Source organism: Marinithermus hydrothermalis DSM 14884, from assembly GCF_000195335.1.
In the GTDB taxonomy this organism is placed as follows: Bacteria; Deinococcota; Deinococci; order Deinococcales; family Marinithermaceae; genus Marinithermus; species Marinithermus hydrothermalis.
Genome location: NC_015387.1, coordinates 749,342 through 972,617 on the forward strand (window position 1 = coordinate 749,342; position 223,276 = coordinate 972,617).

Sequence of the window (223,276 nt, forward strand, 5' to 3'; positions counted from 1 at the left end):
GTGGGGGGAGATACGGGAGGGTCTGAGGGTGCTGCGGGGGCTTGGGCCTGGGGAGAGGGAGGCGTTCTTTTGGAAGGAGCTTCTGCCCCGGTGGGGTAAGGCCTTGGAGGGCTGGGTGCGGGCTTGGGAGGGGTTGCAGGAGGCTTGGGGGGCCGAGGTACCGCCTCCTTGGACAAACAACGTGGCGGAGGTAGGGCATGGGCGATTGTGGCGGCGGCGCAGGCGGAGGGTGTTGCGGAGCCTGGAGGTGGGGGAATCCTGGTTGATGGTGGGGCTTTACCGGATGCGGCATCGGCGGATTGGGGAAAAGAGCCCCTGGGAAAGGCTTACGGGAACTCTTTCCCCAGAGTGCTGGTGGAGGCCCCTGGTGGGGAGGATAAAAGGGTCAACCGACTTTTTTACATGAGTCGGGTTTCGCGTGCTAATCGCTTTCTTGGCCAGTTATCAGAAGAACCAGGGGGATGGACCTTCTATGGATTCAGAACCGGCGCTAGAATGGACCCATAGGCATGCAGCGCTTCTCCTTTCCCTGGACCCGGGTAGAGCGCGGGGCGGGAGTCCTCGCGGTGGTCGCGGTGGGCGTGCTGCAAGGCGGACTGACCTGGCGTTTGGTGCGCCTGGCCCACGCTGCGAACCTCACCTTCCCCGAGCTGCTCAATACCGTGCCGGAGGTGCGGGTGCCGTACGCGCTGAGCTGGTTCGCGGCGTTTGCGGTGGTGTACGCGGTATGGGCCGGCGCGGCCACGCGCAGCCGCACCGTTTTGGAGGTGGGGGAGGCGGGCTTGCGCTTTGTGCGGCCGGGGCTTCCGGTCCTCGGACTGGGCGCGCGGGAGGTGCGCCTCGAGCCGGGCGCGGTGACGCGGCTTGTGCTGGAGGATTACGGGATGCGCGCCCGGTTTTGGCTCGAGGCGGAGGGGGTGCGCTTCGCGGTGCCGCTCGAGGCTGGGGTGGCGGAGGGCGGGTCGGAGGGGACGCGCGGGGGGCGCGACTGGGAGCGGCACCCGTTGGTTCAGCTGGTGGTGGCGCGAACGGGGGGGCGGCTCGAGGTGAAGCGGAGGTGAGGGATGCGGAGGTTGACGCGGGAGGAGATCGCGGCGGGCCTTGAGGGGCTTGAGGGGTGGGCGCTGGTGGCGGATCGGGTGGAGAAGACCTTTGGGTTCGCTAGTTACGCGGACGGGGTGGCGTTCGCGTTGCGGGTGGCGCTTTTGGCGGAGCGGATGGACCACCATCCGGACGCCCTGACGATCGGGTGGAAGCGGGTGGTGGTGGCGTACGTGACGCACTCCGTGGGCGGGGTGACGGAGCGGGATCTGGAGGCGGCGCGGCAGGTGGAGACAGTCTACGCACGGATGTTCGCCCCCAATGGTTGACTAAAGTAGCAAATTGGTCGTATACTTATGCGCGAGATGTGGGGGGAGGAACGACGACCCCAGTGACGGAACCCAAGGGACAGGTGCCCATCAGGGCGGGGCCTGTCCCCGCCCCTTCTCTTGCGAACGCGAAGAGGTGAAACTGCATGAAGATCGTACTGGCCTACTCCGGTGGACTCGACACCAGCATCATCCTGAAGTGGCTCAAGGAGACCTACGGCGCGGAGGTCATCGCTTTCACCGCGGATATCGGCCAGGGCGAGGAGGTGGAGGAGGCCCGCCAAAAAGCCCTCGCGACCGGCGCTACCAAGGCCTACGCCCTCGACCTTAAAGAGGAGTTTGTGCGGGAGTTCGTCTTCCCCATGATGCGGGCCGCGCCCCTGTACGAGGGGTACTACCTCCTCGGCACCTCGATCGCCCGCCCCCTCATCGCCAAGCACCTCGTGGCGATCGCCGAACGGGAGGGGGCCGAGGCCATCAGCCACGGCGCGACCGGCAAGGGCAACGACCAGGTGCGCTTCGAGCTCACGGCCTACGCCCTCAAGCCCGGGATCCGCGTGATCGCGCCCTGGCGCGAGTGGCACTTCAAGGGGCGCTCCGAGATGATCGCCTACGCCCAGGACCACGGGATCCCCGTTCCGGTCACCACGGAAAAACCCTACAGCATGGATGCGAACCTCCTGCACGTCTCCTACGAAGGCGGCATCCTCGAGGATCCCTGGGCCGAACCCCCAACGGACATGTTCCGCATGACCACGCACCCCGAGGACGCCCCGGACGAGCCCGAGTACGTGGAGATCACCTTCGAGGCAGGCGACCCGGTCGCGGTGAACGGCCAGCGCATGTCGCCGGCCGAGCTCCTCGCTGCGCTCAACCGGATCGGCGGGCGGCACGGCGTGGGGCGGGTGGACCTGGTGGAGAACCGCTTCGTGGGGATGAAGTCCCGCGGCGTGTACGAGACCCCGGGGGGCACCCTGCTCTACCACGCCCGGCGCGCGGTGGAGAGCCTCACGCTGGACCGGGAGGCGCTGCACCTCAGGGACACCCTCGCCCCCAAGTACGCCGAGCTCGTGTATAACGGGTTCTGGTTCGCCCCGGAACGCGAAGCCCTCCAGGCCATGATGGACCGGATCGCCCAGAGCGTCACGGGCACCGCGCGCCTCAAGCTCTACAAGGGGAACGCCTACATCGTGGGGCGTAAAGCGCCCCAAAGCCTTTACGACCCCGAGCTCGCGAGCTTCGAGGCCGAGGAGGTCTACAACCAAAAGGACGCGGAAGGCTTCATCAAGCTCAACGCCCTCCGGTTGCGGGTCCGGGCCCAGGCCAAGCAGGAGGCGCCATGAGCCAGCACCCCCAAAAACCCTGGGGCGGCCGGTTCGCCGAGGCGCTGGACCGGCTCGCCGAGGCCTTCAATAACTCCCTGGCCTTCGACCGGCGGCTCGTCCTGGAGGACCTCGAGGCCTCCCTCGCCCACGCGGAGATGCTCGAGCGGCAGGGCATCCTCACGCCGGAGGAGGGCGCGCGGATTCGCGAGGGCCTCGAGCGGATCCGAGAGGAGGTCCTAGCGGGCACCTTCCCCTGGCGGGAGGCCTACGAGGACGTGCACATGAACGTCGAGGCCCGCCTGATCGAGCTCGTGGGCGAGGCTGGAGGGAAGCTGCACACGGCCCGCAGCCGGAACGATCAGGTGGCGACCGACCTCCGGCTTTGGCTGAGGCGGGAGCTCGGCGAGGTCCTCCAAGCGCAGGCCGCGCTGCGCCGGGCGCTGGTCGCTGAGGCGGAGCGGCACCTGGGCGTGGTCCTCCCCGGGTACACCCACCTCCAGCGCGCCCAGCCCATCCTGCTCTCCCACTGGTTCCTGGCCTACTACGAGATGCTCACGCGGGATGCAGGCCGGGTGCAAGACGCCCTGCGGCGCATGAACGAGTCCCCCCTCGGAGCCGCGGCCCTCGCGGGCACCGGTTTCCCCATTGACCGGCACTACACCGCGGCGCGCCTGGGGTTCACGCGGCCCATGGCGAACTCCATCGACGCGGTCGCGAGCCGGGACTTCGTCCTCGAGGCCCTCAGCGCGTTGGCGATCGGGCAGGTGCACCTCTCGCGGCTCGCGGAGGAGCTCGTGCTGTACTCGAGCTTCGAGTTCGGGTTCGTGGAACTCCCCGACGCCTTCGCGACGGGCAGCTCGATCATGCCGCAGAAGAAGAACCCGGACATTCCCGAGCTCGTGCGGGGCAAGGCCGGGCGGGTCGTGGGGAGTTTGGTGGCCCTCCTCACCGCGGTCAAGGGTTTACCCCTCGCCTATAACAAGGACCTTCAGGAGGACAAGGAGCCCCTCTTTGACGCGGTGGACACCTACAAGGCCTCGCTCCGCCTCCTCGCCGCGATGCTGCCCCAGCTCAAGTGGCGGCCCGAGGTCATGCGCCGCGCCGCGACGAGCGGCTACGCCCTCGCCACCGACCTGGCCGATTACCTGGCCCGCAAGGGCCTGCCGTTCCGTGAGGCGCACCGCGTCGTGGGCCGCATGGTGCGGGAACTTCACGCGCAGGGACGGGAGCTCGAGACCCTGACCCTGGAAGAGCTCCAGCGCTACCACCCCCTCTTTGCGGCGGACGCGTTGGAACTCTTGGACCTCGAGGCGGCCCTGAAGAGCCGGGCTTCGTACGGCGGCACCGCGCCCGAGCGGGTGGCGGAGCAGATCCAAGCGGCGAAGGCCGCGCTGGGGGGAGAGGACGATGGTGCAGGCGGGATTTGAGGCGGCGGGACTGCCCGAGGTGCGCCGGGACGCGGCGGTGGAGCTGCGCAAGGCGCGGGTGGGGGATGTGGAGGCCATCCACCGGCTCATCGGGTTCTGGGCAGAGAAGGGTCTGATGCTTTCCCGGAGCCGCGACCACCTCTACGAGCACCTCCGCGATTTCTTCGTGCTCGAGGACGAGGACGGGCACGTGGTGGGCGTGGCGGGGCTGCACGTGCTGTGGAAGGACCTGGCCGAGGTCCGGGGGCTCGCGGTGCACCCGGGCCGTCAGGGGCACGGGCTCGGGCGGTGGCTGGTCCTGGCCTGCGAGCGGGAGGCGCGGGACCTAGGGGTGCCGCGGGTCTTCGCCTGGACGCTCCAGGTGGGGTTCTTCACCGCTTTAGGGTACCGGGTCACCACGCGCGAGCACCTGCCGCCCAAGGTGTGGAGCGAGTGCAACGCCTGCCCTTTCTACGAGAACTGTCGGGAGATCGCGGTGATCAAGACCCTCTCCCTGGACACGCTGCGGGCCGCTGGATAGACTGGTGGGTGGGTCCCCCACGGAGGGAAGATGAAGGAACGCGCGATTCTCGTCCTGGAAGACGGCACGGCGTACCGCGGGTACGCCTTTGGTCACCGGGGGAAGATGGTCGGCGAGGTGGTCTTCAACACCTCGATGACCGGGTACCAGGAGATCCTGACCGACCCCAGCTACCACGGGCAGATCGTGGTCATGACCTACCCGCACATCGGAAACTACGGGGTGAACGTCTACGACATGGAGTCCAACCGCCCCTGGGTGCGGGGGTTCGTGGCCCGCGAGTTCAGCGCCCGCGCCTCCAACCACCGCGCCCAGCAGACCCTCGAGGAGTTCATGCAGTTTTACGGGGTGGTGGGCCTCGAGGGCATCGACACCCGGGCCTTGGTGCGGAAGATCCGCGAGGGCGGGGTGATCAAAGGCGTGATCGCGCACGCCTCCCTCTACGGCGACCCGCGCTACCGCTTCACCGAAGAGGATATTCAGGCCCTCGCGGCCGAGGCCCGGGCCTGGACGGACATCGACGGGCGCGACATGACCCCCGAGGTCACCACGCCCCTGCCGTACGCCTACCCCACGCTGCGCAGCGGCAAGCGGATCGTGGTGATGGACTTCGGGATCAAGCACACCATCGTCGAGCAGCTCGCCGAGCTGGGGTTCGAGGTGATCGTGGTGCCGGGCAAGACGCCCCCCGCGCAGATCATGGCCCTCGAGCCGCACGGGTTGTTCGTCTCGAACGGGCCGGGCGACCCCTCGATGCCCACCTACGCGCACGAGACCCTGTGGAAGTTGATGGGGTTGCTGCCCACCTTCGGGATCTGCATGGGGCACCAACTCCTCGCGCTGGCCGCGGGGGGGCGGACCTTCAAGATGAAGTTCGGGCACCGCGGGGCGAACCATCCCGTCAAGAACCTTCTCACCGGGAAGATCGAGATCACCAGCCAGAACCACGGGTACGCGGTGGACCCGGACTCCCTGAAGGACTTCAAGCCCACGCACGTGAACCTCAATGACGGGACCCTGGAGGGCATGACCCACGTGCGCTACCCGGTCTTCAGCGTGCAGTACCACCCGGAGGCCAGCCCGGGCCCGCACGATTCGCGCTACTTGTTCCACCGATTCCTGGAGGAGGTGGAGGCCTTCCACGGCGCGACGGGCGTGCCCGTGGGTAAGCAGCGCACCGACGCCTTTGGGGTCTAGGCCCCCGTCGCGTTGACCCGACGGGCCGGGATGAAGCAGAATGCGTGGGATGAGAGTCGCCGTCCGCACCCTAGGGTGCAAGGTCAACCAGGTCGAGTCCGACGCGCTCGTCGGCATGCTGAAAGCGCTCGAGCCGGTGGTGGTGGAGCCCGAGGAGGGCGCGGACCTCTTCGTGATCAACACCTGCGCGGTGACCACCACCGCCGAGGCCACCGCGCGTAAGGAGATTCGCCGTGCGCGGCGCGCGAACCCCGAGGCGTTCATCGTCGTGACCGGGTGCTACGCCGAGCTCGAGGGCGAGGCCCTAAAAGACCTTGGGGCGGACGTGGTCGTGCCGAACGCCCGCAAGGCCGAGCTGCCCAAGGTGATCCTGGAGCACTTCGGGCTGCCCGCGGACCCGGTCACGACCCCCCCGCACGAGTTCTGGGGGGCGGGGGAGCGCGGGCTCCTCAACGACCGGGTGCGGGCCTTTTTGAAGGTGCAGGACGGCTGCAACGCGGGGTGCGCGTACTGCATCATCCCCCGCCTAAGGGGCCGCGAACGGCACCGCGCGCACACGGACGCGCTCGCCGAGGCCGAGGCCCTGCTGCGAACGGGGGTGCAGGAGATCGTGCTGACGGGAGTGCGGCTCGGCTCGTACGCCGGGCACCCCCGCGGGCTGGCGGGGTTGGTGGAGGACCTCGTGGCTTTGGGGGCCAAGGTGCGCCTGAGCTCGATCGAGCCGGAGGACACCGACACCGCCCTCCTCGAGGTGATCGCCCGGCACGCCCCCCAGGTCCGGCCGCACCTGCACCTCTCGCTCCAGACCGGGAACGACCGGCTCTTGAAGCTGATGGGGCGGCGCTACGACAAGGCCTACTACCGGGACCTGGTGCGGCGCGCCTACGACCTCATCCCAGGCTTTGCCCTGACCACCGACGTGATCGCCGGGCTGCCCACCGAGACCGAGGCGGAGCACCAGGAGACGCTGGCTTTCCTCGAGGAACTCCAGCCGGTCCGGGTGCACGCCTTCACCTACACGCCGCGTCCCAAGACGCGTGCGGCGCGGCTGCCGCAGGTGCCCGTTGAGGTGCGCAAGCGCCGCACGCGGGAGCTCATCGCCCTGGCGCACGAGCTCGCCGCGGCGCGCATCCGGCCCAAGCTGGGCACGCGGGTTGAGGTGCTCGTCGAACGCATCCGGGGGGACGAGGCGTTGGGCCACACCCCGGACTATTACGAGGTCGTCGCGCGCGGGCGGGGAGAGGCGCGCCCCGGGGACACGGTCTGGATGCGGGTGGACGGCATCCGGGAGTACACCCTCCTCGGGTACGTCGAAGGCGTGAAGGAAGCCGGCCGCACGGTGGCGTTGCCGGTCGTGTAGGCCCTGGGCGTTTGGTAGCATCGGAAGGATGGACGCGAGCCTCGAGCACAAACTCCAGGAAGCCGCGGAACACACCCGCAAGGCCCTCGAGTACATGGCCCGGTTCGGCATCAAGCCCGAGGGGAAGGTGCGGCTCTTCCTCCCCCCGGAGACCCGCCAAAAAACGATCGACCGCATCCCCTTCCCCTACGAGGAGCGGCAGGTGGTGGTGTACGAAACGGAGCCCGGTGAGTTCAGCGCGGTCTGCCCCTTCTCGGGGTTGCCGGACTACGGCGTGGTGCGCATCGAGTACGTGCCGGGCAGCTGGATCCTCGAGCTGAAAAGCCTCAAGTACTACCTGATCTCCTGGCGGGACATCGGGGTTTACCAGGAGGAGGCCACCGCCCTCATCTACCGGGACCTGATGCAGCACCTCGAGGACCCCGAGTACCTGGTGGTGACCACGATCTACAACGTGCGCGGCGGAATCAAGACTACCTGCACCATCGATAGCCGCGCCCAAGGTTAGGTTCCCGCCGCGGCGGGGCCCCGGAGCCGAAGGCAGAGGCCTTCTCTGGGAGCTGTAGTGCGTACCGAAGCCCCTGCCGGCTCCGGGGTTCTCCGCGCTGCGCGCCTACTCGAGCGCGAACCGCTCCAGGGCCCGCGCGATCGCCTGGATGCCGCGCTCTAGGTCCGCGAGGCGCAGGTGCTCGTTCGGGCTGTGCACGCGGCTGCCCGGGTAGCCGCACCCGATCCCGACGACGGGCACCCCCAGACCGTGCGCGAAGGGGTGCATCGGGCCGGAACCGGGCATGTTGGGGTAGAGGACCGGCTCGGTGCCGTACACCTCGGCGAGCGCGGCGCGCGTCGCCTGCACCCAGGGGTGCGTGAGGTCGCTCCGGGCGGGTTTTTCCCCGACCTCGAGGACGCGCACCTCCACGTCCGTGAAGCCGTGGCGCTCGAAGTGGCGTTTGAGGAGGGTGACCACCCGCTTGGGGTCCTGGTCGGGCACCAGCCGAAAATCCAGCTTGGCGCGCGCCTCGGCGGGCAGCACGGTCTTGGAACCGGGTCCGGCATACCCGGAGGTGAAGCCGTTGATGTTCACGCACGGCTCGGCGAGGAGCTTGCGGTAGAACGCCGTCCCCGAAACGCCGCCTAAAAACGCCGGCACACCGAAAAGCTCGGCGAGCGCCGGGGACTCGTCGGGGATCCGCTCGAGGGCCGCCTCCTCCTCCGGGGTGAGGGGGCGCACCTCGTCGTAGAACCCCTCGATCAACACCCGGCCGTCCGCGTCGCGCAGCGAGGCGAGGGCTCGGCTCAGGCGGTGGATGGGGTTCTCCACCACCGCGCCGTAGCTCGAGTGCAGGTCGAACTTTGCGGTGCGCACGACGAGCTCGAGGGCGACGATGCCTTTAAGTCCGGTGTAAGCGAGGGGGCGGCCGGCGGCGTCCACCCCTCCGGCCTCCCAGAGGCAGGCGTCCGCGGCGAGGCGCGCCTGGTTTTCCTCCACGTACCGGGCCAGGTGAGGGCTTCCGACCTCCTCCTCGCCCTCGACGACGAACTTCACGCCGAACGGAAGCTCGCCGTACCGCTCCTTGAGCCACACGAGCGCGGCGATCCGGGCCGCAAGCTCACCCTTGTCGTCCACCGCGCCGCGCCCGTAGAGGGCCCCGTCGCGTTCCGTGAGGGTGAAGGGGTCCGTCTCCCACAGCTCGAGGGGATCCGCGGGCTGCACGTCGTAGTGGTTGTAGAAGAGGATCGTGGGGGCGCCCGGCACGGTCCGCGTCGCGTAGACCACGGGGGCGCCCGGCGTGGGGTGTAGCGCGGCCTCGAGGCCGAGCGCTTCAAGTTGCTCAGCCACGAGCTGGGCGGCTGCCTCGAGGCCGCGCCCTTCAGCGGAGACCGAAGGGATGGCGACGAGTTGGGCAAGTGTCTCCTTCGCGTAGGTAAGGATTCTCTCCGGAACGGGCTCCATGGTAGACTAACGATACTATGATAGAGCCTACGGTTGCCTTGTATGGAGCGTCCTTCCAGAAGGCGGTGCGGGTTTTGGAGGACCTCCTGGCACAGGCGGGCGCGCGGTACGCGATGCTCGTGGACCGTAAGGGGTTCGTGCTCGCGCACAAGGAGGCGTTATGGGCTCCGCGCCCTCCGGCGCTGGATTCGATCGCGACCCTAGTGGCGAGCAACGCCGCGGCGACCCACGCGTTGGCCGAGCTATTGGGGGAGGCTCGGTTTAACGAGCTGGTTAAGCAAGGGGAGAACCAGGGCCTGTACGTGGAGGAGGTCAACGAGATGGCCCTGCTGGTCGTGATCTTCGATAAAAGCGCGCCGATCGGTCGGGTGAAGCTGTTTGGGAAGAAGGCCGCGGAGGCGCTGGACAAGATCACGCGGGAGGCTGTGGTGGCCCCTAAAGACCTCGGAATCGACCAGGAGTTCCACCAGTCGGCGGATTCGCTCCTCGACGATCTGTTCGGAAACTAAGCGATGAGCACGATTAACTTTGCCGCGCGAGAGATCAACTTCAAGATCGTCTACTACGGGCCTGGGCTTTCCGGGAAGACGACGAACCTCAAGTACGTCTACGAGAAGGTGCCCCAGGAGCGCAAGGGGGAGATGGTTTCGCTCGCGACGGAGGACGAGCGCACCCTGTTCTTTGATTTTCTCCCGGTGGACCTGGGGGAGGTGAAGGGGTTCAAGACCCGCTTTCACCTCTACACCGTGCCGGGGCAGGTGTTCTACAACGCCTCGCGCAAGCTGATCCTGCGGGGCGTGGACGGGATCGTGTTCGTGGCGGACTCCGCTCCGAACCGGCTTCGGGCGAACGCCGAGTCCATGCGGAACCTCCGGGAGAACCTGAGCGAGTACGGCCTGACCCTTGACGACGTGCCCATGGTGTTGCAGATCAACAAGCGCGACCTTCCGGACGCGCTGCCCGTGGACATGATCCGCGCGGTGATCGATCCGGAGGGCAGGTACGAGGTCTTCGAAGCCGTCGCCACCGAGGGCAAGGGCGTGTTCGAACCCCTCAAAGCGGTTAGCCGCCTGGTCTTGGCTCGACTCGCGGCGCAGACGTAAGATAAGCGCGGCTCGCTCGTGGGGTGTAAGGACCCGCTCGGGAGGAGCGGGTTTATCCTGGGGGTGGAATGAAGCACACACCGCTTTACGAGAATCACCAGAAGCTCGGGGCCCGGATGGTGGACTTCGCGGGGTGGGCCATGCCCATCCAGTACACCTCGATCAACGCCGAGCACCTCGCGGTGCGCCAGGGGGTCGGGGTCTTCGACGTGAGCCACATGGGCGAGTTCTGGGTTCGGGGGCCCGAGGCGCTCGAGTTCCTACAGTACGTCACGCTGAACGACGCCGCCCGGTTGAAGGTAGGCCGGGCGCAGTACTCCATGCTCCCGAACGCGAACGGGGGCGTGGTGGATGACGTGTACCTCTACCGCACGGGCGAACGCGAGTACCTCATGGTCGTGAACGCCGCGAACATCGAGAAGGACTTCGCGCACCTCGCCGCCATCGCGCCCCGGTACAAGGTCGAGCTCGAGGACGCCTCGGCGGACTGGGCCCTTCTCGCCGTGCAGGGGCCCCAGGCCGAGGCGCTGCTCGCGGGGCTTGTGGACGTGCCCCTTGCGGAAAAGCGCAAGAATAGCGTCTTTGAGGCCCGGCTGGCGGGCCGGCCCGCCCGGCTCGCCCGCACCGGGTACACCGGCGAGGACGGGTTCGAGGTCTTCGTGCGTCCGGAGGACGCCCCAGCGGTCTGGGAGGCGCTGCTCGAGGCCGGGGCGGTACCGTGCGGCCTGGGGGCGCGCGACACGTTGCGCCTCGAGGCGGGGTTCGCGCTTTACGGTCACGAGCTTACGGACGAGACCAACCCCCGCTGCACGCCGTTCGCGTGGGTGGTGAAGGAGCACAAGGAATTCCTGGGCAAGCCGGCCCTGTTGGCCGGGGATTGCCGCGAGCGGCTGGTGGGGCTGGTCCTCGAGCGCGGTGTGCCGCGCGCAGGGTACACCGTGCTGCGGGAGGGGCGGCCGGTAGGGCGCGTGACCTCGGGCACGATGTCGCCGGTGTTGCGGAAGGGCATCGCCCTCGCCTACGTTGAGGAGGCCTTCGCGGAGGAAGGGACCGAGCTGCTGGTGGAGGTGCGGGGTAAGCCGTACCCGGCGCGGGTGGTGAAGCCGCCGTTCGTGCCGCTGGGTAAGAAGTAGAGGAGGACGCCGATGCAGATTCCGGAGGAGTTGAAGTACACGAAGAGTCACGAGTGGGCGCGGCTCGAGGAGGACCTCGTCGTTGTGGGGATCACCGACTTCGCGCAGGACGCTCTGGGGGATGTGGTGTACGTGGAACTCCCGGAGGTCGGGCGCCAGGTAGCGGCTGGAGAGGCCGTGGCGGTGGTGGAGTCGGTGAAGACCGCCTCGGACATCTACGCGCCGGTTGCAGGGGAGATCGTGGCGGTGAACGAGGCGCTGGTGGACGCCCCGGAGCGGGTGAACGAGGACCCGTACGGCGAGGGGTGGATGTTCAAGATCAAGCCGGCCGACCCGGCGGCGTTCGAGGCGCTGCTGGACGCGCGCGGTTACCAGGAAGTGATTGAGTCGGAAGCTTAACCCCCCTGCCCCCCGGACGCTGGTCCGGGGGGTTGATGAGGTGAAACTGGGTATGGAGTACACGCCGCACACCGAGGACGAGATCCGGGCCATGCTGGAGCGGCTTGGGATGCGGGAGCTAAGGGAGTTGTTCCGGGACATCCCGGCAGAGCTGTTGGAGCCCGAGCTGGACCTTCCAGAGCCCATGACCGAGGCCGAGGTGCTGGAGCACTTACGCGCCCTCGCAGCCAAGAACCGCCCCGCGACGCGTGCGTTTTTGGGGGGAGGCGTGCGCGCGCACCACGTGCCCGCCGTGGTGCCCCACCTGGCGACCCGCGCGGAGTTCGTGACCGCGTACACGCCCTACCAGCCTGAGGCGAGCCAGGGCGTGCTGCAGGCGATCTTCGAGTACCAGACGATGATCGCCGAGCTGACGGGCCTCGAGGTCTCGAACGCCTCCCTCTATGACGGGGCCACGGCGCTCGCGGAGGGGGTGCTGCTCGCGTTGCGGCAGACCCGCCGCATGCGGGTCGCCCTCTCGCAGGCGGTGCACCCCGAGTACCGCCGGGTCCTGAAGACCTACCTGGACGCGATCGGGGCGGAGGTGTACGAACTGCCCCTCGAGGGGAGTCGCACCGCCCTCGCCGAGATCCCGGCGGAGGTGGGGGCGGTGGTGGCGCAGACCCCGAACTTCCTTGGTTCGATCGAGCGCCTCGAGCCGCTCGCGGAGGCCGCGCACCGGGCCGGGGCGCTGTTCGTGGCGGTGGTGGACCCCATCTCCCTCGCCATCCTGAAGCCGCCGGCCGCTTACGGGGCGGATATCGCGGTGGGGGAGGGGCAGCCCTTGGGGAACGCCATGGCTTTTGGGGGGCCGCATTTCGGCTTTATCGCGGTGCGGAAGGCGCTCGTACGGCAGCTGCCCGGCCGCTTGGTGAGCGAGACGCGGGACGTGGACGGGCAGCGGGGGTTCGTGCTTGCCCTCTCGGCGCGTGAACAGCACATCCGCCGCGCAAAGGCCAAGTCGAACATCACCACGAACAGCCAGCTCACTGCCCTCATGGGGGCGGTGTACCTCGCGGCGCTGGGGCCCCAGGGGCTGCGGGAGGTCGCGGTGCGCGCGGTGGCGAACGCCCACACCCTGGCTGAGCGGCTCGAGACGATCCCGGGCGTGGAGCGCGTGACCGAGCCGCCGTTCTTTAACGAGTTCGTGCTGCGCCTGCCGGTGGAGGCCCGGCGGGTGCGTGCGCGGCTGGCCGAGCGGGGGATTCACGCGGCCGTGCCGGTACCGGAGGAGTACGGGGAGAACCTGGCCCTCTTCGCGGCGACTGAGGTGCACGACGCGGCCGACCTCGAGCAGCTCGAGGCGGCGCTTAGGGAGGTGCTCGCATGAAAGCGTTCCCGTTGATCTTCGAGCGGTCCAAGCCCGGGCGCCGCGGGGTCCGACCGGTCCGGGCGCCGGAGGTGGACCTTGCAGCGTTGCTGGGGGAGGAGAACCTGCGCGAGACGCCGCCCCGGCTGCCGGAGGTGGATGAGCTGAGCCTGGTGCGGCATTACACGGGCCTTTCCCGCCGCCAGATCGGGGTGGACACGAGCTTTTACCCGCTGGGCTCGTGCACCATGAAGTACAACCCCAAGGTGAACGAGGCGGCGGCGGCACTGTTTAGCGACCTGCACCCCTATCAGGACCCGGACTCGGCCCAGGGCGCGCTCGAACTGATGTACGAGCTGCAGCGCTACCTGGCAGAGATCACCGGGATGGATGCGGTCACCCTCCAGCCCGCGGCGGGCGCGCACGGGGAGCTCACGGGCATCCTGATCATCCGCGCCTACCACGCCGCGCGCGGGGAGCACGATCAGCGGCGGGTGGTGCTGGTTCCGGACTCGGCGCACGGCTCGAACCCCGCGACCGCTTCGATGGCCGGGTACGAGGTGCGGGAGATCCCTTCCGGGCCGGACGGGGAGGTGGACCTCGAGGCCCTAAAGCGCGAGTTGGGGTCACACGTTGCGGCGATCATGCTCACGAACCCCAACACGCTGGGCCTGTTCGAGCGGCAGATCCTGGAGATCGCTCGGGCGGCGCACGCGGCGGGGGCTCTCTTGTACTACGACGGGGCGAACCTGAACGCGATCATGGGGTGGGCGCGCCCCGGCGACATGGGGTTCGACGTGGTGCACCTGAACCTGCACAAGACCTTCTCCGTGCCGCATGGGGGCGGCGGCCCCGGCAGTGGTCCCGTGGGGGTGAAGCAGCACCTCGAGCCGTTCTTGCCGGTGCCGACGGTGCGGAAGGAGGGAGACCGGTTCGTATTGGATTACGACCGGCCCCAGTCCATCGGGCAGGTGCGCAGCTTCTACGGGAACATGGGGGCGTTGGTGCGGGCGTACACCTACATCCGCCTCCTGGGAGCCGAGGGCTTGAAGAGGAGCGCGGCGCTTGCGGTGCTGAACGCGAACTATTTGAAGGAGCGCTTGAAGGACGAGGGATACCGGATCCCTTACGACCGCACCTGCATGCACGAGTTCGTGGCGCAGCCCCCGGAAGGGCTTCGGACCCTGGACATCGCGAAGGCCCTGCTGGATGAGGGGTACCACCCACCGACCGTGTACTTCCCCCTGATCGTGAAGGAAGCCCTGATGGTGGAGCCCACCGAGACCGAGAGCAAGGAGACCCTCGAGGCGTACGCCGAGGTGCTGGGTCGGATCGCGCGGCGGGGGTTGGAGGACCCCGAGTGGATCCAGGGCGCGCCGTACCGGACGCCGGTGCGGCGGCTGGACGAGGTGTCGGCGAACCGCAAACCCAAGCTGCGCTGGGAACCGGTGGAGGAGGCGGTGCGCTCCTCCTAGCGGTCGCACTCCGCGCACACCCCGTACAGCACCAGCTCGTGCCCTTCGGGGCGGAACCCGGAGGGGGCGAGCTTGTGCATGTTTACGGGGCAGCCCTCGAGCTCGTACACGCGTCCGCAGGTGCGGCAGTGAAAGTGGTGGTGGTGGTGCTTCCCCGCGATCTCGTACCGCGGGGACTCCCCGGGGAGTTCCACGACGGTGAGCCATCCTTCCTCGCGCAGGTGCTTGATCGTGCGGTACACGGTCGCGATCCCGAGCCTGGGGGCTTCGGCGCGGGCGGACTCCAGAACCTCTTGCGGGCTGAGGGGACGGTTGGCTTTCAGGAAGGCGTTCCGGATCGCGCGGCGCTGTAGGGTATCGCGTCCCATAAGGCCACCATACCACTTGACAATAATGATAAACCATTATCAAATGAGTGTGGAGGTTATGCGATGCATACCCTGATCTGGACGCTCCTGCTCAGCCTGAGTCCCTGGGGGCTGGCCCAGGCGAACCCCACTTACGTGGCCACAATCCCGCCCCTCAAGATGATCCTGGAACCGCTGGTCCAGGGCCGCGCCGAGGTCACGGCCCTCCTCCCCCCCGGAGCCTCGCCGCACACCTTTGAGCCCCGCCCATCGGACCTCAGGCGGCTCACAAACGCTCAGGCCTTGTTCTACGTTGCGCCTGAATTCGACGGGTGGGCCGCGCGCCTCCCCGCCCAAACGCGCGTCGAGGTACTTCCCCTCGTGCCCGAGGCGTACCGCCGGCACTTCACCGCGGGCGAGGAGCACGCCGGAGAAACCGATCGCCACGGAGGTACCGACCCCCACTTCTGGACGGACCCCCTCACGGTGCAGGCCACCCTCCCCGCCCTGGTGGACGCCCTATGCGAACTGGACCCGCCAGGATGCCCCCAGTACCAAGAGAACGCCACCGCCTTCGCCGCCGAACTCGAGGCCCTCGCTGAGGAACTCGAGGCTAAGCTTGCGCCCCTCGAGGGTCGGCCCGTGCTCCTGTTCCACGAGTCCCTGGGGTACTTCCTGGACCGGTACGGCCTTAGGGTCGCCGCGGTCCTCGAGCCCTTCCCCGGAAAAGAACCCACCCCCCGGTACCTGAAGGAGATCCTGAAAACCGTGCGGGAGGCCGGCGTGCGGGCCGTGTTCACCGAACCCCAACTCCCCAAGCGCCCCGCCGAGGTCATCGCGGAAGCCGCGGGGATCCGCCTGCACGTCCTCGACCCCCTGGGGGGAACGGAAGGGCGCGCGACCTACCCCGAACTCATGCGGTATAACGCCCGCGCCTTGCTCGAGGCTCTCGAGTGAAGCCAAACCGCACTACACTGAGAAGCGTATGCACGTCTTCCGCTTAACAGGCGACTTCGAAACCCTGGACGCGTACACCCCCCTCTTCTTCGACCTCGGGGCCCGCGGTATGGAGGAGAAAGAAGGCGAGGTCTGGGTGTACTTTCCCACCCGCGTCGAGCTGCCCTTGCCCGGCGAGTGGCTCGAGCTGGAGGACGAGGACTGGCTCGAGGCCTGGAAGCGCGACCTCCAACCCGTACGCGCCGGGCCGTTCGTTGTGCTGGCTCCCTGGCACACGTGGGAAGGCCCGGAGCGGCGCATCGTCCTCGAGCCCGGCATGGCCTTCGGCACGGGGCACCACGAGACCACGCGCATGGCCCTCGAGGCGCTGGCCCGTGAGCCGATCCACGGAGCGCGCGTGCTGGACCTGGGAACCGGGTCGGGCATCCTCGCCATCGCGGCGGCCATGCGGGGCGCGGAGGTCCTCGGAGTGGACGTGGACGCGAGCGTTATCCCCCAGGCGGAGGCCAACGCCCGGCGCAACCAGGCCCCGGCCCGGTTCAAGGTGGGGAGCCTCGAGGCCGCTGAGCCCCCGTATGACCTGGTGGTCGCGAACCTCTACGCCGAGCTGCACCAGACCCTCGCACCCCGGTACGCCGAGATCCTCCGTCCCGGAGGGCGCGCCCTCCTCACCGGCATCCTGGCCGAGCGAGAGGCGGGCGTCCTCCGCGCGATGGAGGACGCGGGGTTCTCCCTCCTCTCCCGCAGGCAGGAAGGGGAGTGGGTCCTCCTCGCCTTCCGTTACAGCCCGGAGGACTAGGGCACGGATGCGGCCGCACCGGGTGTACGTACCCAAGATCACCCCGGAGGTCCGGGTCTGGGGCCGGGAGGCCCGGCACCTCCTCGAGGTCCTGCGCGCGCGCGTGGGCGATACCGTCACGGTCTTCGACGGGCAGGGCCTCGAGGGCCGCGCCGTCCTGGCCGCGGTCGAGGAGGGCGCGGCGCACCTCAGGGTGGAGGAGACCTGGTCGACCGACCGCGAGGTGGGCGTGCCGGTGGTGCTCTACGCCGCCCTGCTCAAGGGCGACAAACTCGCGGACGTGCTGCGCGCGGTGACGGAGCTCGGCGTGACCCGGTTCACCCCCCTCATCACCGAGCGGAGCATCCCGAAGGAGATGGACTCATGTAAAAAAGTCGGTTGACTCAAAACTTGCACTTATGCACCCTGGGGATACCTATGCGCCAGGACCACTTGAAAGGGGCCGCTGGTTTCCCGTCTGATGACGGGTGCCATGACCCAAGCGGCCCTGTCCCTACTTTGGACCCTCCTGGCCCTTTTGCCAAGCCCCCACCTCCAGGAATCCCTCAAGGCCCTGCTCTTGCTCCTCCTCCACGGCCACGGCAAGGCCAGACCCCAGCACAGCCAGGTCAAGTCCCCCTCCGCCCTCTCTCGCTTCCTCAACCGCTACCCCTGGCCCACCCGCGCTCTCATCCGCCTGGCAAGAAAAGAGGCCGAGAAAGCCCTGGACCGGGCCAGAAAGAAAAAAGGCCCCAAGCCCCGTCTCCTGGTGGTCCTGGACCTAGTCACTCTGGAGAAGCGGGGCCGTTTCCAGGCCCTGCCCCTCTCCTTTTTTCACGGCAAGTGGGGACTCCATCTGGTGGTCCTCTACCTCGTCTACGGAGACCTCCGCATCCCTTGGGCCTACCGCCTCTGGCGGGGCAAGGGGGAGAAGGCCCTCTCCCCGCCTGGCCCCTAAGCCTCCTGGCCTCTCTGCCCCCCTGGATGCGCCGGGCCTTCCGGATACGGGTGGCCGCGGATGCGGCCTTTGGCACCACCCGGTTCCTTTTCGGGGTGAAGCGGTTGGGTTTTGAAGCGGTGGTGGGGATGCGGCGGGACCGGAGGCTGCGGGAAGGGGGGAGGCTTGGGGACCTCAGGCGGCAGGGGAGCCGGGTCTACCTTTGGGGGCTTTCCTTCCCGGTCTGGGTGGCCTGGTACCGCTACCCCCTGCCCCAAGGGGGCTGGGAGTGGCGGTACGTGGTGGCCACCTTTCCCGCCACGCCCCGGACGGCGCTCACTTGGGGAAAGAGGCGGTTTGCCATAGAGCACTTCTTCCGCGCCGCGAAAAGCGAGTTCTCCCTGGGGCAGTTTGGGCAGCGGACGGCTTTGGGGGTGCACCGTTTTCTGGTGCTTTCCCTTCTGGCCTACCTGTTGGCCCACTGGGTGGGCATGGAGGGGGAAGGAAGCTGGCGGGAGGCCAGGGAGCGGGCGGCGCGGGTTCTCTTGCCTGAGCTCGTGGTGCAGCTCGCCCTGCGGGAGCTCTATGCCCTGGGTCTCTGGCCGCCGGGGGGAGGGGGTGAAGGTTTATGCGGGATATGCGGGAGGTGCAAGTTTTGAGTTGACCCTTTTATCCTCCCCACCAGGGGCCTCCACCAGCACTCTGGGGAAAGAGTTCCCGTAAGCCTTTCCCAGGGGCTCTTTTCCCCAATCCGCCGATGCCGCATCCGGTAAAGCCCCACCATCAACCAGGATTCCCCCACCTCCAGGCTCCGCAACACCCTCCGCCTGCGCCGCCGCCACAATCGCCCATGCCCTACCTCCGCCACGTTGTTTGTCCAAGGAGGCGGTACCTCGGCCCCCCAAGCCTCCTGCAACCCCTCCCAAGCCCGCACCCAGCCCTCCAAGGCCTTACCCCACCGGGGCAGAAGCTCCTTCCAAAAGAACGCCTCCCTCTCCCCAGGCCCAAGCCCCCGCAGCACCCTCAGACCCTCCCGTATCTCCCCCCACGCCTTCCGGTCCACCTTGGCCCGTACCTCCCGCATCAGGTGGAAAGCGCACCGGGCCCAAAGCAGCCTCCGCCCCAACCAGCCCAACGCCTCCCCTACCTCCTGCGCCCCGTCCGAAACCACCCCCAGCCTTGGAGGTAACCTCCAAAGGAGCTCCCGCACCCGCTCGTAACGCCGCCGATGGCCAAGGTCTCCCCACAGCGGGCAACCCGTCCAAGCCTCAAAGTAAAGGTACCCGTACCCCTTGGGGCCCCGGCCAAAGGCCCATTCATCCACACTCCCCCAGTACACCCGCCCTCGGAGAAGACGGTTCTCCCGCTGAAGGAGCCGTTTGGCCCTGGCCCCCGCGGACCTGAGCCAGCGGAGGCGGGTGGGACGGGTGAGGGGGAAGCCCAGGTTCTTGGCGAGATCGTTTTGGACGCTTTCAGGGGCGCGATGGCTTGCGAGGATGAGGAAGTGCTCCTGGATGGAGATCGCGTACCAGCGGCTTCTAGGGCAGTCCTCCGGGTAGAGAGCTCGTTTCTGGCGCTTGCATTGGGCGCAGCGGATCCGTTTGACTCTGACTTCCTGGATGCCCCGAAAGGTGCGCAGCTTGCGTCTGCGGTAGCCCCCGCTCTCCTCACGGGTGGCTCCGCAGTGGGGACAGGGTACGATGGAGCTCGGGGAGTCCTCAGTCGGCTTCATGGCAGAACCAGACTAAGGGCTCCCCTCTTACTCAACCGAGTTTTTTACATGACCCAGGAGATGAAACGCGCGAAGCTCGAACGCCTGCGCCGCATCGTGGTGGAGGCCGCCAAGCAATCCGGCCGAACGGTCCTTCCCGAGGTGACCGAGCCCATCCCCTTGGAGGCCGTGCCCGAGGTGCCGCAGGGCTTCGTGGCGCACCCCGGCTCGAGCCTCCGGGTGCGGGAGGTGCTGAACCTCGAGCAGCCGGTTGCCTTCGCGACGGGGCCGGAGGGGGGGTTCACCGCGCGGGAGGTTGCGCTTTTAGAGGAGCGCGGCTTCGTGCCCGTCACGCTGGGCCGCCGCATCCTTCGCGCCGAGACCGCGGCGGTGGCCCTCGTGGCCCTGGTGACGGCGGGGGAGGGCGTATGAGGCGCTGGGTGTTGGGGTTGGGGACAGCCCTCCTCCTCGCGGCCTGCCGCTACACCTTCTGGCCTCCCATCCCACCGGAGGTGCCGTTCCCGGAGCGCTTCAGCGTGGTGGGGACCCTGGAAGCGGTAGGGGACGGCGCGAGGGCCTATCTGAACGTACGCCGCGTGCCTGAGGCCGGGTACCTCGAGGCCCGCTGGTACCGGGACGAGACCCTTCTCCTCGAGCGTTCCCTCTTCGTGGAGGCCCCCCGAACGTACACCCTCGAGCTGCCCTTAGGCGAAACGGGGTTGTACCGGCTGGTGCTGGTATGGCAAGAGGTGCCCGTGCTGCAGCTGGATCTGGGAACCCCCCGGGTGCCTACCCCACCAGAAACGCCAGGACCAGGGGAAGGGTGAGGAAGGCCGCGATCGTGGAGGCCACCACCACGCGGGCGGTGCGCGGCGCGTCCCCGCCGAACTCCGTGGAGAGCAAGAACGCGTTGACCGCGGCGGGCATCGCGCTTTGTAGGACGAGCACCTTTGCATCCAGCGGCGCGAGGTGGAGTAGGCGCGCTATCCCAAGGGCTACAACCGGAGCGGCGAGCAGCCGTAGGCTGCCCGCCACCCCTTCAAAAACCCCCACTTTAAACCGGCTCTGGGCGATCTGCATCCCGAGAATTAGCAGAGCGAGGGGAATCACGGCCTGCCCCATCATGTGAATGGCGTTTCCGAGGTTGTACGGCAGGGGCAGGCCGAGGAGACGGAACGCGAGCCCCGCGAACACGGCCCAGATCAGGGGAAGGCGCAGGGTAAACCGCAGCCCTTCCCCGAGGCTCGCCCCGCGAAACAGCGCGGGGCCCAGCCCGAACATCAAGAGGCTCGCCCCCAGCATATACACCACCGCGCGCTCCAACCCGGCCTCACCGAACGCGAAGAACACCACGGAAAGGCCCATGTTGCCTGCGTTAGGGAAGAGCGTGGTGGCGAGGAGGCTGGCCCGGGTGGGGTGGGGCAGCCGGGCCAGCCGGGCCACCCCCATCCCCAAAAGCCAAAGCGCGAGGCTGGTGCAAGCAAACCCCAGCAGAATTCCCGCCGCGCTTTCCGCGGGCAGCGCGGCGCGGTACACGCTATCGAAGATCAAGGCGGGGGAGAGCAGGTAAAGGGTAAAGCGGGAAAGGGGCTGCAGGGGCAAACCGAGAAAGCGCCCCGCGAGGAAACCGGTCAGCACGATGAACCCAACGGGAGCGATTATAGGTACCAGGGCGCCCATGAGTTCCAGCTTAAAGGAAGCCGGCGCGAGCTTCCCCCTAGGCGCCCGCGCCGGCCAACCTTACCCCTCAATCACGATCGGGATCAGGATCGGGTCGCGCCCCGTCGTCTTCCGGATGAACTTCCGGATGGGGTAATAGATCTCGTCGCGGATCTCCTCGAGCGGCTTCTTCTGCCGCACCCCCTTCACGATCATCTCGAGCGCCATCTTCCGGATCTCGTTATGCAGGCGTTGCCCGGCCTTCACGAAGCCGCGCGACACCACCTCCACCACCGGGTCGCGCGTGGCGAGTGCGGTGATCACCACCACGCCGTCCGCGGACATCAGCTGGCGCTCCTCCAGGATCTCGTCGGTGATATCCCCCACGCCCAGACCATCCACGTACAGCGCCCCGGCCGGCACCTTGCCCGTGATCTGGATGTCGTTCGGCTTCAGGCACACCACGTCCCCGTTCTCCGCCACGATGGTCTTCTCCGGCGGGTTCGGCATGGACTCGGCCAGCCACTTGAAGTTCGTCTGGTGCCGGATCTCGCCGTGCCACGGCATGAAGAACCTGGGTGTGGTCAGGCTCAGGATGAGCTTCAACTCCTCCTGGGAGGCGTGTCCCGAGGCGTGCACCTTGTACGCGGGCGGGTACAGCACCCGCGCCCCCAGGGCGTACAGCTGGTTGATCACGCGGTTGACCGCCTCCTCATTCCCGGGGATGGGGCTCGAGGAGAGGATCACGGTGTCCCCCGGCCGGATGCTGAGCTTAGCGTGCGTGCCCGAAGCGAGGCGCGAGAGGACCGACATGGGCTGCCCCTGGCTTCCGGTCGCGAGGACCAGGACCTCCTCGTCCGGCAGGTCCTTGATCTCATCCACGGTGTAGAGCCGGTCCTTGACCTCGAGGTACCCGAGCTCGAGGGCGATGCGGGCGAATTTCAGCATGCTGCGCCCTTCCATCGCGACCTTGCGCCCGTACCGCTCCGCGGCGCGGATCACGCTTTGGATGCGGTGGATGTGGGAGGCGAAGGTGGTGACGAAGACTCGGCCCTTGGCCTGGCCGATTACCTGATCCAGGGCCTTGGCCACCTCCGCTTCGCTCGGCGTGATCCCAGGGCGTTCGGCGTTGGTGGAGTCCGCGATCAGGAGGAGAACCCCTTCAGCACCTGCCTGCGCGATCTTGGCGAGGTGGCTGACCTGCCCGTCGATGGGGGTGGGGTCGAGCTTGAAGTCTCCGGTGTGCACGATTCGCCCGATCGGGGTGTGGATGATCATCCCGGAGTTGTCCGGGATCGAGTGCGTCATGCGGAACAAATCCACGGTGAAGTACCGCCCGATCTTGAGGCGTGCGTCCGGCCCGACCTCGTTCAGGTCGAACTCGCCGGGGCGCAGTCCGAACTCCTCGAGCTTCCCTTTGAGTAGGCCCAGTGTGAGCTTCGCCCCGTAAATGGGCACTTTCGGGAGTTGGGGGAAGAGGAAGGGCAGGGCCCCGATGTGGTCCTCGTGCCCGTGCGTGAGGATCCACCCCTTGATGTACTTGGCGTTCTCAACGAGGTAATCGATGCGGGGGATGAGAATGTCCACCCCGAGCATGTGCTCTTCGGGAAAGGCCAGCCCTCCGTCCACCACGAGGATCTCATCGTTGTAGCGGAAGGCGAAGATGTTCTTCCCGATCTCGCCCATGCCCCCTAGGGGGATGATCTCCACGTACCCGCCGGGGCTCTTACCGCGAGGACGCCGACGGCGCCCTTTCCGCTCGGGTGTACGCGTTTTATCGTTCATAGCGACCTGTCCAATGCACGGTAATCTTTGGGAGGACGTCCCTCCCGAGGCGCGAAACGACGAACCTCATGACCGACCGCCTACCGCCGGGCCGGGCGCCGGGGCGGCACCTTGCCCTCGAGCTCGGGACGCACCAGATCGATGCGGCCCATCTCGTCGATGCGGTTGACCTTGACCTTGATCTTGTCCCCGAGCTTCAGGTGGTCCTCCACGCGCTGGATCCGTCCCGGCGCGATCTGACTAATGTGCAGCAAGCCTTCCGTGCCGGGGAAGAGCGTGATGAACGCTCCGAAGTTCGTGATGCGGGTCACGGTGCCCTCGTAGATCTCGCCGACCTTGGCCTCGCGCGTGACCTCCTCCACGCGCCGTTTCGCCTCCTCGGCCGCGGCGGAGTCCGCGGAGTAGATCCGCACCGTGCCGTCCGGCTCGATATCCACGTCCACCCCGAGCTCCTCCAAAGCCCGTACGTTCTTCCCGCCGGGGCCAATCACAACTCCGATCTTGTCCACCGGCACCTTCACGGTGAGGATCCGCGGCGCGTGCGGCTTCAGCTCAGGACGCGGCGCGGGCAGGACCGCCTCCATCTGGTCCAGGATCGCCAAGCGCGCCTGCCGGGCCTGCTCGAGGGCCCGCCGCATGATCTCGGGCGTCAGCCCCTTGATCTTGATGTCCATTTGCAGGGCGGTGACGCCGTCACGCGTGCCCGTCACCTTGAAGTCCATATCCCCCAGGGCGTCCTCCATCCCGAGGATGTCCGTCAGGATCACGGGTTCTCCCGTCTCGGGCATCACCAACCCCATCGCGATGCCCGCCACCGGCTTCTTGATGGGCACACCCGCGTCCATCAAGGCCAGGCACCCCGCGCAAGTCGTGGCCATGGAGCTCGAGCCGTTCGACTCGAGCACATCCCCCACGATGCGGATGGTGTAGGGGAAGGCGTCCTTGTCGGGCAGCACGGGCCTCAACGCGCGTTTGGCGAGGTTGCCGTGCCCCACCTCGCGGCGGGAGGTGCCCCTGAGGCGCTTGACCTCCCCGGTGGAGTAGGGGGGAAAGTTGTAGTGCACCAGGAAGGGGTCGGACTCGTCGATCCCGAGGTCGTCGATGATCTGCTCATCGCGCCCGGTGCCCAGGGTGACCGTGCCCAGCACCTGGGTCTCGCCGCGGGTGAAGATCGCCGAGCCGTGCGCGCGCGGCAGGACGTCCACCTCGATCCAGATGTCCCGGATGTCCGTGGGGCCCCGCCCGTCCGCGCGGCGGCCTTCCTCGAGCACCAAGCGACGCAGCTCGCGCTTCACTACCTCATCAAACCCGGCGGCGTACAGTTTGCGTTTCGCCTCGGCCTGCTCGTCCTCCTCCGGAACGAACTCCGCGATGAGCGCCTCGGCGAACCGCTCTAGGGCTTCGCTGCGCTCGCGTTTGCTCGCGGTGGTGAGGACCTCCGCCAGGCCGCGCTCCCGCGCCCGGGCGTACAGGGCCTCGAGGGCCTCCTCCGGGAGGGTTTCGGGTGGGGTCCACTCGAACTTGGGTTTACCGAGCTCCGCGCGCATGCGTTCTTGAAGCGCGACGATCGGTTGGATCGCCTGGTGCGCGTACTCCAGGGCTTCCACCAGCACGTCCTCCGGGACCTCGTTCGCGCCGGCTTCGACCATGATGATCGCGTCCTTGGAGCCCGCCACCACGAGGTCCAGGTCGCTGTGCTCGAGCTGCTGGAGGGTGGGGTTGAGCACGAACTGCCCGTCGATCCGCCCGACGCGCACCGCGGCGATGGGGCCTTCCCAGGGGATGTCGGAAAGCATCAGGGCCGCCGAGGCCGCGGTGGGGCCCAGCACGTCCGGGGGGTTCGCCTGGTCGGCGGAGAGCACGGTCAGGATCACCTGCACCTCGTGCCGGAACCCTTTGGGGAAGAGGGGGCGGATGGGCCGGTCCGTGAGGCGCGCGGAAAGGATGGCCTTCTCGCCGGGACGGCCCTCGCGGCGCATGAACGACCCGGGGATCTTACCCACCGCGTAGTGCCGTTCCTCGAACTCCACGGTGAGGGGAAGAAAATCCGCTTCGATGGGTTCGGGCGAGGCTTGGGCGGTGGCCATCACGACCGTGTCGCCGTAACGCACCCAGACCGAACCGGAGACTTGCTTCGCGTACTTTCCCGTCTCGATTACCAGTTCACGCCCTCCGATCTCTACGGCGTAACGATGAGGTTGTGGGGTGTTAGGGCTGCCTTCGCTCATGGTCTCACCTGTCTCGTACACGCGTGTCCTTTCTTATAGGGAAAACGAGACCGGTCGCCCCGGTCCCGCCCCCTGATTGCTTTGCTTAACAGTTTACTTCCTCAAGCCGAGTTTCTCAATCAAGGCCTTGTAACGGCCCTCGTCCTCCCGCTCGAGGTACCGCAACAGCCGCTTACGCCGCCCCACGAGCTTCAACAAGCCGCGGTGGGAGTGGTAGTCGTGCTTGTGCACGCGCAGGTGCTCGGAGAGCCGGTTGATGCGCGCCGTGAGTAGCGCGACCTGCACCTCGGTCGAACCGGTGTCACCGGGGAAACGCGCAAACTCCTGAATGATCCGCTGCTTTTCTTCCGTCGTGATCGACATCTCAACCTCCGTCAGGTAAGGGAACGCGCACTTCAGGCCTTCCCTCCCTCAAAACCTTTCCCAGCTTAAGGCCTTCCACACGGGCGGGTCAAGGGCCCCCCCGGCGTAGCTCCTCCAGGAGGGTTTGGGCTTCCCGGACGGCCTCCTCGAGCAAAGCGGCTAGACGCTCGTCCTCCAGATACACCGCACGCCACGCCAGGTACACGAGCCGCTCCCCGCGCGGGTCATCCTCAAGCGTTTCAGCAAGTTCGGCCAGGGTTTCGGGGTCTTGCTGCTCAATGAAAGCTTCCAGAAGCGCGGTCAGCTCCACGCGCTTATCGTATACTCGGCAGCGTGCGGGATGTGCTGGATCGAGCCGCGAAAGAGCTGGATCGGGTGCGCCGCCTGCCCCCTGAAAAGGGAATCGCGGTGATTCAGGAGGCGTTGGCCCTTTTGGAGGCAGTGCCTCCAGGGCGGGAGCGCGACGGTATGATGGCCCTCGCGTACCTTAGGTTGGCGCAGCTTAAGCAACGGTTGGGGAAAAGCGAGGAGGCAGAACGCGCGTTTTGGGTAGGGTTCAGCTACGCTCGCACCTCTGGAGAGGTGCGGGTGCGTCGCTTCGCGGAGCGCTTGAAGGAGGAGTTTGATGCCTGATGTGATCGGTCTGCTCGCGGTTTGGAGCATCGTGATCAGCGGCGGGTTTTTGCTTTTGGGGGTGGGCTTGATCCGGCGCGGGAACGTGCGCTGGCACCACCGCGCCATGCTGACGGCCACGGTCTTCGCGGCGCTGTTTCTGGTGTTTTACCTGGCGAAATGGGCGCTTATAGGTACGACCCGGTACGCGGGGCCCGAGGCGTGGCGCGCGGCTTATTACTTCGTTCTCTTCACGCACACGCTGCTCGCCGCCGTGAACGGCCCCCTTGCTCTTGTAGTGCTGTACAACGCCTTTAAGGGAAGGTTTGACCGGCATAAGGCCTGGGCGCGCTGGACGGTCCCGATCTGGTTATACGTGGCCTTGAGCGGCTGGATCATCTACGTGGTGCTGAGGCTGTACGGGGAGAAGGCAGACGGGATCGCGTTTTAACCGGGACTAGCGGAGAGCGAAACCCCCAGCACCTCCGCTGGGGGTTTCCGTTTCTGGTTGCGGGGGCAGGATTTGAACCTGCGACCTTCGGGTTATGAGCCCGACGAGCTACCAGACTGCTCCACCCCGCGTCACCGCTGCTTAATGTAGCAGACACACAAATTCTTGTCAAGGGAAATGGAAATCGGGGTCATGTAAAAAACTCGGTTGAGTAAGAGGGGAGCCCTTAGTCTGGTTCTGCCATGAAGCCGACTGAGGACTCCCCGAGCTCCATCGTACCCTGTCCCCACTGCGGAGCCACCCGTGAGGAGAGCGGGGGCTACCGCAGACGCAAGCTGCGCACCTTTCGGGGCATCCAGGAAGTCAGAGTCAAACGGATCCGCTGCGCCCAATGCAAGCGCCAGAAACGAGCTCTCTACCCGGAGGACTGCCCTAGAAGCCGCTGGTACGCGATCTCCATCCAGGAGCACTTCCTCATCCTCGCAAGCCATCGCGCCCCTGAAAGCGTCCAAAACGATCTCGCCAAGAACCTGGGCTTCCCCCTCGCCCGTCCCACCCGCCTCCGCTGGCTCAGGTCCGCGGGGGCCAGGGCCAAACGGCTCCTTCAGCGGGAGAACCGTCTTCTCCGAGGGCGGGTGTACTGGGGGAGTGTGGATGAATGGGCCTTTGGCCGGGGCCCCAAGGGGTACGGGTACCTTTACTTTGAGGCTTGGACGGGTTGCCCGCTGTGGGGAGACCTTGGCCATCGGCGGCGTTACGAGCGGGTGCGGGAGCTCCTTTGGAGGTTACCTCCAAGGCTGGGGGTGGTTTCGGACGGGGCGCAGGAGGTAGGGGAGGCGTTGGGCTGGTTGGGGCGGAGGCTGCTTTGGGCCCGGTGCGCTTTCCACCTGATGCGGGAGGTACGGGCCAAGGTGGACCGGAAGGCGTGGGGGGAGATACGGGAGGGTCTGAGGGTGCTGCGGGGGCTTGGGCCTGGGGAGAGGGAGGCGTTCTTTTGGAAGGAGCTTCTGCCCCGGTGGGGTAAGGCCTTGGAGGGCTGGGTGCGGGCTTGGGAGGGGTTGCAGGAGGCTTGGGGGGCCGAGGTACCGCCTCCTTGGACAAACAACGTGGCGGAGGTAGGGCATGGGCGATTGTGGCGGCGGCGCAGGCGGAGGGTGTTGCGGAGCCTGGAGGTGGGGGAATCCTGGTTGATGGTGGGGCTTTACCGGATGCGGCATCGGCGGATTGGGGAAAAGAGCCCCTGGGAAAGGCTTACGGGAACTCTTTCCCCAGAGTGCTGGTGGAGGCCCCTGGTGGGGAGGATAAAAGGGTCAACTCAAAACTTGCACCTCCCGCATATCCCGCATAAACCTTCACCCCCTCCCCCCGGCGGCCAGAGACCCAGGGCATAGAGCTCCCGCAGGGCGACCTGCACCACGAGCTCAGGCAAGAGAACCCGCGCCGCCCGCTCCCTGGCCTCCCGCCAGCTTCCTTCCCCCTCCATGCCCACCCAGTGGGCCAACAGGTAGGCCAGAAGGGAAAGCACCAGAAAACGGTGCACCCCCAAAGCCGTCCGCTGCCCAAACTGCCCCAGGGAGAACTCGCTTTTCGCGGCGCGGAAGAAGTGCTCTATGGCAAACCGCCTCTTTCCCCAAGTGAGCGCCGTCCGGGGCGTGGCGGGAAAGGTGGCCACCACGTACCGCCACTCCCAGCCCCCTTGGGGCAGGGGGTAGCGGTACCAGGCCACCCAGACCGGGAAGGAAAGCCCCCAAAGGTAGACCCGGCTCCCCTGCCGCCTGAGGTCCCCAAGCCTCCCCCCTTCCCGCAGCCTCCGGTCCCGCCGCGTCCCCACCACCGCTTCAAAACCCAACCGCTTCACCCCGAAAAGGAACCGGGTGGTGCCAAAGGCCGCATCCGCGGCCACCCGTATCCGGAAGGCCCGGCGCATCCAGGGGGGCAGAGAGGCCAGGAGGCTTAGGGCCAGGCGGGAGAGGGCCTTCTCCCCCTTGCCCCGCCAGAGGCGGTAGGCCCAAGGGATGCGGAGGTCTCCGTAGACGAGGTAGAGGACCACCAGATGGAGTCCCCACTTGCCGTGAAAAAAGGAGAGGGGCAGGGGCCTGGAAACGGCCCCGCTTCTCCAGAGTGACTAGGTCCAGGACCACCAGGAGACGGGGCTTGGGGCCTTTTTTCTTTCTGGCCCGGTCCAGGGCTTTCTCGGCCTCTTTTCTTGCCAGGCGGATGAGAGCGCGGGTGGGCCAGGGGTAGCGGTTGAGGAAGCGAGAGAGGGCGGAGGGGGACTTGACCTGGCTGTGCTGGGGTCTGGCCTTGCCGTGGCCGTGGAGGAGGAGCAAGAGCAGGGCCTTGAGGGATTCCTGGAGGTGGGGGCTTGGCAAAAGGGCCAGGAGGGTCCAAAGTAGGGACAGGGCCGCTTGGGTCATGGCACCCGTCATCAGACGGGAAACCAGCGGCCCCTTTCAAGTGGTCCTGGCGCATAGGTATCCCCAGGGTGCATAAGTGCAAGTTTTGAGTCAACCGACTTTTTTACATGAGTCGGAAATCGTGGCGCCCCCGCGGAAGGATCGCGCGGCTCGAGCGGACGCGGAGCCCTCACAACGACCGAATCCCCTGAGCCTTTGGGGTAAGGCGACGAAACAGAACAGCGCGATAGGGCATGCATCCTCGCGAGGTCCTGTTAGAATAACCCAAAGGATGCCCGTACCGGGAGGCCATCTTATGAAACGAGCCTGGTTGACCGCAGTAATATTCGGGGCCCTGGTGGCCTTTGCGGAACCTCAATCCACAGACCCTAGCGTTCTCGAGGCGCAGCTCCAACAAAACCCATCCGATCTGCCTACCCGCATTGCCCTCGGCCGGGCCTACCTGGAGGCTGGACGGTACGAGGACGCGGCTCGGTTGTTTGAGGATGTACTGGCCCTGGATTACAACAACTTCGCCGCGCATTTCGGTTTAGGGTTGGCGCACTACCGTCAAGGGAACCTCAAAGCCGCTCGTTTCGAGTTCGAGCAGCTTACCCACCTCTACCCGGAGCGTTTTGAAGGATGGTACAACCTCGCGGTGGTCTACGCCCAAGCGAACAACTGGGAAGCCGCGACCGAAGCCTTCACCCGAGCGATTGAGTTGGGTGAGGCCCAGGACCTCGCCACTCCAGAGCTCAAGCAAGCTTACCTGGGCCTGGCCGAGGCGCACCGCAAACAAGGTCGGCCCGACCAGGCCGCCGAGGTCCTCAAGCGGGCCCTGGCCCGTTTTGAGGGAGACCTGGAGGTTACCTACCTCCTAGCGGAAAATCTCACCCTCGCAGGAGAAGCCCTCGAGGCTATCCCCCACCTGTACAGCGTGTTGCAGAAGGACCGGGGGCATGTGGCTGCCGTAAGCTTGCTGGCGGATATCTACGTGGGGCAGGGGCTTAGGGACCGGGCCTTGCGCGAGCTGGATCGCTCCCTCGCCCAGGCGGCGGACCCCCGCATCCAGGCCCAGCTCCTCTTAAAGAAGGCGTTGCTTCTCCAAGGCGCGCAACCCCATCAGAGCCGGGAGCTGCTCGAGCAGGCCGTTCAGCTTGACCCCGATTTGTGGCAGGCGCACTACAACCTGGGGGTCGCCTGGCTTAAGGCGGGGGACCCCAGCCGAGCGATGCAGTCCTTCCGCCTCGCGTACCGGCTGCAGCCCAACGAGCCGCGCGTCCTGCTGGGAATGGCGGTGGCGGCGGATCAGTTAGGGGAATCTGCCGAAGCGCTGCGCTTTGCTGGACTTGCTGCAGCGATCGCAGAGGGCAGGACCAAAGCGGAAGCCCTGGTGCTCATCGGGAAGAGCGCGTACCGGTTAGGGCGGTATGATGCGGCCCTCGAGGCCCTGGGGCAAGCGGTCGCGCTGGACGATCAGGACGGTCAGGCGTGGTTGTGGTTGGGACTCGCCGCTTACGCCGCGCGCGACTTTTCCCGAGCGGTGGAGGCCCTGGAGCGCGCGGTGGCGATCGATGGCTCCCTAACCGCCCGCATGAACCTAGGGGCGGCGTACCTCGCGGTTAAGCGCTTTTCGGACGCGGAGCGCGTCCTGACGCAGGTGGTGCTCGAGGACGCGAACAACGCGGAAGCCTGGTACAACCTAGGGTGGGCCCTTAAGGCGTTGGCTCGCGATCAAGAAGCCCTTCGCGCTTGGAAGAAGGCCCTCGAGCTAGGGTACGAACCGGCTCGTGGGCTGGTGGACTAGGAGCGTCATGAGGTGGTTACGCGAAAACTGGATTGATGCGCTGGTGTTCAGCTTGTTCGCGCTGGTGGTGGTGGGCATCGTGCTCTTCTTGACCGGAGTGAACCCATTCCAGCGCGAAAGCCGCGCGGTGCGCGCCGCAACGCCTACTCCGCAGTCCCCGGCCACGGAGACGGTAGCCGCTCCCCCTACCGCGGCGCCCGCACCCCAGCCTCCCGCCGCGCCGGAATCCTCGCGGGAAGCCACGGCGACCGAACCCACGCCCGAGGCGCCTGCGGTCACGGTTCTACCACTGCCGCCCGCCATCGAGGAGGCTTCTCCGCCAAACCGCAGCGCGGGGGGGACGACCGTAGCCACGCGCCAGCCGCCAACGCCCAGCCCGTCCACCGTCACGCCCGCGCCAGCCGCTACCGAGCGAGAGGTGTTCCGCGTGGCGGTCGGGTCGTTCAGTAACCCGCAGAACGCTTTGCGGCTCGCGCAGAAGCTGGAAGAGGCGGGGTACCCGGTGCGCCTCGAGCCCATCGGACGGCTCACGCGGGTTGTGGTGGGGCCGTACGCGGAGCGCGCTCAGGCGGAGGCCGCGCACCAAGCCCTGCGCCTGTACGAGCCCCAGATCTACAAGGGCGACTCCCCGGAGGTGGACGACACGTACTTCCAGGTGGGCGCGTACCGGGACCTCGCGGTAGCGGAGGCGCTCGTGAAGCGTTTGCGGGACGCGGACTACCCGGTGGTGCTCTCGTACCGTTCCGGCCTCCTCCGGGTCTGGGTGGGGCCGCTCGCGCCGGAACAGGTGGAGGCCGTCCGGAACGGGCTTGAGGGCATGGGTCTCGAGGTCGTGGAGGCGCGGTGATGTCTAGGGAAACCCCGAAGATCCCGAACGCGACCATCTCCCGTTTGGTGACGTACTTGCGGATCCTGGAGAGCCTCGAGGAACGCGGCGTGAACCGCACCTCGAGCGAGCAGCTCGCGGAGGAGGCGCAGGTCACGGCGTTTCAGGTGCGTAAGGACCTCGCGTACTTTGGGAGTTATGGCACCCGGGGCGTGGGGTACACGGTTCAGGTGCTCAAGCGCGAGCTGCGCCAGATCCTGGGGCTGAACCGAAAGTGGGGGTTGTGCATCGTGGGGATGGGGCGTTTGGGGCAGGCGCTTGCGGACTACCCGGGGTTTGGGGAGACCTTTGAGCTTCGGGCGTTTTTTGATGTGGACCCGGAGAAGGTCGGGCAACGCATCCGCGGCATCGAGGTTCAGCACCTGAATGATCTGGCGCGTACCGTGGCGGAGCGGCACATCGAGGTGGGGTTGGTCACGGTGCCCGCCGAAGCCGCGCAGACGGTCGCGGACCAGCTGGTGGAGGCGGGCGTGCGCGGGATCTTGAATTTCGCGCCGGTGGTGCTCGAGGTGCCGAAGGAGGTCGCGGTGGAGTACGTGGACTTCCTTGCGGGCCTTTCCCGGTTGAGCTTTTTCATCCTAAACCCCAAGTGGAGAGAGGAGATGATGGGATGAAGCGCGTGCGTGGGCTTGTCGTGCTTGGGGCGCTGCTATTGATGGGCGTGTTGTCCGGGTGTGGGATGAACCTGGGCTTAGGAGATCCCTTGTATCGGGTGCAGTTCGACCCGGTCAGCTTTGGGTACGAGGTGACCCAGGATGGGATCCAGGTTGTGAGCAACCAGGCTCGGGTGCACGTGACGCCTGGTGCGCCGGGCGGGTGGCTCGAGGGGTACGAGATCACGTACCTGGATCCGGACGGAAACGTGATTCGCGGGCAACCGAACGGGTTGGGTGACGCGAAGGTGCGGATTCCGCCGGGGTACGTTTGCACCGAGACGCCCGCCGAGACCTGCACCCTTTCTTCGCCGGACGTGGCCTTCGCACCGAACGCTTCCGATTGGTTCACCGGGATTAGTCTGGACGCGGATATCGTGAACCTGCACTTGGACGCGGTGAATAACGGGGCAGCCTCGATCAACTGGCGGGCGGTCATCACCTTCACCGCACGGACCGATACCGGGCAGACGGTCACTTGGACGCAGACCGTGCGCATTCTGTACCCCTTGAGCCAGGGGCAGTAAAACACATCCCCAGGCCGCTGAACCAGAGCGGCCTGGGGTATACTTTTTGCGGTGAATGCTGAGACGCTGACCCTGGATCTTGAAACCTCCTTGGGCCGCTTCGAGGCGCGCCTGCGCGAACTGGTGGACTCCGATGTGGAGTTCATTCGTTTGATTCAGGATGATCTGGTGACCGCTGGCGGGAAGCGGATCCGGCCCCGGTTGGTGTTGTTGGCCTCGCGGGCGCTCGGGGGGGTCCCTAGGGAGATGGAGTTGGCGCTGGCCGTCGAGCTGCTGCACTCGGCTACATTGCTGCACGATGACTTGGTGGATGACGCCGAGACCCGGCGTGGGCGCGAGGCCGCGTTTCGGAAGTACGGGAACGCGGTCTCGGTGCTTTCAGGGGATTACCTGCTTTCTCGGGTGCTGTACCTTTTAGCGGAGACCGGTCGCTTAGAGCTCGTGCGGCTTTTCGCTGACGTGGCGCGGCAGCTTGCGGAAGGGGAGGTTTTCCAGTTCCAGGTCGCGGCCTTGGGGGAGTATTCCAAGGCCAACTACGAGCGGATCATCGCAGGCAAGACGGCTGCCTTGATGCGCGCCTGCACCGAGGGGGTGGCCCTGCTCGCTGACGCGGCACCTATGGTGCGCGAGGCGTTGCGGCGCTTCGGGTACGAGTACGGCATGGTCTTCCAGATGCGCGACGACTACCTGGACTTGATGGGGGACGGGCAGGTGCTGGGCAAACCCGTCGGGGGGGATGTACGCGAGGGTAAGGTCACCTTGATCACGCTGCACCTCCTCGAGCGCGCTGCTGAAGAAGTCGGGCCGATCCTGGCCCGCCGGGCTGCGAAACCGGGGGATATCGCGCGGTTGCGAGAGCTGGCCATCGCGACGGGCGCGGCGGAGGCGGTCGTGGAGGCGATTACCGCGCGCGCCGAACAGGCCGTCGCGGCCCTTGATCCGCTGCCCGACTCGCCGGCAAAAGCGCAGCTTATCGAGCTTGCCCGTTCGGAAGTTCGCCGGGTTCGGTAGTATAATCCGCCGTGGTGAGCCAAGGAGGTCGGCATGCTAAAGACGGCCTATGAACCCCCCGGAGATAGCGGGCTGTGGCAGTTGTTCCTGGAGAACCTCGAGCGGACCTTACACCACACACGCACCCACCCCGCGACGGTGGAGTACCTGATTCACCCCAGACGCACCCTCACCTTATCCGTGCCGGTCCGAATGGATGACGGCACGGTTCGTTTTTTCACAGGGTACCGGGTGGTGCACAACATCGCCCGGGGGCCCTCCAAGGGGGGGGTCCGGTACCACCCGGCCGTGACGATGGGGGAGACCGTAGGGCTTGCGGCCTGGATGACCCTAAAGTGCGGCGTCTTCCGCTTGCCGTATGGGGGGGCGGCCGGCGGGGTAGCCGTGGATCCCCGAGAGCTCTCCCCCCGGGAGCTCGAGCGCTTGTCGCGCCGGTACGTCGCGGAGCTGGTGGACGTGATCGGCCCCGACTCGGACATTCTGGGACCGGACCTGGGGACGGACGAGCGGGTGATGGCCTGGTTCATGGATACTTACTCCATGACGAAGGGGTACACCTCTCCGGGCGTGGTGACCGGGAAGCCGCTCCAACTTGGGGGTACGGCAGGCCGCGGGGACGCTGCGGGGCGCGGGATCGTGTACGTGCTGGAGGAGACGGCGCGGCGGTCCGGGCACCCGTTTAAGGGCGCGACCGTTGCGGTGCAGGGGTTCGGTAAGGTCGGGCGTACCGCGGCTGGGTTGCTTCACCAGGCGGGGCTTAAGGTCGTGGCGGTCTCGACCCGTACCGTGGGGGTGTACAACCCCAAGGGGCTGGATATCCCCGATGTGGCCCGTTATTACCAGGAGAACGGGTTCTTGCAAGGGTATCCGGGAGCGGAGGAGATCAGCAACGACGAGTTGTTGGCGTTAGAGGTGGACTACCTCATCCCCGCGGCTTTCGAGAATGTGGTGCATCGGGAGAATGCACGTGAAGTGCGGGCCAAGGTCGTGATTGAGGGGGCGAACGCCCCGCTCACGGGCGAAGCGGACGAGATCCTGCGGGAGCGCGGGGTCCTGGTCGTGCCGGATATCGTAGCGAACGGCGGTGGGGTGGTGGTCTCGTACCTGGAGTGGGTGCAGAACTTCTCCATGTTCTTCTGGACGGAAGCCGAGGTGCAGCAGAAGCTCCGCGAGGTGATGCAGCGCACGCTGGACGAGGTGTGGAGCATCGCTGAGCGGGACAAGATCGACCTGCGCCTGGCGGCTTACGTGTTGAGCGTGACCCGTATTAACGAAGCGACCAAGTTGAGGGGTGTGTACCCGTGAGAGAGGCGACGCTTTCTTACCTCAAGGAAGAGACGATGGGGCCTTGGGAGATCTATCTCGCGCAGGTGGATCGCGTGATTCCCTACTTGGGAAAGCTGGCGTACTGGGCGGAAACCCTGAAGCGCCCCAAACGCGTCCTGATCGTGGACGTGCCCATCCACTTAGACGACGGCACCGTAGCGCACTTCGAGGGGTACCGGGTCCATCACAACACTTCCCGAGGGCCGGCCAAGGGCGGGGTACGCTTCCACCCCGACGTCACGCTCTCCGAGGTCATGGCCCTGGCGGCTTGGATGACGATCAAGAACGCCGCGGTCGGGTTGCCGTATGGCGGGGGTAAGGGCGGCATCCGGGTGGATCCCACCAAGCTCTCCCCGGGGGAGCTCGAGCGCCTGACCCGCCGCTACACCTCCGAGATCGGGATCCTCCTCGCGCCCGAGAAGGACATCCCCGCTCCGGACGTGGGGACGGGCCAGCGGGAGATGGCCTGGATGATGGACACCTACTCCATGAATATCGGGCGTACCGCGCCGGGGGTGGTGACCGGGAAGCCCATCGCGGTCGGGGGGTCGCTCGGCCGCCAGGACGCGACGGGGAACGGGGTGTTCTACACGGCGGCCGCTGCGGCGCAGAAGATCGGGCTGGAGATCGAAGGCAGCCGCGTGGTGATCCAGGGCTTTGGTAACGTGGGGAACGCCGCGGCGCGGGCCTTCCACGATCACGGCGCGCGGCTCGTGGCGGTCTCCGACGTGACCGGAGCGATCATCAACGAGGGGGGGATTGACCCGTATGATCTCCTGCGCCACGTGCAGGAGAACGGCGGGGTGCGCGGGTACCCGAAGGCGGAGCCGTTGCCGGCCGCGGAGCTCTTCCACGTGCCGTGCGAGTTCTTGGTTCCCGCAGCGCTCGAGAAGCAGATCACCGAGCAGAACGCCTGGCGCATCCAGACCAAGATCGTGGTGGAAGGTGCGAACGGCCCCACGACCCCCGCGGCGGACGATATCCTCTCCGAGCGCGGCATCGTGGTGGTGCCGGACGTAATCGCAAACGCCGGAGGCGTGACGGTCTCGTACTTTGAGTGGGTGCAGGACTTTAACTCGTACTTCTGGAGCGAGGAGGAGATCAACCGGAATCTGCGCCGCGTACTCCAGGATGCTTTTGAGGCGGTCTGGCAGGTGCACGAGGAGAAGCGGGTTACCCTGCGCACGGCGGCGTACATCGTCGCGGCCACGCGGGTCCTCGAGGCCCGCGCGCTGCGCGGGTTGTACCCGTAACGGGACCGGGGATGCGGGTTCCTGGCCCCGGCCTCGTGCCGGGGCCGATGCCCTATGCTAGGAGTATGGCGGCCCAGGTGATGCCCGAGGACTGGCCGCACTGGGGGCGGGTGGTCCTCAAGCCGTTTGCCGTGGGGCTTACCGATGAGGAGTGGCGCCGGTTCTACGAGTGCTTCAGAGACCCTGAGATCGCGGCGTGGAACGGCAACCGACCCCTCCGGATGCCCTTGTGGTTGTTTAAGCGCGTGGTGCTTGGCGAGCTGAAGCGCGGGGATCGGTTGGGGTTCGGCATTCTGGATGAGCACGGTGAATGGATCGGTACGATCGAGCTGTACGACATGACCGTGCGTGAGGCGACGCTCGGCATCATCATTGGGGCTAAGGACCGCTGGGGACACGGGTACGGCACGGAGGCGGTACGGGCTTTGCTCGCCTACGCCTTCGAGCGGCTGGGGCTCGAGCGGGTGCGCTTAAAGACCTTCCGGCACAACCTGCGGGCCCGGCGCGCCTTTGAGAAGGCGGGGTTCCGGCTGGTGCGCTTCGAGCCGTTGCCCGGCGGCAAGGAGGACGCGCACATGGAGGTATCGCGGGAGGAGTGGGATGCGGCTCTGGGTTCCGGAGGGCACCAAAGCTAAGTACCTGGAGGGCCTCCCGGAGGAAGTCGAGGTGGGGTACTTCCCCAAGGAAGGCCCCTTCCCGGACGAGATCGAGACGGTGGAGTTCCTGGTGCCGCCCTTTGGGCAGCGCGACCGGGTGCAGGAGGCCCTAGCCCGCATGCCGCGCCTGAGGGTCGTGCAGACCCTGTCAGCCGGTGTGGATTGGATTTTGCCGCTCGTGCCTCCAGGCGTGACGCTTGCGGACGCCCGGGGGGTGCACGACACCCCGGTCGCGGAGTGGGTGGTCGGGGCGATTCTCGCCATGTACAAGCGCTTCCCGGAGTTCCGGGATTTCCAGAGGCGGTCGCGCTGGGAGCCCTTGAAGCTCGCGGACCTCGAGGGGCAGGTCGTGCTCATCCTGGGGTACGGTTCGATCGGGGAGGCGGTGGAAGCCCGGCTGAAGCCTTTTGGGGTGCGGGTCCTTCGGGTGGCGCGCAGGCCCCGGCCGGGCGTCCACCCTCCCGAAATGCTGGCGGCGCTGCTGCCTGAGGCGGACGTGGTGGTGCTTTTGCTTCCGCTCACCCGGGAGACCGAAGGGATGGTGGACGCGCGCTTCCTCGCGCGGATGAAGCCCGGCGCGTTGCTGGTGAACGCGGCGCGCGGCCGGGTGGTACGGACCCCGGCGCTGCTAGAGGCGTTGGAGGCTGGCCGGATCCGCGCGGTTCTTGACGTGACGGACCCCGAGCCTTTACCCGAGGACCACCCCTTGTGGCGTGCTCCAGGCGTGTACATCACGCCGCACGTGGCCGGCTCGAGCCCGCGCTTTCTCGCGCGGGCCTATGCCCTGGTGCGCGAGCAGGTGTGCCGTTACCTCGAGGGGCGGCCGCTGCGTAACGTGGTGCGTGAGGGGTATTAAGGACGCTTGGGTGGGTTTGGGTCGCGAGTGTACACAAGGCGCACGCGGGTTTGGTAGGCTGGGAGCAATTACAGGAGGGGTCGGGATGGAGCTGGAGTTGAAGCGCTACCTGCGCCAGTACTACCACGTTGATGCGCCTGTGGCTCCGGGAAGGTTTGAGGCGGAGCTGGCCAAACGAATTGGGGCGCCTAAACGCCGAAAACCCGTGCTGCAAGCGTGGCGGCGCTACCTGCACACGCCGGGGCAAGACTCGGTCCGAAGTTTTTACGGCACGGTCCTAGCCCACACGCGCGAGCGGTTAGAAGCGCTGGTGTACGCTCTGCACTATCCTTTCCTGCAGTTCTACGCGGAGACGATTCCCGAGCACCTGCCCGAGACCGGACGGGTCCTCGAGGTGGGCGCGTTCACCGGCGCGCTGGTGAACTACCTGGCTCTCGCGCGGCCCGAGCTGGAGTGGCACGCCTTGGATCCGGTCGAGGCCGCAGTTCAGGCAGGCCGAGCGTACAGCGAACGCATCGGGGTACGGGTCGCGTGGCACGCCGGATGGTTCGAAACGTGGCGGCCCGAACAACCCTTTGACGCGGTGTTGCTCTTGAGCGTGCTGCCGGAAGGCTACCTGACCGCGGACCTCGAGCCCACGCTCGAGGCCGAGGCTTTTTACACGCACTTTGCCTTTTTCGAGCGCTTCAAGGCCCTTGAGGGCATGCTGCGGCCGGGTGGAACCGTGGTGTACGGCCACGGTCCGTTCCTTGGGAAGAACGCCGAGGCGACCGCGCAGGGATTGGAGGCGCTGGGGTTTAGCGAGGTGGGCTTTGTCGGGAAGGGGGATTACGTGCTCGTGGTGGGACGTATGCCCGAGGCGTTGCGTGTGGTGCGGCCCGCGCGTCGGGAAGCGCAACCCTCCCAAGAACCCCCGGCCCGGACGGTGGACGAGGCGACGGTGCAGGCTTTGCTCGAGGCCGAGGACTACGCGACGGTCCTCGCCACAGTTCCTGAGGATGCCGACGGAACGCTCGCGTACGCGCGGGGCCGAGCGCTGTTCGCGCTCGGGCGGTACGCGGAAGCCCTGGGGCCGCTGCAACGCGCGCACGTAGAGGCCGCCGAGCACCTTAGGCTCCTGGCCCTTGTGGAGCTTGGGCGTTATCGGGAGGCGCTGCCCCAGCTGGAACGCCTGGGCGGGCGCGGCGATACGTTTGCCCTGGCCCTTGGTCGAGCGTACCTGGGGGTAGGGCGAATCGAGGACGCGATCCGGGTCCTGTGGCGGGTGCGGGAGGTTGGGGGAGAGGCGTACCTCGAGCAGGCCTTGGATCAGCTCGCGAGCCGCGCCTTCCGGTTCCTCAGGGAGGGCCAGTACGTGGAGGCCAGCCGCCGGGTGGAGTTTGTGGAGGACCTGTCCCCCGCGTTGCTCGGGCGGGACCTGTTGTACCTGGGGCTGCAAGCGGCGCTGGAGCAGGGGCTGTGGGGGCGTGCCGAACGGTACGCCCAGCGGCTGTACGATCTGGGGGAGGCGATCGGGGCGGTGGGGTTGGCTTTCGCGCGCCTTAAGGCCCGCACTCCCGAAGCGCTCGAGAGCGTGCGCTTAAGGGAGTTGAAGGCGGTCGAGCCGTACCTCACCGACGCGGTGGCGCGCCGGGAGGAACCCATGGCCGTGCTGGCCCTCGGGCTCTTGCGTTACCGGGAGGGCCGGCACGAGGAGGCGGCGTACTTTCTCGAGCGGGCGGCCCGCGAAGGCCGAGGGGATATGGTCGGGATCGCCTACCACTACCTCGCTTTGGCGCGCCGCGCCTTAAAGCACCCCATTCAAAGCATTCTGGGGGAGCACAAACGCGCGCATGCGTACCGTCCCTACCCGGCCGGGGCGCTCTTCGCGATGGCGCAGGAGGCGTTGGAAGCAGGCGAGGCCGTGCTCGCGCGGGAGTTCTTGAGCTACGTGCGGGACGCGGGGCTGGAGCACCTGCCCGCCGAGGAGACCGTGAAGCTCGTGCGATTGGTCGAGGCCCTCGAGGGTCCCTGGGAGGCGTTCTGCGTGCTTTCCGGGGCGCTAGAACGCACCCTGACGCCCACCCGCGAGCACCTCGAGCTCGCCTACCGCCTCTCGCGTAACTTCCGCGAGAGCGAGGAGGCGGAACGCGTACGCACCGAGTACCTCACCGCCTTGTACCGCGCGGGGGAGCGCGACCGGGTCGAGGCGTTGTTGCGGGAGGAGCTCGCCGCCCGGCCCGCTGCGGTGGAGGTGTTGTTTGACCTGGCGGAGCACCTCGAGGGGGAGGGGCGCTACCAGGAAGCGGCAGAGGTGTGGAAGCAGGCCCTCGAGGTCGCGTACTACCGCGAGAAGGACCTGGACCTCGCGCGGGAGGTGCTGCGGAACCTGCTCTTTTTGAACCCGCACGATCCTGAGCTCGAGCTGTACCTGGAGGAATTGAAGGCAACCGCTAAGGCGCTCGCGCGGCTCGAGGCGAAGCCGGACCCGCTCGCGGAGAAGACGCCGGAGGGGATCGTGCAGGAGGGGGTGCCCCGCTTTCACGGGGAGTACCTGGTGGTCGTGGGGGGGCATACCCAGCTCCGGAGCCGGTTAACGCCCGTGATGGAACGGGCTGGGTTGGTGGTGGACTGGTTTGACTCGGACTCCACCACCGCGGCGCGCGAGACCCTGAAGCGCATTCAGAACCGGTTGGTCCGGGCGCATGGGGTGATGATCGTCTCGAGTTACGTGGGGCACGATTTATCCGAGCCGATCCGGGAGGAGGCCCTGCGCCTTGGGGTTCCGGTGTATATCACGCCAGGGCGAGCTCGGGGAGTTACGGGATTCTTGCGGGCTTTGCGGGAGTTCGCGCCGCAGGTGTATAAGAAGGCGCTGGAGGACTCGCCGCCTACGGCGTGATGCAGCGACTGGTATCATGGGCCGTATGACGCGTGCGGTGACGGAGATCGAAAACCTCGCTATCAACGCGATTCGCTTCCTCGCGGTGGACGCGGTGGAGCAGGCCCAATCCGGCCACCCGGGGGCCCCCATGGGGCTGGCGCCGGTGGCGTACGTGCTGTGGCACGAGTTCTTAAAACACAATCCCCAGGACCCCACCTGGCCGGACCGTGATCGGTTCGTGCTTTCGGCGGGGCACGCTTCGATGTTGCTATACAGCCTGCTGCACCTGAGCGGGTACGACCTGCCCCTGGAGGAGCTTAAGCGGTTTCGTCAGTGGGGCTCCAGAACTCCGGGGCACCCCGAGTACGGGCACACGCCGGGCGTAGAGGTCACCACGGGTCCCTTGGGGCAGGGGATCTCCACCGCGGTGGGGATGGCCCTGGCGGAGAAGAAGCTCGCCGCGGAGTTTAACCGCGAGGGGCTCCGGATCGTGGATCACTACACCTACGTCATCGCCTCGGACGGGGACCTGATGGAGGGGGTGGCTTCGGAGGCCAGCTCCCTCGCGGGGCACTGGGGGCTCGGCAAGCTGATCGTCATCTGGGACGACAACCGCGTCTCGATCGACGGGAGCACCGACCTGGCCTTCCGCGAGGACGTCCTGCAGCGGTACGCGGCGTACGGGTGGCACACGCTCCGCGTGGAGGACGGCAACGACCTCGACGCCCTCCGCGACGCGATCCGTAAGGCGCGGGCCGAGACCGAACGCCCCACGCTGATCGCGGTGCGGACCCATATCGGGTACGGCAGCCCCAAGCAAGACTCCGCCGAGGCCCACGGCGCGCCCTTAGGTCCGGAGGCCGTAGCCGCGGCACGTGAGGCGCTCGGCTGGCCGTACGCGCCGTTCGAGGTGCCCGAGGCAGTGTACGTGCACATGCGCCAAGCCGTGGAGAAGGGCATGGCGGCCCAGGAGGTTTGGGAGCAACGGCTCGAGGCCTACCTGGAGCGTTTCCCCGAGCTCGGGACGGAGTTCGTGCGTCGCGTGATCGAACGCCGCCTGCCCGAGGGGTGGGATGCCGAGATGCCGCGGTTTACGCCCGGAGCGAAGGTCGCGACGCGCAAGGCGAGCGGTCAGGTGCTCGCGGCGATCGCGCCGAGACTGCCTGAGCTCGTGGGGGGGTCGGCCGACCTCACGCCTTCCAACAACACGCAAGTTCCCGGGATGGAGGACTTTACGCCTGAACGCCCCACGGGCCGCTACGTGCACTACGGGGTGCGCGAGCACGCGATGGGGGCGATCATGAACGGGCTCTGCCTGCACGGCGGGTACCGACCGTACGGCGGCACCTTCCTCATCTTCTCCGACTACATGCGCCCCCCGGTGCGGCTCGCGGCCTTGATGGGCGTGGCGCCGATCTATGTTTGGACGCACGACTCGATCGGGTTAGGGGAGGACGGCCCCACGCACCAACCGGTGGAGCACTTGATGGGGCTTCGGGCAATGCCGAACCTCTGGGTGATTCGCCCGGCCGACGCGACGGAGGTCCCGTACGCTTGGAAGCTCGCCTTGGAGCGCACCGACGGCCCGGTCGGGATCGTCCTGACCCGCCAGGGGCTGCCGGTCATCGACCGGGAACGGTACGCGGCTGCGGAGGGCGTGCTCCGGGGCGGGTACGTGCTCGCGGACGCACCCCGACCGGACGCCGTGATCGTCGCGACCGGAAGCGAGGTGCACCTGGCGCTCGCCGCGCGCGAACGCCTGCAGGCGGAGGGGGTTGCGGTGCGGGTGGTGAGCCTGCCTTGCTGGGAGGTGTTCGAGCAGCAGGATGCGGCCTACCGCCTCGAGGTCCTTCCCCCGGAGGTGCCCACGCTCGCGGTCGAGGCGGGGGTGGCCTTGGGTTGGGAGCGCTACGCGGACGCTGTGGTGAGCCTCGAGCGCTTTGGGGCTTCGGCGCCGGGAGGCGTGTTGTTTGAACGCTTCGGGTTTACGGTGGAGCGCGTGGTAGCCCGTGTGCGGGAGTTGTTGGGGGCGGCGCATGGTTAGTTTGCTTCTGGCGTTGACCTTGACCTTTGCCATGTTCGGCGGCGTGATCTTTGTGCTTTCCCTGCAACCTGAGGGGGCGAACCCTCGGGTGGCCTACGCCTTTTGGGGATTGGCCCTCCTCGCCCTTTTGGGGGCCTGGCTGGCGCGCTGAAGGACCTTGGGCGCTTCTTAACGGAAGCGCCCAAGGCTTGCTTGTTGCCATGGGAGGGGCGAGGCACCGTAGAATCTAACCGTGCCAAAGCGAGTCGTTAGCGTTTCAATTGGTTCTTCTAAGCGGAACGCTCGAGCGGAGATCGAGGTCCTGGGGGAGACCTTTATCCTCGAGCGCATCGGTACCGACGGCAGCTTCGAGAAGGCCATCCAGCTCATCCAGGAGCTTGACGGGAAGGTGGACGCCTTCGGTCTGGGCGGGCTGGATCTGTACCTGTACGCGGCGGGGCGGCGCTATGCGATCCGGGACGCCCTGAAGCTCGCTCGAGCTGCGAAGAAAACGCCGGTCGTGGACGGATCGGGCCTCAAGCACACCCTGGAGCGGCGCGTGGTGCAACAGCTCGACGAGACCATCGGATGGCGGGGGCGCCGGGTGCTGATGACCGCGGGCGTGGACCGGTTTGGGATGGCGGAAGCGTTTTGGGAAGCGAAGGCTGACGTGCTGTATGGGGACTTCATCTTCGCTTTAGGGCTTCCGATCCCCCTCCGCACGCTGACTAGCCTGCAACTCTTGGCGCGTGTGCTTCTGCCCGTCTTCACGCAGCTGCCGTTTAAATGGCTGTACCCGACGGGGAGCAAGCAGGAAAAGCGCGTGCAGGACTGGCGCCGGCGGTATTATGACTGGGCGGAGGTGGTGGCGGGGGATTTCCTTTACATCAAGCGGTTCATGCCGGACGAGATGCACGGCAAGATCATCCTGGCGAACACCACCACGAAGGAGGATGTGGAGGAACTCCGCGCGAAGGGCGTCAAGGCCCTGATCACCACCACCCCCCGCCTCAACGGCCGGAGTTTTGGAACGAACGTGATGGAGGCCTTCTTCGTGGCGCTCGCGGAGCGTTTTCCGTTGAGTGAGGCGGATTACCTGCACTATATCGAAGCGTTGGGGTTGAAGCCGGAGATCACGGAGCTCAACCCGTAAAATAGCAAGGACGGAGGTTTGCGGATGATCAGCGTGACTGAACTGCGACCTGGAGCGAAGGTAGAAATGGACGGCGGCCTGTGGGAGTGCTTGGAGTACCAGCACCAGAAGATCGGGCGCGGCGGCGCGAAGGTGGTCGCCAAGTTCAGGAACCTCGAGACCGGCACCATCATAGAGAAGACCTTTAACTCCGGGGAGAAGCTCAAGGACATCTTTGTAGAGGCCCGGGAGATGCAGTACCTGTACCCGGACGGGGACAGTTACGTCCTGATGGATTTGGAGACGTACGACCAGTACCCCGTTCCGGCCGGGGTGATGGGGGATGCGGCGAAGTTCGTGAAGGAAGGCATGACGGTGATCGCCGACGTGTATAACGGGCGCATCATCAAGGTGACGCCCCCTACTGTAGTGGAGTTGCAGGTCGTGGAGACGCCGCCCGGCGTGCGGGGCGACACGGTTTCGGGAGGCTCCAAGCCCGCGACCCTCGAGACTGGCGCCGTGGTGCAGGTACCGCTGTTCATCGAGAGTGGTGAGGTGATCCGGATCGACACCCGTACGGGGGAGTACGTCGGACGGGCCTAGGCTCGAGCTGCGCAGCGTGTGAGGAGAGGTGATCATGAACCCGAAGGAGATCAAGCAAATCCTTCAGGCGATGGTGGACGCGGAGGCCTCGGAGCTGACTTTGGAAACCCCGGATTACAAACTCACCGTGCGCAGGGGGGCGCCGGCGGGGGAGGGCGCGCCGCAGGTGGTGCCGGTCCCGGTGCAGCCCCAGCCGGCGCCTGCCGCACCCGCGCCGCAGGCCCTGCCCCCTGCGCCCGCGGCGCAACCGGCGGCTCCGGAGGCGGCCGCGGCGCAGCCGGAAGCTCCTGCGAAACCCGAGGAGAAGGGCACGGAGAGCGAGTGCCCGAACTGCGTGGAGATCACCGCGCCCATCGTGGGTACCTTCTACCGCGCGCCGGCCCCGGACGCGGAGCCTTTCGTGAAGGAAGGGGACCGGATCGAGAAGGGGCAGGTCGTGTGCATCATCGAGGCTATGAAGCTCTTTAACGAGATCGAGTCCGAGGTCTCGGGGATCGTGCGTAAGGTCCTGGTGGAAAACGCCGAGCCGGTGGAGTACGGCCAGCCTTTGTTCCTGATCGAGCCCGCGTAAGGAGCGGCCTATGTTCAAGAAGGTTCTTATCGCGAACCGCGGCGAGATCGCGTTGCGCATCATCCGGGCGGCGCGCGAGCTGGGAATCAAGACGGTCGTCGCGCACTCCGAAGCAGACGCCCAGTCGTTGCCAGTGCTGCTCGCGGACGAGGCCATCTGCGTGGGGCCGCCGCCCTCCGGGCAGTCCTACCTCAACATCCCTAACATCCTATCCGCGGCGATCGTGAGCGGGGCCGACGCGATCCACCCCGGGTACGGGTTCCTCGCGGAGAACGCCCAGTTCGCTGAGATGTGCGCCGATCACGGGATCACCTTCATCGGCCCTACCCCGGAGAACATGCGCGCTTTGGGGGACAAGGCTACCGCACGCCGCGTGGCGCGCGAGGCGGGCGTGCCGATCGTGCCGGGCACCGACGCCCTGCAGTCGGTCGAGGAGGCCCTCGAGGCGGCAGCCGAGATCGGGTACCCCGTGATCCTCAAGGCCTCCGCGGGTGGGGGCGGACGCGGCATGCGCGTGGTGCACACCGCTGAGGACCTCGAGCGGGCCGTGCAGCAGGCCCAGGAGGAGGCTCGAGCCGCGTTCGGGAATCCCGAGGTGTACCTGGAAAAGTACATCGAGGAGCCCAAGCACGTCGAGGTGCAGGTGCTGGGCGACGGGCAGGACGTTATCCACCTTTGGGAGCGCGACTGCTCCATCCAGCGCCGGCACCAGAAGCTTTTGGAGGAGGCGCCTTCGATCCTGCCGGAAGCGGTGCGTAAAGGGCTCGTGGAGTCCGCGGTGCGCCTCGCGAAGCACGTGGGGTACACCTCCGCGGGGACCCTCGAGTTCCTGGTGGACCGGGAGGGGAACTACTACTTCATCGAGATGAACACCCGCATCCAGGTGGAGCACCCGGTCACGGAGATGGTGACGGGGGTGGACCTGGTCAAGGAGCAGTTCTTGATCGCCGCGGGGGAGAAGCTTCGCTTTAAGCAGGAGGAGATCCCGCTCGTGGGGCATTCCATCGAGGTGCGGGTGAACGCCGAGGATCCCGACCATAACTTCCGTCCCGCGATCGGTACGGTGGAGACCCTCTTGTGGCCGGGTGGCCCGGGGGTGCGCGTGGACTCGCACCTCTTCGCGGGGTACAAGATCCCGCCGCACTACGACTCCTTGCTGGGGAAGATCATCGTGTGGGCCGAGACCCGCGAGGCGGCGATCACGCGCATGCAGCGTGCTTTGGCGGAGACCGTGATCGACGGTCCGGGGCTCAAAACCACGATTCCCTTCCACCAGAAGGTGCTGGACAATGCCTTCTTCCGTCGTGGAGCGGTGTACACCAACTTCGTGGCCCGCCGTATGAGCGAGTAACGCCTGAGGGGTTAAGCTGGGAGCATGGTGGATTACGAACTCTCCGAGAACGCCCTGGTAAGCCTAGTGCACCTGAGCCTGGAGGGCCTCGAGGGCGTCCAGCTGGCCGCGCCTGGCGCGCGCAGCGTGGGGGACGTGCTTTCGGGGCGTCGCGCCAAGGCGGTGCGGATTGAGCGCGGCGAGGAGGGCCTGACCGTCGAGCTGAGCTTAGTGGTGGCGTACGGGAAGCCCATTCCCGAAGCAGCCCGCCAGGTGCAGCGCGTGGTGACCGACACGCTTTCCGCGACTACAGGCCTCAAGGTGAACGCGGTGAACGTCACGGTGGTGGATGTGCTGTTGAAGGAGGAGCATGCGGCGGAAGGCTAGGGAACTCGCGTTCAAGGTGCTGTTTGAGCACACCCTGGGCGCGGTGCCGCTCGAGGAGGCCTGGCGGCACGCGACGGAAGGGCTGGTGCTCGAGGATGATGCGCCCTACGGGGACGTGCTCGACGTGGAGGGCCTGACCTTTGCGCGCCGCTTGGTCGAGGGGTATGTGGCCCAAGCGGAGGCGGTGGACCGCGCTTTGGAGGAGACGATCGAGGGGTGGAGTTTCGGTCAGATGGCGCGGACCGACCTGACCGTCCTGCGCCTTGCGGCTTACGAGATGCTGTACGAGCCCACTCCGTACGCCCCGTTGATTGAGGTGGCAGTCAAGATCGCAAAGAAGTACGGCGGTGAGGACTCGGGGCGTTTCGTGAACGGGGTCTTGGGGCGTTTGAAGCGACGGATCGACGCTGGCGAGCTGGAGGCGGTACCGAAGGAGGACTAGGGTGGCGCGGTGGTTGCGCGGTGACGTGGTCGCGGAGGCGGTGTACGCCGAGGTGCGCGCGCGGCTCGAGCGCCTCGCGTTCGTGCCGCAGCTGCGGGTGATTCGGCTGGGGGAGGACCCGGCCTCGGTAGCGTACGTGCGGCTGAAGGACAAGCGCGCTCGAGCGCTGGGGTTGGAGAGCCGGGTGCACGCCTTGCCCGAGGCGACCTCGCAGGAGGCGTTGCTGGACTTGATCCGGGAGCTGAACGTCGACCCTGAGGTGGACGGGATCCTCGTGCAGCTGCCTCTTCCGAAGCACATTGACGCGGAGCGGGTCCTCGAGGCGATCGATCCCGCAAAGGACGTGGACGGGTTTCACCCGGTGAACGTGGGGCGGCTTTGGGCGGGCGGGGCGGCCCTCGTGCCGTGCACGCCGGCCGGCATCGTGCGTTTGTTGCGCCACTACGGGGTGGATCTTGCCGGGCGGGAGGTCGTGATCGTGGGGCGCAGCAACATCGTGGGCAAGCCCTTGGCCGCGTTGATGCTGCGCGAGAACGCGACGGTGACCGTGGCGCACTCGCGCACGCGGGATCTCCCGAGCGTCACGCGGCGTGCGGAGGTCCTGGTGGCCGCGGTGGGGCGCGCGCACTTCATCACGCCGGATATGGTGCGGGAGGGTGCCGTGGTGGTGGATGTGGGGATCAACCGCACCGAGCAAGGGCTTGTGGGGGATGTGCACCCCGGGGTGGCCGAGGTGGCCCAGGCCTTGACCCCGGTCCCGGGCGGGGTGGGGCCGATGACGGTGGCCATGCTGCTCTATAACACGGTGCAGGCGGCGGTGCGCCGTAGGGGATGAGCGAGCTTCTCGGCAACCAGATCCTGTGGACGGCCCTCGCGGCCAACGTGATCGCCCAGAGCCTGAAGCTCGTGATCTATTACCTGATCAACGGGCGATGGGAGTGGGAGCGCTTTTTAGAGACGGGGGGCATGCCCTCCTCGCACTCGGCCACCGTGGCGGCCGCGGTGGTGGGGGTGGGGTTGACCGAGGGGTGGGGCAGCCCCTTGTTTGCCGTGACCACCGTCTTCGCTCTGATCGTGATGTACGACGCGACGGGGATCCGGCGGGCCGCGGGACGGCAGGCGGAGCTTTTGAACGATCTGGTCGAGGAGCTGCAGGTGGTGCTGCACGAGGGGTTCAAGCCCGAACCCTTGAAGGAGCTTTTGGGGCACACCTACCTGGAGGTCGCCGTCGGCGCGCTCCTTGGCGGCGTGGTGGCCTGGGGAAGCTTTACCTTGTGGTAGCTAGCGCGGGGGGTGGTGTTGTTGCCGCATCAGGTACCGGTAGGTGTAGAGGAGCAGCCCAGCCTGCCCGATGGGGAAGAGCAGTACGGCGAGCCAGGCCCACGCGAGCGGTAGTACGCCCTGGAAGGCCAGGAGCTGGGCGAGCCCCACGAGCATAAGGACGAGAGCGGTGCCCACGAACACGCGGCCCACGAGGGGGCGGGCGGCCCAGTAGACGAGGCCGACGTTGAGCAAGCTGAATAGGAGCAGGACGATCCAGAGCAGCGTGAGTAGGTTCACGGTTCCGTACCTCCGCCTCGAGTCTGCAACACCCGCGAGGGGTTTGTGAAGCCTGCGCCTTAAGGGGCGTGGGGGGTGGGGAGTGTAGACTTAGATACTAGAGGACGGGTAATATTGTACCGAGTATAAGTTTGGGGGGAAGAGATGCTCACACCGCTTGAGAAGATCTTGTTCCTTCTGTTGGCCGCAACCTCCTTTTACTTCGCCGGGATTGGGTTTCGCCGCGTGTACCAAGCGATCGCGCGCGGAAAACCAGAAAACCGCTTCGATCGCCTCCCCGAGCGAATAGGGCAGGCGCTCTGGGCGGTGCTGACCCAGCGCACCGTCTTCAAAAAGCGGCCCCTGATCTCCTTCCTGCACGCCTTGGTCTTTTACGGGTTCGTCTACTATCTCCTGGTGAACCTGGTGGACGCCCTCGAGGGGTTCTTCCCCCTTCACGCCCGCGGCGGATTGTGGAACCCGTACAACCTGATCGCGGATCTCCTGACCGCCGGTATCCTCGTGGGGATCGTGGGCCTCATGATCCGCCGTTTCCTGGCGCGCCCTGCCGACTTCACCTTCGGTCCCAAAACCCCCCTTCACGAAGCGGTGAAGGACGGGATCCCGCGCGACTCCGCCATCGTCGGCGGATTCATCTTCGTCCACGTGGGTTCGCGCCTCCTTTCCAAAGCCGCCCAGGCCGCCGACCAGGGGCCGGACCCGTACCAGCCCATCGCTTCCTGGATCGGGGGGGCGCTCGCCGGGCTGAACCCCGGCACCATCACGCTCCTCGAGCACCTCTTCTGGTGGGGTGCGCTCGGCTCGATTCTCGCGTTCTTGCCGTACTTCCCGCGCTCCAAGCACATCCACCTCTTCATGGCCCCGATCAACCTGGCCCTCAAGAAAGAGAAGCCGGGCGCGCTCGAGCCCATCGACTTCGAGGACGAGTCCATCGAGCAGTACGGGGTGGCGAAGCTCGAGGACTTCTCCTGGCCGCGCCTTTTGGACGCGTACAGCTGCATCATGTGCAACCGCTGCCAGGAGGTTTGCCCGGCCTACACCACGGGCAAGGCCCTCAGCCCGGCCGCGATCCTCATCAACGAGCGGTACGAGCTGAACCGGATCCTGCCCGGGTTCGCCGCCGGGGAGGAGAGCCCCCGGCCCCTCTTGGAGTTCGCCTTGAACGAGGAGGCGCTCTGGGCGTGCACCACGTGCAACGCCTGCGTTGAGGTTTGCCCCGTGGGGAACGAGCAGATGCTGCACATCATCGACGTGCGGCGTGAGCGGGTGATGATGCAAGGGGAGTTCCCCGCCGAGCTGGCCAACGCCTTCCGCGGCATGGAACGCAACGGGAACCCCTGGGGGATCGGGCAAGAGAAACGCATGGAGTGGGCCGAAGGACTGCCCTTCGAGGTCCCGACCGTGGAGCAGAACCCGGATGCGGAGGTGCTCTACTGGGTGGGGTGCGCGCCAAGCTACGATCCCCGCGCGCAGAAGATCGCGCGTAGCATGGCCGAGATCCTGCACGCCGCCGGCGTGAACTGGGCGGTGCTAGGCAAACGCGAGAAGTGCACCGGGGACGCCGCCCGCCGGGCGGGGAACGAGTACCTCTTCTACCAGCTCGCGACGGAAAACGTCGCGACCCTGAACGAGGTACAGCCTAAGGTGATCGTCACCACCTGCCCGCACTGCTTCCACACGATCGCCAACGAGTACAAACAGTTTGGCGGCGAGTACACGGTCCGGCACCACACCGAGTTCATCCAAGAGCTCATCCAGACCGGCAAGCTCAAGGTAGAGGCCCTCCTGGACGAGAACGTGACGTACCACGACCCCTGCTACCTGGGCCGGCACAACGGGGTGTACGACGAACCCCGGCAGGTGATCGCCTCCTTGGGCCTCCAACTCGAGGAACCCCAGCGGCAGCGCGAGAACAGCTTCTGCTGCGGGGCGGGCGGCGCGCAGTTCTGGAAGGAGGAGGAGCCCGGCGCGGAGCGCGTCTCCGCGAACCGCTACCGGGAACTCAAGGCCACCGGCGCCAAAACCATCGCGACCGGGTGCCCCTTCTGCTTGCAGATGTTCACCGTGGAGACCACGAATGACGAGGCCGAGCCCCTGGCGGTCAAGGACATCGCCGAGCTGGTCGCGGAGGACCTGCGCAAGCAGAAGGAGGCGATGGGCACCGGAGCGCAGGCCTAGTGAAGCCGGACGCACACCGGGGTTCGGGGCTTGGGTATACTGGGCGCCATGAGTGACGCGACCCCTGCCGTGCCGACCAAGGAGCAGGTGATCGAGGCCCTTAAGGTGGTCAAGGACCCCGAGATCCCCGTGAACGTCGTGGATCTGGGGTTGGTGTACGACGTGGAGGTGAGTCCCGACGGCGTCGTGGACATCCAGATGACCCTCACCGCGATCGGCTGCCCCGCGCAGGACATCGTCAAGGCCGACGCGGAACTTGCCGTGATGCGCCTCGAGGGCGTCCGGGCGGTCAACGTGGAGTTCGTGTGGAACCCGCCCTGGACCCCGGAGCGCATGACCGAGGACGGCAAGCGGCAGATGCGCATGTTCGGGTTCAACGTTTAGCCCTACCTCCGCCCACCCCTGAATGGGCCCGCGGGTACCCGCGGGCCCGTTTTCACGCCCGAAGGCAGTAGAGTGAAAGTATGTTGTTTAACCGTGAAACGCTTTTATCCCTGGAGGAGAAGACCCTAGCGCCCTACGCGATGCGCGCCAGCGCGACGCGCGGCCGGGCCTACCCGGAGGAGGAGTCCACCTACCGCACCCCCTTCCAGAAGGACCGCGACCGCGTCGTGCACACCACCGCCTTCCGCCGCCTCGAATACAAGACCCAGGTCTTCGTGAACTACGAGGGTGACTACTACCGCACCCGCCTCACGCACACCCTCGAGGTCGCCCAGGTGGCTCGTTCCCTCGCGCGGGCGCTCGGGCTGAACGAGGATTTGGCGGAGACGATCGCGCTCGCGCACGACCTAGGGCACCCGCCGTTCGGGCACGCGGGGGAGCGGGTGCTGCACGAGCTTATGGAGGACCACGGGGGGTTCGACCATAACCAGCAGTCCTTGCGCATCGTGACGCACCTCGAACGCCGCTACCCCGGGTTTCGCGGACTGAACCTCACCTGGGAGACGCGCGAGGGGATCGTCAAGCACGAGACCGCTTACGATATCCCCTCGGCCGAGGGGTATGAACCGCACCTCCGCCCGACCTTGGAGGCCCAGATCGTCAACCTGGCCGACGAGATCGCGTACAACGCCCATGACCTGGACGACGGGTTGCGCAGTGGCTTGCTCGAGCCCGCGCAACTCGAGGAGGTGCGGGCGGTGCGGGAGCTGGCGGCTTCTTTGGGGATCCAGCTGATTTCACTGAGCGAGTTTGAGCGCCGCGTGTTGATCCGCGAGTTCATCGGCTGGATGATCACCGACGCGATTCACGCGACGCACGCCGCCCTGGAGCAGGCCGGGGTGCGGTCGTTGGAGGATGTGCGGCGCTTCCCCGCGCACTTGGCCACGTACTCGGAGGAGGTGCGGGGCTTGCTGGGGGAGTTGCGGGACTTCCTGTACCACAAGTTGTACCGCCACTACCACGTGATGCGGCAAATGGGCAAGGCGCGCACCGTGCTCGAGCGACTGTTCTCAGCGTACGTCGAGATCCCGGAGATGCTGCCGCCCACGGTGCAGCAAGCGGTGGAGGAGGAAGGGTTGTACCGCGCGGTCTGCGATTACATCGCAGGCATGACCGACCGGTTCGCTCTCGAGGAGTACGCGCGGTTGTTCGACCCTTACGGCCGCTGATTTTTCGGGGCCGCGGCCGGCTCCGGCTTGGGGTTGCGCCACAGGGCCAGGCCGCGGATGGGGGCGTATACTGGGAGTTCCGGCAAGGGCGTGCCGTCCGGCGCGAAGCGGCGCACCACGTGCGCGCCCCGCCGCGCGGCGTACACGATGCCGTTCTCGTCCACCACGATATCCACCAGGCTCGAGGGATCCTCGCCTTCCCCTAGGGGCAGGGCGTACCCTCCCACGACCTTGCCCTCGTGCGTGATCTTCCGGATTTTTTGCGCGTCCGCGTCGAAGATGTACACGTGACCCGCATCGTCGATGCCGATCCCGCCGATCCGGCGTAGCTCGTTGGAGTCCTTGCTCTTGCGGAAGGCGTAGCGCGACAGATACTGGCCCTCGAGGGAGAGCCGCTGCACCTGCCGGTTCCCGTAGTCCAAAACGTATAGGAAGTGACGGCCGGCGACGATCTGCCGCGGGGTGTCGAACACGCCGCGGCCAGCTCCCTTCCCCCCGAACCGCGCCACGGGCTGGCCGTTCAGCTCGAAGCGATGGATCATGTGGGTTTCGCCGTCCAGAACGAACAGGTCCCCGCTGGGGCTGACCGTAAGGGCGACCGGGTACACGAACTCCCCGAGCTTCATGCCGTACGGACCGAGCGAGAGCGTGATCCGCCCTTCGGGGGAGAAGCGGTGCACCATCCGGGTGTTGTGCGACCCGTACTCGAAGACGGTGATCCACACGTTCCCGTCCGGATCGGTGGCGATGTCCAGGGGCGGGGAGGCGAACATCCCCTCGCCGGTCCCCACGCCGGAGAAGAGGCGGGCGGGCGTGCCGTCGAGCTCCATCAGCCGGATGGAGCCGCGCTTGGCCTCGGCGGCGATCGCGAGGTACCAGGCTTCCGAGAGGCCGCGCGGCTCCTGAGGGTCGCGCTCGAGCTCCTGGATGACCTCGTCCAGGCTGGGCCGTTTGTCGGGGTCCTTGGCCAGCATCCGCATGATGAGGTCATTGATGGACTTGGGGATCTCGGGGTTGAGCTGCTGGGGGGGCGTGGGCACCTGAAAGATCTGCTGGTGCACCACCGACTCGTACCCCCCCTGGAACGGAGCCTGGCCGGTCAGCACCTCGTAGAACACGATCCCTAAACTGTAGATGTCACTACGGTGATCGATCCGCTGCCCCTTGGCCTGTTCGGGGCTCATGTACACCGGCGTGCCGATCCGGGCCCCGGTGATGGTGAGCCGGGTCAGCACCTTGCCCGCCGCGATCCCGAAATCCATCAGGCGCACCCCGGCGGGGTCCAGGGTGCCGTCGTCCCGAATCGCGCCGCGCAGCACCATGATGTTGCCCGGCTTGATGTCCCGGTGGATGATGCCGTGCTGGTGAATGTGCCGCAACGCGTCCGCAACGCGCCGCATGACCTGGATCGCGACGCGCATCGAGAGGCGGCGGTCCTCGATCAACCGGTCCAGCCCCTCGCCGTCCAGGTACTCCATCGCGATGTAGTGGGTTTCGCCGGAAGCCCCGTGGTCAAACACCTTGACGATGTTGGGGTGCTCGAGCCGCTGCAGCACCTCGGCCTCGCGGTGGAAGCGCCGCACGAAACGCGGGTCCCCCACGAACTTCTCCTGAGGGATCTTGAGGGCTACGATCCGCCCGTCGATCTTACGGCGCGCGCGGTACACGGAAGCCATGCCCCCGATCCCGATGCGCTCTAAAAGCTCGTACTTGTCCTCTAGGCCGCTGACTTCGGCTGGGGTTTTGGTCGATGCGCGGGGGGTTGGTCGGGGGGCTCGTTTCCGCTTGGGGAGGGGGCGTCGGCCGCGCGGGCGTGGTGGGGAGAGGGCTGCGGTGGCCCCCAGCAGGAAAAGGCTCACCGGCCCCCAAAGGGCCCCCTTGACCAGGTATAAAAGACCTACGCTGCTCATGAAGCTGAGTCCGAACAGTACCCCTACGCTGGGCAGGGAACGCCGCAGTAAAAGGGCTACGGAAAGCCCGTATAGGCTGAGGGTTAGGAGTACCGCTGTCATCGTATCCGCACCGTAACCACCGTGATGTTGTCCGTACCGCCGCGCTGAATGGCTTGGCTGATCCAGTAATCCACGGCGGCTTGGAGATCCTTGTGCTCGAGGTCCGCCAACCACTCCTCGGGGGGCACGAGGTTGTAAAGCCCGTCTGTGGCGAGGATGTAGGTTTCGCTCCGCATCACGTGCAGCGGAATCAAGTCGGGCGTGGCTTCAGGAATTCCTAGGGCTCGGGTAAGAACGCTGCGCCACGGGTGAGTTTCGGCTTCTCCGGGGGTCAGTACCCCGTTTTGAACTTGTTCCGCGACCCACGAGTGGTCCTGGGTGAGTAGGGTCAGGTCACGCCCGTTGTAGCGGTACGCGCGGGAGTCCCCGATATGCCCAATCACGCCGTTGTAGTTCCACTCGCTGACGAGCAGAGCGGTCAGGGTCGTGCCCATCCCTTTGCGTTCTGGGTGGGCTATGGCGTCTTGGAGGATGCGCCGCTGCGCGAGCTGGAAGCCCTTTTCGACCACCCGCTCGAGGGGCACCGCAGGCCTGCCGGTGTGCAGGTGTTCCGCGTACGCCCGCACCGCTTGGTGCAGGCTTTCGATGGCGATCTTGGAAGCGAACTCCCCGGCTTTGGCGCCCCCCATCCCGTCGGCAACGGCGAGCAAGATCAGGTTGCCGCGCGGCGTGGGGTAGACGCTGGCCCGGTGAAAATCCTCGTTGTTGCGGCGAACACGGCCGATGCTGGAGGCGGTGGCGAGTTCAAAACGGTGAGTCAGGCGCATAACTCCTCCATAAGGCCTCACGCTTATAATACCTTTTGCATGGAAATCGGGTTGGGAGAACTGCTGGAGTTGTACGAGTACAAGGTTGAGGATCTGCTCCACGGACGCGAGCCTAAGGGGGGACGGGCTTCGGTGCGGCGGTTACGCCAACTGATCCTGAGCCGTGCGCCGACGGGGTATTGGGGCAAACGGTTCCGGGAGATTGACCGTCGCTACAAGGCCCTCCAAGAAAAGGCGCCCCCCTCCGCGCCTCCTGGGCACTCGTCCTTGGACCTCGGGGTCATCGAGATTCCAGGGGAGGAGCCGCCCGAGGGAGCTTCTCCGGAGAAGGAGGTTTTGGACGCCTTCGCTGAGGACGTGTACTGGCTGCGCCTCAAGCGCGAGATGACGCGCACCGCCCGGACCCTCGTGAAGGGGCAGCGCTACGAGCTGCGCCTGGCGTACGCCTTCATCCAGAACTTCGAAGCGTACGCGGGAAGCGAGACCTTTAAGCGGGATTTCAACCTCTCCCGCTTCACCCCCTCCCACCCGATCCCCGCGTTTTCCGACCCCCTCGCGGCCTTTGACGACGAGGAGGTAGCGGCTGAAGTGCTGCTCGAGCTCTTCCGGGTGGCTATGCGCTTAAACCTCACGGAGGGGTACGGCCTGCAACTACCCGCGGAGGAGACCGTACCTGCGCCGTTTTCTCCGCCGTTTGATCGAGAGTCCGGAAGGGTTGGTTGTGGGGCGCAACCCGCAAGGGCCGAGCGTGGCCGAGATCCGCCGGGCGCTCGAGGAGGCGCGCCGTAGCGCGATGACCCCGCACGAGCGGGCGGCCTTGATCCGGGATCTGGAGGCCAAACTGCACCGCGCCGCGGAGGAGGAGCGCCGCGCCCAGCTCGTGGTGGAGGAGGACCGGCGGCGGTTCCTAGCTGCGGCGGACCGCCTGGTGGCCTTGCTCCGCCGCTACCTACCCCCTCCGAAGGGAGAGGGCGCGTACCCGCACTTGCCGCAGCAGATCCTGGGGGGGGAGGACCCCGCGTTGCGCCTCGAGGCCGTCCCGGAAAAGGCCACGGTGTTGACGCTGCGTTTGATGCCCGTGCGGCTGCGGCTGGGAGGCGTGGACCTGGTGGTAGGGGAGGCAGGGGACGAGTACACGCTCAGCCTCGAGGGGGCGGATTACCCCTTGGTGGAAGGCGATCCGCTCGTGGTGCCGTTTGGCCAGTGGGAGGTGTGGGCCTTCCGGCGGGGGCGGTACGCGCACGTGCGCCTCGAGGTGCGGGAGGGGGCGCACCTCTCGCAGCTGCTGGTGGAGGGGCGGATCCTGGCGCACCTGGTGCATCCGGTGAAGGAGTACGCGTACCTGCGTTTGATGCGGGCCTTCTCAGCGCGCTTGAAGGGGCCGGTGGATTACCGTGCGTTTGGCTCGGAGTTAGCGCAGAAGTTTTCCGAGGTGCCTCTTGACACCCTGGAGGAGTTCGCCCGTAAAGGGCTCAAGGTGGTGCGGCAGCGTCTAGAGCGCGCACCGGCTGGGTTGCGGTACTTGGGTGAGGTGGGGGAGGCGTTAGGATTGGTTCAGGAAGCCAAGCATTTGCAGTCCCTTTTGGCGGACTGGTTAAACTACCGTCCCCCGACCCGGGAGACGATCGGCGGAGAGATCGGCACGGTGACCTTGACCGCGGAACCGGTCTCTATCGATGCGGGGAAGGTCGTGCTTTCCGTGCGTCAGGTGGAGGACGCGGTGTACGTGACCGTGGCGGGGCAGGTGCCCCGGCGGTTGCGGGACCTTTTGGTGTGGGCGTTTGCGGATCAAGCGGTGGTGATCGCGCGGGAAGGGCACCGGATCGCGCATGTGGTGCTGCCGATCGAGGGAGCGTGAGGCGCGGGAAGATCCCGTGGGGTGAGTAACTATGTTAATAGTGAACCTACTTTGTGTAAGGGTACCCGGTTGCGCGAGGTCGTAATGTTTTTGTTATACTGATGCCGTCTCATGTGGAGTGCGCTGAAGTATAAACGGTTCGCTTATCTTTTTGGGGCGTTACTGGCCTCCGAGGCGGCACACCGGTTCTACCGGATCGCCTTGCTCGTCATGGTGTATACCCTGACGGAGAACGCCTTGTGGGTCTCGGCGACGCTGGCCGCGCAGCTCCTGGCTAGCGTGCTACTAGGACCGATGCTTTCGGCCTGGGCGGACGCACGGGACCGCAAGGGGCTTCTCGCGGGCGCGGTGCTCGTCAAGGGCGGGGTGGTGCTCGCGGTGCTGCTTTTAGGCATGCGCCTCCCGCTTCTCCTGCTCGCCCTGGTCTTTTTGCTCGAAGGGGCGCGCAGTCTGTACCGCGCGGTGGTTCATGCCGTCGTGCCCGAACTCGTACCGGAAAAGCACATGGACGCGGCAAACGGCCTGGTGGTGTTTAGCGGCCGTTTCGCCGAGACGGTCTTCGTGGGGCTGGCGGGGGTACTGGTGGCGTGGGGCGGTGCGGAACTGGCCTTTGGGAGCAGCGCCGCGCTGTACCTGCTCGCTATGCTGCTACTCGCGGGGTTGCCGAGCCTGCCCTCCACACGCCCGGCCCAAGGCGGGTACTTCCAGCGGGTACGGGAAGGCGTTGGGCATGTGCTCACCCACCCCACCGTACGCCAGGTGGTCGGCACTCTGTTCGCCGCTGCGATGTTTGGTTCGGTGGAGACCGTGCTCGGCGTGGTGCTGGCGGTGGGCGTGTTGGGCGTGGGCTCCGCGGGGTTTGGGTTGATGGAGGGTGCGATGGCCTTAGGCGCCATCTTAGGGACTTTCATCATCCCGCACCTCACGAACCGCCTGCCGCGCGAACGGGTCTTCTTCGGCGCCTTGATCGTCTTCGGGTTGTTCGAGGCCTCGATTGGGGCCTTCCCGTTGTTTGCCTGGGTGCTCGCGGCCTACTTCGTATCCGGCCTGCTGAACGTGGCCTTCCTCATCCCGGCCCGTACGATGCTGCAGCTAAACACACCCAACGAGCTGCGCACCCGGGTGTTCGCGGCCTTCGCCGCGGTGATGGACACCGCGGTCCTGATCGGCGTGACGGCTGGGGGCGCGCTGGAGAAAGGCTTCGGCGCCCCCACGACCTTCGTGATCGCCGGCTTGAGCGTCTCGACCGTCGCCCTTATCGCCGCGGTTTTCGCCCGGCGCGCTACCCTTCCCGCACCCAGCGTGCCGCCTCCAGGGCGTAGTACGTCAGAATCACCTGAGCGCCCGCGCGGCGAAGACCCGTGAGGGCCTCGAGCACCACCCGTCGCTCGTCGATCCACCCGTTCAGGGCGGCGGCTTTGATCATGGCGTACTCGCCGGAGACGTGATAAGCCGCAATGGGCTTGGCGAAACGCGCCTTCAGCTCGCGCACCAGATCCAGGTAAGGCAGGGCCGGCTTCACCATCAAGAGGTCGGCCCCCTCGAGGTCATCCAGCGTAGCTTCGCGCACCGCGTCCCAGTACCCGGCAGCGGGATCCATCTGGTAGCTCGCCCGGTCCCCGAAGGCCGGGGCGGAGTCCGCGGCCTCACGGAAGGGGCCGTAGAAGGCCGACGCGTACTTCACGGCGTATGAGAGGATTGGGACGTGCGGGTACCCCGCGGCGTCCAGCGCCTTGCGGATGGCTGCGACCTGCCCGTCCATCATCGCGCTCGGCGCGACGATATCGGCCCCGGCCTTGGCTTGGGAGACCGCGGTTTGAGCCAGCAGCTCGAGCGTCGCGTCGTTATCCACGGTGTCACCCTGGAGGACACCGCAGTGCCCGTGCCGAGTGTACTCGCACAAGCAGGTGTCGGCCACCACGAGCAGGTCGGGGTACGCGGCCTTCAAGCGGCGGGTGGCTTCCTGCACGATCCCGTCCTCAGCGTAGGCGCCGCTTCCCTGGTCGTCCTTGGCCTCCTCAGGCAGTACGCCGAACAGGATCACCCCGCCCAGGCCGGCCTCGCGGGCCTGGCCCGCGATTTCCACCAGGCTTTCCAGGGAGTGCCGGTACTGGCCGGGCATGGACGCGATCGGCTCAGGGGCCGGCGCGGGGTGCACGAACAGCGGAAGAATCAGGTTGCGCGGCTCGAGGGTCGTCTCCCGAACCAAGCGCCGCAACTGCGGCGTAGTGCGTAAACGGCGTGGGCGTTCCATGCCCTAAGTGTAGTCCGCGCGCTGCTTCGTGGGTAGGGAACAACTGCCCCGGTGAGGGTGTGCGTGCGGTGCCTATAATGGAGGGCGGAGGGACGATGAACTTTCAGAAACTCATCAAGGAAGCGCAGAAAGCGCAGCGAAAAGCAGCTGAGGTGCAGGAGAAGCTCGCCCAGATGACCGTGGTGGGGTCCGCGGGCGGGGGGCTGGTCGAGGTCACGGCGACCGGGCAAGGTCAGATCGTCGGGGTCAAGCTAGACCCTAGGGCCGTGGATCCGGAGGACGTGGAGGCGTTGGAGGACCTCGTGCTCGTGGCGATCAAGGACGCCCAGGAGAAGGCGCATGCGCTCGCCGAGGAGGAGATGACCCGGCAGCTCGGCTCCGTAGGCCAGATGCTGGGAGGCCTTCTTTGAAGTACCCGAACGCGCTGTTGCAGCTGGTGCGTAGCCTCGCCCGCCTGCCGGGCGTAGGGCCCAAGAGCGCGCAGAAGCTGGCCTTGTACCTAGCCCAGCACGCCGAGGCGGCCGAGACGCTCGAGCAGGCCCTCCGGGGCGTACGGGAACGGGTGCGCCCGTGCGTGCGCTGCGGTAACCTCGCCGAGGCGGAGTTGTGCCCCGTGTGTGCGGATCCCGGCCGGGACCACGGGGTGATCTGCGTGGTGGAGACGCCGGGGGACCTCCTCGCGATCGAGAAGAGCGGGGAGTACAACGGAGTCTACCACGTTCTCGGGGGGGCGCTGAACCCGCTGGAGGGGATCGGGCCGGAGGACCTCCGAGTGGCGGAGCTGCTTGAACGACTTGAGGGCGTCCAGGAGGTGATCCTGGCGACCTCGATGACGGTCGAGGGAGAGGCGACCGCGGGCTACCTCGCCGAACTGCTCAAAGCCCGCGGCCTCCGCGCGACCCGGCCGGCCTACGGCCTGCCTGTGGGCGGCGCGCTCGAGTACGTGGATGAGGTGACCCTCGCTCGAGCTTTAGCGCACCGGCGTGCCTTCTCGGAGTGACCATGCGGGACTTTGAGCACGTTCTGAGCTCGCTGGTCGTGCGTATCGAAGGGGCGATCGCCGCTGCGGTTGGGGGGTTAGATGGCCTGTTGGTGGAGGGGTTTACCCGCCGGAAGGCGGTGGATCTGGCCGCGGCGGTGGCGGAACACGCTGGATTGCTGCGCTCTAGCCGTGAGGCGTACGCCGGTTCGCTTGGCGCGAGCCGGGTGCGGGAGTTGTGCGTGTGGTCTGACCAGCTGGTGGGGTACGCGCGATTGATCGACGAAGAGTACTTCTTACTCCTCTTACTCACGCCTGACGCGAACCTAGGGAAGACGCGGGTGGTCTCGAGTCAGGCCGTTGAGGCGTTAAAGGAGGTGTTGGGATGAGCTGGCTCGCGAGCCTCTCGGCCATGCCGTCGGTGGAACGCGCGGTGTTGACCGGCATGGACGGGTTGGTCATCGAGGCGGTAGGGCAACGGGGCCCGGATCCGCAGCTCCTCGCGGCGGAGCTGGCCGGCTTGATGCGCGCGATGGGCGGGGTGAGCCGGGCGCTGGGCGAAGAGCTGCGGCGCTTTACCGTGGCCACGGACGAGCACGAGATCCTGGCCGTTTGCTTCGGGCAGTACTGCTTGGGAGCCCTGATCCAGCGTGGCAGCGACCGTAAAGCAGTGGGCGCGGAGCTTTCCCGGCTAGCGTTGGTGCTGGCCGAGCGGTTGTAGGAGGTGTGGGGGTGGCCGTACGCGAGGTGCTGGAGGAACTCGGTGAGGTTCGGGGCGTTGAGGCGTGCGCCCTTGTGGGCGAGGACGGTTTCGTGATCGAGGGGATGCAGCGCGAAAACGCTCCGGAGGTGGACTTTCTTGGTGGAGCTGCGACGTCCGCGATGGCCTCCGCGCGCGCGCTGGCGGATCACCTGCAGCGTGGCGCGGTGGAGGAGGTGATGGTAGAGTACCCCGAGGGGCCGATCCTTTTGGTCCCGCTCGAGGTGGGTGAGAGCAGTTACATGCTCGTGACCCTGCTCGACTCGGTGCAGAGTCTGGGCCGCGTGCGTTTCCAGCTCAAGCGCGTGGTGCCCAGGTTAAGGGAGGTATTGGTGTGAACAAGGAGCTACGCTTGAACATCGATAAGGAGACCGCGCGGGGGCAGTACGCGAACGTGGCGGTGATCTCCCATACCCGCAACGAGTTCTTCCTTGATTTCGCGCTCGTGCAGCCGAGCGGCGACGCGATGGTCGTCTCCCGGATCCTGAGCAGCCCGCAACACGCGAAGGCGTTGTTGCGCTCCCTCGCGGAAAATATACGCCGTTACGAGGAGACCTTCGGCCCGATCCCGGAGCCGGTCGCGGGGGAAGGCGAGGCGTCGGCGTAACGCATATAAAACGCGCGGGGCAGGCTACGGCCTGCCCCGCGTTTCATTTGCACTCACACGCGCTTGAACAGCAGCGTTGCGTTTTGGCCGCCAAACGCGAAGGAATTGGACAGGGCGTACTCCACCCGCGCTTCCCGCGGCGTGTTCGGCACGTAGTCCAGGTCCAACTCCGGATCCGGCTCGTCGTAGTTGATCGTAGGGGGCAGCACGCCGTAGGCGAGGGCCTGCACCGTGGCGATAGCCTCCACCGCGCCCGCCGCGCCTAGGAGGTGCCCGGTCATGGACTTGGTCGAGGAAACCGCAAGACGGCGCGCGTGCTCCCCAAACACCCTTTTGATGGCCAGGGTTTCCACACGGTCGTTCAGCGGGGTGGAGGTGCCGTGCGCGTTGATGTACCCAACCGCGTCTGGAGCGACCCCTGCGTCCTCGAGCGCCCGTTGCATCGCGAGCACCGCACCTTTCCCTTCGGGGTGCGGTTCGGTGATGTGATGCGCGTCGGCGCTGCGCCCAAACCCCACAACCTCCGCGTAGATCCGCGCGCCGCGCGCCTTGGCCCGCTCGTACTCCTCGAGCACCAGGACACCCGCGCCTTCTGCGAGCACGAACCCATCGCGGCTTGCGCTGAAAGGACGGCTGGCCCGCTGCGGCTCGTCGTTGCGGGTGGAGAGGGCCTTCATCGCCGAGAACCCGCCTACGGCCATCGGGGTCACGGCGGCTTCGGCACCGCCCGCGATCATCACGTCCGCCTCGCCTCGCTGGATCATCTGGTACGCGGTCCCGATCGCGTCGGCTCCGGTCGCGCACGCGGTGACCACGGTGGAGCTTGGGCCTTGGAGCCCGTACCGCATCGCCACGTGCCCCGAAGCCATGTTCGCGATCATCATCGGGATAAAAAACGGCGAGAGCCGGTGCGCGCCCCGCTCGAAATAGACCTTGGACTGCGCCTCCCAGGTCTCAATCCCCCCAATACCCGAACCGATCAGGGTGCCGACTCGGGTCGGGTCCAGCGCCTCCAGTTCGAGCCCGCTGTCCTTGAGCGCGAGGTCCGCGGCGATCAGGGCGAGCTGAACGTAACGGTCTAACCGTCTTAGCTCCCGGCGCTCGAGCCACCGTTCCGGTTCCACGTCGACCTCACCGGCGATGCGTACCGGTAGGTTTGAGGCGTCGAAACGGGTGATGGTCCGGATACCGCTCCGCCCTTCGAGCTGTGCTTGGTGAAAGGCTTCCGCGCCGACGCCGATCGGCGTGACGGGACCCAGGCCAGTGATCGCAACCCTACGCATAAACTCAGTATAGCCGTGCGGCGAAAACGAGAGGCTAGGGGGCGGCGCACCGCTCCGTCGCTAGCCTCTCGGAAGGGGCTTAACCCAGCTTGCTCTCGATGTACTCGACCGCGTCCTTGACGGTCCGGATTTTTTCCGCGTCCTCGTCACTGATCTCCAGACCGAACTTGTCCTCGAGGCCCATGATGAGCTCAACCGTGTCCAAGGAGTCGGCCCCCAGGTCTTCGATAAAACGCGATTCGAGCGTGATCTGGTCTTCTTCAACGCCCAGCTTCTCAGCGATGACTTCCTTGACCTGTTCGAATACGTTCATCGCGTATACCTCCAAGGGGGGATTTTATCACACGGGGCCGGGCAGTACGGGCGGGGTTTCGGGTTTTGCCCCGGTTCAATTCACGCCTTAGTGCGGCGTGAGCCCGCCGTCGACGCACAGGGTTTGCCCGTTGATGTAGGCTGCGTCGTCCGAAACGAGGAAGGCCACGGCTTTCGCGACCTCTTCGGGCTTTCCGAAGCGCCCCATGGGGATGGATTTCAGGTACTCCTCCCGCACCTTTTCCGGGAGGGCTGCGGTCATGTCCGACTCGATAAACCCAGGCGCGATCGCGTTCACCGTGATCCCGCGGTTCGCGTACTCCTTGGCGACCGAGCGGGTAAACCCGATCAGCGCGGCTTTGGTCGCCACGTAGTTGGCCTGCCCCGCGTTCCCCAGGATGCCGGCCACGCTCGTGATATTCACGATGCGACCCCAACGCTGCCGGATCATGCGTTTGACGGCCTCGCGCGTGGCGCGGAACACCGCGGAGAGGTTGGTTTCTAAAACCGCGTTCCAGTCGGCGTCCTTCATGCGGATCAGGAGGGTGTCCCGGGTAATGCCGGCGTTGTTCACCAGCACGTCCAGCCCCCCGAGAGCCTCCGCCGCTTCGTTCACGAGCCGCGAGGCCGCCTCCGGCATCGCGAGGTCCGCGCCGATCACGGCGACGCTCGGTGCGCCGCGTTCCTGAGCTTCCTGAGCCACCTGCTCCGCAGCTTCCCGGTTGCGCCCGTAATGCACCGCGACGGCGTACCCGCGGCTAGCGAGCTCGAGCGCGATGGCTTTACCGATGCCCCGACTAGAACCGGTGATGAGCGCTTTGCGCATGCGTACCTCCCTTACTGAACTTCCGCTTGGATCGCTTCCGGCGTGGTGAGGGCGAAGGCCTCAGCTTCCGCCAGCGTCCGCTTGACCAGCCCGGTGAGCACGTTTCCTGAACCGAACTCCAGGAAACGCCGCACGCCGCGGCGCCAGAGGTCCTCCAGGGTCTCCACCCAGCGCACGGGTGCGGTCACCTGTTGAATCAGGAGATCCCGGATCCTCTCGGGGTCGGTCTCCGGAGCCGCGGTCACGTTCGAGTACACGGGGAAGACCGGCCTGCGGAACGCAACGTTCGCGACCTCTTCCGCGAGCCGCTCGGCGGCGGGACGCATCAGACTCGAGTGAAACGGCGCGGATACCTTCAGGGGAACGACCCGGGCCCGCGCGGCCTTAAGGGCCTCTGCGGCTTGCGCGACGCCTTCGGCCGTGCCGCTGATCACGGTTTGCTCAGGTGCGTTGAGGTTCGCGACCTCCACGCCCTCGAACTCCCGTACGATCGCCTCGACGGTGTCGCGCGGGACCTTGAGCACCGCGGCCATCGCGCCTTGGCCTACTGGGACGGCCTCCTGCATGAATTGCCCCCGCTTACGCACGAGGTGCAGGGCGACCTCGAGCTCGAGGGTGCCCGCGGCGACGTGGGCGGTCCATTCACCGAGCGAGTGCCCCGCGGCGTACGCGGGCAGGGGGGCACCCGCGCTGCGGTACGCCATCCAGGCGGCGTACCCTACGGCGAGGAGGGCGGGTTGTTGGTTCTCGGTGAGACGGAGGGCCTCCTCGGGGCCTTCCCACATGAGGTTAAGCAGGCCAGGCAGCGCGGCTTCGGCACGGTCGAGCGCTTCTCGAGCCGCGGGGAAGGTTTCGTACAGAGCCCGGCCCATGCCTACGGCTTGCGATCCTTGGCCTGGGAAGAGCGCGGCGTTCACGCTTCACCTCCGTACCAGGTCATGACGGTGGCCGCCCAGGTGAGGCCCGCCCCGAAAGAGACCAGGAGCAGATGATCGCCGTCTTGGATCTTGCCTTGGGAGAGGGCGTCCTTGAGGGCAAGGGGGATGGAGGCGGTGGAGGTGTTGCCGTAGCGGTCCAGGTTGACCACCACGCGATCCCACGGCAGCCCAAGGCGTTCGCGCGCAGCGTCGATGATGCGGTAGTTCGCCTGGTGCGGGATGAACAGGCTGATCTCTTCCGGGCGGAGGCCGGCCTTGTGGATGGCTTCGAGGGTGGCGGTGTTCATGACGCGTACAGCGAACTTGAAGACCTCGCGGCCGTTCATGAAGATCCCCTTGCGGCTGAGGGGGGTGCCGTCGGGAAGGTTAGGGGCCACGCACCCGTAGTGGAGCTCTTTGGCGCTGGTGCCGTCGGCTCCAAGGGCGAAGGCGCGGAAGCCGTAGCCTTCCGGGACCTTGCCGACGATGGCCGCGCCGGCAGCATCGCCGAAGAGGACCGCGGTGGAGCGGTCCTCCCAGTCCATAATCTTACTGAGCGCCTCGGCACCTACGACCAGCACTTTTCGCGCGATGCCCGCCTCGACCATGCCGTAGGCCTGGGAGAGGCCGTAGAGCCAGCCGGGGCATCCGGCGAGCAGGTCGTAGGCGGCGGCGTTTAGGCCGAAGTGCGCTTGGATCAAGCAGGCGGTGGCGGGAAAGAGGGCGTCCGGGGTGTTGGTGGCGGAGATGATCATGTCTACCCCGTCGAGGGCGGCCTGGCCGTGACGACGGATTAGGTCCTCCACGGCTTGGATGGCGAGCGTGGAGGTGTACTCGTTCTCGGCGGCGATCCGACGTTCCTTGATCCCCGTGCGGGTGGTGATCCACTCGTCCGAGGTATCTAAAAAAGTTTCAAGGTCCTTATTGGTAAGGACCTTGCTGGGAACGTAGGTGCCGAGGGCTACGAGCCCTGCGGCCATCTTAGGCCTCCGCTACGTCCAGAACCTTGCGGCCGTCGTAGTAGCCGCACTCCGGGCAGACGGTGTGAGGGGGACGCTTGGTGTGGCACTGGGGGCAGGGCACCAGCGTGGGCGCCGAGAGGGCGTGGTGGCTGCGCCGCGCGTCCCGCCGGGCCTTCGAGGTTTTCTTCTTCGGTACAGGGTGCTTCGCCATCGTCTTCCTCCTTCAAGTGCTACGCGCATGAAAACGCCCCGAAAACGGGCCGACCGCCATTATAGCAAAGACGCGGGTTAGATGTTACACCTCGTCCAGCAGCTTCCCTAGTGCGCTAAAGGGGTTTCGAAGCCCCTGACCCTCGGTGTGCCCGCAATCGGTCTCGTTGCGGTTAGCCCCGCAGACCGGGCACAAGCCCCGGCAGTCCTCCTGGCAAAGGACGGTGTAGGGGAGCTCGAGGACGAACGCTTCGGCGAGGAAGGCGCTGAGGTCAAGGTTCGGGTCGCTGAAGAGGTAGACGTCCTCGTCCTCGGCGTTCTGGATTAGGGTGAGGGTTTCGACCTCGGGGTCGTACTGCAGGAGGTGCTGGAAGTACGCGTTGATCGCGTACGGGGTGGGGGTGAGGCAGCGGCGGCACTCGAGCCGCACGGTGCCGTGCAGTTCACCGGAAAGAAAGAACTCGTTTCCCGTATGGGTGACGGTGACGCTCCAGGTGGCGTCGTTTTCTAATTCAAATTGCTCTTCCCCGACCTCGATCCGGTCACGGATCACGCCGTTCGCGCTTTGGGTGCCGGGTTCATGGAGCAGTTTGGCGAGGTTAATGCTTTGGACTTCGCTATAGTCCATCCCACTAGAGTATACGGAGGGGTGGGGGGAGTGTCAAGCTCGTGTAGTCGGGACTCATGTAAAAAAGTCGGTTGACTCAAAACTTGCACTTATGCACCCTGGGGATACCTATGCGCCAGGACCACTTGAAAGGGGCCGCTGGTTTCCCGTCTGATGACGGGTGCCATGACCCAAGCGGCCCTGTCCCTACTTTGGACCCTCCTGGCCCTTTTGCCAAGCCCCCACCTCCAGGAATCCCTCAAGGCCCTGCTCTTGCTCCTCCTCCACGGCCACGGCAAGGCCAGACCCCAGCACAGCCAGGTCAAGTCCCCCTCCGCCCTCTCTCGCTTCCTCAACCGCTACCCCTGGCCCACCCGCGCTCTCATCCGCCTGGCAAGAAAAGAGGCCGAGAAAGCCCTGGACCGGGCCAGAAAGAAAAAAGGCCCCAAGCCCCGTCTCCTGGTGGTCCTGGACCTAGTCACTCTGGAGAAGCGGGGCCGTTTCCAGGCCCTGCCCCTCTCCTTTTTTCACGGCAAGTGGGGACTCCATCTGGTGGTCCTCTACCTCGTCTACGGAGACCTCCGCATCCCTTGGGCCTACCGCCTCTGGCGGGGCAAGGGGGAGAAGGCCCTCTCCCGCCTGGCCCTAAGCCTCCTGGCCTCTCTGCCCCCCTGGATGCGCCGGGCCTTCCGGATACGGGTGGCCGCGGATGCGGCCTTTGGCACCACCCGGTTCCTTTTCGGGGTGAAGCGGTTGGGTTTGAAGCGGTGGTGGGGATGCGGCGGGACCGGAGGCTGCGGGAAGGGGAGAGGCTTGGGGACCTCAGGCGGCGAGGGGAGCCGGGTCTACCGTTTGGGGGCTTTCCTTCCCGGTCTGGGTGGCCTGGTACCGCTACCCCCTGCCCCAAGGGGGCTGGGAGTGGCGGTACGTGGTGGCCACCTTTCCCGCCACGCCCCGGACGGCGCTCACTTGGGGAAAGAGGCGGTTTGCCATAGAGCACTTCTTCCGCGCCGCGAAAAGCGAGTTCTCCCTGGGGCAGTTTGGGCAGCGGACGGCTTTGGGGGTGCACCGTTTTCTGGTGCTTTCCCTTCTGGCCTACCTGTTGGCCCACTGGGTGGGCATGGAGGGGGAAGGAAGCTGGCGGGAGGCCAGGGAGCGGGCGGCGCGGGTTCTCTTGCCTGAGCTCGTGGTGCAGCTCGCCCTGCGGGAGCTCTATGCCCTGGGTCTCTGGCCGCCGGGGGGAGGGGGTGAAGGTTTATGCGGGATATGCGGGAGGTGCAAGTTTTGAGTTGACCCTTTTATCCTCCCCACCAGGGGCCTCCACCAGCACTCTGGGGAAAGAGTTCCCGTAAGCCTTTCCCAGGGGCTCTTTTCCCCAATCCGCCGATGCCGCATCCGGTAAAGCCCCACCATCAACCAGGATTCCCCCACCTCCAGGCTCCGCAACACCCTCCGCCTGCGCCGCCGCCACAATCGCCCATGCCCTACCTCCGCCACGTTGTTTGTCCAAGGAGGCGGTACCTCGGCCCCCCAAGCCTCCTGCAACCCCTCCCAAGCCCGCACCCAGCCCTCCAAGGCCTTACCCCACCGGGGCAGAAGCTCCTTCCAAAAGAACGCCTCCCTCTCCCCAGGCCCAAGCCCCCGCAGCACCCTCAGACCCTCCCGTATCTCCCCCCACGCCTTCCGGTCCACCTTGGCCCGTACCTCCCGCATCAGGTGGAAAGCGCACCGGGCCCAAAGCAGCCTCCGCCCCAACCAGCCCAACGCCTCCCCTACCTCCTGCGCCCCGTCCGAAACCACCCCCAGCCTTGGAGGTAACCTCCAAAGGAGCTCCCGCACCCGCTCGTAACGCCGCCGATGGCCAAGGTCTCCCCACAGCGGGCAACCCGTCCAAGCCTCAAAGTAAAGGTACCCGTACCCCTTGGGGCCCCGGCCAAAGGCCCATTCATCCACACTCCCCCAGTACACCCGCCCTCGGAGAAGACGGTTCTCCCGCTGAAGGAGCCGTTTGGCCCTGGCCCCCGCGGACCTGAGCCAGCGGAGGCGGGTGGGACGGGTGAGGGGGAAGCCCAGGTTCTTGGCGAGATCGTTTTGGACGCTTTCAGGGGCGCGATGGCTTGCGAGGATGAGGAAGTGCTCCTGGATGGAGATCGCGTACCAGCGGCTTCTAGGGCAGTCCTCCGGGTAGAGAGCTCGTTTCTGGCGCTTGCATTGGGCGCAGCGGATCCGTTTGACTCTGACTTCCTGGATGCCCCGAAAGGTGCGCAGCTTGCGTCTGCGGTAGCCCCCGCTCTCCTCACGGGTGGCTCCGCAGTGGGGACAGGGTACGATGGAGCTCGGGGAGTCCTCAGTCGGCTTCATGGCAGAACCAGACTAAGGGCTCCCCTCTTACTCAACCGAGTTTTTTACATGACCCGTAGTCGGTCAGCACGTCTGAGACTCTTTGAGGGGTGTGGGGGCGGTCCCTTTTGTATCTTGGCCAGGAACTCCAGGGGGCAAGCCTTCGTTTCCCCCTCCCTAGTCCCTTCAGTCCAGTCACGCCGGGTTGCGTATTGGTATGCATAATGAAAGAATTAAGTTTCACTCGGTATAAACACGATTTTTTGCTACAATGGGCACCATGAACAAGGTTGGGGTGTTGGGAGTTCCGATGGACCTCGGCGCGGGGCGGCGCGGCGTGGACATGGGCCCGAGCGCGATCCGCTACGCCCAGCTGCATACCGCCCTCCGGCAGCTGGGGTACGCGGTGCTGGACTACGGGGACGTGGAGGTCCCGGTGGTGGAGACCCTGAGCCGTAAGAACGGCCGGAGCCCGGGAGGGCTGCACCACCTCCAAGCGATCCGACAGGCCTGCGAGGAGACCGTGCAGAGCCTGAAAAAAATGCCCGAGGACACCTTCCCCATCGTGCTGGGGGGGGATCACTCGATCTCCATGGGGTCGATCACCGGCGCGAGCCGCGGGGAACGCATCGGCGTGATCTGGGTGGACGCCCACGGGGACTTCAACACCCCCGAGACCAGCCCGAGCGGGAACATCCACGGCATGCCGCTCGCGGCGCTGTGCGGCTTCGGGGACCCGCAGCTCGTAAACATCGGGTGGGAGGGGGCCAAGGTGCGCCCGGAGGACGTGGTCCTGATCGGGATTCGCGAGCTCGATCCGGGCGAGAAACTCCTGCTGCGCGAGGCTGGCGTCACCGTCTACACGATGAAGGAGGTGGACCAGCTCGGCATCTCCCGCATCGCCGCCGAGACGATCGAGCGGTTCCGAGGCCTGCCCAAGGTGCACGTCTCGCTGGACGCGGACGTCCTCGACCCGACCGTCGCGCCCGGCGTGGGCACCCCGGTCCCCGGCGGGCTTTCGTACCGCGAGGCGCACTTATTGATGGAGCTCTTGGCGGAGGCCGGGATCGTGACCAGCCTGGACCTGGTGGAGGTGAACCCCATCCTCGACCAGGAAAACCGCACCGCTGAGATCATGGTGGAGCTCGCGGCGAGCCTACTGGGCAAACAGATCTTCTAGACTGCTTGGGGCCGGGATCGCGTATAATAGCGGGTGACCATGGACGGCAGTCAAAGTTACTGGTTGCTCTGGCTGGCGCTCGCGGCCCTAAACGCCTTCTTCGCGCAAAAACAAGGACAGCCGGGGTGGGCGTGGTTCGCCCTCTCCCTCTTTCTAGGTCCCGCGGTCACGCTGTTCCTCACCTCCCGGAAGCAAAAACGAAACCGCGTATAAACCCCAGGCGGGGCGCTCTGCGCCCCGCCCGCGCCTTAGGGCAGTCGCCTCACTCGCGGCGGTTGCCCACCTCGTAGCTGGTGTTCACGGCCTCAAAAAAGTTCACGATCTCCGGCACATCCACCTCGGTCGCCATCCACTTCGCGGGGTTCGGCGTGCCAAAAGCCGCCTCGAGCCCCAACTCCTCGAGCCGCCGGTCGGCCACGTACTCCACGTAAGCGTTCAGGGTTTCGGCGCTCAAGCCCAGGATGGGGCGGGGCAACAGCGCTTGGTTGTACGCGCGCTCGAGCTGGACCGCCTCGAGGATCAGCCCCCGGACCTCCCGGGCCAGCCGCGGCGTCATGACCTCGGAGTACTCCTCGAGGAACCCGGTGATGAGGTGCAGGCCGAACGAGAGGTGCAGGCTCTCGTCCTTGAGCGTCCAGTCAATGATGGCACCAAGCCCTTTGAGCAGGTTGCGGCGGCGCCAGGAGAGCGCGAGGAGGAACCCCGCGTAGAAGAAGATCCCCTCGAGCACCACGAAGTACCCCACCAGGTTCTTGAGGAGGGCCTCCTGGCCCGAGCGGGTCTCGAGGTCGAGAGGGTGTTGTTGCAATAGCGCTTGGGTGAGGGCGGTTTGGAAGGCTTCCTTGGCCCGCACCGCCGGGACCTCGCGGTGCGCGGCGAATACCTTTTCCCGATCCACGGGAAGGGTCTTGAGGACGTACTCGAAGGCCATGGTGTGGTTGGCCTCTTCCCAGATCTGGCGGGCCAGGTAGAGCCGCGCTTCGGGAGCGCGCACGTACGGGAAGATCGCGAGTACCAGGTTCTGCGTCACCAGGGACTCCATGGGGTTAAAGAACCCGAGGAGGAGGCTCGCGGCGTGGCGTTCCTCCTCCGTGAGCTTCTCGTGCCAGTCCCGCACGTCCTCCCCCAGGGGGACCTCCTCGGGGAACCAGGTGTTGTGCTTGCCTTGCTGCACGTGCGCGTAGGCCCAGGGGTGGGCCAGGGGGAAGAGCTCGATCGCCTCTAGGCTCGGGGGGCCGAACAACCGGTGATCGCGCTTCACACCGCACCTCCTTTACTGGCACCCTTCGCAGAGGGCGTCCTCGCTGGGGTCTTGGATCTCGGGCCGTTCGGGGGTGAAGGCCATCTCCTCCAACCGCCATTTCGGGCGTTTCCTGGCCTTATTGACCCGAACGGTGCTCTGTTCCGCGTACATGCGCGGCGCGACGTACAGGTAGTATGTGGACTTCAACCCCTTCCGCCACGCCTCCAGGTACACCGCCTCCATGGCCTCCAGGCTGCGTTCCTGGAGGTACAGGTTCCGGCTGACGCCCATGTCCACCCATTTTTGGGCGCGGGCTGCGTGCTCGATGTACGCCGTTGGGGGGATCTGGTACGCGGTGGGGAAGCGGCGGCGGAGGGGTTCGGGGATCGCCTCGATCTCGCTCAGGTCCCCGCGCTCCTCGACGATCCGCTCTCGTACCTCCTCCCAAAGCCCCGCGCGCTTTAGGGCCTCGACCAGAACCGGGTTGACCTCGAGGAACTTCCCGGAGAGGTTGTTGCGGCTGAACACGTTGGCGTAGTAGGGGTCGAGGCTTGGGGTGGTCCCCGCGATCAGGCTGATCGAAGCGGTGGGGGCGATGGCCATGACGGTGCTGTTACGCATGCCTTTTTGAACGAGGGGACGGAGGGCGTCCCAGTCCAGTCGCGCCTCCCGACTCACCTCGACGGGAGCCCCGCGGAGGCGCTCGAGGTCCTCCAGCGTGTCGAGGGGCAGGCGGCCTTGGGCCCAGGTGGTGCGCGGGAACCGGGGGAAGGCGCCGCGCTCCCGGGCGAGGAGGGCGGAGGCTTGGATCGCGTGGTAGCTCACGTACTCCGTGATGCGGTCGGTCAGCGCGTACGCTTCGGGATCGGGGTAGGCGAGGCCCAGGCGGCTGAAGACCTCGCTGAACCCCATGATTCCCAGGCCGACCGGCCGGTTGTTCCAGTTGCTCTGCTCGGCGCGCGGGTCGGGGTAGAGGTTCTGGTCGATCACGTTGTCGAGCATGCGCATCGCGAGGTGCGCGCTCTTGGCGAGTGCCCTCCACTGGATCCGGCCGCGCTGGAGGTAGGCCGCGAGGTTGAGGGAGGCCAGGTTGCACACGGCGATCTCCTCCTGGCTGGTGGGCAGGAAGATCTCCGTGCACAGGTTGGAGGAGTGCACCATCCCCACGGCGGCGAGTGCGCTGCGCGCGTTGCCCGCGTCCTTAAAGACCAGCCACGGGTGGCTCGTCTCCTGCAGGACGGCGAGGATCTCGCGGTAGAGCTTCCGTGCGGGAAGCTTCTTCCAGGATCGGGGCGGCAGTTGGCCGGCCTCCGCGGCCTGGATGTAGCGGGCGTAGGCCTCGTCGAACGCCCGTCCCCAGGTTTCGGCTAGATCGGGCGCGACCTGCGGGTCGAACAGGTACCACGCCTCCCCCCGCTCCACCCGTCGCATGAACTCGTCGGGCACAAAAAGGGCGGTGTTCAGCCGGCGCACGCGGAGGTACGGGTCCCCGGTGTTCTTGCGCAGGTCGAGGAAGGCCTCGACCTCAAGGTGCCAGGGCTCGAGGTAGGCCGCCATGGTGCCTCTCCGGCGCCCTCCCTGGTTCACAGCCTGGATCAAGGCGTCGTACACGTTGAGGAAGGGAATGACGCCGCTCGAGTGGCCGCTGATCCCGCGGACCGGCGCGCCTTTAGCTCGGAGCTTGGTGAGGCTTGCGCCGATCCCGCCCGCGTACTTCGCGAGCTTCCCGAAGGTTTGAAGGCCGTCGAGGATGGCGTCGAGGCTGTCCTCGATCACCCACAGGTAGCAGCTGGAGAGCTGGGGGTGGGGGGTGCCGGCGTTGAAGAGGGTGGGGGTGGAGGGGAGGACCCGGCGGCGGGAGATCGCTTCGTAGAAGCGCGGGATCCACGCGAGGGGCTCCGCCTCGGCGAGCGCCAGACCCATCGCGACGCGCATGAAGAGGAACTGTGGGGTCTCGAGGACGCGGCCGCTTACGAGATCCCGGACGACGTACCGGTCGAGGAGGGCGACCAGGCCGGCGTAGGGCAGCTCGGCGTCCCGTTCGGGCCGGAGGGTGGTGGCGAGGGCTTCCAGGTCCAGATCTCCCAGTCGGGGGTCGAGGTACCCCTCCCGGATGGCGTTCTGAACGTAACGAATGAACCCCTGCCGGTACGCGGCGGGGGAGGGGGTGGGGGTGCCGAGGGCCTCGCGGTAGTTGTGCCGCAAGAGCACGCGCACCGCGATCTGGGAGGCGGCGGGCTCCAGGTGGATGTTTTGCGTGGCAGCCGCGAGCAGCACCGCCTCGGCTTCTCCGGTCCCCTTTAGGGCCTCGAGGTCCGCCGCGATCAGCTGGCGGGCGGCCTCGCCCGCGGGGCCGAGGGGACGCGCAAGGGTGTTCAGAAGTCGGCGGGCCTCGTTCACGACGGGCCTCCTTCCGGGAGGGGGGGGACGGGGGTGGGGCGGCCTTCCTCGTCCAGGGCGACCAGGACGAACGCCCCGCGCGAGGCGAGCCGCCGTTCATCTTTTTGCATGGGTTCCACCCACATCTCGACCTCGACCGTCATGGAGGTCCGGCCGGTGCGCTGGATCCAGGCCACGAGCTCAACGATGGAGCCTTGGGGCACGGGATGCTTGAAATCGATGGCGCTCGAGTGCACGGTGACGACCTTGCGGCGCGCCCAGCGGGTCGCGGTGATGAAGGCGGCCTGGTCCATCCAGGCCATGGCTTGGCCGCCGAACAGGGTGCCGTAGTGGTTGGTGTCCCCGGGAAAGATGGGGTAGACCATGCGGGTCTCGGCTGGGCGTTGGGTATGCTGGGGCATACTCCTCCTTACTCCATGAGCGGCGCGGACCGCTATGGAAGGCGCGAAACCTGGGGTCTGCCTCACCGGCCAGGAGGGCCGGGAGGTGCCGGTCGGGTTTTGGGGGGTAGGATTAGCTCGTGTCCTGCACAGGCCTCACCACCTTTGCCCTTCCTCGAGGGCTACGGCGTTAGGCCGCGATGTGGGTACTCGGGCTTCCGGGCGGAGGCCCGGTTACCGTTGCGGGACAGCGCCGGACTTGCACCGGACTTCCCCCAACGCCCCTAGGGCTGGGCGTCCCCACCTGTCGGTGGGGCACCGCGGCCGGACACCCATATGCGGGGGTGTCCGGCATGGATTCTACAGGATGTTGGGGTTTGGGGCAAGGGGCTAGGCGAACCGGCTTCCTTCATCGCGGCGGTACCCCCACACGGCAAGCCCCCCAAAGACCAGGGTGTACCCTACGAGCCACAACCACGGGGCCAGCGTCCAGGACGCGCCCGTAACCACGGGCCAAAGCACCTCGCCCCACTGGCGGGTGGGCAGGTACGGGCTGATCTCGGCGATAAATCCGGGCAGGAAGTCCGGCGGGATCCAAAACCCCCCGCCGAACGAGAGCGGCAGGTACACCAGGTTCGCTAAGGGCAAGGCGGCCTTTGGGCGGGCCCAGTACCCTAAGGCTACACCGAGCAAGGCCATGGGCACGCTGCCTGCCAGAAGGCCCAGCACGAAGCGTGGCCAGGCCCCGGCGGGAAACGCGACCGGCGTGGTGAGGTGCGCTACGAGCACCACGATCGAGGCCGTGGCCGTAGCGAAGACCAGGGCGGAAAGCACCCGTGCGGCCACGCGCACGCTCGGGGCGAGCGGAAGCGTGCGCAAATACGCACTCCAGGGCAGGATGCGGTCCTGAGCGATGTTTGCCCCGAACTGAAAGAAGACCACGCCGAACACCGCAAACGCCGCGAAGGAAGCCGTCAGAAAATTCGCCGAGTACGCGGTATCCGCATTGGGGGCGGCGAAGAACCAAAAAAACATCGCCGGAAACAGCATCGTGGGGATCAGATATCCCGGCTGGCGCAACAACTCGAGCGCCTCCGCCTTGAAGTGAGCCCACACAAGCTTCATGCCGCACCTCCCGTGAGGACCAGGAAAGCCTCCTCCAGGCTGACGGGAAGGACCTCCAGATCCTGAAACGGCACGTCGGAACGAACCAGGGCCCGCACCACCTGGTCCGCGTCCGCGGTGTACAGCGTGACGCCGTTATGGGCGCGCTCCACCTTGGCCACGCCCGGCAGTTCAGGCACCACGGGGGCCTGGAACCGCACGCGCTTGAGCCCCACCCGGCCCTTGATCTCGTCGACGCTGCCGTCAGCGATCACGCGTCCTTGATGCAGGACGCTCACGCGCGTGGCCAGCGCCTCGGCCTCCTCGAGGTAGTGTGTGGTGAGGAGCACGGTTCCGCCGTCGTGCACGTACGCCCGAACGGCCTGCCACAGGGCGCGGCGCGACTCCACGTCGAGGCCGGTAGTGGGTTCGTCGAGCACCACGAGCCTGGGGTTCCCCACGAACGCGAGCGCGACCGCGAGCCGGCGCTTTTCCCCGCCAGAAAGCCCGCCGGTTTGCCGGCGCTCGAGGTGGACGAGCCCAAACCGCGCCAGCACCTCCGCGCGCGGTAAGGGGTCAGGGTAGTGGGCCCGCACCAGCTCCACCACCTCCCCTACGGTGAGCGTCTGGGGGAACCCGGTGTCCTGAGGGGTTGCGCCTACGTACCGACGTGCACTCGGGTCACGGGGATCCCGGCCGAATAAGCGCGCCCGTCCTCGGTCCGGGCGCCGGAGGCCGAGCAGCAGGCTCATCGCGGTGGTCTTGCCCGCGCCGTTGGGCCCGAGGAGGGCGAGGAGCTCGCCCGGGTGGACCTCGAGGTCCACCTCCCGAAGCGCTTCGACTGCACCGAACCGCTTGCTAACCCCCACAAGTTCTGCGATGGTTTCCATAAATCTCCTGTCTGGAACCCTAACCCGGTTTGTTGCGGGCTACGGCTAGGCCACTAGGAAAGCGCGTAGGAACGCTCATGCGCGAGACGCGGCATCCTTCATTATGCCAGGGTTGGGAGAGGGAGGGGAAGATTCTGTTAGAATTCCCGTTGATGCTTGTTATTCCCGCGGTGGATATCCAGGGTGGTCGGGCCGTACGCCTGTATAAAGGCGACCCGACCCAGGAGACCGTATACTTCGAGGACCCCCTCGGCGCGGCGCTGTACTGGCAGGACCAAGGGGCGGCGTACCTGCATCTCGTGGATCTCGACGCAGCCACAGGACGCGGCGAGAACCGTGCTGCGCTCCGCCGGATCGCCGCGCACGCCCAGGTGCCCTTCGAGGTCGGCGGCGGCGTGCGCAGCCTGGAGGACGCCCAGGCCCTCCTCGAGCTGGGCGCGGATCGGGTCGTGGTGGGCACGATCGCGGTCAAGGCGCCCGAGGTGCTGGCGGAGATGCTCCGCACCTTCGGGCCGGAGCGGGTGGCGGTCTCCCTCGACGCCCGCGGGCTGGAGGTGGTGGTCTCCGGGTGGGTCGAGGGAACGGGTCGGGACCTTCGCGAGCTGGCACCCGAGCTGCACGCGATGGGCGTGCAGACCCTGATCTACACCGACGTGCGCCGCGACGGGACCCTGGCGGGCGTGGACGATGCGATACTCCGCCAGGTGCGCGCGGCCTGGCCAGGGTTCCTCATCGCGGGGGGCGGGATCGCCTCCGACGAGGACCTCGAGGTCTTGAGCGCGTTGGGCGTGGACGGCGCGATCACCGGGAAGGCCCTATACGAAGGAAAAATCGAGCTTTCCCGCTGGGTGGGATCGGATGCCTGAGCTGCCCGAAGTCGAGACCACCCGCCAGGCCCTCCGGCCCTACCTCGAGGGCCGGGCGATCCGGGCGATTCACCACACGGACCCCGCGCGTTACCGCCGAACCGAGGATGCGGTAGGGCGGCGCGTCGAGGTCCTGAGACGGCGGGGCAAGTTCTTGATCGCCGCCCTCGAGGGCGGTCTGGAGCTGGTCGTGCACCTTGGCATGACGGGCGGGTTTCGTTTCGCGGAAGGCCCGCACGTCCGGGTGCGGCTCGAGGTTCCGGATCGTCCCCTGTACTTCAACGATCCACGGCGTTTTGGGCGGTGGTGGGTGGTGCCGGCGGGCGCGTACCGCGAGATTCCGCTCCTCGATCGCCTGGGGCCGGAGCCCTTGAGCGACGCCTTCACCCTCGAGGGCTTCCGGGAGGGACTCGCGCGCACCGCTCGAGGAGTAAAGGCCGTGCTGCTCGCGCAAGAGGTCGTGGCGGGGCTTGGAAACATCTACGCAGACGAGGCGCTCTGGCGGGCGGGGGTGCATCCCGCGCGTCCCGCGAACACCTTGGAGGTCGGGGCGATAGCGCGGTTGTACACGGCCATTCGCGAGGTGCTCGCCGAGGCGGTGGCTGCGGGCGGATCAACGCTCCAGGACGGCACGTACCGGAGGCCGGACGGGGCACTGGGGCGCTTTCAGGTGCAGCACAAGGTGTACGGGCGGCCGGGCGCGCCGTGCGTGCGCTGCGGCACCCCGATCCTGAAAGCGGTGGTGGCCGGACGGGGCACGCATTTTTGCCCCCGCTGCCAAGCTTGAGCCTAGATCGGGGGCGTGTTACACTAAAGGCAGCGTTGGATCCCTGTAGGCGGGGGTGGGTGCAAAACCCACCCTTCATTCGTGAGGGGATGGAGTCGAGATGGAGCTGTGGAATGTGATCGAAGCGGTGGTGCGCCCCTTGGGATACGAGGTCCTCGAGGTTACCCTAAAGGGTGGGGGGAAGACGCGGGTCTTGACCGTGCGGCTCGAGCGGGCCGACGAGCAGCCCATATCGTTCGCGGATCTCGAGCGCGCCTCCCAGGTGATCAGCCTCGAGCTCGACCGTCTGGACCCGATTCCGGGGGCGTACCGGCTCGAGGTGGAATCCCCGGGGCCGGACCGGCCTCTCATCACGGCGCGGCACTTCGAGCGCTTTATGGGCTTGAAGGCGAAGGTGCAGAGCGACGAGGGCCGGTTTACGGGGCGCATTGTGCGGGTTGAGGGCGATGTGGTGACCTTCGCGCTCGCCACGGGGGAGGAACGCGCGCTTAAGCTCGGGACGTTTAAGGCGAATCTGGCCGAGTGGCCGAGCGAACCGAGGTAATAAGGAGGCACGCATGAATAAGGAATTCGTGGAGGCTTTGCAGCACGTAGCGCTCGAGCGAGGCGTGAGCCCAGAGGAGCTGATTCAAGCTTTTGAGGAGGCCCTGGCTAAGGCGTACGTTCGCCAGAAGGGGTTTCGCCCCAAGGAGGTTGAGGAGGGCAAGGGGCCGCTGGTGGAGGTGCACCTGGACCCGCAGCAGGGCACGATCGAGGTGCTGGAGATCAAGCGGGTCGTGGAAAAGGTGGAGAACCCCGAGCGGGAGATCGCCCTGGCGGACGCCTTGACCTATGACCCTGAGGTGCAGGTGGGGGAGGAGATGGAGTTCCCGGTGGACCCGGAGGAGTTCAGCCGCATCGCGGTGCAGACCGCGAAGCAGATCCTCACCCAGCGCCTCAAGGAAGCCGAGCGGAACCGGGTGTACGAGGAGTACAAGGACAAGAAGGGCGAGATCCTCACCGGCCAGGTGACCCGCGTGGACAACCGGGGGAACGTGTACGTGGATCTGGGGCGCGGCGAGGCGCTGATGCCGCCCCGGGAGCAGATCCCTACCGAACGGTACTACCCCGGCCAGCGGATCAAAGTCTACCTGAAGGAGGTGCAGCGCTCCTCGAAGGGGCCGAGCTTGATCGTGTCGCGTGCGCATGAGGAGCTGCTCCGCTACCTTCTCAAGCAGGAGGTGCCGGAGATCGCCGAGGGGGTGGTTGAGGTGAAGGCCATCGCTCGCGAGCCCGGCAGCCGTAGCAAAGTGGCAGTGATGAGCCATAACCCCAACGTGGACCCGATCGGCGCGTGCATCGGGCATAAGGGGCAGCGCATTCAGGCCGTGAGCGCTGAGCTCGGGCGGGAACGGGTGGACATCATCCAGTGGAGCCCGAACCCGCGGGAGTTCATCCGCAACGCCCTGTCCCCCGCGACGGTCGGCGCGATCGAGATCGATCCCGAGACCGGCCACGCCGCGGTAACGGTCGCCAAGGACCAGCACTCCCTCGCGATCGGTAAGGCCGGGCAGAACGTCCGTCTCGCCTCGAAACTCACCGGGTACGAGATCGACTTCAAGGAAGCCGAGGTGGTGAGCGACCTGGACGAGGCGCTGGCCAAAGCCGCGGAGAAGGAAGAAGGCGTGACCATCAGCTCCGACGCGAAGGCGCGCTTCGAGAGTTTGTTCGTGGACGCCACGAAAGAAGAAGAAGAGGAAAGCGATGGCTAAGGCTAAGGGGCACGTTCCGGTGCGGATGTGCGTCTCCTGCCGTCGGCGCAGGCCGAAGCGGGAGTTGCTCCGCATCGTGCGGACCCCGGAAGGCTTCGTGATTGACCGTACGGGCAAACGGCCGGGCCGCGGGGCGTACGTGTGCCCTGACACCCCCACGTGCTGGGAGGAAAAACGCCTGCGTCGCTTCGCCGGAGGCAGCGCGGCCCGGCTTGCGCTCGAGCTGCAAGCGGTGTTGGGAGGAGAAGTAAGGGATGGCGAAGGTGCGCATTTACCAACTGGCCAGGGAACTGGGGATGGAGAGCGCGGAGCTCATGGAGCTCCTGGACACGATGGGGGTGGAGTATAAGTCCCACGCCTCCACCCTGGACGCCGAGACGGCCGAGGCGGTAAAGGAGATCGTTCGGGAACAGCGGGGGCTGGAGGAGCAGCGTAAAGCCGAGGAGGCCCGCAAGGCCCTGCCCCACCGCGCGCCGGTCGTGGCGGTGATGGGGCACGTGGACCACGGGAAGACCACCCTGCTGGACTACCTGCGCAAGACCCGGGTGGCGGAGCGTGAAGCCGGCGGGATCACGCAGCACATCGGGGCCTTCGACGTTCACGTAGGGGACAAGCGCATTGTCTTCATCGACACGCCCGGCCACGAGGCCTTCACCACGATCCGGGAGCGCGGTGCGCGCGCGGCGGACATCGCGATCATCATGGTGGCGGCGGACGACGGGGTGATGCCGCAGACCCGGGAGGCGATCGCGCACGCCAAGGCTGCGGGCATCCCGATGATCTTCGCGATCAACAAGATCGACCTGCCCCAGGCCAACGTGGACCGCGTGATGCAGGACCTGATGCGCGAAGGGTTCGTGCCGGAGGCTTACGGCGGTGACGCGATCGTCGTGCCGATCAGCGCGAAGACCGGCCAGGGTGTGGACGAGCTGCTCGAGATGCTCCTCCTCGTGGCCGAGCTCGAGGACCTCCGCGCCGACCCGGAGGCCGAACCCAAGGGCGTGATCATCGAGTCTAAGCTCGACAAGCGCGCGGGGGTGCTCGCCACCATCCTCGTGCAGGAGGGCACCCTCCGCATCGGGGACCACGTGGTGGCGGGCGAGGTGTGGGGCCGCATCCGCGCGATGATGAACGCGGACGGCGTCCGCCTCGAGGAGGCCGGGCCTTCCACCGCGGTGCAGGTGCTGGGCTTTAGCGAACTTCCAACCGCTGGGGATGTGCTGGAGTGGGTTCCGGACGAGGCCGCGGCGAAGGAGATCAGCGAAGAGCGCAAGGAAGAACGGAAGCGCCGCGAGGAGGAGGAGGCCGAGCGCCGCCGGGTACGCAGCATGGCGGACCTGCTGCGGCAGATGCAGGAAGGGCAGCAGAAGGAGATCAACCTCATCCTGCGCGCCGACACCCAAGGCTCGCTCGAGGCCATCAAGGGCATCCTCGCGAAAGAGGAGACCGACGAGGTCAAAATCAACGTGATGCTCGCCGCGGTGGGCGCGCCGACCGAGGGGGATATTCTGCTCGCCTCGACCGCGAACGCGGCGATCCTCTCCTTCGGCGTCAACCCGGCGGGATCGGTGAAGAAGGCCGCGGAGAAGAAAGGCGTGCTGCTCAAGTCCTTCCGCGTGATCTACGACCTCATCGACGAGGTTCGCGTCATGGTGAAAGGGCAGGTCGAGCCCACCTACCGCGAGGAGGTGATCGGGCACGCCGAGGTGCGCGCGATCTTCAAGCTGCCCAAGGGCGGGAACGTCGCGGGGTGCATGGTCACGGACGGCAAGATCGTGCGCAACGCCGAGATCCGCGTGCTGCGCGGCGGCGAGGAGGTCTGGCGCGGTCGGATCGAAAGCCTCAAGCGCTTCAAGGACGACGTGCGCGAGGTGGCCGCGGGGTACGAGTGCGGCTTGAAGCTCGCGGGGTTCGACGCCTTTGAGGAGGGGGATGTCCTCGAGGCCATCCAGGTGGTTGAGGTGACGGAGGTTTAACCGAGGAGGCGCGTCGCGGTGCCTTTGGTGAAGCGCTGGGAGTACGGGGCGCTCGTGGGGCTGGGGGTGGTGGCCCTAGCCCTTCTGGCCCTGCCGCCCCTCCCGGCCCGCGCGGTGGCGGCGGAGGATGCGGGGTGGGCCGCCCCCGTGCTGTATATTGGGGAGTCCGGGCACCGCTCGCTGCCCCTGGTTTTTACGCTACCTCCCCTCACGGTGGACGCCCCGGTGATGGGTGCGCCAGGGCTGGGGGCGCGGCGAGTCTACCGCGCGCCGGTCCTGGCGGAACCGCGACTGTACCTGCGGTACGGGCGATTGCAGCAGGATGGCGGGTAAGGCCCGGGAGGCACTGAGCGGCAAGCGACCCTAGGCCTTTTCGTCACGAACAGGATCGAAAGCGAGGGGTACAGATGCGACGCAATACCGTAACTGGAATCCTGCTGCTGGGGGTGTTTCTCGCGGCCCTACTCGGAATCTGGAAGCCCTGGGCTCCCGCGGAGCCCAAGGTCAAGCTCGGACTGGACCTCAAGGGCGGCCTGCGGATCGTGCTGCAAACGGACGATCCCGAACCGGACCCGGACGACCTCGAGCGCGTCCGAACCGTGATCGAAAACCGGATCAACGCCCTAGGCGTGGCCGAACCCCTGATCCAGATTCAGGGGACTAACCGCGTGTTGATCGAGCTGCCGGGCCTATCCCAGGAGGATCAGGACAAGGCCTTGAAGCTCATCGGCCAGCGGGCGGTGCTGGAGTTTCGGGTGGTTAAGGAGGACGCGACCGGCCTGACCGTCGCGCAGATCAACGAGCAGCTCCGGCGTAACCCGAACCTCGACCGCTCGGAGCTCGAGGCGCGCTTGATGAAGCTCGAGGACCTCGGGCCGCCGCTGTTGACGGGCGCGGATCTGGAGACCGCGAACACGGTGTTTGATAGCTTCGGGCGTCCCCAGGTCTCCATGACCTTCACCCCGGAAGGCGCGAAGAAGTTCGCGGAGGTGACCCGGGCGAATGTTGGGCGGCGGCTCGCGATCGTGCTGGACGGTCGGGTGTACAGCGCGCCGGTGATCCGCCAAGCGATCCTCGATGGCCAGGCGGTGATCGACGGGCTGGGAAGTCTGGAGGAGGCCTCCGAGATCGCGCTGGTGCTTCGGAGCGGGTCCCTTCCGGTCGCGGTGCACGTGGAAGAGCTCCGCGCGATCGGCCCGACGCTCGGGGCGGACGCGATTCGTTCCGGCGTGATCGCCTCGGTGGTGGGGGGCCTGCTGATCTTCGTGGTGATCTTCCTCTACTACGGCCCTTGGTTCGGGCTGGTGGCCTCGCTGGGCCTTATCTACACCGCGGTGCTGGTGCTCGGGATGCTCTCGGGCCTCGGGGCCACGCTCACGTTGCCCGGGATCGCCGGTTTGATCCTCACGATCGGCGCGGCGGTGGACGGGAACGTCCTGTCCTTTGAGCGCATCAAGGAGGAGCTGCGCTACGACAAGAAGCTCCGCCAGGCGATTCCCGACGGATTCCGGCACTCGATCGTCACGATCCTGGACGCGAACATCTCCACCCTGCTGGCTGCCGCTGCGCTGTACCAGTACGCGACCGGTCCGGTGCGCGGGTTCGCGGTGATGCTTTCGATCGGCATCATCGCAGCGGTCTTCTCCAACCTGGTGTTCAGCCGCTACCTTCTCGAGCGCATCGCGCAGCGCGGCGAGGTGCGCCTGCCCTACTGGATCTGGGGTACCCGGATCCCCTTCCTCAAGCACGCCCGCGTGATCACCCGCGCGACCCTTGTGCTGGCGCTCGTCGCGGCCGGGGTGGTCTTCACCAAGGGGTTCAACTACGGGATCGACTTCACCGGCGGTACCGCGTACCTCATCCGCACGCCGAGCACGGTGGGTGTAGAGGACGTGCGGGCCTTCCTGGATGAGGCCGGGATCGAAGGCGTTTCCGGGAAGGACGCGGTGATCACCGCGGTACAAAGCCCCATCTCCGACGCGCGCGAGTACTCGGTGCGCGTGGGGGTGCTCTCGCAAGAGGCGCGCCTTCAGCTCGCGGGGTTGTTCCAGGAGAAGCTGAACGCGGAGGTCCTCCAGTCCGAGACCGTGGGGCCCGCCGTCGGGGCTGAGCTGCGGCGTAACACCGTGCTCGCGGTGCTCGCGGGGCTGGGCCTCATCCTGATCTACATGGCTTTCCGCTTCGACTGGGTTTTCGGCGTGGCGAGCATCATCGCGGTGGGGCACGACGTCGCGATCACCGCCGGGGTGTTCAGCCTGCTGGGCCTCGAGTTCACGATCCCGATCGTAGCGGCCCTCCTGACCATCATCGGGTACTCGATCAACGACTCGATCATCCTTTCGGACCGGATCCGCGAGAACCTAAGGGTGATGCGGGGGGTGAGTTACCAGGAGCTCGTGGACACCGCGATCAACCAGACCCTCTCCCGTACCGTGATGACCTCCTTCACCACACTGCTTCCCCTGTTCTCCCTCTTCTTCATCGGGGGGCCGGTGCTGCGGGATTTCTCCCTTGCGATCCTCGTTGGGATCTTCGTAGGGACCTACTCCTCGATCTACGTGGTCTCCGCGCTGGTGGTGTGGTGGAAGACCCGGGAGCAATCGCAGCGCGCCAAGGCCAAGGCGTAGCAATGGGTTCGCGCGGCACCCCGCCTAAGGCGGGGTGCTTTTTTAGTGGCCCTACCCTAGGGCGTTTGCCCTTTCTATGCCCTTTATACTGAAGCCAACGGGGGGTACGATGCGGCTTGTCCACTGGCTTTCGTTCGCGATCCTCGTATCGTTTAGCTTAGCAGCGCTGTTCCACCACTACAGCCAACCCGACGCGCGGGTCGCGTTATGGGGGTTGGGTAGCCTTCCGGTCGTCTGGGTGGCGGGAGGTGCGTTCGCCCTGGGCTTTTTAGCCGGCGGGGTGTACGCGCTGGCCTGGTGGTTGCGTGCCTTACAGGCCAGCCGCACCTACCGAAAAGAAATCGCCCGCCTCCAAGCCGAGATCGAGGCCCTCAAGGCCCGCCACCCCGAGGACGAGGAGGTCCCGCGCATCCCGGATCGGGACCTTCCCCTAGGGGAGGATGCCGGGGCATGAGCCGCTGGATCATGGCCCCCTGGCCGCCGCGGGAGGCCCTCGAGGCCTTGATGCAGCGCTTGGACGTGCCGCCCGTGGTGGCGGCGGTTCTGTATAACCGCGGGTTTCGCGACCCCCAGGACCTCGACCCCCCCCTCGCCTTGCCGGACCTGCCCGGCCTCGAGACCGCAGCGCGCCGCGTGGTGCAGGCCCTCGAGCGGGGGGAGCGCATCCGGGTGCACGGGGATTACGACGCGGACGGCGTGACCGGAACCGCGATCCTGGTGCGCGGCCTCGCCGCGCTCGGTGGGGACGTGCATGCCTTCATTCCCCACCGCATCCGGGAAGGGTACGGCGTCCACCCAGACCGCGTCGCCGAGCACGCCCAGGCCTGCGACCTGTTCATCACGGTGGATTGCGGCGTGACGAACCACGCGGAGCTTGAGGCCCTACAGGCGCAGGGAGTCTCGGTCATCGTGACCGACCACCACGCGCCCGGCGATACGCCCCCACCCGGCATCCTCGTGCACCCGGCCTTCGCCCCGGCCTTCAAGGGCAAGCCCAAACCCACCGGGGCTGGGGTAGCCTTCTTCCTCCTGTGGCAGGTCCACGCCCTCTTGGACAAGCCACCCCCCACGGTCTACGCCGACCTCGCGGCGATCGGCACCATAGCGGACGTCGCGCCCCTTTTGGGGATCAACCGCGCTCTGGTTAGGGCTGGCCTCGAGCAGCTGCGCGAGACGCGCCACGCGGGCCTCGCCGCGCTCGCGCGGGAGCATTGCAAGGAGTACAGCGCGACCGAGATCGCCTTCAGGATCGCGCCGCGCATCAACGCCGCGGGTCGGCTTGGCGAGGCCGAGACCGCCCTCGAGGCCCTGACCACCCCGGACCCCACGCGGGCCCAGGCGCTCGCCGAGCGCCTGAACGAGCTGAACCGCGAGCGGCAGCGCGTCGAGGAGGCGATGCTCGAGCGGCTCCTTCCTAACCTCGACCCCGCTGCGCCCGCCTACGTGATCCACGATCCCGAGGGGCACCCGGGCGTGATGGGGATCGTGGCGAGCCGCATCCTCGAGCGGTTCTACAAGCCCGTCTTCATCATCGCTCAAGGTAAGGGCTCGGTGCGCAGCACGCCGGGGATCAGCGCGGTGGGGGCGTTGCGTGCGGCGGCAGCGCACCTCGAGCGCTTCGGGGGACACACCCAGGCCGCGGGGTTCGCCATCGCGGAGGAGAAGATCCCGGCCTTCCGAAACGCCATCCTGGAGTACGTGGCCGCGCACCCGCCCCCGGTGCCCGAGGTGCTCTTGGACGGTGCGCTCGAGGGGGAGGACCTGGAGGAGGTGTACCGGGCGTTGTTGTTCCTCGAGCCGTTTGGGGAGGGGAATCCCGAGCCGACCTTTTACTTTCGGGGCGTGCCCCAGGAGGTGCGCCTCATGGGGGAGGGGCGGCACGTGTCCTTCCGGCTGGGGGGGGTGCGGGTGGTTAAGTGGCGGGATGACGGCGAGGCCCTCCTCGACGTGGAGGAGGTGGAGGTAGCCGCGAGCCTCACGCTGAACGAGTGGAACGGCACCCGCAAGCTCGAGCTCATCGCGGCGGCGTACCGGAGGCCGGAGGGGTTGGAGGCCGGGGTGAGGGACGATGCGCCGCGCCTACGCGTGACGCGCGCATCGCTCCGCGAGGCGCTCGCGCAGGTTGTGCGGGAGCGCCTGCCGAGCTACGCGGTGGGGAAGGGCCGGGATTTTCTGGAGGCGCGCGGGGTGCCCGTGGTCGCGCCTCAAGAGGCACGGGTGTGGTTCGCGCTACCCCCCACACCCGTTGGGGGGGTGGAGGTCCGGCTTGCGTTGTCGGACCGGGCGCTTGCTTCCCTGACGAACCCCACGATCACGCGGCAAGGGTTGCGGGCGGCCTTTCAAGCCCTGAGGGCGGGGCGGGCGGTGACGGAACCGTACCGCACCGTTCTGGAGGAGCTGGGCCTCGTGCCCTGCCCGGACCCGCTCCCCCGGATCAACCCCTACCGTTCCGCCACCTTCCGCCGTTTGCGCCTGCAGCAGGTGCTGGGAGCGCGGCTTGCGCTTGCCTACCGCTATGGGGATGAACGCTTGCTCGTGGAGGCGCTCGAGCGCTGGTGGGAGGTGAACCGTGTACAAGCAGCCCAGGGATCCGTTTGAGGCTCGGGTGTACACCCCGGAGTACCGCGTGTACGGCATGATCTACCTGGTGCCGAAGGGAGCGACGGCGGACCTGTTGAACCAAGAGAATCGCCTGCTCTTGCCGATGACGGGCGTGCTCGTGTACACCCCCGGGTTCAAGCACCCACCGGACGCTTCAGAGCTCAAGGCGACCACCGGGTTCTTAGCCGTCCCGAAGCGCCGCATCCTCTGGGTGGTGGGCGGACGTCCGGCCACGCCGCGCACCACCGGTGCGATGCTGCGCCGCCAGTCCCTGGTGCTCCTGTACGAAGGCTACGCGATCGCGGGGAAGCTGGACATGCCCCAGCACGTGCGCCTTTCCGACTACCTCTCCACCGCCAAGCCCTTCCAGACCCTGCACGAGGCGCGCTTGTACGTGCTGCAACCCGACCGGCCGATCGTGGAGCTCGAGCCGGAGGAGTCCTTCGAGTTCGTGACCGTGAACCTGCACCGGATCGCGGGGCTGATCGAGTCCCCGGAGTACTCGGGGGAAACGCCTCGGCTTACCCTGGTCACGTGAAAACGGCCCCCACCGGGGGCCGTTGAGCGTAGGGGCGGGGCTCAACCCAGGCGCGCCAGGTTCTCGCGGATGCGCGCGATCTGAGCTTGGGTTTCCTTAAGCCGGGCGCGTTCGGCCTCCACGACCTCCCTGGGGGCCCGCTCCACGAAGCGGGGGTTGCCCAGTTTTTTCTCCGAGCTGGCCGCAAGCTTCTCCAGCTCCTTCAACCGCTTCTCCTGCCGCGAGCGCCAGGCGGAAAGGTCCACCAACCCCTCCGGCTCGAGGAAGACCGTGACGCTGGGGGTCACCGCGCTCAAGGCTTTTTCCGGACGCCCCGCTTGGGCCTCGGCTCGAGCCAGGAACCGGAAGAAGGCCGCGTTCTCGAGGACGGTCCGGACACCTTCGCCGTCCACGTACACCCGGACCTCCTGCTGCGGCGGAAGCCCGAGCTCGGCGCGCAAAGCGCGCGTGGCGCTCACCGCGTCCTGGAGCGTTTTGAAGGCCGCGAGCGCCTCCGGATCCACCTCCTGCGCAGGTTCGGGCCAGGGGGCTAGGGCGAGCTCCTGGCCTTCGCCCTTAAGGGCGGCGTAGATCTCCGAGGTCACGAAGGGCATGAGGGGATGGAGGAGCTTGAGGAGGGTCTCCAGGGCGTTCTCGAGGCCCTTTAGCGTGGCCGCGTTCCCCTCACGCAGCGCGGGTTTGGCCGCTTCGATGTACCAGTCGCAGAACTCGCTCCAGACGAGCTGGTACACCTCGCGGGCCGCTAGGGCCAAATCGTAACGCTCGTAGAGCGCGGTGATCTCGCGCACGCCCTGGGCGAGCCGCGCTTGCATCCAGCGGTCGGCCAGCGTGAGTTCGTCGCGCTTGGCTTCGAACCCCTCGCGGTTCATCAGGACGAACCGCGCCGCGTTCCAGAGTTTGTTCGCGAAGTTCCGCCCCATCTCCACCCAGCGCCGGTCGAAGCGGATGTCCTGGCCGCCGGTGGCCAGGTGGACCAGGGCAAAGCGCAAGGCGTCCGCCCCGTATGCCTCAACGAGCTCGAGGGGGTCCACCACGTTCCCCTTCGATTTGGACATCTTCTGCCCCTTCTCGTCGAGGACCAGGCCGTGGAGCAGCACCGTCTTGAAGGGCCGCTCGCCCTTGAAGTGGTACCCGGAGACCTCCATGCGCGAGACCCACAGGAAGAGGATGTCGTACCCGGTGACGAGCACGTCCCCAGGGTAGAAGGCCTTGAGGTCCTCCGTCTCCTCGGGCCAGCCCAGCGTGCTCAGGGGCCAAAGCGCGGAGGAGAACCAGGTGTCGAACACGTCGGGGTCGCGCTCGATCTCCGGGCTGCCGCAGTGCGCGCACGCCTGGGGGTCCTCCATGTACCGCTCGACGGGCGGGACGGTGATCTCGCCACAGGCCTTGCAGTGCCACGCGGGGATCTGGTGCCCCCACCACAGCTGCCGCGAGATGTTCCAGTCCCGGATGTTCCGGAGCCAGTCCAGGTTCACCTTCCGCCACCGCTCGGGCACGAACTGGATCTCGCCCCGCTCGATCCCCGCGATAACCTTTTCGGCCAGGGGTTTCATGGAGAGCCACCACTGCGGGAACAGGGCCGGCTCGATCGGCGTGCCGCAGCGGTCGCAGGTGCCCAGCGCGATCGTGTACGGTTCCGCTTTGCGCACGTGCCCCGCGGCCTCGAGCATCTCCGCGGCCCGCCGGCGGGCCTCGAAGCGCTCCAGGCCCCGCAGCGCCTCGGGGACCAGCGGGCCTTCGAGGCGCGCCTCGAGGTTGATCACGCTGACCGCCTCGAGGCCGTGGCGCTGGCCGATCTCGAAGTCGGTCGGGTCGTGCGCCGGGGTGACCTTGAGGGCGCCCGTGCCGAACTCGCGCTCCACGGCCGCGTCCGCGATGATGGGGATCCAGGTGTCGGTGAGGGGGATGCGCGCCTTCTTGCCGATGAGGTGCGCGTACCGCTCGTCCTCGGGGTGGACCGCGATGGCCTGGTCCGCGAAGATCGTTTCCGGGCGGACGGTCGCGATCTGGATCTCGCCCCCGTCCTCGAGGGGGTAGGCCAGGGTGTACAGCGTGCCCGGAGTGTGTTCGGTGTTGACCTCGAGGTCCGAGAGGGTGGTCTCGCAGCGCGGGCACCAGTTCACGATCCGGCCGGCGCGGTAGGCGAGGCCCTCGTGGTAGTACCGCACGAAGGCGTAGCGCACCGCGCGGCTGCGCGCCTCGTCCATGGTGAAGGCCTCGCGGCTCCAGTCGGGGCTTGCGCCGAGGCGTTTGAGCTGCCGGATGATGGCCCCGCCCGAGGTCTCCTTCCACTCCCAGACGCGCTTTAGGAAGGCTTCCCGGCCGAGCGCGTGCCGGGTCGTGCCTTCCTTGGCGAGCAGGCGTTCCACCACCACCTGGGTGGCGATGCCGGCGTGGTCCGTGCCGGGAAGCCAGAGGGCCTCGTACCCCCGCATGCGCTTGTAACGGATCAGCGCGTCCTGCAGGGCGTTGTCCAGGGCGTGCCCCATGTGGAGGTTGCCGGTCACGTTCGGGGGGGGCATGAAGATCACGAAGGGCTTCTTGCCGCTTTTAGGGTTGGCCGTGAAGGGGTGTTGGGCCCATTTTTCGGCCCAGCGGGGTTCCACCGCGTGCGGATCGTAGGTCTTGGGTAGCGCTCGGCTCATCTCGCCTCCTTTCCGGGAGAGGGAGCCGCACAAAACAAACCGCCCCCTCCGCCAAGGCGCGGACGAGGCAGATGCCCCGCGGTACCACCGCGCTTCCCGAACCGGCGCCGGCTCGGGCCCTCGTTCTGCGCTGTCACGGGCGCTCCCGGCGGGGTCTACTCAGGAGCTTGGGGCTCCCTTTCTTCCCGCGGCTCCCGGGCGACGTTCGGCCTCGGCGCGCACCAGGTGCCCTCTCAGCCCGCGGGGCACCCTCTCTGTGGGGCGCCGGGAGGCCTACTCCTCCCGGTCATCGCCTTGCCCTAAGCATAGGGCGGTGCTGGGGGAGCGTCAAGCCGAGCTAATGTAACGTTCATCCTTGCAGCATCTCTCTTGGAAGCGTAAGCTCTTCGCGATGAGCCGTCTGTCGGAAACCGATGTTCTCGATGCTTTACGTGGCGTGAATGATCCCGAGTTGCACAAAGACTTGGTCTCCTTGGGGATGGTGGAACAAGTCGTGGTGGACGGCCGCAAGGTCGCGGTGAAGATCAACCTCACCACCCCGGCCTGCCCCCTAAAAGGCCAGATCGAGGGCGAGGTGCGCGCGGCGCTCGAGCGCATCGGCGCGGAACACGTCGAGATCACCTTCGGCGCGAGCGTGCGCGGCCCCCAGCAACTCCCCCTCCCGGGCGTGAAGAACGTGGTCGCGGTCGGCTCGGGCAAGGGCGGCGTGGGAAAGAGCACCGTCGCGGTGAACCTGGCCATCGCGCTCAGCCAGGAGGGCGCCCGGGTGGGGTTGCTCGACGGGGACATCTACGGCCCCAGCCAGGCGCGGATGCTTGGCCTCGAGGGAGAAAAGCTCAGGGTGAACGAAGCGAAAAAGATCGTACCCCTCGAGCGTTACGGCATCCGGGTGCTCTCGATCGCGAACATCGCGCCGCCAGGGCAGGCCCTCGTCTGGCGGGGCCCCATCCTCCACGGCACGATCCGCCAGTTCCTGCAGGACGTGGACTGGGGCGAGCTCGACTACCTCATCGTGGACCTGCCCCCCGGCACCGGGGACGTGCAGCTCTCCCTCTCGCAGCTCACCCAGGTGACCGGCGGCGTGATCGTGACCACCCCCCAGGACGTGGCCCGCATCGACGCGGAACGCGCCGCGGACATGTTCCGCAAGGTGCAGGTGCCCCTCCTCGGGGTCATCGAGAACATGGCCTACTACGCCTGCCCCTCCTGCGGGGAACGCAGCTACCTCTTCGGTCAGGGCGGAGGGCGTAAGCTGGCTGAATCTCAAAACACCGCGTTTCTGGGGGAGATTCCCCTCTCGATGCCCGTACGCGAGAGCGGGGATGCCGGTACGCCCATCACCGTCGCGCACCCAGACGCTCCCGAAGCCCAGGCCTTCCGTCAGGTCGCCCGGCAGCTTGCTGGGCAGCTCTCGATTCGCAACCTGAGCACCCTGCCCATGGTGTGAACATGGTTGGTTTAGGGGAGACCAAGCTGCGAATCCTCGAGCGCCTGCGCACGCGCTCCGCAAGCGCAGGCGACCTCGCCCGGGAGCTCGGCCTCAGCCGCGTGGCCGTGCACCGGCACCTCGCTGACCTCGAGGCCCACGGACTGGTGCGCGCCCGGACCGAGAAATGCGCCGGGCGGGGCCGGCCCCGACAGGTCTTCCAAGCGGTGGACGCGGAAGCGCCCTACGCCCGCATGTGCGGCGATATGCTCGCGCACCTCAGGGAGCTCTACGGGCCCGACGCGGTCTTCGAGGTCCTCGAGGCCCGCAACGCGCGCGTCAAGGCGGAGCTCGAGCCGCGGATGCAAGGGCGTTCCCTCGAGGCGCGGCTCGAGCTTTTGGCCGAGTTCCTCACCGAGCGGGGGTACCAGGCCGAGGTGCACCGCGAGGCGGGGCGGTACACCTTGAAGCAGCGGCGGTGCCCCAAGCTGGCCCTGGCGATGGAGCACGACGAGCTCTGCCAGGCGGAGTTGCGGTTGTACCAGGATCTCCTCGGGGTGCCGGTGGCGCAGGAGTGCCGGATCGCCGGGGGGTGCGGCTGCTGCCGCTACCGCGTGGAGGAACCCGAGGGTTAGACCACCGGGTTGGGCGGTTCGCGTCCCTCGAGCACGGCGAGGACGTTTTCCACCGCGATGCGGGCCATGGCCTCGCGCGTGGCGCGCCCCGCCGAGCCGATGTGCGGCGTGACCACCACGTTGGGCAGTCGCAGCAGGGGATGGTCCGCGGGCAAGGGCTCAGGGTCGGTCACGTCGAGGCCCGCGCCGCCCAGGTGGCCGGCCTCGAGCGCCGCCACCAGGGTCGCGGTATCCACGATCTTACCCCGGGCGGTGTTCACCAGGATCGCGCCGGGCTTCATGCGCTCGAGCGCCGCCCGGTCGATCAGGCGATGGGTCGCTTCGTTGAGCGGCGTGTGCAGCGAGACAAAATCGGCCTCTGCAAGGAGTTCGGGGAGCGGGCGAAACTCGGCCTCGAGGGCTGCGGCCTCGGGTTTCGGGGTGCGGCTGGTGTACAGGATCCGCATCCCGAATCCCCGGCACCGCCGGGCGAACGCCTGCCCGATCCGGCCGAACCCCACGATCCCCACCGTGGCCCCGTGCAGCTCCGCTCCCAGGAGGAGCTCGGGATGCCAGGTGCGCCACTTCCCCTCCCGCACGTACGCCGCGCCCTCAACGACCCGCCGGGCCACCGCGGCGAGCAGGGCGAACGCCAGGTCCGCGGTGGCTTCGGTCAGCACGCCGGGTGTGTTCGTCACGCGCACTCCGCGCCGCCGCGCGGCCTCCAGGTCGATGTTGTCGTACCCCACCGCGTACTGAGCGATGACCTTAAGGTCAGGACCGGCCGCCTCCAGTAGATCCGCGTCCACCTGGTCTTCCACCAGCGTGATGAGCGCCGCAGCGCCCCGAACCTTTTCGAGGAGTACCTCGCGCGGAGGCGGTAGAAACTCCGGCCAGACCTCCACGGCGTACCCCGCGGCCCGCAATCGCTCCAGCGCGTTTCCGGGGAGGTTGCGCGTCACGAATACCCGCTTCATGCCCCTAATCTACCGAAACGCGCGAACCAACCCCGGAACCGCGGCTCGAGCTGCACCAGCACACGGTGGACCGTGGCGCGTTTGAGCGGCGCGCGCGCCAGTAGTTCCCGTAAAAGCCGGTCTCCGTCCGTTTCGAGTAGGTGAGCGGCGAACAGGGTGAACTGCCCTTGGAACCAGAGCTGGTCCCGTAAGGGCTTGCGCGGGTAGCGTTCGTACCCGCCCAGGTCGGTGCGGGTGGGGGTGAGGTGCGCGGTGAAGGCCGCCCAGGCCCGGGCGCTCTGGTAGCGTTCGGGGTGCTGTTGGGCGAGGGCCAGGACGTACAGGTAGTTCGCGATGAACTCGTCGATCCAGCGCACCCGCACCCGGAGGCGCCACGCGATCGCGGCGGCGTGCGCGTACTCGTGGGCCAGAGCGAGGTCGAGGAAAGCCCTGGGCGGGCCTGGAAGCCGGGCCCCGGCCCGGGCAGCCTCCAGGAACACCTCCGCGAGCCGGGTGAGGAGGCGTTCAGGGTAACGGGCCGGCGCGAAGACCTCGAGGACGCCCGCGGGGCCGGTGCGCTGAAAGGCGAATCCGTACGGGTACCGGCTGTAGCGCCCCCACGCGGCCTCGTCCAGGACGTACAGGGTTACCGGGGGGATCTCCCGGTACGCGGCGAGCACCGCGTGCACGGCGGCGAGGTAGTCCTGAAGAGCCTTGGCGCGGAGGAGGTGGCCGCTCGAGGCATGGACGGGCAGGTGCGGGTGGGGCAGGGTGTGCACACCGCCAGTGTACCCCCACGCCCGATCGGGCCGCGTTAGATGACCTCGCGGAACCCGATGGCCTCGGCGCGCAGTTGCAGTTCACGCTTGAGCGCGGCGTGTTCGGGGGCGTTCAGGTAGGGGTCGCGCTCGAGGATCTCCTTGGCGAGGGCCCGGGCGGCCTCGATGAGCTCGGTGTCCTTCGTGAGGTCGCCGAGCTTGAGGTCGGGCAGGCCGGACTGGCGCGTGCCCCGGAGCTCGCCCGGACCCCGGAGCTCGAGGTCCTTCTCCGCGATGTAGAACCCGTCGGTGGACTCCTCGATCACCTTGAGGCGCTTCATGGTGCGTTTGGAGGTGTCCCCAGCGATCAGGATGCAGTAGGCCTCCCGGTCTCCGCGGCCCACGCGCCCCCGCAGCTGGTGGAGCTGCGCGAGCCCGAAGCGTTCGGCGTTCTCGATCACCATCAGGGTGGCGTTGGGGATGTCCACCCCCACCTCGATCACCGTGGTGGAGACCAGCAGATCGAATTCCTGGCGACGGAACCGCTCCATCACCGCGTCCTTTTCCGCGGCGCTCATCCTGCCGTGCAGGATCTCGATCCGCACGTCGGGCAGCAGCGCCCTAAGCTCGTCCGCAAGCCGCGTGGCTGCCTGCAGCTCAGCCATGGCCTCGGACTCCTCGATCGTCGGCGTGACCACGAAGACCTGGTGGCCTTTCTGGACCTCCTGGCGCGCGAAGGCGTAGGCCTGGTGGCGGAGCTTGGCGGGGAGAAGCTTGGTCCGGACGGGCTTGCGGCCGGGGGGCATCTCGTCCAGGACCGAGACCTCCAAATCCCCGTACAGCGTGAGCGCGAGCGAGCGCGGGATGGGGGTGGCGGACATCACCAGCACGTCCGGCCGGCCCTTAAGGAGGGCGCGCCGCTGCAGCACCCCGAAGCGGTGCTCCTCGTCGATCACGGCCAGGCCCAGGTCCTTGAACTCCACGTCCTCCTGGATCAGGGCGTGCGTGCCCACGACCACGTCCACCTCCCCCTCCCGGACGCGCCGCAGGACCTCGCGTTTTTCCGCGGCGCTCATCGCGCCTACCAGTAACTCCACCCGCACCCCGAGCGGCCACAGGTACCGGGAGAGGTTCTGGAAGTGCTGCTTCGCGAGGATCTCCGTGGGGGCCATGAGCGCGCTTTGCGCGCCGTTTCGCGCGGCCACGAACAGCGCCGCGGCGGCCACTACCGTCTTGCCTGAGCCCACGTCCCCCTGCAACAGCCGCGCCATCTGCCGGTCCGAGGCCATGTCCGCCGTGATCTCGCGGATCGCGCGCTCCTGCGCGCCGGTGAGGGGGAAGGGCAGGCTTTCCCGAAAGGCCCGGAGGTCCGCCTCGCGCACCTCAAAGACGCGCCCCACCAAGGCCGACTCCCCCGACTGCAGCATCACGCGCAGCTCGAGGAACAGGTACTCGTCGAACCGCAGCCGCGCGAGGGCGCGCTCGAGGGCCGCTTCGTCGTCGGGGAAGTGCACCTGGCGCAGGGCGTAGGGGAGGTCCACGAGGTCACGCGGCGCGCGGTAGGCCTCGGGGAGCGGGTCGGGGGGCTGGGGCAGGGCTTCCAAAGCCCGCCAGACGCTCCGGCGGAGGAACGCCTGCGAGACGCCTTCCTTGGAGGGGTAGACCGGCGTGATCCGCCCCGTGGAGAGGGACTCCCCCTCCTCGTCCTCGAAGTACTCCACCGCGAGCGTGGTGTACCGTCCCCGCCGTTGCACCCGGCCCGTCGCGATGATCCGCGCCCCCTCCTTCAGCTGCTTCATGACCCAGGGTTGGTTGAACCACACGGCCGTGAGCTTCCACCCCCAGCGGTCCTCGAGAACGGCTTGAACGAGCTGCATGCCTTTCTTGGGGGTGCGGACGAGCTCCTTGCGCAGCACGCGGCCCGTGACCGTGACCTTCTCCCCGTCACTAAGAAGGCGGAACCCTGGGAGTGCCCGGCGGTCCTCGTACCGGCGGGGGTAGTAGTGCAGCAGGTCGCGCACCGTGCGCACCCCGAGCGCGGCGAGCTTTTTCTTCCCGCCCGGACCGAGAGGGAGGGTTTCGACGGGGGTCTCCAAACCGACGGTTTCCGGGGTGGGTTGCGGTTTCGCGGGGGCCGGGCGTGCGGGAGGCGCGCTGTCGCCCAGGAGGGCGAGGGCCGCTTCCAGGCGCTTCGCGCGCTCCTCGAGGGGCAGCTCCCGGTACCCCTCGAGGAGGCGCCGCACCTCGGGGAACGGCCCGGCCAGGTTCTCCAAAAGACGCTCGAGCCCCCCCGCCACCACGCGGTCCTGGCAGCCGTCGGCGAGCTCACGGCGTAAGGGTCTACGAAGGCGATCGGCGAGCTCGGCCCGGGTCACAAAAACCATTTTATAAGGGAGCGAAAGCAATCGATACGCAAGCGCCACGTATAATGGTCTCCACGATGGCTGAGATCCGCACGCACACCTTCCCGAACGGCCTCACCCTGGCGGTCGAGGAGCAACCGTGGAACCCCGGGGTGAGCTTCACCATCCTGGTCCCCGCCGGGGCCGTCACGGACCCCGAAGGCCTCGAGGGCGCGAGCTCGGTCCTCGAGTCCTGGTTGTGGAAGGGCGCGGGCACGCGCGACGCCCGCAGCTTCGCGGAGGCCCTCGACGCGCTCGGTGTGCGCCGCGCGAGCGGGGCGGGGCTCGAGTACACCACGTTTTCCGCCTCGCTGTTGGCGCCGCACCTTGGGGAGGCGCTCGCGCTTTACGCGGATCTCTTGCAGCGCCCGTGGCTTCCTGAGGAGGAGTTCGAGGCGGTGCGGCTTTTGGCGTTGCAGGAGCTGGCCGCCCTCGAGGACCAGCCGTCGAAGAAGCTCTTCGTGCACCTGCGCCGCGCGGTCTTTACGAGCCCGCACGGCCGGGACGCGGCGGGGCGGCGGGAGGACCTGCTCGCCATGACCCCGGACGCCTTGCGCGCGGACTACGCGCGGCGGTACGGCGCGCGCGGCGTCGTGATCGGGGTGTGCGGCGGCGTGCGGTTCGAGGAGGTGCGGGATCTGGTCGAGGCGCACTGGGGCGGTTGGACGGGCGGCGCGCCGGAACCGCCGGCGGTGACCCTGAGCGAGCCGCATACCCTGCACGTCCCGCAGGACACGGCCCAGGTCCAGATCGGTTTGTTCTATACCGACGTGCCGCCCACCCACCCGGAGTTCTACACCGCGCGGCTCGCCGCGGAGGTCCTGAGCGGGGGAATGGCCAGCCGCTTGTTCACCGAGGTGCGCGAGAAGCGGGGACTGGTCTACGCGGTCTCAGCGAGCCCCGGAAGCGTGGGGGGGGTGGGGTACCTCGCCGCGTACGCCGGCACCACGCCGGAACGCGCGGCGGAGACGCTGAAGGTCCTCACCCGTGAGATCGCGCGGCTTTCCGAGGGAGTGAGTGCGGATGAACTGGCGCGCGCCAAGGTCGGGGTGCGCTCCGCGCTCGTCATGCAGGGCGAGTCCAGCCGGGCCCGCGCGGCCGCCTTGGCGCGAGACTGGTTCGTGCTGGGGCGGGTGCGCAGCCTGGAGGAGATCGAACGCGAGGTGGAGGCCGTGACGCTGGAGCGCATCAACCATTTCCTGGAGGCCCACCCCTACGAGCGACCGTGGGTCGGCACCCTTGGCGCGCAGCCGGTGGAGGTGGCGTGATGAGCGAGACGCGCGCGATCGAGTTTAAGCACGCGGTGCTGCCGAACGGGCTCACGGTCATCGCCGAGATCAACCCCGAAGCGAAAAGCGCGGCCCTGGGGTACTTCGTGAAGACTGGAAGCCGCGACGAGCGCCCGGAGGAGAGCGGCGTGAGCCACTTCCTCGAGCACATGGTCTTCAAGGGCACCGAGCGCCGTTCGGCCTGGGAGGTCAACCGCGCCTTCGACGAGATGGGCGCGCAGTACAACGCCTTCACCAACGAGGAGCACACGGTGTTTTACGGCGCGGTGCTTCCAGAGTTCGCGCCGCAGCTGCTCGAGCTCTTCACGGACCTGATGCGCCCTAGCCTCCGCCCGGAGGATTTCGAGACGGAGAAGAAGGTCATCCTGGAGGAGATCGCCCTGTACCAGGACCGCCCGAACTTCGTGCTGTTCGAGCGGGCGCAGGCGCACTACTACCAGGGGCACCCCGTCGGGAACAGCGTGCTGGGCTCGGTGGACTCGATCTCCGCCTTGACGCGCGAGATGATGGCCGCCTACCACGCGCGGCGGTACGTGCCCTCCAACATGGTTCTCGCGATGACCGGCCGGATCGATTGGGACCGCGCTTTGGAGCAGGTGGCGGCCCTCACGGAGGGCTGGGCGCCGGGCGAAGCCCCCCGCGCGCACCCGCCGTTCACACCCAGGTCAGGCGAGGCGCGCGAGCCCTACGACAAGGCCCACCGTGCCTACGTGGCCCTCCTCGCCGAGGGGGTGCCGGCGGCGGACGAGCGCCGCTACGCCGCGAGCGTTCTCGCGAGCATCCTGGGCGACGACGGGAACAGCCGGTTGTACTGGGCGCTCGTGGACCGCGGGCTGGCCGAGGCCGCGAGCGCGTTCCACGAGGAGGCCGACGGGCTCGGCACCTTCTACGTGTACCTCCAGACCGACCCCCAGCGCCTGGACGAGGTGATCGCGATCCTCCAGGAGGAGCTCGAGCGCTTAGAGCGTGAAGGGGTGCGCGCGGAGGAGGTGACGCAGGCCGCGCGCAAAGCCGCGACCGGCCTGGCGTTTGCGAGCGAAACCCCTCTGAACCGCCTGTTCCACCTGGGGCTGGGTTTCTCGTACACCGGGCGGTACGAGCCCTTGAGCGAGACCAGCCGCAAGGTGGCGCGCATCACCGCCCAAGAGGTGAACGCCCTGCTCGAGGCGCGCCCCTTCCAGCGGGGGTTCACCTTCTACCTGCTGCCTGAGGAGGGGTAGATGCGCCGGGTCCTGGTGTGCCTCGTGCTGTTCGTGACGAGCGCGTGGGCCCAGACTCCCCTCGAGCTCGAGGTGCTGCGCCTCACCAACCTGGAGCGCGCTCGGGTGGGGCTTCCCCCGCTCGTGTGGGACGCGCGGGCGTACGCCGCCGCGCAGCGACACGCGAAGGACATGCTCGAGCGCGGCTTCTTCTCCCACGTGAACCCTGAGGGGCTGGACGCGGCCGACCGGATGCGCCAGGCCGGGGTGCTCGAGGTCACGGTGGGGGAGAACCTGGCGTTTTTCGAGCACGTGCCGGACGAGGCGGTGCCGGGGGAGGCTGTGCGGGGGTGGATGGAGAGCCCGGGGCACCGCGCGAACCTGCTCAGCGCGGAGTTCACGCACGTGGGCATCGCCATGGCGCGTTTGGGGGACCGGGTCATGGTGGTGCAGAACTTCCTCGCGCGACCCTTTCCCCTCGAGGTGCGCCGCGATCCCGGCGTGCGCGTGCGGGTGGGGGAGCTCGTGATCGAGGGGCCGGCCGCGACGCGGGTGGGGGTGTTCGTGGAGGGGTTGTTCGTCACGGCCTTCGACCCACCCCGGGTCCAGGGGGTGCTGGAGGTGCTGCCGGGAAGTGAGGTGGTGCTGGCGGTGGAGGAGGGCGGCGCGTACTACGCCGCCTGTAGCTTCACGCTTCCCGAGACGCGCTGTGATGCGCGGGAGCTGCGCGTGCGCCTTGCCTACCGCGAGGAAGTGCGGGAAGGGGTTCGGCTACAGCTCACCCTGCCGCAGGGGGCGTACCTGATCGCGCGGGGAGAGGAGCCGACGCCACTGGTGCGCGCGAACGGCCCCCTCACGTTGGAAGCACCGTTTTCGTGGCGGGCGGTTTGGGTAGGGGCCCTTGAAGGGCGGAGCGTGCAGTACACCCACCGCGTTCCTCTACAACCCTCGGAGGCGATGTGGACGGCCGGACCCTAGCCGCGTTGGCGGTCACGATCCTGTTTTGGGCTTCGGCGTTCGCGGGGATCCGGGCGGCCCTCGAGGGGTACACGCCCGGGCAGCTCGCCTTGTTGCGCTTCCTGGTCGCGTCCCTTGTGCTGGGAGGGTACGCCTTCCTGCGTCGCATGCCCCTGCCCGCGCCGCGCGACTGGCCGGCCTTCCTTGCCCTCGGGTTTTTGGGGATCACGGTGTACCACGTGGCCCTGAACTACGGGGAACTCACGGTCACCGCGGGCGCGGCGAGCCTGCTCATCGCCTCGGGGCCGGTGATCACCGCGCTGCTCGCCACAGTCTTCCTGGGGGAGCGCCTAAAGCCCGCGGGCTGGGCGGGGATCGCCACGAGTTTCGCCGGCGTGGCGCTCATCGCCTTGGGGGAGGGGGAGGGGGTGCGTTTCGATCCCGGCGCGGCCTTGATCCTGCTCGCGGCCTTTTCCACCAGCCTGTACTTCGTCTTTCAAAAACCCCTCCACGCGCGCTACACGCCCATCCAGATCACCGCGTACACCCTCTGGGCGGGCACCCTCTTCATGCTCGTCTTCGCGCCCGGCCTGCCGGAGGCCGTGGCCCGCGCCCCTTTGGAGGCCACGCTCAGCGTCGTCTACCTGGGGGTCTTCCCCGCGGCGCTCGCGTACGTCACCTGGACCTACGCCCTCTCGCGCGCCCCGGCCGCGATCGTGACGAGCTTCCTCTACGCTTCTCCCGCCGTCGCGATCCTCATCGCCTGGGTGTGGTTGCGCGAGACGCCCACCCTGCTCTCCCTGTTGGGAGGCGCGATCGCGCTGATCGGGGTGCTGATCGTGAACACCCGGGGTAGGTGAATTGTACCTACGCGCCAGATCCCGGCCGCTGCTAAGCTGGAGCCATGAAACCCGTAACCGTCCTCGACACCACCCTCCGCGACGGCATGCTCGCCGAAGGGGTGAGCCTCACGCCCGAGGACAAGCTCGAGCTCCTCGCCCTTCTGGACCGGCTGGGGCTGGACTACCTCGAGGCGGGCTGGCCGTACCAGTTCCCCGAGGACCTCGAGGTCTTCGAGCGTGCGCGTGAGCTACCCTTAAACGCGAAGCTCGTTGCGTTCGGCTCGACGCGCCGGCCGGAAACCCCGCCGGAACGCGACCCGAACCTCAAGGCCCTCCTCCGCGCGGAGACCGAGGTCGTGCACGTCTACGGCAAGGCCTGGGACCTGCACGTGGAAAAAGTAATCCGCACCACTCTCGAGGAGAACCTCGCGATGGTGCGGGAGACCGTGGCGCACCTCAAGCGCCTCGGCAAGGAGGTGATCTTCACCGCTGAGCACTTCTTCGACGGGTTCCGCCGGAACCGGGCGTACGCCTTGGCCGTGGTGCGGGAAGCCGCGGAAGCCGGGGCGGACCTCCTCGATCTGGGGGACTCGAACGGCTCGAGCCTACCCCGGGAGATCCAGGAAGGGGTGCGGGCGGTGCTCGAGTTCGCGGGGGAGGTGCCGGTAGGCATTCACGCGCATAACGACTCGGGCCTCGCGGTGGCGAACGCCCTCGCTGCGATCGAGGCCGGGGCGCGGCACGTGCAGGGCTCGATCGGCGGGTACGGGGCGCGCTGCGGGTTGCTGGACCTCGCGACGCTCCTCCCGATCCTCAAGCTGCGGCTGGGGTTGGATGTGGTGACGGACGAGGCCCTTCGGAACCTCACGCCGGTCGCGCGCGCCGTGGTGAACAAGATCGGGGTGGGGGAGCTCGACTACCACCCGTTCGTGGGGTACAAGGTCTTCACCCACCGCACGCACGCGCACGTGGCCGCGGTGCTCTCCGCGCCGGAGGCGTACGAGCCGATCCCGCCGGAGGCGGTGGGGAACGAGCGGCGCCTCTTGCTGCCCGGCATCGCGCGCGCCAGCTACCTCGAGGCGCTCGCCGCGCGGCATGGGGTGGACCTTTCGGATGATTCCGCCGCGAACCAGCGTATTCGTGAGGAACTGTTGCGCCTCGAGGAGGCCGGGTACACCTACGAGGACGCGGAGGCGAGCTTCGAGCTCGTGCTGGGGAAGCTCACCGGTCGGTTCCAGCCGGTGATGCGCGTTGAGCGCCTGCGGCTTTTTGAGGTGCTGCGGGGCAAGCGCGATCCGGTGGTGGAGGCTTCGTTGCGCATTAAGCTCGGTCCTAAGAGCGAGTATGTAGCTGCGGAGGGGGAGGGGCCGATCACGACCTTGTTTGCGGTGCTGCGGAACGCGCTGCGGGAGGTGGAGGCGGAGCTTGGCCCGCTCGCTGCGTACATGGATCGCTTGCGCTTGCTGGCCGTGCGGGTGCGCACCTTCTACCCCAGGGACAAGAAGGAGCTCCGGGCTCGCGTGACGATCACCTTCGGCGACGGGCGGCGCGCTTGGAGCACGATTGGGATCTCGGCGGACCTGATCCAGGCGGCCTGGCAGGCCCTTTTGGATGGGGTGGAGTACGGCCTGTATACCGAGGCCGAGCGGGCCGGTCTCCAGCTTCCGTTATTCTTATAAGGGGTACGCAAACCGGGAGGGTGAGCGCCTGGGCAGCTCATGCCTTCCGGCGGCCCGTATGGAGGTTGGGTATGGACGTGAAGAAGATCGGAGTCGTCGGTGCGGGGCAGATGGGGTCCGGCATCGCGCAGGTCGCGGCGCAGGCCGGGTACGAGGTGGTGCTTCGGGACGTGGAGGAGCGCTTCCTGGAGCGGGGCCTGAACACGATCAAGCGTTCGCTGGGCAAGTTCTTAGAGAAGGGTAAGATCACCCAGGAGGCGCACGACGCGGCGCTCGCGCGGATCACGACCACGCTCTCCCTCGAGGCCTTCGCGGACTGCGATCTGGTGGTTGAGGCGATCGTGGAGAACGAGGCGGCCAAGGGCGAGCTCTTTCGGGAGCTCGACGCGATCGTGAAGCCCGAGGGGATCCTCGCCACGAACACCTCCTCCATCCCGATCACGCAGCTCGCGAGCTACACGAAGCGCCCCGAGCGCTTCATTGGAATGCACTTCATGAACCCGGTGCCCTTGATGGTGCTGGTGGAGGTGATCCGCGGCCACCTGACCTCGGACGAGACCGCGCGGGTGGTGGTGGAGACCGCGAAGCGCATGGGGAAGACCCCGGTGGAGGTGAACGACTACCCGGGCTTCGTTTCGAACCGCATCCTGATGCCCATGATCAACGAGGCCATCCAGTGTGTGATGGAAGGCGTGGGTACGCCCGAGGCGATCGACCAGGTGATGAAGCTCGGGATGAACCACCCCATGGGCCCCCTCACCCTCGCGGACTTCATCGGCCTCGACACCTGCCTCTACATCATGGAGGTGCTGCACAAGGGGTTGGGGGACGACAAGTATCGTCCCTCGCCCCTCTTGCGGAAGATGGTGCAGGCGGGGCTTTTGGGTCGCAAGACGGGCCGGGGGTTCTACCGTTACGACGAGAAGGGGAACAAGATCGGCTAATCCCGTAAACGACGCGCCCCCGGCCAGGTGCCGGGGGCGTTTCATGCCGCGAGATGGTTAACGCACGACGAGCTGACCCCGCAACTCACCCGGGTTGTACTGCTCGGTGTGGATCTGCACGTAGAACTCGCCGTTCTTGAACGCCGCGACCTGATCATCGGTCAACACGAACGCGCCGCTGAACGTGCCCTCGGTACCCCCGGAAACGTTCAGCTCAAAGGCGATGGGGCCGTTCTCCCCCGCAGCGGCCTGGTGGATGTGCGCTCCACCACGAATCCGGGTAGCCACGTCGCTGCTCAAGCCCTCGTAGGTCCCCCCGACCACCAGCAGGTTCCCCTCGAGCACCGCCACGACCTTACCCGTCGCGTTGCTCATCACCTCGGGCACCACCTGGCTCGGGGAAAGCTCCGCGCTCACCACCATCCGGTCGCCGTTCGCGCTCGCGAACAACGCCAGAACCAGCAGCACACCCAACGCGCCCATACCTTTGATAAACCGCATGCTTGATCACCTCCACCCTCTAATACGCACCCCCGCCCGGATTGGATTCACCCCTACAGGATGAAGGGGTGCGGTAGGATAAGGCGAACGTTGCAGGAGGACGGGATGCGTGCAGTACAGGCCGTGGTTTTCGACGCGTACGGAACCCTGTTCGACCCCCACGCCCTTACCCCCCAGCTCGAGGTCCTGTACCCAGGGCAAGGCGCGGCCCTCAGTGAGCTCTGGCGCCGAAAGCAGCTCGAGTACACCTGGCTTTTAGGGTTGATGGGCCGGTACGAGGACTTCGAGCGCGTGACTGCGCGGGCCCTGGAGTACGCCTGCGCCGCGCTGGGCGTGCGCCTAGAGGCAGAGGGCCTCAAGGCGCTGCTCGAGACCTACCGGCGGCTCGAGGCCTTCCCCGAGGTGCCGGCCGCGCTGCGGGTGCTGGCGGAGGCACGACCACTGGCCATCCTCTCGAACGGAACCCCCGGGATGCTCGAGGCGGGGGTCCGCCACGCAGGGCTCGAGGGGGTGTTCGCGCACGTGCTGAGCGTGCACGCGGTGCGTACGTACAAACCGGACCCGCGCGTCTACCGGCTCGCGGTGGGGGCGCTTGCGCTGCCGCCGGAAGCGGTGCTGTTCGTGTCGGCGAACGCGTGGGACGTCGCGGGGGCTAAAGCCTTTGGTTTCCGAACCTGTTGGGTGAATCGCCGCGGCGCGCCGCGCGAGGCTTTGGGGCTCGACCCGGACCTAGAAATCACGGGACTGGACCAGCTGGTGCACGCCTTGGGGTAAGGACGCAGGAGGGAGCATGGGTACGCCAAGGAAGGTCCCGGACAACTTATCTCCAGCGCAGGCCGCGGAACGGTTGGGGATCAGCGCCGCGCAACTCCGCAAATACGCGCCGATCTACGAGGAGAGGTTCGGGACGTTGCCGCGGGACGCGCGCGGGCGGCGCGTGTACCCGCAGGAGGCGGTGGCACGGCTCGAGGCCGCCCGCGCCCTGATCCGGGAGGGTAAGGCTGAGAGCATCCGGGCGGCGCTCGAGCAGCTGAGCGCCGCGCAGGCTTGGGAGGGGGAGGATCCCGTGCTTGCGGAGCTCCGCAGAATCCGGGAGTTGCTGGAGGTTCACCAGCGGCGGTTAGCGCGCCTCGAGGAGGAGACCCGGGGTCTCCGGGAGGTCCTCAAGCCGCCGGAGGATCCCCCCGATTCCCTCACGGTAGCCCGGCTCGAGCCTTGGGAGGAGGTGCGGGCGGGGTTATGGGCGGCGCTTCGGGGGTTGCGCCGGGCTGTGCGCCGCCGGCTTGGGCAGGAGTAACGCCGTGGCGTTGGGAGCGTTCGACCGCTCTACCTCGAGCGCGTGCCGCTTGGGATGAAGCGGTTAAAGCGCTTGGGTTTGGGGTAGGCCGTCGCCTGGCGCGGAGCCTCACACTACGAGTCCCCTGGCCCCGCTAGGCTGGGGGTATGCCGAACCGCCTAAGCCGGGAGGCTAGTCCTTACCTCCTGCAGCACGCCGAGAACCCCGTGGACTGGTACCCGTGGGGAGAAGAGGCCTTCGCTCGCGCCCAGCAGGAGGGGAAACCCATCTTCCTCTCCGTGGGGTACGCGACCTGCCACTGGTGCCACGTGATGGCGCGGGAGTCCTTCGAGGACCCGGAGGTCGCGCGGCTTTTAAACGCGCACTTCGTGCCGGTCAAGGTGGACCGGGAGGAACGCCCGGACGTAGACCACGCGTACATGCAGGCTTTGCAGGCCCTGACCGGGCAGGGCGGCTGGCCCATGAGCCTGTTCCTCACCCCTGAAGGCAAGCCCTTTTACGGCGGCACCTACTTTCCCCCAACGGACCGGTACGGCCTGCCCAGCTTCCGGCGGGTGCTGGAGGCTGTGGCCGAGGCGTGGACCAAGCGGCGGAACGAGATCGAAACGCACGCCGCGGCCCTTGCCCAGCGCATCGCTCAGGCGCTCACGAACCGCCCCGGCGACCTCCCACCCCAACTGCACGCCAAGGCGCTCGAGGCGTACCGCCAAGCCTTTGACCCGCAGCACGGAGGGTTCGGCGGCGCGCCCAAGTTCCCGAACGCCCCTGCGTTGCGTTACCTCCTCCTCCAGGCCTGGCTTGGAGAGGCGGCAGCGGGCGAGATGCTCCGGGTGACCCTCGACCGGATGCAGGCGGGCGGCGTGTACGACCAGGTGGGGGGCGGGTTTCACCGGTACGCGGTGGACGCGGTCTGGCGGGTGCCGCACTTTGAGAAGATGCTCTACGATAACGCCCAGCTCGCCCGGGTGTACCTGGGGGCTTTCCGCCTCTTCGGCGACGCGCGGTACCGGCGCACCGCACGCGAGACGCTCGACTACCTCCTCAGGGAGATGCAGGACGCGGCGGGCGGGTTCTACGCGGCGCAGGACGCGGAGTCGGAGGGGGAGGAAGGCCGGTACTACGTTTGGAGGATCCCGGAGCTAAGGGCGGTGCTAGGGGCGGACTTTGAAGCCGCCGCGCGGTACTTCGGTGTGTCGGACGCAGGGAACTGGGAGGGGAAGAACATCCTCGAGGCCCGCTACCCCGAGCCGCTTCTAGCACAGGAGCTCGGGCTGGACGCGGCGGGGTTTGAGGCCTGGCTAGCCTCCGTCAAGGCCCGGCTCCTCGAGGCCCGGCTCCGGCGCGTGCGGCCCCTGACCGACGACAAGATCCTCGCCGACTGGAACGGCCTAGCCCTCGCGGCCTTCGCGGAGGCGGGACGATGGCTTGGGGAGGCCCGGTACCTGGAGGCGGCCCGGAAAAACGCGGAGTTCGTGCTCGGCGCCCTGTACCAAGATGGCCTGCTCCGTCACGCGTGGCGCAGGGGACGCCTGGGACGGCACGCCTACCTCTCGGACCAGGCGCACTATGGGCTGGGGCTCTTGGCGCTGTTTGAGGCTACCGGGGAGATGCGCTGGCTCGAGGCCGCCCGAGTCCTTGCGGAAGGCATCCTCGAGCATTTCCGGGACCCTGAGGGCGGGTTCTTTGACGCTTTGGAGGCCAACCCCTTGGGCCGACCAAAGGACGTGTTCGACGGGGCGTGGCCGAGTGGCAATGCAGCGGCGGCCGAACTGCTGGTCCGGCTCGCGCGGCTTTACGACCAGCCGGAGTGGGAGGCGGTGGCGTTCGCCGCGATCCAGGCCCAGGCCCGGGGGGTTGCGGCGCACCCCTTGGCCTTCGTTGGACTGCTCACCGCGCACCTTTGGGGCGAGGCGGGCGGGGAGCTCGTGGTGGTGCGGCCGGCGCCGGAGCTCGAGGCGTGGGCGCGACGGGAGTTCTGGCCGCTCGTGACGTTGGTCTGCGGGGCGCAGGACGCGCTGCCGGTGCTTGAGAGGCGGGCCGTGGGCGCGGCGTACCTTTGCCGTCGGGGAGTGTGTCGGTTGGGGGTGGATACCGTGGCGGCGCTCCGAACCGAGCTTGCTGCGGCCTACCCGCGCGCCTCGATAGAATAGCCGCATGCGGGTGCTTTTCATTGGCGACGTGATGGCCGAGCCTGGGTTACGCGCGGTATCCCTGCACCTGCCTGACATCCGCGGCGAGTACGACCTGGTGATCGCCAACGCGGAGAACAGCGCGCGCGGCAAGGGGATCTCGAAACGGGCGTACCGCACCCTGATCGAGGCGGGCGTGGACCTCATCACCCTGGGTAACCACGCCTGGGACCACAAGGACGTGTATGAGCTCATCGAAACCGCTCCGATCATCCGCGCGTTGAATTACCCGCCGGGCACCCCCGGGAAGGGGTACTGGGTGTTCACGCACGGGGAGGAGCGGCTGTTGGTGGTTCAGGTGATGGGCCGGGTGTTCATGGATCCGCTCGATAGTCCCTTCCTCGCTCTGGATCGGCTTTTGGAGGAGGTCGAGGCGGAGTACGTCCTGGTGGAGGTGCACGCCGAAGCCACGAGCGAAAAGTACGCGCTCGCGCACTACCTGGACGGCCGCGTGAGCGCCGTCTTGGGGACGCACACCCACGTGCCCACCCTGGACGCGGTGATCCTGCCCGGCGGCACCGCCTACCAGACGGACGTCGGCATGACCGGCACGTACCACTCGGTGATCGGCGGGGAGACCGAAACCTTCCTGGCGCGTTTCCTCACCGGACGGCCTCAGCCCTTCCGAGCCGCGAAAGGACCGGCGCGGTTCCACGCGACGGAACTGGTCTTCGAGAACGGGAAGGTGCGGGCGATCAGCCCCTACATCTGGGAAGAACCGTGGACGCCTTCGGAGTACTAAAGCGCGAGGTAGATCGCTTAGGGCGGGCGCTCGGGCATGCGATCCGCACGCTCTCCGGGAAGAAGCTATTCGATTTGGAGGAGGAGGTGCGCGCCCTGACCAAACACCTCCGCGCGCATCCCGAAGACGCCGCGGCCCGCGCGCGGCTCGAGGCCCGCATCCGCAGCCTGAGCCTCGACGAGGCCGAGGGGTTGGTGCGTGCCTTCTCCACCTACTTTCACCTGGTGAACCTGGCGGAGGACCGGCACCGGGTGCGCGTGAACCGCTTGCGGGACGCCGAGGCCACCCCGGACGCGCCGCGCCCGGAGTCCCTGATGGGCCTCGTGGGGGAACTCAAGAAGCGAGGCTTCAGCGCTGAGGAGGCCGCCGCGCTGTTGCGGAAGGTGCGGCTGCACCTCACCTTTACCGCGCACCCCACCGAGACCCGCCGACGCACGGTACGGCACCACCTGCAAGCGATCGCACGCCTGCTCGAGCAGCTCGAGCAAGGCGCGGCCCCCCAGGAGGCCCTCGAGGCCCGGGTCTGCCTGCTCTGGGGCACGCAGGAGTTGCGTAAGACCCAGCCCAGCGTGACGGACGAGGTTAAGGGCGGGCTTTACTACCTCCAGACCACGCTTTGGGAGGCGTTGCCGCGGCTAGTTGAAGGGCTCGAACGCGCCTTCCAGGTCCATTACGGCACGCGGGTCGCGCTCGAGCCGCCCGTGCGATTCCGCAGTTGGATCGGTGGGGACCGGGACGGAAACCCGAACGTTACGCCCGAGGTCACCGCATGGGCCCAGCACCACGCCCGCGCGCGCCTTATCCAGCGGTACCTGGAGGCGCTTGATGGGCTGGTGCAGGCCCTGTCCCTTGCGGAGGAGCGGGTCCCGGTTCCGCGCGAGCTGCGCCTCGTGGCCGAGGGTTGGGCCGAGCGGCTGGGCCTACCCAAGCGTTTTCTGGGCGAGCCCTACCGGCGGTACCTGATGGCGCTGCACCGCCGATTGCGGGGCACGCTGGGCGAGCCGAACGGCGAGGCTTACTCCACGCCCCAGGCCTTCGTGGAGGACCTGGAGCGCGTCGAGCGCGGCCTCTTCCAGATCGGTCTGGACGCCGTGGTCCGTACCATGGTGCGCCCCCTCACCCTGCGGGCCAAGACCTACGGGTTGGACCTGGTGGCCCTGGACCTGCGCGAAGAGGCCCAACAGCACGCCGAAGCCGTAGCGGAGCTCCTCGAGGCGGCCGGCGTAACCGCGGACTACCGCGAACGCCCTCCAGAGTCCCGCGAGGCGCTATTAACCGCGGAGCTTGCGAGCGCCCGGCCCCTCGCGCCCGTCGGGTACTCGCCCCGCACTCGAGCCCTCCGGGTCGCGCTCGAGGCCCTTCGTGCCTGGCGTGCTTACGGCGGGTACGTGATCAGCATGGCCCAACACCCCGCGGACGCGCTCGAGGTCTTCGTGCTCGCCCGAGAGGTGGGGTTGTACCGGCCGGGGCAGGCTCTGCCCTTTGATGTCGTGCCTTTGTTTGAGACGCTGGCCGACCTCGAGCGCGCCCCAGGGGTGGTGGCGCGGCTTTTGGAGAACCCGGTGTTCCGCGCGCACGTGAAGGCCCGGGGGGGCCTCGAGGTGATGATCGGGTACTCGGACTCCAACAAGGATGCGGGCTTCCTCGCGGCGAACTGGGCCCTCTACCGCGCGCAGGAAGGCATCGCTCGGGTCGCGCGCGCAGCAGGGGTGCCGGTCTTTTTCTTCCACGGGCGCGGCACAAGCACCGCGCGCGGGGGGGCTCCGGCAGGCCGGGCGATCGCAGCGCTGCCGTGGGGTACCGTGGGCATGCGCATGCGCCTCACCGAGCAGGGCGAGGCGCTCGCGGACCGGTACGCGCACGCGGAGCTGGCCCTGCGCCACCTGGAGCAGCTGCTCTACCACTTCGTCCTCGCCGCGGCGCGGGACCTGCGCGGTGAGGGAGACCCCCCCCCGAAGGCCTGGCTCGAGGCGATGGATCGCGCGGCCGCGCGGGCGGCCGAGGTGTACCGGGCGCTGCTCGCCGCCCCGGGGTTTTTTGAGTTTTACGAGGCGTTGACGCCGATCCGGGAGATCGCGGACCTGAAGATCGCTTCGCGTCCCGTGTACCGGCACGGCCGCGTGCGCGAGATCCGGGACCTGCGCGCGATCCCCTGGGTGATGTCCTGGGCGCAGGTGCGGGCGAATCTGCCCGGGTGGTTCGGGCTGGGCTCCGGCCTCGAGGTGCTCCCGCTGGAGCTGCGCCGCGCCATGTACCGGGGGTGGCCGTTTTTCGCTTCGGTACTGGAAAGCGCGGCGGTCAGCCTGGCCAAGGCGGACCTGGGGATTACCCGGAGCTACCTGCGGCTCGTGCCGGAGGCCCTCGCCCAGCGGTTTTTCCCGGTGATCGAAGCGGAGTTCGCGAAAAGCCGGCGCCTTTTGGAGGAGACCTTCGACCGGCCGCTTCTTTGGAACCAGCAAACCCTCGCGCGTTCGATCGCGTTACGGAACCCGTACGTGGACCCGATCAGCCACGTGCAGGCCGAGCTGCTCGCCCGTTACCGCAGCGCGCCGCCGGACGCGCCGGAGCGCGCGCAGCTCGAGCGGGCGTTGCTCGCGAGCCTCTTGGGGATCGCGGCGGGGCTGCGCAACACCGGGTGAACGCGGCCCGGTCGGCCTGGGATAGAATAAGAGCGATGCCCCTTCTGTACCATATCTCCGACATTCACGTGGCCAGCAAGTACTTCCTTCCGGAGTTAATGGAGCGTTTGATCGACGAGATCAACACGGTGGGGCCGGACCTGGTGGTGCTCTCGGGGGACCTGACCGATCGGGGGCTTCGCCACGAGTTCGAGGAAGCCAAGGCCTGGACGGACCGGATCCAGGTCCCCATGCTGGTCACGCCGGGGAACCACGATTCGCGGAACGTAGGGTACATTCATTTCGAGGAGCTCTACGGGCCGCGCTACGCTACGCGGCGTTTGGAGGGGGTGTACGTGGTGGCGGCCGATTCCTCGGAGCCGGATTTGGACGAGGGCCGCATCGGCCGTACGATCTACCCGTGGCTCGAGGAGGCCCTCTCCACCGCGGAGCCTAGCGAGATCAAGGTGTTCGTGACGCACCACCATCTCCTCCCGGTGCCGGGAGCGGGCCGGGAGCGTAACATCCTCCAGGACGCGGGGGATTTGTTGAAGATCCTGGTGGATCACAAGGTGGACCTGGTATTAAACGGCCACAAGCACGTGCCTTGGGTGTGGCGTTTTGAAGGGATGCTGATCGTGAACGCCGGCACCTCGACCACCAACCGAGTGCGGGGGCGGGGCCGGCCGAGTTACACCGTGATCGAGATCGACGGAGGAGAGATCACCGTGCGGCAACGTTACTTTGACGGGACGGAGGAGACCGAGCACCGGCACCGGCCCGGGTGGAGGGTGGAGGTATGAAGGACAGCCTGGGTTGGCACCCAACGCAGCGCGTGGGGGTCTTCGTGGACACCCAGAACCTGTACCACTCCGCGCGCGATTACTACGAGCGCACCGTGAACTTCGCGAGCCTCCTTAACTACGCCGTGGCCGGGCGGCAGCTGGTTCGGGCTACGGCGTACGTGGTGGAGCGCGACGGGGACACCTCCGCCTGGCCGTTCATCTACAAGCTCTCCACCATCGGGTACCGCGTGCGGCGTATGACGCTACAGCTCCACCACACCACGGACGACGGTAAACCCATCTACGAGGGGAACTGGGACATGGGCATCGCCGCGGACATGGTGCGCTTGATGCACACCCTGGACGTGGTTGTGCTGGGCTCGGGGGATGGGGATTTCGTGGAGATCCTCGAGGTCCTGATGGAGCGCGGTATTCGCGTCGAGGTGGTCGCCTTCAAGGAAACCACCGCCCAGAAACTCATCGACGCGGTGGACAAGTTCACGCACCTGCCCGACATCCCGGACCCCTTCATGCCGCAACGGGAGCGCAGCTACCCGGGTGCGAGCGAGAAGTAGCCCGTGGGGGGAGGATCGATGCCGCGCATGGCCGACGGTACCCGCCTTGAGGACTACGCCTACGACCTGCCCCCGGAACGGATCGCGCAGCAGGGGGCCGAGCCGCGGGACAGCGCCCGCATGATGGTGCTCCACCGAGAGACGGGGCGCCTCGAGCACCGCATCTTCCGCGAGATCCCGGCGTACCTAAGGCCGGGGGATGTGCTGGTCCTGAACCAAACCAAGGTGATTCCCGCGCGGACCGTGGCCCGCAAACCGACGGGTGCGGTGCTCGAGGTGCTCTTGTTGCGCGAGGAGGTTGCGGGGCGTTGGCGGGCCCTGGTGCGTCCCGGTCGGCGGGCTAGGGTGGGGGCTGAGCTCCACTTCGACGAGGGCTTGCGCGCGGTGGTGGAGGGCATCGGGGAGGGTGGGGAGCGCATCCTGCGGTTTGCCGGGGATGTGTGGGCCCACCTCGAGCGGATCGGCCGGACCCCCCTCCCGCCCTACATCCACGCCGAGGTGCGCCCCGAGCGGTACCAGACCGTGTTCGCGCGCGTGCCGGGCTCGGTCGCCGCGCCCACGGCGGGGCTGCACTTCACGCCGGAACTCTTGGCGCGCCTGGAGGGGATGGGCGTGGAGGTGCGCTACCTCACGCTCCACGTGGGGCCCGGGACCTTCAAGCCCGTGAAGGACTCGATCGAACGGCACGTGATGCACGAGGAGGCCTACCACGTGCCGGAGGAAACCGCCCGGGCCGTGAACCGCGCGAAGGCCGAGGGTCGCCGCGTGGTTGCGGTGGGCACCACCGTGGTGCGGGCGCTCGAGTCGGCCTGGCGCGCAGGGGAGGGCGTGCGCGCGGGGGAGGGGGCGACCCGGCTCTTCATCCGCCCCCCCTACACGTTTCACGCGGTGGACGCGCTCGTCACGAACTTCCACCTGCCTCGCTCCACCCTGTTGATGCTCGTGGCGGCCTTCGCGGGGTACGAGACCACGATGCGGGCCTACCGAACCGCGGTGGCGGAAGGCTACCGCTTTTATAGCCTGGGCGACGCGATGCTGATCCTCTAGGGTCGCTTGTACAACCGACGCTCCGCCTCGATCGCCTTCTGCACCTCCTGGATTTCCTTGAGGAGGACGATGGGGTCCTCGGGGTTTTGCTTGAGTTCGGCCTTGAGGCGCTCGAGTCGGGCCGTTAGGTAGGCCTCGCGCAGGCGGGCCATGCTCTTATCTAGGCTCGCTGCGAGGTCGGGGATCGTGCCGCCGGCGAGCATGAGGCGCTCGAAAAGACGTGCGCCCTCCCCGCGTTTTTCAAAGTGGTGCAGGATGCGCTCGGGGCTAAAGTATTCCTTCCTAGCGACCTCGATAAATTCCGCGAGGAACGAGTCTGGGGGGGGCCAGGTGTGGTCCTCCACGTACTGCACCCATGTGCGCAGCTCCTCCTGCGGGGCGGAGAGGAGGAGCGCGATGATGTCGAGCTCTAGCAAGAGCGTCTTGTCGCGCGGTTCACGGGTGGTGGGCGTCATCCCGCGCACCTGCTCCGTAGTGAGCGTCTCGGTACGGCGGCGCTTTTTTTGCGTGAGGATCACGTCCTCGAGCGCGCGGGGATCGATCGCCAGCCGGTCGATGATGAGCGCCTTGAGCGCCTCGGCGACCGGATCGAACGGTTCCGCTTGCACCAGTCGCGGGAGGAGGGCTTGTAGGACGCGGCGCTTGGCCTCGGGGCGCGTGAGGTCGAGCCCTGCGCTCGCGGCTTCAAAGCGGAACTCGACCTCGGAGAGCGCGCGCTCCAGGGCTTCCTGGAAGACCTGTGCGCCGTTCGGGAGTACGAGCAGGTCACCCGGGTCTTGCCCCTCGGGCAGGCGCGCGGCGTAGACGAGGAAGCTTCTAGCGATCTCGAGGTCCAGCCCCGCGAGCGTGGCCTTGCGGCCGGCTTCGTCCGCGTCGAAGGCCAGGTACACGCGCTCCACGCCCGCCCGCTTCAACAACAGGGCCTGGTCGGGGCTTAGCGCGGAGCCTAGCACGGCGACCGCTTCCGGCCAGCCCATCTGGTGCAGGGCGATCACGTCGAACAACCCCTCCACCACTACGGCCTGCCGCCGTTCGCGAAGCGCGGCGCGAGCCTGCGCGTACCCGTACAGGAGCTCGCTCTTCTTGAAGATCGGGGTCTCCGGCGTGTTCAGGTACTTGGGTGTGTCCTCTGGGTTCAGCACCCGACCGGTGAAGGCCACGACCCGGCCCAAAGGATCGTGGATGGGGAAGATGACCCGGTCCCGGAAGCGGTCAAAGACCCGCCCGTTTCGCTCAATAAGCAACCCCGCCTCGACCCCTTGCCGCGGGTCCACCCCGTGCTTTTGCAGGTAGCGCAGGAGCCCATCCCACCCTGGGGGCGCGTATCCTAGGGCGAACCGCTCGACGGAAGCCTCCGTAAGGCCCCGTCGCTGCAGGTACGCCCAGGCCTTCCCCTCGAGGTGGGAGCGAAAGTAGGCCAGGGCCAGCTCGTTGATCTCCAGTAACTCGCGCCGGGGTTTTGCGTTCCGCTCGGCGCGTGGAAGCTCGACGCCCGTCTCTTGAGCGAGCTTTTCCAGGGCCTCCTGGAAGGTGATCCCCTCGATGCGCTCGAGGAAGCTGAACGCGTCCCCGCCGGCCTTGCACCCAAAGCAGTAGAAGAGCCCCTTCTCCTCGTCCACGTGGAAGGAGGGGGTTTTCTCCTTGTGGAAGGGGCAAAGACCCTTCCAGCGCCCCTTGCCTGCGGGGCGCAACGCGACGTAACGTTCAACGAGCCCTTTGAAGTCCAGCCGGGCCCGAATGGCCTCGCGGGGGTCCATGGCTTACCTCAACAGTTTACTCGCGCGGAGGGCTTCCTTCCAGGCGTACCGCGCCCACCCCCCTAGGATACCGTAGCCTTCCAGTTTCCGTGAGGGAACCGGGGAAACGGTCTGCCCTAGACGCACCAACAGGCTGCGCCGCCAGAGCTCTATCGCGGGCAGGCTTGCGGTGAAGTTCAGCAGGTGGTCCACCTTGCGTCCCTCGGCCAGCTCGAGCTCCGCCCGGAGGATGCGGGCTACCTGGTGAAACCCCATGAACCCGGTTTTGGCTGTGTGGTGCAGCAGGTACTGTGCGAGGGCGCGGGTGCGGGCGATGTCGCGCGGACGCAGGTACAGGGCAAGCGCGCACAGTGTGAGGTAGCGGGCGTACGGGTTTCTTCCGGTGTGCGCCCAGCGGAGCGCGGTGCGAAAGTACGCGCGGGGGTCTTGCTCCGTTTGCCACGCACGGATCCCCAGGGCGGCGTGCACGAAAGCCTGCACGTCCGGGTGAGGTTGGGAGACGAGTTCCTGGCTCAGCTCGCAAAAACGCGCTTCGGATCGTTTGTCGGGCTTCAAGGCGTGGGCCAGCGCGAGCAGCGCCCCGGCCCAAGGGTGACGGGTACGCGCGTACACGGTTTCTCCCAACGCCACCGCTTCCGGCAGGTGGCCGGTTTCGATCAGGTACCGCAGGTACACCCCATACACCCGTGCTTCTTCCTCCGAGGTGCGCGCCTCCTCAAACATCGCGCGCGCCTTCTCCAGCTGCTGGCGGGCCGCCTCGTAGTTACCTTGATCCAGGTACAGCCCCCCCGTGACCGCGTGCACGACCGCGACGAGCGCCGGGTGGAGGTCCTGGGCCTGCTCGAGCGCCCGCTCACTCCAGGTCATGGCTGCGGCGGGGTGGCCTTGGCGCCACAAGAGTCCGGAGATTTCAAGCGCGGCCTTCACGGCCTCGTAAGCTTGACCGAGGCGCAAGCAGCGGGCGTACCCCTCCTCGAAGGTCCGGCGCGCTGATTCCATTTTGTGCAGTTGCTTCAATGCCTCGCCGCGTACCAGGAGAAGCTCCGCCGCGAGTGGGCTGTCCTCAGGCACCTCGGGCAACAGCGCCTCGGTACGCGAGAGCGCGAGGGAGGCGGGTTCTAACCGCGCGAGGGAGAGTTGGGCGCGCAGGTCGTTCGGACGAGCCGCGAGGTACGCCTGGAGCGCGAGCGCTTCGCGGGCCTCCTTGTCCCGCCGAAGCTCGCTCAAGGCGAGGCCAACGTAGTAGTGCCGGTCGGGCTCGGGCAGGGTTTGCGCCCACTCAAGGGCTTGTTTGGGGGTGCCCCGCGCGAGCGCGAGCTGCGCCAGGTCGCGGCGGGCCGCTTGGCGCAACGCGTCGGTGGGTGCGATCTCGAGGGCCTGCCGATAGAAGAGTTCCGCCTGGGAGAGCATTCCGGACTGGGCGGCGCGCTGCGCGGCGACGCGCAGCATACGGTAGGCGCGCTCGTGCTCCCCTGCCTTGGCGTAGTGGTGCGCAGCGGACTGGGCCCATCCCGGATGCCCTTTCTTAACCAGCCACTCCGCAATCTTCCGGTGCCAAGCCGTTCGCTGAGGCAAGGGCACCAGTTCAAGCGCCGCCACCGGGTAGAACGGATCGGTGAAGCTGTACTGCTCCTCGTCCGGCATCAGGCTTTGCGTGCGCTTCAGGTACCCCTCCGCCACCAGGCGGGCGAGCGCCGGACGGGGATCATGCTTCAAAATCTGTTGTAACAGACCAGCCCACGTGTGCTGCCCGCACACGCTCGCCGCGAGCAGCGCGGTGCGCGCCTCGACCGGCAGGGTGTCCATCCGGGATTGCAGCGCTGCGGCCAAGGACGAGGCAGGCTGAGGCATGAGCGCTAGGAAACGCATCACCAAAGGGATGCCCCCGCTTTGGCGGTAGATATGCTCGAGGGCTTCCGGGCTGAGGTTGGGACGAAGGTGGCGCAGGTACGCCTGCCCAGCCTCCGGCGGTAAAGGCCCTACGTGCAGCGAGGTGCGCCAGTAGTCCTTGCGCGAGGTCGCGAGGAGGAGGATCCGGCCCCACTGCCCCTCAGCGAAGCGGTGCGTGAGCTGGCGCACCGTTTCCGGGGCGGCGTGCAGGTCCTCGAGCACCACCACCAAGGGTTTTTCCTCGGCGAGGGTGCGAAGTACGTGCAACCAGGCCTCGATGAGCGCTTCCTCGAGCTGTGCTCCGCTTAAGGGAGGCTTGGCTTGAAGGCCTAGGCTGAAGGCGAGAACGGGACGCAGGGAGGCGGGGAGGGGCAGCGCGTCGAGCCACGCTTCCGGAGGTCCTAGGATCTCCTGGAAGAACTCGCGTAGGGTGAGGCGTAACGGCGCCTCCAGACTGAGACGGGGGCTCCAGAGGACGCGGGTCGCGTCTCCAAGGTCTTCGCAGAACGCCTCGATGAGCCGGGTTTTCCCCGATCCCATCGGCCCCACCACGGGAACCAGGCGGTTATGCCCTTGTTGGACCTCGGCGAAGGCTGCGCGAAGCGCGGCGAGTTCCTGCTCGCGGCCGAAGAGCGCAGGGTCGCGGCGCTGCCACCCCGAGAAGCGGTAGGTTCGTACGGGGATGGAAAACCCCTTGGCCGTAAGGGGCTCAAGGGGCTCCAGCTGCGCCTCAGGCACAAGACTTGCGGTGGTTTCATCCACCCAGATCTCGCCGGGCGGCGCGGCCTGAGTGAGGCGCTGGGCCAGGTTCACGGGCGGCCCCAGGACGGTCTGGTGCGCTTCGCGTTGCCCACCCAACGGCGCGGCCAGTATCATCCCGGTCGCGATCCCCACCCGGCCTATAAGCGGGATGTCCTTAGCGCGTGCGAGGGCCTGGTTGCGCGCTACCATGCACGCCGCGGCCCTTAAGGCGTTGTGGGGGTCCTCCTCGTGGCTCTGATGCAACCCAAAGACCGCGAGCATCCCGTCCCCAAGGAACTGCTCCACGCTGCCGCCGTGCTGCTCGACGCACTGCGCGGTAGCGGAAAGCACCTGGTTCACCACACTCCAGGTCTCCTCGAGGCCGTGTGCTTGCGCGTAGGCCGTGAAGCGCGACAAATCGAAGAACAACACCGTAGCCCAGCGGCGCGCCTGCTCCGACGCGGCGCTCAAGGGATTGCCGCAGAGCCCGCAGTACCGGAACTCCGGAGGGTTTCGATAGCCGCAGTGCGCACACCTCATCGCTCGAGCCGGAACCCCATCAAAGGCGGAGCAGTCACGACCTCTAGGGGTAACCCCGCCTCGAGCGGTTCCTCAGAGGCCAGCACGATCGGGATGCCCACGTCTAAGTGGTAAAACCAGGGCTCGATCGGCTGCACGATCCGGCCTCGGAGCCGGTACCGCCCGCCCGAAAGCCGCCATGCGCCCGGCCGGTCCTCGTGGTAGCGGTAACGTTCCAGCACCCCGTGCACGATCACCTCAACCGGTCCGTTCGGGCTAGGCGGAGGGGATCGGTCGAAGAGGTGCAACACCCCCACGGGGCACGCCAGCTCGAGTACGGGGCTGCCGAGGGGCGTGGGGTAAGCGTAACCACGCGTGGCGTAAGCGGCGAATCGCTGAGTGAACTCCTCCACGCTTTCCTCGAGCACCATGCCTAAATTCTACTGCAAAATGTGCGCGGCGGATCAATCCCCGAAACGGAAGACAAGCCCGTTTACAGGGTGAAGTATGGGCGTTAGAGGGGGGTGGTGAGGCAAGATCGGCGGTTTTTGAGGTGCGCATCGCTAAGATAACGTGAACGTGTATACATTTCATTTCCTGTTTATCTGTCGCTAGGGCGGGCGCTCAGGCCTAGACATCCTCCCTAGAAGACGATGGACAGACCGAATTTTGTGATGCCTGGGCGCTTTGCAAAAGCGCGGTCCGCGCCCTTGGAGAACCAGGGCTGCGCGGAGTCGATCGAGCGCTGCTGTGGATAAGGCCCCCACCGTAGCCAGCGCCGCGGCGGGGGCCTCTACGAACCCACTAGGCAAGGGCAGGGATTTAGAATACCGGGCCGAGGCGGAAGTGGAGCACCCCGTTCGGGTTCGTGGGGCTAAACCCGTAGTCCAGGCGGATCGGGGGCAGGAACACCCCACTAAACCCGAGGTTTAGCTGCAAGCCCACCCCGTATCCACCGAAGAAGACCGGATCTTCCCCCGGGTTCCACACGCTCCCCACGTCCACAAACACGATGCCCACAAGGGTCTGCGTAACCGAGGAGCGTAGCCCGAAGTCGTACCGGTACTCCACCGACCCCCCGAGCAGGTTCGTTCCCGAGAAGGCGCGGTTCTCGTAGCCGCGCAACAAGCTGATCTCCGGCTCCGAGCCGCCCAGGTGGAAGAGCCGGCTCTCCGGGGGCTCACCCAGGACCGTGCCCGCCGCTACGCGGAAGGCCAGCACCTGCTGACGCGGCTCGTCCAGTGCGACATACGTCTTAAGGGTTGCGGAGAGGGGAACGAACTGCGTAGGGGCCTCTCCCTCAGGGAAGACCAGGCCGAACGCGCTCGAGGCCCGCGCGGCCACGCCCTCCGTAGGGAAGTCGGGGCTGTCCGCGGTGCTGAAGCGCGCCGAGAGGCCCAGCGAATAGCTCTGGTAGGGGGTGGGCAGCAGCGCCATGGCCTCCGCCTCGCTGGGGGTGCTGGGGGCTTCGGGGTCGAGCACCTCGAGCTTCGGCTGCACGATCTCCGCGTCTACGCTGGCGAAGAGCCGCAGGTTCTTCAGGTCTTTGGAGAAGGGGCGGCCCACCGTGAAGCGAAAGCCGGTGCGGCGCTCGGTGAACTCCCAGCCGGTGTCTTGCCCGTTCGTGTCGGTGAGCGGGATGTTCGGCACGGGAAGGGTGAAGAGGCTGAGCTCGAGACTGGTGCGCACCTCTTTCAGATCCGCGAAGTCCACGAACAGCCAGGGGATGCGGTAGGTGGCGCGGAGGGAGAAGTTATCCTGAGCCTCGTTCTCCCCGAAGACCACGTCCACCGAAACCTGGTGCGCGAGGCCGAACAGGTTGCGTTCGGTAAGGGTGGCCTGGCCGCTCCAGCCTTCGAGGCTGGACCACCCGATCGCCGGGGCGAAGATGCCCGTGCGGGCCTCCGAAAGCTCCAGGACGAGTACGACCTCGTCCGGTGTGGCGCCCGGCGCGGTACGTACCGCGGGGGGTTCGGCGAGCAGGCCCGTGCGCAGTAGGTTGGTGATGCCTTCCCGGACGGCTTGCACGGAGAGGACACTGCCCGTTGGGGGGAGTTCGCGCAGCACCACCTCGTCGCGCGTGCGGTGCGGACCGTCCCACTCGAGCCGGTACCCGCCGATGCGGATCTCGTGCACCCGGAGGGTGTACACCCCCTCCTGGAAGGAAACGTCGGGCTGGGGGCGCACCTCGAGGCCCGCCTCCTGGTACAGGCGTACGATACGCCCGTAATCCTCCTGGGCGAGTTCGGGAACGTACACGTCCCCCGGCCCCAAGCGTAGCGCGGCGCGTACCTTCTCCAGGGGGAAGGCGCTCACCCCTTGGATCTGCACCTCGCGGATCACACCGAAGCGCGGGGTGCTGGGGGAGAGCACCACCCGCACCTGATCTGGAGCGACCTGCTCCAGCTGGAAACGCACCTCTTGCCCCAAGGCACGGGAAAGCCGGGCCACTTCGTCCAGAAGCTGCTCGTAGTTGAAGGGTGCGCCGGCTTCGAGGATGATCGGCGCGTCCCCCAGGGCGGTGGCGTCCACCTCGGCGAGCTGCAGTTCCCGGATGCGGAGGTGCAGGGTGTCCTCGATCAGCCGGGTCTCGGCGGGATTCACGCCGCTTCCGCGGAAGCCTTGCTCGAAGTACCGCCGGTTCACCGTCTGAACGGCCTGCCGGTACGCTTCCCATTCGAACTTGCCCGCGCGCACGAGGGGATCGAACGCCGCGCGCACCTCCGCTTCAGGGATGAGGGTCGCGCCCTCCACCGCGATGCTCGCGAGGGGCGGGGACTCCTCCACGGTGTACTTCAAAATGACGCCTTCGGGGGTTTGCGTGGCCTCGAGGCGCACCTCGGGGGTGAAGGGGAAACCCTGCTCGCGGTAGAAGGTGCCGATGCGCTGGGCGCCTTCCTGGGCACGGTTGGGGTTGTAGGTCGCCCCTTGGCCTAGGGCGAGTTCTTCTCCAAGAAGGCGGGTGAGGGTTTCGGGGGGGAAGGCCGAAGCGGCGATCTCCAGCCCGCGGATGGGGGGGTTGGGTTGGAGGCGGACCACGAGCACCCCGTCCTCTAGGCGGACCTCCGCGCTGGCGAAGTAACCGGTCTCGAGTACCGCTTCCCGAACGGCCTCGAGGTCTGTCTCGGTGATCTCGTCGCCGACGGAGACGGGCAGGGCGATGCGGGCGAGGGCGTTGAGGACGGGGCCGGCCCCTTCGATACGTATGTCGTTTAGGGGGACCGCCAATACCATTCCAAACGCCAGGAATAACACCGCTGCAAGGCGTTTCAACATGCGATCATGCTACCGAATTGTGGTGAAGTACGTGTGAGAGGGGGCGTCAGGGCGCCTTGTGGGGGGGAGCTCGGTTGGGTATCGTAGGAAGCGTGATGTACGACAAGATTCAGGAAGCGGTGAAAGCGGTGCGCCGCAGGACCTCCTTTGAGCCCGAGATCGGGGTGGTCCTGGGCAGTGGCTTGGGGCCTCTTGCGGACGAGGTCGAGGCGGTCGCGGAGGTGCCGTACAGCGAGATCCCGGGCTTCCCCATCTCGACGGCACCGGGGCACGAAGGGAAGCTCGTGTTGGGGACCCTCGCGGGCAAGAAGGTGGTCGTGTACAAGGGGCGGGTGCACTATTACGAGGGGTACCCCATGGAGCAGGTGGTCTTCCCGGTGCGGGTGGGGTACTACCTCGGGGCGAAGACCTTCGTGCTCACCTCGGCCGCTGGGGGGCTCAACCCCATGTGGGAGGCCGGGGACATCATGCTGCACCTGGACTACATCAACTTCATGGGAGAGAACCCCTTGAGGGGGCCGAACGACGAGCGCATGGGCCCGCGCTTCCCGGTGATGTTCGAGGCTTACGACCCCGAGGCGATCGAGCGGGCGCGGGAGGTGGCTCGCAAGGAGAACATCCGCTTGCGGGAGGGGGTGTACGTGGCGATCTCCGGCCCGAGCTTCGCGTCGCGGGCTGAGCTGCGCCTGTTGCGCTACGGGTTCGGGGCGGACGCGATCGGGATGTCCATGGTGCCGGAGGTGATCGCTCTGCGTCACTTGGGAGCCCGCGTCTTGGGGTTGTCCACCATCACCGACATGGCCGTCGGGGACCGTGACCACCACTCCACCGCGGAGGAGGTCCTCGAGACCGCCGAGCGGACCGGCCCCGTGTTCCGGCGCTTGGTTAAGGCGATCCTAGAGGTCCTCTAGGTGCGATGGGGCTGCCCGAGGTCCTGGAGCGCATCGCGCGCGCTGCGGCCCGGGCGGGCCGCAGCGCGGACTCGGTGCGCCTCGTCGCGGTGACGAAAGGGCGCACCCTAGAGGAGATTCAGCGCTGCGTGCTGGCGTACGGGAACTTCCCGCTAGGGGAGTCGCGGGTCCAGGAAGCGCGGCCCAAGATGGAGGCGCTGAGCGGGGTGGAGTGGCACTTTATCGGACCGTTGCAGCGCAACAAGGTCAAGTTCATGCGACCGTTTGCCCTGGTGCACTCGATCGACTCCGTCCGCCTCGCGCAGGCCCTCGCGCGCCGCGCCGCGAGGGAAGGTTGGCGCGCCCGGGTGCTGCTTCAGGTCAACGTGGCCCGCGAGCCGCAAAAACACGGGGTGTTCGTCGAGGAGCTTGCGGACGCGGTGGCGCGGGTGCGGGAGCTCGAAGCGCTGGAACTCGTGGGTCTGATGACCATGGCACCGTACACCGAGCGGCCGGAGGAGGTGCGCTGGGTGTTCCGCGAGCTCTCCCGGCTCGCCGACCGGTATAATTTGGCCGAGCGGTCGATGGGCATGACCGGGGATTTCGAGGTCGCGGTTGAGGAAGGCGCGACGCTGGTTCGGGTAGGTCGGGCGTTGTTCGAGGAGGGTTGATGGAGCTCAGCTCGTTGGACATTCGCTACCAGGAGTTCAGGCGCGTGCTGCGCGGGTACGCCCCCGAGGAGGTGCGGGATTATCTGGGCCGGATCGCGGACCGGGTGGGGGCGCTGCTCGAGGAGAACGAGGCCCTAAGGGCCCGTGTCCAGGAGCTTGAGGAGACCCTCGAGGAGATGCGCCGTGGCGAGGAGGAGTTGAAGCGAGCGGTGGTCGCTGCGGAGCGGATCGCCCGGGAGGTGAAGCTGCAAGCGGAACGCGAGGCGGAGCTCATCCGGAAGGAAGCGGAGGCCGCGAAGGAGGAGATCCTTCGGGAGGCGATGGAGCAAGTCAAACGCTTGCAGCGCGAGTTCGAGGCGTTGCGCCGCGAGCGGGATTTGTTCATCGAACAGTTTCGGGGGTTGCTCGAGGGGTACCTCGATTCTTTAGAGAAGGTGGCCCCTCGGTCAACCCGAACCGGGTGAGGAGGCGCAGCACCGCCTCGCGCCAGCGGTACTCGAGGGGGAACCTTCCTGCTACCGGGTAACCGCCCGCGTCGATGTTCAGCCGCTGAGCGAGCATCATGGCCCGGGGCAGGTGGGGGGCGTCCGTAACGATGAGGACGCGCGCCGGTCCGAGGAGTGCCCGGGCGTTCTTGAGGTTCTCCCAGGTGCTGCGGCTTCGCGTCTCGCAGATTAGCGCGTCCCTGGGCACACCGGCGGCCTCGAGGTAGCGGCACCCGACCTCGCCTTCGCTGTAACGGTCACCGGGTTGTTTCCCGCCCGTGACGAGGATCGTGGGCGCGTACCCCTGCCGGTAGAGGGCGAGCGCGGCGTTCAGGCGGTTCGCGAAGATGGGGGAGGGGTGACCGTTGTACTGGGCCGCCCCGAGCACCACGATCGCATCGGCCATCTGGGGGGCGCTTGCGAGCCCCCAGATGAACACGCACAATAGGGCGGCCCACAGCTTCCGCACGACCTTAGCCTATGGCAGAGGGGCGCGTGTTGTCCAGGAAGGCAAGGAGCTCCTGGGGGGTGCGTAGGCGGGGGTGGAGGTCCGCGTTATCGGGGGTGGGCAGGAAGACGATGGGCACGCCCGCCGCTTCCGCTGCGATGCGGTCCGCGTGAGAATCGCCCACGAACAGCGCCTCTTCCGGACGAACTTTGAGGTACGCTAGCGCCTGCTCGATCAGGTCCGGGGCGGGTTTGGGGCGTCCGTCGGCGCGCGTGAGCACCAGGGAGAACTCGAGGCGGTGCCGTTGCAGGACGATCTGAACGGCTTCCGGGTTGTTGTTCGTGATGAGCGCGGTGGGGACCGCGGCGCGCCGAAGGGCGCGCAGCACCGCCCGCATGCCTGGACGCACGCGGGATTTTTGGGCGACCTCCCGCTCGAGCTGGTGGAACGCCCCACGGGCGATTTCGCGCTGCGTTTCGGGGAGGAGGCTTAACCCCTCGATGACCAAGTGGTCGTTCGGCAGGCCCCAGCGCCGCTTGAACTCGAGGAGGGGGGAGGGGCGCACGGGTTCGAGGAGGGTATCATCCATGTCGAAGAGGAATGCTTTCATGGCAGGGCTCTCATGGTACAATAAATCCGCCGGGAAAGCGGAAGCCTACCCCCTCTCTTTCCCGGGAGGTGAACAGGGATTAACAAGGTTTACGGACGAACGAACGGCCTAAAACCCAGTGCCCGTAAGCGGCTCGCGAACCTGTACCGCCGCCGCGTTCCGGATGACCGTCTGTACACCGCGGAGCTTGCCCGGACGCTGGCGCAGCTTTCTTACGAGATTCACAAACCGATCAGCCTCCTGCTCGACCGCCGGGGGAGCGTGCGTGCCGTGACCGTGGGGGACGCGCGCGAGGTGCCGATCCCGCCCATGGCGTACGTGGAGACCCGGCTTTCCGGGTACCGGATCCTGCACACGCACCTTGGCGGAGGTGGGCTTTCCCGGCCGGACCTTTCCACCCTGTTCCTGAACCGGCTGGACGCGGTGGTGGCCCTGGATGTCGCGGAGGGGCGTCCCACGAACGCGCACCTCGCGCACCTGGTGCCGCCCCACGCGGAGGAGGAGGACTGGCGCGTCTACCCCGCCCGCCCCTACCACGCGTACCTCGATTGGGACTTCGGCGCGGTGCTGAAGGCCCTCGAGGAGGAGCTCGCGAAGGCCGCGCGGGTGCGGGAGATGGCGGACGGGTCGGGGGAACGCGTGATTCTGGTGGGCGTGGACCGGGGCGAGGGGCCTCAGGCCGAGGTGGACCTCGTCGAGCTGGCCGAGCTCGCGCGCACGGCGGGTGGCGTCGTGGTGCACCGGGAGCTCGTGTACCGGCCCGAGCTGGACGCGCGGTACGTGGTGGGGCGCGGCAAGCTCGAGGAGCTCACCACGGTCGCGTACCACGAGAACGCCGGCACGCTGATCTTCGGGCTGGACCTCGCGCCGGCGCAGGCGCGCGAGATCGAGACGGTCACCCAGCTGAAGGTGCTGGACCGCACCCAGCTGATCCTGGACATCTTCGCGCAGCACGCACGCACCCCCCAGGCCAAGGCGCAGGTGGAGCTCGCGCAGCTCCGCTACCTCCTGCCGCGCCTGGTCGGGCGCGGCCGGGAGATGAGCCGCCTCGGGGGTGGGATCGGCACGCGCGGTCCCGGCGAGACCAAGCTCGAGGTGGACCGCCGGCGGATCCAGGCGCGGATCGCGCACCTGACGCGCGACCTGGAGAAGTACGCCCAGCAGCGCCGCGAGGCCCGCAAGGCCCGCAAGCGCCACGGCCTGCCCGTGATCGGCATCGTGGGGTACACCAACGCGGGGAAGACCACCCTCCTCCAAGCGCTCGCGAAGCGCGGAGAGCCTGGCGAGAACAAGCTTTTCGCAACGCTCAGGCCCCTCACGCGCAAGGGGTTCCTGCCCGGGCTGGGGGAGGTGCTGTACACGGACACGGTCGGCTTCATCCGGCATATGCCGGCAGACCTCATGGCCGCGTTTCGGGCGACGCTCGAGGAACTCTTGGACGCGGACGTGCTGGTGCATGTGCTGGACGTTTCGCAGGAGGGGGCCCTCGAACGCCACGCGACGGTGGAGGATGTGCTGCGCGAGCTGGGAGTGGAGCAGCCCCGGGTGCTCGCGCTCAATAAGGCCGATCGGGCCGACCCCTACGATGTGGATTTCGTTCAGGAGCGCTTGGGCGGCTTGGTGATCTCCGCGACGAAGCGAGAGGGGCTGGAGGCTTTGAAGCAAGCGTTGGTTCAGGCGCTGGTGGCGCGAGGGGTGCGGCCGCAAGCCTGGGCACAGTACGGTTAGGTAAGGAGACGGGATGAAACGATTCCTCATGGTAGGGTTATTGATTCTTTTGCCGTTCGCGGCCGCACAACAGGACGTGGTGGTCGCCGAGGTGGACGGGGAACCGATCCTGTTGAGCGAGCTGGACCTCCAGTTCGAGCTGTTCCTGCGCGGCGTGTTCGGGCAGCAGGGCGTACCCATCACCGATGAGCTGCGCGCGCGGTTCGCGCCCCTCAAGGCGCAGATCCTGGAGCGGCTGGTGCGGGACCGGGTGGTCCTCCAAGCGGCCCGCAAGGCCGGGCTGGCCGCCTCGGAAGAAGCTGTTCGGGAGCGCCTTATGGGCATCAAGGAGCAGTTCCCCGACTCGGCTGCCTTCGAGTCCGCCCTCGAGGCTTCCGGCATCCCCAGCGAGGACGTGCTCCTCCAGTTGATGCGGGAGGCCCAGACATACAACAACTACCTGGACTGGTTACGGCCCCAGCTCCGCATCTCCGAGCCCGCCATGCGGCTGTACTACTACCTGGATCGGGCGAGCTTCGCGGAGCCGGAGGAGCTTTGCGTGAGCCACATCCTGGTGCGTACGCGGGAGGAGGCCGAGGCGGTCCTGGAGCGCCTAAACGCGGGAGAGGCGTTTGAGGACCTCGCGAACCAGCTCTCGATCGACCCCGGCTCCAACACCACGGGCGGCGCGTTGGGGTGTCACCCGGCCGGTACCTTCATCGAGCCTTTCGAACGGGCCGCGCGGCGCCTCGAGGTCGGCGAACTCACGCGCACCCCGGTCGAGAGCGAGTTCGGGTTCCACGTGATTCGCCTGGATGGGTTCCGGCCCGCGCGCGTCCCGCCGTTTGAGGCCGTTCGGGGCGAGATCGAAGCGCGCTTTCTGGACCGCGCGGTACGGCAGCACCTGGACTACCTCTTCGAGCGGGCCGAGGTGCGCACCTTCCCGGACCGCATCCCCTAGCGCAAAGCCGACTGGGGTGTAGGGGCGGAAGGCCCGCCCCTTGCTTTTGAAGGCATGGACCCAAGGGCTGTACTGACTGCTGAGGCCGAGGCGCGGGGGTTCCTCACCGCCTGGGCCCCCGCCCGCTTACCGGAACCCCCACGTGCCCGGTACCGCGCCTGGATCGCCGGGGGGAAGCACGCGGGCATGGCCTACCTCGAGCGCAACCTCGAGACGCGCCTCGATCCCACGCGCCGCTTCCCCTGGGTGAAGAGCGTGTTGGTGCTGGGCGCGCTGCACGCCTACCCCGACCCCGGCGTGCCCCGGGGCGGGGTGCGGGTGGGGCGGGTCGCGCGGTACGCCTGGGTGCGGGATTATCACGCGTGGTTCGCGCCACACCTCGAGGCGCTCGAGGCCTTGTGCGTGAAGCTCGGGGGGCGGGGGAAGGGGTACGTGGATCATGGCCCGATCCCGGAGCGGAGTTATGCAGCCCTCGGCGGGATGGGGTGGGTGGGGCGCAACGCGATGCTGATCCACCAGGGGTGCGGGAGTTACTTTACCCTCGCGGTGCTCCTCACGAGTTTTGAGGTGGAGCCCGTCCCGGCGCACCCGAACCGGTGTGGGCGGTGCGTGCGCTGTGTAGGGGCGTGCCCGACCGGGGCGTTGCCGGGGGACGGCACGCTGGACGCGAACCGGTGCGTGAGCTACTGGACGATCGAGCACCGCGGCTTGATCCCGCCCGAGCTGTGGGACGGGGTAGGGGACTGGTTGTTCGGGTGCGACGCTTGCCAGGAGGCGTGCCCTTGGAACCGAAAAGCCCATCATTTCTGGGAGGGCGTGCGGCCGGATCCGGAGCTGGCGCACCCGGACCTGAGCGCGTTCTTCACGCTTTCCAGCCGGGCGTTCCAGCGGCGCTACGCGGGAAGCGCGTTCCTGCGCCCGGGGCGTGTGCGCATGGCGCGGAACGCCCTGGTTGTGCTGGCCAACACTCGCGACCCGGCGTACCTGTCCCTCGTGCGCCTGGGCGCGGAGGACGTGAACCCCCTGGTGCGCGCCACCGCGGCTCGAGCCCTCGCCCTGCTGGGGGACGCGCGGCGCGCGGAGCGCTTGCGCAAGGACCCCGACCCTCGAGTGGCCGCGGAGGCCACGCGGGCCCTAGAGGCGCTGGGGTGAACGCCCGGTGCGCACGACCTCGGCCACGACCTCGGGCAGGTCCCACGCCTGGATGTCGAACAGGGTTTGCCCGAGGTCGTAATCGACCTTTTGAGAGGAAACGGTAACGCCGTCCGCTCGGGTTTCGAGAACGACCACGTCCGCGCCCGGCTCGCCCCCCAGCGTCATCCCCACCGAACCCGGGTCGATCACGTGTAGCCCGTGCACCTCCCGGTAGAACGGCACGTGGCTGCCTCCCACGAGCACAACCTGCGCGCGGAGCTCCTCGAGGAGGGGCAGGAGCTCGCGGGTTGGAGCGGAGAGGTCCAGCCTTCCGTCCGGGTCGCCGGGCGCACCGTGGAACGCCCGCGCCCGGCCGTACGCCGTGAGGAACTTCCGCATGGGCGGCAAGCTCCGAAGGAACTCGATCTCCTTAGGGGTGAGTTGCGTCAGCGTCCACGCCAGCGTCTGGTCCGCCACCCCGCCCCGCGAGGGCAACGGAAGCCGGTACGCGACGCGAGCGTCCGCACCCCCCAGGACCGCGAGCACCCCCTCCTGCATAACCCGGCGCACCACCTGCCGCGGATGCGGGCCGTACCCCACGAGGTCCCCCAGGCACAGGACCTGGTCCACGCCAGCCGCGCGGAGCGCTTCGAGCGCGCTTTCCAACGCGGGTAGGTTCGCGTGCACGTCCGAGATAACGCCAAGGCGCATATGCTTCCCTCATTATGCCCCCACCAGGGGCGGACCCGTGGGTTATGCGAAGGCTCGGGCCGGGACGGGTAATCTAGAGCGTAAGGAGGCGGCGGTGTACCTGCCTAAAGACCACCTACTCTGGGACTTTTGGTTGCTCGAGGAGGACGGAACGTACCACCTCTTCTACCTGCGGGCGCCGCGAGCCCTGCCCGACCCCGAGTTGCGCCACGATCGGGCGCGGGTAGGGTACGCGACCTCCCGCGACCTCAAGCGCTGGACGCCGGGGGGCGTGGTGCTCGAACCGGGCGTGCCGGGCAGCTGGGATGACCTCTCGATCTGGACCGGCAGCGTGATCGCGCACGAGGGACGGTACTACATGCTCTACACCGGGCGGAGCCGCGAGGAGGCCGGCCGGATGCAGCGGATCGGGCTTGCGGTCTCGGAGGACCTCGTACACTGGGAGCGGCACCCCGAGAACCCGGTGCTCGAGGCCGACCTCCGGTGGTACGAGGCCGCGGAGGACTCGATCCTAGGCTTCCTCTCCTGGCGCGACCCGTACGTGGTGCGTCACGAGGGGGTCTTCTATGCCTTGATTGCCGCACGAACGCGCGCGGGCGACCCCATGGGCCGCGGGTGCATCGCCCTGGCCTGCTCGCGGGACCTCGTGCGCTGGGAGGTGCGCCCCCCGGTGCTGGCTCCGGGCTACTTCGCCGAGATGGAGGTGCCCCAGCTCGTCACGCACGCGTCGCGGCATTACCTGTGCTTCAGCGTGCCCCGCCACCGGTACGCGGCCTCGGCCCCCTACCCGCGGGTGACGGGCACGTACTACGCGGTCGCCGATCACCCCGCCGGGAGGTATGGGCCGTCCAGGCTCCTCGTGGGGGACGCGCGGGACGCTGCTTACGGGGGGAAGCTCGTGCGGGACCCCAGGGGGCGGTGGGTGCTTTTGCAGTGGCTGGGACGCGGCGCGAACGGGGCGTTCGTCGGGGGGCTTGCAGACCCCCTCCCCGTGCGCGTAGAAGGGGATCGGATGGAGGTGGAGGCGTGATCCTCGCGGCAGGCGAAGCCCTGATGGACCTGGTGCCCCAAGGGGCGGCTTACCTGCCCCGCCCTGGCGGCGCGCCCTTAAACGTCGCGGTGACGCTGGGGCGGCTCGGGGTGCGGGCGGGGTTTTTAGGCGGGCTGGCGCGGGACGCCTTCGGGCGGCGGATCCAGCAGCACCTCGAGGCGAGCCGTGTGGACCTGGGGTACGCGGTGAAGACGGACCAGCCCACGCCGCTCGCGTTCGTGACGCTGGAGGATGGGGAGCCCCGGTACGCCTTCTACCTGGAGGGAACGGCCTTGATGCTGGAGCGCCTGCCCCGCCTGGGACCCGAAGTGCACGCCGTGGTCCTGGGGGGGCTGGCCTTAGCCTGGGAGCCGGTGCAGGCGGTGTTTGCCGGGCTGCTCGAGGCCGGCCGGTTTGTCGCCCTGGACCCGAACGTGCGGCCCGCGGCGATCCGGGACCCGGCGCGTTACCGTGAGCGCTTCGCCGCTTGGGTGCCGCGGGTGGACCTCCTCAAGGTAAGCGCGGCGGACCTGGCCTGGTTCTTTCCGAACACCCCTCCCCAGGCCGCGGCGCGGCGGCTTCAGGAGGCAGGGGCGCGCGTGGTGGTGCTGACCCTGGGGGCACGGGGGGCGGTGGCCTTCCTTCCGGAGGGGGAGGTGCGGGTCGCGGCTCCCAGGGTCAAGGTGGTGGACCCCGTGGGGGCGGGGGACGCCTTCCTCGGTGGGCTGCTCGCCTTTTGGGACCAGGCGGGCCTCCTGGACCGCCCCTTCGCGCCGGGGGTGGAGGCCACGCGCGAGGCGCTGGCCTTCGCGGCGCGCGTAGCGGCCCTGACCTGCACGCGCCCGGGGGCCGACCCCCCCTGGGGGAGCGCTTTAGAACACTTCTCACCGTAAGGGTGCTAAGGTGAAGGGCATGCGCGCGATGCTCTGGGGGATCCTGCTGGCCCTAACCCTCCCTCCCTTTCCCCTGGGGTGGCTCGCTCCCCTGCCCCTCGCCCTCATCCTGCGCGCGTGGCAGGGGCCCCGCCCGGGTTGGGCGGGGTTCTGGAGCGGGCTGGGGTTTTGGGGCGTGCACCTTATTTGGCTTCCGCAGAGCTTCACCGCGCTCTTTGGGGCGTGGGGGTGGGTGCCGTTCGTGCCCCTGGTGCTCCTCGAGGCCCTCCTGTGGGCGGGGCTCGCGCGCCTTTTAGGGCCGCGCTCCGCCCCTGCTTTGGTCGGGGGGTGGGTGCTGCTCGAGGCCGCGCGCGGCTGGGGAACCTTCGCTTTCCCCTGGGGGTACGTGGGGTACGCCCTGACCGAGGCGCCCGGGCGCGTGCTGGCCGCGCTGGGCGGCGTGTGGCTCCTCTCCCTCGTGGTGCTCCTCACTGCCTGGGGCCTCGAGCGCCGCCGCTGGTGGGTGCTCGTGCCCTGGGCCCTGCTTTGGGTCCTCCCCCTGCCCGAGTCCCTCCCCGAGCCCGGCCGGACGGCCCTGCTGGTGCAGGGGGCGCTGAACCCTCTCGATAAGGCCCTGGGGCGCGTGGACGCGGCGCGGTACCGGGCGCTCACCCTGCAAGGACTGGCCGCGCACCCCGGAGCGGACCTCGTGGTCTGGCCGGAGACCGCGGTGCGCGGGGTGCCGCCGGATGCGGAGCGCCTGGTGGGGGGGCGCGCCTTGGTCGCGGGGGTGGCCGTTTACGAGGGCGGGTACCGGAACCGCGTGGTATGGCTTGAAGAGGGCCGGGTCCGGGCCCACTACGACAAGACCCGGCTCGTGCCCTTCGGGGAGTTCTTCCCCTGGCGGGGAGTGCTCGGCCCGGTGTACGCCTTCTTCTTCCAGCGCTTCGGCCTAGGGGACCTTGCGGACACCGTGCCGGGCCGCACGCTGGAGCCCTTGGGGCCCTACGGGGCGTACATCTGCTACGAGTCCACCTTCCCCGGGGTGGCGCGAGCCCTGGTGCGCGGCGGCGCCCAGGTCCTGGTGAACGTCTCGAACGACGCCTGGTTCGGACCGAGCTTCGGTGGCGCGCAGCACTTCGCCATGGGCCGCATCCGCGCGGTCGAGACCGGCCGCTGGCTCCTCAGGGCCGGCAACGACGGGATCACCGCCGCGATCGACCCTTATGGCCGCGTGGTGGCGCAGCTCGAGCCGGGCGCAGCCGGGTACCTGGCGGCCCCTTACGCCCTCACGAGCGGCACCACCCCGTACGTGCGTTTCGGGGACTGGGCGCTGGGGGTGGCCGGGGTCCTGCTCGTGTGGGGCTGGGTTAGAGGGCCCGCGCGGCGGCGGGAGGCCCTGACCCGGTAAAATGCCTCCATGCGGGCTTTGCTTTCGGTTTCGGACAAGCGGGGGCTGGTCGAGTTCGCCCAGGGACTCAAGGCGCTCGGGTTCGAGCTGGTCTCCACCGGCGGGACGTACCGCGCGCTAGAGGACGCCGGTCTCGAGGTCACCTACGTCTCCGACGTGACGGGCTTCCCGGAGATCCTAGAGGGGCGCGTGAAGACCCTGCACCCGCGCATCCACGCGGGACTCCTCGCCAAACCCACGCCGGAGCACGAAGCGGAGCTTCAAGCGCAGGGCATCCCGCGCATCGAGGTGCTCGCGGTGAACCTCTATCCCTTCCGCGAGACGGTCGCGCGCGGGGCGGGGTTCGAGGAGTGCATCGAGAACATCGACATCGGCGGGCCAGCGATGCTGCGGGCCGCGGCGAAAAACTTCGCCGCGGTGCTCCCGGTCTGCGACCCGGACGACTACCCGGCGGTGCTCGCGGCCTTGCGGGAAGGGGTTTCCCCGGAGTTCAGGCGGCGGCTGGCTTGGAAGGCGTTCGCGCACACCGCGGCGTACGACGCGGCCATCGCGAACTGGCTCGCGGACAAACCCTTCCCGAAGCAGCGCTTTTTGGCTTTGGAGAAGGTCTCGGACCTGCGCTATGGGGAGAACCCGCACCAGGCCGCGGCCCTCTACCGCGTGGAGGGGGAGGTCGGGCCGCTCCTTGAGGCGGAGGTCCTCCAGGGCAAGGCCATGAGCTACAACAACTACGGGGACGCCGAGGCCGCGTGGAACCTGGTGAGTGAGTTCGACGCGCCCGCGTGCGTCGCGATCAAGCACCAGAACCCCTGCGGCGTGGGGGTGGGGGCGGGGCCGCTCGAGGCTTACCGGAAGGCGTACGCGGCCGACCCGATCTCGATCTTCGGGGGGATCGTGGCCTTCAACCGGCCGGTGGACGAGGCCACGGCCCTCGAACTGAAGCCGGTCTTCCTTGAGGTACTCCTCGCGCCGGAGTTTACGGAGGGCGCGCTGCGGGTCTTGGCGGCGAAGAAGAACCTGCGCGTTTTGCGGGTGCCCGCACCGGCGCGGGGGGCGTACCTGGACATGAAGCGCTTGCGGGGCGGGGTGCTGCTGCAGGAAGGCGACGCCTTGAACCTCGTGGAGGACGCCCTTCGGGTCGTGACGCCCGAGGCGCCTGATGAGGCCGCGTGGGCGGACCTGCGCTTTGCGTGGACGGTGGTGAAGCACGTGCGTTCGAACGCGATCGTGGTGGCGAAGGACGGGCAGACCCTGGGGATCGGGGTGGGGCAGACCAGCCGCGTCGAGGCGGCCCGGCACGCCCTAGAGCAGGCGGGAGCGGAGGCCCAGGGCGCGGTATTGGCCTCGGACGCGTTCTTCCCGTTTGACGACGTGGTGAAGCTCGCGGCCCAGCACGGCGTGCGGGCGATCATCCAGCCCGGCGGCTCCAAGCGGGACGAGGACTCGATCCGAGCGGCCGCGGAGGCGGGGATTGCCATGGTGTTCACCGGGGTGCGGCACTTTAAACACTGACCGCAGGCTCGAGCAGCCAGACCCGGGCCTCCGTACCGAAGGCCACGCGGGCCTGAGTCCCGATGGGCAGGGTGAACATGGGGTCGGTGTGCCCGAAGTCGAACCCGTAGGCGACGGGGAGGTCGTACCCCGCGGTGGCCCGGAGTAGAACCGCCTCGAGCGGGTCCTCCGGGCCGAACCCCACCTTGGGGTGGAACCGGCCGACGAGGAGCGCGCGGATTTTAGCGAAGGCCCCCATGAGGCGGAGCTGGGTCAGGAACCGGTCCACGGAGGCCGGGCTTTCCGTTTCATCCTCCTCCACACACAGGATCGCGCCCTCGAGGTTCGGGAAGAAGGGGGTGCCGCACAGGGCGAGCATCGTGCCGAGGTTCCCGGCGATCACGGGGCCTTGTGCCGTTCCCGGACGCAAGACCTTGGGTCCGGGGTGCGGCTCGGCCCGCCGAGGGCGGTTGTCCTCTTCGTCCCAGAGAAGGTGTTCGTGGATGAGGATCTCCGAGGGCTCGAGCTCGAGCGGGGCTCGGCCCTCGATGAGGACGGCCTCGAGGTAGCGCCGGGTGTAAGGGTGGAGGCCGTCGGCCTCCCCGAACTGGGGCAGCAGGGCCGGCCCGAGGAAGGTGACGAGGCCAGTCTGGGTGTGCATCCCTAGGTGCAGGGCGGTGATGTCGCTGTAGCCAAGGAACACCTTGGGGTTGTTTTGGATGAGCGCGTAGTCCAGGCCTTCGAGCAGCGCGTTGGCGTTGTGTCCACCAATCGTGCAGAGGATCCCCTTGACCTCGGGGTCCGCGAACATCGCGTGCAGGTCCTCGAGGCGTTCCTCTACGGTGCCTGCGGTGTGGTGATGGTGGTTGAGCGTATGGGGCCCTACCTTCACGCGAAACCCGAGCCGCTGGAGGTGGGCGACGCTGCGCTTAAAGCGCCGGGGGGTGTGGTGGGCCGTGGGTGCGGAGGGGGAGACGACGCCCACCAGGTCTCCGGGATGTAGCGCGGGGGGGCGTATAGGGGGCCGGTCCATTTCATTTAGGGCTTGGGCTTCTTGAGGTACGCCCAGACGACCGCGAGGAGGGCGAGGGCGGCGAGGAGGTTGGGGCCGAGCGGGTACGCGCCCGCCACCGTGTTGAGGTAGAGCGCCCAGCCTATGGCTAGGTTGGCTCCGAGGAGCAGGAGGAGGCGCCAGGGCATTAAAAGAGCGGTTCTTGCGTGACGGTGCGGATCCGCCGCTCGGGCTTGGGTCCAAGCGCATCCAGGGTCTTTTTGAGTTCCTGGATGTCCCGCCACGTGAGGGCTTTGGGGCTTCCGGGGGCGCGTGAGGGGTTACGGAGCAGGTAGGCGGGGTGGAACATGGGGAAGATCTTGATCCCGTGCCACTCGTACCAGTTGCCCCGCACCTTGGTGATTGAGATCTTTTCCCCGAGGAAGTACTGCGCGGCTACGGAACCCAGGGGCGCGATGATCTGGGGGCGAATCAGCTCGATTTGTTTGCTGAGCCACAGGCCCGTGCAGATCTTCGCTTCGTCGGGCAAGGGGTTGCGGTTCCCGGGGGGGCGGCACTTCACGATGTTCGCGATGTACACGGACTCGCGGGGGATGCCGGCCGCTTCCAGGATGCGGTTGAGAAGCTGCCCGGCCTTGCCCACAAAAGGACGGCCTTGGGCGTCCTCATCCGCGCCGGGCCCCTCACCTACGATCATGAGTTGTGCGTCCGGGTCGCCTTCCCCGAAGACCACGGTGTGCCGCCCTTCGGCGAGGCGACACGCGGTACACGCCTGGGCTTTGGCCGCGAGTTCCTCTAGGGTCATGCCTCCTCCCAAAACAAGGCGGGGGGAGGGGCCTCCCCTCCCCCCGGAGCGGGGGTTACTCCACGGGTTTCCGCTGTTTCCGCGCTTCCCGGCGGACCTTAGGGTCCAGCCCGATCATGAGGAAGAAGTTCTCCAACGCGTTCTCCTTCCCCTTGATCTCCGGGTAGGCATCCTCCGCCGTGCCGGTCACGAAAGGCAGGGACTTGTACAAGTCGAGGGCGTATGCAACCACCTCGTCGGGCCCTTTAGTTTCCGCGATCTCCGCCAGCTGCGCGTACACCTCCCGCCGCGCCTCGGCGTGCATCTTGAACACCTCGGGGTTCGGCGTTTCCGGCGAGCGGAGGACGTCTTGCTTGGCAATGCGGCGGTAATGTTTAAGGCCCCGAATGATTTCCTCGGTGGAGAGCGTTACCTTGTACTGCATCCCTGCTCCTTTCCCCCCTGCCCGCAAAAAACCGCCCGGGGTGGTGGGGCGGTGCATCGGGGCGGGAGCGCGCGACTTCATCCTCAACCAATTATAGGGGCTGAGGAAAAGAGGTGTCAATGAAAGAATGAGACGCATTAGACCCGATCCGATCGAGAAAAGTGCGTATAATCAGGAATGTGGAAAGCCTCGGCCCGTACCTCTTGAAACGGGTCCGGTTCCAAGAAGGAACCATCACCGTCCACGAAGGGCAGGACGTATTGACCGGCGCGCCTGTCCTGGTGTACCGCCCCGTTGAGGGGCCGCTGCCGAAAATCCAGTTAGACGGCATCCTTCCCTGGAAGGAAGCAATGGATCACGCGTGGGTGGCCGAGCTGCCTTTTGGAGCGGTGCCTGCCGAACGCTACCGGAACGAGGCGGACCTGGAGCGCCTCCTCGGCTGGGCCCGACGCCTCCTGGCCACCCTTCTCGAGGCTCACACCCTGGGCCTCACCCACGGACGGCTGGGCGTTGAACGGCTATGGGTTAAAGGCCCCAACATCTGGATTGAGGGGCTGGGGGTGCCCGCGGCTCACCAAACCCCGGACGAGGTTGGCGTGGTGGAGGCGCTGAAGGCGCTCGCTGGGGAGTCCTGGATGGCCTGGGCTTACGCGCCGGTGCTGGAAGCCTTTGCCGCGGGGAACCTCTCGCTGCGTGAGGTCGCCGAGGCGTTTGCGGAACCCAAGGCGCTCGAGGAGATCACCGCGCTCGTGGGAGGGCCGAACGTCCAACCCAAGCACGAGGAAGCGCCTGTTTCCCAGTCCGACCGCAACCCGCCCATGGAGACGCCTAAGGAGGAAACCGCGCCTCCCGAGCCTTCCCCCACCCCACCGCCCGCTGCTGAGCCCGAGGCGGCCGGGGCGCCCCCACCCACCGAGGAAACACCTAAGCCTTCCGAAGCGGAGGCGCGTTCCGCGGTCCGGGTGGAGGACGGGGAGGTGTACCGTGAGGCGCCGGTAGAGCGCCCCACCCCCCCGGCCGGACGGGTGATCCGCATCGAGGAAAGCGCAGAACCCGCCTTCGACGTGCTCGAGCCGCCCAAACCCACCCTTGGCAGGTGGGTGCGGGGGGTGGTGTGGGCCCTCGCGCTTTTGGGCATCGTTGCGGCATGGTGGTTCTGGAGCCGTCCGGCGCAACCCCCGGAGGCGGAGGGGTACGTGGTCTGGTTCAACCTCGAACCCCAGGGCCACGAGGCTACCCTCGAGCTGGTCGAGCCGCCGCCTGGCTCGAGCCTGGCGCCGGGCGGGGTCATCGCGCAGATTCCCGGGCCGGTCTCGTTTGACGTGCCGGGTGCGTACCGGTTGCGCATCCAAGCGGCGGGGTACCGCCCGAAGGAGATTCTGCTTAGCGTGCCGCCGGAGGGGCGGGGCGTGACGGTGCGGTTGGAGTCCCGGTAGACTGGGGGCCATGAGCGTAGTCATCCTCGACTTCGGCTCGCAGTACACCCGTTTGATCGCTCGCCGCGTGCGGGAGCTGCGGGCGTACTCGGTGATCCTGCCCGGCACCGCTTCCCTTGAGGAAATCCAAGCGCAAAACCCCCAGGCGATCATCCTTTCCGGTGGGCCGAGCTCGGTCTTCGATCCGGGGGCGCCGAGACCGCACTCGGGTGTGCTCGAGATGGGCCTGTCCATCCTCGGCATCTGTTACGGGATGCAGTACCTGGCCCAGCATTACGGGGGGCGGGTGGAGCGCGCCGGCCGCCGCGAGTACGGCAAGGCCGTCCTCACGCGCTACGAGGGGCCGTTGTTTGACGGGCTGGCCGGGGAGGTGCAGGTCTGGATGAGCCACTCGGACGCGGTCACCGAGCTGCCCCGGGGCTGGCGGGTAGTGGCCGAGACCGAGGAGAACCCGGTCGCGGCGATCCAGTCCCCGGACGGCCGCGTCTTTGGGGTGCAGTTCCACCCCGAGGTGGTGCACACTCCTAAGGGCGCGGAGATCCTGGAGAACTTCCTCGAGGCAGCCGGCGTGGCGCGGGACTGGACGCCGGAGCACACCTTAGAGAGCCTCGTCCGGGAGGTGCGGGAGCGCGTGGGGGAGGAGCGCGTGTTGCTCGCGGTTTCGGGCGGGGTGGATTCCAGCACCCTCGCGCTGCTGTTGGCCCGCGCGGGCGTGGATCACGTCGCGGTCTTCGTGGATCACGGGTTGTTGCGCCTGGGGGAGCGGGCCGAGGTCGAGCATGCCCTGAAACCCCTTGGGGTGAACCTCGTTACGGTGGACGCCTCCGAGCGTTTCTTGGCGGCGCTGGAGGGGGTGACCGACCCCGAGGCCAAGCGCAAGATCATCGGGCGGGAGTTCGTTGAGGTCTTCAAAGAGAAGGCGCGGGAGCTAGGGCCCTTTACCTTCCTCGCCCAGGGCACGCTCTACCCGGACGTGATCGAGTCCGCCGGAGGCGCGGGCGCGGCGAACATCAAAAGCCACCATAACGTGGGCGGCCTCCCGAAGGACCTGGGGTTTGAGCTGCTGGAGCCCTTCCGCTACCTCTTCAAGGACGAGGTGCGGGAGCTGGCCCTTCTCCTGGGGCTTCCGGACACGATCCGCTTACGCCACCCCTTCCCGGGACCGGGCCTGGCGATCCGCATCCTGGGCGAGGTCACCCGGGAGAAGCTCGAGATCCTACGCCGCGCGGACGACCTCTTCATCAGCACCCTCAAGGCCTGGGGCCTCTACCACGAGACCTGGCAGGCCCTGGCGGTCCTGACCCCCGTGCGTTCGGTGGGGGTGGTGGGGGACGAACGGCACTACGGGTACGTCCTCGCCCTGCGCGCGATCACCAGCGTGGACGGCATGACCGCGGACTGGGCCCGGCTGCCCCTCGAGTTCCTCGACGAGGTGGCCCGCAAGATCACCCGCCAGGTCCCGGAGATCGGGCGGGTGGTGTACGACGTGACCTCCAAGCCGCCCGCGACGATCGAGTGGGAGTAGCTTACGCGGAGAGAAATCCCCCGTCCACGGGGATCACGGCCCCGTGCACGTACGCCGCCAGGTCGCTCGCCAGGACCAGCACCATGCGCGCGATCTCGTCCGGGGGGCCGGGCGTCCGATGGGGAGCCGCTGGTGGAACTCGAGACCGGCCCGAAGGACCCGCCAGTCGAGGCCCAGCAGGCCCCGGCGGGCGACCTGGTCCGCTCCGGGGATGCGCGTCCACCCGGGGAGGAGGGCGTTGATGCGGAACCCATGCCGGGCGTGCTCGCGGGCGAGGGCCCGGGTCAGGGCGATCACCGCGGCTTTGCTCGTGCTGTACACGGACAGGTCCGCCTTGAAGGGCAGGAGGGCCTCGATGGAGGCGATGTTGAGGATCACGCCGCCCTGGGCACCGCGATCCTGGATCATGCGCCGGCACATCCAGATTGGGCCCTCGAGGTTCACGACCATCACCCGTCGGTAGAAGGCTTCGTCCACCTCGGTGAAGGGCCGGCTGGGGTAGAGGGCGGCGTTGTTGATCAGGGTGTCCGGGGTGCGCCCTTGCAGACGGTTCCACAAGGCCTCGATCGTGGCGCGGTCCGCGAGGTCCACCGCGTGGGCCTCGACCCGCTGGCCGTAGGCCTCGAGTTCCCGAGCGGTGGCCATGAGCCGCTCCCGGTTCCGGTCCACGAGCTCCGGTTCCGCGCCCGCCTCTGCCATCCGGTGGGCGACGGCCCGCCCGATGCCGGAGGCCGCGCCCGTGATCAGGACGCGTCTGCCTTGGAGCGAGATGAGTTCCTGTAACGAAGGATTTTGCTTTATGTATTGATTTTAAGGTGCGTCTGCGGCCGGTGGCGGGCGGGGGTTGGGCGTGTGCCGTGGGCCGCGCGAGGGGGTAGAGTAGGGGGGATGGAGGTCATCGAAACCTGCGTGTACGCCGAGGACCTCGAGGCGGCGCGCGCCTTTTACGAGGGGGTGCTGGGCCTCGAGTGCTTCGCTTTTAAGCCGCCCCGGCACGCGTTTTTCCGCGCGGGACGCGGGGTGTTTTTGGTGTTTAACCCGAAGGAGACCGAAGAGGAGGCCGCACTACCGCCGCACGGGGCCCGGGGGAGCGTGCACGTGGCGTTTCGCGTGGACGAGGCCGAGCTGCCCGGTTGGGACGAGAAGCTCCGGAGGCTGGGGTACACGACCTACTGGGCCGAGTGGCCGCGCGGGCGGAGCCTGTACGTGTACGACCCGGCGGGGAACCTGGTGGAGCTGGCCCCGGCCCGGATCTGGGGATTGGGTTAGCGCGCGTACCGCAGTAGCGCGGGCAGCACCCGGTGTAGGGGCAGCCGGCGCGCAAGGTACCCCAGGTGAGGGAACAAGCGCACCGCGGCGAGGAGCTTGCGGGAAAGGCCGGGCTCACCCACCAGGATGAGGGTGGCGTCGATCACGCGGTGCAGGCGCTCGGTGTAGGGGTACCACCACAAGGCCGGCGCGCGCGGGTACGCCTCGCTGATGTACTGGAGCTGCACCAACTCTAAAAGCCCGAACGGGCCGTGCGTGCGCCCGAACCCCGAGCCCTTCACCCCGCCCCAAGCTCCCGCGGCCTCGGCGTACGTGTCCGCGTGGTGGTTGACCGTCACGACCCCGACGTCGAGCTGCGGCGCGAGGGCTTGGGCCCGCCGGGAGCTTTGCGTCCAGAGGCTCGCGGTGAGGCCGTAGGGGCTTGCGTTCACCGCCCGGACGGCCTCAACCTCGTCCCGTACCGGCACCACCCCCACGACCGGGCCGAAGGCCTCCTCGCACATGAAGGGGGTTTCGGCCGGGGGGTTCGCGACGAGGGTAGGGGCGTAGTAGTGGGGGCCCAGCGCCTCGAGCCGCCGCCCGCCGGTGCGCACCTGGCCGCCTTGGGCGCGGGCCGCCTCCACCAGGCGCGCGACCTTCTCCACTTGGAACGGTGCGATGAGGGGGCCTACGTCCACGCCGGGCGCGAGCGGGTGGCCGACCCGGAGGGCCTCGAGCTCAGCCTGGAGCCGTTCGGTGAACCCGGGGTAGATGCGTTCTTGAACGTAGACCCGTTCGATCGCGGCGCAGGTCTGGCCGGCGTTCATCGTGGCGGCCCACGCGATGCCCCGCGCGCTCAGCTCGAGATTGACGTCGTCCAAGACGATGGCCGCGTCCTTGCCGCCCAGCTCGAGAAGGACCTTCTTGGGGCCCTGGGCGGCGAGGGCCATGACCTTGCGGCCGGTCGCGGAGCTGCCGGTGAAGAGGACCCCCCGCACCTCGGGGTGCGTGATCAGGGCCTCGGCCTGGGCAGCTCCGCCCTGGATGAGCTGCACCCAGTTCGGGGGAAAACCGGCCTCTTGGAAGAGTTGGGCGATCTTCTGGGCGGTGAGGGGGGTGTAGGGGGAGGGTTTGAGGAGGGCGACGTTGCCGGTGATGGCGAGGCTTATGAGCTGCACGAAGGGGATCGCGAAGGGGTAGTTCCAGGGGGTGATGACCGCCCAGGGGCCGTACGGCTTGAAGCGGTAGTGGGCCCGCCGACCCTGGAAGAAGGGGTTGTGGGGGGGCGCGGCCGGGGATTCGGCGAGGCGCGGCGCGTGGTGGATCAGGTAGGAGAGGGTATCCAGGGCGGGGATGAGTTCGAGGAGCAGCGCCTCGGTGAGGGGTTTGCCTTGCTCGAGGGCGACGAGCTCGGCGATCTCGTGCCGGTGCTGGATGAGGGCGCGGCGGAGGCGGCGGAGGCGGCCCAGCCGCGTCTCGAGCGGGGTGCGCCGCCAGTCGGCGAAGGCCCGCGCGGCGCGTTCGGCGGCCGCGGCGACCTCGGGGAGGGGCGTGATGGGCACCTCGCCGAGCGTGCGGCCATCGGCGGGGCTGGTTACGGTGAGGTGCCCTTCGCGGGGCGCGGCGTGGGCGGATGAGCGCATCCGGGATCCCCTTTCCGTTGGGCTTAAACCCAGTATAGCAAGGGGACGGGGGGGCGGGCGGTGCGGAGGCACACGTGGGCTTGCGCCCTGGGGGCGAGGCCTCTATGCTTGGGCCGTGACGCGCCCTTACGTCGAGGTGTACACGGACGGCTCCGCCGACCGGTTCGGGCGGGGCGGGTGGGCTGCGCTGCTTCGCTACGAGGGCCGAGAGAAGCTGCTCTCGGGCGGGGAGGCCGCGACCACCAATAACCGCATGGAGCTCCGCGCGGCGTTGGAGGCGCTCCGCGCGTTGAAGCGCCCGTGCGTGGTGGTGGTGTACACGGACAGCCAGTACCTCCAGAAGGCCTTCGCCGAGGGGTGGCTCGAGCGCTGGCAGCGTAACGGGTGGCGGACGCGCGCGGGGGCGCCGGTGAAGAACCAGGACTTGTGGCGGGCGCTCCTCGAGGAGATCCGTCGCCACGAGGTGCGCTGGCGCTGGGTCGAGGGGCACGCGGGCCACCCGGAGAACGAGCGGGTGGACCGGGAAGCGCAGCGCCGCCGCCGGAGCCTGCCCCGACCGGAGACCTAACGGTTTTTACTCTCCAGGCTCGAAATCCGGTAGACTTTATTCCGGAGGGACGCATGATCGAGACGCGCCTCAAGCCCGAGGACCGCGAAACCCCGGTGTTTAAGCAGAACAAGGACGACTGGGTCGCGCTCATCTCCGAGTTCCGCCACGCCCTGGAGACGGTGCGCAAGGGGGGCGGGGAGAAGGCCATCGCCCGCCAGCACAAGAAGGGCCGCCTGACCGCCCGAGAACGCATCGCGCGTCTGATCGACCCGGGCACCCGCTTCGAGGAGCTCATGACCTTCGCGGGGTGGGGCATGTACCAGGAGTGGGGCGGCGCGCCGAGCGGCGGCACGATCACCGGGATCGGCCGGATCGCCGGGCGGGACTGGATGATCATCGCGAACGACGCGACCGTCAAGGCCGGGGCCTTCTTTCCCATCACCGCGAAAAAAGTCATCCGCGCCCAGACGATCGCCCTCGAGAACCGCATCCCCACGGTCTACCTCGTGGACTCGGCCGGGGTGTTCCTGCCCCTACAAGACGAGGTCTTCCCGGACCAGGACGATTTCGGGCGGGTCTTCTACCTGAACGCCCGCATGTCCGCCCTGGGCATCCCTCAGATCGCCGCGATCATGGGGAACTGCGTCGCGGGCGGCGCGTACCTTCCGGTCATGACCGACGCCCTCATCATGACCGAAGGGTCCGGGCTCTACCTCGCGGGGCCCGCGCTCGTCAAGGCCGCCATCGGTCAAGAGGTGACCTCCGACGAGCTCGGGGGCGCGCGCATGCACCACGAGGTGAGCGGCACCGTGGACTTCTACGAGCCCAACGACGAAGCCGCGATCGAACGCATCCGCAAGCTCGCCGCGCTCTACGCCGCCCCCAAGCTGGCGCGCTGGGCGCTCGAGCGCAAGGACCCCGTCCCGCCGGCCTACGAGGCTGAGGACCTCTACGGCCTGGTGAGCCCCGACGGCTCGCGGCCCTACGACCTGCGGGAGGTCATCGCGCGGATCGTGGACGGCTCGGAGTTCCTCGAGTACAAGGCCGGCTACGGCGAGACGCTCGTCACCGGGTTCGCCCGCATCGGCGGGTACCCGGTGGGCATCGTGGGGAACCAGCGGCTGATCATCAAGAAGAAGGGCAAGATCGAGGTGGGGGGCGTGATCTACGCCGAAGCGGCGGACAAGGCAGCCCGCTTCATCCTCGACGTGAACCAGATGGGCATCCCCCTCCTCTTCCTGCAGGACGTCTCGGGCTTCATGGTGGGCAAGGAATCCGAGCAGTCCGGGATCATCCGCCGGGGCGCGAAGCTCGTCAACGCCGTGTCGAACTCGGTCGTCCCGAAGATCACCCTGATCCTAGGCGGGAGCTTCGGCGCGGGCAACTACGCCCTGGCCGGCAAGGCCTACGCGCCGCGCTTCATCTTCGCCTGGCCGAGCGCCAAGTACGCGGTGATGGGCGGCGCGCAGGCCGCGAAGACCCTCCTCGAGATCCAGGTGGCCCAGCTCAAGCGCGAAGGGAAGGAGCCCTCCGACGCAGAACTCCAGGAGCTCTACGAGAAGATCAAGGGCCGCTACGAGGAGCAGCTCGACCCCCGGTACGCCGCGGCCCGGCTCTGGATCGATGAGATCATCTTCCCCCACGAGACCCGCACCCGCCTCATCCGGGCCCTCGAGGCTTGCGCGTTGGACGCAGAGCCGGCGGAGATGCGCGTAGGGGTGTTCCAGGTTTAAGGAGGTGTGTCGTGGCCGAGGTGCGTTGGGTGGAGTGTCCCCGCGACGCCTGGCAGGGGTTCAAGACCTTCATCCCCACCGCGGAGAAGGTGGCCTTCCTCAAGAGCCTCTTGGAGGCCGGGTTCCGCTGCTTGGACCTGACCAGCTTCGTCTCGCCCAAGTGGGTGCCCCAGATGCGGGACGGTCAAGCGGTGCTCGAGGCCCTCCCCGCCCCCGAAGGGCGCGAGTACCTCGCGATCATCGCGAACGAGAAGGGCCTCGAGCGGGCCCTCAACGCCCCGAACCTCACCGCGGTAGGGTACCCCTTCTCCGTCAGCGAGACCTTCCAGAAGAAGAACACCAACCGCTCCATCGAGGCCTCCTGGCCCCTCGTGGACCGTGTCCTCGAGGCCACCGCGGGTCGGCTGGACCTGGTGATCTACCTCTCCATGGGCTTCGGGAACCCTTACGGGGACCCCTGGAGCCCGGAGAAGGTGGTGGAGTTCGTGGGGCGGTTGCGGGAGCGCGGGGTGCACCGCATCGCGATCGCGGACACCTACGGCGTGGCCACGCCGGAGGTCATCCAGAAGACCCTCGAGGCCGTGGTGCAGGCCTTCGGTCCCGAAGGGATCGGCGCGCACCTCCACGCGCGCCCCGAGGGGGTGGTGGCCAAGGTGGACGCGGTCCTTGCGGCGGGGGTGCGCTGGCTCGAGGGGGCCCTCGCGGGGATCGGCGGGTGCCCGTTCGCGGGGGACGCGCTCGTGGGGAACCTCGCCACGGAGGTCGTGCTGCCGCACCTCGCGCGTCAGGGCTTCGAGGCCGGGGTGCAGCTCGAGGCCCTGCCCGCGCTGGCGGAGCGCGCGGCCCAGCTGCGGGCGGTTTACGCGTAAGGGACGAAGGCCAGCGCGTCGAGGGCCTGTCCTTTGAGCACCGGCACCAGCGCCGAACCCCCGATCTGCGCGCAGAACGGCACGTCCGCCTCGAGCCCCACCCGCTCGAGTGCCGCCGCGGCGGCGGAGCGCCGCAGGGCCTCGAGCGGGGTGGGGTAGGCCTCGCGCGTAGCGAAGGCGATCCAAGCCCCGTCGTTCGGTGAGAGCGGGCCCTCAGCACGGAGTAGCTCGGCGATGACTCCCGCGGTGTAGGTGTCGTCCAGGCCCGGCTGGCCCTCCTTGCCCGCGCACAGCACCGCGACCTCCTCGCGCGCCAGGGCGCGCGCGAGGCGAGCGGCGGCCGGCGCGTTGTAGAGGGATCCCAAGAGCACGTGCCGCGCGGTTTGGGCGGCGAGGATAGCCGCGCGGGTGCCGTTCGTGGTGCTCATCGCCACCTCCCGGCCGCGCACAGGCGCGGCCAGGGCCTCGCGCGGGCTGTTCCCCAGGTCGAACCCCTCGGGGGGCAGGCCGCCCACCTCGCCCGCGACGAGCGCGCCGCGCGTCCGGAAGGCCCGGGCGGCCTCGGGGCTGGCGGTGAAGTGCACGGTCCGAGCGCCCGCCTCGAGGAAGGCCACGGCCGTGGTGGTGGCGCGGATCACGTCCACCACGATGACCACGTCGGGAAAGGTCATTTCTGCGCGAGGAGCGAGCTCAACCCTGAGGCGCAAGGCTCCTCCGTAAGGCGTTCAGGTTCTCGGCCACGCTGGCCCGCGCATTGAACACACTCGAGCCCGCCACCAGCACCTCCGCCCCGGCCTGGACCACGCGGGGGGCGGTCTCGGGGTTGATGCCGCCGTCCACCTCGATCCGACAGGCGGGGTTGAGCCGGTCCCGCATCGCGCGGAGCCGCTCGAGGCGGGGAAGGCTCTGCTCGAGGAAGCGTTGGCCCCCGAACCCTGGGTTTACCGTCATCAAAAGCGCCTGATCCAGCTCGGGGAGGAGGTCCTCGAACCACGCAAGGGGCGTGGCGGGGTTCACCGCGAGGCCCGCCCGGACCCCGAGCTCCTTGATTTGTTGGATGGCCCGGTGCGCGTGCGGGGTAGCCTCGGGGTGCACGATCAACAGGTCCGCGCCGGCACGGGCGAAGGCCTCGAGGAAGCGCTCGGGCTCCACGATCATGAGGTGCACCTCGAGGGGCAACCGGGTGACGCGCCGCAGGGCCTCCACCACCACGACGCCCATGGTGAGGTTGGGAACGAACCGGCCGTCCATCACGTCCACGTGGATCCGGTCCGCTCCGGCCGCTTCGGCTTCGCGCACCTCTTCGCCGAGCCGCGCGAAGTCCGCGGAGAGGATGGAAGGAGCGATCTCGATCTTCATCATCGCAGACCGTACAGGACCTCTTCGAGCGCCGCCGTGTCCAGAATCTCTACCGTTCCCGGCAGCAACCGGAGGATGGCCTCGTCCCTCAGGGCGTGCAGCACGCGGGTGACCGTTTCGCGGCTCGTGCCCGCCATGAGTGCGAGCTCCTGGTGCGTCGCGGGTACCCGCCACCCCTGGGGGCTTTGCTCGCCGTACCGGTGCCGGTAGAGCTTGAGGAGCGCGTACGCCACCCGCCCGCGGGCCTCCTCGAAGGAGAGGACCTCCACCTCGAGGTTCATCTCGCGCAGCCGGCGCGCGAGGATCCGGGCGAGGTTATGGGCAACCTCGGGGTACCGCCGCGTCAGGCCGTAGTACTCCTGCCGGTACAGGGCGAGCAGCACCGTGTCTTCCAGCGCGAGGGCGGTCGCGCTGCGGGGGATCTCCTCCACCAGGCTCATCTCCCCGAACAAATCCCCGGGGTTCAGGTACGCCAGCACCTTCTCCTTGCCGTCCAGGTTCGTGCGGTAGATCTTGATCCGCCCGGACTGCACGATATACAGGGCTTCTCCGGGATCCCCGGCCTCGAACACCTTCTTGCCCGCCGCGTAGCTCAGCGTCTGGAACGCCTCACGCGCGATCTCCAAGGCACCGGGGGGCACGCCCTCGAACAAGGGGCTTTGGGCGAGGATGTTCGTATCGGCGAGCATCGATACAAACTTAACAGTTTTCACGGGGCTTTGGAAAGTAGGATAGGGGGCGTGGTGCTTAGGGCTGAGGGGATTCGACACGCCTACCCTGGGGTTCGGCTCTTTGATGACCTCGAGCTCCGCCTCGCGCCGGGGGAGGTGCGGGTGGTGCTGGGGCCTTCCGGATCAGGGAAGACCACGCTGATTCACCTCCTGGCGGGAATTCTGCGCGTGCAGGAGGGGCGCTTGTACTGGGGAGAAGTGGAGGTCACGCGGCTTGGGGAGGAACGCCTCGCTCGCCTGAGGCGGCGGTACGTGGGGCTGGTCTTCCAGCACCACTACCTGCTCCCCGAACTCACCGCCCTGGAGAACGTCGTGCTGCCCGGTTTGATCGCGGGCACGCCGGACTGGGACTGGGGCCGGGCGCTTTTGGAGCGCGTGGGGCTCGGTGCAAGGCAGCACCAGCGCCCCGCGGCCCTCTCCGGTGGGGAGCGGCAGCGGGTCGCGGTCGCCCGCGCGGTGTACAACCGCCCCCGGCTGGTCCTCGCGGATGAACCTACGGGCGCCCTCGACCGAGAGAACGCCTGGCGGGTGTACGCCTTGTTGCTCGAGCTGGCCCGTGAGGTGCGGAGCGCGGTTCTCCTCGCCACGCACGACGAGGCCCTGGCCCGGGACGTGCCGGTGTATCGCCTGGAGGGAGGGCGGCTTCTTGTGGGCCTGACCTCGAGCTGAGGCTGGGTCCTGTATTCTAAGGACGTATGAGCCCACTTCACGTTCGCGCCAACCCTTCCGACATCGCTCCTTTTGTATTGTTGCCCGGGGATCCGGGGCGGGCGGAGTACATCGCTCAGAACTTCCTCGAGAACCCGCGCCCGTACAACACGTACCGCTCCCTCCTCGGGTTTACCGGTACCTATAAGGGGGTCCCGGTCTCCGTGCAAACCACCGGCATGGGCTGCCCCTCCACCGCGATCGTCGCGGAGGAACTCGTTCAACTCGGGGCTAAGGTTCTCGTGCGGGTGGGGACGTGCGGTGCGGTGGATGAGCGCTTGGCCGCGGGGGATCTCGTCATCGTACAAGGGGCCGTGCCGCTCGACGGCACCACCCGCCAGTACCTGGAGGGCCGCCCCTACGCACCCGTGCCGAGCTACGAGGTGCTCGAGGCCCTGGTGGATGCGGCTAGGACGGCGAAGGTGCCGCACCACGTGGGGCTCATCGCTACGGAGGACGCGTTCTACGCCACCACACCTGAGGAAGCGCGGGCGTGGAGTCGGTTTGGCGTGATGGCGTTCGAGATGGAGGCCGCGACGCTGTTCTTGATTGGGCAGATGCGCGGCGTGCGCACGGGCACGCTGCTGGTGGTATCGAACCAGATCGGGGACAGCGAGTTCGTGGCCCAGGAGATCCTGCAACGAGGCGTGGATCGCATGGTGCGCACCGCCCTCGAGGCGTTTGTTCGCTTAAAGGAGGTAGTGTGATGGCGGAGCACGAGCACGAGTACGTTCTAGAGGTCCCGGAGTTCGAGCACCTGCGCTACGAGGTCGAGGACGGCATCGCCCTCGTGACCCTGGCGCGCCCTAAGGCGCTGAATGCGCTTTCCGGGGAGGTGCTGCGCGAGCTAGCGGAGGTCGTGGAGGTGATCCACCAGGACCCCGAGGTCCGCGCGGTGATCTTCACCGGGGAGGGCAAGGCGTTCGTGGCGGGAGCGGACATCAGCGAGATCGCCGCGCTTTCCGACGTGTTCGTCTCGCGCGAGTACAGCCTGTTGGGTCAGGAGGTCATGAACGCCGTGGCCGCCCTGCCGGTCCCCACGATCGCCGCGATCAACGGGTACGCCCTCGGGGGCGGGCTCGAGCTCGCCCTGGCCTGTGATTTGCGCGTGGCCTCCGTGAAGGCGAAGCTGGGGCTGCCTGAGGTGGGGCTGGGGCTGATCCCGGGGTTTGGCGGGACCCAGCGCCTGCCGCGCCTGATCGGCCAGGGCCGGGCGCTGGACCTGATCCTGACCGGCCGCCACGTCTCTGCGGAGGAGGCCTTGCAGCTGGGGCTCGTGAACCGGGTGGCGGAGGACGCCCTCGAGGCCGCGAAGGACCTCGCCCGCACCATCTTGAAGAACGGTCCGGTCGCGCTCGCGCTCGCGAAGGAGGCCGTGGCGCGCGGTGCGGACGTACCGCTCGCGGAAGCCTTGGAGATCGAGGCGGATTTGTTCGGGCTGGCCTGCAGCACGCAGGACATGCGCGAGGGGACGCGGGCCTTCCTGGAAAAACGCGCGCCGGAGTTCAAGGGGGAGTGAGTTGGCGAACCGCTTGATTCACGTCGCGAGTCCCCGCGCCAAGCTGTACGTCGAGGCGGACCATTCGATCCGCAAGGGGTTGGCGGACTACCCCAAAGCCCTCAGGGCGTGACTCATGTAAAAAAGTCGGTTGACTCAAAACTTGCACTTATGCACCCTGGGGATACCTATGCGCCAGGACCACTTGAAAGGGGCCGCTGGTTTCCCGTCTGATGACGGGTGCCATGACCCAAGCGGCCCTGTCCCTACTTTGGACCCTCCTGGCCCTTTTGCCAAGCCCCCACCTCCAGGAATCCCTCAAGGCCCTGCTCTTGCTCCTCCTCCACGGCCACGGCAAGGCCAGACCCCAGCACAGCCAGGTCAAGTCCCCCTCCGCCCTCTCTCGCTTCCTCAACCGCTACCCCTGGCCCACCCGCGCTCTCATCCGCCTGGCAAGAAAAGAGGCCGAGAAAGCCCTGGACCGGGCCAGAAAGAAAAAAGGCCCCAAGCCCCGTCTCCTGGTGGTCCTGGACCTAGTCACTCTGGAGAAGCGGGGCCGTTTCCAGGCCCTGCCCCTCTCCTTTTTTCACGGCAAGTGGGGACTCCATCTGGTGGTCCTCTACCTCGTCTACGGAGACCTCCGCATCCCTTGGGCCTACCGCCTCTGGCGGGGCAAGGGGGAGAAGGCCCTCTCCCGCCTGGCCCTAAGCCTCCTGGCCTCTCTGCCCCCCTGGATGCGCCGGGCCTTCCGGATACGGGTGGCCGCGGATGCGGCCTTTGGCACCACCCGGTTCCTTTTCGGGGTGAAGCGGTTGGGTTTTGAAGCGGTGGTGGGGATGCGGCGGGACCGGAGGCTGCGGGAAGGGGGGAGGCTTGGGGACCTCAGGCGGCAGGGGAGCCGGGTCTACCTTTGGGGGCTTTCCTTCCCGGTCTGGGTGGCCTGGTACCGCTACCCCCTGCCCCAAGGGGGCTGGGAGTGGCGGTACGTGGTGGCCACCTTTCCCGCCACGCCCCGGACGGCGCTCACTTGGGGAAAGAGGCGGTTTGCCATAGAGCACTTCTTCCGCGCCGCGAAAAGCGAGTTCTCCCTGGGGCAGTTTGGGCAGCGGACGGCTTTGGGGGTGCACCGTTTTCTGGTGCTTTCCCTTCTGGCCTACCTGTTGGCCCACTGGGTGGGCATGGAGGGGGAAGGAAGCTGGCGGGAGGCCAGGGAGCGGGCGGCGCGGGTTCTCTTGCCTGAGCTCGTGGTGCAGGTCGCCCTGCGGGAGCTCTATGCCCTGGGTCTCTGGCCGCCGGGGGGAGGGGGTGAAGGTTTATGCGGGATATGCGGGAGGTGCAAGTTTTGAGTTGACCCTTTTATCCTCCCCACCAGGGGCCTCCACCAGCACTCTGGGGAAAGAGTTCCCGTAAGCCTTTCCCAGGGGCTCTTTTCCCCAATCCGCCGATGCCGCATCCGGTAAAGCCCCACCATCAACCAGGATTCCCCCACCTCCAGGCTCCGCAACACCCTCCGCCTGCGCCGCCGCCACAATCGCCCATGCCCTACCTCCGCCACGTTGTTTGTCCAAGGAGGCGGTACCTCGGCCCCCCAAGCCTCCTGCAACCCCTCCCAAGCCCGCACCCAGCCCTCCAAGGCCTTACCCCACCGGGGCAGAAGCTCCTTCCAAAAGAACGCCTCCCTCTCCCCAGGCCCAAGCCCCCGCAGCACCCTCAGACCCTCCCGTATCTCCCCCCACGCCTTCCGGTCCACCTTGGCCCGTACCTCCCGCATCAGGTGGAAAGCGCACCGGGCCCAAAGCAGCCTCCGCCCCAACCAGCCCAACGCCTCCCCTACCTCCTGCGCCCCGTCCGAAACCACCCCCAGCCTTGGAGGTAACCTCCAAAGGAGCTCCCGCACCCGCTCGTAACGCCGCCGATGGCCAAGGTCTCCCCACAGCGGGCAACCCGTCCAAGCCTCAAAGTAAAGGTACCCGTACCCCTTGGGGCCCCGGCCAAAGGCCCATTCATCCACACTCCCCCAGTACACCCGCCCTCGGAGAAGACGGTTCTCCCGCTGAAGGAGCCGTTTGGCCCTGGCCCCCGCGGACCTGAGCCAGCGGAGGCGGGTGGGACGGGTGAGGGGGAAGCCCAGGTTCTTGGCGAGATCGTTTTGGACGCTTTCAGGGGCGCGATGGCTTGCGAGGATGAGGAAGTGCTCCTGGATGGAGATCGCGTACCAGCGGCTTCTAGGGCAGTCCTCCGGGTAGAGAGCTCGTTTCTGGCGCTTGCATTGGGCGCAGCGGATCCGTTTGACTCTGACTTCCTGGATGCCCCGAAAGGTGCGCAGCTTGCGTCTGCGGTAGCCCCCGCTCTCCTCACGGGTGGCTCCGCAGTGGGGACAGGGTACGATGGAGCTCGGGGAGTCCTCAGTCGGCTTCATGGCAGAACCAGACTAAGGGCTCCCCTCTTACTCAACCGAGTTTTTTACATGACCCCAGGGCGTACGAACTGCTTTCCGAGGATCCGGAGGCCCGGGGGCACTGGGATATGGCCAACTACATCACGGTCCGCAAGCTGGGGTACAACGACCACGGGCGCGTGCACGCCCTGCTTACCGGCGCGGCTTCCGTGGCCATCCTCCAGCTTTTGGTGGGGGCGGGGGTTAAACCGGACACCGTCGAGGCGGGGATCGGGGACCTGGACGACGCGTTCTTGGTGGTCCTCCTCTCCACCATGCTGCACGACATCGGCAACCAGGTGCACCGCGAGCACCACGAGGCCTTCGGGGTCACGCTCGCCCTACCCATCCTGAACCGGATCCTCGAGGCGATCTACGACGATCCCGAGCAGCGGGTGGAGCTACGGGCGATGATGCTCCACTCGATCTACAGCCACGACCTGAACCCGGACCCCCTCACGATCGAGGCTGGGGTGACCGCGGTAGCGGACGGAACGGACATCACCAAGGGGCGCGGCCGCAAGGCGTTCGCGTTGGGATCGATCGATATCCACTCCATCTCCGCGCTCGCGGTGGACGAGGTCATGATCCTCGAGGGTAAGGAAACCCCTGTGGAGATCCGCGTCCTCATGAACAACTCCGCGGGCATCTTCCAGGTGGAGGAGACCCTGACCAAGAAGGTGTTGCGGAGCCCCATCCGGGACTACGTCACGGTGATCGCGACCACGAACCCCGAGTCCGAACACGACCAGCGGATCATCCAGCGGGTGCGCCTCCACGAGACCGAGGACCGATTCGTTTTGGATAACCAGTCATGATGGAAGACTTTTGGATCAAGGTTGCCGGCATCGTGCTCGTCGACCTTGTGCTTGCAGGGGATAACGCTGTCGTTATCGGCATGGCTGTGCGAAACCTACCGGCCAGCCTGCGCCGCCAGGCCATCCTGGTAGGGACGCTCGGTGCCGTGGGGTTGCGCGTGGCCTTCACGATTCTGGCCGCGTTGCTGTTGAACGTGCCCCTGCTCCGCGCGATCGGCGGGGTCACGCTCTTTTGGATCGCGGCCAAGCTCCTCATGGAGGATCACGGGGAGGCCAGCAGACTCAGCGAGAACGTCAACGGCTTCTGGCAGGCCGTGACGCTCATCGTCGTGGCAGACATCACCCTAAGCTTGGACAACGTTCTCGCGGTTGCGGGCGCTGCGGAAGGGCACCTGGGGCTTTTGGTCTTCGGGTTGGCCCTCTCGATCCCCATCCTGATGCTGGGTTCGGCGTGGATCGCAGGGCTGCTCAACCGCTGGCCCTGGCTGAACCTCTTGGGCGCGCTCGTGATCGTGTGGGCCGGCGCGCGGCTCGTGGCGCACGACCCGCGTGTGCACGCGGTATGGCCCGTCGCGGATTGGCAGGTCTTCCTTTTGGGCCTGGGCATGATGCTCCTCTTCATGCGCGGGAACCTCAAGGGGTTAAAACGCTCCCTCGGCCTCAGCTAAATGAGCGCCTGGCGTGGGTTAATCCTCCCACGCCAGGTCCTCCAGGTACGCCTCGAGCTCCTCGAGCCGCACATGGTACGTGCCGCGCGTGCCTTCCACGAGGCCGGCCTGGCGCAGCATGCTCAGGGTATGCGTGACCGTGACGCGCGTGGTGCCCGCCAGGGCCGCGAGGTCCTCCTGACGGAGCTCGCTTTCGATCCGGTACCACCCCGCCTCGGCGGGTTTGCCGAAACGCTGCGCGAGCCAAACCAGAACCCGACCCAACCGCACCGCGACCGGAGCGGTCGCGGCCTCGAGTTGGTCCTCCAGATGCTCAAGTCGTTGCGCTAGGGCCCCGCAAAGGCTCAGGGAGACGTTCGGTAGCTCCTTAGCGACCCGAATGAACTGCTCGCGGTTCACCGGGCAGATCCGGACCTCGTCGTTTAGGCACACGGCTTCCGCGTGGTACTGGGCGTTCGCATCGAGAAAGTTTGCGCCGAGAATATCGCCTGGGCCAACCAGGTACAGGATGCGCTCCTGCCCGCGCTCCGTGAGCCGGCTGACCTTAAGGGTGCCGTCCAGCACGATGACCAGCTCCTGGCAGGGGTCTCCCGGCCGAAAAATCGCCTCCCCCCGCCGGTAGGTGCGCGGCGGGCAAATCGTACCCATGCGAATTTTTTCTTCCTCGGTGAGCCGCTCGAGGAACCCAGGCTGCGGAATGAACCAGGGCATAGGACCTCCTTTACTTCAAGGCCGAGATGTACGGCACCTTCTTAGTATACGGGCCGTGCGCGGTGGGAGTAGGATGAAGGAACCATGCGCTTTCGAGACCGGGATGACGCGGCGTTGCGCCTCGCGGCCTTGCTCGAGCCGCTGGACCTCGAGCATCCGGTCGTGCTCGGGATCCCGCGCGGCGGGGTGGTGGTGGCGGACCGGCTAGCGGAGGTGTTGGGCGGGACGATGGACGTCGTACTGGTTCGGAAGCTCGGCGCGCCGGGGAACCCGGAGTTTGCCCTCGGGGCGGTTACGGAGGAGGGGGATATCGTGCAGCAACCGTACGCGGAACGCTTCGCCAGTCCCGCGTACCTCCGGGCGGAGGTCGCGCGTCAGCTCGAGGTGCTCCGCGAGCGGGCCCGCCGCTACCGCGCCGTGCGGCCTAAGGTGCCCCTTAAGGATCGAGACGTGGTGCTGGTGGACGACGGGGTGGCGACCGGAAGCACCCTGGAGGCCGCGCACCTCGCGCTGCAAAAGCAGGGACCGGCGCGCGTGGTGATGGCTGCGCCGGTGGCGAGCCCGGAGGCCGCGGGGCGGTTAGGGGCGCAGGGGGAGTGGGTTGCGGTCCTAATCCCGGCGGACTTCACGGCTGTGGGGGCGTACTACGAGTCGTTTGACCAGGTGACGGACGAGGAGGTCGTCGCGCGTCTTTCCCGCTGGGGTGCGAGGGAAGCGTAGAATAGAGGCATGAACCCGGGCGTGATCCGTCAAGCGGCGAACGTTGAGGCGCGCCCCGTGGATCGGGGGGAGCGCGCCTTCATCCAGGTGCTGCTCGGTCCGGAGGACGGGGTGCCGCACTTCGTAACTCGGAAGTTCACGATCCTCCCTGGCGGGCGCATCCCCAAGCACAAGCACCCCACGCTCGAGCACGAGCAGTACGTGCTTTCCGGGCGGATGCGGCTTGGTATCGGGGACGAGGTGCACGAGGTGGGGGCGGGCCAGGCGGTGTATATTCCCGCGGACACCCCGCACTGGTACGAGAACATCGGTGCGGAACCGGTTGAGTTCCTTTGCGTGATCCCCAAGACGAGCCATTACGCCACGGAGTGGCTCGAGGACGAGGGATAACCCTTGGGGTATGGGGCACCAGAGCCCCGCCGGTGAGGCGGGGCGTAAACGGGGGCGTCCCTTTACTGGGAGCCCCCTTGTGCGTTGAGGGCGGTTGCGATGGCTAGGCCCGGGCCTCCTGGCGCTGGAACACCACGTACCCGATCGCGAACAGCAGGATCACGGCGGCGATGAGGCCCGCAAGGTGTGGCCAGATGAGCAGGAGACTCTGCGAGAGGGGTAGCGGGCTTCCTAGCACGGCCCCCTGGAGCTGCGAGAAGAAGACGGGGCCTAGGGCGCGCACCGAGGGGTTGAGAAGGACCAGTACGATCTCGCCGTAGAGGGTGTTGGGGGAGATACGGGCCAGGGCCTGAAGAAGCTGCGCTTGCGCGAGCTGCTCCTGGGGAAGCCCGTACTCGATCGGGCGGAGGGCGCCGGCGATGAGCTGGGCGAGAATGTCCCAGAACACCGCGAAGAACAGCCAGACCGAGAGCGCGGCGAGCGCGGCGGTGGCGGGCTGGCGGAAGAGCACCGAGAACAGCATGGCGAGTCCGAGCCACACGCCGGCGAAGGCTAGGGTGGCGAGGAGGAACAAGAGCCCGCGGCCGACCTCCTCCCCGCCCGGGGGTAGGCCTAGGAAGAGGATGCCCATCCCCGTCACGACGAGCCACAAGGCCACGAGGAGGATGGCGAGGGTGCCGAGCCCTGCGAGGAACTTCCCGGCGAGGAGCGCGTCGCGGTAGATGGGCTGGGAGAGGATGCGGCCGAGGGTGTGTCGGGCGTGCTCGCTGTTGATCGCGTCGAACCCCAAGGCGATGGCGGTAAGGGGGATCAGGAAGCCCAAAAAGGCGACGAAAGAAGGAATCGGGTCCTGGGCGGTGGTGAAGAGCTTTAGGAAAACGAACGGGTCCTCCGCGACGGTGGCCCGCAGGGCGCTTGTGGCCGCGTAGACGGTGCCGAGCGCCGTGAGGAGGATCAGGACCTCCAGGATGCGCATGCGGGTGCTCGAGAGCTGATCCGCGAGCTCCTTGGCCAGGATGGCCCACAACCCGGTCCACGGGGATCCCTTACGCCTCATGCCGCACCTCCTGGAAGTAGCGGGTGTACACCTCGTCCAGGCTGGGCTCCTCGATGCTCAGCTCGAGCAGCCGCCCCCCCGCTTGGACAACGCGCTCAGCGGCCTCAGGGCGCAGGTCGTGCTCGGCCTCGAGGGTGTACACGCCGTTCGAGGCGCGCTGCACACGCACCACGCCGGGCAGCTGGGCGAGGTGCGGTTCGAGGTTGGGCCCTTCGGCGTGCAGGTGGATGCGCCAGGCGCCGCCGAGCACCCGTTGGGCCAGTTCGGGAACGGTGCCTTCCAGCACCAGGCGGCCTTGGTGGAAGAGGCCCACGCGGTCGCAGATGGCCTGGACCTGGTGTAGGAGGTGGGAGGAGAGCAGCACGGTGATCCCCTCGTGCTTAAGGGAGGCGATGAGGTCCAGGAACTGGTGGGCCGCTTCGGGGTCGAGACCCAGGGTGGGTTCGTCCAGGATTGCGATCTGGGGACGCTTGAGGAGCACGTCCGCCAGGCCGAGCCGCTGACGCATCCCGCGGGAGAAGGCCGCGACGGGACGGTCCGCGACCGCGGCTAGCCCCATGCGTTCCAGTACCTCCTCGATCCGCTGCTGGGCCTCGGCGCGGGGGATGCCGTTGAGCTTCGCGGTGTACATGAGGTTCTCCCGCGCGGTGAGCTCCACGTAGAACCCTACCGAGTCCGGCAGGTACCCCACGCGGCGCTTGACCTCGAGGGGTTCCCGGGCGGGGTCGAGACCGAGCACGCGCACCGTGCCCCGCGTGGGTTCGGTTAGGCCCAGAAGCATCAGGATGGTGGTGGTTTTTCCAGAGCCGTTGGGGCCGAGCAGGCCGTAGACCTCCCCGGCGTGGACGCGGAGGTTCAGGTTATCCACCGCGACCACCCGGCCGTAGCGTTTGGTCAGGCCTTGGGTTTCGATGACCGCTTCTTTCATCGCCGTCCGAACCGGGCTACCGAGAAGCCAACCACGCCAAGCGCCACGGCAATCAAGCCGACGCCGATGATCCCCCAGGACGTCGAGGTGAGCACCGTGACGCGGAAGTCCACCGAGTCCGAGACCCCCTCGCCGCTAGCGCGCAGGGTCACCATGTAATCCCCGGCGAGCGAGCGGGTGGAGGGCTTGATCTTGGCGGTGACCTCCACCGTCTCGCCCGGGGGGATTTCCGGGATCTCCTTTGGCTCAAAGCTCACCTCCCAACCAGAGGGCTCGAAGGCGGTGAGCTTCACCTCTCGCGCGGGGGCGGTGCCTTGGTTGCGCACCACGAGCTTAATGGGGGTCTCCTGGCCTGCGGTGGCCCGGCCGGAGAGCCGGCCTTCGGGGGTGCTCAGGCTGATCCGGGGTCGGCCGGTGACCTCGAGGGTGAGGGGCACCTCCGCCGTGGCCTCGCCCGCGCTGGCCCGCACCCGGACGGTGTAGGTGTCCGCCGGGACCTGGGGCGGGAGGTCCACCTCGATGTCCAGCCGGCGCGACTCGCCCGCTTTGACGGGAAGGCTCGTGACCTCCTGGCTGCCGAAGGCGGGCTTGAAGCTCACCTGGAAGCCCTCGGGGGCGAGGGCCTCGAGGTTCACCAGGAGGTCCTGGTCGCTCTCGTTCTTGAGGGTGGCGCGGTAGCGGAAGTTGGTGGTCGGCGTGCCCTTGAGCACCGGCAGCTCGACCTCAAGGTTGAGCTGGGGTGGCAGGACCTCGCCGAGAGTGAGCGTGATGGGCAGTGTGCTGCGGGCGCCGTTTCCTATGGCCTCTACCGCGAAGCGGTAGGTGCCGGGCGTGGCGTTTGCGGGCGGCTCGAGCTTGAGGCTGACCTCTGCCGTGCCGTCGGGCTCAAGGAAGACCGCTTCGATCGGGCGCCCGTTGCCTAGGAGAGTGGCCTTCCAGCCGTCCGGGATTGTGGTGATGCGGAGGGTGACGGTCTGGGGGGGAAGGCCGTAGCTCTTGACCGTGAGTGGGAGGGTGATGCTCTTGTCGATCCTCACGGTCTGGGCAGGGTAAGGGGTGGAGAGGGAGAGCCCCTTGTAGTTTTGAGCGAAGGCTATGCCCAATGCCACGGTTAGGAGCCACACGTGTCGCAGCATGTCGCCACCTCCGTGAGGACGTGTTGTTAACCGGATCTAATTTTATCAAGTGGCAGGGCTCCTGGTCAAGAAAATTTACGCTTCGTGGAGCGAAATCTTAATTGTTAGTATACAAAAAGATTTTCATTAGAAGAATAAGAAATCTTAGTCATTCGTTAGAAAACACGGCCACGTGCCGCGCGGCATACCCCGCGCGGCACGCCAACGTCCCTCCTTAGGGTAGGGCCATGGAGACGTACTTGACCTCGAGAAACTCCTCCAGCCCCCACTTGCCGCCCTCGCGGCCCACGCCGGAGTACTTCATCCCGCCGAAGGGGGCTTGCGGGGTGGAGGGCACCCCGTCGTTCACGCCTACGATGCCGTACTCGAGCGCTTCCGCCACGCGCCAGGCACGGCTGAGGTCGCGCGTCCAGACGTACGCCGCGAGGCCATATGGCGCGCGGTTCGCGTACTGGATGGCCTCCGACTCGTCCTCAAAGGCGAGGATCGGCGCGACGGGACCAAAGGTCTCCTCCTGCAGGATGCGGGCCTCGGGGGCCACGTCCACCAGGACCGTGGGGTGGAAGGTCAAACCTTCGACCTGCCCGCCCGCCACGACCCGCGCCCCGCGCTTGCGGGCGTCCTCGACGTGCGCTTGCACCTTCTCCAAAGCGCGCTCGTCCACCAGCGGACCGACCTCGGTGTCCTCCTCGAGGGGGTTCCCGACCTTCATCCGGCGCACCCGCGCCGCGTACGCCTCGGCGAAGGCGTCCTTGATGCGTGCGTGCACGTACAGCCGGTTCGCCGCCACGCAGGACTGGCCGATGTTGCGGAACTTCGCGATCATCGCTTGTTCGACGGCCTTCTCGATGTCGGCGTCCTCGAAGATCAGAAACGGGGCGTGCCCCCCAAGCTCGAGAGAGACGCGCTTCATGGTACGGGCGGCTTTTTCGTAGAGGAGCTTACCGACCTCGGTCGACCCGGTGAAGGTCAGTTTGCGGATGCGTTCGTCGGAGATCAGCACCTCGGAGAGGGGAACGGGGTCTTGGGCGGGTAGGACCTGGAGCGTGCCCGGCGGGCCCCCGGCCTCCTCCCAGAGCTTGGCGAGGTACAAAGCGGTCAAGGGGGACTGCTCGGCGGGCTTGAGGATGACGGTACACCCCGCCGCGAGGGCGGGCGCGGCCTTGCGCGTGATCATCGCCGCGGGGAAGTTCCACGGGGTGATGGCGAACACCGGGCCTACAGGCTGCTTCAGCGCGAGCAGGCGCTTGTGGGGGAACTGGCTGGGCACAACTTCCCCGTAGACGCGCTTGGCCTCCTCGGCGTACCACTCCACGAACCCCGCCGCGTACCGCACCTCGGCGCGCGCCTCCCGGAGGGGCTTGCCCATCTCCAGGGTCATGGTGCGGGCTAGGCCCTCAGCGTGCTGCATCATGAGCTCGTACCAGCGACGCAGCACCGCCGCCCGCTCGTACGCCGTGGCTTGCTTCCAGGCGGCGAAGGCCTCCACCGCGGCGTCCGCGGCGCGCCTGGCCTCCTCAGGCCCACAGTCGGCGACCTGGGCGATCACCTGGCGGTCGATCGGGGTGCGCACCTCAAAGGTCCTCCCGGTCTCGAGCCAGCTACCGGCGATAAAGGCTTGCGTAGGAGCTTCCACCTGCGACACGCTATCCCTCCTTCCCTTCCAGCATAGCCGCGAGTTGCACGGGTGTGTTCGAGGTAATCTGGTCGGCCCCGGCCTCGAGGAGGGCCGTGAGCGTCCGGCGCGCTTCGGGCTCCGAGGCGTTCAGCGTCCACACGTCCACCACGGTCCCTGGCCGGTAAGCGTGGATGAACGCCACCGGGTTGAACCCGTCCGCGAGGGCTTTGAGGACGAACTCCTTGCGAAGGTAGAACTCCACAGCGCTGGGGAGTAGGGACACCAGGGCCTCGACGCGGTCCCGCAGGTACGCTGCTGCGGACAGGAGGCGGCGGTACCCAAGAGGGTGGTCGTCCAGGTACCCGTAGGCGTTGACCCGCATGGGCAGGCGCACGAGGGATTCGACCGGAACGTCCAGGTGGTACGCGAAATCAAACCCTAAAAGGAGTTCGGGATCCAACCGGCGCAGGAGGCGCAGGTTCCAGTCTCCCAAGCACCCTACCACCACCCGAAGGTGCGCGTTCTCCCTGAGGGGAGCGATCGCTTCTAAAAGAGCGATCGCTGCCGTTTGGGGTAATGGCAAGAGCTCCTTGAGGTCGATCTGCACCTTAAGGGAGCGTTGCACTCCCTTCAAGACGGCCACCACCTCCGCCAGCGTGGCCGGCGGCTCATCCGTGCCCCGCAGGCGAAGGGCTTTAAACTCCTGCTGCGTTACGCGCGCTAGCGGCCCCACCCCCGTGGTCTCGCGCTCCAGGGTGAGGTCATGGTTCAGCACGTACGCCCCGTCCTCGGTGCGGTTCACGTCGAACTCGATGACCGCCGCGCCCCCCTCCAGCACGTACGCGAGCGCCGAGAGGGAGTTAGGGGGGTGGGGGTGGGTTCCGCTCAAGAGCCGGTGGTATTTAAGCCAAGCAGCGCGGCCCTTGTAGGTGAGGTGGGTGGGCAAGGTCATTTAGGGCCCCACCCGCCTCCCCGCGGCATCAAAGAAGTGCACGTGCCGCCGATCGTACCCCAGCCGCACCTCCGCGCCGACCCCCGGGCGTGTGCCTGGCGGGACCAACGCCTTGAACGCCGCGTTCCCAGGGAGCTCCAGGGTCACCAGGGCCTCGCGGCCCAGCGGCTCGACCACCCGCACCCGCGCGGGCACATCCCCCTCCAAGCGGACGTCCTCCGGGCGAATACCGAGGTACCCGGGTCCCGTGGGGTGCCCTGGAGGTACGGGAATGCGCAGCTCCTCCTTGAGGAACCACCCGTCCTCGAACCGGCCCTCGAGCAGGTTCATGGGTGGATGCCCCACGAACCGCGCGACGAAGGTGTTGACGGGGCGGCGGTACAGCTCGTCCGGGGGAGCGAACTGTTGCAGCTCCCCCATGGAGAAGACGGCGATGCGGTCGGCCATGGCGAGCGCTTCGGCCTGATCGTGCGTGACCAGGATGCTGGTCACCCCGAGCTCCTGCTGCAACCGGCGGATCTCGCTGCGCGCCTGGAGCCGGATCTGGGCGTCCAGGTTGGAAAGCGGCTCGTCCAGCAAGAGAACCTGGGGTTCCTTAACCAGGGCCCTGGCGAGCGCCGCGCGCTGCTGCTGTCCCCCCGAGACCTGCGCCGGGCGCCGCTCGAGGACGTGCCCGATCCCCAAAAGCTCCGCGGTCTGGCGCACCTTCCGCTCCACCTCGGACGCGGGCACCCGTTTAAGCCGGAGCGGGAAGGCGATGTTTTCGAACAGGGTCAGGTGCGGGTACAAGGCATACGACTGAAAGACCATGCCCACGTCCCGGTCCCGGGGGTGCAGGTGGTCCACGCGGCGGTCGCCGAAGTAGATCTCGCCCTCCGTGGGCCGGTAGATCCCAGCGATCATGAGGAGGGTGGTGGTCTTGCCGCAGCCCGAGGGGCCCAAAAAGGCGATGAGCTCACCGGCCTGGACCTCGAGGTCGAAGCGCTTCAGGGCGACGACCTTGCCGAACCGCTTGGAGAGCCCGTTTAAGCGTACGTTCACGCCCTTCATCCCTTGATTCCTCCGGAGTAGAGGTTGAGCAGGTACCGCTGGCCGAGGATGAAGAAAAGCACGACCGGAAGCGCGTAGAACAGGCCCACCGCCGCGACCAGCCCGAAGTCCGTGAAGGACTCACCCAAGAAGCTCTGCAGGTACAGGGCGAGGGTCCAGCGCTGCCCCGAGACGATCAGGGTGAAGGGCAGGATGAACTCGCCCCACGCGGAGAGCAGGGCGAAGGTGCTCAACGCGAGGAGGCCCGGGCGCACCATCGGCAGGGCGATGCGCCAGAACAAGGTCCAGCGCGAGGCGCCGTCTACGAGGGCGGCCATCTCCATCTCCCAGGAGAGGTTGTCGAAAAACCCTTTCATCAGCCAGATCCCTAGGGGCAGCTCGAGGGCGGCCTTGACCAGGATCACGCCGGTGAGCGTGTCGAAAAGGCCGAGGACCCGGAGAATGTAGAAGATCGCGATGATCAAGCTGATGGCGGGGAAGGCGTGCAGCACCAGGATGAGGCCCAGGTACACGGTTCGGCCGGGGAAGTTCAGGCGGGAGATCGCGTAGGCCGCCATGGAGGCCACCAGTACCTCGATGAACGCGACGGTTCCGGCGAAGAGCAGCGAGTTCCCTAACGCGATCCAGATCGAGGGGCGGCCGTTGATCGAGGGCTCCCACAGGAACCGCCAGTTGTCCAGCGAAAGGGGTTCGACGGGGATCAGGCCGTGCACCCGTTCGAATGAAGCGGTGAGGAAGAGCCAGAGAAGGCCTGTGGCGATGGGGAGGCTGAGGGCAGCGAGGAGCAGCAGCACGAGGCGCCAGCGTGGGGGGAGGAGGGGCATCAGTTCACCTCCACTTTGGGTTCGGTGACGAGGGTGCGGAAGTTAAAGAGGCGCAGGTAGAGGAGCGAGACGACCACGCCGATCACCACCAGCACCGCGGCCATCGCGGCTCCGAGGCCGAACTCGACGTTGCCGAAATAGTTGGACAGGGCGAGCTTGTAGGCGTGCAAGGACCAGACGGTGGTGGTGTAGAACCCGGGGCCGCCGTCGGTGAGCAGCAGGATGTATTCGAACGAGGTGAGGAGCGAGAGGGTCTGGTACGCCGTGACGAACAGGATCGGCCACCGCAACAGGGGCAGCACCACCCGGCGCACCGTCTGCCAGGTGGTGGCCCCGTCCACCGCGGCGGCGTAGAAGAGGTCGGTGGGGATGGACCGGATGGCTGAGGTGAAGATCAGCATGCCGAACGAGGCGCCCACCAGCCCGTTGGCCAGCACGATGACGTTCCAGGGCTCCGCGGAGATCCAGTTGCGCGAGACTCCCGTGAGATCGCTCAATAGGCCGTAAGGCGCTTCCCGCATCAAGCCTTGCCAGACGAAGACGTACACGACCGGGGGGATGATGCGGGGCAGCAGCCACAGGGCGCGGAACGGATCCCCATACCGTTCGGGTACGAGCGAGGAGAGCAAGGCCAGCACCAGGCCCATCCCCACGTTGAAGAGCAGCGTGAACCCCACGTACCGGGCGGTGTTGAGGAGGATCTTGTCCATGAAGGGGTCCTGGAGGAGGTCGCGGTAGTTCTGCAACCCCACCCAGCTCGGATCGCGGAAGGTGATGGTCGAGATGTCCGTCATGGACAGGAGGATCGTGGCGACCACCGGAATCAGGAAGAACAGGGTGATGAGGACCGTAGCCGGCAAGAGGAACAACAGGGGGGACGCGTACCGCCTCACAGGACCCCTCCCTCGCTTACTCGATGATCACCTGATCCCTCAGGAGCCGCTGCATCTCCGCCGCGACCACCTCAACGGCTTCCTCAGGCGAGAGGTCACCCGACTCGACCGCGGAAACCCCCCGGAAGAAGCTGTCCTGCCACTTGGAGAGGTCGGCGTGCGCGGGCTGGAAGGTGGTGAAGTTCAAGAGGTAGCTGACCTCCCGCGTAAACCGGTCGTCCAGGGTTTCCGGGGTGGTCTTCAGGATCGGCAGGTGCCCCGAGCCGACCGCGTGCTTACCGTCGAGTTCAGGCACGGTCGTGTAGGCCAACAGGCGCACCACGATCTCCTTGTTGGGCGAGTTCGCCGAGACCATGTAGGCCTGCGGGTTTGAGAGCGTGATGGGCTTTCCGCCCTTCTTATAGGAGGGGTGCGGCGCGAAGCCAAAGTTTTCGAAGAGCCACTCCTGACCGCCCTTGTCCGCGACCCACTGCTGGTCCCACTCCGCCCAGTTCCACGTCCCACCAGAGAAGAAGAGCACCTTGCCGTCCGTGATGTTCTGGTGGAACCGATCCCAGTTCCCGTCGAGGCGATCGCGCTCGAGCACCCCGCTGTCCACGGCTTCCTTCAACCAGCGGAAGTAGCGGAGCGCGGCCTCCTTGGTAAAGACCAGCTTGCCGGTCTCCGGGTCAAACGCCCGCCCGCCGAAGGACCGGTACCACTGGATGAAGTCCGGGCCGTTCTTGGGCCGGTGGTAGTACCCCTTGCCGGGCTCGATCACGCCCTTCTCCAGGGCTTCTTGCGCGGTTTTGAGCACGTCATCCCAGGTAAACTCCCCGTTCGTGATCCGCTCGGGGAGGCTCGCGATCTCCGCGTCGCTCCAACCGAGTTGCTTCAAGAGCGTCTTGTTGAAGTAGAGGGGGCGGGCCTCGGTGTCCTGGGGGATCCCCCAGATCTGGCCCTGGAAGCGCACCGAATCCCACAGGGTGGGGATCACGTCCTCGAACTGGGCGTACTTGGGGATGTACTCGTCGAGCGGCGCGATAAACCCTGCGGCGGCCCAGGTCGCGCTCAGCGCGGCCGAGGCCTGCACGATGTCCGGCGCTTGGTTGCTCTGGAAGGCGAGCAGCACGCGGCGCAGGTAGGGATCCCAGTCGGTGGTGTCGAAAAAGCCCTCCACCTTAACGCGGAAGTCCGCCCCTTCCTTCGCGAGGTCGGCGTTCAGGCGCTCCGCCGCCTCCTGCAGGTTCGTGAAGCGGGTGATCGAAGGATCGTCCGGCCCGATCGTCCACGCCTGGATCGTGATCGTCCGCTGGGCGTAGGCCAGGCCGAGCAGAACCGCTAGAATGCCAAGCAACCACTTAACCCTCATCTCCTACCTCCTTTCCCACAACCAACCCGAGCCCAGCACCCTGGCTCGAGCAGAGGGGCCCCATACGACAACCGGCTCATACCGTTACCTCGCGCTTGGAAGCGGACGGCGCGACCTCAGCGAGGGTGTACTCGAGCCCCCGCGCGCGCAGCGCCGCTAAAAACTCCGCCGGGGCGCGCGTGTCCGTGATGAGGTGGTGAACCTCCTCCAAGGCCGCGAACCGCGCCAGGGTGGCGTGCCCCAGCTTGCTGGAGTCCGCAAGCACAAAAACCCGTTCCGCAGCGTGCAGCATCGCGCGTTTGGCCTCGGCCTCGGTGGGGTTGGGGGTGGTGCACCCCTTCTCGAGCGAGACTCCGGTAGCCCCAAGGAAGGCCTTGTCCACGTGGTAGTCCTCGAGGGTCCGTACCGTGGCTGGCCCGATCAGCGCGAGGCTGTGGGGCCGCACCTGCCCGCCCGCGAGGAGGAGTTCCCAGCGGGTCTCCGCGAGCTCCAGGGTGACCGGGACCGAGTTCGTAATCACGTACAGCGAGCGAAAGCGGGACTTCATTAACCGAGCCAAAAGCAGCGTCGTGGTTCCGGCATCCAGAATGATTGAGTCCCCCTCGTCGATGTGCTCGAGCGCCGCGCGGGCGATGGCGCGTTTCTCCGCTTGCCGCAGGTACAGCTTTTCTCGGAACGAGGGGTTGAACAGGCTCTTGTGCGTGTAGGTCGCGCCCCCGTGGGTGCGTTGCAGCAGGCCGCGGGCCTCGAGCTCGGCGAGATCCTTGCGGATCGTGACCTGGCTGACGCCGAACCGTTCGGCGAGGGTCTCGACCCGGACCGAGCCGTGCTGTTCTAAAAGCCGGATGATCTGGCTGCGCCGCTCTTCCGCGCGCACGCTTCCTCCTCTTCGTTAGGGCTTGCCTATAGGTATTGTAATGGGTTGGCCCGCCCAGTCCTCCCGCATCCACGCCCAGTCAGGGTCGTCCTTGGGGGGTGTGGCGCGTGCCTCGTCCAGCAGCTCGCCCGCGAGGTAGTTGAGGTAGTACACGTTCGAGCCGGGCGGGGCCGCGACCGGGTGGTATCCTTCCGGGACCAGGATCAGGTCCCCGTCCCGGGCGAGCAGGCACTCGTCCAGGTCGGTGTCCTTCGTGTAGTTGCGGTGGATCGCGAACCCGTGCTTGGGTGTGATCTTGTAGTAGTAGGTCTCCTCCAGGTACGCCGATCCCATGCGACCGTCGTGCCGGTGCGGGGGCCAGCCGGACCAGAACCCGGAGGGGGTGTAGACCTCGAAGAGGATCAGGCGTTCCGCGGGCAGGTGCGGCCCCAGCACGTGGTTGACTTGGCGGGTGGCGTTCGCCCCGCCGCGGATCTCGACCTTCATCTCCTCGGGCTTAAAGCAGCGCAAAGGGTACCGGCCCCGTGCGGGCGCCCCGCCCAACGCGCACTCGAACGCGGTCTGGGCTTCGATCCGGTAGCGCGTGCCGGGCGGCAGGTACAGGACGTGCGGCAACTCGGCGAACACGCTCCGGCGCTCGAGGAGGAACTGTTCGCCGTTCGCCTCGATCCTTGCGGTACCCGCAAGGGGCACCAAGGCAACCTCGTGCCCAGCGGTCTCCTCAGCGTACGCCTCGCCGGTCTCGAGGCGCACGGCCTTGAACCACAGGTACCGCCAGCCGGCCTGCTGGGGCGTGACCTCCACCAGCACGCCGCGGTTCTTCTGGGGACGGATATGGCGCCTCATTGGATCTCCTCCACGCGTACCGGACGGCCTTCCTTTAAGCTCCGTGTCGCCGCGAGCCCGAGCCGGAGGGCCTCGAGGGCGTCCTCGGGGCCGGGGGTGGGGGGGTGGCCCGCGGCGACGGCGTGGAAGAAGGCCTCGAGCTCCAGCCGGTACGCCTCCTTGAAGCGGTCCATGAAGAAGAAGTAGTGGTCCGCGTGGTACCCCCCCTCGCGGAAGTGGTAGAGCGGAGTCTTGGGCAGGGCCTCGATCACGAGCTTGCCGCGTTCCCCGAAGACCTCAACGCGGATGTCGTACCCGTACACCGCGCGGCGCGAGTTCTCGACGACGCCGAGGGCGCCGTTCGCGAAGCGCAGCAGGGTAAGGGCGGTGTCCACGTCGCCGAGTTCGGCGATGCGCGGATCCACCCGCACCGCGCCCCAGCTCTGGACCTCGAGGACCTCACCGACCAAAAACCGCGCGGTGTCGAACTCGTGGATGGCCTGGTCCAGGAAGAGGCCGCCGGAGGCTTTGAGGTACTCGAGGGAGGGCGGGGCGGGGTCGCGCCCTACCGCACGGAACTGCTCGATCTCGCCGATCACCCCGTCGTCGATCTGGTCTCGGGCCGTGGCGTACCCGGGGTCGTAGCGGCGCTGGAACCCGATCTGGAACGGCACCCCGGCCGTACGGACCGCTTCGAGGACGCGCCGGGTCTGGGCGAGCTCGAGGGCGACCGGCTTCTCGCAGAAGATGGCCTTGCCCGCTTGGGCCGCGGCCTCGATGAGGGGGGCGTGGGTGGGGGTGGGGGTGGCGATCACCACCACCTCGACGGCGGGGTCCAGGATCGCGGCCTCGGGCTCGGGGTAGGTGCGCTCCGCGCGCGCGAGGCGCTGCGCGGCCCTTGCGGCCTCGGGGTCGGGGTCCGCAACCGCGACCACGCGCGCCGTGGGGAGGCCCGCGAGGTTCTTGGCGTGCTCGCGGCCCATGCGTCCTGCGCCTAGCAATGCCGTCCCGAAGGTCTTCATCGCACCTCCTCCAGGACCCGCTGGGCGATTTTTGGGGGCGAGAGGCCGTGTTGCTCCAAGAGGAACTCGTTCGGGGCGGACTCGCCGAACACGTCTTGGATGCCGATGCGGACCACGCGCTTGGGGTTGTGCGCGGAGAGGACCTCGGCGACGAGGCCGCCGAGCCCCCCGTAGACGTTGTGCTCCTCGGTGGTCACGACGAGCGCCGCCTCACCCACGGCCTCCACCAGCTCCGTTTCGTTCAGCGGCTTGATCGAGCCCACGTGGAGGACGGTCGCGTGGACGCCTTCCTTCTTGAGGAGCCGGGCCGCCTCGAGGGTCCGCGGGGTTTGGACCCCGGTCGAGACGAGCGCGACGTCGGCGCCTTCCTTGAGCCGGATCACGCGGCCGGGTTCGAAGACGTAATCCTCCTTGAAGAGGACCGGGCTGGGGTCGCGCGCGAGCCGCAGGTAGACCGGGCCAATGTACGCGGTGGCCCAGTGCATCATGGCCCGGGCCTCCACCGCGTCCGCTGGGGCGAGGACCACCATCTCCGGCATGGCCCGCACGATCGCGAGGTCCTCCACGTCCTGGTGGGTCTTGCCGGTGTACCCGGTGAGAAGCCCCGCGTAGGCCGCGCCGATCTTGACGTTGGCGTGGGTTTGCGCGACCAGCATGCGCAACGGGTCCGCGGCGCGGTGGGTCAAAAAGACCGCGAAGGAGCTGATCCAAGGGATCAAGCCCAGCGTGCTGAGCCCTGCCGCCGCCCCCATGAGGTTCTGCTCGGCGATGCCCATCTCGAGGAAACGCTCGGGGTAGGCCACCTCGAACTTGTCGGCCTTGGTGGAGTTCGCGAGGTCCCCGTCCATCACGACGAGGTTGGGGTACTGCGCGCCGAGCTCGACCAGGGTTTCGCCGAAGACCTCGCGCAGCGCTTGGGTCTTCACGCCAGAGCCTCCTCTCCCTCGATGCCGAGTTCCTTGCGGGCTTGCTCGAGCTCTTCCCTGGTGGGTACTTTCGAGTGCCAGGCGTGCTTGCCTTCGGTGAACGAGAGCCCCTTGCCCTTGATGGTGTGCGCCACGATCACGGTGGGCACCCCTTCCGCGGCGGCTGCGCGGGCCTCGGTGCACGCCGCGATGATCTGGTCGAAGGCGTGCCCGTCGATCTCCCGCACCCGCCAGCCGAAGGCCTGGAAGATCTGGCGGGGGTCCGCGTCGTCCCAGGGGTCGCGGCGGTCCCCGCGGCCTTGGCCGCGCCAGCCGTACTGCTGCAGACCGTTCCAGTCGAGAAGGGCGGTGAGGTTGCCGAGACGGTACTTCCGTGCGGTGTTGACCGCCTCCCAGACCATGCCTTCCTGGATCTCACCGTCCCCGAGCATCACGAAGGTGTGGAAGGTCTTGCCCTTGAGTTTGGCGCCAAGGGCGATACCCACGCCGAAGGAAAGCCCTTGCCCGAGGGAGCCGGTGGAGGCGTCCAATCCCGGAAGGCGCGTCATGTCCGGGTGGCCTTGGAGGCGGGAATTGCCTTTGTCGAAGGTGGCCAGCTCCTCCAGGGGGAAGTACCCGCGGAGGGCCATCACCACGTACAGCCCGATCGCGGAGTGCCCCTTGGAGAGGATGAACCGATCCCGGTCCTCCCAAAGGGGGTCCTCGGGGCGGATGTTCAGCACGTTGAAGTACAGGGCGATCAGCATCTCCATGGCGGACAGGGGCCCGCCGATATGCCCGGCCCCGCTGTGGTGCACCGTCTTGAGCACCAGGTACCGTCCCTTGCGGGCCAGGGCCTCCAGGTCCGCGTAGGCTTTCACGCTTCCACCTCCTCGAGTTTCTCCAGCACGGCGCGGGTCACCTCGCCCGTACGGGCGGTGCCGCCGAGGTCGGGGGTCAATACCCGGCCCTCGGCGGTGACCGCCTCGACGGCCTGCATGAGCGCGCGGGCCGCCGCTGCCTCGCCGAGGAACTCGAGCATCAGCCCGACCGCCCAGTAAGTCGCGATGGGGTTCGCGATGCCTTGGCCGGCGATGTCCGGCGCGCTGCCGTGCACGGGCTCGAAGAGCGAGGGGTAAGTGCGCTCGGGGTTCAGGTTCGCGCTCGCGGGCAGGCCGAGGCTGCCCTGGAGCGCGCCCGCGAGGTCGGTGAGGAGATCCCCGATGAGGTTCGAGGCCACCACCACGTCCAGCCGTGTGGGGTCCCGCACCAGCATGGCCGCGAGGGCGTCCGCGTGGTAACGGGTGACCTCGACGTCCGGGTACTCGCGCGCCACTTCCGCCACCACCTCGTCCCACATCACGAAGGCGTACTGCATCGCGTTGGACTTGGTGGCGTTCGCGAGCCTCTTTTGGCGTTTTATGGCGAGGTCGAAGGCGTACCGCACCGCGCGTTCCACGCCTTTTCGGGTAAAGACCGTGGTCTGCAGGGCCACCTCGTCCGGCGTGCCCTGGCGAAGCCGCCCCCCGGCGCCGGCGTACTCGCCCTCCGAGTTCTCCCGCACGAACACGATATCGAACGCCGGGTTCCCCTTGAGGGGGGTGGGCAGACCCGGAAGGGGCCGGGCCGGCCGCAGGTTGATGTAGAGGTCGAACCGTTGGCGCAAGGGCACGAGCAGCCCCCGGAGCGAGACGTGGTCCGGCACGCGCCGGGGGTCCCCCACCGCGCCGAGCAGGATCGCGTCGTGCTGCTTCAGGGCCTCGAACGCCGCCTCGGGCATCATGGTGCCGTGCTCGAGGTAGTACGCGCAGGAGTAGGGGTAGTCGGTGATCTGGAGGTCGAACCCGAACCACGCGGCGAGGGCCTCGAGGACCCGCACCCCTTCGGGAATGACCTCGGTGCCGATCCCGTCCCCGGGGATCAAGCCGATGCTATAGGGCACGCAGCACCTCCTCGAGGTACGCCCGGTTCTTCCGGGCCACCTCCGTGGGGTCATCGGGCGTGGTGTCCTGCTCGAGAACGAGCCACCCGGCGTACCCGTGCGCTTTGAGGGCGGCGACGATCTCGGGGATCCGGGCGATGCCTTGGCCGAGCGGGGCGAAGACGTAGCGCCGCAGGGCTTCGGAGAAGTCGTACCCCGCGCGCCGGGCTTCCTCAAGGACCCGCCCGTTCACGTCCTTGAGGTGAACGTACGCCACGCGCTTGCCGTAGCGGGCGAGCATCGCCGGCACCTCCCCGCCGCCGTAGACGAGGTGGCCGGTGTCCAGGCACCAACCGACCAGGTCCGGGTCGGTCTGCTCCAAAAGCCGCGCGGTCTCCTCGGGGGTCTCCACGTAGGTGCCCGCGTGGTTGTGGAAGACGAGGCGCATGCCGAGCGCTTGGAGCCGCTCCCCGAGCGCGTGCAGCCCCTCGGTGAGGCTGCGCCACTGGGCTTCGGACAGGCCCAGCTCGGGCGTGACGCGCCCCGCATAGCGCTGGCGTTGGGCGTCCCCGGAGTCCGCGGCCACCAGGTACCGCGCGCCCAAGGCGCGGAGGAAGCGGGCCTGGACGAGGGCGCGTTCGAGCTCCTCCTCGCGTTTGGTGGGGGTGCGGAGCTCGAGGCCCACGAACGCACCGAGGAGGACGAGGCCGCGGTCCGCGAGGTCGCGCTCGAGCCGTTTGGGGTCGGTGGGGAGGCTGGTGGACCACTCGGTGGCCTTGTACCCCGCCCGGACGATCTCGTCCAGGATCCTGGGGTATGGGGTCCAGGGGCGGTAGTCCCGCACGTCCTCGTTGTTCCAGTTGATGGGGGCGGTTGCGAGCTTCATGCTTCCCCCGGCGGGCTGAAGTACGGGCGCTGCTTGCGCCGGCCTTCCTCGTAGGCCTTGCGGGCCGCCTGGACGGCGGGCTGGCCGGTGGTCTCGGCGACGGGCACGTCCCACCACCCCTCGAAGTTCGGGACGGGGTCCTCCAGATGTACGGGCGCCACCACGACCTTAACCCCGGGGGTGTTTCGGGCCTCGGCCAGCGCGGCCTCGAGGGCGTTGAGGGTGGGTGCATGGTAGGCGCGGGCGCCCATGGCCTCGGCGTGCTTAACGTAATCGATCGCGACGGGGGGGCCATCGGTGCGGCCGGAGGCGGGGTTCCGGTGGCGCAGCTCGTTGTTGAAGGAGGGGGAGCCGCAGCTCATCTGCAGGCCGCGGATCGAACCGAACCCGTGGTTGTCCACCAGCACCACGGTGAGGTCGAGCCCTTCCGCGACCGCAGTAATGATCTCGGAGTTCATCATGAGGTAGCTGCCGTCCCCGATCATCACCACGACCTCCCGGCCGGGTTCCGCGAGCTTGACCCCGAGCCCCGCGGGGATCTCGTACCCCATGCAGGAGTACCCGTACTCGAGGTGGTACGCCTTGGGGTCCTCGGGCCGCCAGAGCTTTAAGAGGTCGCCCGGGAGGCTGCCCGCGGCGCAGATGACGGTGGCGTGCCCGCCGAAGGCCGCATTTACTGCGCCGATCACCTCGGCTTGCACCAGGTAGTCGCGGTGCTTGGGGGCGCGGAGCTGGGCGACGGTCTCGTCCCACGCGCGTTTGAGGCGGTGGACCTCCTCGCGGTACGCGGCCGGGGTGCCCGCGTACCCTGCGGCCTCGAGGGCCGCATGCAGCGCGGCGAGGCCGCGCTTGGCGTCCGCCACGAGGGGCAGCGCGCCGAGCTTGTGGCTGTCCATGGGGACGACGTTGAGGCCGATGAACCGCACCTCGGGGTGCTGGAACGCGGTTTTGGAGGCGGTGACGAAATCCCCGAGCCGGGTGCCGATCGCGAGGACGAGGTCGGCTTCGCGCGCGAGCCGGTTGGCCGCGAGGCCGCCGTTGGCCCCGACGGGGCCGACGTTCATCGGGTGGTTCCAGGGGAGGGCGCCCTTGCCGGCCTGGGACTCCGCGACGGGGATGCCGAAGGCCTCGGCGAAGCGGGCGAGCTCTTGGGTAGCCTCCGCGTAGATCGTGCCCCCGCCGGTGAGGATCAGGGGGCGCTGGGCTTTTTGGAGGAGGGCCACGGCCTCGGCCAGCGCCTCTGGTTCCGGGGCGGGGCGGCGCACGCGCCACACGCGCCGTTCGAAGAAGGCCGCGGGCCAGTCGTAGGCTTCGGCCTGTACGTCTTCGGGCAGGGCGATCGTGACCGCGCCGGTCTCCGCGGGGTCGGTCAGGACACGCATCGCCTCGGGAAGGGCCGAGAGGAGCTGCTCGGGGCGCGTGATCCGCGTGAAGAACCGGCTGACGGGCCGAAAGGCGTCGTTCACGCTGACGTCGTGCTCGATGGGGTGCTCGAGCTGCTGCAGGACGGGGTCGGGGATGCGGTTCGCGAAGTAGTCCGAGGGCAGCAGCAGGACCGGGAGGCGGTTGATCGTGGCGCCGGCCGCGGCGGTGATCATGTTCGTCGCGCCGGGCCCGATCGAGCTGGTGCAGGCGAAGGTCGAGAGCCGGTTGGTGTGCTTGGCGTACGCGGCGGCGAGGTGCACCATGGCCTGCTCGTTCTGGGGGCGGTAGGTGGGCAGCTCGAGGGCCGTCCCGAGCTCCTCCAGGGCCTGGCCGAGCCCGGCGACGTTCCCGTGGCCGAAGATGCCCCACACGCCCCGGATCAGCCGGTGCGTTTGCCCGTCCCGTTCGCTGTACTGTGCGGCCAAGAACTTGACGAGGGCCTGGCCTACCGTGAGTCGTTCGGTCTTCACAGGGCACCCCCAAACGCCGGCACCGTAACGGTGCGGCCGGTCTCTAGGCTGTGCTGGGCGGCGAGCGCGAGCCGGAGGGTGTACCAGCTGTCGCGCGGGGTGGGGGAGAGCGGTTGCTCGGCGCGCACGCCCTGGACGAACGCGGCGAGTTCCGCCGCGTACGCGTCGCGGAAACGCTCCTCGAATCCCGAGGGGCGGGGGAAGTGACCGCCATTTGGGTCGTACACGTTCAGATCGGGGTACCGGTCCGTCTCGATGTGGACCCGTCCCTTCTCGCCCACCACTTCGGTGCGGATCTCGTACCCGTAGGCGTTGTACCAGGAGGTCTCGAGCGTTCCGACCGCGCCGTTTTCGAAGCGAAAGATCGCGACGGCCGTGTCCGCCAGGCCGTGCGCGGCCAGCTCGGGAACGGCGTGCCCGCCGAACGCTCGGACCTCCTGCACCTCCCCCACGAGCCACCGGGCCACGTCCAGATCGTGGATGCCCATGTCCACCAGCACGCCGCCGCTGTCCTTTAGGAACTCGAGCGCTGGGGGGCCGGCGTCCCGCCCCACGCCGCGGAAGCTCAGGACGCGCCCGAGCCTTCCGCTCTCGAGGAGGGCCTTGGCCTTGCGGTAGGCCGGGTCGTAGCGCCGTTGGAACCCCACCTGGGCGGGCACGCCGGTTCGCTCGACGGCGGCGACCAGGCGGCGGCCGGCCTCGAGGCTCTGCGCGAGGGGTTTCTCTACGAACACGGCCTTGCCCGCCATGGCCAGGGCCTCCACCACTTCGGCGTGCGTGGGGGTGGGGGTGGTGAGGAGGGCCGCTGCGATCTCGGGGTCCTCGAGGACGTCCTCGAGGTGCGGGGTGGCTCGCGCGCCGAGGCGTTCGGCGAGGCGGGCGGCGCGCGTTTCGCGGGGATCCACGACCTTCAGGACGCGGCAGTCCGCGAGGCCGGCGAGGACGCGGGCGTGCACGGTCCCCATGCGGCCCGCGCCGATCAGGGCGAGGGGCAGTTTAGCCTGCATGCCCTGCCTCCCGAGGGGGAAGGGGGCGGCGTGGGGTGCGGGTTGGGGGGTGGGGGGATGTCAGAACGGCCCTCCCTTCCAGCTGGGGCCACGCGCAGGGGAGCTGCGCTGGCGTAGCGCGAACCGCGCGGTTTCCGGATGCGTATGCACTCAGTATAGGCCTAGGAGTTTCGTTTTGTCAATGTTCGTAAATAAAATGAAAATCTCTCGCGGGAGCCCCGCACCCGTAAAGCGCGGCCGCGTGGGGACCTGCCCCACGCGGCCACGTTACCGGCATGCCCTTATCGCGGGGATTGCAGCACCGCCCCCAGCGCCGCCGAGCTGACAAGCGCCGCGTACCGTGCGAACACCCCCCGCGTGTAGCGCGGCGCGGGCGGCGTCCAGCGCGCGCGCCGCTCGGCGAGCACCGCCTCGGAAACCTCGAGGTCGAGCCGTCGCGCCTCCACGTCGATCGTGATCACGTCCCCCTCCTGCACGAGGGCGATGGGTCCCCCCACCTGGGCTTCGGGGGCCACGTGCCCGATCATCAGGCCGCGCGTCCCCCCGGAGAACCGCCCGTCGGTGATCAGGGCCACCTCCGGCCCCAGCCCCTCCCCGACGATCGCGGAGGTCACCCCGAGCATCTCACGCATCCCCGGCCCGCCCTTGGGCCCCTCGTACCGGATGACGACCACGTCCCCCGGCCGGATTTCGCGGCGCAGCACCGCCTGCATCGCGGCCTCCTCCGAATCAAATACGCGCGCGGGTCCCCGGAAGTGCAGGCGTTCGGTGCCCGCGACCTTGAGCACCGCTCCCTCCGGAGCGAGCGAGCCGCTGAGCACCACCAGGCCGCCCTGGGGCTTGAAGGGCCGGGATGCGGTCGCGACCACCGTTTGCCCCGGCGCTTCCCGCGCGTTTTGGGCTTCCTCCGCGAGCGTCCGGCCGGTCACGGTGCGCGCCTCCCCGTCGAGCAACCCCGCCTCGAGCAGCCGCCGCACCACAAGCGGCGTACCGCCGGCTTCGTAGAGCTCCCAGGCGGTGTACCGCCCCCACGGCCTGAGGTCCGCGATCACCGGGGTTTTGCGGCTCACCTCGTCGAAGTCTTGGAGGCTCAAGGGGATGCCCACCTCGTGGGCCAGGGCCAAAAGGTGCAGCACCGCGTTCGTGGACCCCCCGGTCGCGGCGACCGCCGCGATCGCGTTCAGGAAGGACCGGCGCGTTAAGAACTCGCGCGGCGTGCGTCCCTCGCGGATGGCCTCGAGCAGGACCCGGCCCACCCCTCGAGTGGCCGTTTGTTTCTCGGGTGCCACCGCGGGGATCGCATTGTACCCCAGGGGTGAGAGGCCCAGCACCTCGAGGGCCATCGCCATGGTGTTCGCGGTGTACTGCCCGCCGCACGCGCCCGGGCCGGGGATGGCCGCGCGTTCGATCGCCTCGAGTTCCGCTTGGCCGATCTCGCCCGCGGCGTACTGCCCGACCGCTTCGAAGACCGAGACGATCGTGAGGTTCTTGTTCCCGAGCCTCCCCGGAGCGATCGTGCCGCCGTAGAGCACGAGGCCGGGCACCCCGCTGCGCACGAGGCCCATCGCGCCGCCCGGGATCGTCTTGTCGCACCCCACGAGGACAACCATCCCGTCGTACAGGTACCCTTGGGCGACCAGCTCCACGGAGTCCGCGATCACCTCGCGGCTCACCAGGCTGGCCCGCATGCCTGGCGTGCCCATCGCGATCCCGTCCGAGACCGCGATCGCCCCGAACTCAAAAGGGACCGCGCCCGCCGCGCGCAGCCCGGCCTTCACCTCCTGGGCGAGCTCCCGGAGGTGCGCGTTGCAGGGCATCCCGTCGGTCCAGGTGTTCACCACGCCCACGAAGGGCTTCTTGAAGTCTTCGTCCTCCACGCCCACCGCCCGGAGCATGGCCCGGGCCGGTGCTCGCGCTACCCCCATCTTCAATCGATCGCTTCGCATCACCTTCCCCTCCCGCGCCCCATCCAGGGGTTACGTACCGTCACGCCAGGTCGCGATCCCGCCGTGAAAGCGCTCCGGCTCCCGTTGCAGAATGCGAACCAGCGCTGCGGCGGTCTGCTCGGGGGTGAGCAGGACGCGCTGCTCCTGGTACCCCCGAAAGACCTGGTGCAGCGCCTCCGCCGCGCTGCCCTGCGCCTCGCGAGCCTCCTGCTGCATGCGGGTCTCCACCACCCCCGGTCGGTAGACGAAGCAGGTGAGCCCGGGGGCCTCCGCAGCGATCTGTTTGGCGAGGTGCTCTTCCGCAGCCTTCGCCACCGCGTACGCCCCGATCCCCGGCAGGTTCGTTTCCGCTGCCCCGGATCCCACGTAGACCGCGAGCCCCCCGCCGGCCTCGAGCAGCCTCGGCACGGCGAACCGCGCGAGCTGGTACCCGCCCACCAGGTGCACCTCGAGCACCGCGCGAAACTGAGCCTCGGGCAGCTCCCAGACGAACGGGCCCGGGTAGAGCACCCCGGCGTTGTGGATGTACCCGTAGAACCCCCCCACCTCCAGGGCGGCCGTCACCAGGGCCTCGGCCGTCTGGGCCTCGGCGATGCTTCCTGCGACGCCCCGGGCTTGTACGCCCAGGGCGCGGCAGGCCTGGACGACCTCCTCGAGGGGGCCTTGGGACCGCGCGTTCAGCACCAGGTTCGCGCCCGCGTCGGCGAGGGCCAGGGCCAACGCCCGCCCGATGCCGCGCGAGGCGCCGGTCACGATCAGGGTCTTGCCTCGAACTGCGCTCATGCCTTAGTGTACAAAGCCTCCAGGACTTGCCTCGTGAATGCTTCCGTGCTCGCGGTGCCCCCGAGATCCGGCGTGGGGTTTTGGGCTAGGGCTTGGGCTACCGCTTCCTCCACGGCCCGGCCCGCTTCGGCCCGGTCCAGCGCGTACGTGAGGAGCATCGCCGCGGAGAGGATCGCCCCTGTGGGGTTCGCGATGCCCCGGCCGGCAAGGTCCGGCGCGCTGCCGTGCACGGGCTCGAAGAGCGAGGGGCCCTCCCCGAGCGAGGCCGAGGGCAGCACCCCCAGCGACCCTGGCAGGACCGAGGCCAGGTCCGAGAGGATGTCCCCAAAGAGGTTTCCTGTAAGGATCACGTCGAACCGCGTGGGCTGCTGCACCAAGAGCATCGCCATCGCGTCCACGTACTGGTGCTCCACCCGAACCCCGGGGTAGGCCTGTGCGAGCTCGCTTACCGTGCGCCGCCAGAGCTCCCCCACCTCGAGCACGTTGGCCTTGTCCACGCTGGTAAGGTGCCCCCGCCGCCGCCGGGCCGCCTCAAAGGCCACCCGCGCGACCCGTTCCACCTCCGGTCGGGTGTACCGCATCGTGTTCCAAGCCTCGGTTTCGCCTAAGCCGCGCGGCCGGCCGAAGTAGATCCCACCCGTGAGCTCCCGCACGATCAGGACGTCCACCCCCCGCGCGACCTCGGGGCGGAGGGGGGAGTGCCCCTCGAGGCCCGGTAGCACCCGAGCAGGCCTAAGGTTCGCGAACGCCCGGAGGGCCTTTCGGAGCTCGAGGAGGCCCGTTTCGGGCCGGAGCGCGCGGGGTGCGTCGTCCCACTGCGGCCCCCCGATCGCGCCGAGCAGCACCGCGTCCGCTTCCAGCACGGCCTTTCGGGTCTCCTCCGGAAAGGGCGCGCCACAGCGCTCGAGCGCCGCCCCCCCGAAGGGAAAACGCTCGCACTCGAGGTCCAGCCCGTACACCTCGGCCGCCGCGGCCAGGACCCGCACCGCGGCCTCCGTGACCTCGGGGCCGATCCCGTCACCGGGAAGGACGGCGATGTAAGCGCGCGTCATGCCGCCCCCTAGTAGCTCCCCGCGCGCCCCGGGCAGGGCATCCGGCGGTCGAGGGCCTCGATGGACGGTTCGGCCTCGAGCAGCTCGTCCAGGGGGTCCCAGCGTCCCTCGAGAAAGGCACGCCGCGCGGCTTCGCGAATCTCGAGAGGCGCTTCCCGCCCGGCGTAGCGCACGGTGCGGGCCTCGAGGTCGATCGTGACCAGGGTTGTGGGGTCCGCCTGGACGGTCTGCACCAGGGTTTGGAGGGCGTCGGGAGCGAGCCGCACGCACACCAGGCCGATCGCGGTGGCGTTCCCGAAGAAGATCTCCGCGAAGCTCTCCCCGATGAGGGCCTGGAACCCCGCGCGGCGGATGGCTTGGGGCGCGTGCTCGCGCGATGAGCCCGAGCCGAAGCTGCTCCCGACCAGCAGGATGCGGGCTCCTTGGTAGCGGGGGTCGTTCAAGGGATGGGGCTTGGGGGTGCCGTCCGGAGCGAACCGCTCGTCGTGGAACAGGTGCCGCCCCAGGCCGTCGAAGGTCACGACCTTCATGAACCGGGCGGGAAGGATGCGGTCGGTGTCGATAGCGTCCCCAGGGACGGGGACGGCCCTGCCGGTAATCTGCCGGATGCGTTCCATGCCCTCACCTCCTCACGCGAGGCCGAACACCTCGCGGGCGTCGCTGATCACGCCGGTCACGGCCGCCGCGGCCACCATCACCGGGCTCATCAAGACGGTGCGGCCGGTGGGGCTGCCCTGGCGGCCCTTGAAGTTACGGTTGGAGCTCGAGGCGCACAACTGGTCGCCCTCGAGCTTGTCGGGGTTCATGGCGAGGCAGAGGCTGCACCCCGCGCCGCGCCACTCGAACCCCGCCTCGCGGAACACCTCCGCGATCCCTTCCTCCTCGCATTGTTGAGCTACGCGCTCCGAGCCCGGCACCGCGATGGCCCGCACGCCGGGCTTGACCCGGTGGCCTTTGAGGTGCTTCGCGACCTCGCGGAAATCCGAGACGCGCGCGTTGGTGCAGCTGCCGATGAAGGCCACGTCGATCGGGGTGCCTTGGATGGGACGGCCCGGCTCGAGCTTCATGTGGCGGAGCGCCTCCCAGGCCGCGGGGCGCGCCTCGGGGGGGAGGTCCTCGGGGTGGGGGATCTTCTCCTCGATGGAGATCGCCTGGCCGGGGTTTAACCCCCAGGTGACGGTGGGGGCGATCTCCTCGGCTTGGATCTCGACCACGTCGTCGTAGGGGCAGCCGGGATCGGAGGCGAGAGCGCGCCAGTACGCGACGGCGCGGTCCCACTCCGCGCCTTTGGGGGCGTAGGGGCGGCCCTTGAGGTAGGCGAAGGTCTTCTCGTCGGGGTTCACGTACCCGATGCGCGCCCCGCCCTCGATGGACATGTTGCACACGGTCATGCGTTCCTCCATGCTGAAACGCTCGATAACCTCGCCGCCGTACTCGTAGGCGTACCCGATCCCGCCCTTGACCCCGAGGGTGCGGATGATGTGCAGGATCACGTCCTTGGCGTACACGCCGGGCGCGAGCCGGCCGTTCACGTTGATGCGGCGCACCTTGAGCTTGGGGACGGCGAGGGTTTGCGTGGCGAGCACGTCGCGCACCTGGGTGGTGCCGATCCCGAAGGCGATGGCTCCGAAGGCCCCGTGGGTCGAGGTGTGCGAGTCGCCGCAGGCGATGGTCATGCCGGGGTGGGTGAGCCCCTGTTCGGGCCCCACCACGTGCACGATCCCCTGGCGGCCGCTCGTGAGGTCGAAGAGCGGGATGCCGAAGTCGCGCGTGTTCTTGCGGATCTCCTGGATCATTGCGTCGGCGAGCGGGTCCTCGAACGGCTCGGTGCGCCGGTGGGTGGGCACGATGTGGTCCACCGTGGCGAAGGTGCGGTGCGGGCAGCGCACCCGAAGGCCCCGCTCGCGCAGCATGCCGAAGGCCTGTGGGCTGGTGACCTCGTGGATCAGGTGCAGGTCGATGAAGAGTTGGGTGAGGCCGCCCGGCAGGGTGCGGACGGTGTGCGCTTCCCAGACTTTTTCATAGAGGCTTTTGGGTCCGGCCATTTCAACCCCCTTACGGCGTAAGCAACGCCCCCCGGGAGGTCCCGGGGGGCGTGTAGTACGAACCGGTACAAAACCGCTAAGGACCCCCCGGGGCTAGGGCGGCTAGGGATAGCGAAAACAGGATGCGGGAACCTGCCATTTGCGCATGAGTATACGCAGGCGTGCGGGGCACGTCAACCGCCCGACCCGCTCATCCCAGGAAAATCCCGTGGTGCTGGAGGATTTTCGGGGAGGCTTGACACGGGTGGGGCTGCTCTATACAATCAGCGGCAAGATGTTGAACCTGCGGCCCCAGACCCTCACGACCTACGGCGCACTAGCCATCCTCTGGCTAGTCGTAGGCCCGTCGGGGGGTGGGGTCTACCCGTAGGCGTTTAGCGGTTTCGCGCGGAACCACACCCCCCGGTACGAACCGGGGGGTTCTCTTTTCAGGGGTAGGGGAGGCGAGGCACGAATGAACGGAGCCCAGGCGTTACTGCAAGCCCTGATACAAGAAGGCGTCGAGCACGTCTTCGGCCACCCGGGGGGCGCGATCATGCCCGTCTACGACGCGCTGTACGACGCCCCCATCCAGCACTACCTCGTGCGGCACGAGCAGGCCGCCGCGCACGCCGCGGCCGCATACCACCGCGTCTCGGGGCGGGTAGGGGTCTGCCTGGCGACCTCGGGGCCCGGCGCGCTCAACCTCGTCACGGGGCTCGCGGACGCCCTGATGGACTCGAGCGCCGTCGTGGCGATCACCGGGAACGTGCCCCGCGCCCTGATCGGCACGGACGCCTTTCAAGAGGCGGACGTGACCGGAGCGACGATGCCGGTCACCAAGCACAACTACCTGGTCACCCGCGCCGACGACCTTCCCCGCATCGTCAAGGAAGCCTTTTACATCGCGCGCACCGGCCGTCCCGGCCCCGTGCTGATCGACATCCCCAAGGACGTGCAGCTCGAGGCCTTCACCGGGGCGTTCCCGGAGCGCGTGCACCTTCCCGGGTACCGCCCCACCGAGGAGGGCCACCCCCGCCAGATCGAGAAGGCCCTCGCGGCCCTCGAGGAGGCGGAACGGCCGGTCTTGATGGTGGGCGGCGGGGCGCGGCACGCCCACGCGGAGATCCGGGCCTTCGCCGAACGGACCGGGATCCCCGTGATCCCCACGCTGCACGGCCTGGGGGCGTTCCCGGGGACGCACCCGCAGTGCTTGGGCATGCCCGGCATGCACGGGACGGTCGCGGCGAACCGCGCGGTCCAGTACTGCGACCTGATCCTGGGGATCGGGCTGCGCTTCGACGACCGCGTGACTGGGAGGCTCGAGCGGTTCGCACCCCACGCGCGCACGATCATCCACGTGGACATCGACCCTGCCGAGGTGGGGAAGCTCGTGCCTACCCACATTCCCGTGGTGGGGGACGCGAAGCAGGTGACGGCCGAGCTCGCCGCCGGCGCGCGCCCCTTGCGGCTCGAGGGGTGGTGGCGGACGATCCGCGCCTGGCAGGAGCAGTACCCCTTGCGGATTCCCGAGCGGCCCTACCTGCAGACCCCGGAAGTGATCCGCGCCTTCTGGGAGGCGACCGGCGGCGAGGCGATCGTGACGAGCGGGGTGGGGCAGCACCAGATGTTCGTCACGCAGCACTACCCCTTCAACAAGCCACGCGCGTGGGTGACCTCCGGAGGGCTCGGCACGATGGGGTTCGGGCTGCCCGCGGCGATCGGCGCTCAGGTGGCCCGCCCGGACGCGCTCGTGATCGACTTCGACGGGGACGGCAGCTTCCAGATGACCCTGCAGGAGCTGGCCACCCTGGTCAAGTACGACCTCCCGGTTAAGGTCGTGATCCTCAACAACGGGTTCTTGGGCATGGTGCGCCAGTGGCAGGAGCTCTTCCACGCGCGCCGGTACAGCGAGGTCTACCTCGCGGACTCCAACCCGGACTTCGCCAAGCTCGCTGCGGCTTACGGCATCCCCGGGGTGCGCGTCGAGCGGCGGGAGGACCTCGCCAAGGGCGTGGACGCGGTGCTCGGAACCGACGGGCCCGTGGTGGCGGAGTTTAGGGTGCACCACGAGGAAGGCGTCTTCCCCATGATCCCCGCGGGCGGAAGCGCGGAGGACATGATCGTGGAGGACCCTCGGGAGGAGGTGAAGGCGTGAGGCATATCGTGAGCGTCCTGGTCGAGGACCACCCTCGCGTCCTGACGCGGATCACGGCTCTTTTCGCCCGGCGGGGCTTCAACATCGAGTCCCTCGCCGTGGGACGCACGCACCAGCCGGGCACGAGCCGCATCGCGTTCGTGGTTCGCGGCGACGACCACACCATCGAGCAGGTCGAAAAACAGCTGAACCGCCTGGTGGAGGTGCTCAAGGTCACGGACCACACCGAGCCCCACATCGAGCGGGAGCTGGCCCTGGTCAAGGTGCACGTGGCCGGCCTCGAGGAACGCCTCGAGATCCGCGAGATCGCCGCGGCGTACCGGGCGCGCACAGTGGACGTCGCGCGCCGCGCGCTGACCTTCGAGGTGACCGGCGAGCCGAGCAAGGTCGAGAGCTTCATCGAGCAGCTGCGGCCCTACGGCCTCCTCGAGACGATGCGCACCGGGGCCGTCGCCATGTCCCGGGGGGTGAAGGCCCTGAAGCCCCGTGAAAAGGAAGCGGTGCGTGAAAAGGAAGCGGTGTAGGAAAGGAGCGGGATCATGCAGGTGTACTACGATCACGACGCGGACCTCGAGGTCATCCGGAGGAAGACCGTTGCGGTGCTCGGTTTCGGCTCGCAAGGGCACGCGCACGCCCAGAACCTCAAGGACGCGGGGGTGCCCGTGGTGGTGGGGTTGCGCCCCGGCTCGGCCCGCTGGGCTGCGGCCGAGGCGGCGGGCCTCGAGGTCCTGGAGGTGGCGGAGGCCGTGCGCCGGGCGGAGGTGGTGATGGTCCTCCTGCCCGACGAGGCGCAGGCCGGGGTGTACCGGGAGGCGATCGCGCCGAACCTGAAGGAGGGGGCGGCCCTGGCCTTCGCGCACGGGTTCAACATCCACTTCGGCCAGATCCGGCCCCGGCCCGACCTGGACGTGTGGATGGTGGCCCCCAAGGGGCCCGGCCACCTGGTGCGCAGCGAGTACGCGGCCGGCCGCGGGGTGCCCGCCTTGGTCGCCGTGGCGCAGGACGCTTCGGGGAGCGCCTTCCAGACGGCCCTCGCTTACGCGAAGGCCATCGGGGCGACGCGGGCGGGGGTGATCCCCACCACCTTCGCCGAGGAGACCGAGACCGACCTCTTCGGCGAGCAGGCGGTCTTGTGCGGCGGCCTGACCCGGCTCATCGCCTACGGGTTCGAGACCCTGGTGGAGGCTGGGTACAAGCCGGAGATCGCGTACTTTGAGGTTCTGCACGAGATGAAGCTCATCGTGGACCTCCTGTACGAGTCCGGCCTGGCGGGGATGCGGTACTCGATCTCGAACACCGCGGAGTACGGGGACTACACCCGCGGCGACGCGGTTCTCCCGCCGGAAACGAAGGAGCGCATGCGGGCGGTGCTCCAGGAGATCCGCTCCGGTGTGTTCGCCCGGGAATGGATCCTGGAGAACCAGGCGGGCCGGCCGGTGCTCGAGGCGCGCCGCCGGCAGTGGGCACGCCACCCCATCGAGGCGATCGGCCCCAAACTGCGAGCCATGATGCCGTTCTTGAAGGCCCGCATCGCGGAGGAGGAGGTGGGCCGTGCGTCGGATTAAGATCTTCGACACCACGCTCCGTGACGGGGAGCAGTCCCCGGGCGTGACCCTCACCCCGGAGGAGAAGCTCGCCATCGCGCATCAACTCGCTCGGCTCGGTGTGGACGTGATCGAGGCGGGGTTCCCCATCGCGAGCCCCGGGGATTTCCACGCCGTTCGCCGCATCGCGCAGGAGGTCCGGGGGCCGACGATCGCGGCGCTCGCGCGGGCCGCCAAGCCCGACATCGAGCGCGCGGCCGAGGCCGTCGCGCCCGCGGAGAACAAGCGCATCCACACCTTCATCGCCACGAGCCCGGTGCACATGGAGAAGAAGCTCCGCCTGAGTCCGGACGAGGTGGTCGCGCGTGCCCGCTGGGCGGTGGGCTACGCCAAGGGGTTCGTGGACGACGTGGAGTTCAGCGCGGAGGACGCGGGCCGCAGCGACCCGGACTTCCTCGTTCGGATCTTCGGGGAGGCCATTCGGGCGGGGGCCACGGTGATCAACATCCCGGACACCGTCGGGTACCAGACCCCCTGGCAGTTCGCCGAGCTCGTGCGCTACGTCATCGAGAACACCCCCGGCATCGAGAACGTGGACGTCTCGGTGCACTGCCACGACGACCTGGGCCTCGCGGTGGCGAACTCCCTGGCTGCGGTCCGTGCGGGCGCAACCCAGGTGGAGTGCACCGTCAACGGGATCGGCGAACGCGCGGGAAACGCTTCCCTCGAGGAGGTCGTGATGGCCCTCTACACGCGCCGCGACGTTTTCGGGGCCGAGACCGGGATCCGCACCCGCGAGCTCTACCGCGCCAGCCAGCTCGTCGCGCGCCTGACGGGGATGGTGGTCCCGCCCAACAAGGCGGTGGTGGGGGCGAACGCGTTCAGCCACGAGTCCGGCATCCACCAGGACGGGGTCTTGAAGGCCCGCGAGACCTACGAGATCATGGACGCCGAGCTGGTGGGGCGTGAGGCGGCGGTTTTGGTGCTCGGCAAGCACTCGGGGCGTCACGCCTTCAAGAAAGCCCTCGAGGAGCTCGGCTACACCTTCAACGACGAGGAGGTGACCCGCCTCTTTACGCGCTTTAAGGAGGTCGCCGACCGCAAGAAGCAGGTCACGGCGGAGGACCTGGTGGCCCTGGTGGAGGACCAGCGGACCCGGGCCCCCGAACACTTCAAGCTCCAGGACCTCCAGGTGCACTCCGGCACCGCGCTCACCCCCGTAGCCACGGTGCGGGTCGCGACGCCGGACGGGGAGGTCACCGAGGCGGCCACGGGGGACGGGCCGGTGGACGCGGTGTACCAGGCGATCGCCCGAGCGGTCGGCCTGCGCCCCCGGCTCGAGGCCTACCGCATCGAGGCTACGACCGGGGGGACGGAGGCCGTGGGTGAGGTGACGGTACGCCTCCGGAACGGCCGGGCGGTCGTGACGGGGCGGGGGGTGGCGCCGGACGTGGTCGAGGCCTCGGCGCGGGCCTACCTGGACGCTTTGAACAAGCTCGTGGCCGGGGTGGGCGCGAAAGCCTCGGTGGAGGCGCCATGAGGCAATCCGCGGCGATCGAGGTGCTGGACACCACACTGCGCGACGGCACGCAGGGTGAGGGCTTCGTGCTCTCCACCGAGGACAAGGTAGCCATCGCGCGGCGGCTCGCGGCCTTCGGGGTGCCCCTCATCGAGGGGGGGTGGCCCGGCTCGAACCCCAAAGACGCGGCGTTCTTCCAGCGCATGAAGGGCGTGGACCTCGGCGCGGCCCGCCTCGTGGCGTTCGGCGCGACCCACCGCAAGGGGCTCCGCCCCGAGGCGGACCCTTCGGTCCAGGCCCTCCTCGAGGCAAGGACCCCCGTGGTGACCCTCTTCGGCAAGTCCTGGACGCTGCACGTCCGGGAAGCCCTCGGGGTGAACCTCGAGGAGCATCTCTGGATGATCGAGGCGACCGTCGCGCACCTGGTGCGGCAGGGGCGGCGCGTGATCTACGACGCGGAGCACTTCTTCGACGGGTTTAAGGAAGACCCCGCCTACGCGATGGAGACGCTGCGTGTCGCGTTGCGGGGCGGGGCGGACACCCTGGTCCTGTGCGACACGAACGGGGGAAGCCTGCCGGAGGAGGTCTACGAGATCACCCGGCGGGTGGTGGACACCTTCCCCCGGGTGCGCATCGGGATCCACGCGCACAACGACGCGGAGCTCGCGGTGGCCAACACCCTGGCCGCGGTGCGGGCGGGAGCGCGGCACGTGCAGGGCACCATCGGCGGGTACGGGGAGCGGTGCGGGAACGCGAACCTCGTCAGCCTGATCCCCACCCTGATGCTGAAGTACGGGTACGCGGTCGTGCCTCGCCCGCGCCTTGCGGAGCTGAAGGTGCTCGCGCGGTTCGTGGACGAACGCGCGAACCTCACCCCCAACCGCCGCGCGCCGTACGTGGGGGAGGCGGCCTTCGCGCACAAGGGCGGGGTGCACGTCTCCGCGGTGCTCAAAAACCCGCGCACCTACGAGCACATTGACCCCCAGCTGGTGGGTAACGCGCGCCGCATCCTCGTCTCGGACCTTGCGGGGCGCTCGAACCTGCTCGCCAAGCTCGCCGAGCGCGGCCTCGAGCTCGAGGCGGAAACGGCCCGCTCCCTTTTGGAGGAGGTCAAGGCCCTCGAGCACGCCGGGTACGCCTTCGAGGGGGCCGAGGCCTCGTTCTACCTGCTCGCGCACCGGCTCCGGGGCGGACGGCTGCCCTTTGTGGTCCGGGCGTTTCGCGCCTGGGTGCAGGGGGAGGCGCGCGGGGCGTGGCAGGCCGAGGCGACCGTGCAGGTCCAGGTGGGCGCGGAGGTCTACCACACCGCCGCGATGGGCGAGGGGCCGGTAGGGGCGCTGGACAACGCGCTCCGCAAGGCCCTCCTCGCCTTCTATCCCGAGCTCGAGGGGGTCGAGCTGGCGGACTACAAGGTGCGGGTCCTCTCCGGGCAGGAGCGGGGTACCGCGAGCGGCGTGCGGGTTTTGGTGGAGATGACGGACGGAAAAGACCGCTGGGGAACGGTCGGCGCCAGCGTGAACATCCTCGAGGCCTCCCTCAAGGCCCTGGCCGACGGGTACGCGTACGTGCTAGTGAAAGAAGCGCGCGCGCCACACCAGGCCCACAAAGCGAGCTAACCGTCCCGCGCGCGGCCAGCGCTTGGGGTCAAGCCCCACGCGCCAGAGCCACTCCACCCCCAGCCGGTGCGTCCACTCCGGGGCGCGCCGGGCTTCGCCGGCGAGGACGTCGAGCGTGCCGCCCACACCGATCGCGACCCGCACCCCGAGGTGGGGCTTGTGCCGGTGAAGGAAGACCTCCTGCCGCTCTCCGAGGCCAGCGAGGAGCAGGTCGGCCTGAGCCTCGCGGATTTGCCCCACGACCGCCGCTTCGTCCTGGAAGAACCCGTGGTGGCTGCCCGCGACCCGCACGCCCCACTCGGCCTGGGCACGCGCCGCGGCCCGCTCGGCCACGCCGGGCCGCCCCCCGAGGAAGAAGACCCGCAGCTTAGGGCCGAGGCGGCGGAAGAGCTCGAGGGTGAGGTCCACGCCGGTCACGCGCTCGGAAAGGCGCGCGCCGCACAGCGTCCGGGCGGCCCAAAGCACACCGACCCCGTCCGGGGTGACGAGCTCCGCCTCGCGGATGGCCCGGGCGAGCGCGGGGTCGCGCTGGGCCCGGACCGTGATCTCGGGGTTGAGCGTGACGACCTGGCGCGTGCCCGGCTCGGCGAGGAAGCCCTGGATGCGCTCGAGAGCTTCCCGCATCGAGATCGGATCGAGGGGCAGGCCTAGGAGTTCGAGCCGCTCCATGGGGTGAAGCGGTACAGGGGGCGTCCCTCGTGCTCGATGCGTTCGGAGAGGAGGGGCACCACGGGGTCCTGGCTGATCAGGCTGGCGTAGGCCAGGTCCTCCGTGTACCCGAGCCGCGCGAGGAACTGGCCGGCCCCGGACTGCCACAGGGCTTCCTGAGGGTCGGGGAAGGCCTTGAGCAGCGCGATGCTCATCCGGGCGGCGTCCGCGAGTTGGACGCGGTCCTCGCCGTACGTGCGGATCAGTTTCTTGGCGAGGAACCCCGCGACCAGCGTGTCGTCCAGTCCTTCGGCCCGCTCAAACCCCGCCCCAACCAGGGCGATCTCCTCCTTTGCGAGGGCGTGCGCGGCCTCCAGGACCGCCCGCGCGTTGCGGAACGCGCCCAGCAGCAGGTGCTTGTACCCCGTGATTTGCTCGAGGGCCCACGGCAGGTTGTCGCTCGAGTAATAGATCCTGCGCCCCTCCACCTCGAGCTTCACGAGCTCGGCGGGGGAGGTGCCGTAGTGAAAGCCTTCCGGGGGGATGCCTTCGCGTTCGCCCAGGAGGAGATCGCCTTCCTGCGCGCAAGCGCGGATCGCGCGTAGGCTAGGGGAGACCCAGACCTCACGCGCGCCGCGCGCGAGCAGGATCGAGATGGAGGTCGTGGCACGCAGGACGTCCACCAGGATGACCAGATCGTTGTACTGACCTTTGGGCAGCAGGTCGACACGAACACGCATCGCAGCAAATTGTACCACTTGATAGCATGGGCTCATGCGGGTGGATGAGCTCGGCGAGCGGGCGCTCGTGAAGCAACTAGCGCGCATCGGGTACCCGCCGAACGCGACCTTACCCCCAGGGGACGACGCGGGCGCGGTGCCGTGGGGCGGGGGGCACCTCCTCCTCAAGACCGACGGGTTCGCCTACCGGCAGGTGGCCCTTCAGGGCATGAGCCCCGAGGCCGTGGGGTGGCGCGCGGTCACCGCGGTCGCCTCGGACCTCGTGGCGAAGCTGGCGCGGCCCCTGGGGTTCACCCTAGCCCTCGCAGCCCCAGGGGAGGCCCGGGTGGAGACCCTGGTGGGCCTGACGCGAGGCGCGGCGCGCGCCGCGGCGGCGTACGGAGCGGCGCTGCTGGGCGGGGACACCAACGCGGGGGGCGAGCTCGCCATATACGCGAGCGGCGTCGGGGTGGCGAGGGCGGTCCTGCCGCGCGCCGCGGAGCCCGGGGACGGCGTGTACCTGCTCGGGGACCGGTGGGGCCTGAGCGGTGCCGCGATCCACGCGCACTACCACGGGATTCCGCTGGACGCGTACCCCGCGATCCGCCGGGCGGGCCACTGGCCCAAGGCGCGGCTCGAGGTCCTGGCCCTGGGCGCGGTGCGCGACGCCCTGTCCGGCAGCGCGGACTCCTCGGACGGCCTGGCCGAGACCCTGTGGCAGCTTGCCGAGGCGCTGGGCGTGGGGATTCACCTCGAGGCCCTCCCCGTTTTCCCCGAGGTGCGCGCGTACGCCACCGAGGCTGGGGTGGACGCGCACGAGCTCGTGCTGTATGGGGGGGAGGAGTACGAGGTCGTGCTCGTCGTGAAGCCTGGCGGAGAGGCCGCGGTTGAGCGCGCGCTGCGAGCCGCTGGCGTCCCGCACCATTGCGTGGGGCGGGTGGTGCGGGAGATGGGCGTTTGGTACCGGGGGGAGGTTCTGGCGCGTCGGGGGTACGCGCACTTCCAGGATTAGGGTCAGTCCCGAAGCAGCAGGACGGGCTCCTCCTCGATGGGCGGCAGGTCCTCCAGGCTCTCTAGTCCGAAGACCTCGAGGAACCGCTCCGTGGTCCCGTACAGCTTGGGGCGGCCGACCGCGGGTTTTTCCCCCACGACCCGGACGAGGTCGCGCTCCACAAGCCCCTCGAGCACCCCTTCCGCGCTCTTGCCCCGCATGGCCTCGATCTCCGCCCGGGTGATGGGCTGGTGGTACGCGACGATCGCGAGCACCTCGAGCGCCGCCTTGGAGAGCTGCGGCACGCGCGGCCGCAACACCGCCCGCACCGGATCGAGGTGCGTAGGGTGCACCACGAGCCGCCACCCGCCCGCCACGCGTTCGAGGGCCACCCCAAGCGTGCCGGAGGCGAGCCGGTCCTCCAGGGCTTGGAGAGCGCGCAGCAGCGTATCCTCCGGAAGGCCGAGTCCCTTATGCAGCTCCTCCAGGCTGACGGGACGGCCAGCGGCGAAGAGCACCGCGAGCAACGGGCCTTCGAGTTCCTTCATTCCGGCCTCCGGAGGTGGGGCTTGAGAGCGGAGGCCGGCACCCCGCCCTCACGCAGCACCTGACCGCGGACGAGGTCCACCACGCTCGAGGCCACCCCGGCCGGGGTATCGCCCGGGTGGACGCGGTCCACGAGGGGCGCGAAGGTGAGGGCTTCCTCGTACGAGCGGGCCGGGGGTGCGCCGCTTTGGTTGAGGCTGGTGGCCGCGGCGTGCCCCCCCACGCCCGCGAGGATCTCGAGGAGCTCGTCGTGCGCCGGCATCCGGAGGCCGACCGTACCATCCGGGCTGATCCAAGGGGGGATGGCCTGGCCGGGCACCACGATCGTGAGGGGGCCCGGCCAGAACTCGCGAGCGAGCTCGAGGAAAACGGGCTCGTGAGGGCCGAGCTCCGCGAGCTCGAGGGCGGCTTCCACGCTGGAGACGAGGACCTGGAGGGGTTTCTCCGCGGCGCGGCCCTTGATCCGGTAGATGCGTCGGCAGGCGGCCTCGTCCTCCATCCGGGCGAGCAGGCCCCACACGGTGTCGGTGGGGAAGGCGACGACACCGCCGTTGCGCAGCACCTGGAGGGTCGTTACAGCTTCGCGGTTCATGCCTAAGTGTAGGTTATACTAACCGCAAGATGCCGGTGTACCAGTACAAGGCGCGCGACCGCCAGGGCAGGGTCCTGAGCGCTACCATCGAGGCGGAGAACATCCGCGAGGCGGCTCGCATCCTGCGGGAAAAGGGGTACTTCATCGCGGAACTCAAGGAGCCCGGCCGGGGCTTGCAGGCCGAGGTGAAGATCCCCGGTCTCGAGCGCGGCCCGAGCCTCAAGGACGTGGCGATCTTTAGCCGGCAGCTCGCCACGATGCTCTCCGCGGGTCTGCCGATCGTGCAGGCGCTGGCGATCCTGGAGCGGCAGGCCGAGAACAAGAAGTTCAAGGGGATCCTGAAGGAGATCCGCACGGATGTAGAGGGGGGCGAGCCGTTTAGCGACGCGTTGAAGAAGCACAGCGCCTTTACCCGGCTCTACATCAACCTGGTGCGCGCCGGGGAGACCTCGGGCACCTTGGATTTGGTCCTGGAGCGCCTCGCTACCTTTCTGGAGAAGGAGCTCGAGCTGCGCGGCAAGATCCGATCCGCGATGACCTACCCGGCGATCGTCTTGGTCTTCGCGATCGGGGTGACGTACTTTTTGCTGGCGGGGATCGTGCCGCAGTTCGCGCAGATCCTGACGGACCTGGGGTCGGAGCTCCCGGTCCTGACGCGTTTTTTGATTGCGGTGTCGGACCTGTTGCGCGCGTACACCTGGGTGTTCGTGCTGCTTGTGGCGGTAGGGTACCCCTTGTACCGGATGTACTACCGGACGGAACGCGGGCGGCGCGTCGTGGACCGGATCAAGCTGCGGATGCCGGTGTTCGGCAGCCTGAACAAACGCAGCGCCCTGGCCCGGTTCGCGCGTACCTTCGGGCTTCTGATCTCCAGCGGCGTGAACGTGGTCGAGGCGATGGAGATCACGCGGGGAACGGCTGGGAACGCCGTGGTGGAGGATATCCTGGAGGAGACGAAGGAAGCGATCCAGGTGGGTGAGCCGATTCACGCTACCTTCCTCCAGTACCCGGCGGTCTTCCCGCCGATGGTGGCCTCCATGGTCGCGATCGGGGAGGAGACCGGCGCACTGGATAGTATGCTCCAGAAGATCGGGGATTTCTACGAGCGCGAGGTGGAGGAGGCCATCGCGAGCCTGACCGCGGCGATCGAACCGGTCATGATCATCTTCCTGGGCGTGATCGTGGCCTTGATCGTAGCGGGGATGTTTTTGCCGCTCTTCCAGATCATCAACACGCTCTCCCTACAGTAGCCCGCGCGGGGGCGGCGCGGCCTCGAGGATTACGGCGAGAACCGCGCTTTCATGCGGGCTGAGGGGTGAGGATCTGCGAAGACGGGGTCGACCGCGCGGCTGGAGGAGGTGCTGCGGTTGACGCGGCTGTGATCTTGGAGAGCGGCCCGGTAAGGGCGACCAGGACCCAATAGTCGGTGCAGGCCGTGCCTTCTGTTCGCAATAGCGGATATTGTTTTAGCTTTCGCATCAAGTAAATTTACATGCTGAAACGCGTAGAAACGCTCCTGACCCACCCCCCGGCGCCCGGCTCGAGCGCTATACTGGGGGCACCGGAGGTGCGTATGGGGTTTCCCGAGTGGTTCAAGGGGTTTCACCGCGTGGACGCCTGGCCGGGCCTCAAGGCCGCGGTGATCTCGGGCAAGGGCGGCCAGGTGGGGTTCTTCGAGTGCACCGAGGAGATCGAGGTCCCCGAGCACGCACACGAAGGCCAGTGGGGGATCGTGGTGGAGGGCGTGGTCGAGTTAACCATCGGCGGGGTACACCACGTGCTCCGCAAAGGGGACAGCTACCACATCCCCGCCGGCGTGCCGCACGCCGCCAAACTGCACAAGGGTTGCGCCTTCATCGACGTGTGGGAAGGGGTGCGCTTCCCCGAACTGACGGAAGCCTCGCCGTAGCGACCCGAAGAAAAAGGACCGAACAGCCCCTTAAGCACAGAGGGCGTTTCGGGAGGGCGGGGCTGGTGCGGTATCATGAGCCACAGTATGCATGCGCATGAGATCGTTCGCCGGGTTCGCGCGGGCGAGATGAGCCCCGTGGAGGTCACCCGGCGCTACCTGGAGCGCGTCACCGACCTGAACCCCAAGCTGAACGCCTACATCACGATCAATCCCGAGGCGCTGAGCGAAGCGGAAGCGGTCGCCGAACGGATGCGCCAAGGGGAGGCGTTGCCCCTGGCGGGCGTGCCGGTCGCGGTAAAGGACAACATCGTAACGCGCGGCCTCCGCACCACCTGCGCCTCGAAAAGCCTCGAGCGTTTCGTGCCCCCCTACGACGCCACCGTGATCCAACGCCTCCGCGAGGCTGGGGCGGTGATCCTAGGGAAGACCAACCTGGACGAGTTCGCCATGGGCTCCTCGTGCGAGTACTCCCACTTCGGGGCCACCCGGAACCCCTGGGACCTCGAGCGGGTGCCCGGCGGCTCCTCCGGCGGGTCCGCCGCCGCCGTCGCCGCGGACCTCGCACCGGTCGCGCTCGGTTCGGACACGGGCGGGTCGGTCCGCCAGCCCGCGGCCTTCACGGGCGTGCTGGGCTTCAAGCCCACCTACGGTCGCGTCTCCCGGTACGGGCTGGTGGCCTTCGCCTCGAGCCTCGACCAGATCGGCCCCTTCGCGCGCTCCACGCGGGATCTGGCCCTTTTGATGGACGTCATCGCCGGGCCGGACCCGCGGGACGCGACGAGCCTCGAGGTCCCGCCGCGGTTCGTGGAGGCGCTCGAAGCACGGGTGGAGGGCCTGACCATCGGGATGGTCAAGGAGGCCCTCGAGGCGGGCAACACCCCGGGGGTTCTGGAGGCCGTCGAGCGATTCCGCACGGTGATGGAGGGGCTTGGGGTGCGGTTCGTGGAGGTGAGCCTGCCCAGCCTGGAGTACGCCCTCGCCGCGTACTACTTGGTCGCGACCTCGGAGGCGTCCTCCAACCTCGCGCGCTACGACGGCACCCTGTTCTCCTACCGGAGCGAGGGGGAGGACCTCGTGGAGGTGATGATGCGCTCGCGCGCCGAGGGATTCGGCCCCGAGGTGCGTCGCCGCGTCTTGATGGGTACCTTCGCCCTCTCCTCGGGGTACTACGACGCCTACTACGGTAAGGCCCTCAAGGCACGCCGGCGGATCTACCAGGACTTCGAAGCGGCCTTTGCGCAGGCGGACGTCCTGCTCACCCCCACGAGCCCCACCCCGGCCTTCAAGCTCGGGGAGAAGACCCAGGACCCGCTCGCGATGTACCTTTCCGATACGAACACCGTAGCGGTGAACCTGGCCGGACTCCCGGGGCTGAGCCTGCCCGCGGGGAATGAGGACGGCCTCCCCGTCGCGGTGCAGCTCATCGGGCGCGCCCTCGAGGACGAGCGGCTCTTCACCTTGTCCATGGCCTTCGAACGCGCCACGGACGCAGCGTACCTTCAGGTGGCGCCCGTCGCTTAGCGGAGACTTCGATGATCCCGGCCCCCTACCGCCTGGCGAGCCGTTTGGTACGCCTGCTGCGGGAAGCGAAACAACCCGCCTCCCCCGAGGTACTGGCCGCGCACCTCCTCGCGGCGCGGCGCGTCCCCTCGTCGGAACGCTTTTTACGCGAGGTGCTGGACGGCCGGTTCTGGCAGGAGGGCGGAAGGGTAGGGCTTTGGGAGTGGCGGTACGCCTTCCCACCGCCGGGAGAACCCGTGGTCGTGCTGGACCTCGAGACCACGGGACTAAGCCCGGAACGCGACGAGATCATCGAGGTAGCCTTGATCCGCGTGGAAGGCGCGCGCCGCCTCGAGTACAGCCGCCTCGTCAACCCCGGCCGGCCCATACCGCCGAGAATCACGCGCCTTACAGGGATTCGTTCGGGGGACGTGCGGGATCAGCCGGACGTGTACACGGTGCTCGAGGAGGTCGTGCCGCTCCTGGAAGGCGCGACGCTGGTGATTCAGAACGCTCCGTTTGATCTGGGGTTTTTGCGCCCGCGGTTTGCTAAGCTGAGTGTTACAATACGAAACGAAGTTATTGACACAGTGCAGTGGGCGCGGAGGGCGTTGCCGGGAATGAGACGCAGGAGTTTAGACCACCTTATCGAGGTGTTCGAGGTTCCAAAACGGAGCCGGCATCGCGCGTTCGAGGATGCGGAGGCCACGCTCGCCGTGGCCTACGAACTGTATTACATGCTGACGGCCGGAAAGGCTCGGGCTTTGGGGGAGGTCTAATGCGGGGACGGTACGTGTTAACCAGCGCATGCTTGCACACCGGCACCATGAGCCTCACCCGGACCTTGCGCGAGATGCTGGAGGGCGTGGAACGCGCTCGCTTCGTGGACGAGGACGGTGAGGTGTGGGAGTGCTGGGTCAACCGGGCGGACGGGCGGGTCGAAGGACTCGCGCCGTACTACCAAAAGCGCCGCTTGGGTATCAACGACATCATCTGGCTGACGCTTCAGGAGGACGGCAGCATCGCCCTGGAGGCGGCGACAGCCCGGCAGCCTAAACCCCGCCCTGCGGTCGCGGCCAAAGCAGAACCGGTGCGGGAACCGGTCGAGGTGGAGGCGCAACCCGCAGGAAAACCAGCCCCGAAACGGGTGCGGGTTACTCCGTACCCCAAGACCGTCCTGTACCCCCAAGAGGGCAGCGAACCGTCCCCAGCGTACGTGCAAGCCCTCGAGACGCTGGGATTCCAGCGCGTTCAGGACCAGCGAGCGCCCATCTACCGCGCCCACCTGGGACGGCGCGGGTACGCCGTGGCCCTGGGGCGTTACGGCGAGGTGGACCTCAAGGACCTCCTGGCCGCGCGCCGGGAGGGGCGGGTGGCGTACGCCGCCGTGGTCGTCACCGAGTCGGAGAAGGAAGCCGTCAAGGCCGAGCTCCGCGAACTGCGGCTCGCCTTGGTCACCCCGGAGGCCCTGACGCACCTCGCGCGGCTGCGGAGCCTCTTCCCCGTAGGGCCAGTTGAACTCGAGCGCTTACTGAAGCAGGGGCGGGTCGACCTGGACGCCGTCGAGGCGTTGGCCCACGAGATCGACCGCTGGGTGGGGGAACGCGCCGCCTTCTCCACGGTGTTGATCGCACTCACGGACTACCCCGCGCAGCAGGTCTTCCTGCTCGAGGACCTCATGGAGAACCTCGGGGAGAGCGGCATCGATCGGGAAACGGTTGCCGCCATCCTCGAGGTGCTGGCGGGACCACCGTTCTTGCTCCTCAGGCGGCTCGCACCGGGAGAGTACCTGCTGCGAGAGACGGTCGCGGACGCGTTAGGGCACCTTGCGGAGTACGCGCTTTCGCTCAGGAACCGTTTGATGTCCTGATCCTCGAGCCCAGCACCGCATCGAAGCTCGAGGCTGCGCGTTCCTTCATAGCGTGCACCCAGGACCAGGTGGGTTCGCGGTGTTCCTCCACACAACGCACCAAGGCGTTCGCGTTCCCGGGAAGGGACCAGTACGGCGCGCCGGTTTCTTCACAAAAGGCCTGCACCTTGGGGTCGTAACTCAGACCGGCGTACGGGGTGCCGCTCGCGGCGGCGAGGATCAGGCCGTGTAACCGAATGGAGAGCACGTACCCGGCCTGCGCGAACAGGTACCGGGCCCGGCGGGGATCCCAGGCGATTTCCCGGGTGAAGCCCTCGAACAGAGCGATGGCGTCGTCGTCGTGGTGCGGTTGCAAGGCGACGGCGGCCACCTCGTACCCCAGGGATTGTAGCTGTTGCGCGGCCTGAAGCAGCGTGCGGTTGGCCTCCGGGAGCTTCCCGCGCGGCACCACAACGACCAGGCGCTCCTCACGGTGCGCGGGAGGCGGCTCGAGAAGCAGCGCCGGATCCGCGCCGAGGTGGGCGTTCAGGCCAAGGGCGCGGGCGTACTGGAACGAGGCTTTGTCGCGCAGGATCAAGGGAACGTCCCGCAACGCGCGGCGCACCCAGGCCTCCCCGCGCGACGAGAGGGGGCCGAGGGACTGGTTGAACACCCAAACGGGCTTGCCGTGCGCCCGAGCGAGGCGAATCACGGCGAGGTAGTACCCCAGGCTGCGCGCCGAAGTGCGGTCCTGGAGGAGCCCACCCCCACCCGAAAGGAGCAGGTCTACCGTCCGGATCGCGTGCCACACGGCGAAGGGGTTGGTGCGGGACGCGGCCCGGACGCGGTAGCGCGCCGCGGTCTCCTCCGGACGCGCGGAGAACACCAGGGGGTCGTGGCCTCGAGCCTTGAGCTCGCGGATGATCGCTTCCAGAATCGCTTCATCCCCGGCGTTACGATACCCGTAGTAGCCGCTCAGGCCGACCACCATCGCCGAATCCCCCGGATAATGATGAGCGCAGCTGCCCCCAGCATAAGCCCCGCCACCATCCCGTTCAAGGTGCGGGCTAACGATACCCCAAGCGGCGTGTGGTAGTGCGAGAACGTGTTGAGGATCGAAGCCTCCCCGATCGCGACGAACAAGAGCATGCCGTTACGCACCCAGGCCGGCCAGGCCGCGCCCCACGCGACGACCGCCATACCGTGCCCCAACAACTCCTTAAAGCGCGGACGCACCATCCAGTCCGAAAGCCACGCGCGCAGCTGAAGCTCGAGGTCCAGCACGATCGGTGCGTCGTTCCCGCGACGGAGGAAGACCAAGGCCAGCGCCGCGAGGGCCGCGAGGGCCAGGGCGACCTCCCCCAGGCGCACGGGATGGTTCCAGAGCGCGGCTAGGCTTTGCGGGACGGGCCGCTTGGGCAGGAAGGAAAACGCGACGAGCACGGGCGGCACGAGCAGCGTGAGGGAAACGCCCTTGAAGGGAATGAGGCCCAGGACCGTTTCTGGCTGGCTGCCAAGCGCGGAGAGAAGGACGGCCCCCGCGAGGGCGTACCCGGTCGCGGCCCCCCACATAGCAAACCCGCGTGCTCCGCTCACGAACCCCAGCACCGGAAACACCAGCGCGGCGAGTAGCGGCCCGGCATAAGCCCCGGCGTACGCCCACGCTCCCCCGACCAGCCCGAGCGCTAGCAGCGCGCCCAGGGGCTGGGGGTACCCCAGGGCGAGCAGCCCAAGCCCCGCCGCGACCCCCGCCCAGGCCGCGTACCGCAGCGGGGACGGGGTGAACTCCCGCACCCGCGGCTCCCCCAAGGGAATGCCGGAGGCCTCGAGGCCCTCGGTGATGCGCCGGAGGAAGCGTTCGGTGCGCTCCGGGGTAGGGTAAGGCCGGAAGTACAGGATCTGGTGTCCGCGCTCACGGGCCGCGAGAAGATACTTGTCCGCCGCGACCTCCGGAGCCAGCTTGAGCTGCCACTCCGCCTGCAGACTGAAGAGGCGCAACACAGGCACACGCGCAGCGATCGCGTCGAACCCAGCCTGGCGCGCCCCTTCAATAAACGCGACGGGAACAGGCAATCCCCGGGCAACCTCCTGAAGATGATCCGGGTAGCCCAGCGCCTCGGTACCGGCAAAGATCACGATGGAAACGCCCTCAGGGAACGCAACCGGGTAGGCGCGGTCCGGGTGGTTGATGGGGCGGTACCCGATGTAATACCCCTGACGGTAGAGCTCGAGCAGCTCATCCGGCGGCCCTACAGGGAACTTCTCCACATTGACGGGGAACCCCAGCCAGACCCGTCCTTCCCAGTAGACGCGGTGCTGCGGGAGCCGCCAAGCGGTGCGTAGCCGGGAAAGCACGGCCTCGTCCCCCGTTGCGTAGTACCACCCGGGATCAAACCCCGCCTCGGGAAACAACAACCGCAGGGTCGCGCCCGGCTGGTATAACACCCGCCCTGCGCGGACCAGATCGGCAACGGTACTTTCATAAACCCCCACACCCCGCACGCCCAGCTTCCGGTATTCAGCGAGCAGGTCCGGCAAGGAGACGCCACGCCGGGCTGCTTCCTCCAGGGCCGCGTTGCCGTCTAGCATCAGCACGACCGGGCCAGGGCGTTCGGCCTCGAGGCGGGGCGCGAGGCTCAGCAGGCTCGGAATGAGGGACAAAAACAGGATCAGGTTCAGCCAGCGTCTCACCGGAGTGCACCTCCGAGGGGGGAGGGGCTATACCTCGATCAAGGTCCGGATGCGGCTCACCAGCATCTCGAGGGCGGGCTGGTTGTGCCCCCCGCGCGGAATGATCACGTCCGCGTACCGCTTGGTGGGCTCCACGAAGGAAAGGTGCATGGGCCGCACGAACTCCAGGTACTGCCGAATCACGGACTCCAGGGTACGGCCCCGCTCCCGGATGTCGCGCTCGAGCCGCCGGATGAACCGCACGTCCGGGTCCGCGTCCACGAAGACCTTGAGGTCCATCAAGCGCCGCAGGTGCTCGTCGTACAGGGCCAGGATGCCCTCGATGACCACCACGGGTGCCGGGGCGACCGTAGCGGTCTCCAAAAGCCGCACGTGCTCCGTGAACGAGTACAACGGCATCTCGATCGGCACGCCGTTCATCAGGGCCTCGAGGTGCTCGAGGAGAAGCCCGGTGTCGAAGGCCGCAGGGTGGTCGTAGTTGATGCGCGTGCGTTCCTCGAAGGGAAGGTGGGACTGGTCCTTGTAGTAGTTGTCCATGGGCACCAGGGCGACACGATCCCGCCCCACGGTTTCGATGACCCGCTCGGTCACGGTTGTTTTGCCGCTCCCGGTACCGCCCGCAATGCCGATCACAAAGGGCTTCATGACCTCACCCCGCCCATCATACTCACTTGCGCACGGTGTGTGCTGGAGCCAAGCGCGGCAGGTACCCGCCAATCGCTTGCGTCACTGACTCGATTGTGACGAAGGCCTGAGGGGCAAGGGTCTGGACCGCCTCCAGTAGCACCTGTCCCCGGCGGCGTGGTGCCACCACGAACAGGATCCAGACCGCGCCATCCCGCCCCTCGCCGCGCACCAGGGTCACCCCGAACTTCTGCTCCCGCAAAGCGCGCACAAGCTCGTGGGGAGCCTCCTTATGGATGATGCGCACCAGGATGTACCCCGCGGCGATCCAGCCCTCCACCGTGATCCCAAACGCGATCCCCGCAGCGAACCCCAGGGCGTACCCGAAGAGGTTCCAGAGGTTGTCCAAGTGCCGGAAGACCTGCGTGGTGGCCGTGATCCAGATCAAGGACTCGAGAAACCCCAGCCCGGCCGCGACAGTCCGCGCCCCGCGCACCATGTAGAGGAGGCGGAGGGTACCGATGGTGACGTCGGTGACGCGCAGGGCGAAGATTAGCAAGGCGCCGAGGAGCGCTTCCATACCGCTTACCAGCCTACTGCACCCGACTGAAAACAGCGTGGGTTCAGGGCGTGTTGAGGGCTGGGGTTGAATGAGTGACCCTAAGCCACTCCTTCAACACTTCCCTCGATTTTTCGCGGGTTTGACCTTCTCGCACTTTGGAGTAGGAGGTACCCTGAAAATATGCCCCAAGTTACTAAAACCCAGAGGCTTATGAGTATGCTGGAAGCTTTAAAGCTGAGGCCTATGCGAGTCTCCGACCTAGCCCGCCGTTACGGAGTGAGCGAACGAACAGTAGAGCGGGACCTCATGGCTCTTGCCACCTTGGGGCATGAAGTAGAGCGGGTGGGGCGGGGACTTTATCGCGTGAAAGACCGCCCGTCAGCGTTGCAACCCGTGGAGGCCTTAGCGCTTTTCGCTGCAGGACGATTAATCTACCATCAAGCCCCTACTCGCCAATACAAAAGCGCTTTGGAAAAGCTAGCTCGTACCCTCCCCGAGCCCCTGCGCACCCTCCTCCTGCGCAGCACCGAAGGCCTGGAGAGCCGGAGGGGGGATAGCCGCACCTTGGAAATGGTGGCTCGAGCCCTTCTGGAAAAACGGGTGCTGGCGTTTGAGTACCGTTCCGGGGGATCCAAGAACTGGCGACCCAAGGAACTTCTGGTCTATTTCTTGGAAGCGAATCGCACCAACCTAAGCCTTTACGCCATCGGTTACGAGCGGAGCTACCACAAGAAGGTGCTCACCTTCAAGCTTTCCCGCATGCGCAACACTCGACTGCTAGAGGAGACCTATGAGATTCCAGGGGACTTTGACCCGAACGAGTACCTTCACCAGGCATGGGGCGTGGTGGGGGTAAAGGAAAAAGCGGTAGAGGTGTGCCTGCGCTTTGCTCCCGAGGCGGCTTGGAGGGTGTTGGAGGGAGAGTATCCGGGGCTTGAGGTGGAGGAAAAGTTCCCTGATGGAAGCCTTCAGGCCCGGATCTTAGCCGCTCCGTTCAAGGGAGGGGTGCCTTGGGAGGTTTTGGCTTGGGTGCAGAGTTTTGGTCCAAGAGTAGAGGTACTTTCCCCTCCCGAGCTGAGAGCGCTTTGGTTGGAAGAAGCTCGGCAGGTGCTAGCAAAAGCGTCAGAACCTGTCGGGAAGCAAGGCTAGGGTGAAAGTATGCAACTGAAGGAAGCCGCCCTCACCCTTTGGGCCAAGAGTGGCGAGCCCCCGCATCCTCTCCTCGCTCATATGCTGGATGCAGCGGCGGTAGCCCTCGCTATTCTTAAGCGGGAACCGGGGCGGACCCGCAAGCTTTATGCCAGGGATTGGGGTTTACCAGAAGAGGAGGCGCTGCGCTTTGTGGCCTTTTTGGTTGGCCTTCACGACCTAGGTAAAGCGAGCCCGGTCTTCCAGGCAGCCTGGCCTGAAGGTGCCGAGCAGGTGAAGGAAGCGGGGTTTTCCTGGGATGAGGAGCGGGTAGGGCAGAAGGAGTTTTGGGTAGCTCACGGGGTCTTTACAGAGGTACTAAGTTACGAGTTCTTGAAGGCAAAAGGTCTTCCACGAAGGATGGCGAGGCGCTTGTCCTGGGCTCTTGGAGCCCACCATGGGTTTCCAGCGCAAGAGGCAGAGAAGAAGAAAGCCGGCCTCCACCTATGCCTCGAAACCCCTCTTTGGCATGAGGCACGGGCCTTTTTGGTGGAGCGCTTGTGGGAGGCCGTGGAGGTGAGAGCGCCGCAAGCGAGGGAGGCTCCGCCCGAGGCTGTTCTTCGCGTCATGGCCCTTACTTCTTTTGCCGACTGGATCGCCTCTGATCCTAATTTCTTCCCCTACGGACGTCATCCCCTGGATACCAGCTACTGGGAAGAGGCTTTGAGCCTAGCCCACAAGGCCCTGAACCGCATTGGATGGACTTCCAGGGAACCCCTTCCAGAAAAACCTTTCCAGGCGCTTTTCCCCTTCCCGCCTAACGTGCTTCAGGAAACTACCGCCGATCTTTTACAAGAAGCCCAAACCCCTGTTCTCCTCCTGGTAGAGGCCCCTATGGGGTTGGGTAAGACGGAAGCTGCCCTCTACGCCTACCACCTCTTACAGGGGAAGGTGGGGCACCGAGGCCTCTACGTGGCCCTTCCCACTCAGGCTACGGCCAACGGCTTCTTCCTCCGGGTGAAGGAGTTCCTGGAGAAGTTCAAAGACGGTATCCTCCTGGACCTCCAACTCCAGCACGGCGCAGCGGTGCTGAACCCCCAGTACGAGGCACTTCTGGAGAAAGCCCGCCCTACTCAAGTATACGAAGCGGATTCCTTACCCGAGAAATACTTTCAGGAGGCGGAAAAGGCGGCTGTAGTTGCCTCAAGCTGGTTCTCTGCCAAGAAGCGAGCCATGCTTTCTCCCCACGGAGTGGGCACCCTGGACCAGGCCCTTTTAGGCGTGCTCAAAGTGAAGCACCACTTCATCCGCCTTTGGGGCCTCATGAACCGGGTGGTGATCCTGGACGAGGTTCACGCCTACGACACCTACACTTCCGGCCTTTTAAAAGCTCTTCTCCGCTGGCTCCGGGCGCTAGGTTCCAGCGTAGTCCTCATGACCGCTACCCTGCCCAGGAGGAAACGAGAAGAACTCCTCTCCGCCTGGGGTGCCACTCGAGAAGCACTCCCGCCCTACCCTCGAGTGGCTGCATTCGGGAAAGGGCTTTTAGGAGCAAAGAGCCTCTCCCTAACGCTTCAGAAGAGCGTCCACCTGGAGTCTGCGCCTATAGATGTGTCCGTCCTGTCGGACACTCTACGGGAAAAGCTCCCTGGTGTTGTGGGCGCCATCGTGAACACTGTGGACAGGGCCCAGGCGCTTTACCGGGCCTTGGGAGAAGGGGAACGCCTCACCCTGGCCGAAATTCTAGACCTCCTTGGGAAAGGCTTGGACAAAGGGCCCTGGCCGGAGTTACGGAAAGCTCGAGAGGAGAAGGGGCACTATGTGGTGGGCAAGCGCCTCCAGGACGGCACCCTGATTTTCCTCCTCCACGCCCGCTTTCCCGCTGAGGAGCGAGCTTTGAGAGAAGGGATTGCCTTAGCCCTCTTCGGCAAGCACGGGCCAAGGCCCCAAAAAGCTGTACTGGTAGCCACCCAGGTAGCGGAGCAGAGCCTAGACCTGGATTTTGACCTCCTCTATACGGACCTTGCTCCCATGGACCTCCTCTTCCAGCGGGCAGGGCGGCTCTGGCGGCATGAAAGGGCCAGACCTGAAAACCACCCAGAACCAGTATTGATGGTGGGCGGGATAGACCAGGGACCGGAGTTTGGCCGTGATCTCCATTGGAACCGGGTGTACGAGGACTACGTGCTGCTCTCCACGTGGCTTTCCCTACAAGAACGGAAAGCCCTTGCGGTGCCCCAGGGTCTCGAGGTCCTCCTGGAGGAGGTTTACGAGCGCACGCCTGATGTTTTCCCTGTAGAGCTCAGAAAACGTGCAGAAGAGAGTTTCGCTGCACTTATGGAGCGGTGGGCGCAGGAGGCTAAGATCGCCGAGAACTTGGCCCTCTCTGATTTGGAGATGCTCTTCTCTCAGACAGACACAGCGGCCTTGGCGGCGGAGTTTCGCTTGGACGACGAGGCAGAGGACGAGCGCACCCAACGCTTTCTTACCCGCTTGGGAGATCCTAGCGTACCTGTGGTTCCTCTCTACCGGATAGGGGAAGGGTGGTTCATGGACCCGCAAGGGAAGTGCAGGATTAAGCTAAAGGGTGACCTTACCAAAGAGGAAGCCCTGGCCCTTTGGGGTCGAGCTGTCCGCCTTTCACGTACACCCATTCCTCAGATTCTCCTCAAGGAAGAGCCGCCCCCGGCCTGGCGAAAGAGTGGGCTCTTAAGAAACCTTAGACCTCTAGAGGTGGGGCGGGATTTTGGAAGGATTCGGGTGGACCTTGATCCGGAGCTAGGCATAACGTACTTCACGGGATAACCCCAGTGGTCTGTATTTCGTTTTGAATTGGAATTGGTTAAGGATTCGTTAAACCTCCTTTTCAGTCCTTTGGTGTGTTTTAAAGCTGAGGAAAGGTAACGTGTGCTTTCTATCCAAAGAAGGTAAGCTCAAAACTTGCACCTCCCGCATATCCCGCATAAACCTTCACCCCCTCCCCCCGGCGGCCAGAGACCCAGGGCATAGAGCTCCCGCAGGGCGAGCTGCACCACGAGCTCAGGCAAGAGAACCCGCGCCGCCCGCTCCCTGGCCTCCCGCCAGCTTCCTTCCCCCTCCATGCCCACCCAGTGGGCCAACAGGTAGGCCAGAAGGGAAAGCACCAGAAAACGGTGCACCCCCAAAGCCGTCCGCTGCCCAAACTGCCCCAGGGAGAACTCGCTTTTCGCGGCGCGGAAGAAGTGCTCTATGGCAAACCGCCTCTTTCCCCAAGTGAGCGCCGTCCGGGGCGTGGCGGGAAAGGTGGCCACCACGTACCGCCACTCCCAGCCCCCTTGGGGCAGGGGGTAGCGGTACCAGGCCACCCAGACCGGGAAGGAAAGCCCCCAAAGGTAGACCCGGCTCCCCTGCCGCCTGAGGTTCCCAAGCCTCCCCCCTCCCCGCAGCCTCCGGTCCCGCCGCATCCCCACCACCGCTTCAAAACCCAACCGCTTCACCCCGAAAAGGAACCGGGTGGTGCCAAAGGCCGCATCCGCGGCCACCCGTATCCGGAAGGCCCGGCGCATCCAGGGGGGCAGAGAGGCCAGGAGGCTTAGGGGCCAGGCGGGAGGGGGCCTTCTCCCCCTTGCCCCGCCAGAGGCGGTAGGCCCAAGGGATGCGGAGGTCTCCGTAGACGAGGTAGAGGACCACCAGATGGAGTCCCCACTTGCCGTGAAAAAAGGAGAGGGGCAGGGCCTGGAAACGGCCCCGCTTCTCCAGAGTGACTAGGTCCAGGACCACCAGGAGACGGGGCTTGGGGCCTTTTTTCTTTCTGGCCCGGTCCAGGGCTTTCTCGGCCTCTTTTCTTGCCAGGCGGATGAGAGCGCGGGTGGGCCAGGGGTAGCGGTTGAGGAAGCGAGAGAGGGCGGAGGGGGACTTGACCTGGCTGTGCTGGGGTCTGGCCTTGCCGTGGCCGTGGAGGAGGAGCAAGAGCAGGGCCTTGAGGGATTCCTGGAGGTGGGGGCTTGGCAAAAGGGCCAGGAGGGTCCAAAGTAGGGACAGGGCCGCTTGGGTCATGGCACCCGTCATCAGACGGGAAACCAGCGGCCCCTTTCAAGTGGTCCTGGCGCATAGGTATCCCCAGGGTGCATAAGTGCAAGTTTTGAGGCATCCTAAAAAACGACACCATTTGTCGTGTTAATGACCTACAGTAATCTTAAGGAGGTGAATCCTTTGGAAAAATTCAACCTGCTAGAGGAGTCCTGGATCCCAGTACTCAAAAGGGGAACGGTTACGGAAATAGGACTAGCGGAAGCCCTTGTGCAAGCGCACAGCATTGAGCGTATAGAAACCCCTTCCCCCCTCGAGGAAGCAGCTCTCCACCGCCTTCTTCTATCCGTACTGCATAGAGCTCTGGGCGGGCCTAGGGATGTGGATGGAGCCCTGGATCTACTCGAGTCGGGGGTTTTCTCGAAAGAGAAGCTGGAGGCATACCTGGACCGCTACCACAAACGCTTTTACCTCTTCCATCAACAAACCCCTTTCCTCCAGATTGCGGACCTTCCCGAGGATCCCCCCCCGGTGCCTTGGGTCAAACTTCGTCCTGATCTGGCAAGCGGTAATAACCCCACCCTGTTCGACCATACCACCGAGGCTTCCTTTCCCACGGCAAGCTACGGTGAGGCGGCCAGAGCCCTCCTGGTTCACCAGACCTTTACCACAGGCGGGTTGCTTAAACGCTTCAAGGTAACTTCAGCCAAAGGAGGGCCATTAGCAGGTGCCGCAGCCTTCCTATCCACAGGAAAGAATCTCTTTGAAACCCTCCTCCTAAACCTGGTCCCCTACGCCCCAGAGGACGACTTCCCTGTGTGGGAGGCTTCCCCCCTTCGCCGAACGGACGTGGAAGGATACCAAACGGCGTGGCCTCTTTCCGGTACGACTCGCGTTTACACCTGGCCCGCTCGAGGCGTGCGCCTACTGGATGAGGGAAGCGGGGTTCGTTTCATGGCTTATGGGCCTGGAGTCAAACCTGGGGAGGCGTACTTCCGTGACCCCATGGTTGCCTACCGACAGGACAAAAAAGGACAAATGCTGCCCCTTCGACTGAGCACAGAACGGAGCTTTTGGCGAGACTTCGGAGCCATGCTCCCCGCAGCAGGCGGTGCGTGGCCTGCCACCCTAGCGCACGCGGAAGCTCTACTCCGAGAACAATCCCTTTATTTCAGGGACTCGATACGTCACGGCCTCCGGGTTCTAGGCCAGGTGGCGGACCAAGCCAAGATCCTGGATGTACGCCGGGAGGTTTACCCCCTGCCCCCAGGACTACTCGAGGCAACAGCGCTTTCCGACCTCGAGGTCGGTCTCAAGAGAGCAGAAGCTCTGGGCCAAGGACTGCGGAGCCTGGCTTGGACTGTAGCCCGAGGGATGCTGGGCGAGAAGGATAGCAAGGAACTCAGCAACTTCGCGGCTTCCCTCCCTCTGGAGCGGATTTTCTGGGCTCACCTGGACGGAGCCTTCCCCGGATTCATGGCCAGACTAGGGCAAAGCGGAGCCCTAAAAGGATGGAACGAGAGCCTCGCCAGAGCCGCACTTGAGGCTTGGGAAGCGACCCGACTGTTTGTAGGTACAGGAGGACGGCACCTGAAAGCGTTGGCAGAGGGGGAAAAGAGGCTAGGAGGACTCCTGAGGGAGGTGAGGGCGTGAAGGAAACAGCAAAAAGGTTCGTGGCCTACCTGGAGGCGCTGAAGGGGCAAAAGGCCTGGACCCGGGCTCGAGCCGCCCTGAGGCGGAGCCTGGCTTTTGATCCTGGGGCTTACCCGCCCGCCATGCCTTACGTGGAGCCCTTCGTAAGGGAGGAAGGCTGGCGTCGAGAGGCCCACTACCTGGTGGCTGCCCTTTACGCCTTGAAGGACGGGGATCACCAGGAGGGGCGAACCCTGGCCCGTGCACTTCGGGGGAAGGCCCAGGACTCGGCCAGCATCGAGCGGCGCTTTCTAGCCCTTTTGGACGCGGACCGGGACCAGATTACTCACCGGTTGCGTCAGGCGGTCGGCCTGGTAGAGGGTGGTCTCGATTTCGCCCTACTCTTAAACGACCTCATTTACTGGTTCTACCCGGAAAAAACCGTACAGGCTAGATGGGCTCGTGAGTTCTTCGGAACACCAAGTGAAGGATCGGGAACGGAAGCGACGGAGGTGACGAAATGAAGCTTTTGGAGGTACACATCCTGCAGACGGTGGCCCCTAACAACCTGAACCGGGACGACACGGGAAGCCCCAAAGACGCTTTCTTCGGTGGATACCGGCGGGCTCGTGTCTCCAGTCAAGCCCAAAAACGCGCGGTGCGGACGGCCTTCAAGGAGCAGCTTCTCCTCTCCGATGCTGAGCGGGCAGTGCGCACCAAACGCCTGGTCGAGGAATTGGTCAGGCGCTTCCCTGGGGTGGAGGAAGATAAGGTCCGCCTGGCGGTGGAGAACGCCCTGAACGCCCTGGGATTCGGAGTGAAGGAAGGTAAGACCGAATACCTGCTCTTCTTAGGGAACCGGGAGCTGGACCGCCTGGCGGAACTGATCCGGGATAACCTGGACGCCCTCGCAGTAGAGAAGGGCAAAGGAAAAGGCAAAACCGGGGTGAGCGGAGAGCTGAAGAAGAGCTTAGAGCGGGTCCTGGACGGAGGCAAGGCCGTGGACCTGGCCCTCTTCGGGAGGATGCTCGCCGACCGGCCTGACCTTGGTGTGGACGCCGCCGCTCAGGTAGCCCACGCCCTCTCCACCCACAAGGTGGACCGGGAGTTTGACTTCTACACCGCGGTGGACGACCTGAACCCCAAGGAGGACACGGGAGCAGGGATGATGGGGGACGTGGAGTTCTACTCCGCTACCCTCTACCGCTACGCCGTGGTGAACCTGGAGCAGCTCCTCGAGAACCTCCAGGGGGACAAGGAACTCGCGGTGAAGGGCGCTCGAGCCTTCCTGGAAGCCTTTGCCCTTACCCTCCCCTCTGGAAAGCAAAACAGCTTTGCCGCACACAACCTGCCTCTCTTCATTGCCTTCCGTGCTGGGGAGGGATTGCCCCGAAACCTGGCTACGGCCTTCGAAAAACCCCTGCGCCCCCGTCCAGATAAAGCACTCTCCACGCTTTCCGTAGAGGCCCTGCTGGAGGAATGGGAAAAGTTCGACAGTGTCTACGGCCCCCTCTTCCCAGAAGAGAAAGGCGCGATCAACCTCACAGAAGCCCGGTTAAACAACACCCTTCCCGAACTAAAGGACATGCAGGACTTGAAGGCTAGGGTGGAGGCAGCACTGCGCTTGCTCCTGGAGGGGTGAGATGCCCACCTTACTCCTTAGGCTCCAAGGCCCCATGCAGTCCTGGGGCACGCGGAGTCGCTTCGACCACAGGGACACCTGGCCCTACCCCACCAAAAGCGGGGTGCTGGGCCTCCTCGCCGCTGCCCTAGGCCGGGATCGGAAGGAAGACATCTCCGACCTTGCCGCCCTCCGCATGGGGGTACGGGTAGATCAAAAGGGCGTGCTGAAGGTGGATTACCAAACGGCCCGAAACGTGCTGGCCGCGGATGGACGCGCCCTCCGAGACGTACAAAGCTGGCGCTACTACCTATCCGGCGCGGCTTTCCTAGCGGGGGTGGAGGGAACAGAAGAACTACTCCAACAAATACACCAAGCCCTCCGAAACCCCCGCTTCCCCCTCTACCTGGGCCGAAAAAGCTACCTACCAAGCCCGCCCCCCTATCTCCCGGACGGGCTAAGGCCAGAAGAGCTAGAAGAAGCCTTGCGGGGCTACCCCTACCTCTTAAAAGAAAAGCCCAGGGAGGACCTCCTGCTAGCCCTCGAGGCTCCCCCAGAACAGGGCCGCCTGGTTTATGACCAGCCCCTCGCCCCCTTCGCTCAACGACGGTTCGGAGCTCGATACGTGCGAGAAATTGTCCTGCCTAAGGAGGAGGTGCGCCTTGTGGATCAGCAAGCTGGTACTTAACCCACGCTCCAAAGCGGTACGCCGCGACCTGGCGAACCCCTACGAAATGCACCGCACCCTGTCCCGAGCGGTAGCAGAGGCCCTAGGGACCCAAAAAGAACGGCTGCTCTGGCGGCTCGAGCCCACCCGGGCTACCGAGCCGCCCGTGGTGCTGGTCCAAACCCTGACGGAACCAAACTGGGGAGCCTTGGAAACGGACTACTACGCCGAGGTATTTCCCCCAAAACCCTTCAACCCCCACCTGCGGCCAGGCCAAACGCTCCGTTTTCGCCTCCGAGCTAACCCGGCCAAGCGGGTAGCGCGAACAGGAAAACGCATTGCGCTTAAGAACCCAGAAGAAAAACTCGCCTGGTTGGCCCGACGACTAGAGGAGGGAGGATTCCGCCTCTTAGGAGGAGAGAACGGCTACCGGGCGCGCATCCTGCAGGATGTCTTCCTCGAGGCCCGCAAGAAAGAAGCCCTCCTCCAGGTTCAGGCGGTGCTCTTCGAGGGGATTCTAGAGGTGCTGGACCCCGAGAAGGCCCGAGCTACCCTGGAACGGGGCGTAGGCCCCGGGAAAGCCCTGGGTCTCGGGTTACTCTCGCTGGCTCCGTGAGGTGCGGGATGCCCCCGGTCCCGAACACCAGGAACCTGAAAGAACTCCCTAAATTCCGGGATGGACTCTCCTACCTGTACGTAGAGCACGCCTTCATCGAGCAGGAAGCCCAAGGCATTGCAATCTACGACCAGGAAGGAGCCACCCTGGTTCCCGTAGCCGCCCTTGGTGTGCTGTTCCTAGGTCCCGGAACCCGAATCACCCACGCCGCCATTCGAGCCCTAGCAGGCAACGGGTGCACCGTGGCCTGGATAGGGGAAGGATTTGCCCGCTTCTACGCTCAAGGCCTGGGGGATACCCGAAGCGCTCGGCGGCTCTACCTCCAGGCCCGAGCTTGGGCCGACCCCAAACTTCACCTGGAGGTCGTGCTCCGCCTGTACCGTAAGCGCTTCGCCGATCCCCTCCCCGAAGGGATTACTTTAAAGCAGATCCGGGGTTTCGAAGGCGTTCGAGTGCGGACCGCTTACGCACGCTGGAGCCGAGAAACTGGGGTTCCCTGGCATGGGCGAAGCTACGATCGACGAGACTGGGGGAACTCCGACCCCGTGAACCGCGCACTTTCCGCCGGAGCCGCGTACCTCTACGGCCTGGCCCACGCAGCCATCGTCTCTAGCGGTTTTAGCCCCGCTTTAGGCTTCATTCACACGGGAAAACTCCTTTCCTTCGTTTACGATCTAGCTGACCTCTACAAAACCGAGGTGCTCATCCCCACCGCTTTCCTCACCGTGGCCGAGTCCGAAGTGGAAGTAGAACGACGGGTACGGCGAGCACTCAGGGAACGCATCCAGGAGGTCCGTCTTTTAGAGCGGATGGTAGAGGACCTCCTGGACCTCTTTTCCGGCCTCGGCCTTCCCGAGGAGAAAGATCTGGTAGAGGGCGACCCCACCTACCCCGGAGGGCTCTGGGATCTAGAGGGCGAGGTAGAGGGGGGCGTAGCTTATGGTGGTGATGATTCTAGAGAAAGTGCCGAGGAGCCTTAGGGGAGAGCTCACCCGTTGGCTTGTGGAGGTGGACACAGGTGTTTTCGTAGGACGGGTGAGTGCTATGGTGCGAGACCTCCTCTGGGAGAAGGTAGTGGAGAAAGCAGGGGAGGGTCGTTGCGCCATGGCGTACCGGACCAATAACGAGCAGGGATTCGCGCTTAAGTTGCACGGTTATCAAGACCGGTCCCTACGAGACTTTGATGGTATAGTGCTGGTGGCAGTGCAGAACGCGAAAGCTTTGCGCAAAGCAAGGAAGCTAAAGCGTCTTCAGGAGCGGATGCGCGAGGATCTTGACAACACGACCCTAGAGTAGTGCCCCTGGTAAACACATAGAGGGGGAGGAGTAAGGGTTTGTGCTGTCCAGGACATCTGTAGTCCCCACGCACGTGGGGATGGACCGAGTAACGTTTGGGGCGTGGCTACGTGGTCTAAGTAGTCCCCACGCACGTGGGGATGGACCGCCTGGGCCGCACCGATCCAGGCCGCCCAAGCGGTAGTCCCCACGCACGTGGGGATGGACCGAGAAGGCGCAAACGCAAGAAAACCCCGTATAAGTAGTCCCCACGCACGTGGGGATGGACCGTACCTGGACCCACCCCAAACACCCGAAACGAAGTAGTCCCCACGCACGTGGGGATGGACCGGGGGGGTCTTTCATGAATGGCGCTATGGGTTTGTAGTCCCCACGCACGTGGGGATGGACCGCCTTCACTAACCAGAAAAACGAAGAAAAAAGCGTAGTCCCCACGCACGTGGGGATGGACCGTGGCTGCGGCGCGTGGCTCACGCGTGCGGGGTGGTAGTCCCCACGCACGTGGGGATGGACCGGCGCGGCTCGAGCCCGTCCAGCACGCAAAACCGTAGTCCCCACGCACGTGGGGATGGACCGCCCCGCTCGAGCTGCCGGACCTCCTCCTCACTGTAGTCCCCACGCACGTGGGGATGGACCGAGATTGGGGAAACCGCTAACGTCCAGGAAACCGTAGTCCCCACGCACGTGGGGATGGACCGTCCACGGTCTCCTCCAGGACCGCGCCCCGGTCGTAGTCCCCACGCACGTGGGGATGGACCGTCTTCGTGGAGGCGGGTTGGGCTGAACCCATTGTAGTCCCCACGCACGTGGGGATGGACCGGCCAAGTGGGAACGCAAACCCTAATATTTATGTAGTCCCCACGCACGTGGGGATGGACCTCGGCCTTATCCGTGTTGGACGTGGGGGTAATCGTAGTCCCCACGCACGTGGGGATGGACCGATCAGCACCTAAGAGTGAGGTGATTAGTAATGGTAGTCCCCACGCACGTGGGGATGGACCAGAGGGACTACGCGAGGCGCAAAACCTGCTCTCGTAGTCCCCACGCACGTGGGGATGGACCGCTAGAGGTCAAGCCCATCGCGGGGTGGCTAGAGTAGTCCCCACGCACGTGGGGATGGACCGTGCCGGCTCGCTCGGGGTGGACTCGTACCTCGGTAGTCCCCACGCACGTGGGGATGGACCGTATACCCTAGTGGATATCGCGCAACTGGACACGTAGTCCCCACGCACGTGGGGATGGACCCTCTAGCCCCTGCAACACAAAGCCCCGCCCCCAGTAGTCCCCACGCACGTGGGGATGGACCAGCTCACGCCCCTGGAGCGCGTGACGTACTACAGTAGTCCCCACGCACGTGGGGATGGACCAGGACCTCCTCGCCCGTCTCCGCGTCCACGGTTCGTAGTCCCCACGCACGTGGGGATGGACCGAACGAGCACCGCGCCGCGATCATCCTGAACGCGTAGTCCCCACGCACGTGGGGATGGACCTCACGCCGAACCTCAGCAAGAACCGGGACTTCCGTAGTCCCCACGCACGTGGGGATGGACCGCTTGCCCGCGCGCGTGAGGTTGAGGCTATCGAGTAGTCCCCACGCACGTGGGGATGGACCGAACCCAGTTCCGCTCATCAAGCGCACTGAGGTGTAGTCCCCACGCACGTGGGGATGGACCTTGCTCCACAGGCCGAGCAGCGTGCGGGATTGCGTAGTCCCCACGCACGTGGGGATGGACCGAGGGTGCCGCTTACCTACAAGAGCGTCAAGGTGTAGTCCCCACGCACGTGGGGATGGACCGTTTAGTCTCGAGCTCGCTGCTCCGCGCCTCAGGTAGTCCCCACGCACGTGGGGATGGACCGCACAACGTAACGCCCGGAATGTGCCTGAGGGGGTAGTCCCCACGCACGTGGGGATGGACCGCTGGAGCGCCATTGCCTCGCCGATGCGGGGGCGTAGTCCCCACGCACGTGGGGATGGACCGGGACATAACCCTAACCTCACGCCCGAGAGCCCGTAGTCCCCACGCACGTGGGGATGGACCGGGTAGCCCGGTACTCATGCCATGCTTTTTGAAGTAGTCCCCACGCACGTGGGGATGGACCGATCTTCCCCAAGTAACGCGGATGAGGTACCCCGTAGTCCCCACGCACGTGGGGATGGACCGTAACGCGTGAAGTACTTGACGCGCTTTAGTCCGTAGTCCCCACGCACGTGGGGATGGACCGCATACAATAAATCCGCATACGCACTTATTCCGGTAGTCCCCACGCACGTGGGGATGGACCAGAGTATCCGCAAGCACGTCAAAAGCAAAAGAGGTAGTCCCCACGCACGTGGGGATGGACCGACCTCACCCCGCTAGAGATTCAGTCCTGGGCCGTAGTCCCCACGCACGTGGGGATGGACCAAGTGGGAGGAAGCCAAAGCCACCAGGGCCGTTGTAGTCCCCACGCACGTGGGGATGGACCGCCCTCCTGGACTGGTTACGGCAGGACCCGCCCGTAGTCCCCACGCACGTGGGGATGGACCGTCTGCGGAGTCAGAGCCGATGGCCCGGGCCATGTAGTCCCCACGCACGTGGGGATGGACCGAACGCCTTGAGCACCACGCCGAACGCGTCCGTAGTAGTCCCCACGCACGTGGGGATGGACCGACGTGAACGATCTGCTCAGCGCGTGGGCGCTCGTAGTCCCCACGCACGTGGGGATGGACCGGGATCGAAATGGACAAGGCCGGATGGGCGATAGTAGTCCCCACGCACGTGGGGATGGACCGGTCCAGATAGGCGAGGTACCTGTGTTCCCCGTGTAGTCCCCACGCACGTGGGGATGGACCGGAATACCATACACGGGCGATGAAATAAACCGCGTAGTCCCCACGCACGTGGGGATGGACCGTCTACGAATTATTATGCGAAGAACTTCCGCCCGTAGTCCCCACGCACGTGGGGATGGACCGTTGAGGGGTTGTAGGCCCAGGTTGCGTATTGAGTAGTCCCCACGCACGTGGGGATGGACCGCTGGGAGCCGTCAGCGGGCTCTCCATCGGTTAGTAGTCCCCACGCACGTGGGGATGGACCGCCCCTGCGGGAGGTCACGGTACGTGTGCGCTCGTAGTCCCCACGCACGTGGGGATGGACCAGCCGTCCGTGCGTTCCTCATCCGCGAACTCCAGTAGTCCCCACGCACGTGGGGATGGACCGTACCGGAATGGCCGCTTAATGTCCGGGTTTTCGTAGTCCCCACGCACGTGGGGATGGACCGAAAAAAGTCGTGAGCACGCCCGTCACGGGCAGGTAGTCCCCACGCACGTGGGGATGGACCGTTCGCCACGCCGCGCACCATGCGCCGCGGGGCGTAGTCCCCACGCACGTGGGGATGGACCGGATAATCTGCTACAATTCTACGCCATGAATACGTAGTCCCCACGCACGTGGGGATGGACCGATGCTGAATGGGCATATACACGCGGTTTTGACGTAGTCCCCACGCACGTGGGGATGGACCGTCCGCCAGGCGCGCCTCGATCGACTCCGCTTCGTAGGCGCGCTTGCGGGACCTTCCTTGGGGAAGGCGAACCTCTGGGCACGCGGAGTTAAAGGATGCCCAGGATGAGCGAACCTATTCCCCGCGCGATGGCGTCGCTGGTGTTTTGGAAGGGGATCCCGGTCGTGCCAAGCGAGCGGCCAGCTCTGGGGATGCCCCTCCGGTTCGTGCGGCTGGGCTAGGGGTGTAGAATTCGGTCCGTATGGAGGCGCTGGGCCTGTACCGTCGCGCGCGAGCGCTGGGTTTACGCCCCGCTCTGTTGGAGTCCCTAGGGCCGCGCACCGCGTTCGGTCGCCGCACCCTGCTCGGCCTCCGGCCCACGCGCCGCCTCGAGGTGTGGGGCGGGGTTCTGTACGAGGACGGCCGGCTCGTGGGAACGGCCCTGGACCTTCTCGAGCGCCTCGAGGAGGGGCTGGGGGAGGGGCACTTCCCGGCCTGGATTGGGTTTTTCGCGTACGAGTTCGCGCGTCATTTGGGCTTGCCCGCGCGCGCGCCCATGCCGGGCCTGCCCGAGGCGGCGTTTTGTTACTACCCTGAGGGGTACGTTTGGGAGGACGGCCGCCTCGTGGAGGCCCCCAGCGTTTTGTTGGAGGTGGACCCCGGAATGCCCGTCGGGCTTCCGGAGGTGCGGCTCGTGAGCGACTACCCGCGGGAGGCGTTCATCGCTGGGGTGCAGGCGGTGCAGGAACGCATTCGGGCGGGGTGGGTGTACCAGGTGAACCTCTCGCACCGTTTTCGTTTCCCCGCTGTGGGGCTGGACCCCCTGGATTACTACGCGGCGCTGCGGCGCACGAACCCCAGCCCCTTCATGGGCCTCGTGGAGGGGGCGGGGTGGGCGGTGGTTTCCGGGAGTCCCGAGCGGTTGTTCGCGTTGCGGGAAGGGGTGCTATCCGCTCGGCCGATCGCCGGGACCCGCCGGCGCGGCCGCACGCCGGAGGAGGACCAGGCCCTCGAAGCGGAGCTCCGGGCGAACGTGAAGGAACGCGCGGAGCACGTGATGCTCGTGGACCTGCTGCGTAACGACCTTTCCCGCGTGGCGGAGCCGGGGACGGTCGAGGTGAGCGAGGCCTTCACCGTGGAGCGGTACTCGCACGTGATGCACCTGGTGAGCGAGGTGCGGGGAGTGAGCCGAGCCGGGGTGGGGGCGGCTTTGCGGGCGATCTTCCCGGGAGGCACGATCACCGGTGCGCCTAAGGAGAGCGTGATGCAAGCCATCGCTGAGCTCGAGCCCGTGCCGCGCGGGGCGTACACGGGGAGTTTGGGGTATGTTTCCGGGCGGGGGGCGGACTTCAATATCCTGATCCGGAGCTTGACCCTGGCGGGGGGGTGGGCGTACCTGTCCGCTGGGGCGGGGATCGTGATCGAGAGTGATCCGGTGCGGGAGTACGAGGAGACCCGCCATAAGGCCGAGGCGTTGCTGTACGTGCTGGGCCAGGGGCGGCCTGGGGTACGGCCCGAGCCGCCGCGCGTGATTGAGGCCTGGCGTCCTCCGCGGCCGCGGCGACGTTACGCGGCGCGGGTGGTTTTTCTGGAGAACCACGACTCGTTCAGTTACAACCTCGTGAACTACCTGCGGATGCTGGGCGCGGAGGTGCGCGTGGTGGATCACGGGGAGCCGCCCGCGCTTGGGGGGGCGACGCACCTTGTCGTGGGGCCGGGGCCGGGGGATCCGTTCACGGCGGGGCGCACGCTGGAGTGGGTGCGGGCGGCTCTCGAGGATGGGGTGCCGTTCCTGGGGGTTTGCTTGGGGCACCAGGCGCTTGGCGTGGCGTTAGGGGCGGTGCTGGAGCGCGCGCCGCGCCCCGTGCACGGGGAGGCGCACCCCGTGCGGCACGTGGGGCGCGGGGTGTTCGCGGGGCTGCCCGACCCCGCGCCGTTTACTCGTTACCATTCCTTGCACCTGCGCGACCTGCCGCCGGTGCTGGAGCGCCTCGCGTGGACGGAGGACGGGGTCGTGATGGGGGTTGGGCACCGTTCGCGGCCCGCTTGGGGGGTGCAGTTCCACCCGGAGAGCATGCTGAGCCCGTATGGCCTCGAGCTGCTCGCGAATTTTTTGGAGGTGCGGGGTGCGGCTGGTGATCGTTAACGGGGAGCCTGCGGCCGCGGCGTGGCCCGTGGCCTTCGTGTACCATGGGGCTTCGGTCTTTACGACGCTGCGCAGCGAGGGGGGGGAGCCGCTTTGGTGGGGGCGGCACCTGGACCGGTTGCGCCGCCATGCGGAAGCGTTGGGCCTGCCGTACCCGGGGCACGCGGCGTTCGAGCGGGCGTGGGAGCTGCTTCGGGTGCAAGGACCGGACCTTCGGGTGCGGCTCACGGTGGGGGAGGGGGTGTGGTGCGCGGAGGCCAGCCCGTACCGCCCGCTGGAGCCAGGCGTGTACCTCGAGGGGGTGCGGGTGCACGTGAGCCGCTGGCGGGTGCACCCGGACCTCGCCCGCTACAAGACGGGGAACTACCTGCCGTACCGGTTGGCCCTCGCGGAGGCGCGGGCGGCGGGGGCGTTCGAGGCGCTGCTGCTGGATGGGGAGGGGTGCGTGGTGGATGGGAGCCGCACCAGCCCCTTGCTGTATCGGGACGGCGTGTTGACCGTGTTCGAGGGCGGCCTCGAGGGCATCACCCGGGAGGTGGTGGCGGAGGCCGCGCGGGAGATGGGCCTGGGGGTGCGCCGGGCGCGTCTTGCGCCGGGGGCGCTTGCCGGGCAGCTGCTCCTGGCGGGGAGCGGGGTGGGGCTGGTTCCGGTGGGGGCGGTGCGGGACGCTGAGGTGCGGGCGTTGGTGGAGCGGTTCCGGCCTGGGGGTGGGCCGAGGTAGGCTTCGTGCCTTTTGGATTGAATCCTTGACCCTTTGCGTTAGGGGGGGTACACTCTAGGGTAACCGCGCGGGCGCGCGGCGACAATCTGCCCGTTCTCTTATCCAGAGCGGTGGAGGGACCGGCCCTGTGAAGCCGCGGCAACCGGTGGGCGTGCGCCCACGTCACGGTGCCAATTCCGGCCCGCTTCGGCGGGGAAGATAAGGGAAGGGGAGGCGGCCTAAAAAGCTTAACCCCCTTCTCGAGCGTTCTGGAGAACGACGCGGGAAGGGGGAGTTGCTACCCCCTTCCAACCGGCCCGCGCGGGGAAGGAGGGGGTATGCGCGATACCATTCCGGTGCAGAAAAAGACGGGGCACGCCGCCCGGAAGGGGGCGGTATGACCGGGACCGTGGTGTGCGAGGCGTGGGGGGAGCACGAGGCGTTACTGCTGCACCCCGTGACTGACGCGTCGGATGCGGCCACGGTGCGGCCGCGTACCGCGGTGCTTTGGCCTAGAACCGCGCCGTTCGTGACTGAGGAGGGGCGGTTGATTCCCGAGGTGCGGGTGCGGTTCGAGACCTACGGCCGGTTGAGCGCCCAGCGGGACAACGCGGTCCTCGTGTTCCACGCCCTCACGGGCAGCGCGCACCTCGCGGGCACCTACGACGCAGCGACCCTGGCGCGGCTCACGCCTTTAGAGCGGGCCTTTGGCCCTAAGGGCTGGTGGGACGCGCTCGTGGGGGCGGGCCGGCCCCTGGATCCCGAGCGGTACTTCGTGGTGTGCGCGAACATCCTGGGCAGTTGTTACGGCACCACCGGCCCCACGAGCCGAAACCCCACGACCGGCCGGCGGTACGGTCCGGAGTTCCCCCCCATCACCATCCGGGACATGGTGCGGGTCCAGGCGCGGCTTTTGGATCACCTGGGGGTGGAGCGGGCCCTGGTCATCGGGGGCAGCATGGGGGGAATGCAGGCCCTCGAGTTCGCCCTCATGTACCCCGAGCGCACGGCGGGGCTCGTGGTGATCGCGGCCACCGAGCGCTACGGCCCCTGGGCGCGCGCGTTTAACCGCGTGGCCCGCGAGGCGATCCTGAACGACCCCGCTTTTCGTAACGGGCGTTACGAGGCCCAGCCTCCCGGCCTGGCGGTGGCCCGCGCTGTGGCCATGATGAGTTACCGCGCGCCCCGGAGCTTCGAGGCGCGCTGGGGGGCGGACCCCAGCCAGAGCGAGCGCTACATCGCTTACCAGGCCCAGCGGTTCCTGCGGCGCTTCGACGCGAACACCTACCTCACGCTCTCCCACGCCATGACCACGCACGACGTGACCCGCGGCCGGGGGGCGTTACCCGAGGTCCTCGAGCGCCTAGCGATGCCGCGGCTTTTCGTGGGGATCGACAGCGACCTCCTCTACCCGGCCCCGGCGGTGCGGGCGCTGGCCCAGGCCGCGCGCGGCGAGTACGCGGAGCTGGTCAGCCCGCACGGGCACGACGCCTTCCTCATCGAGCACGACCAGGTGGCCGCGGTGCTCAAGGCCTTTGGGGTTTAGCGCGGCGGTAACGCCCAAGCAGAACCCAGAGGGCGAGGAGTACCGCGAGCAGCACGCCGAGGCTCGGGCGCACTGAGGCGGTGCCCGTATCCAAGGGCACCGCTTGCGTAACGAGCCCCCCGGGCGTGATGAGCAAGGTCACGGGTACCGTGGGGCCTTTCAGCTCGAGTCCGGCGATCTCGAACCGCACCCGCACGGGGGTTTCCGGGCCGAACTCTAGGGTGCCCGGCTGGATCTCGATGCGGGAGAGCGGCGCGTACCCCTGGGTTTGGCGTTCCTCGAGGACGCCTTCCACCCCCTGGAGGACGACCGCGGTGAGCGCGAGGGGTTCTTCTTCCCCGTAGACCAGCCGCGCCTCGAGGAAGGCTTCCGTATCGCGCACCAGGATCCGGGCGTTCTCGAGCTCGAGGTGCCCGCCGTGGGCTTGCGCGAGCGTGCCGAGGAGGAGGAGGGTGAGGAGGAGTGCGCGCATGGGGACTCCCGTTAGAAGCGACCGCCCCGCGCGAGGATGGGTTTCAGGTCCTCGGCGAGGGTCTGAGGGGCGAGGTTGGCTTCGTTGTACACCACGCGGAGCCGCCCTTGGGGGTCCACGAGGTTGATCGTTGCGGTGTGATCCACCAGCTGGTCTCGAGCCCGGTAGTAGATGAAGAACGCGGAGGCCGCTTGAGCGATCGCTTCTGGGGTGCCGGTGAGCCCCACGAAGCGGGGGTGGAACCCCGTGACGTACTGCTGGATCCGCTCGGGGGTGTCCGTTTCGGGGTCCACGCTGATCATCACGACCTGAAGGTCCTCGGGCTCTCCGAGCGCGCGGTAGGCGAGCGCGAGTTTTTGCATCGTGAGGGGGCAGACGTCGGGGCACCGGGTGTACCCGAAGAAGACGAGGAGGGTCTTCCCGCGGAACGCGCTAAAGCGTCGTGGGCGCCCGTCCCCGTCTATTAGCGTGAAGTCCGGGACGGGGCGCGGCGTGCTGAGCATCGTGCCGTGAAACGTGGGTTTGGGAGAAAGCGCCTTGTAGGCGGCGTACCCCGCGATCGCTAGAACCCCCGCGACGAGTAGAGCGATTCGCCAACGCATCGTCCCTATTCTAGAGCCCCCGCCTGGGACATTTGGCCCAAGCGCTGTTGGATGAGGGCCTCGAGCCCCGCCTCGTCCAGCACGGGAATCCCCAGCTCGCGCGCTTTTTGGAGCTTGCTGCCCGCGCCCGCACCCGCGACCACGTAACTCGTTTTCTTGCTGACCGCGCTCGCGACCTTCGCGCCCAGCGCTTCAAGCCGCCGCTTCACCTCGGCTCGGGGGCGGGAGAGCTCCCCGGTGAGGACGAAGGTCAGGCCCGCCAGCGCGTCCGATCGGGGGCGTTCCTTGGCCTCGAAGCTCACGCCCGCGGCGCGGAGCTGCTCGATCAGCTCGAGCATCGCGGGGTCGTGAAGCGTTTCGTGGATGCGGCGCGCGGTGAGTTCTCCCACGTCCTCGACCTCCAAGAGTTCCTCCGGGGTGGCCTCGAGCAGCCGGTCCAGGGTGCCGAAGCGGCGCGCGAGCGTGCGGGCGAGGGCCTCCCCCACCTGGGGGATGCCGAGGGCGAACAGCAGCCGCTCCAGGCCGCGCGTTTTGCTCGCTTCGATCTGGGCGAGAAGGTTCTCCGCGCTTTTCTCCCCGAAGCGCTCTAGGCTCACCAGGTCCGCCTTGGTCAGGCGGTAGAGGTCTGCGGGGGTGCGGATCAAGCCCTTCTCCAGCATCTGCTCGATGTGCCGTTCCCCCAGGCCCTGGATGTCCATGGCGCGGCGCGAGGCGTAGTGCCGGATGCGTTCGAAGGCCTGCGCGGGGCAGAGGGGGTTGGGGCAGCGGTGGATCTTGCCCTCCAGGACCAGGGCGTGCCCGCAGGCCGGGCAGGCGTCCGGGAAGACGAGGGGCCGTTCCGTGCCCGTGCGCTCCTCCTTCAGGACCCGCAGCACCTCGGGAATGATCCCGCCGGCCTTGTGCACCAGCACCCAGTCCCCCAGCATCAAGCCCAGCTCCTCCAGGTACGCCTCGTTGTGCAGGCTCACGCGGGAGACCGTGGTGCCGTCGAGCAGGACCGGCTCGAGGACCGCCACGGGGGTGACGCGGCCGGTGCGCCCCACCTGGAAGATCACCTCGAGGACCCGGGTCTTCTTCTCCTCGGCGGGGAACTTGTACGCCACGGCCCAGCGGGGGCTTTTGGCCGTGTACCCGAGCTCGTCCTGCCAGGCGAGGTTGTTGAGCTTCACCACGACGCCGTCCGCCTCGAAGGGCACCGTGTGCCGCTGGGCGAGGAAGGCCTGGTAGGCGGTCTCGATGCCCTCCACGCCGCGCACCACCCGCGCGTGGGGTTCGACCGGGAAGCCCGCCCGCTTGAGGTAGTCCAAAAGCTCAGCCTGGGTCTCGACACCCGTCTCCTGAAGGCCCAGCCCGATCCCGTAGAAGTAGGCCCGCAGGCCGCGCGTCGCGGTGACGCGCGGGTCTTGCTGACGCAGGGAGCCGGCCGCGGCGTTGCGCGGGTTCTTGAAGGGAGGCAGCCCCGCCTCCTCGCGCGCCTGGTTTAGTTTCAGGAAGGTGTCGCGCGGCATGTACACCTCGCCGCGCACCTCGAGGCGCGCCGGCGCGCCCTCGAGACGGCGGGGCACGTCCGGGATGGTGAGGAGGTTCTGCGTGACCTCCTCCCCGGTCCGGCCGTTCCCGCGGGTCGCGCCCCACACCAAGAACCCTTCCTCGTAGTACAGGTTGACCGAGAGGCCGTCGATCTTGTACTCGACCGTGTACTCGAACGGGCCCGGCCTTCCCAGGGCGCGCTCGAGGCGCGCCTCGAACTCCCGGACCTCCTCGAGGTTGAAGGCGTTGTCCAGGGAGTACAGGGGCGTGGGGTGCTGAATCTCGCGGAAGCTGGACTCAATCATCCCGGCTCCCACGACCTGGGTGGGAGAGTCCGGGGTGACGAGGTCGGGGTAGCGGGCCTCGAGGGCCTTAAGTTCTCGCATTAGAGCGTCGTACTCGGCGTCGGAGATCTCGGGGTCGTCCAGGACGTAGTAGCGGTAGTTGTGGTAGCGGATGGCCTGCCGCAGCTCGAGCACCCGTTTCTTGGCTTCTTCCCGCGTCACGGTCCTAGTTTACCCGGGGGGCTGGGGGAACTTTGCTGTATCGCGTATAATGTCCGTTGGCTGCGAAAGCCATAACGGGAGGTAAGTGATGAAACGACTGCTGCTAGTATCCGCGATGTTAGCTACGCTGCTGGGTATGGGTTCCGCCCAGAAATTGATCGGTATTGCCTTCGACGCGGGCGGGAAGAACGACCGCAGCTTCAACGAGTCCACCTGGAAGGGGGCGCAGCGGGCCGAGAAGGATTTTGACATCCAGCTGTTCGACTTTGAGCCGGCGGATCCTTCTCAGGTCGGCCAGGGGATCCGGGCCTTCGCCGAGGAGGGGTTTGACCTGATCATCGGCGTGGGGTTCGCGAACGAGCCCGCGATCACCGCGAACGCGCGGGAGTTCAAGGACGTGAACTTCGCGGTGATCGACGCGGTGCCGGGCGAGGGCAAGCTGGAGAACGCCGTGGGCCTGGTGTTCCGGGAGCACGAGGGTTCCTTCCTGGTGGGGTACATCGCGGGTAAGCTCACCCAGACCGGTGTGGTGGGCTTTATCGGCGGCATGGACATCCCGCTCATCCATAAGTTCGAGCAGGGGTACAAGGCCGGCGTCGAGTACGCCTGCCAGGAGGACGGCATCGAGTGCACGGTGCTGATCAACTACGTGGGCAACACCCCCGCGGCTTGGAACGACCCCGCGAAGGCCAAGGAGATCGCCATCAACCAGAAGGCGCAGGGCGCGGACATCATCTACCACGCGGCCGGCGGTTCGGGGCTGGGGCTGATCGACTTCGTGAAGCAGGAGATGTGCATCAAGGCCTCCGACCTCCCGGCGGGCGTGGAGTTCATCCGTGACCCGTTCGCGGACGTGCCGAAGTACCCCGCGTACGAGCAGAAGTGCGGCGAGGATGCGCGGCCCCTCTTCTTCATCGGGGTGGACGCGAACCAGAACTTCCTGGGGGACACCGACAACAACCCCGAGACGCTCAACCACGGCCTGACCTCGATGCTCAAGCGCGTGGACGTGGCCACCTACGAGGTGATCGAGTCCGTGGTGAACGACGCTTTCCAGGGCGGCGTGCGGGAGTTCGGCCTGGAGAACGACGGGGTGGGGTACGCCCTGGACGAGTACAACCGGGCCTTGATCCCCGCGGCGGTCGTCGAGGCCCTGGACCGGATCAAGCAGGACATCATCGCGGGCCGCATCGAGGTGCCCGCCTCGCGCTAAGGCTCGAGCCCCCCTGGGCCCCCGGGGTGTTTCCCCGGGGGTTTCGTATACTGGGGCCGTGAGTGAGTACGCGCTTGAACTGCGGGGGATCACCAAGCAGTACCCTTTGGTCCTGGCGAACGACGACATCCACCTCGGGGTGCGCTGGGGCGAGGTGCTGGCCTTGGTGGGCGAGAACGGGGCCGGGAAGTCCACCCTCATGAAGATCGTCTATGGCCTCGTGGAGCCCGACCGCGGCGAGATCTACGTGGACGGTAAGCGGGCGGAGATCCGCGGCCCGGCGGACGCGATCGCCCTGGGTATCGGCATGGTGCACCAGCACTTCATGCTGGTGGACCCGCTTTCCGTGGTGGACAACGTGATCCTGGGCTCCGAGCCGGTGCAGGGCGTTTCGATCGATTACCGCAAGGCCCGCGCCGAGGTGGTGCGCCTCATCGAGGAGCTCGGGTTCGACCTGGACCCCGACGCCCGGATCGAGGAGCTGCCCGTGGGCTTGCAGCAGCGGGTGGAGATCCTCAAGACCCTCTACCGCAAGGCGCGGATCCTCATCCTGGACGAGCCCACCGCGGTGCTCACTCCCCAGGAGGCCGCGGAACTCTTCCGCTTCCTGCGGCGGTACGTGGCCCAGGGGAACGCCGCGATCATCATTACGCACAAGCTCGACGAGGTGATGGAGGTCTCCGACCGCGTCACGGTGATCCGCGACGGCCGGGTCGTGGGCACGGTAGCGACCCAGGAGACGAGCCCGCCCGAACTCGCGCGCATGATGGTGGGGCGCGAGGTG

Annotated in this window: 208 protein-coding genes, 1 tRNA gene, 8 pseudogenes, 1 CRISPR repeat array and 2 riboswitches (1 of these 220 only partly in view); of the genes and pseudogenes, 134 read left to right on the forward strand and 83 right to left on the reverse strand. The window is 67.4% G+C overall.

The genetic code is table 11. The features are described from left to right. Window positions 1–509: 509 nt before the first annotated feature. From MARKY_RS03930 to queF, 8 genes are all read left to right on the forward strand, one after another. Window positions 510–1,061: a hypothetical protein gene (locus tag MARKY_RS03930; RefSeq protein ID WP_013703576.1), complete on the forward strand. Its 552-nt coding sequence runs from the start codon at window positions 510–512 to the stop codon at window positions 1,059–1,061. A gap of 3 nt (window positions 1,062–1,064) precedes the next feature. Beyond that, window positions 1,065–1,370, forward strand: coding sequence for a 4a-hydroxytetrahydrobiopterin dehydratase (locus MARKY_RS03935; protein WP_013703577.1), 306 nt, complete (start codon window positions 1,065–1,067; stop codon window positions 1,368–1,370). 146 nt (window positions 1,371–1,516) lie between these two features. Next, on the forward strand, window positions 1,517–2,713 hold the full coding sequence (locus tag MARKY_RS03940; RefSeq protein WP_013703578.1) for an argininosuccinate synthase: 1,197 nt from the start codon (window positions 1,517–1,519) through the stop codon (window positions 2,711–2,713). Further along, window positions 2,710–4,122: an argininosuccinate lyase gene (gene argH, locus MARKY_RS03945; protein WP_013703579.1), complete on the forward strand. Its 1,413-nt coding sequence runs from the start codon at window positions 2,710–2,712 to the stop codon at window positions 4,120–4,122. Before MARKY_RS03940 ends, argH begins: the two co-directional genes overlap by 4 nt. Beyond that, complete coding sequence (locus MARKY_RS03950; RefSeq protein ID WP_013703580.1) at window positions 4,103–4,642, forward strand: N-acetyltransferase; 540 nt, start codon at window positions 4,103–4,105, stop codon at window positions 4,640–4,642. Before argH ends, MARKY_RS03950 begins: the two co-directional genes overlap by 20 nt. Window positions 4,643–4,672: 30 nt before the next feature. Beyond that, a complete protein-coding gene (gene carA / locus MARKY_RS03955; protein WP_013703581.1) occupies window positions 4,673–5,839 on the forward strand; it encodes a glutamine-hydrolyzing carbamoyl-phosphate synthase small subunit in 1,167 nt (388 codons plus the stop codon). 49 nt (window positions 5,840–5,888) lie between these two features. Next, on the forward strand, window positions 5,889–7,199 hold the full coding sequence (locus MARKY_RS03960; protein WP_013703582.1) for a MiaB/RimO family radical SAM methylthiotransferase: 1,311 nt from the start codon (window positions 5,889–5,891) through the stop codon (window positions 7,197–7,199). Window positions 7,200–7,227: 28 nt separating this feature from the next. Then, a complete protein-coding gene (gene queF, locus MARKY_RS03965) occupies window positions 7,228–7,707 on the forward strand; it encodes a preQ(1) synthase (RefSeq protein WP_013703583.1) in 480 nt (159 codons plus the stop codon). Window positions 7,708–7,812: 105 nt separating this feature from the next. Here queF and MARKY_RS03970 read toward each other — a convergent pair whose 3' ends face one another. After that, window positions 7,813–9,153: a M20/M25/M40 family metallo-hydrolase gene (locus MARKY_RS03970; RefSeq protein ID WP_013703584.1), complete on the reverse strand. Its 1,341-nt coding sequence runs from the start codon at window positions 9,151–9,153 to the stop codon at window positions 7,813–7,815. Between the two features lie 17 nt (window positions 9,154–9,170). Between MARKY_RS03970 and mglB the strand changes: the two genes are divergently transcribed. The 6 genes from mglB to gcvPB all read left to right on the forward strand — a co-directional run bounded on the left by mglB (window position 9,171) and on the right by gcvPB (window position 14,611). Continuing rightward, window positions 9,171–9,662: a GTPase-activating protein MglB gene (gene mglB / locus MARKY_RS03975; protein ID WP_013703585.1), complete on the forward strand. Its 492-nt coding sequence runs from the start codon at window positions 9,171–9,173 to the stop codon at window positions 9,660–9,662. A 3-nt stretch (window positions 9,663–9,665) separates the two neighbouring features. Then, window positions 9,666–10,256, forward strand: a complete 591-nt coding sequence (gene mglA / locus MARKY_RS03980) for a GTPase MglA (RefSeq protein WP_013703586.1) — start codon at window positions 9,666–9,668, stop codon at window positions 10,254–10,256. Between the two features lie 68 nt (window positions 10,257–10,324). After that, window positions 10,325–11,389 carry a glycine cleavage system aminomethyltransferase GcvT gene (gene gcvT, locus MARKY_RS03985; protein WP_013703587.1) on the forward strand — a complete coding sequence of 355 codons (1,065 nt, stop codon included), beginning with the start codon at window positions 10,325–10,327 and terminating at the stop codon, window positions 11,387–11,389. A gap of 12 nt (window positions 11,390–11,401) precedes the next feature. Continuing rightward, entirely contained in the window at window positions 11,402–11,788 is a 387-nt protein-coding gene (gcvH, locus tag MARKY_RS03990; RefSeq protein ID WP_013703588.1) for a glycine cleavage system protein GcvH, read from the forward strand. 52 nt (window positions 11,789–11,840) lie between these two features. Further along, window positions 11,841–13,157: an aminomethyl-transferring glycine dehydrogenase subunit GcvPA gene (gene gcvPA / locus MARKY_RS03995; protein WP_013703589.1), complete on the forward strand. Its 1,317-nt coding sequence runs from the start codon at window positions 11,841–11,843 to the stop codon at window positions 13,155–13,157. Then, window positions 13,154–14,611: an aminomethyl-transferring glycine dehydrogenase subunit GcvPB gene (gene gcvPB / locus MARKY_RS04000; RefSeq protein ID WP_013703590.1), complete on the forward strand. Its 1,458-nt coding sequence runs from the start codon at window positions 13,154–13,156 to the stop codon at window positions 14,609–14,611. The genes gcvPA and gcvPB overlap by 4 nt, the downstream gene beginning before the upstream one ends. Here the strand turns inward: gcvPB and MARKY_RS04005 are convergent. Beyond that, complete coding sequence (locus tag MARKY_RS04005) at window positions 14,608–14,979, reverse strand: Fur family transcriptional regulator (RefSeq protein ID WP_013703591.1); 372 nt, start codon at window positions 14,977–14,979, stop codon at window positions 14,608–14,610. The genes gcvPB and MARKY_RS04005 overlap by 4 nt on opposite strands. A 63-nt stretch (window positions 14,980–15,042) precedes the next feature. Here MARKY_RS04005 and MARKY_RS04010 point away from each other — a divergent pair, with 63 nt between their 5' ends. The 6 genes and pseudogenes from MARKY_RS04010 (at window position 15,043) to MARKY_RS04035 (ending at window position 20,168) form a co-directional block, all read left to right on the forward strand. Further along, complete coding sequence (locus MARKY_RS04010; RefSeq protein WP_013703592.1) at window positions 15,043–15,915, forward strand: metal ABC transporter substrate-binding protein; 873 nt, start codon at window positions 15,043–15,045, stop codon at window positions 15,913–15,915. A gap of 28 nt (window positions 15,916–15,943) precedes the next feature. Beyond that, on the forward strand, window positions 15,944–16,714 hold the full coding sequence (locus MARKY_RS04015; RefSeq protein ID WP_013703593.1) for a 50S ribosomal protein L11 methyltransferase: 771 nt from the start codon (window positions 15,944–15,946) through the stop codon (window positions 16,712–16,714). A 7-nt stretch (window positions 16,715–16,721) separates the two neighbouring features. Beyond that, entirely contained in the window at window positions 16,722–17,096 is a 375-nt protein-coding gene (locus MARKY_RS04020; RefSeq protein ID WP_052297150.1) for an RsmE family RNA methyltransferase, read from the forward strand. A gap of 90 nt (window positions 17,097–17,186) precedes the next feature. After that, window positions 17,187–18,289, forward strand: a pseudogene (locus MARKY_RS04025) (transposase). 1,073 nt (window positions 18,290–19,362) lie between these two features. Then, window positions 19,363–19,773, forward strand: a pseudogene (locus MARKY_RS04030) (RsmE family RNA methyltransferase); the annotation flags it as partial. Beyond that, entirely contained in the window at window positions 19,770–20,168 is a 399-nt protein-coding gene (locus MARKY_RS04035) for a hypothetical protein (RefSeq protein ID WP_013703594.1), read from the forward strand. The pseudogene MARKY_RS04030 and the gene MARKY_RS04035, both read left to right, overlap by 4 nt. On the opposite strand, the gene MARKY_RS04040 is transcribed toward MARKY_RS04035, so the two are convergent. The 5 genes from MARKY_RS04040 to MARKY_RS04060 all read right to left on the reverse strand — a co-directional run bounded on the left by MARKY_RS04040 (window position 20,131) and on the right by MARKY_RS04060 (window position 25,686). Next, a complete protein-coding gene (locus tag MARKY_RS04040; RefSeq protein WP_013703595.1) occupies window positions 20,131–21,021 on the reverse strand; it encodes an AEC family transporter in 891 nt (296 codons plus the stop codon). The genes MARKY_RS04035 and MARKY_RS04040 overlap by 38 nt on opposite strands. A 60-nt stretch (window positions 21,022–21,081) precedes the next feature. Beyond that, window positions 21,082–22,785, reverse strand: a complete 1,704-nt coding sequence (locus tag MARKY_RS04045) for a ribonuclease J (RefSeq protein WP_013703596.1) — start codon at window positions 22,783–22,785, stop codon at window positions 21,082–21,084. An 80-nt stretch (window positions 22,786–22,865) separates the two neighbouring features. Further along, window positions 22,866–25,013: a polyribonucleotide nucleotidyltransferase gene (gene pnp, locus MARKY_RS04050; protein WP_041657811.1), complete on the reverse strand. Its 2,148-nt coding sequence runs from the start codon at window positions 25,011–25,013 to the stop codon at window positions 22,866–22,868. A 93-nt stretch (window positions 25,014–25,106) separates the two neighbouring features. Beyond that, window positions 25,107–25,376 carry a 30S ribosomal protein S15 gene (rpsO, locus tag MARKY_RS04055; protein ID WP_013703598.1) on the reverse strand — a complete coding sequence of 90 codons (270 nt, stop codon included), beginning with the start codon at window positions 25,374–25,376 and terminating at the stop codon, window positions 25,107–25,109. An 88-nt stretch (window positions 25,377–25,464) separates the two neighbouring features. Continuing rightward, window positions 25,465–25,686: a hypothetical protein gene (locus tag MARKY_RS04060; RefSeq protein WP_013703599.1), complete on the reverse strand. Its 222-nt coding sequence runs from the start codon at window positions 25,684–25,686 to the stop codon at window positions 25,465–25,467. 23 nt (window positions 25,687–25,709) lie between these two features. On the opposite strand from MARKY_RS04060, the gene MARKY_RS04065 reads away from it, so the two are divergent. Both MARKY_RS04065 and MARKY_RS04070 read left to right on the forward strand, forming a co-directional pair. Then, complete coding sequence (locus MARKY_RS04065; protein WP_013703600.1) at window positions 25,710–26,009, forward strand: hypothetical protein; 300 nt, start codon at window positions 25,710–25,712, stop codon at window positions 26,007–26,009. After that, on the forward strand, window positions 26,002–26,439 hold the full coding sequence (locus tag MARKY_RS04070; protein ID WP_013703601.1) for a DUF420 domain-containing protein: 438 nt from the start codon (window positions 26,002–26,004) through the stop codon (window positions 26,437–26,439). The genes MARKY_RS04065 and MARKY_RS04070 overlap by 8 nt, the downstream gene beginning before the upstream one ends. 54 nt (window positions 26,440–26,493) lie before the next feature. Here MARKY_RS04070 and MARKY_RS04075 read toward each other — a convergent pair. Together MARKY_RS04075 and MARKY_RS04085 are read right to left on the reverse strand one after the other, a co-directional pair. Then, window positions 26,494–26,570, reverse strand: a tRNA-Met gene (locus tag MARKY_RS04075). Window positions 26,571–27,754: 1,184 nt separating this feature from the next. Next, a pseudogene (locus MARKY_RS04085) lies at window positions 27,755–28,856 on the reverse strand (transposase). A 295-nt stretch (window positions 28,857–29,151) separates the two neighbouring features. Between MARKY_RS04085 and MARKY_RS04090 the strand changes: the two are divergent. The 20 genes from MARKY_RS04090 (at window position 29,152) to MARKY_RS04180 (ending at window position 48,442) form a co-directional block, all read left to right on the forward strand. Next, entirely contained in the window at window positions 29,152–30,642 is a 1,491-nt protein-coding gene (locus tag MARKY_RS04090) for a tetratricopeptide repeat protein (protein WP_013703603.1), read from the forward strand. A gap of 7 nt (window positions 30,643–30,649) precedes the next feature. Further along, complete coding sequence (locus MARKY_RS04095) at window positions 30,650–31,489, forward strand: SPOR domain-containing protein (RefSeq protein WP_013703604.1); 840 nt, start codon at window positions 30,650–30,652, stop codon at window positions 31,487–31,489. Continuing rightward, window positions 31,489–32,142 (forward strand): redox-sensing transcriptional repressor Rex, encoded by a 654-nt coding sequence (locus tag MARKY_RS04100; RefSeq protein ID WP_013703605.1) that lies wholly within the window; start codon window positions 31,489–31,491, stop codon window positions 32,140–32,142. The genes MARKY_RS04095 and MARKY_RS04100 overlap by 1 nt, the downstream gene beginning before the upstream one ends. Further along, window positions 32,139–32,708, forward strand: a complete 570-nt coding sequence (locus MARKY_RS04105) for a hypothetical protein (RefSeq protein WP_013703606.1) — start codon at window positions 32,139–32,141, stop codon at window positions 32,706–32,708. Before MARKY_RS04100 ends, MARKY_RS04105 begins: the two co-directional genes overlap by 4 nt. Before the next feature lie 51 nt (window positions 32,709–32,759). Further along, window positions 32,760–33,719, forward strand: coding sequence for a polyprenyl synthetase family protein (locus MARKY_RS04110; protein ID WP_013703607.1), 960 nt, complete (start codon window positions 32,760–32,762; stop codon window positions 33,717–33,719). Between the two features lie 33 nt (window positions 33,720–33,752). After that, window positions 33,753–35,024: a Glu/Leu/Phe/Val family dehydrogenase gene (locus tag MARKY_RS04115; RefSeq protein WP_013703608.1), complete on the forward strand. Its 1,272-nt coding sequence runs from the start codon at window positions 33,753–33,755 to the stop codon at window positions 35,022–35,024. Window positions 35,025–35,059: 35 nt separating this feature from the next. Beyond that, window positions 35,060–36,298 carry a Glu/Leu/Phe/Val family dehydrogenase gene (locus tag MARKY_RS04120; protein ID WP_425357341.1) on the forward strand — a complete coding sequence of 413 codons (1,239 nt, stop codon included), beginning with the start codon at window positions 35,060–35,062 and terminating at the stop codon, window positions 36,296–36,298. Between the two features lie 65 nt (window positions 36,299–36,363). Continuing rightward, window positions 36,364–36,933, forward strand: coding sequence for a GNAT family N-acetyltransferase (locus MARKY_RS04125; protein WP_013703610.1), 570 nt, complete (start codon window positions 36,364–36,366; stop codon window positions 36,931–36,933). Further along, window positions 36,899–37,810 carry a 2-hydroxyacid dehydrogenase gene (locus MARKY_RS04130; RefSeq protein WP_013703611.1) on the forward strand — a complete coding sequence of 304 codons (912 nt, stop codon included), beginning with the start codon at window positions 36,899–36,901 and terminating at the stop codon, window positions 37,808–37,810. Before MARKY_RS04125 ends, MARKY_RS04130 begins: the two co-directional genes overlap by 35 nt. Before the next feature lie 85 nt (window positions 37,811–37,895). Next, a complete protein-coding gene (locus tag MARKY_RS04135; protein ID WP_013703612.1) occupies window positions 37,896–40,691 on the forward strand; it encodes a tetratricopeptide repeat protein in 2,796 nt (931 codons plus the stop codon). A gap of 25 nt (window positions 40,692–40,716) precedes the next feature. After that, window positions 40,717–42,717: a transketolase gene (gene tkt / locus MARKY_RS04140; protein ID WP_013703613.1), complete on the forward strand. Its 2,001-nt coding sequence runs from the start codon at window positions 40,717–40,719 to the stop codon at window positions 42,715–42,717. Beyond that, window positions 42,710–42,868, forward strand: a complete 159-nt coding sequence (locus tag MARKY_RS11865) for a hypothetical protein (protein ID WP_013703614.1) — start codon at window positions 42,710–42,712, stop codon at window positions 42,866–42,868. The genes tkt and MARKY_RS11865 overlap by 8 nt, the downstream gene beginning before the upstream one ends. An 81-nt stretch (window positions 42,869–42,949) precedes the next feature. Continuing rightward, on the forward strand, window positions 42,950–43,849 hold the full coding sequence (locus MARKY_RS04145) for a hypothetical protein (protein ID WP_013703615.1): 900 nt from the start codon (window positions 42,950–42,952) through the stop codon (window positions 43,847–43,849). Window positions 43,850–43,873: 24 nt separating this feature from the next. Beyond that, complete coding sequence (gene efp, locus MARKY_RS04150; protein ID WP_013703616.1) at window positions 43,874–44,431, forward strand: elongation factor P; 558 nt, start codon at window positions 43,874–43,876, stop codon at window positions 44,429–44,431. A gap of 34 nt (window positions 44,432–44,465) precedes the next feature. Next, window positions 44,466–45,002 carry an acetyl-CoA carboxylase biotin carboxyl carrier protein gene (gene accB, locus MARKY_RS04155; protein ID WP_013703617.1) on the forward strand — a complete coding sequence of 179 codons (537 nt, stop codon included), beginning with the start codon at window positions 44,466–44,468 and terminating at the stop codon, window positions 45,000–45,002. Window positions 45,003–45,012: 10 nt separating this feature from the next. After that, the gene (gene accC, locus MARKY_RS04160) at window positions 45,013–46,353 is read left to right on the forward strand and encodes an acetyl-CoA carboxylase biotin carboxylase subunit (RefSeq protein ID WP_013703618.1); all 1,341 of its coding nucleotides are present in this window, start codon (window positions 45,013–45,015) and stop codon (window positions 46,351–46,353) included. Between the two features lie 24 nt (window positions 46,354–46,377). Beyond that, the gene (locus MARKY_RS04165; protein ID WP_013703619.1) at window positions 46,378–46,719 is read left to right on the forward strand and encodes an Asp23/Gls24 family envelope stress response protein; all 342 of its coding nucleotides are present in this window, start codon (window positions 46,378–46,380) and stop codon (window positions 46,717–46,719) included. Continuing rightward, window positions 46,703–47,161 (forward strand): transcription antitermination factor NusB, encoded by a 459-nt coding sequence (nusB, locus tag MARKY_RS04170; protein ID WP_013703620.1) that lies wholly within the window; start codon window positions 46,703–46,705, stop codon window positions 47,159–47,161. The genes MARKY_RS04165 and nusB overlap by 17 nt, the downstream gene beginning before the upstream one ends. A gap of 1 nt (window position 47,162) precedes the next feature. Continuing rightward, the gene (gene folD / locus MARKY_RS04175) at window positions 47,163–47,996 is read left to right on the forward strand and encodes a bifunctional methylenetetrahydrofolate dehydrogenase/methenyltetrahydrofolate cyclohydrolase FolD (protein WP_013703621.1); all 834 of its coding nucleotides are present in this window, start codon (window positions 47,163–47,165) and stop codon (window positions 47,994–47,996) included. Further along, window positions 47,993–48,442 carry a divergent PAP2 family protein gene (locus MARKY_RS04180; protein ID WP_013703622.1) on the forward strand — a complete coding sequence of 150 codons (450 nt, stop codon included), beginning with the start codon at window positions 47,993–47,995 and terminating at the stop codon, window positions 48,440–48,442. The genes folD and MARKY_RS04180 overlap by 4 nt, the downstream gene beginning before the upstream one ends. Here MARKY_RS04180 and MARKY_RS04185 read toward each other — a convergent pair whose 3' ends face one another. Then, the gene (locus MARKY_RS04185; protein WP_013703623.1) at window positions 48,443–48,721 is read right to left on the reverse strand and encodes a hypothetical protein; all 279 of its coding nucleotides are present in this window, start codon (window positions 48,719–48,721) and stop codon (window positions 48,443–48,445) included. Between the two features lie 144 nt (window positions 48,722–48,865). Between MARKY_RS04185 and MARKY_RS04190 the strand changes: the two genes are divergently transcribed. From MARKY_RS04190 to MARKY_RS04200, 3 genes are all read left to right on the forward strand, one after another. Then, a complete protein-coding gene (locus MARKY_RS04190) occupies window positions 48,866–50,899 on the forward strand; it encodes a (Fe-S)-binding protein (RefSeq protein ID WP_013703624.1) in 2,034 nt (677 codons plus the stop codon). Between the two features lie 48 nt (window positions 50,900–50,947). Further along, window positions 50,948–51,283 carry a metal-sulfur cluster assembly factor gene (locus tag MARKY_RS04195; RefSeq protein WP_013703625.1) on the forward strand — a complete coding sequence of 112 codons (336 nt, stop codon included), beginning with the start codon at window positions 50,948–50,950 and terminating at the stop codon, window positions 51,281–51,283. An 80-nt stretch (window positions 51,284–51,363) separates the two neighbouring features. Beyond that, window positions 51,364–52,512, forward strand: coding sequence for a deoxyguanosinetriphosphate triphosphohydrolase (locus MARKY_RS04200; RefSeq protein ID WP_013703626.1), 1,149 nt, complete (start codon window positions 51,364–51,366; stop codon window positions 52,510–52,512). Here MARKY_RS04200 and MARKY_RS04205 read toward each other — a convergent pair. Together MARKY_RS04205 and MARKY_RS04210 are read right to left on the reverse strand one after the other, a co-directional pair. Continuing rightward, on the reverse strand, window positions 52,500–54,524 hold the full coding sequence (locus tag MARKY_RS04205; RefSeq protein WP_013703627.1) for a protein kinase domain-containing protein: 2,025 nt from the start codon (window positions 54,522–54,524) through the stop codon (window positions 52,500–52,502). The two genes, MARKY_RS04200 and MARKY_RS04205, sit on opposite strands and share 13 nt — an antisense overlap. Continuing rightward, window positions 54,521–55,291 (reverse strand): PP2C family protein-serine/threonine phosphatase, encoded by a 771-nt coding sequence (locus tag MARKY_RS04210; RefSeq protein WP_013703628.1) that lies wholly within the window; start codon window positions 55,289–55,291, stop codon window positions 54,521–54,523. The genes MARKY_RS04205 and MARKY_RS04210 overlap by 4 nt, the downstream gene beginning before the upstream one ends. 39 nt (window positions 55,292–55,330) lie before the next feature. Here MARKY_RS04210 and MARKY_RS11390 point away from each other — a divergent pair, with 39 nt between their 5' ends. The 3 genes from MARKY_RS11390 to MARKY_RS04220 all read left to right on the forward strand — a co-directional run bounded on the left by MARKY_RS11390 (window position 55,331) and on the right by MARKY_RS04220 (window position 58,514). After that, the gene (locus MARKY_RS11390; RefSeq protein WP_013703629.1) at window positions 55,331–56,080 is read left to right on the forward strand and encodes a hypothetical protein; all 750 of its coding nucleotides are present in this window, start codon (window positions 55,331–55,333) and stop codon (window positions 56,078–56,080) included. Beyond that, window positions 56,013–57,149 carry a hypothetical protein gene (locus MARKY_RS11395; RefSeq protein WP_052297151.1) on the forward strand — a complete coding sequence of 379 codons (1,137 nt, stop codon included), beginning with the start codon at window positions 56,013–56,015 and terminating at the stop codon, window positions 57,147–57,149. The genes MARKY_RS11390 and MARKY_RS11395 overlap by 68 nt, the downstream gene beginning before the upstream one ends. A 111-nt stretch (window positions 57,150–57,260) precedes the next feature. Next, window positions 57,261–58,514: an MFS transporter gene (locus MARKY_RS04220; RefSeq protein WP_013703631.1), complete on the forward strand. Its 1,254-nt coding sequence runs from the start codon at window positions 57,261–57,263 to the stop codon at window positions 58,512–58,514. On the opposite strand, the gene hemB is transcribed toward MARKY_RS04220, so the two are convergent. Further along, a complete protein-coding gene (gene hemB / locus MARKY_RS04225; RefSeq protein WP_013703632.1) occupies window positions 58,432–59,403 on the reverse strand; it encodes a porphobilinogen synthase in 972 nt (323 codons plus the stop codon). The genes MARKY_RS04220 and hemB overlap by 83 nt on opposite strands. 95 nt (window positions 59,404–59,498) lie before the next feature. Here hemB and MARKY_RS04230 point away from each other — a divergent pair, with 95 nt between their 5' ends. The 6 genes from MARKY_RS04230 to MARKY_RS04255 are packed head-to-tail and all read left to right on the forward strand — an operon-like array spanning window position 59,499 to window position 61,749. Beyond that, on the forward strand, window positions 59,499–59,813 hold the full coding sequence (locus MARKY_RS04230) for a YbaB/EbfC family nucleoid-associated protein (protein WP_013703633.1): 315 nt from the start codon (window positions 59,499–59,501) through the stop codon (window positions 59,811–59,813). Next, window positions 59,810–60,403 carry a recombination mediator RecR gene (recR, locus tag MARKY_RS04235; protein ID WP_013703634.1) on the forward strand — a complete coding sequence of 198 codons (594 nt, stop codon included), beginning with the start codon at window positions 59,810–59,812 and terminating at the stop codon, window positions 60,401–60,403. Before MARKY_RS04230 ends, recR begins: the two co-directional genes overlap by 4 nt. 38 nt (window positions 60,404–60,441) lie before the next feature. Beyond that, entirely contained in the window at window positions 60,442–60,771 is a 330-nt protein-coding gene (locus MARKY_RS04240) for a roadblock/LC7 domain-containing protein (RefSeq protein WP_342626875.1), read from the forward strand. After that, window positions 60,768–61,103, forward strand: a complete 336-nt coding sequence (locus tag MARKY_RS04245) for a roadblock/LC7 domain-containing protein (RefSeq protein WP_013703636.1) — start codon at window positions 60,768–60,770, stop codon at window positions 61,101–61,103. Before MARKY_RS04240 ends, MARKY_RS04245 begins: the two co-directional genes overlap by 4 nt. A gap of 11 nt (window positions 61,104–61,114) precedes the next feature. Next, entirely contained in the window at window positions 61,115–61,480 is a 366-nt protein-coding gene (locus MARKY_RS04250; RefSeq protein WP_013703637.1) for a roadblock/LC7 domain-containing protein, read from the forward strand. Then, window positions 61,477–61,749: a DUF3467 domain-containing protein gene (locus MARKY_RS04255; protein ID WP_013703638.1), complete on the forward strand. Its 273-nt coding sequence runs from the start codon at window positions 61,477–61,479 to the stop codon at window positions 61,747–61,749. The genes MARKY_RS04250 and MARKY_RS04255 overlap by 4 nt, the downstream gene beginning before the upstream one ends. Window positions 61,750–61,802: 53 nt before the next feature. Here the strand turns inward: MARKY_RS04255 and fabF are convergent, their stop codons facing one another. The 7 genes from fabF to MARKY_RS04290 all read right to left on the reverse strand — a co-directional run bounded on the left by fabF (window position 61,803) and on the right by MARKY_RS04290 (window position 66,887). Continuing rightward, a complete protein-coding gene (fabF, locus tag MARKY_RS04260; protein WP_013703639.1) occupies window positions 61,803–63,032 on the reverse strand; it encodes a beta-ketoacyl-ACP synthase II in 1,230 nt (409 codons plus the stop codon). Window positions 63,033–63,111: 79 nt separating this feature from the next. Next, window positions 63,112–63,345 (reverse strand): acyl carrier protein, encoded by a 234-nt coding sequence (gene acpP / locus MARKY_RS04265; protein WP_013703640.1) that lies wholly within the window; start codon window positions 63,343–63,345, stop codon window positions 63,112–63,114. Between the two features lie 87 nt (window positions 63,346–63,432). Further along, window positions 63,433–64,170 carry a 3-oxoacyl-[acyl-carrier-protein] reductase gene (fabG, locus tag MARKY_RS04270; protein ID WP_013703641.1) on the reverse strand — a complete coding sequence of 246 codons (738 nt, stop codon included), beginning with the start codon at window positions 64,168–64,170 and terminating at the stop codon, window positions 63,433–63,435. Window positions 64,171–64,181: 11 nt separating this feature from the next. Next, the gene (fabD, locus tag MARKY_RS04275) at window positions 64,182–65,087 is read right to left on the reverse strand and encodes an ACP S-malonyltransferase (protein WP_013703642.1); all 906 of its coding nucleotides are present in this window, start codon (window positions 65,085–65,087) and stop codon (window positions 64,182–64,184) included. Further along, window positions 65,084–66,067, reverse strand: coding sequence for a beta-ketoacyl-ACP synthase III (locus MARKY_RS04280; RefSeq protein WP_013703643.1), 984 nt, complete (start codon window positions 66,065–66,067; stop codon window positions 65,084–65,086). The genes fabD and MARKY_RS04280 overlap by 4 nt, the downstream gene beginning before the upstream one ends. 1 nt (window position 66,068) lies before the next feature. Next, window positions 66,069–66,260, reverse strand: a complete 192-nt coding sequence (gene rpmF, locus MARKY_RS04285; protein WP_013703644.1) for a 50S ribosomal protein L32 — start codon at window positions 66,258–66,260, stop codon at window positions 66,069–66,071. A gap of 84 nt (window positions 66,261–66,344) precedes the next feature. After that, on the reverse strand, window positions 66,345–66,887 hold the full coding sequence (locus tag MARKY_RS04290; RefSeq protein ID WP_013703645.1) for a YceD family protein: 543 nt from the start codon (window positions 66,885–66,887) through the stop codon (window positions 66,345–66,347). Between the two features lie 153 nt (window positions 66,888–67,040). Between MARKY_RS04290 and MARKY_RS11870 the strand changes: the two are divergent. The 3 genes and pseudogenes from MARKY_RS11870 to MARKY_RS11875 all read left to right on the forward strand — a co-directional run bounded on the left by MARKY_RS11870 (window position 67,041) and on the right by MARKY_RS11875 (window position 70,599). Further along, window positions 67,041–68,154, forward strand: a pseudogene (locus tag MARKY_RS11870) (transposase). A gap of 1,323 nt (window positions 68,155–69,477) precedes the next feature. After that, the gene (rocF, locus tag MARKY_RS04300; RefSeq protein ID WP_013703646.1) at window positions 69,478–70,386 is read left to right on the forward strand and encodes an arginase; all 909 of its coding nucleotides are present in this window, start codon (window positions 69,478–69,480) and stop codon (window positions 70,384–70,386) included. Between the two features lie 39 nt (window positions 70,387–70,425). Further along, on the forward strand, window positions 70,426–70,599 hold the full coding sequence (locus MARKY_RS11875; RefSeq protein WP_013703647.1) for a hypothetical protein: 174 nt from the start codon (window positions 70,426–70,428) through the stop codon (window positions 70,597–70,599). A gap of 49 nt (window positions 70,600–70,648) precedes the next feature. Here the strand turns inward: MARKY_RS11875 and MARKY_RS04305 are convergent, their stop codons facing one another. The 5 genes from MARKY_RS04305 to MARKY_RS04325 all read right to left on the reverse strand — a co-directional run bounded on the left by MARKY_RS04305 (window position 70,649) and on the right by MARKY_RS04325 (window position 76,403). Beyond that, a complete protein-coding gene (locus MARKY_RS04305; protein WP_013703648.1) occupies window positions 70,649–71,647 on the reverse strand; it encodes a ribonucleotide-diphosphate reductase subunit beta in 999 nt (332 codons plus the stop codon). 12 nt (window positions 71,648–71,659) lie between these two features. Beyond that, window positions 71,660–74,029 carry a ribonucleoside-diphosphate reductase subunit alpha gene (locus MARKY_RS04310; RefSeq protein ID WP_013703649.1) on the reverse strand — a complete coding sequence of 790 codons (2,370 nt, stop codon included), beginning with the start codon at window positions 74,027–74,029 and terminating at the stop codon, window positions 71,660–71,662. Then, window positions 74,026–74,430: an acyl-CoA thioesterase gene (locus MARKY_RS04315; protein WP_013703650.1), complete on the reverse strand. Its 405-nt coding sequence runs from the start codon at window positions 74,428–74,430 to the stop codon at window positions 74,026–74,028. The genes MARKY_RS04310 and MARKY_RS04315 overlap by 4 nt, the downstream gene beginning before the upstream one ends. A 161-nt stretch (window positions 74,431–74,591) precedes the next feature. Next, a riboswitch (cobalamin riboswitch) is annotated at window positions 74,592–74,747 on the reverse strand. Window positions 74,748–74,799: 52 nt separating this feature from the next. Beyond that, on the reverse strand, window positions 74,800–75,534 hold the full coding sequence (locus tag MARKY_RS04320; protein WP_013703651.1) for an ABC transporter permease: 735 nt from the start codon (window positions 75,532–75,534) through the stop codon (window positions 74,800–74,802). Beyond that, a complete protein-coding gene (locus MARKY_RS04325) occupies window positions 75,531–76,403 on the reverse strand; it encodes an ABC transporter ATP-binding protein (RefSeq protein ID WP_013703652.1) in 873 nt (290 codons plus the stop codon). Before MARKY_RS04325 ends, MARKY_RS04320 begins: the two co-directional genes overlap by 4 nt. A 152-nt stretch (window positions 76,404–76,555) precedes the next feature. On the opposite strand from MARKY_RS04325, the gene hisA reads away from it, so the two are divergent. The 11 genes from hisA to MARKY_RS04375 all read left to right on the forward strand — a co-directional run bounded on the left by hisA (window position 76,556) and on the right by MARKY_RS04375 (window position 87,549). Next, a complete protein-coding gene (gene hisA / locus MARKY_RS04330) occupies window positions 76,556–77,269 on the forward strand; it encodes a 1-(5-phosphoribosyl)-5-[(5-phosphoribosylamino)methylideneamino]imidazole-4-carboxamide isomerase (protein WP_041657814.1) in 714 nt (237 codons plus the stop codon). After that, entirely contained in the window at window positions 77,262–78,056 is a 795-nt protein-coding gene (locus tag MARKY_RS04335; RefSeq protein WP_013703654.1) for a DNA-formamidopyrimidine glycosylase, read from the forward strand. The genes hisA and MARKY_RS04335 overlap by 8 nt, the downstream gene beginning before the upstream one ends. A gap of 100 nt (window positions 78,057–78,156) precedes the next feature. After that, window positions 78,157–78,600, forward strand: coding sequence for a ribosome maturation factor RimP (rimP, locus tag MARKY_RS04340; protein ID WP_013703655.1), 444 nt, complete (start codon window positions 78,157–78,159; stop codon window positions 78,598–78,600). A gap of 13 nt (window positions 78,601–78,613) precedes the next feature. Next, a complete protein-coding gene (gene nusA, locus MARKY_RS04345) occupies window positions 78,614–79,807 on the forward strand; it encodes a transcription termination factor NusA (protein ID WP_013703656.1) in 1,194 nt (397 codons plus the stop codon). After that, entirely contained in the window at window positions 79,800–80,156 is a 357-nt protein-coding gene (locus MARKY_RS11600; RefSeq protein ID WP_013703657.1) for a YlxR family protein, read from the forward strand. The genes nusA and MARKY_RS11600 overlap by 8 nt, the downstream gene beginning before the upstream one ends. Then, window positions 80,062–81,783 carry a translation initiation factor IF-2 gene (infB, locus tag MARKY_RS04350; protein ID WP_013703658.1) on the forward strand — a complete coding sequence of 574 codons (1,722 nt, stop codon included), beginning with the start codon at window positions 80,062–80,064 and terminating at the stop codon, window positions 81,781–81,783. Before MARKY_RS11600 ends, infB begins: the two co-directional genes overlap by 95 nt. 18 nt (window positions 81,784–81,801) lie before the next feature. Further along, window positions 81,802–82,116, forward strand: a complete 315-nt coding sequence (locus tag MARKY_RS04355) for a hypothetical protein (protein ID WP_013703659.1) — start codon at window positions 81,802–81,804, stop codon at window positions 82,114–82,116. A 74-nt stretch (window positions 82,117–82,190) separates the two neighbouring features. Beyond that, window positions 82,191–84,410, forward strand: a complete 2,220-nt coding sequence (secD, locus tag MARKY_RS04360) for a protein translocase subunit SecD (protein ID WP_013703660.1) — start codon at window positions 82,191–82,193, stop codon at window positions 84,408–84,410. A 109-nt stretch (window positions 84,411–84,519) separates the two neighbouring features. Next, window positions 84,520–84,864 carry a LapA family protein gene (locus tag MARKY_RS04365; RefSeq protein ID WP_013703661.1) on the forward strand — a complete coding sequence of 115 codons (345 nt, stop codon included), beginning with the start codon at window positions 84,520–84,522 and terminating at the stop codon, window positions 84,862–84,864. Continuing rightward, a complete protein-coding gene (gene recJ, locus MARKY_RS04370) occupies window positions 84,861–87,008 on the forward strand; it encodes a single-stranded-DNA-specific exonuclease RecJ (protein WP_013703662.1) in 2,148 nt (715 codons plus the stop codon). Before MARKY_RS04365 ends, recJ begins: the two co-directional genes overlap by 4 nt. Next, window positions 86,980–87,549 carry a DUF6812 domain-containing protein gene (locus tag MARKY_RS04375; protein WP_013703663.1) on the forward strand — a complete coding sequence of 190 codons (570 nt, stop codon included), beginning with the start codon at window positions 86,980–86,982 and terminating at the stop codon, window positions 87,547–87,549. The genes recJ and MARKY_RS04375 overlap by 29 nt, the downstream gene beginning before the upstream one ends. Window positions 87,550–87,590: 41 nt before the next feature. On the opposite strand, the gene MARKY_RS04380 is transcribed toward MARKY_RS04375, so the two are convergent. Further along, window positions 87,591–90,194 carry a valine--tRNA ligase gene (locus MARKY_RS04380; protein WP_013703664.1) on the reverse strand — a complete coding sequence of 868 codons (2,604 nt, stop codon included), beginning with the start codon at window positions 90,192–90,194 and terminating at the stop codon, window positions 87,591–87,593. A gap of 391 nt (window positions 90,195–90,585) precedes the next feature. Here MARKY_RS04380 and MARKY_RS04385 point away from each other — a divergent pair, with 391 nt between their 5' ends. Together MARKY_RS04385 and MARKY_RS04390 are read left to right on the forward strand one after the other, a co-directional pair. Beyond that, window positions 90,586–91,641, forward strand: a complete 1,056-nt coding sequence (locus MARKY_RS04385) for an Mrp/NBP35 family ATP-binding protein (RefSeq protein WP_013703665.1) — start codon at window positions 90,586–90,588, stop codon at window positions 91,639–91,641. A gap of 2 nt (window positions 91,642–91,643) precedes the next feature. Beyond that, window positions 91,644–92,255, forward strand: a complete 612-nt coding sequence (locus tag MARKY_RS04390) for a helix-turn-helix transcriptional regulator (RefSeq protein ID WP_013703666.1) — start codon at window positions 91,644–91,646, stop codon at window positions 92,253–92,255. On the opposite strand, the gene MARKY_RS04395 is transcribed toward MARKY_RS04390, so the two are convergent. From MARKY_RS04395 to recG, 3 genes are read right to left on the reverse strand one after another with little or no spacing between them, the layout of a single operon-like run. Further along, window positions 92,252–93,211, reverse strand: a complete 960-nt coding sequence (locus tag MARKY_RS04395; RefSeq protein ID WP_013703667.1) for a 2-hydroxyacid dehydrogenase — start codon at window positions 93,209–93,211, stop codon at window positions 92,252–92,254. The two genes, MARKY_RS04390 and MARKY_RS04395, sit on opposite strands and share 4 nt — an antisense overlap. Next, window positions 93,208–93,969, reverse strand: coding sequence for a hypothetical protein (locus MARKY_RS04400; protein WP_013703668.1), 762 nt, complete (start codon window positions 93,967–93,969; stop codon window positions 93,208–93,210). Before MARKY_RS04400 ends, MARKY_RS04395 begins: the two co-directional genes overlap by 4 nt. Before the next feature lie 35 nt (window positions 93,970–94,004). Further along, window positions 94,005–96,332 carry an ATP-dependent DNA helicase RecG gene (gene recG / locus MARKY_RS04405; RefSeq protein ID WP_013703669.1) on the reverse strand — a complete coding sequence of 776 codons (2,328 nt, stop codon included), beginning with the start codon at window positions 96,330–96,332 and terminating at the stop codon, window positions 94,005–94,007. Between the two features lie 56 nt (window positions 96,333–96,388). Between recG and MARKY_RS04410 the strand changes: the two genes are divergently transcribed. The 6 genes from MARKY_RS04410 (at window position 96,389) to MARKY_RS04435 (ending at window position 103,260) form a co-directional block, all read left to right on the forward strand. Continuing rightward, the gene (locus MARKY_RS04410; protein ID WP_041657815.1) at window positions 96,389–97,618 is read left to right on the forward strand and encodes a M16 family metallopeptidase; all 1,230 of its coding nucleotides are present in this window, start codon (window positions 96,389–96,391) and stop codon (window positions 97,616–97,618) included. After that, complete coding sequence (locus MARKY_RS04415) at window positions 97,618–98,859, forward strand: M16 family metallopeptidase (protein ID WP_013703671.1); 1,242 nt, start codon at window positions 97,618–97,620, stop codon at window positions 98,857–98,859. Before MARKY_RS04410 ends, MARKY_RS04415 begins: the two co-directional genes overlap by 1 nt. Further along, window positions 98,860–99,816 carry a CAP domain-containing protein gene (locus MARKY_RS04420; RefSeq protein ID WP_013703672.1) on the forward strand — a complete coding sequence of 319 codons (957 nt, stop codon included), beginning with the start codon at window positions 98,860–98,862 and terminating at the stop codon, window positions 99,814–99,816. Then, the gene (locus MARKY_RS04425) at window positions 99,798–100,655 is read left to right on the forward strand and encodes a DMT family transporter (RefSeq protein WP_013703673.1); all 858 of its coding nucleotides are present in this window, start codon (window positions 99,798–99,800) and stop codon (window positions 100,653–100,655) included. The genes MARKY_RS04420 and MARKY_RS04425 overlap by 19 nt, the downstream gene beginning before the upstream one ends. 44 nt (window positions 100,656–100,699) lie before the next feature. Beyond that, the gene (gene cimA / locus MARKY_RS04430; protein ID WP_013703674.1) at window positions 100,700–102,316 is read left to right on the forward strand and encodes a citramalate synthase; all 1,617 of its coding nucleotides are present in this window, start codon (window positions 100,700–100,702) and stop codon (window positions 102,314–102,316) included. A 71-nt stretch (window positions 102,317–102,387) separates the two neighbouring features. Further along, window positions 102,388–103,260, forward strand: a complete 873-nt coding sequence (locus tag MARKY_RS04435; protein WP_013703675.1) for a 3-hydroxybutyryl-CoA dehydrogenase — start codon at window positions 102,388–102,390, stop codon at window positions 103,258–103,260. 57 nt (window positions 103,261–103,317) lie between these two features. Here the strand turns inward: MARKY_RS04435 and MARKY_RS11400 are convergent, their stop codons facing one another. Further along, window positions 103,318–103,761, reverse strand: coding sequence for a CHRD domain-containing protein (locus MARKY_RS11400; RefSeq protein WP_013703676.1), 444 nt, complete (start codon window positions 103,759–103,761; stop codon window positions 103,318–103,320). Between the two features lie 105 nt (window positions 103,762–103,866). Between MARKY_RS11400 and MARKY_RS04445 the strand changes: the two genes are divergently transcribed. The 8 genes from MARKY_RS04445 (at window position 103,867) to queA (ending at window position 113,014) form a co-directional block, all read left to right on the forward strand. Next, window positions 103,867–104,535, forward strand: a complete 669-nt coding sequence (locus tag MARKY_RS04445; protein ID WP_013703677.1) for a haloacid dehalogenase type II — start codon at window positions 103,867–103,869, stop codon at window positions 104,533–104,535. A gap of 16 nt (window positions 104,536–104,551) precedes the next feature. Beyond that, on the forward strand, window positions 104,552–105,058 hold the full coding sequence (locus MARKY_RS04450) for a helix-turn-helix domain-containing protein (RefSeq protein WP_013703678.1): 507 nt from the start codon (window positions 104,552–104,554) through the stop codon (window positions 105,056–105,058). 146 nt (window positions 105,059–105,204) lie between these two features. Beyond that, window positions 105,205–107,208 (forward strand): thioredoxin domain-containing protein, encoded by a 2,004-nt coding sequence (locus MARKY_RS04455; RefSeq protein WP_013703679.1) that lies wholly within the window; start codon window positions 105,205–105,207, stop codon window positions 107,206–107,208. Window positions 107,209–107,212: 4 nt separating this feature from the next. After that, window positions 107,213–107,989 (forward strand): TIGR00282 family metallophosphoesterase, encoded by a 777-nt coding sequence (locus MARKY_RS04460; RefSeq protein WP_013703680.1) that lies wholly within the window; start codon window positions 107,213–107,215, stop codon window positions 107,987–107,989. Further along, window positions 107,968–110,628 carry a phosphoenolpyruvate carboxylase gene (locus MARKY_RS04465; RefSeq protein ID WP_013703681.1) on the forward strand — a complete coding sequence of 887 codons (2,661 nt, stop codon included), beginning with the start codon at window positions 107,968–107,970 and terminating at the stop codon, window positions 110,626–110,628. The genes MARKY_RS04460 and MARKY_RS04465 overlap by 22 nt, the downstream gene beginning before the upstream one ends. Before the next feature lie 35 nt (window positions 110,629–110,663). Beyond that, window positions 110,664–111,410, forward strand: a complete 747-nt coding sequence (locus MARKY_RS04470) for a metallophosphoesterase family protein (RefSeq protein WP_013703682.1) — start codon at window positions 110,664–110,666, stop codon at window positions 111,408–111,410. Then, window positions 111,407–111,967 (forward strand): LabA-like NYN domain-containing protein, encoded by a 561-nt coding sequence (locus MARKY_RS04475; protein WP_013703683.1) that lies wholly within the window; start codon window positions 111,407–111,409, stop codon window positions 111,965–111,967. The genes MARKY_RS04470 and MARKY_RS04475 overlap by 4 nt, the downstream gene beginning before the upstream one ends. A gap of 18 nt (window positions 111,968–111,985) precedes the next feature. Beyond that, entirely contained in the window at window positions 111,986–113,014 is a 1,029-nt protein-coding gene (gene queA / locus MARKY_RS04480) for a tRNA preQ1(34) S-adenosylmethionine ribosyltransferase-isomerase QueA (protein ID WP_013703684.1), read from the forward strand. Here queA and dnaG read toward each other — a convergent pair. The 4 genes from dnaG to MARKY_RS04500 all read right to left on the reverse strand — a co-directional run bounded on the left by dnaG (window position 113,011) and on the right by MARKY_RS04500 (window position 121,197). Then, a complete protein-coding gene (gene dnaG / locus MARKY_RS04485; protein WP_013703685.1) occupies window positions 113,011–114,771 on the reverse strand; it encodes a DNA primase in 1,761 nt (586 codons plus the stop codon). The genes queA and dnaG overlap by 4 nt on opposite strands. A 3-nt stretch (window positions 114,772–114,774) precedes the next feature. After that, complete coding sequence (locus MARKY_RS04490) at window positions 114,775–117,942, reverse strand: AAA family ATPase (protein WP_013703686.1); 3,168 nt, start codon at window positions 117,940–117,942, stop codon at window positions 114,775–114,777. Beyond that, complete coding sequence (locus tag MARKY_RS04495) at window positions 117,939–118,352, reverse strand: hypothetical protein (protein WP_013703687.1); 414 nt, start codon at window positions 118,350–118,352, stop codon at window positions 117,939–117,941. Before MARKY_RS04495 ends, MARKY_RS04490 begins: the two co-directional genes overlap by 4 nt. 391 nt (window positions 118,353–118,743) lie before the next feature. Next, complete coding sequence (locus MARKY_RS04500; protein WP_013703688.1) at window positions 118,744–121,197, reverse strand: BamA/OMP85 family outer membrane protein; 2,454 nt, start codon at window positions 121,195–121,197, stop codon at window positions 118,744–118,746. Window positions 121,198–121,292: 95 nt separating this feature from the next. Between MARKY_RS04500 and MARKY_RS04505 the strand changes: the two genes are divergently transcribed. The 3 genes from MARKY_RS04505 to MARKY_RS04515 are packed head-to-tail and all read left to right on the forward strand — an operon-like array spanning window position 121,293 to window position 123,222. Continuing rightward, window positions 121,293–122,108 (forward strand): purine-nucleoside phosphorylase, encoded by an 816-nt coding sequence (locus MARKY_RS04505; protein WP_013703689.1) that lies wholly within the window; start codon window positions 121,293–121,295, stop codon window positions 122,106–122,108. Between the two features lie 5 nt (window positions 122,109–122,113). After that, window positions 122,114–122,758 (forward strand): YggS family pyridoxal phosphate-dependent enzyme, encoded by a 645-nt coding sequence (locus tag MARKY_RS04510; protein ID WP_013703690.1) that lies wholly within the window; start codon window positions 122,114–122,116, stop codon window positions 122,756–122,758. Next, the gene (locus tag MARKY_RS04515) at window positions 122,758–123,222 is read left to right on the forward strand and encodes a DivIVA domain-containing protein (protein ID WP_013703691.1); all 465 of its coding nucleotides are present in this window, start codon (window positions 122,758–122,760) and stop codon (window positions 123,220–123,222) included. The genes MARKY_RS04510 and MARKY_RS04515 overlap by 1 nt, the downstream gene beginning before the upstream one ends. Here the strand turns inward: MARKY_RS04515 and MARKY_RS11605 are convergent. Further along, window positions 123,140–123,712: a YdcF family protein gene (locus tag MARKY_RS11605; protein WP_013703692.1), complete on the reverse strand. Its 573-nt coding sequence runs from the start codon at window positions 123,710–123,712 to the stop codon at window positions 123,140–123,142. The genes MARKY_RS04515 and MARKY_RS11605 overlap by 83 nt on opposite strands. A 4-nt stretch (window positions 123,713–123,716) precedes the next feature. Next, the gene (locus MARKY_RS04520; protein ID WP_013703693.1) at window positions 123,717–124,301 is read right to left on the reverse strand and encodes an HAD family hydrolase; all 585 of its coding nucleotides are present in this window, start codon (window positions 124,299–124,301) and stop codon (window positions 123,717–123,719) included. Between the two features lie 78 nt (window positions 124,302–124,379). Between MARKY_RS04520 and hflX the strand changes: the two genes are divergently transcribed. Genes hflX through queG form a run of 3 tightly spaced genes read left to right on the forward strand, consistent with a single transcriptional unit; the run spans window position 124,380 to window position 128,121 of the window. Continuing rightward, entirely contained in the window at window positions 124,380–126,029 is a 1,650-nt protein-coding gene (gene hflX / locus MARKY_RS04525; protein ID WP_013703694.1) for a GTPase HflX, read from the forward strand. 13 nt (window positions 126,030–126,042) lie between these two features. Further along, window positions 126,043–126,969 (forward strand): peptidylprolyl isomerase, encoded by a 927-nt coding sequence (locus tag MARKY_RS04530; RefSeq protein WP_013703695.1) that lies wholly within the window; start codon window positions 126,043–126,045, stop codon window positions 126,967–126,969. 54 nt (window positions 126,970–127,023) lie between these two features. Next, a complete protein-coding gene (gene queG / locus MARKY_RS04535; protein WP_013703696.1) occupies window positions 127,024–128,121 on the forward strand; it encodes a tRNA epoxyqueuosine(34) reductase QueG in 1,098 nt (365 codons plus the stop codon). On the opposite strand, the gene MARKY_RS04540 is transcribed toward queG, so the two are convergent. Next, complete coding sequence (locus MARKY_RS04540) at window positions 128,104–128,814, reverse strand: metallophosphoesterase family protein (protein WP_013703697.1); 711 nt, start codon at window positions 128,812–128,814, stop codon at window positions 128,104–128,106. The two genes, queG and MARKY_RS04540, sit on opposite strands and share 18 nt — an antisense overlap. A gap of 94 nt (window positions 128,815–128,908) precedes the next feature. Here MARKY_RS04540 and MARKY_RS04545 point away from each other — a divergent pair, with 94 nt between their 5' ends. From MARKY_RS04545 to purH, 4 genes are read left to right on the forward strand one after another with little or no spacing between them, the layout of a single operon-like run. After that, on the forward strand, window positions 128,909–129,844 hold the full coding sequence (locus tag MARKY_RS04545) for a family 43 glycosylhydrolase (protein ID WP_013703698.1): 936 nt from the start codon (window positions 128,909–128,911) through the stop codon (window positions 129,842–129,844). Next, window positions 129,841–130,737, forward strand: a complete 897-nt coding sequence (locus MARKY_RS04550) for a carbohydrate kinase family protein (protein ID WP_013703699.1) — start codon at window positions 129,841–129,843, stop codon at window positions 130,735–130,737. The genes MARKY_RS04545 and MARKY_RS04550 overlap by 4 nt, the downstream gene beginning before the upstream one ends. A gap of 19 nt (window positions 130,738–130,756) precedes the next feature. Then, window positions 130,757–132,127: an apolipoprotein N-acyltransferase gene (gene lnt, locus MARKY_RS04555; protein ID WP_013703700.1), complete on the forward strand. Its 1,371-nt coding sequence runs from the start codon at window positions 130,757–130,759 to the stop codon at window positions 132,125–132,127. Between the two features lie 9 nt (window positions 132,128–132,136). Beyond that, on the forward strand, window positions 132,137–133,639 hold the full coding sequence (purH, locus tag MARKY_RS04560; protein ID WP_013703701.1) for a bifunctional phosphoribosylaminoimidazolecarboxamide formyltransferase/IMP cyclohydrolase: 1,503 nt from the start codon (window positions 132,137–132,139) through the stop codon (window positions 133,637–133,639). Here purH and MARKY_RS04565 read toward each other — a convergent pair. Genes MARKY_RS04565 through MARKY_RS04575 form a run of 4 tightly spaced genes read right to left on the reverse strand, consistent with a single transcriptional unit; the run spans window position 133,629 to window position 135,859 of the window. Further along, window positions 133,629–134,603: a S66 family peptidase gene (locus tag MARKY_RS04565; RefSeq protein WP_218916179.1), complete on the reverse strand. Its 975-nt coding sequence runs from the start codon at window positions 134,601–134,603 to the stop codon at window positions 133,629–133,631. The two genes, purH and MARKY_RS04565, sit on opposite strands and share 11 nt — an antisense overlap. A 53-nt stretch (window positions 134,604–134,656) precedes the next feature. Next, a complete protein-coding gene (locus MARKY_RS11880; RefSeq protein WP_013703703.1) occupies window positions 134,657–134,818 on the reverse strand; it encodes a hypothetical protein in 162 nt (53 codons plus the stop codon). Then, window positions 134,818–135,435 carry a uracil-DNA glycosylase gene (locus MARKY_RS04570; protein WP_013703704.1) on the reverse strand — a complete coding sequence of 206 codons (618 nt, stop codon included), beginning with the start codon at window positions 135,433–135,435 and terminating at the stop codon, window positions 134,818–134,820. The genes MARKY_RS11880 and MARKY_RS04570 overlap by 1 nt, the downstream gene beginning before the upstream one ends. Window positions 135,436–135,490: 55 nt before the next feature. Then, entirely contained in the window at window positions 135,491–135,859 is a 369-nt protein-coding gene (locus MARKY_RS04575; protein ID WP_013703705.1) for a hypothetical protein, read from the reverse strand. A 179-nt stretch (window positions 135,860–136,038) separates the two neighbouring features. Here MARKY_RS04575 and MARKY_RS04580 point away from each other — a divergent pair, with 179 nt between their 5' ends. Beyond that, window positions 136,039–137,295, forward strand: a complete 1,257-nt coding sequence (locus MARKY_RS04580) for a hypothetical protein (RefSeq protein ID WP_013703706.1) — start codon at window positions 136,039–136,041, stop codon at window positions 137,293–137,295. 10 nt (window positions 137,296–137,305) lie between these two features. Further along, window positions 137,306–138,820: a glutamine-hydrolyzing GMP synthase gene (gene guaA, locus MARKY_RS04585; protein ID WP_013703707.1), complete on the forward strand. Its 1,515-nt coding sequence runs from the start codon at window positions 137,306–137,308 to the stop codon at window positions 138,818–138,820. Window position 138,821: 1 nt separating this feature from the next. Here guaA and MARKY_RS12280 read toward each other — a convergent pair whose 3' ends face one another. Both MARKY_RS12280 and MARKY_RS04590 read right to left on the reverse strand, forming a co-directional pair. Next, on the reverse strand, window positions 138,822–138,905 hold the full coding sequence (locus MARKY_RS12280; protein ID WP_425357342.1) for a hypothetical protein: 84 nt from the start codon (window positions 138,903–138,905) through the stop codon (window positions 138,822–138,824). Window positions 138,906–139,069: 164 nt separating this feature from the next. Then, window positions 139,070–139,519 (reverse strand): annotated as a pseudogene (locus MARKY_RS04590) (SDR family NAD(P)-dependent oxidoreductase); the annotation flags it as partial. A 189-nt stretch (window positions 139,520–139,708) separates the two neighbouring features. Here MARKY_RS04590 and MARKY_RS04595 point away from each other — a divergent pair. Next, window positions 139,709–140,089, forward strand: coding sequence for a VOC family protein (locus MARKY_RS04595; protein WP_013703709.1), 381 nt, complete (start codon window positions 139,709–139,711; stop codon window positions 140,087–140,089). Here MARKY_RS04595 and MARKY_RS04600 read toward each other — a convergent pair. Continuing rightward, window positions 140,086–141,711, reverse strand: a complete 1,626-nt coding sequence (locus MARKY_RS04600) for an aldehyde dehydrogenase family protein (RefSeq protein WP_013703710.1) — start codon at window positions 141,709–141,711, stop codon at window positions 140,086–140,088. The genes MARKY_RS04595 and MARKY_RS04600 overlap by 4 nt on opposite strands. Window positions 141,712–141,826: 115 nt before the next feature. On the opposite strand from MARKY_RS04600, the gene rnhA reads away from it, so the two are divergent. From rnhA to MARKY_RS04615, 3 genes are read left to right on the forward strand one after another with little or no spacing between them, the layout of a single operon-like run. Beyond that, the gene (gene rnhA, locus MARKY_RS11610) at window positions 141,827–142,279 is read left to right on the forward strand and encodes a ribonuclease HI (RefSeq protein WP_013703711.1); all 453 of its coding nucleotides are present in this window, start codon (window positions 141,827–141,829) and stop codon (window positions 142,277–142,279) included. Window positions 142,280–142,332: 53 nt separating this feature from the next. Then, window positions 142,333–143,994: an acyl-CoA carboxylase subunit beta gene (locus MARKY_RS04610; protein WP_013703712.1), complete on the forward strand. Its 1,662-nt coding sequence runs from the start codon at window positions 142,333–142,335 to the stop codon at window positions 143,992–143,994. Window positions 143,995–144,005: 11 nt separating this feature from the next. Beyond that, the gene (locus MARKY_RS04615; protein ID WP_013703713.1) at window positions 144,006–144,863 is read left to right on the forward strand and encodes a hydroxymethylglutaryl-CoA lyase; all 858 of its coding nucleotides are present in this window, start codon (window positions 144,006–144,008) and stop codon (window positions 144,861–144,863) included. On the opposite strand, the gene MARKY_RS04620 is transcribed toward MARKY_RS04615, so the two are convergent. Genes MARKY_RS04620 through MARKY_RS04630 form a run of 3 tightly spaced genes read right to left on the reverse strand, consistent with a single transcriptional unit; the run spans window position 144,854 to window position 146,911 of the window. After that, entirely contained in the window at window positions 144,854–145,570 is a 717-nt protein-coding gene (locus MARKY_RS04620; RefSeq protein WP_013703714.1) for a 2-phosphosulfolactate phosphatase, read from the reverse strand. The genes MARKY_RS04615 and MARKY_RS04620 overlap by 10 nt on opposite strands. Then, entirely contained in the window at window positions 145,554–146,225 is a 672-nt protein-coding gene (gene rpe / locus MARKY_RS04625; protein ID WP_013703715.1) for a ribulose-phosphate 3-epimerase, read from the reverse strand. The genes MARKY_RS04620 and rpe overlap by 17 nt, the downstream gene beginning before the upstream one ends. Beyond that, the gene (locus tag MARKY_RS04630; RefSeq protein WP_013703716.1) at window positions 146,222–146,911 is read right to left on the reverse strand and encodes a Crp/Fnr family transcriptional regulator; all 690 of its coding nucleotides are present in this window, start codon (window positions 146,909–146,911) and stop codon (window positions 146,222–146,224) included. Before MARKY_RS04630 ends, rpe begins: the two co-directional genes overlap by 4 nt. A gap of 54 nt (window positions 146,912–146,965) precedes the next feature. Here MARKY_RS04630 and MARKY_RS04635 point away from each other — a divergent pair, with 54 nt between their 5' ends. The 7 genes and pseudogenes from MARKY_RS04635 to MARKY_RS04660 all read left to right on the forward strand — a co-directional run bounded on the left by MARKY_RS04635 (window position 146,966) and on the right by MARKY_RS04660 (window position 153,082). Then, window positions 146,966–147,622, forward strand: a complete 657-nt coding sequence (locus MARKY_RS04635) for an ABC transporter ATP-binding protein (protein ID WP_013703717.1) — start codon at window positions 146,966–146,968, stop codon at window positions 147,620–147,622. A 26-nt stretch (window positions 147,623–147,648) separates the two neighbouring features. Further along, on the forward strand, window positions 147,649–148,368 hold the full coding sequence (locus tag MARKY_RS04640; protein WP_013703718.1) for a phosphorylase family protein: 720 nt from the start codon (window positions 147,649–147,651) through the stop codon (window positions 148,366–148,368). Further along, complete coding sequence (locus MARKY_RS04645) at window positions 148,368–149,180, forward strand: enoyl-CoA hydratase/isomerase family protein (protein ID WP_013703719.1); 813 nt, start codon at window positions 148,368–148,370, stop codon at window positions 149,178–149,180. The genes MARKY_RS04640 and MARKY_RS04645 overlap by 1 nt, the downstream gene beginning before the upstream one ends. A 1-nt stretch (window position 149,181) precedes the next feature. Beyond that, window positions 149,182–149,289, forward strand: a pseudogene (locus MARKY_RS12250) (phosphohydrolase); the annotation flags it as partial. 115 nt (window positions 149,290–149,404) lie between these two features. Beyond that, window positions 149,405–150,505 (forward strand): transposase, encoded by a 1,101-nt coding sequence (locus MARKY_RS04650; protein WP_013703168.1) that lies wholly within the window; start codon window positions 149,405–149,407, stop codon window positions 150,503–150,505. 1,129 nt (window positions 150,506–151,634) lie between these two features. Beyond that, a pseudogene (locus tag MARKY_RS04655) lies at window positions 151,635–152,414 on the forward strand (phosphohydrolase); the annotation flags it as partial. After that, entirely contained in the window at window positions 152,411–153,082 is a 672-nt protein-coding gene (locus MARKY_RS04660; protein WP_013703720.1) for a TerC family protein, read from the forward strand. The pseudogene MARKY_RS04655 and the gene MARKY_RS04660, both read left to right, overlap by 4 nt. 18 nt (window positions 153,083–153,100) lie before the next feature. Here MARKY_RS04660 and MARKY_RS04665 read toward each other — a convergent pair whose 3' ends face one another. Further along, on the reverse strand, window positions 153,101–153,793 hold the full coding sequence (locus tag MARKY_RS04665; protein ID WP_013703721.1) for a Crp/Fnr family transcriptional regulator: 693 nt from the start codon (window positions 153,791–153,793) through the stop codon (window positions 153,101–153,103). An 84-nt stretch (window positions 153,794–153,877) separates the two neighbouring features. Here MARKY_RS04665 and MARKY_RS04670 point away from each other — a divergent pair, with 84 nt between their 5' ends. Then, a complete protein-coding gene (locus MARKY_RS04670) occupies window positions 153,878–154,513 on the forward strand; it encodes a phosphoribosyltransferase (protein WP_013703722.1) in 636 nt (211 codons plus the stop codon). 9 nt (window positions 154,514–154,522) lie between these two features. Further along, window positions 154,523–154,903 (forward strand): cupin domain-containing protein, encoded by a 381-nt coding sequence (locus MARKY_RS04675; protein WP_013703723.1) that lies wholly within the window; start codon window positions 154,523–154,525, stop codon window positions 154,901–154,903. A 103-nt stretch (window positions 154,904–155,006) separates the two neighbouring features. Here MARKY_RS04675 and MARKY_RS04680 read toward each other — a convergent pair whose 3' ends face one another. The 23 genes from MARKY_RS04680 to leuC form a co-directional block, all read right to left on the reverse strand. Continuing rightward, window positions 155,007–155,960 carry an ABC transporter permease gene (locus MARKY_RS04680; RefSeq protein WP_013703724.1) on the reverse strand — a complete coding sequence of 318 codons (954 nt, stop codon included), beginning with the start codon at window positions 155,958–155,960 and terminating at the stop codon, window positions 155,007–155,009. Further along, a complete protein-coding gene (locus MARKY_RS04685; protein WP_013703725.1) occupies window positions 155,950–156,888 on the reverse strand; it encodes an ABC transporter ATP-binding protein in 939 nt (312 codons plus the stop codon). The genes MARKY_RS04680 and MARKY_RS04685 overlap by 11 nt, the downstream gene beginning before the upstream one ends. Further along, window positions 156,885–158,024, reverse strand: a complete 1,140-nt coding sequence (locus MARKY_RS04690) for an NEW3 domain-containing protein (RefSeq protein ID WP_013703726.1) — start codon at window positions 158,022–158,024, stop codon at window positions 156,885–156,887. Before MARKY_RS04690 ends, MARKY_RS04685 begins: the two co-directional genes overlap by 4 nt. Before the next feature lie 214 nt (window positions 158,025–158,238). After that, entirely contained in the window at window positions 158,239–159,669 is a 1,431-nt protein-coding gene (locus MARKY_RS04695; protein ID WP_013703727.1) for an NAD-dependent succinate-semialdehyde dehydrogenase, read from the reverse strand. Between the two features lies 1 nt (window position 159,670). Continuing rightward, on the reverse strand, window positions 159,671–160,594 hold the full coding sequence (locus MARKY_RS04700) for a glycerophosphodiester phosphodiesterase (protein ID WP_013703728.1): 924 nt from the start codon (window positions 160,592–160,594) through the stop codon (window positions 159,671–159,673). Beyond that, entirely contained in the window at window positions 160,595–161,644 is a 1,050-nt protein-coding gene (locus tag MARKY_RS04705) for an ABC transporter ATP-binding protein (protein ID WP_013703729.1), read from the reverse strand. Beyond that, the gene (locus tag MARKY_RS04710) at window positions 161,641–162,468 is read right to left on the reverse strand and encodes a carbohydrate ABC transporter permease (RefSeq protein WP_013703730.1); all 828 of its coding nucleotides are present in this window, start codon (window positions 162,466–162,468) and stop codon (window positions 161,641–161,643) included. Before MARKY_RS04710 ends, MARKY_RS04705 begins: the two co-directional genes overlap by 4 nt. Beyond that, on the reverse strand, window positions 162,468–163,361 hold the full coding sequence (locus MARKY_RS04715) for a carbohydrate ABC transporter permease (RefSeq protein ID WP_013703731.1): 894 nt from the start codon (window positions 163,359–163,361) through the stop codon (window positions 162,468–162,470). The genes MARKY_RS04710 and MARKY_RS04715 overlap by 1 nt, the downstream gene beginning before the upstream one ends. Window positions 163,362–163,377: 16 nt before the next feature. Continuing rightward, window positions 163,378–164,712, reverse strand: a complete 1,335-nt coding sequence (locus MARKY_RS04720) for an ABC transporter substrate-binding protein (protein WP_013703732.1) — start codon at window positions 164,710–164,712, stop codon at window positions 163,378–163,380. A 76-nt stretch (window positions 164,713–164,788) separates the two neighbouring features. Continuing rightward, complete coding sequence (locus MARKY_RS04725) at window positions 164,789–165,589, reverse strand: DeoR/GlpR family DNA-binding transcription regulator (protein WP_013703733.1); 801 nt, start codon at window positions 165,587–165,589, stop codon at window positions 164,789–164,791. A 15-nt stretch (window positions 165,590–165,604) separates the two neighbouring features. Further along, a complete protein-coding gene (gene iolB, locus MARKY_RS04730; RefSeq protein ID WP_013703734.1) occupies window positions 165,605–166,435 on the reverse strand; it encodes a 5-deoxy-glucuronate isomerase in 831 nt (276 codons plus the stop codon). Then, window positions 166,432–167,436, reverse strand: coding sequence for an inositol 2-dehydrogenase (gene iolG, locus MARKY_RS04735; RefSeq protein WP_013703735.1), 1,005 nt, complete (start codon window positions 167,434–167,436; stop codon window positions 166,432–166,434). Before iolG ends, iolB begins: the two co-directional genes overlap by 4 nt. Further along, window positions 167,433–168,362, reverse strand: coding sequence for a transketolase family protein (locus MARKY_RS04740; RefSeq protein ID WP_013703736.1), 930 nt, complete (start codon window positions 168,360–168,362; stop codon window positions 167,433–167,435). The genes iolG and MARKY_RS04740 overlap by 4 nt, the downstream gene beginning before the upstream one ends. Beyond that, on the reverse strand, window positions 168,359–169,222 hold the full coding sequence (locus tag MARKY_RS04745) for a transketolase (protein WP_013703737.1): 864 nt from the start codon (window positions 169,220–169,222) through the stop codon (window positions 168,359–168,361). Before MARKY_RS04745 ends, MARKY_RS04740 begins: the two co-directional genes overlap by 4 nt. Continuing rightward, window positions 169,219–170,283, reverse strand: coding sequence for a tartrate dehydrogenase (locus MARKY_RS04750; protein ID WP_013703738.1), 1,065 nt, complete (start codon window positions 170,281–170,283; stop codon window positions 169,219–169,221). Before MARKY_RS04750 ends, MARKY_RS04745 begins: the two co-directional genes overlap by 4 nt. Then, a complete protein-coding gene (locus MARKY_RS04755) occupies window positions 170,273–171,148 on the reverse strand; it encodes a TIM barrel protein (protein WP_013703739.1) in 876 nt (291 codons plus the stop codon). Before MARKY_RS04755 ends, MARKY_RS04750 begins: the two co-directional genes overlap by 11 nt. After that, entirely contained in the window at window positions 171,145–173,043 is a 1,899-nt protein-coding gene (gene iolD / locus MARKY_RS04760) for a 3D-(3,5/4)-trihydroxycyclohexane-1,2-dione acylhydrolase (decyclizing) (RefSeq protein ID WP_013703740.1), read from the reverse strand. Before iolD ends, MARKY_RS04755 begins: the two co-directional genes overlap by 4 nt. Beyond that, a complete protein-coding gene (locus MARKY_RS04765; RefSeq protein ID WP_013703741.1) occupies window positions 173,040–174,050 on the reverse strand; it encodes a Gfo/Idh/MocA family protein in 1,011 nt (336 codons plus the stop codon). The genes iolD and MARKY_RS04765 overlap by 4 nt, the downstream gene beginning before the upstream one ends. A gap of 281 nt (window positions 174,051–174,331) precedes the next feature. Then, window positions 174,332–175,996 (reverse strand): dihydroxy-acid dehydratase, encoded by a 1,665-nt coding sequence (gene ilvD, locus MARKY_RS04770; protein WP_013703742.1) that lies wholly within the window; start codon window positions 175,994–175,996, stop codon window positions 174,332–174,334. A gap of 30 nt (window positions 175,997–176,026) precedes the next feature. Beyond that, the gene (locus MARKY_RS04775) at window positions 176,027–176,779 is read right to left on the reverse strand and encodes an SDR family NAD(P)-dependent oxidoreductase (RefSeq protein WP_013703743.1); all 753 of its coding nucleotides are present in this window, start codon (window positions 176,777–176,779) and stop codon (window positions 176,027–176,029) included. Then, entirely contained in the window at window positions 176,776–177,831 is a 1,056-nt protein-coding gene (gene leuB, locus MARKY_RS04780) for a 3-isopropylmalate dehydrogenase (RefSeq protein ID WP_013703744.1), read from the reverse strand. Before leuB ends, MARKY_RS04775 begins: the two co-directional genes overlap by 4 nt. 8 nt (window positions 177,832–177,839) lie before the next feature. Then, window positions 177,840–178,448, reverse strand: coding sequence for a 3-isopropylmalate dehydratase small subunit (gene leuD, locus MARKY_RS04785; RefSeq protein WP_013703745.1), 609 nt, complete (start codon window positions 178,446–178,448; stop codon window positions 177,840–177,842). 12 nt (window positions 178,449–178,460) lie between these two features. Continuing rightward, window positions 178,461–179,876, reverse strand: a complete 1,416-nt coding sequence (gene leuC, locus MARKY_RS04790) for a 3-isopropylmalate dehydratase large subunit (protein WP_013703746.1) — start codon at window positions 179,874–179,876, stop codon at window positions 178,461–178,463. A gap of 454 nt (window positions 179,877–180,330) precedes the next feature. On the opposite strand from leuC, the gene ilvB reads away from it, so the two are divergent. Genes ilvB through cimA (MARKY_RS04815) form a run of 5 tightly spaced genes read left to right on the forward strand, consistent with a single transcriptional unit; the run spans window position 180,331 to window position 186,692 of the window. Beyond that, on the forward strand, window positions 180,331–182,013 hold the full coding sequence (gene ilvB / locus MARKY_RS04795; protein ID WP_013703748.1) for a biosynthetic-type acetolactate synthase large subunit: 1,683 nt from the start codon (window positions 180,331–180,333) through the stop codon (window positions 182,011–182,013). Then, window positions 182,010–182,537 (forward strand): acetolactate synthase small subunit, encoded by a 528-nt coding sequence (ilvN, locus tag MARKY_RS04800; RefSeq protein ID WP_013703749.1) that lies wholly within the window; start codon window positions 182,010–182,012, stop codon window positions 182,535–182,537. Before ilvB ends, ilvN begins: the two co-directional genes overlap by 4 nt. Before the next feature lie 15 nt (window positions 182,538–182,552). Further along, window positions 182,553–183,578, forward strand: coding sequence for a ketol-acid reductoisomerase (ilvC, locus tag MARKY_RS04805; RefSeq protein ID WP_013703750.1), 1,026 nt, complete (start codon window positions 182,553–182,555; stop codon window positions 183,576–183,578). Next, window positions 183,565–185,097 carry a 2-isopropylmalate synthase gene (locus MARKY_RS04810; RefSeq protein WP_013703751.1) on the forward strand — a complete coding sequence of 511 codons (1,533 nt, stop codon included), beginning with the start codon at window positions 183,565–183,567 and terminating at the stop codon, window positions 185,095–185,097. The genes ilvC and MARKY_RS04810 overlap by 14 nt, the downstream gene beginning before the upstream one ends. Further along, window positions 185,094–186,692 (forward strand): citramalate synthase, encoded by a 1,599-nt coding sequence (gene cimA / locus MARKY_RS04815; RefSeq protein WP_013703752.1) that lies wholly within the window; start codon window positions 185,094–185,096, stop codon window positions 186,690–186,692. The genes MARKY_RS04810 and cimA (MARKY_RS04815) overlap by 4 nt, the downstream gene beginning before the upstream one ends. On the opposite strand, the gene MARKY_RS04820 is transcribed toward cimA (MARKY_RS04815), so the two are convergent. Beyond that, window positions 186,645–187,361: a WecB/TagA/CpsF family glycosyltransferase gene (locus MARKY_RS04820; RefSeq protein WP_013703753.1), complete on the reverse strand. Its 717-nt coding sequence runs from the start codon at window positions 187,359–187,361 to the stop codon at window positions 186,645–186,647. The two genes, cimA (MARKY_RS04815) and MARKY_RS04820, sit on opposite strands and share 48 nt — an antisense overlap. Next, window positions 187,340–188,080, reverse strand: a complete 741-nt coding sequence (locus MARKY_RS04825; protein ID WP_013703754.1) for a 2-phosphosulfolactate phosphatase — start codon at window positions 188,078–188,080, stop codon at window positions 187,340–187,342. The genes MARKY_RS04820 and MARKY_RS04825 overlap by 22 nt, the downstream gene beginning before the upstream one ends. 34 nt (window positions 188,081–188,114) lie before the next feature. On the opposite strand from MARKY_RS04825, the gene MARKY_RS04830 reads away from it, so the two are divergent. After that, window positions 188,115–189,071 (forward strand): thiamine-phosphate kinase, encoded by a 957-nt coding sequence (locus tag MARKY_RS04830; protein ID WP_013703755.1) that lies wholly within the window; start codon window positions 188,115–188,117, stop codon window positions 189,069–189,071. Between the two features lie 2 nt (window positions 189,072–189,073). On the opposite strand, the gene scpB is transcribed toward MARKY_RS04830, so the two are convergent. Both scpB and MARKY_RS04840 read right to left on the reverse strand, forming a co-directional pair. Continuing rightward, entirely contained in the window at window positions 189,074–189,598 is a 525-nt protein-coding gene (scpB, locus tag MARKY_RS04835) for an SMC-Scp complex subunit ScpB (protein WP_013703756.1), read from the reverse strand. Further along, window positions 189,595–190,188: an L-threonylcarbamoyladenylate synthase gene (locus MARKY_RS04840; protein ID WP_013703757.1), complete on the reverse strand. Its 594-nt coding sequence runs from the start codon at window positions 190,186–190,188 to the stop codon at window positions 189,595–189,597. Before MARKY_RS04840 ends, scpB begins: the two co-directional genes overlap by 4 nt. A 29-nt stretch (window positions 190,189–190,217) precedes the next feature. Between MARKY_RS04840 and pilC the strand changes: the two genes are divergently transcribed. The 5 genes from pilC to MARKY_RS04865 all read left to right on the forward strand — a co-directional run bounded on the left by pilC (window position 190,218) and on the right by MARKY_RS04865 (window position 195,470). Next, window positions 190,218–191,438 carry a type IV pilus assembly protein PilC gene (gene pilC / locus MARKY_RS04845; protein WP_013703758.1) on the forward strand — a complete coding sequence of 407 codons (1,221 nt, stop codon included), beginning with the start codon at window positions 190,218–190,220 and terminating at the stop codon, window positions 191,436–191,438. Between the two features lie 242 nt (window positions 191,439–191,680). After that, on the forward strand, window positions 191,681–192,097 hold the full coding sequence (locus MARKY_RS04850; RefSeq protein ID WP_245526795.1) for a cupin domain-containing protein: 417 nt from the start codon (window positions 191,681–191,683) through the stop codon (window positions 192,095–192,097). Window positions 192,098–192,184: 87 nt separating this feature from the next. Beyond that, a complete protein-coding gene (gatA, locus tag MARKY_RS04855) occupies window positions 192,185–193,621 on the forward strand; it encodes an Asp-tRNA(Asn)/Glu-tRNA(Gln) amidotransferase subunit GatA (protein WP_013703760.1) in 1,437 nt (478 codons plus the stop codon). A gap of 11 nt (window positions 193,622–193,632) precedes the next feature. Continuing rightward, window positions 193,633–194,379: a 3'-5' exonuclease gene (locus MARKY_RS04860; protein ID WP_013703761.1), complete on the forward strand. Its 747-nt coding sequence runs from the start codon at window positions 193,633–193,635 to the stop codon at window positions 194,377–194,379. Continuing rightward, window positions 194,379–195,470 (forward strand): hypothetical protein, encoded by a 1,092-nt coding sequence (locus MARKY_RS04865; RefSeq protein WP_013703762.1) that lies wholly within the window; start codon window positions 194,379–194,381, stop codon window positions 195,468–195,470. The genes MARKY_RS04860 and MARKY_RS04865 overlap by 1 nt, the downstream gene beginning before the upstream one ends. Here the strand turns inward: MARKY_RS04865 and csaB are convergent. Genes csaB through MARKY_RS04885 form a run of 4 tightly spaced genes read right to left on the reverse strand, consistent with a single transcriptional unit; the run spans window position 195,448 to window position 199,344 of the window. Further along, window positions 195,448–196,440 carry a polysaccharide pyruvyl transferase CsaB gene (csaB, locus tag MARKY_RS04870; protein ID WP_013703763.1) on the reverse strand — a complete coding sequence of 331 codons (993 nt, stop codon included), beginning with the start codon at window positions 196,438–196,440 and terminating at the stop codon, window positions 195,448–195,450. The genes MARKY_RS04865 and csaB overlap by 23 nt on opposite strands. Then, window positions 196,425–198,140, reverse strand: coding sequence for a DUF5693 family protein (locus MARKY_RS04875; protein WP_013703764.1), 1,716 nt, complete (start codon window positions 198,138–198,140; stop codon window positions 196,425–196,427). Before MARKY_RS04875 ends, csaB begins: the two co-directional genes overlap by 16 nt. Before the next feature lie 27 nt (window positions 198,141–198,167). Continuing rightward, window positions 198,168–198,785, reverse strand: coding sequence for a uridine kinase (gene udk / locus MARKY_RS04880; protein WP_013703765.1), 618 nt, complete (start codon window positions 198,783–198,785; stop codon window positions 198,168–198,170). Between the two features lie 22 nt (window positions 198,786–198,807). Beyond that, entirely contained in the window at window positions 198,808–199,344 is a 537-nt protein-coding gene (locus tag MARKY_RS04885) for a DUF2179 domain-containing protein (RefSeq protein WP_013703766.1), read from the reverse strand. Window positions 199,345–199,506: 162 nt separating this feature from the next. Here MARKY_RS04885 and MARKY_RS04890 point away from each other — a divergent pair, with 162 nt between their 5' ends. Together MARKY_RS04890 and MARKY_RS04895 are read left to right on the forward strand one after the other, a co-directional pair. Beyond that, a complete protein-coding gene (locus tag MARKY_RS04890) occupies window positions 199,507–200,475 on the forward strand; it encodes a helix-turn-helix transcriptional regulator (protein WP_013703767.1) in 969 nt (322 codons plus the stop codon). Window positions 200,476–200,484: 9 nt separating this feature from the next. After that, window positions 200,485–203,259 (forward strand): CRISPR-associated helicase/endonuclease Cas3, encoded by a 2,775-nt coding sequence (locus tag MARKY_RS04895; RefSeq protein WP_013703768.1) that lies wholly within the window; start codon window positions 200,485–200,487, stop codon window positions 203,257–203,259. Window positions 203,260–203,387: 128 nt separating this feature from the next. On the opposite strand, the pseudogene MARKY_RS04900 reads toward MARKY_RS04895, so the two are convergent. After that, window positions 203,388–204,489 (reverse strand): annotated as a pseudogene (locus MARKY_RS04900) (transposase). Between the two features lie 123 nt (window positions 204,490–204,612). Between MARKY_RS04900 and casA the strand changes: the two are divergent. The 10 genes from casA to metX all read left to right on the forward strand — a co-directional run bounded on the left by casA (window position 204,613) and on the right by metX (window position 218,169). Beyond that, window positions 204,613–206,115, forward strand: coding sequence for a type I-E CRISPR-associated protein Cse1/CasA (casA, locus tag MARKY_RS11620; protein ID WP_013703769.1), 1,503 nt, complete (start codon window positions 204,613–204,615; stop codon window positions 206,113–206,115). Beyond that, window positions 206,112–206,618, forward strand: a complete 507-nt coding sequence (gene casB / locus MARKY_RS04910) for a type I-E CRISPR-associated protein Cse2/CasB (protein ID WP_013703770.1) — start codon at window positions 206,112–206,114, stop codon at window positions 206,616–206,618. The genes casA and casB overlap by 4 nt, the downstream gene beginning before the upstream one ends. After that, on the forward strand, window positions 206,615–207,736 hold the full coding sequence (gene cas7e, locus MARKY_RS04915) for a type I-E CRISPR-associated protein Cas7/Cse4/CasC (protein ID WP_013703771.1): 1,122 nt from the start codon (window positions 206,615–206,617) through the stop codon (window positions 207,734–207,736). The genes casB and cas7e overlap by 4 nt, the downstream gene beginning before the upstream one ends. A 1-nt stretch (window position 207,737) precedes the next feature. Further along, window positions 207,738–208,403, forward strand: coding sequence for a type I-E CRISPR-associated protein Cas5/CasD (gene cas5e, locus MARKY_RS04920; RefSeq protein ID WP_013703772.1), 666 nt, complete (start codon window positions 207,738–207,740; stop codon window positions 208,401–208,403). Then, window positions 208,378–208,998, forward strand: coding sequence for a type I-E CRISPR-associated protein Cas6/Cse3/CasE (cas6e, locus tag MARKY_RS04925; protein WP_013703773.1), 621 nt, complete (start codon window positions 208,378–208,380; stop codon window positions 208,996–208,998). The genes cas5e and cas6e overlap by 26 nt, the downstream gene beginning before the upstream one ends. Before the next feature lie 8 nt (window positions 208,999–209,006). Further along, window positions 209,007–209,978: a type I-E CRISPR-associated endonuclease Cas1e gene (gene cas1e, locus MARKY_RS04930; RefSeq protein WP_013703774.1), complete on the forward strand. Its 972-nt coding sequence runs from the start codon at window positions 209,007–209,009 to the stop codon at window positions 209,976–209,978. Beyond that, window positions 209,938–210,294 carry a type I-E CRISPR-associated endoribonuclease Cas2e gene (gene cas2e / locus MARKY_RS04935; protein ID WP_013703775.1) on the forward strand — a complete coding sequence of 119 codons (357 nt, stop codon included), beginning with the start codon at window positions 209,938–209,940 and terminating at the stop codon, window positions 210,292–210,294. The genes cas1e and cas2e overlap by 41 nt, the downstream gene beginning before the upstream one ends. A 58-nt stretch (window positions 210,295–210,352) precedes the next feature. Continuing rightward, window positions 210,353–213,799: direct repeats of the CRISPR family, unit length 29 nt; unit sequence GTAGTCCCCACGCACGTGGGGATGGACCG. A gap of 240 nt (window positions 213,800–214,039) precedes the next feature. Then, window positions 214,040–215,923, forward strand: a complete 1,884-nt coding sequence (locus MARKY_RS04940) for an aminodeoxychorismate components I/II (protein ID WP_013703777.1) — start codon at window positions 214,040–214,042, stop codon at window positions 215,921–215,923. Beyond that, a complete protein-coding gene (locus MARKY_RS04945; RefSeq protein ID WP_041658284.1) occupies window positions 215,910–216,644 on the forward strand; it encodes an aminotransferase class IV in 735 nt (244 codons plus the stop codon). Before MARKY_RS04940 ends, MARKY_RS04945 begins: the two co-directional genes overlap by 14 nt. A gap of 95 nt (window positions 216,645–216,739) precedes the next feature. After that, window positions 216,740–216,849: riboswitch (SAM riboswitch) on the forward strand. Window positions 216,850–217,020: 171 nt separating this feature from the next. Further along, window positions 217,021–218,169, forward strand: a complete 1,149-nt coding sequence (gene metX / locus MARKY_RS04950; protein ID WP_013703779.1) for a homoserine O-acetyltransferase MetX — start codon at window positions 217,021–217,023, stop codon at window positions 218,167–218,169. Here the strand turns inward: metX and MARKY_RS04955 are convergent. From MARKY_RS04955 to ligA, 3 genes are read right to left on the reverse strand one after another with little or no spacing between them, the layout of a single operon-like run. After that, the gene (locus MARKY_RS04955; RefSeq protein ID WP_013703780.1) at window positions 218,150–218,641 is read right to left on the reverse strand and encodes a hypothetical protein; all 492 of its coding nucleotides are present in this window, start codon (window positions 218,639–218,641) and stop codon (window positions 218,150–218,152) included. The genes metX and MARKY_RS04955 overlap by 20 nt on opposite strands. 11 nt (window positions 218,642–218,652) lie before the next feature. Beyond that, window positions 218,653–219,243 (reverse strand): SCO family protein, encoded by a 591-nt coding sequence (locus MARKY_RS04960; RefSeq protein ID WP_013703781.1) that lies wholly within the window; start codon window positions 219,241–219,243, stop codon window positions 218,653–218,655. 5 nt (window positions 219,244–219,248) lie between these two features. Further along, window positions 219,249–221,279 carry an NAD-dependent DNA ligase LigA gene (gene ligA, locus MARKY_RS04965; RefSeq protein ID WP_013703782.1) on the reverse strand — a complete coding sequence of 677 codons (2,031 nt, stop codon included), beginning with the start codon at window positions 221,277–221,279 and terminating at the stop codon, window positions 219,249–219,251. An 88-nt stretch (window positions 221,280–221,367) separates the two neighbouring features. Here ligA and MARKY_RS04970 point away from each other — a divergent pair, with 88 nt between their 5' ends. Then, on the forward strand, window positions 221,368–222,492 hold the full coding sequence (locus MARKY_RS04970) for a BMP family lipoprotein (protein ID WP_013703783.1): 1,125 nt from the start codon (window positions 221,368–221,370) through the stop codon (window positions 222,490–222,492). 58 nt (window positions 222,493–222,550) lie between these two features. Continuing rightward, window positions 222,551–223,276 carry the beginning of an ABC transporter ATP-binding protein gene (locus MARKY_RS04975; protein ID WP_013703784.1) on the forward strand. The gene runs 792 nt beyond the window's last position, so only the first 726 of its 1,518 coding nucleotides appear in the window; the start codon lies at window positions 222,551–222,553; the stop codon falls past the right edge of the window.

What these genes read in the sequence shown, in the direction of transcription:
- MARKY_RS03930 (WP_013703576.1), top strand. Translation starts at nt 510, where the DNA reads ATGCAGCGCTTCTCCTTTCCCTGGACCCGGGTAGAGCGCGGGGCGGGA.
- MARKY_RS03935 (WP_013703577.1), top strand. Translation starts at nt 1,065, where the DNA reads ATGCGGAGGTTGACGCGGGAGGAGATCGCGGCGGGCCTTGAGGGGCTT.
- MARKY_RS03940 (WP_013703578.1), top strand. Translation starts at nt 1,517, where the DNA reads ATGAAGATCGTACTGGCCTACTCCGGTGGACTCGACACCAGCATCATC.
- argH (WP_013703579.1), top strand. Translation starts at nt 2,710, where the DNA reads ATGAGCCAGCACCCCCAAAAACCCTGGGGCGGCCGGTTCGCCGAGGCG.
- MARKY_RS03950 (WP_013703580.1), top strand. Translation starts at nt 4,103, where the DNA reads ATGGTGCAGGCGGGATTTGAGGCGGCGGGACTGCCCGAGGTGCGCCGG.
- carA (WP_013703581.1), top strand. Translation starts at nt 4,673, where the DNA reads ATGAAGGAACGCGCGATTCTCGTCCTGGAAGACGGCACGGCGTACCGC.
- MARKY_RS03960 (WP_013703582.1), top strand. Translation starts at nt 5,889, where the DNA reads ATGAGAGTCGCCGTCCGCACCCTAGGGTGCAAGGTCAACCAGGTCGAG.
- queF (WP_013703583.1), top strand. Translation starts at nt 7,228, where the DNA reads ATGGACGCGAGCCTCGAGCACAAACTCCAGGAAGCCGCGGAACACACC.
- MARKY_RS03970 (WP_013703584.1), bottom strand. Translation starts at nt 9,153, where the DNA reads ATGGAGCCCGTTCCGGAGAGAATCCTTACCTACGCGAAGGAGACACTT.
- mglB (WP_013703585.1), top strand. Translation starts at nt 9,171, where the DNA reads ATGATAGAGCCTACGGTTGCCTTGTATGGAGCGTCCTTCCAGAAGGCG.
- mglA (WP_013703586.1), top strand. Translation starts at nt 9,666, where the DNA reads ATGAGCACGATTAACTTTGCCGCGCGAGAGATCAACTTCAAGATCGTC.
- gcvT (WP_013703587.1), top strand. Translation starts at nt 10,325, where the DNA reads ATGAAGCACACACCGCTTTACGAGAATCACCAGAAGCTCGGGGCCCGG.
- gcvH (WP_013703588.1), top strand. Translation starts at nt 11,402, where the DNA reads ATGCAGATTCCGGAGGAGTTGAAGTACACGAAGAGTCACGAGTGGGCG.
- gcvPA (WP_013703589.1), top strand. Translation starts at nt 11,841, where the DNA reads ATGGAGTACACGCCGCACACCGAGGACGAGATCCGGGCCATGCTGGAG.
- gcvPB (WP_013703590.1), top strand. Translation starts at nt 13,154, where the DNA reads ATGAAAGCGTTCCCGTTGATCTTCGAGCGGTCCAAGCCCGGGCGCCGC.
- MARKY_RS04005 (WP_013703591.1), bottom strand. Translation starts at nt 14,979, where the DNA reads ATGGGACGCGATACCCTACAGCGCCGCGCGATCCGGAACGCCTTCCTG.
- MARKY_RS04010 (WP_013703592.1), top strand. Translation starts at nt 15,043, where the DNA reads ATGCATACCCTGATCTGGACGCTCCTGCTCAGCCTGAGTCCCTGGGGG.
- MARKY_RS04015 (WP_013703593.1), top strand. Translation starts at nt 15,944, where the DNA reads ATGCACGTCTTCCGCTTAACAGGCGACTTCGAAACCCTGGACGCGTAC.
- MARKY_RS04020 (WP_052297150.1), top strand. Translation starts at nt 16,722, where the DNA reads ATGCGGCCGCACCGGGTGTACGTACCCAAGATCACCCCGGAGGTCCGG.
- MARKY_RS04035 (WP_013703594.1), top strand. Translation starts at nt 19,770, where the DNA reads ATGAGGCGCTGGGTGTTGGGGTTGGGGACAGCCCTCCTCCTCGCGGCC.
- MARKY_RS04040 (WP_013703595.1), bottom strand. Translation starts at nt 21,021, where the DNA reads ATGGGCGCCCTGGTACCTATAATCGCTCCCGTTGGGTTCATCGTGCTG.
- MARKY_RS04045 (WP_013703596.1), bottom strand. Translation starts at nt 22,785, where the DNA reads ATGAACGATAAAACGCGTACACCCGAGCGGAAAGGGCGCCGTCGGCGT.
- pnp (WP_041657811.1), bottom strand. Translation starts at nt 25,013, where the DNA reads ATGAGCGAAGGCAGCCCTAACACCCCACAACCTCATCGTTACGCCGTA.
- rpsO (WP_013703598.1), bottom strand. Translation starts at nt 25,376, where the DNA reads ATGTCGATCACGACGGAAGAAAAGCAGCGGATCATTCAGGAGTTTGCG.
- MARKY_RS04070 (WP_013703601.1), top strand. Translation starts at nt 26,002, where the DNA reads ATGCCTGATGTGATCGGTCTGCTCGCGGTTTGGAGCATCGTGATCAGC.
- MARKY_RS04090 (WP_013703603.1), top strand. Translation starts at nt 29,152, where the DNA reads ATGAAACGAGCCTGGTTGACCGCAGTAATATTCGGGGCCCTGGTGGCC.
- MARKY_RS04095 (WP_013703604.1), top strand. Translation starts at nt 30,650, where the DNA reads ATGAGGTGGTTACGCGAAAACTGGATTGATGCGCTGGTGTTCAGCTTG.
- MARKY_RS04100 (WP_013703605.1), top strand. Translation starts at nt 31,489, where the DNA reads ATGTCTAGGGAAACCCCGAAGATCCCGAACGCGACCATCTCCCGTTTG.
- MARKY_RS04105 (WP_013703606.1), top strand. Translation starts at nt 32,139, where the DNA reads ATGAAGCGCGTGCGTGGGCTTGTCGTGCTTGGGGCGCTGCTATTGATG.
- MARKY_RS04115 (WP_013703608.1), top strand. Translation starts at nt 33,753, where the DNA reads ATGCTAAAGACGGCCTATGAACCCCCCGGAGATAGCGGGCTGTGGCAG.
- MARKY_RS04120 (WP_425357341.1), top strand. Translation starts at nt 35,060, where the DNA reads ATGGGGCCTTGGGAGATCTATCTCGCGCAGGTGGATCGCGTGATTCCC.
- MARKY_RS04125 (WP_013703610.1), top strand. Translation starts at nt 36,364, where the DNA reads ATGGCGGCCCAGGTGATGCCCGAGGACTGGCCGCACTGGGGGCGGGTG.
- MARKY_RS04130 (WP_013703611.1), top strand. Translation starts at nt 36,899, where the DNA reads ATGCGGCTCTGGGTTCCGGAGGGCACCAAAGCTAAGTACCTGGAGGGC.
- MARKY_RS04135 (WP_013703612.1), top strand. Translation starts at nt 37,896, where the DNA reads ATGGAGCTGGAGTTGAAGCGCTACCTGCGCCAGTACTACCACGTTGAT.
- tkt (WP_013703613.1), top strand. Translation starts at nt 40,717, where the DNA reads ATGACGCGTGCGGTGACGGAGATCGAAAACCTCGCTATCAACGCGATT.
- MARKY_RS11865 (WP_013703614.1), top strand. Translation starts at nt 42,710, where the DNA reads ATGGTTAGTTTGCTTCTGGCGTTGACCTTGACCTTTGCCATGTTCGGC.
- efp (WP_013703616.1), top strand. Translation starts at nt 43,874, where the DNA reads ATGATCAGCGTGACTGAACTGCGACCTGGAGCGAAGGTAGAAATGGAC.
- accB (WP_013703617.1), top strand. Translation starts at nt 44,466, where the DNA reads ATGAACCCGAAGGAGATCAAGCAAATCCTTCAGGCGATGGTGGACGCG.
- accC (WP_013703618.1), top strand. Translation starts at nt 45,013, where the DNA reads ATGTTCAAGAAGGTTCTTATCGCGAACCGCGGCGAGATCGCGTTGCGC.
- MARKY_RS04165 (WP_013703619.1), top strand. Translation starts at nt 46,378, where the DNA reads ATGGTGGATTACGAACTCTCCGAGAACGCCCTGGTAAGCCTAGTGCAC.
- nusB (WP_013703620.1), top strand. Translation starts at nt 46,703, where the DNA reads ATGCGGCGGAAGGCTAGGGAACTCGCGTTCAAGGTGCTGTTTGAGCAC.
- MARKY_RS04180 (WP_013703622.1), top strand. Translation starts at nt 47,993, where the DNA reads ATGAGCGAGCTTCTCGGCAACCAGATCCTGTGGACGGCCCTCGCGGCC.
- MARKY_RS04190 (WP_013703624.1), top strand. Translation starts at nt 48,866, where the DNA reads ATGCTCACACCGCTTGAGAAGATCTTGTTCCTTCTGTTGGCCGCAACC.
- MARKY_RS04195 (WP_013703625.1), top strand. Translation starts at nt 50,948, where the DNA reads ATGAGTGACGCGACCCCTGCCGTGCCGACCAAGGAGCAGGTGATCGAG.
- MARKY_RS04200 (WP_013703626.1), top strand. Translation starts at nt 51,364, where the DNA reads ATGTTGTTTAACCGTGAAACGCTTTTATCCCTGGAGGAGAAGACCCTA.
- MARKY_RS04205 (WP_013703627.1), bottom strand. Translation starts at nt 54,524, where the DNA reads ATGACAGCGGTACTCCTAACCCTCAGCCTATACGGGCTTTCCGTAGCC.
- MARKY_RS04210 (WP_013703628.1), bottom strand. Translation starts at nt 55,291, where the DNA reads ATGCGCCTGACTCACCGTTTTGAACTCGCCACCGCCTCCAGCATCGGC.
- MARKY_RS11390 (WP_013703629.1), top strand. Translation starts at nt 55,331, where the DNA reads ATGGAAATCGGGTTGGGAGAACTGCTGGAGTTGTACGAGTACAAGGTT.
- MARKY_RS04220 (WP_013703631.1), top strand. Translation starts at nt 57,261, where the DNA reads ATGTGGAGTGCGCTGAAGTATAAACGGTTCGCTTATCTTTTTGGGGCG.
- hemB (WP_013703632.1), bottom strand. Translation starts at nt 59,403, where the DNA reads ATGGAACGCCCACGCCGTTTACGCACTACGCCGCAGTTGCGGCGCTTG.
- MARKY_RS04230 (WP_013703633.1), top strand. Translation starts at nt 59,499, where the DNA reads ATGAACTTTCAGAAACTCATCAAGGAAGCGCAGAAAGCGCAGCGAAAA.
- MARKY_RS04245 (WP_013703636.1), top strand. Translation starts at nt 60,768, where the DNA reads ATGAGCTGGCTCGCGAGCCTCTCGGCCATGCCGTCGGTGGAACGCGCG.
- fabF (WP_013703639.1), bottom strand. Translation starts at nt 63,032, where the DNA reads ATGCGTAGGGTTGCGATCACTGGCCTGGGTCCCGTCACGCCGATCGGC.
- acpP (WP_013703640.1), bottom strand. Translation starts at nt 63,345, where the DNA reads ATGAACGTATTCGAACAGGTCAAGGAAGTCATCGCTGAGAAGCTGGGC.
- fabG (WP_013703641.1), bottom strand. Translation starts at nt 64,170, where the DNA reads ATGCGCAAAGCGCTCATCACCGGTTCTAGTCGGGGCATCGGTAAAGCC.
- MARKY_RS04280 (WP_013703643.1), bottom strand. Translation starts at nt 66,067, where the DNA reads ATGGCCGCAGGGCTCGTAGCCCTCGGCACCTACGTTCCCAGCAAGGTC.
- rpmF (WP_013703644.1), bottom strand. Translation starts at nt 66,260, where the DNA reads ATGGCGAAGCACCCTGTACCGAAGAAGAAAACCTCGAAGGCCCGGCGG.
- MARKY_RS04290 (WP_013703645.1), bottom strand. Translation starts at nt 66,887, where the DNA reads ATGGACTATAGCGAAGTCCAAAGCATTAACCTCGCCAAACTGCTCCAT.
- rocF (WP_013703646.1), top strand. Translation starts at nt 69,478, where the DNA reads ATGGGCACCATGAACAAGGTTGGGGTGTTGGGAGTTCCGATGGACCTC.
- MARKY_RS11875 (WP_013703647.1), top strand. Translation starts at nt 70,426, where the DNA reads ATGGACGGCAGTCAAAGTTACTGGTTGCTCTGGCTGGCGCTCGCGGCC.
- MARKY_RS04315 (WP_013703650.1), bottom strand. Translation starts at nt 74,430, where the DNA reads ATGCCCCAGCATACCCAACGCCCAGCCGAGACCCGCATGGTCTACCCC.
- MARKY_RS04320 (WP_013703651.1), bottom strand. Translation starts at nt 75,534, where the DNA reads ATGAAGCTTGTGTGGGCTCACTTCAAGGCGGAGGCGCTCGAGTTGTTG.
- MARKY_RS04325 (WP_013703652.1), bottom strand. Translation starts at nt 76,403, where the DNA reads ATGGAAACCATCGCAGAACTTGTGGGGGTTAGCAAGCGGTTCGGTGCA.
- hisA (WP_041657814.1), top strand. Translation starts at nt 76,556, where the DNA reads ATGCTTGTTATTCCCGCGGTGGATATCCAGGGTGGTCGGGCCGTACGC.
- MARKY_RS04335 (WP_013703654.1), top strand. Translation starts at nt 77,262, where the DNA reads ATGCCTGAGCTGCCCGAAGTCGAGACCACCCGCCAGGCCCTCCGGCCC.
- rimP (WP_013703655.1), top strand. Translation starts at nt 78,157, where the DNA reads ATGGAGCTGTGGAATGTGATCGAAGCGGTGGTGCGCCCCTTGGGATAC.
- nusA (WP_013703656.1), top strand. Translation starts at nt 78,614, where the DNA reads ATGAATAAGGAATTCGTGGAGGCTTTGCAGCACGTAGCGCTCGAGCGA.
- MARKY_RS11600 (WP_013703657.1), top strand. Translation starts at nt 79,800, where the DNA reads ATGGCTAAGGCTAAGGGGCACGTTCCGGTGCGGATGTGCGTCTCCTGC.
- infB (WP_013703658.1), top strand. Translation starts at nt 80,062, where the DNA reads ATGGCGAAGGTGCGCATTTACCAACTGGCCAGGGAACTGGGGATGGAG.
- secD (WP_013703660.1), top strand. Translation starts at nt 82,191, where the DNA reads ATGCGACGCAATACCGTAACTGGAATCCTGCTGCTGGGGGTGTTTCTC.
- MARKY_RS04365 (WP_013703661.1), top strand. Translation starts at nt 84,520, where the DNA reads ATGCGGCTTGTCCACTGGCTTTCGTTCGCGATCCTCGTATCGTTTAGC.
- recJ (WP_013703662.1), top strand. Translation starts at nt 84,861, where the DNA reads ATGAGCCGCTGGATCATGGCCCCCTGGCCGCCGCGGGAGGCCCTCGAG.
- MARKY_RS04380 (WP_013703664.1), bottom strand. Translation starts at nt 90,194, where the DNA reads ATGAGCCGAGCGCTACCCAAGACCTACGATCCGCACGCGGTGGAACCC.
- MARKY_RS04385 (WP_013703665.1), top strand. Translation starts at nt 90,586, where the DNA reads ATGAGCCGTCTGTCGGAAACCGATGTTCTCGATGCTTTACGTGGCGTG.
- MARKY_RS04390 (WP_013703666.1), top strand. Translation starts at nt 91,644, where the DNA reads ATGGTTGGTTTAGGGGAGACCAAGCTGCGAATCCTCGAGCGCCTGCGC.
- MARKY_RS04395 (WP_013703667.1), bottom strand. Translation starts at nt 93,211, where the DNA reads ATGAAGCGGGTATTCGTGACGCGCAACCTCCCCGGAAACGCGCTGGAG.
- recG (WP_013703669.1), bottom strand. Translation starts at nt 96,332, where the DNA reads ATGGTTTTTGTGACCCGGGCCGAGCTCGCCGATCGCCTTCGTAGACCC.
- MARKY_RS04410 (WP_041657815.1), top strand. Translation starts at nt 96,389, where the DNA reads ATGGCTGAGATCCGCACGCACACCTTCCCGAACGGCCTCACCCTGGCG.
- MARKY_RS04415 (WP_013703671.1), top strand. Translation starts at nt 97,618, where the DNA reads ATGAGCGAGACGCGCGCGATCGAGTTTAAGCACGCGGTGCTGCCGAAC.
- MARKY_RS04420 (WP_013703672.1), top strand. Translation starts at nt 98,860, where the DNA reads ATGCGCCGGGTCCTGGTGTGCCTCGTGCTGTTCGTGACGAGCGCGTGG.
- cimA (WP_013703674.1), top strand. Translation starts at nt 100,700, where the DNA reads ATGAAACCCGTAACCGTCCTCGACACCACCCTCCGCGACGGCATGCTC.
- MARKY_RS04435 (WP_013703675.1), top strand. Translation starts at nt 102,388, where the DNA reads ATGGACGTGAAGAAGATCGGAGTCGTCGGTGCGGGGCAGATGGGGTCC.
- MARKY_RS11400 (WP_013703676.1), bottom strand. Translation starts at nt 103,761, where the DNA reads ATGCGGTTTATCAAAGGTATGGGCGCGTTGGGTGTGCTGCTGGTTCTG.
- MARKY_RS04445 (WP_013703677.1), top strand. Translation starts at nt 103,867, where the DNA reads ATGCGTGCAGTACAGGCCGTGGTTTTCGACGCGTACGGAACCCTGTTC.
- MARKY_RS04450 (WP_013703678.1), top strand. Translation starts at nt 104,552, where the DNA reads ATGGGTACGCCAAGGAAGGTCCCGGACAACTTATCTCCAGCGCAGGCC.
- MARKY_RS04455 (WP_013703679.1), top strand. Translation starts at nt 105,205, where the DNA reads ATGCCGAACCGCCTAAGCCGGGAGGCTAGTCCTTACCTCCTGCAGCAC.
- MARKY_RS04460 (WP_013703680.1), top strand. Translation starts at nt 107,213, where the DNA reads ATGCGGGTGCTTTTCATTGGCGACGTGATGGCCGAGCCTGGGTTACGC.
- MARKY_RS04470 (WP_013703682.1), top strand. Translation starts at nt 110,664, where the DNA reads ATGCCCCTTCTGTACCATATCTCCGACATTCACGTGGCCAGCAAGTAC.
- MARKY_RS04475 (WP_013703683.1), top strand. Translation starts at nt 111,407, where the DNA reads ATGAAGGACAGCCTGGGTTGGCACCCAACGCAGCGCGTGGGGGTCTTC.
- queA (WP_013703684.1), top strand. Translation starts at nt 111,986, where the DNA reads ATGCCGCGCATGGCCGACGGTACCCGCCTTGAGGACTACGCCTACGAC.
- dnaG (WP_013703685.1), bottom strand. Translation starts at nt 114,771, where the DNA reads ATGGACCCCCGCGAGGCCATTCGGGCCCGGCTGGACTTCAAAGGGCTC.
- MARKY_RS04490 (WP_013703686.1), bottom strand. Translation starts at nt 117,942, where the DNA reads ATGAGGTGTGCGCACTGCGGCTATCGAAACCCTCCGGAGTTCCGGTAC.
- MARKY_RS04495 (WP_013703687.1), bottom strand. Translation starts at nt 118,352, where the DNA reads ATGGTGCTCGAGGAAAGCGTGGAGGAGTTCACTCAGCGATTCGCCGCT.
- MARKY_RS04500 (WP_013703688.1), bottom strand. Translation starts at nt 121,197, where the DNA reads ATGTTGAAACGCCTTGCAGCGGTGTTATTCCTGGCGTTTGGAATGGTA.
- MARKY_RS04505 (WP_013703689.1), top strand. Translation starts at nt 121,293, where the DNA reads ATGTACGACAAGATTCAGGAAGCGGTGAAAGCGGTGCGCCGCAGGACC.
- MARKY_RS04510 (WP_013703690.1), top strand. Translation starts at nt 122,114, where the DNA reads ATGGGGCTGCCCGAGGTCCTGGAGCGCATCGCGCGCGCTGCGGCCCGG.
- MARKY_RS04515 (WP_013703691.1), top strand. Translation starts at nt 122,758, where the DNA reads ATGGAGCTCAGCTCGTTGGACATTCGCTACCAGGAGTTCAGGCGCGTG.
- MARKY_RS04520 (WP_013703693.1), bottom strand. Translation starts at nt 124,301, where the DNA reads ATGAAAGCATTCCTCTTCGACATGGATGATACCCTCCTCGAACCCGTG.
- MARKY_RS04530 (WP_013703695.1), top strand. Translation starts at nt 126,043, where the DNA reads ATGAAACGATTCCTCATGGTAGGGTTATTGATTCTTTTGCCGTTCGCG.
- queG (WP_013703696.1), top strand. Translation starts at nt 127,024, where the DNA reads ATGGACCCAAGGGCTGTACTGACTGCTGAGGCCGAGGCGCGGGGGTTC.
- MARKY_RS04540 (WP_013703697.1), bottom strand. Translation starts at nt 128,814, where the DNA reads ATGCGCCTTGGCGTTATCTCGGACGTGCACGCGAACCTACCCGCGTTG.
- lnt (WP_013703700.1), top strand. Translation starts at nt 130,757, where the DNA reads ATGCGCGCGATGCTCTGGGGGATCCTGCTGGCCCTAACCCTCCCTCCC.
- purH (WP_013703701.1), top strand. Translation starts at nt 132,137, where the DNA reads ATGCGGGCTTTGCTTTCGGTTTCGGACAAGCGGGGGCTGGTCGAGTTC.
- MARKY_RS11880 (WP_013703703.1), bottom strand. Translation starts at nt 134,818, where the DNA reads ATGCCCTGGCGCCTCCTCCTGCTCCTCGGAGCCAACCTAGCCATAGGC.
- MARKY_RS04570 (WP_013703704.1), bottom strand. Translation starts at nt 135,435, where the DNA reads ATGACCCTAGAGGAACTCGCGGCCAAAGCCCAGGCGTGTACCGCGTGT.
- MARKY_RS04575 (WP_013703705.1), bottom strand. Translation starts at nt 135,859, where the DNA reads ATGCAGTACAAGGTAACGCTCTCCACCGAGGAAATCATTCGGGGCCTT.
- guaA (WP_013703707.1), top strand. Translation starts at nt 137,306, where the DNA reads ATGAGCGTAGTCATCCTCGACTTCGGCTCGCAGTACACCCGTTTGATC.
- MARKY_RS12280 (WP_425357342.1), bottom strand. Translation starts at nt 138,905, where the DNA reads ATGGTGCTGGTCCTGGCGAGCGACCTGGCGGCGTACGTGCACGGGGCC.
- MARKY_RS04595 (WP_013703709.1), top strand. Translation starts at nt 139,709, where the DNA reads ATGGAGGTCATCGAAACCTGCGTGTACGCCGAGGACCTCGAGGCGGCG.
- MARKY_RS04600 (WP_013703710.1), bottom strand. Translation starts at nt 141,711, where the DNA reads ATGCGCTCATCCGCCCACGCCGCGCCCCGCGAAGGGCACCTCACCGTA.
- MARKY_RS04610 (WP_013703712.1), top strand. Translation starts at nt 142,333, where the DNA reads ATGATCGAGACGCGCCTCAAGCCCGAGGACCGCGAAACCCCGGTGTTT.
- rpe (WP_013703715.1), bottom strand. Translation starts at nt 146,225, where the DNA reads ATGATGAAGATCGAGATCGCTCCTTCCATCCTCTCCGCGGACTTCGCG.
- MARKY_RS04630 (WP_013703716.1), bottom strand. Translation starts at nt 146,911, where the DNA reads ATGCTCGCCGATACGAACATCCTCGCCCAAAGCCCCTTGTTCGAGGGC.
- MARKY_RS04640 (WP_013703718.1), top strand. Translation starts at nt 147,649, where the DNA reads ATGAGCCCACTTCACGTTCGCGCCAACCCTTCCGACATCGCTCCTTTT.
- MARKY_RS04645 (WP_013703719.1), top strand. Translation starts at nt 148,368, where the DNA reads ATGGCGGAGCACGAGCACGAGTACGTTCTAGAGGTCCCGGAGTTCGAG.
- MARKY_RS04650 (WP_013703168.1), top strand. Translation starts at nt 149,405, where the DNA reads ATGACCCAAGCGGCCCTGTCCCTACTTTGGACCCTCCTGGCCCTTTTG.
- MARKY_RS04660 (WP_013703720.1), top strand. Translation starts at nt 152,411, where the DNA reads ATGATGGAAGACTTTTGGATCAAGGTTGCCGGCATCGTGCTCGTCGAC.
- MARKY_RS04665 (WP_013703721.1), bottom strand. Translation starts at nt 153,793, where the DNA reads ATGCCCTGGTTCATTCCGCAGCCTGGGTTCCTCGAGCGGCTCACCGAG.
- MARKY_RS04670 (WP_013703722.1), top strand. Translation starts at nt 153,878, where the DNA reads ATGCGCTTTCGAGACCGGGATGACGCGGCGTTGCGCCTCGCGGCCTTG.
- MARKY_RS04675 (WP_013703723.1), top strand. Translation starts at nt 154,523, where the DNA reads ATGAACCCGGGCGTGATCCGTCAAGCGGCGAACGTTGAGGCGCGCCCC.
- MARKY_RS04680 (WP_013703724.1), bottom strand. Translation starts at nt 155,960, where the DNA reads ATGAGGCGTAAGGGATCCCCGTGGACCGGGTTGTGGGCCATCCTGGCC.
- MARKY_RS04685 (WP_013703725.1), bottom strand. Translation starts at nt 156,888, where the DNA reads ATGAAAGAAGCGGTCATCGAAACCCAAGGCCTGACCAAACGCTACGGC.
- MARKY_RS04690 (WP_013703726.1), bottom strand. Translation starts at nt 158,024, where the DNA reads ATGCTGCGACACGTGTGGCTCCTAACCGTGGCATTGGGCATAGCCTTC.
- MARKY_RS04700 (WP_013703728.1), bottom strand. Translation starts at nt 160,594, where the DNA reads ATGACCTTGCCCACCCACCTCACCTACAAGGGCCGCGCTGCTTGGCTT.
- MARKY_RS04705 (WP_013703729.1), bottom strand. Translation starts at nt 161,644, where the DNA reads ATGAAGGGCGTGAACGTACGCTTAAACGGGCTCTCCAAGCGGTTCGGC.
- MARKY_RS04710 (WP_013703730.1), bottom strand. Translation starts at nt 162,468, where the DNA reads ATGCCCCTCCTCCCCCCACGCTGGCGCCTCGTGCTGCTGCTCCTCGCT.
- MARKY_RS04720 (WP_013703732.1), bottom strand. Translation starts at nt 164,712, where the DNA reads ATGAGGGTTAAGTGGTTGCTTGGCATTCTAGCGGTTCTGCTCGGCCTG.
- iolB (WP_013703734.1), bottom strand. Translation starts at nt 166,435, where the DNA reads ATGAGGCGCCATATCCGTCCCCAGAAGAACCGCGGCGTGCTGGTGGAG.
- iolG (WP_013703735.1), bottom strand. Translation starts at nt 167,436, where the DNA reads ATGAAGACCTTCGGGACGGCATTGCTAGGCGCAGGACGCATGGGCCGC.
- MARKY_RS04755 (WP_013703739.1), bottom strand. Translation starts at nt 171,148, where the DNA reads ATGAAGCTCGCAACCGCCCCCATCAACTGGAACAACGAGGACGTGCGG.
- MARKY_RS04765 (WP_013703741.1), bottom strand. Translation starts at nt 174,050, where the DNA reads ATGCAGGCTAAACTGCCCCTCGCCCTGATCGGCGCGGGCCGCATGGGG.
- ilvD (WP_013703742.1), bottom strand. Translation starts at nt 175,996, where the DNA reads ATGCGAAGCGATCGATTGAAGATGGGGGTAGCGCGAGCACCGGCCCGG.
- MARKY_RS04775 (WP_013703743.1), bottom strand. Translation starts at nt 176,779, where the DNA reads ATGAGCGCAGTTCGAGGCAAGACCCTGATCGTGACCGGCGCCTCGCGC.
- leuB (WP_013703744.1), bottom strand. Translation starts at nt 177,831, where the DNA reads ATGACGCGCGCTTACATCGCCGTCCTTCCCGGTGACGGGATCGGCCCC.
- leuD (WP_013703745.1), bottom strand. Translation starts at nt 178,448, where the DNA reads ATGGAACGCATCCGGCAGATTACCGGCAGGGCCGTCCCCGTCCCTGGG.
- leuC (WP_013703746.1), bottom strand. Translation starts at nt 179,876, where the DNA reads ATGGCCGGACCCAAAAGCCTCTATGAAAAAGTCTGGGAAGCGCACACC.
- ilvB (WP_013703748.1), top strand. Translation starts at nt 180,331, where the DNA reads ATGAACGGAGCCCAGGCGTTACTGCAAGCCCTGATACAAGAAGGCGTC.
- ilvC (WP_013703750.1), top strand. Translation starts at nt 182,553, where the DNA reads ATGCAGGTGTACTACGATCACGACGCGGACCTCGAGGTCATCCGGAGG.
- cimA (WP_013703752.1), top strand. Translation starts at nt 185,094, where the DNA reads ATGAGGCAATCCGCGGCGATCGAGGTGCTGGACACCACACTGCGCGAC.
- MARKY_RS04820 (WP_013703753.1), bottom strand. Translation starts at nt 187,361, where the DNA reads ATGGAGCGGCTCGAACTCCTAGGCCTGCCCCTCGATCCGATCTCGATG.
- MARKY_RS04825 (WP_013703754.1), bottom strand. Translation starts at nt 188,080, where the DNA reads ATGCGTGTTCGTGTCGACCTGCTGCCCAAAGGTCAGTACAACGATCTG.
- MARKY_RS04830 (WP_013703755.1), top strand. Translation starts at nt 188,115, where the DNA reads ATGCGGGTGGATGAGCTCGGCGAGCGGGCGCTCGTGAAGCAACTAGCG.
- scpB (WP_013703756.1), bottom strand. Translation starts at nt 189,598, where the DNA reads ATGAAGGAACTCGAAGGCCCGTTGCTCGCGGTGCTCTTCGCCGCTGGC.
- MARKY_RS04840 (WP_013703757.1), bottom strand. Translation starts at nt 190,188, where the DNA reads ATGAACCGCGAAGCTGTAACGACCCTCCAGGTGCTGCGCAACGGCGGT.
- pilC (WP_013703758.1), top strand. Translation starts at nt 190,218, where the DNA reads ATGCCGGTGTACCAGTACAAGGCGCGCGACCGCCAGGGCAGGGTCCTG.
- MARKY_RS04850 (WP_245526795.1), top strand. Translation starts at nt 191,681, where the DNA reads ATGCTGAAACGCGTAGAAACGCTCCTGACCCACCCCCCGGCGCCCGGC.
- gatA (WP_013703760.1), top strand. Translation starts at nt 192,185, where the DNA reads ATGCATGCGCATGAGATCGTTCGCCGGGTTCGCGCGGGCGAGATGAGC.
- MARKY_RS04860 (WP_013703761.1), top strand. Translation starts at nt 193,633, where the DNA reads ATGATCCCGGCCCCCTACCGCCTGGCGAGCCGTTTGGTACGCCTGCTG.
- MARKY_RS04865 (WP_013703762.1), top strand. Translation starts at nt 194,379, where the DNA reads ATGCGGGGACGGTACGTGTTAACCAGCGCATGCTTGCACACCGGCACC.
- csaB (WP_013703763.1), bottom strand. Translation starts at nt 196,440, where the DNA reads ATGGTGGTCGGCCTGAGCGGCTACTACGGGTATCGTAACGCCGGGGAT.
- udk (WP_013703765.1), bottom strand. Translation starts at nt 198,785, where the DNA reads ATGAAGCCCTTTGTGATCGGCATTGCGGGCGGTACCGGGAGCGGCAAA.
- MARKY_RS04885 (WP_013703766.1), bottom strand. Translation starts at nt 199,344, where the DNA reads ATGGAAGCGCTCCTCGGCGCCTTGCTAATCTTCGCCCTGCGCGTCACC.
- MARKY_RS04890 (WP_013703767.1), top strand. Translation starts at nt 199,507, where the DNA reads ATGCCCCAAGTTACTAAAACCCAGAGGCTTATGAGTATGCTGGAAGCT.
- MARKY_RS04895 (WP_013703768.1), top strand. Translation starts at nt 200,485, where the DNA reads ATGCAACTGAAGGAAGCCGCCCTCACCCTTTGGGCCAAGAGTGGCGAG.
- casA (WP_013703769.1), top strand. Translation starts at nt 204,613, where the DNA reads ATGACCTACAGTAATCTTAAGGAGGTGAATCCTTTGGAAAAATTCAAC.
- cas7e (WP_013703771.1), top strand. Translation starts at nt 206,615, where the DNA reads ATGAAGCTTTTGGAGGTACACATCCTGCAGACGGTGGCCCCTAACAAC.
- cas5e (WP_013703772.1), top strand. Translation starts at nt 207,738, where the DNA reads ATGCCCACCTTACTCCTTAGGCTCCAAGGCCCCATGCAGTCCTGGGGC.
- cas1e (WP_013703774.1), top strand. Translation starts at nt 209,007, where the DNA reads ATGCCCCCGGTCCCGAACACCAGGAACCTGAAAGAACTCCCTAAATTC.
- cas2e (WP_013703775.1), top strand. Translation starts at nt 209,938, where the DNA reads ATGGTGGTGATGATTCTAGAGAAAGTGCCGAGGAGCCTTAGGGGAGAG.
- MARKY_RS04940 (WP_013703777.1), top strand. Translation starts at nt 214,040, where the DNA reads ATGGAGGCGCTGGGCCTGTACCGTCGCGCGCGAGCGCTGGGTTTACGC.
- metX (WP_013703779.1), top strand. Translation starts at nt 217,021, where the DNA reads ATGACCGGGACCGTGGTGTGCGAGGCGTGGGGGGAGCACGAGGCGTTA.
- MARKY_RS04955 (WP_013703780.1), bottom strand. Translation starts at nt 218,641, where the DNA reads ATGCGCGCACTCCTCCTCACCCTCCTCCTCCTCGGCACGCTCGCGCAA.
- MARKY_RS04960 (WP_013703781.1), bottom strand. Translation starts at nt 219,243, where the DNA reads ATGCGTTGGCGAATCGCTCTACTCGTCGCGGGGGTTCTAGCGATCGCG.
- MARKY_RS04970 (WP_013703783.1), top strand. Translation starts at nt 221,368, where the DNA reads ATGAAACGACTGCTGCTAGTATCCGCGATGTTAGCTACGCTGCTGGGT.